This window comes from Rudaea cellulosilytica DSM 22992, from assembly GCF_000378125.1.
Taxonomy (GTDB): domain Bacteria; phylum Pseudomonadota; class Gammaproteobacteria; order Xanthomonadales; family Rhodanobacteraceae; genus Rudaea; species Rudaea cellulosilytica.
On sequence record NZ_KB899241.1, the window covers coordinates 1,142,322 to 1,373,007 of the forward strand.

The 230,686-nt window shown below is 64.2% G+C and carries 186 protein-coding genes, 2 tRNA genes, 3 rRNA genes and 1 other RNA gene (2 of these 192 only partly in view); 102 read left to right on the forward strand and 90 right to left on the reverse strand.

The genetic code is table 11. The features are described from left to right. The 7 genes from F455_RS0105105 to nirB all read right to left on the reverse strand — a co-directional run. A protein-coding gene (locus F455_RS0105105; RefSeq protein ID WP_211212285.1) for a hypothetical protein crosses the window boundary here: on the reverse strand, positions 1-881 show its 5' portion. Its footprint begins 295 nt before the window's first position; 881 of the gene's 1,176 nt are visible here — the first part of the coding sequence; the start codon lies at positions 879-881; its stop codon lies off the left edge, out of view. Next, positions 856-2,271 carry an MBOAT family O-acyltransferase gene (locus F455_RS0105110; RefSeq protein WP_018972200.1) on the reverse strand — a complete coding sequence of 472 codons (1,416 nt, stop codon included), beginning with the start codon at positions 2,269-2,271 and terminating at the stop codon, positions 856-858. The genes F455_RS0105105 and F455_RS0105110 overlap by 26 nt, the downstream gene beginning before the upstream one ends. A 132-nt stretch (positions 2,272-2,403) precedes the next feature. After that, on the reverse strand, positions 2,404-3,780 hold the full coding sequence (locus F455_RS0105115; protein ID WP_018972201.1) for an MFS transporter: 1,377 nt from the start codon (positions 3,778-3,780) through the stop codon (positions 2,404-2,406). A gap of 231 nt (positions 3,781-4,011) precedes the next feature. Then, a complete protein-coding gene (gene ybiB / locus F455_RS0105120; protein ID WP_018972202.1) occupies positions 4,012-5,001 on the reverse strand; it encodes a DNA-binding protein YbiB in 990 nt (329 codons plus the stop codon). After that, a complete protein-coding gene (locus F455_RS0105125) occupies positions 4,998-7,814 on the reverse strand; it encodes a nitrate reductase (protein ID WP_018972203.1) in 2,817 nt (938 codons plus the stop codon). Before F455_RS0105125 ends, ybiB begins: the two co-directional genes overlap by 4 nt. After that, positions 7,811-8,182 carry a nitrite reductase small subunit NirD gene (gene nirD / locus F455_RS0105130; RefSeq protein WP_018972204.1) on the reverse strand — a complete coding sequence of 124 codons (372 nt, stop codon included), beginning with the start codon at positions 8,180-8,182 and terminating at the stop codon, positions 7,811-7,813. Before nirD ends, F455_RS0105125 begins: the two co-directional genes overlap by 4 nt. Further along, complete coding sequence (gene nirB / locus F455_RS0105135) at positions 8,179-10,638, reverse strand: nitrite reductase large subunit NirB (protein WP_018972205.1); 2,460 nt, start codon at positions 10,636-10,638, stop codon at positions 8,179-8,181. Before nirB ends, nirD begins: the two co-directional genes overlap by 4 nt. A gap of 401 nt (positions 10,639-11,039) precedes the next feature. On the opposite strand from nirB, the gene F455_RS0105140 reads away from it, so the two are divergent. Next, entirely contained in the window at positions 11,040-13,277 is a 2,238-nt protein-coding gene (locus tag F455_RS0105140) for an NADP-dependent isocitrate dehydrogenase (protein WP_018972206.1), read from the forward strand. A gap of 279 nt (positions 13,278-13,556) precedes the next feature. After that, positions 13,557-14,924: an isocitrate dehydrogenase (NADP(+)) gene (gene icd / locus F455_RS0105145; RefSeq protein ID WP_018972207.1), complete on the forward strand. Its 1,368-nt coding sequence runs from the start codon at positions 13,557-13,559 to the stop codon at positions 14,922-14,924. Positions 14,925-14,963: 39 nt separating this feature from the next. On the opposite strand, the gene F455_RS0105150 is transcribed toward icd, so the two are convergent. Further along, a complete protein-coding gene (locus F455_RS0105150; RefSeq protein WP_018972208.1) occupies positions 14,964-15,158 on the reverse strand; it encodes a hypothetical protein in 195 nt (64 codons plus the stop codon). Between the two features lie 135 nt (positions 15,159-15,293). Between F455_RS0105150 and F455_RS0105155 the strand changes: the two genes are divergently transcribed. Beyond that, a complete protein-coding gene (locus F455_RS0105155) occupies positions 15,294-16,199 on the forward strand; it encodes a LysR substrate-binding domain-containing protein (RefSeq protein WP_018972209.1) in 906 nt (301 codons plus the stop codon). A 305-nt stretch (positions 16,200-16,504) separates the two neighbouring features. On the opposite strand, the gene polA is transcribed toward F455_RS0105155, so the two are convergent. After that, complete coding sequence (polA, locus tag F455_RS0105160) at positions 16,505-19,258, reverse strand: DNA polymerase I (RefSeq protein ID WP_026293092.1); 2,754 nt, start codon at positions 19,256-19,258, stop codon at positions 16,505-16,507. Between the two features lie 147 nt (positions 19,259-19,405). Here polA and F455_RS0105165 point away from each other — a divergent pair, with 147 nt between their 5' ends. Further along, positions 19,406-19,951 carry a hypothetical protein gene (locus F455_RS0105165; protein ID WP_018972211.1) on the forward strand — a complete coding sequence of 182 codons (546 nt, stop codon included), beginning with the start codon at positions 19,406-19,408 and terminating at the stop codon, positions 19,949-19,951. A gap of 45 nt (positions 19,952-19,996) precedes the next feature. Here F455_RS0105165 and F455_RS0105170 read toward each other — a convergent pair whose 3' ends face one another. The 5 genes from F455_RS0105170 to F455_RS0105190 form a co-directional block, all read right to left on the reverse strand. Continuing rightward, positions 19,997-21,361 carry an AMP-binding protein gene (locus F455_RS0105170; protein WP_018972212.1) on the reverse strand — a complete coding sequence of 455 codons (1,365 nt, stop codon included), beginning with the start codon at positions 21,359-21,361 and terminating at the stop codon, positions 19,997-19,999. 66 nt (positions 21,362-21,427) lie between these two features. Next, complete coding sequence (gene tsaC / locus F455_RS0105175; RefSeq protein ID WP_018972213.1) at positions 21,428-21,985, reverse strand: L-threonylcarbamoyladenylate synthase type 1 TsaC; 558 nt, start codon at positions 21,983-21,985, stop codon at positions 21,428-21,430. 8 nt (positions 21,986-21,993) lie between these two features. Continuing rightward, complete coding sequence (locus F455_RS0105180; RefSeq protein WP_018972214.1) at positions 21,994-24,447, reverse strand: DNA topoisomerase I; 2,454 nt, start codon at positions 24,445-24,447, stop codon at positions 21,994-21,996. Positions 24,448-24,639: 192 nt separating this feature from the next. Next, complete coding sequence (gene dprA, locus F455_RS0105185) at positions 24,640-25,764, reverse strand: DNA-processing protein DprA (protein WP_018972215.1); 1,125 nt, start codon at positions 25,762-25,764, stop codon at positions 24,640-24,642. Positions 25,765-25,790: 26 nt separating this feature from the next. Continuing rightward, positions 25,791-26,975, reverse strand: coding sequence for a LysM peptidoglycan-binding domain-containing protein (locus tag F455_RS0105190; RefSeq protein ID WP_026293093.1), 1,185 nt, complete (start codon positions 26,973-26,975; stop codon positions 25,791-25,793). Positions 26,976-27,113: 138 nt separating this feature from the next. Here F455_RS0105190 and def point away from each other — a divergent pair, with 138 nt between their 5' ends. From def to F455_RS19860, 7 genes are all read left to right on the forward strand, one after another. Continuing rightward, complete coding sequence (def, locus tag F455_RS0105195) at positions 27,114-27,623, forward strand: peptide deformylase (RefSeq protein WP_018972217.1); 510 nt, start codon at positions 27,114-27,116, stop codon at positions 27,621-27,623. Positions 27,624-27,644: 21 nt separating this feature from the next. Further along, on the forward strand, positions 27,645-28,589 hold the full coding sequence (gene fmt, locus F455_RS0105200) for a methionyl-tRNA formyltransferase (RefSeq protein ID WP_026293094.1): 945 nt from the start codon (positions 27,645-27,647) through the stop codon (positions 28,587-28,589). After that, positions 28,586-29,905, forward strand: coding sequence for a 16S rRNA (cytosine(967)-C(5))-methyltransferase RsmB (gene rsmB / locus F455_RS0105205; protein WP_018972219.1), 1,320 nt, complete (start codon positions 28,586-28,588; stop codon positions 29,903-29,905). The genes fmt and rsmB overlap by 4 nt, the downstream gene beginning before the upstream one ends. Continuing rightward, the gene (locus F455_RS0105210; protein WP_157578457.1) at positions 29,880-30,455 is read left to right on the forward strand and encodes a DUF4390 domain-containing protein; all 576 of its coding nucleotides are present in this window, start codon (positions 29,880-29,882) and stop codon (positions 30,453-30,455) included. Before rsmB ends, F455_RS0105210 begins: the two co-directional genes overlap by 26 nt. Beyond that, a complete protein-coding gene (locus tag F455_RS0105215) occupies positions 30,428-32,626 on the forward strand; it encodes a sensor histidine kinase (RefSeq protein WP_018972221.1) in 2,199 nt (732 codons plus the stop codon). Before F455_RS0105210 ends, F455_RS0105215 begins: the two co-directional genes overlap by 28 nt. 140 nt (positions 32,627-32,766) lie before the next feature. Further along, positions 32,767-34,479 carry an ArnT family glycosyltransferase gene (locus tag F455_RS0105220; RefSeq protein ID WP_026293095.1) on the forward strand — a complete coding sequence of 571 codons (1,713 nt, stop codon included), beginning with the start codon at positions 32,767-32,769 and terminating at the stop codon, positions 34,477-34,479. Positions 34,480-34,591: 112 nt separating this feature from the next. Continuing rightward, entirely contained in the window at positions 34,592-35,725 is a 1,134-nt protein-coding gene (locus F455_RS19860; protein ID WP_018972223.1) for a glycosyltransferase family 9 protein, read from the forward strand. Here the strand turns inward: F455_RS19860 and F455_RS19865 are convergent. Further along, the gene (locus F455_RS19865) at positions 35,697-36,755 is read right to left on the reverse strand and encodes a glycosyltransferase family 9 protein (RefSeq protein ID WP_033409302.1); all 1,059 of its coding nucleotides are present in this window, start codon (positions 36,753-36,755) and stop codon (positions 35,697-35,699) included. The two genes, F455_RS19860 and F455_RS19865, sit on opposite strands and share 29 nt — an antisense overlap. Positions 36,756-36,934: 179 nt before the next feature. On the opposite strand from F455_RS19865, the gene F455_RS0105235 reads away from it, so the two are divergent. The 4 genes from F455_RS0105235 to F455_RS0105250 all read left to right on the forward strand — a co-directional run bounded on the left by F455_RS0105235 (position 36,935) and on the right by F455_RS0105250 (position 40,872). After that, positions 36,935-38,329, forward strand: coding sequence for a sigma-54-dependent transcriptional regulator (locus tag F455_RS0105235; protein WP_018972225.1), 1,395 nt, complete (start codon positions 36,935-36,937; stop codon positions 38,327-38,329). 125 nt (positions 38,330-38,454) lie between these two features. Then, a complete protein-coding gene (locus F455_RS0105240) occupies positions 38,455-39,234 on the forward strand; it encodes a 3-hydroxybutyrate dehydrogenase (RefSeq protein ID WP_018972226.1) in 780 nt (259 codons plus the stop codon). Further along, positions 39,231-40,544 (forward strand): patatin-like phospholipase family protein, encoded by a 1,314-nt coding sequence (locus tag F455_RS0105245; RefSeq protein ID WP_018972227.1) that lies wholly within the window; start codon positions 39,231-39,233, stop codon positions 40,542-40,544. Before F455_RS0105240 ends, F455_RS0105245 begins: the two co-directional genes overlap by 4 nt. Before the next feature lie 7 nt (positions 40,545-40,551). Next, positions 40,552-40,872, forward strand: coding sequence for a tetratricopeptide repeat protein (locus F455_RS0105250; protein WP_018972228.1), 321 nt, complete (start codon positions 40,552-40,554; stop codon positions 40,870-40,872). 39 nt (positions 40,873-40,911) lie between these two features. Here the strand turns inward: F455_RS0105250 and F455_RS0105255 are convergent, their stop codons facing one another. From F455_RS0105255 to F455_RS0105285, 7 genes are all read right to left on the reverse strand, one after another. Continuing rightward, positions 40,912-41,853: an aspartyl protease family protein gene (locus F455_RS0105255; RefSeq protein ID WP_169337296.1), complete on the reverse strand. Its 942-nt coding sequence runs from the start codon at positions 41,851-41,853 to the stop codon at positions 40,912-40,914. Then, positions 41,831-42,310 carry a GNAT family N-acetyltransferase gene (locus F455_RS0105260; RefSeq protein WP_018972230.1) on the reverse strand — a complete coding sequence of 160 codons (480 nt, stop codon included), beginning with the start codon at positions 42,308-42,310 and terminating at the stop codon, positions 41,831-41,833. The genes F455_RS0105255 and F455_RS0105260 overlap by 23 nt, the downstream gene beginning before the upstream one ends. A 40-nt stretch (positions 42,311-42,350) precedes the next feature. Then, the gene (grxD, locus tag F455_RS0105265) at positions 42,351-43,280 is read right to left on the reverse strand and encodes a Grx4 family monothiol glutaredoxin (RefSeq protein ID WP_018972231.1); all 930 of its coding nucleotides are present in this window, start codon (positions 43,278-43,280) and stop codon (positions 42,351-42,353) included. Positions 43,281-43,358: 78 nt separating this feature from the next. Beyond that, positions 43,359-44,162, reverse strand: a complete 804-nt coding sequence (locus tag F455_RS0105270) for a UDP-2,3-diacylglucosamine diphosphatase (RefSeq protein WP_018972232.1) — start codon at positions 44,160-44,162, stop codon at positions 43,359-43,361. Positions 44,163-44,233: 71 nt separating this feature from the next. Then, positions 44,234-44,818, reverse strand: a complete 585-nt coding sequence (locus tag F455_RS0105275) for an SGNH/GDSL hydrolase family protein (protein ID WP_018972233.1) — start codon at positions 44,816-44,818, stop codon at positions 44,234-44,236. Between the two features lie 22 nt (positions 44,819-44,840). Next, positions 44,841-46,103: an aminotransferase class I/II-fold pyridoxal phosphate-dependent enzyme gene (locus F455_RS0105280; RefSeq protein ID WP_026293096.1), complete on the reverse strand. Its 1,263-nt coding sequence runs from the start codon at positions 46,101-46,103 to the stop codon at positions 44,841-44,843. A 109-nt stretch (positions 46,104-46,212) separates the two neighbouring features. Next, a complete protein-coding gene (locus F455_RS0105285; protein ID WP_018972235.1) occupies positions 46,213-47,304 on the reverse strand; it encodes a tetratricopeptide repeat protein in 1,092 nt (363 codons plus the stop codon). Between the two features lie 49 nt (positions 47,305-47,353). Here F455_RS0105285 and rsgA point away from each other — a divergent pair, with 49 nt between their 5' ends. Further along, complete coding sequence (gene rsgA, locus F455_RS0105290) at positions 47,354-48,442, forward strand: ribosome small subunit-dependent GTPase A (protein WP_026293097.1); 1,089 nt, start codon at positions 47,354-47,356, stop codon at positions 48,440-48,442. Between the two features lie 82 nt (positions 48,443-48,524). Here rsgA and F455_RS0105295 read toward each other — a convergent pair whose 3' ends face one another. Continuing rightward, positions 48,525-49,433 (reverse strand): LysR family transcriptional regulator, encoded by a 909-nt coding sequence (locus F455_RS0105295; RefSeq protein ID WP_018972237.1) that lies wholly within the window; start codon positions 49,431-49,433, stop codon positions 48,525-48,527. A gap of 110 nt (positions 49,434-49,543) precedes the next feature. On the opposite strand from F455_RS0105295, the gene F455_RS0105300 reads away from it, so the two are divergent. The 4 genes from F455_RS0105300 (at position 49,544) to F455_RS0105315 (ending at position 54,500) form a co-directional block, all read left to right on the forward strand. After that, positions 49,544-50,734 (forward strand): MFS transporter, encoded by a 1,191-nt coding sequence (locus F455_RS0105300; protein WP_018972238.1) that lies wholly within the window; start codon positions 49,544-49,546, stop codon positions 50,732-50,734. A 21-nt stretch (positions 50,735-50,755) separates the two neighbouring features. Beyond that, positions 50,756-51,790 (forward strand): aldo/keto reductase, encoded by a 1,035-nt coding sequence (locus tag F455_RS0105305; protein WP_018972239.1) that lies wholly within the window; start codon positions 50,756-50,758, stop codon positions 51,788-51,790. Between the two features lie 68 nt (positions 51,791-51,858). Beyond that, positions 51,859-53,121 carry a peptidase MATCAP family protein gene (locus F455_RS0105310; RefSeq protein WP_018972240.1) on the forward strand — a complete coding sequence of 421 codons (1,263 nt, stop codon included), beginning with the start codon at positions 51,859-51,861 and terminating at the stop codon, positions 53,119-53,121. Positions 53,122-53,198: 77 nt separating this feature from the next. Then, entirely contained in the window at positions 53,199-54,500 is a 1,302-nt protein-coding gene (locus F455_RS0105315) for an amidohydrolase (RefSeq protein WP_018972241.1), read from the forward strand. A gap of 6 nt (positions 54,501-54,506) precedes the next feature. On the opposite strand, the gene F455_RS0105320 is transcribed toward F455_RS0105315, so the two are convergent. The 15 genes from F455_RS0105320 to radC all read right to left on the reverse strand — a co-directional run bounded on the left by F455_RS0105320 (position 54,507) and on the right by radC (position 76,456). Further along, positions 54,507-55,265: an isocitrate lyase/PEP mutase family protein gene (locus tag F455_RS0105320; RefSeq protein WP_018972242.1), complete on the reverse strand. Its 759-nt coding sequence runs from the start codon at positions 55,263-55,265 to the stop codon at positions 54,507-54,509. Positions 55,266-55,366: 101 nt separating this feature from the next. Next, the gene (locus F455_RS0105325) at positions 55,367-56,767 is read right to left on the reverse strand and encodes an ATP-binding protein (RefSeq protein WP_018972243.1); all 1,401 of its coding nucleotides are present in this window, start codon (positions 56,765-56,767) and stop codon (positions 55,367-55,369) included. A 235-nt stretch (positions 56,768-57,002) separates the two neighbouring features. Continuing rightward, positions 57,003-57,722 (reverse strand): response regulator transcription factor, encoded by a 720-nt coding sequence (locus F455_RS0105330; protein WP_018972244.1) that lies wholly within the window; start codon positions 57,720-57,722, stop codon positions 57,003-57,005. Between the two features lie 81 nt (positions 57,723-57,803). Further along, positions 57,804-58,034: a PepSY domain-containing protein gene (locus F455_RS19870; protein ID WP_018972245.1), complete on the reverse strand. Its 231-nt coding sequence runs from the start codon at positions 58,032-58,034 to the stop codon at positions 57,804-57,806. A gap of 137 nt (positions 58,035-58,171) precedes the next feature. Further along, positions 58,172-59,161, reverse strand: a complete 990-nt coding sequence (gene dusA, locus F455_RS0105340; protein ID WP_018972246.1) for a tRNA dihydrouridine(20/20a) synthase DusA — start codon at positions 59,159-59,161, stop codon at positions 58,172-58,174. 70 nt (positions 59,162-59,231) lie between these two features. Next, positions 59,232-60,419 (reverse strand): CaiB/BaiF CoA transferase family protein, encoded by a 1,188-nt coding sequence (locus F455_RS0105345; RefSeq protein ID WP_018972247.1) that lies wholly within the window; start codon positions 60,417-60,419, stop codon positions 59,232-59,234. Between the two features lie 92 nt (positions 60,420-60,511). Beyond that, complete coding sequence (locus F455_RS0105350; protein ID WP_018972248.1) at positions 60,512-62,365, reverse strand: glycoside hydrolase family 127 protein; 1,854 nt, start codon at positions 62,363-62,365, stop codon at positions 60,512-60,514. Beyond that, on the reverse strand, positions 62,362-65,169 hold the full coding sequence (locus F455_RS0105355; RefSeq protein ID WP_169337297.1) for a ThuA domain-containing protein: 2,808 nt from the start codon (positions 65,167-65,169) through the stop codon (positions 62,362-62,364). The genes F455_RS0105350 and F455_RS0105355 overlap by 4 nt, the downstream gene beginning before the upstream one ends. A gap of 26 nt (positions 65,170-65,195) precedes the next feature. Beyond that, a complete protein-coding gene (locus F455_RS0105360; protein ID WP_018972250.1) occupies positions 65,196-67,346 on the reverse strand; it encodes a formylglycine-generating enzyme family protein in 2,151 nt (716 codons plus the stop codon). Between the two features lie 9 nt (positions 67,347-67,355). Beyond that, a complete protein-coding gene (locus tag F455_RS0105365) occupies positions 67,356-68,327 on the reverse strand; it encodes a ribokinase (protein WP_018972251.1) in 972 nt (323 codons plus the stop codon). Between the two features lie 161 nt (positions 68,328-68,488). Next, positions 68,489-70,678, reverse strand: coding sequence for a TonB-dependent receptor (locus tag F455_RS0105370; RefSeq protein ID WP_018972252.1), 2,190 nt, complete (start codon positions 70,676-70,678; stop codon positions 68,489-68,491). Between the two features lie 179 nt (positions 70,679-70,857). Next, complete coding sequence (locus F455_RS0105375; RefSeq protein ID WP_018972253.1) at positions 70,858-71,742, reverse strand: LysR family transcriptional regulator; 885 nt, start codon at positions 71,740-71,742, stop codon at positions 70,858-70,860. Between the two features lie 80 nt (positions 71,743-71,822). Further along, positions 71,823-74,210 carry a sodium:solute symporter gene (locus F455_RS0105380; RefSeq protein WP_157578463.1) on the reverse strand — a complete coding sequence of 796 codons (2,388 nt, stop codon included), beginning with the start codon at positions 74,208-74,210 and terminating at the stop codon, positions 71,823-71,825. A 47-nt stretch (positions 74,211-74,257) separates the two neighbouring features. After that, positions 74,258-75,121 carry an HpcH/HpaI aldolase/citrate lyase family protein gene (locus F455_RS0105385; protein WP_018972255.1) on the reverse strand — a complete coding sequence of 288 codons (864 nt, stop codon included), beginning with the start codon at positions 75,119-75,121 and terminating at the stop codon, positions 74,258-74,260. A gap of 657 nt (positions 75,122-75,778) precedes the next feature. Then, positions 75,779-76,456: a RadC family protein gene (gene radC / locus F455_RS0105395; protein ID WP_018972257.1), complete on the reverse strand. Its 678-nt coding sequence runs from the start codon at positions 76,454-76,456 to the stop codon at positions 75,779-75,781. A 97-nt stretch (positions 76,457-76,553) separates the two neighbouring features. On the opposite strand from radC, the gene coaBC reads away from it, so the two are divergent. The 3 genes from coaBC to F455_RS23525 all read left to right on the forward strand — a co-directional run bounded on the left by coaBC (position 76,554) and on the right by F455_RS23525 (position 80,790). Continuing rightward, positions 76,554-77,852 carry a bifunctional phosphopantothenoylcysteine decarboxylase/phosphopantothenate--cysteine ligase CoaBC gene (gene coaBC / locus F455_RS19875; RefSeq protein WP_051084126.1) on the forward strand — a complete coding sequence of 433 codons (1,299 nt, stop codon included), beginning with the start codon at positions 76,554-76,556 and terminating at the stop codon, positions 77,850-77,852. Further along, the gene (gene dut / locus F455_RS0105405) at positions 77,849-78,304 is read left to right on the forward strand and encodes a dUTP diphosphatase (protein ID WP_018972259.1); all 456 of its coding nucleotides are present in this window, start codon (positions 77,849-77,851) and stop codon (positions 78,302-78,304) included. Before coaBC ends, dut begins: the two co-directional genes overlap by 4 nt. A 182-nt stretch (positions 78,305-78,486) precedes the next feature. Then, on the forward strand, positions 78,487-80,790 hold the full coding sequence (locus tag F455_RS23525; protein WP_018972260.1) for a phosphomannomutase/phosphoglucomutase: 2,304 nt from the start codon (positions 78,487-78,489) through the stop codon (positions 80,788-80,790). A 51-nt stretch (positions 80,791-80,841) separates the two neighbouring features. Here the strand turns inward: F455_RS23525 and F455_RS0105415 are convergent, their stop codons facing one another. Together F455_RS0105415 and pyrE are read right to left on the reverse strand one after the other, a co-directional pair. After that, entirely contained in the window at positions 80,842-81,489 is a 648-nt protein-coding gene (locus F455_RS0105415; RefSeq protein WP_018972261.1) for a DUF4124 domain-containing protein, read from the reverse strand. Between the two features lie 68 nt (positions 81,490-81,557). Beyond that, on the reverse strand, positions 81,558-82,205 hold the full coding sequence (gene pyrE / locus F455_RS0105420) for an orotate phosphoribosyltransferase (RefSeq protein ID WP_018972262.1): 648 nt from the start codon (positions 82,203-82,205) through the stop codon (positions 81,558-81,560). A gap of 65 nt (positions 82,206-82,270) precedes the next feature. On the opposite strand from pyrE, the gene F455_RS0105425 reads away from it, so the two are divergent. Together F455_RS0105425 and F455_RS0105430 are read left to right on the forward strand one after the other, a co-directional pair. Next, positions 82,271-83,071, forward strand: a complete 801-nt coding sequence (locus tag F455_RS0105425; RefSeq protein WP_018972263.1) for an exodeoxyribonuclease III — start codon at positions 82,271-82,273, stop codon at positions 83,069-83,071. Further along, the gene (locus tag F455_RS0105430; RefSeq protein ID WP_018972264.1) at positions 83,068-84,333 is read left to right on the forward strand and encodes an AmpG family muropeptide MFS transporter; all 1,266 of its coding nucleotides are present in this window, start codon (positions 83,068-83,070) and stop codon (positions 84,331-84,333) included. Before F455_RS0105425 ends, F455_RS0105430 begins: the two co-directional genes overlap by 4 nt. On the opposite strand, the gene F455_RS0105435 is transcribed toward F455_RS0105430, so the two are convergent. After that, the gene (locus tag F455_RS0105435; RefSeq protein ID WP_018972265.1) at positions 84,330-85,445 is read right to left on the reverse strand and encodes an anhydro-N-acetylmuramic acid kinase; all 1,116 of its coding nucleotides are present in this window, start codon (positions 85,443-85,445) and stop codon (positions 84,330-84,332) included. The genes F455_RS0105430 and F455_RS0105435 overlap by 4 nt on opposite strands. Positions 85,446-85,576: 131 nt before the next feature. Further along, positions 85,577-87,007: an OapA family protein gene (locus F455_RS0105440; RefSeq protein WP_245539939.1), complete on the reverse strand. Its 1,431-nt coding sequence runs from the start codon at positions 87,005-87,007 to the stop codon at positions 85,577-85,579. A gap of 184 nt (positions 87,008-87,191) precedes the next feature. On the opposite strand from F455_RS0105440, the gene tyrS reads away from it, so the two are divergent. The 6 genes from tyrS to rrf all read left to right on the forward strand — a co-directional run bounded on the left by tyrS (position 87,192) and on the right by rrf (position 94,116). Next, positions 87,192-88,406 carry a tyrosine--tRNA ligase gene (gene tyrS, locus F455_RS0105445; RefSeq protein ID WP_018972267.1) on the forward strand — a complete coding sequence of 405 codons (1,215 nt, stop codon included), beginning with the start codon at positions 87,192-87,194 and terminating at the stop codon, positions 88,404-88,406. Positions 88,407-88,956: 550 nt separating this feature from the next. Then, positions 88,957-90,501: ribosomal RNA gene (locus tag F455_RS0105450) — 16S ribosomal RNA — on the forward strand. Between the two features lie 99 nt (positions 90,502-90,600). Next, positions 90,601-90,676, forward strand: a tRNA-Ala gene (locus F455_RS0105455). Between the two features lie 16 nt (positions 90,677-90,692). Further along, positions 90,693-90,769, forward strand: a tRNA-Ile gene (locus F455_RS0105460). 179 nt (positions 90,770-90,948) lie between these two features. After that, positions 90,949-93,830, forward strand: a 23S ribosomal RNA gene (locus F455_RS0105465). A 171-nt stretch (positions 93,831-94,001) separates the two neighbouring features. Further along, a 5S ribosomal RNA gene (gene rrf / locus F455_RS0105470) occupies positions 94,002-94,116 on the forward strand. Together the 16S, 23S and 5S rRNA genes with 2 tRNA genes alongside form the textbook arrangement of a ribosomal RNA operon. Before the next feature lie 91 nt (positions 94,117-94,207). On the opposite strand, the gene F455_RS19880 is transcribed toward rrf, so the two are convergent. Beyond that, positions 94,208-95,107: an alpha/beta fold hydrolase gene (locus F455_RS19880; protein ID WP_018972268.1), complete on the reverse strand. Its 900-nt coding sequence runs from the start codon at positions 95,105-95,107 to the stop codon at positions 94,208-94,210. After that, a complete protein-coding gene (gene hemH, locus F455_RS0105480; RefSeq protein ID WP_051084127.1) occupies positions 95,094-96,134 on the reverse strand; it encodes a ferrochelatase in 1,041 nt (346 codons plus the stop codon). The genes F455_RS19880 and hemH overlap by 14 nt, the downstream gene beginning before the upstream one ends. Positions 96,135-96,230: 96 nt before the next feature. Here hemH and F455_RS0105485 point away from each other — a divergent pair, with 96 nt between their 5' ends. From F455_RS0105485 to F455_RS22890, 5 genes are all read left to right on the forward strand, one after another. Further along, positions 96,231-96,902, forward strand: a complete 672-nt coding sequence (locus tag F455_RS0105485; RefSeq protein WP_018972270.1) for a lipid-binding SYLF domain-containing protein — start codon at positions 96,231-96,233, stop codon at positions 96,900-96,902. A gap of 62 nt (positions 96,903-96,964) precedes the next feature. After that, positions 96,965-97,186, forward strand: coding sequence for a Sec-independent protein translocase subunit TatA (gene tatA, locus F455_RS23530; RefSeq protein WP_018972271.1), 222 nt, complete (start codon positions 96,965-96,967; stop codon positions 97,184-97,186). Positions 97,187-97,206: 20 nt separating this feature from the next. Then, positions 97,207-97,569, forward strand: a complete 363-nt coding sequence (gene tatB, locus F455_RS19885) for a Sec-independent protein translocase protein TatB (RefSeq protein WP_018972272.1) — start codon at positions 97,207-97,209, stop codon at positions 97,567-97,569. Next, on the forward strand, positions 97,556-98,323 hold the full coding sequence (gene tatC, locus F455_RS0105500) for a twin-arginine translocase subunit TatC (RefSeq protein ID WP_018972273.1): 768 nt from the start codon (positions 97,556-97,558) through the stop codon (positions 98,321-98,323). Before tatB ends, tatC begins: the two co-directional genes overlap by 14 nt. A gap of 178 nt (positions 98,324-98,501) precedes the next feature. Next, on the forward strand, positions 98,502-98,675 hold the full coding sequence (locus F455_RS22890) for a hypothetical protein (RefSeq protein ID WP_018972274.1): 174 nt from the start codon (positions 98,502-98,504) through the stop codon (positions 98,673-98,675). A gap of 133 nt (positions 98,676-98,808) precedes the next feature. Here F455_RS22890 and tfpB read toward each other — a convergent pair whose 3' ends face one another. Beyond that, complete coding sequence (gene tfpB, locus F455_RS0105510) at positions 98,809-100,629, reverse strand: type IV pilus assembly ATPase TfpB (protein ID WP_018972275.1); 1,821 nt, start codon at positions 100,627-100,629, stop codon at positions 98,809-98,811. 99 nt (positions 100,630-100,728) lie between these two features. Here tfpB and glyQ point away from each other — a divergent pair, with 99 nt between their 5' ends. Both glyQ and glyS read left to right on the forward strand, forming a co-directional pair. Further along, on the forward strand, positions 100,729-101,634 hold the full coding sequence (glyQ, locus tag F455_RS0105515; protein WP_018972276.1) for a glycine--tRNA ligase subunit alpha: 906 nt from the start codon (positions 100,729-100,731) through the stop codon (positions 101,632-101,634). 5 nt (positions 101,635-101,639) lie between these two features. Next, on the forward strand, positions 101,640-103,781 hold the full coding sequence (gene glyS / locus F455_RS0105520) for a glycine--tRNA ligase subunit beta (protein ID WP_026293103.1): 2,142 nt from the start codon (positions 101,640-101,642) through the stop codon (positions 103,779-103,781). On the opposite strand, the gene F455_RS0105525 is transcribed toward glyS, so the two are convergent. The 4 genes from F455_RS0105525 to pdxR all read right to left on the reverse strand — a co-directional run bounded on the left by F455_RS0105525 (position 103,764) and on the right by pdxR (position 108,502). Beyond that, the gene (locus tag F455_RS0105525; RefSeq protein ID WP_157578467.1) at positions 103,764-104,270 is read right to left on the reverse strand and encodes a hypothetical protein; all 507 of its coding nucleotides are present in this window, start codon (positions 104,268-104,270) and stop codon (positions 103,764-103,766) included. The two genes, glyS and F455_RS0105525, sit on opposite strands and share 18 nt — an antisense overlap. A gap of 9 nt (positions 104,271-104,279) precedes the next feature. Beyond that, complete coding sequence (locus F455_RS0105530) at positions 104,280-104,693, reverse strand: hypothetical protein (protein ID WP_018972279.1); 414 nt, start codon at positions 104,691-104,693, stop codon at positions 104,280-104,282. A 101-nt stretch (positions 104,694-104,794) separates the two neighbouring features. Beyond that, positions 104,795-106,900, reverse strand: coding sequence for a prolyl oligopeptidase family serine peptidase (locus F455_RS0105535; RefSeq protein ID WP_157578656.1), 2,106 nt, complete (start codon positions 106,898-106,900; stop codon positions 104,795-104,797). Positions 106,901-107,017: 117 nt separating this feature from the next. Then, positions 107,018-108,502: a MocR-like pyridoxine biosynthesis transcription factor PdxR gene (gene pdxR / locus F455_RS19890; protein ID WP_018972281.1), complete on the reverse strand. Its 1,485-nt coding sequence runs from the start codon at positions 108,500-108,502 to the stop codon at positions 107,018-107,020. 117 nt (positions 108,503-108,619) lie between these two features. On the opposite strand from pdxR, the gene F455_RS0105545 reads away from it, so the two are divergent. Next, on the forward strand, positions 108,620-109,816 hold the full coding sequence (locus F455_RS0105545; RefSeq protein ID WP_018972282.1) for a hypothetical protein: 1,197 nt from the start codon (positions 108,620-108,622) through the stop codon (positions 109,814-109,816). An 86-nt stretch (positions 109,817-109,902) separates the two neighbouring features. Here F455_RS0105545 and F455_RS0105550 read toward each other — a convergent pair whose 3' ends face one another. After that, on the reverse strand, positions 109,903-111,954 hold the full coding sequence (locus F455_RS0105550) for a sodium-translocating pyrophosphatase (RefSeq protein ID WP_018972283.1): 2,052 nt from the start codon (positions 111,952-111,954) through the stop codon (positions 109,903-109,905). Between the two features lie 141 nt (positions 111,955-112,095). Beyond that, positions 112,096-112,863: a ComF family protein gene (locus F455_RS0105555; RefSeq protein ID WP_018972284.1), complete on the reverse strand. Its 768-nt coding sequence runs from the start codon at positions 112,861-112,863 to the stop codon at positions 112,096-112,098. Positions 112,864-112,900: 37 nt separating this feature from the next. Between F455_RS0105555 and bioB the strand changes: the two genes are divergently transcribed. From bioB to bioC, 4 genes are read left to right on the forward strand one after another with little or no spacing between them, the layout of a single operon-like run. Beyond that, on the forward strand, positions 112,901-113,914 hold the full coding sequence (gene bioB / locus F455_RS0105560; protein WP_018972285.1) for a biotin synthase BioB: 1,014 nt from the start codon (positions 112,901-112,903) through the stop codon (positions 113,912-113,914). Positions 113,915-113,960: 46 nt separating this feature from the next. Next, entirely contained in the window at positions 113,961-115,160 is a 1,200-nt protein-coding gene (bioF, locus tag F455_RS0105565; protein ID WP_018972286.1) for an 8-amino-7-oxononanoate synthase, read from the forward strand. Positions 115,161-115,168: 8 nt separating this feature from the next. Then, positions 115,169-115,939, forward strand: coding sequence for a pimeloyl-ACP methyl ester esterase BioH (bioH, locus tag F455_RS0105570; RefSeq protein ID WP_026293106.1), 771 nt, complete (start codon positions 115,169-115,171; stop codon positions 115,937-115,939). Then, complete coding sequence (gene bioC, locus F455_RS0105575) at positions 115,936-116,802, forward strand: malonyl-ACP O-methyltransferase BioC (protein WP_018972288.1); 867 nt, start codon at positions 115,936-115,938, stop codon at positions 116,800-116,802. The genes bioH and bioC overlap by 4 nt, the downstream gene beginning before the upstream one ends. A gap of 54 nt (positions 116,803-116,856) precedes the next feature. Here bioC and F455_RS0105580 read toward each other — a convergent pair whose 3' ends face one another. The 4 genes from F455_RS0105580 to F455_RS0105595 form a co-directional block, all read right to left on the reverse strand. Beyond that, entirely contained in the window at positions 116,857-117,444 is a 588-nt protein-coding gene (locus F455_RS0105580) for a DNA-3-methyladenine glycosylase I (protein ID WP_018972289.1), read from the reverse strand. A gap of 21 nt (positions 117,445-117,465) precedes the next feature. Next, entirely contained in the window at positions 117,466-117,873 is a 408-nt protein-coding gene (locus F455_RS0105585) for a ketosteroid isomerase-related protein (protein ID WP_018972290.1), read from the reverse strand. 91 nt (positions 117,874-117,964) lie between these two features. Continuing rightward, positions 117,965-118,948 (reverse strand): pyridoxal-phosphate dependent enzyme, encoded by a 984-nt coding sequence (locus F455_RS0105590; RefSeq protein WP_018972291.1) that lies wholly within the window; start codon positions 118,946-118,948, stop codon positions 117,965-117,967. Between the two features lie 75 nt (positions 118,949-119,023). Further along, positions 119,024-119,224: a hypothetical protein gene (locus F455_RS0105595; RefSeq protein ID WP_018972292.1), complete on the reverse strand. Its 201-nt coding sequence runs from the start codon at positions 119,222-119,224 to the stop codon at positions 119,024-119,026. 655 nt (positions 119,225-119,879) lie between these two features. Between F455_RS0105595 and mnmG the strand changes: the two genes are divergently transcribed. From mnmG to F455_RS0105615, 4 genes are all read left to right on the forward strand, one after another. Further along, the gene (mnmG, locus tag F455_RS0105600) at positions 119,880-121,763 is read left to right on the forward strand and encodes a tRNA uridine-5-carboxymethylaminomethyl(34) synthesis enzyme MnmG (RefSeq protein WP_018972293.1); all 1,884 of its coding nucleotides are present in this window, start codon (positions 119,880-119,882) and stop codon (positions 121,761-121,763) included. Between the two features lie 142 nt (positions 121,764-121,905). Then, a complete protein-coding gene (locus F455_RS21880; RefSeq protein WP_018972294.1) occupies positions 121,906-123,231 on the forward strand; it encodes a TolC family protein in 1,326 nt (441 codons plus the stop codon). Positions 123,232-123,235: 4 nt separating this feature from the next. Then, positions 123,236-124,390, forward strand: coding sequence for an efflux RND transporter periplasmic adaptor subunit (locus F455_RS0105610; RefSeq protein ID WP_018972295.1), 1,155 nt, complete (start codon positions 123,236-123,238; stop codon positions 124,388-124,390). A 10-nt stretch (positions 124,391-124,400) separates the two neighbouring features. After that, positions 124,401-127,475, forward strand: coding sequence for an efflux RND transporter permease subunit (locus tag F455_RS0105615; RefSeq protein WP_018972296.1), 3,075 nt, complete (start codon positions 124,401-124,403; stop codon positions 127,473-127,475). Between the two features lie 152 nt (positions 127,476-127,627). Here F455_RS0105615 and F455_RS21885 read toward each other — a convergent pair whose 3' ends face one another. Further along, on the reverse strand, positions 127,628-128,335 hold the full coding sequence (locus tag F455_RS21885) for a hypothetical protein (RefSeq protein WP_157578470.1): 708 nt from the start codon (positions 128,333-128,335) through the stop codon (positions 127,628-127,630). Between the two features lie 186 nt (positions 128,336-128,521). On the opposite strand from F455_RS21885, the gene F455_RS0105625 reads away from it, so the two are divergent. Then, positions 128,522-130,852 (forward strand): Tex family protein, encoded by a 2,331-nt coding sequence (locus F455_RS0105625; RefSeq protein ID WP_026293108.1) that lies wholly within the window; start codon positions 128,522-128,524, stop codon positions 130,850-130,852. A gap of 77 nt (positions 130,853-130,929) precedes the next feature. Here the strand turns inward: F455_RS0105625 and F455_RS0105630 are convergent, their stop codons facing one another. Then, entirely contained in the window at positions 130,930-131,832 is a 903-nt protein-coding gene (locus tag F455_RS0105630; protein WP_020684054.1) for a YbaY family lipoprotein, read from the reverse strand. A 449-nt stretch (positions 131,833-132,281) separates the two neighbouring features. Between F455_RS0105630 and F455_RS0105635 the strand changes: the two genes are divergently transcribed. Next, positions 132,282-135,071, forward strand: a complete 2,790-nt coding sequence (locus F455_RS0105635) for a TonB-dependent receptor domain-containing protein (RefSeq protein WP_018972300.1) — start codon at positions 132,282-132,284, stop codon at positions 135,069-135,071. A gap of 90 nt (positions 135,072-135,161) precedes the next feature. On the opposite strand, the gene F455_RS0105640 is transcribed toward F455_RS0105635, so the two are convergent. From F455_RS0105640 to F455_RS0105655, 4 genes are all read right to left on the reverse strand, one after another. Then, positions 135,162-136,739: a tetratricopeptide repeat-containing sulfotransferase family protein gene (locus tag F455_RS0105640; RefSeq protein ID WP_018972301.1), complete on the reverse strand. Its 1,578-nt coding sequence runs from the start codon at positions 136,737-136,739 to the stop codon at positions 135,162-135,164. Then, positions 136,739-138,109: an AcvB/VirJ family lysyl-phosphatidylglycerol hydrolase gene (locus F455_RS0105645; RefSeq protein ID WP_018972302.1), complete on the reverse strand. Its 1,371-nt coding sequence runs from the start codon at positions 138,107-138,109 to the stop codon at positions 136,739-136,741. The genes F455_RS0105640 and F455_RS0105645 overlap by 1 nt, the downstream gene beginning before the upstream one ends. A 69-nt stretch (positions 138,110-138,178) precedes the next feature. Next, positions 138,179-139,495 (reverse strand): Xaa-Pro aminopeptidase, encoded by a 1,317-nt coding sequence (pepP, locus tag F455_RS0105650; protein ID WP_018972303.1) that lies wholly within the window; start codon positions 139,493-139,495, stop codon positions 138,179-138,181. 9 nt (positions 139,496-139,504) lie between these two features. Beyond that, on the reverse strand, positions 139,505-140,062 hold the full coding sequence (locus F455_RS0105655) for a UPF0149 family protein (protein ID WP_018972304.1): 558 nt from the start codon (positions 140,060-140,062) through the stop codon (positions 139,505-139,507). Between the two features lie 122 nt (positions 140,063-140,184). Here F455_RS0105655 and F455_RS0105660 point away from each other — a divergent pair, with 122 nt between their 5' ends. From F455_RS0105660 to F455_RS0105685, 7 genes are all read left to right on the forward strand, one after another. Then, positions 140,185-140,409, forward strand: coding sequence for a TIGR02449 family protein (locus F455_RS0105660; protein WP_018972305.1), 225 nt, complete (start codon positions 140,185-140,187; stop codon positions 140,407-140,409). A gap of 10 nt (positions 140,410-140,419) precedes the next feature. Further along, positions 140,420-140,722, forward strand: coding sequence for a cell division protein ZapA (locus tag F455_RS0105665; RefSeq protein WP_018972306.1), 303 nt, complete (start codon positions 140,420-140,422; stop codon positions 140,720-140,722). A gap of 5 nt (positions 140,723-140,727) precedes the next feature. Next, positions 140,728-140,912: non-coding RNA, 6S RNA (gene ssrS, locus F455_RS22400), on the forward strand. Between the two features lie 201 nt (positions 140,913-141,113). After that, positions 141,114-141,719: a 5-formyltetrahydrofolate cyclo-ligase gene (locus tag F455_RS0105670; RefSeq protein WP_018972307.1), complete on the forward strand. Its 606-nt coding sequence runs from the start codon at positions 141,114-141,116 to the stop codon at positions 141,717-141,719. Next, positions 141,716-142,168 carry an EVE domain-containing protein gene (locus F455_RS0105675; protein WP_018972308.1) on the forward strand — a complete coding sequence of 151 codons (453 nt, stop codon included), beginning with the start codon at positions 141,716-141,718 and terminating at the stop codon, positions 142,166-142,168. The genes F455_RS0105670 and F455_RS0105675 overlap by 4 nt, the downstream gene beginning before the upstream one ends. Then, positions 142,168-142,815, forward strand: a complete 648-nt coding sequence (gene rpiA / locus F455_RS0105680) for a ribose-5-phosphate isomerase RpiA (RefSeq protein WP_018972309.1) — start codon at positions 142,168-142,170, stop codon at positions 142,813-142,815. The genes F455_RS0105675 and rpiA overlap by 1 nt, the downstream gene beginning before the upstream one ends. Beyond that, the gene (locus F455_RS0105685) at positions 142,812-143,606 is read left to right on the forward strand and encodes a glutaminyl-peptide cyclotransferase (protein WP_018972310.1); all 795 of its coding nucleotides are present in this window, start codon (positions 142,812-142,814) and stop codon (positions 143,604-143,606) included. Before rpiA ends, F455_RS0105685 begins: the two co-directional genes overlap by 4 nt. Here F455_RS0105685 and F455_RS0105690 read toward each other — a convergent pair. After that, complete coding sequence (locus F455_RS0105690) at positions 143,575-143,799, reverse strand: hypothetical protein (RefSeq protein WP_018972311.1); 225 nt, start codon at positions 143,797-143,799, stop codon at positions 143,575-143,577. The two genes, F455_RS0105685 and F455_RS0105690, sit on opposite strands and share 32 nt — an antisense overlap. 283 nt (positions 143,800-144,082) lie before the next feature. Here F455_RS0105690 and F455_RS0105695 point away from each other — a divergent pair, with 283 nt between their 5' ends. Next, positions 144,083-144,919: a SirB1 family protein gene (locus tag F455_RS0105695; protein ID WP_018972312.1), complete on the forward strand. Its 837-nt coding sequence runs from the start codon at positions 144,083-144,085 to the stop codon at positions 144,917-144,919. Between the two features lie 41 nt (positions 144,920-144,960). Here F455_RS0105695 and F455_RS0105700 read toward each other — a convergent pair whose 3' ends face one another. Further along, positions 144,961-145,158 (reverse strand): rubredoxin, encoded by a 198-nt coding sequence (locus F455_RS0105700; protein WP_051084128.1) that lies wholly within the window; start codon positions 145,156-145,158, stop codon positions 144,961-144,963. 119 nt (positions 145,159-145,277) lie between these two features. Between F455_RS0105700 and thiE the strand changes: the two genes are divergently transcribed. Beyond that, on the forward strand, positions 145,278-145,898 hold the full coding sequence (gene thiE, locus F455_RS0105705) for a thiamine phosphate synthase (protein WP_018972314.1): 621 nt from the start codon (positions 145,278-145,280) through the stop codon (positions 145,896-145,898). A 13-nt stretch (positions 145,899-145,911) separates the two neighbouring features. After that, positions 145,912-147,198, forward strand: coding sequence for a glutamate-1-semialdehyde 2,1-aminomutase (hemL, locus tag F455_RS0105710; RefSeq protein WP_018972315.1), 1,287 nt, complete (start codon positions 145,912-145,914; stop codon positions 147,196-147,198). Between the two features lie 33 nt (positions 147,199-147,231). On the opposite strand, the gene F455_RS0105715 is transcribed toward hemL, so the two are convergent. Next, positions 147,232-147,882 (reverse strand): SPOR domain-containing protein, encoded by a 651-nt coding sequence (locus F455_RS0105715; RefSeq protein ID WP_018972316.1) that lies wholly within the window; start codon positions 147,880-147,882, stop codon positions 147,232-147,234. After that, on the reverse strand, positions 147,882-149,570 hold the full coding sequence (gene argS, locus F455_RS0105720) for an arginine--tRNA ligase (RefSeq protein WP_018972317.1): 1,689 nt from the start codon (positions 149,568-149,570) through the stop codon (positions 147,882-147,884). The genes F455_RS0105715 and argS overlap by 1 nt, the downstream gene beginning before the upstream one ends. 160 nt (positions 149,571-149,730) lie before the next feature. Between argS and F455_RS0105725 the strand changes: the two genes are divergently transcribed. Next, positions 149,731-150,393 carry a response regulator gene (locus tag F455_RS0105725; RefSeq protein ID WP_018972318.1) on the forward strand — a complete coding sequence of 221 codons (663 nt, stop codon included), beginning with the start codon at positions 149,731-149,733 and terminating at the stop codon, positions 150,391-150,393. 232 nt (positions 150,394-150,625) lie between these two features. Next, a complete protein-coding gene (locus tag F455_RS0105730) occupies positions 150,626-152,020 on the forward strand; it encodes a sensor histidine kinase (RefSeq protein WP_018972319.1) in 1,395 nt (464 codons plus the stop codon). A 61-nt stretch (positions 152,021-152,081) separates the two neighbouring features. Here F455_RS0105730 and rpoD read toward each other — a convergent pair whose 3' ends face one another. Next, positions 152,082-153,938, reverse strand: a complete 1,857-nt coding sequence (rpoD, locus tag F455_RS0105735; RefSeq protein ID WP_018972320.1) for an RNA polymerase sigma factor RpoD — start codon at positions 153,936-153,938, stop codon at positions 152,082-152,084. Between the two features lie 154 nt (positions 153,939-154,092). Beyond that, positions 154,093-154,533, reverse strand: a complete 441-nt coding sequence (dtd, locus tag F455_RS0105740; protein WP_018972321.1) for a D-aminoacyl-tRNA deacylase — start codon at positions 154,531-154,533, stop codon at positions 154,093-154,095. Positions 154,534-154,663: 130 nt separating this feature from the next. On the opposite strand from dtd, the gene F455_RS0105745 reads away from it, so the two are divergent. After that, positions 154,664-155,548 carry an LpxL/LpxP family acyltransferase gene (locus tag F455_RS0105745; RefSeq protein ID WP_018972322.1) on the forward strand — a complete coding sequence of 295 codons (885 nt, stop codon included), beginning with the start codon at positions 154,664-154,666 and terminating at the stop codon, positions 155,546-155,548. On the opposite strand, the gene F455_RS0105750 is transcribed toward F455_RS0105745, so the two are convergent. From F455_RS0105750 to F455_RS0105765, 4 genes are all read right to left on the reverse strand, one after another. After that, positions 155,545-157,758, reverse strand: a complete 2,214-nt coding sequence (locus tag F455_RS0105750) for an NHL repeat-containing protein (protein WP_157578472.1) — start codon at positions 157,756-157,758, stop codon at positions 155,545-155,547. The two genes, F455_RS0105745 and F455_RS0105750, sit on opposite strands and share 4 nt — an antisense overlap. 9 nt (positions 157,759-157,767) lie before the next feature. After that, entirely contained in the window at positions 157,768-158,958 is a 1,191-nt protein-coding gene (locus F455_RS19905; protein WP_051084129.1) for an acyltransferase family protein, read from the reverse strand. Between the two features lie 34 nt (positions 158,959-158,992). Next, positions 158,993-159,745, reverse strand: coding sequence for a tetratricopeptide repeat protein (locus F455_RS0105760; RefSeq protein WP_018972325.1), 753 nt, complete (start codon positions 159,743-159,745; stop codon positions 158,993-158,995). Positions 159,746-159,854: 109 nt separating this feature from the next. After that, complete coding sequence (locus tag F455_RS0105765) at positions 159,855-160,514, reverse strand: DUF4097 family beta strand repeat-containing protein (protein WP_018972326.1); 660 nt, start codon at positions 160,512-160,514, stop codon at positions 159,855-159,857. A 169-nt stretch (positions 160,515-160,683) separates the two neighbouring features. On the opposite strand from F455_RS0105765, the gene gpmI reads away from it, so the two are divergent. The 7 genes from gpmI to F455_RS0105800 all read left to right on the forward strand — a co-directional run bounded on the left by gpmI (position 160,684) and on the right by F455_RS0105800 (position 171,584). Beyond that, positions 160,684-162,201 (forward strand): 2,3-bisphosphoglycerate-independent phosphoglycerate mutase, encoded by a 1,518-nt coding sequence (gene gpmI, locus F455_RS0105770; RefSeq protein ID WP_018972327.1) that lies wholly within the window; start codon positions 160,684-160,686, stop codon positions 162,199-162,201. A gap of 50 nt (positions 162,202-162,251) precedes the next feature. Further along, on the forward strand, positions 162,252-163,397 hold the full coding sequence (locus F455_RS19910; protein WP_018972328.1) for a murein hydrolase activator EnvC family protein: 1,146 nt from the start codon (positions 162,252-162,254) through the stop codon (positions 163,395-163,397). Positions 163,398-163,491: 94 nt separating this feature from the next. After that, a complete protein-coding gene (locus F455_RS0105780) occupies positions 163,492-164,826 on the forward strand; it encodes a S41 family peptidase (RefSeq protein ID WP_018972329.1) in 1,335 nt (444 codons plus the stop codon). Positions 164,827-165,041: 215 nt separating this feature from the next. After that, positions 165,042-166,073, forward strand: coding sequence for a LacI family DNA-binding transcriptional regulator (locus tag F455_RS0105785; protein ID WP_018972330.1), 1,032 nt, complete (start codon positions 165,042-165,044; stop codon positions 166,071-166,073). Between the two features lie 83 nt (positions 166,074-166,156). Continuing rightward, positions 166,157-169,225, forward strand: a complete 3,069-nt coding sequence (locus F455_RS0105790; protein ID WP_018972331.1) for a TonB-dependent receptor — start codon at positions 166,157-166,159, stop codon at positions 169,223-169,225. A gap of 95 nt (positions 169,226-169,320) precedes the next feature. Then, the gene (locus F455_RS0105795) at positions 169,321-170,004 is read left to right on the forward strand and encodes a TIGR02466 family protein (RefSeq protein WP_245539940.1); all 684 of its coding nucleotides are present in this window, start codon (positions 169,321-169,323) and stop codon (positions 170,002-170,004) included. A 56-nt stretch (positions 170,005-170,060) separates the two neighbouring features. Next, positions 170,061-171,584, forward strand: coding sequence for a tryptophan halogenase family protein (locus F455_RS0105800; RefSeq protein WP_018972333.1), 1,524 nt, complete (start codon positions 170,061-170,063; stop codon positions 171,582-171,584). A gap of 36 nt (positions 171,585-171,620) precedes the next feature. On the opposite strand, the gene F455_RS0105805 is transcribed toward F455_RS0105800, so the two are convergent. Beyond that, positions 171,621-173,879: a glucoamylase family protein gene (locus F455_RS0105805; RefSeq protein ID WP_211212286.1), complete on the reverse strand. Its 2,259-nt coding sequence runs from the start codon at positions 173,877-173,879 to the stop codon at positions 171,621-171,623. A 150-nt stretch (positions 173,880-174,029) separates the two neighbouring features. Between F455_RS0105805 and F455_RS0105810 the strand changes: the two genes are divergently transcribed. The 8 genes from F455_RS0105810 (at position 174,030) to F455_RS0105845 (ending at position 183,444) form a co-directional block, all read left to right on the forward strand. Further along, entirely contained in the window at positions 174,030-174,866 is an 837-nt protein-coding gene (locus F455_RS0105810; RefSeq protein ID WP_018972335.1) for a phytanoyl-CoA dioxygenase family protein, read from the forward strand. 123 nt (positions 174,867-174,989) lie between these two features. Further along, the gene (locus F455_RS0105815; protein ID WP_018972336.1) at positions 174,990-176,504 is read left to right on the forward strand and encodes a tryptophan halogenase family protein; all 1,515 of its coding nucleotides are present in this window, start codon (positions 174,990-174,992) and stop codon (positions 176,502-176,504) included. Positions 176,505-176,628: 124 nt separating this feature from the next. Then, on the forward strand, positions 176,629-178,164 hold the full coding sequence (locus F455_RS0105820; RefSeq protein WP_018972337.1) for a glucoamylase family protein: 1,536 nt from the start codon (positions 176,629-176,631) through the stop codon (positions 178,162-178,164). 43 nt (positions 178,165-178,207) lie between these two features. Then, positions 178,208-179,494, forward strand: coding sequence for a sugar ABC transporter substrate-binding protein (locus F455_RS0105825; protein WP_245539941.1), 1,287 nt, complete (start codon positions 178,208-178,210; stop codon positions 179,492-179,494). Continuing rightward, positions 179,491-180,372: a carbohydrate ABC transporter permease gene (locus F455_RS0105830; RefSeq protein ID WP_018972339.1), complete on the forward strand. Its 882-nt coding sequence runs from the start codon at positions 179,491-179,493 to the stop codon at positions 180,370-180,372. Before F455_RS0105825 ends, F455_RS0105830 begins: the two co-directional genes overlap by 4 nt. Further along, the gene (locus F455_RS0105835) at positions 180,369-181,190 is read left to right on the forward strand and encodes a carbohydrate ABC transporter permease (protein ID WP_018972340.1); all 822 of its coding nucleotides are present in this window, start codon (positions 180,369-180,371) and stop codon (positions 181,188-181,190) included. The genes F455_RS0105830 and F455_RS0105835 overlap by 4 nt, the downstream gene beginning before the upstream one ends. Continuing rightward, positions 181,187-182,320: an alpha/beta hydrolase family protein gene (locus F455_RS19915; protein ID WP_018972341.1), complete on the forward strand. Its 1,134-nt coding sequence runs from the start codon at positions 181,187-181,189 to the stop codon at positions 182,318-182,320. Before F455_RS0105835 ends, F455_RS19915 begins: the two co-directional genes overlap by 4 nt. Continuing rightward, positions 182,317-183,444, forward strand: a complete 1,128-nt coding sequence (locus F455_RS0105845; protein WP_026293117.1) for an alpha/beta hydrolase family protein — start codon at positions 182,317-182,319, stop codon at positions 183,442-183,444. Before F455_RS19915 ends, F455_RS0105845 begins: the two co-directional genes overlap by 4 nt. A gap of 7 nt (positions 183,445-183,451) precedes the next feature. On the opposite strand, the gene F455_RS0105850 is transcribed toward F455_RS0105845, so the two are convergent. Next, the gene (locus F455_RS0105850; RefSeq protein ID WP_018972343.1) at positions 183,452-184,813 is read right to left on the reverse strand and encodes a GH1 family beta-glucosidase; all 1,362 of its coding nucleotides are present in this window, start codon (positions 184,811-184,813) and stop codon (positions 183,452-183,454) included. Positions 184,814-185,090: 277 nt separating this feature from the next. On the opposite strand from F455_RS0105850, the gene F455_RS0105855 reads away from it, so the two are divergent. From F455_RS0105855 to F455_RS0105880, 6 genes are all read left to right on the forward strand, one after another. Continuing rightward, the gene (locus F455_RS0105855) at positions 185,091-185,726 is read left to right on the forward strand and encodes a YjfI family protein (RefSeq protein ID WP_018972344.1); all 636 of its coding nucleotides are present in this window, start codon (positions 185,091-185,093) and stop codon (positions 185,724-185,726) included. Between the two features lie 15 nt (positions 185,727-185,741). Next, positions 185,742-186,512, forward strand: a complete 771-nt coding sequence (locus F455_RS19920; RefSeq protein ID WP_018972345.1) for a PspA/IM30 family protein — start codon at positions 185,742-185,744, stop codon at positions 186,510-186,512. A 64-nt stretch (positions 186,513-186,576) separates the two neighbouring features. Next, positions 186,577-187,197, forward strand: a complete 621-nt coding sequence (locus tag F455_RS0105865; RefSeq protein ID WP_018972346.1) for a DUF2491 family protein — start codon at positions 186,577-186,579, stop codon at positions 187,195-187,197. 12 nt (positions 187,198-187,209) lie between these two features. Continuing rightward, on the forward strand, positions 187,210-187,623 hold the full coding sequence (locus F455_RS0105870; protein ID WP_018972347.1) for a DUF350 domain-containing protein: 414 nt from the start codon (positions 187,210-187,212) through the stop codon (positions 187,621-187,623). Between the two features lie 60 nt (positions 187,624-187,683). Continuing rightward, positions 187,684-188,295, forward strand: a complete 612-nt coding sequence (locus F455_RS21890) for a DUF1190 domain-containing protein (protein WP_018972348.1) — start codon at positions 187,684-187,686, stop codon at positions 188,293-188,295. Between the two features lie 3 nt (positions 188,296-188,298). Further along, complete coding sequence (locus F455_RS0105880; RefSeq protein WP_018972349.1) at positions 188,299-189,459, forward strand: glutathionylspermidine synthase family protein; 1,161 nt, start codon at positions 188,299-188,301, stop codon at positions 189,457-189,459. Positions 189,460-189,497: 38 nt separating this feature from the next. Here F455_RS0105880 and F455_RS0105885 read toward each other — a convergent pair whose 3' ends face one another. After that, on the reverse strand, positions 189,498-190,046 hold the full coding sequence (locus F455_RS0105885) for a hypothetical protein (protein WP_026293119.1): 549 nt from the start codon (positions 190,044-190,046) through the stop codon (positions 189,498-189,500). A 365-nt stretch (positions 190,047-190,411) separates the two neighbouring features. Beyond that, a complete protein-coding gene (gene dinB / locus F455_RS0105890) occupies positions 190,412-191,470 on the reverse strand; it encodes a DNA polymerase IV (protein WP_018972350.1) in 1,059 nt (352 codons plus the stop codon). Positions 191,471-191,594: 124 nt separating this feature from the next. Here dinB and F455_RS0105895 point away from each other — a divergent pair, with 124 nt between their 5' ends. From F455_RS0105895 to F455_RS0105920, 6 genes are all read left to right on the forward strand, one after another. Beyond that, the gene (locus F455_RS0105895; protein ID WP_018972351.1) at positions 191,595-194,015 is read left to right on the forward strand and encodes a TonB-dependent receptor; all 2,421 of its coding nucleotides are present in this window, start codon (positions 191,595-191,597) and stop codon (positions 194,013-194,015) included. 126 nt (positions 194,016-194,141) lie between these two features. Next, the gene (locus tag F455_RS0105900; RefSeq protein WP_018972352.1) at positions 194,142-194,729 is read left to right on the forward strand and encodes a DUF4124 domain-containing protein; all 588 of its coding nucleotides are present in this window, start codon (positions 194,142-194,144) and stop codon (positions 194,727-194,729) included. Between the two features lie 86 nt (positions 194,730-194,815). Then, the gene (locus F455_RS0105905) at positions 194,816-195,223 is read left to right on the forward strand and encodes a hypothetical protein (RefSeq protein ID WP_157578474.1); all 408 of its coding nucleotides are present in this window, start codon (positions 194,816-194,818) and stop codon (positions 195,221-195,223) included. Between the two features lie 75 nt (positions 195,224-195,298). Further along, positions 195,299-196,069, forward strand: a complete 771-nt coding sequence (locus F455_RS19930) for a hypothetical protein (RefSeq protein WP_018972354.1) — start codon at positions 195,299-195,301, stop codon at positions 196,067-196,069. A 94-nt stretch (positions 196,070-196,163) separates the two neighbouring features. Beyond that, a complete protein-coding gene (locus F455_RS0105915) occupies positions 196,164-196,553 on the forward strand; it encodes a VOC family protein (RefSeq protein WP_018972355.1) in 390 nt (129 codons plus the stop codon). A gap of 104 nt (positions 196,554-196,657) precedes the next feature. Continuing rightward, a complete protein-coding gene (locus tag F455_RS0105920) occupies positions 196,658-197,200 on the forward strand; it encodes a peroxiredoxin (protein ID WP_018972356.1) in 543 nt (180 codons plus the stop codon). Between the two features lie 135 nt (positions 197,201-197,335). Here the strand turns inward: F455_RS0105920 and F455_RS0105925 are convergent, their stop codons facing one another. After that, positions 197,336-197,563 (reverse strand): CsbD family protein, encoded by a 228-nt coding sequence (locus F455_RS0105925; protein WP_026293120.1) that lies wholly within the window; start codon positions 197,561-197,563, stop codon positions 197,336-197,338. A 195-nt stretch (positions 197,564-197,758) separates the two neighbouring features. Here F455_RS0105925 and F455_RS0105930 point away from each other — a divergent pair, with 195 nt between their 5' ends. From F455_RS0105930 to F455_RS0105945, 4 genes are all read left to right on the forward strand, one after another. Then, complete coding sequence (locus F455_RS0105930) at positions 197,759-198,295, forward strand: DNA-deoxyinosine glycosylase (protein WP_018972358.1); 537 nt, start codon at positions 197,759-197,761, stop codon at positions 198,293-198,295. A gap of 63 nt (positions 198,296-198,358) precedes the next feature. Then, positions 198,359-199,420 (forward strand): YncE family protein, encoded by a 1,062-nt coding sequence (locus F455_RS0105935; protein ID WP_018972359.1) that lies wholly within the window; start codon positions 198,359-198,361, stop codon positions 199,418-199,420. Between the two features lie 48 nt (positions 199,421-199,468). Beyond that, positions 199,469-200,233, forward strand: a complete 765-nt coding sequence (locus F455_RS0105940) for an AIM24 family protein (RefSeq protein WP_018972360.1) — start codon at positions 199,469-199,471, stop codon at positions 200,231-200,233. A 38-nt stretch (positions 200,234-200,271) separates the two neighbouring features. Then, entirely contained in the window at positions 200,272-200,931 is a 660-nt protein-coding gene (locus F455_RS0105945) for a hypothetical protein (RefSeq protein ID WP_018972361.1), read from the forward strand. A gap of 47 nt (positions 200,932-200,978) precedes the next feature. On the opposite strand, the gene F455_RS0105950 is transcribed toward F455_RS0105945, so the two are convergent. Both F455_RS0105950 and F455_RS0105955 read right to left on the reverse strand, forming a co-directional pair. Next, positions 200,979-202,178 carry a DUF1501 domain-containing protein gene (locus F455_RS0105950; RefSeq protein ID WP_018972362.1) on the reverse strand — a complete coding sequence of 400 codons (1,200 nt, stop codon included), beginning with the start codon at positions 202,176-202,178 and terminating at the stop codon, positions 200,979-200,981. An 8-nt stretch (positions 202,179-202,186) separates the two neighbouring features. Beyond that, on the reverse strand, positions 202,187-203,710 hold the full coding sequence (locus tag F455_RS0105955; RefSeq protein ID WP_018972363.1) for a DUF1800 domain-containing protein: 1,524 nt from the start codon (positions 203,708-203,710) through the stop codon (positions 202,187-202,189). Positions 203,711-203,897: 187 nt separating this feature from the next. On the opposite strand from F455_RS0105955, the gene F455_RS0105960 reads away from it, so the two are divergent. Together F455_RS0105960 and F455_RS0105965 are read left to right on the forward strand one after the other, a co-directional pair. Then, the gene (locus F455_RS0105960) at positions 203,898-204,494 is read left to right on the forward strand and encodes a hypothetical protein (RefSeq protein WP_018972364.1); all 597 of its coding nucleotides are present in this window, start codon (positions 203,898-203,900) and stop codon (positions 204,492-204,494) included. Positions 204,495-204,605: 111 nt separating this feature from the next. Then, positions 204,606-206,336 (forward strand): alkaline phosphatase family protein, encoded by a 1,731-nt coding sequence (locus F455_RS0105965; RefSeq protein WP_018972365.1) that lies wholly within the window; start codon positions 204,606-204,608, stop codon positions 206,334-206,336. Between the two features lie 24 nt (positions 206,337-206,360). Here the strand turns inward: F455_RS0105965 and F455_RS0105970 are convergent, their stop codons facing one another. Together F455_RS0105970 and F455_RS0105975 are read right to left on the reverse strand one after the other, a co-directional pair. Next, positions 206,361-209,948 (reverse strand): M1 family aminopeptidase, encoded by a 3,588-nt coding sequence (locus tag F455_RS0105970; RefSeq protein WP_018972366.1) that lies wholly within the window; start codon positions 209,946-209,948, stop codon positions 206,361-206,363. Positions 209,949-209,951: 3 nt separating this feature from the next. Continuing rightward, positions 209,952-210,842 (reverse strand): ABC transporter ATP-binding protein, encoded by an 891-nt coding sequence (locus F455_RS0105975; protein WP_018972367.1) that lies wholly within the window; start codon positions 210,840-210,842, stop codon positions 209,952-209,954. Between the two features lie 250 nt (positions 210,843-211,092). On the opposite strand from F455_RS0105975, the gene aceF reads away from it, so the two are divergent. Beyond that, positions 211,093-212,751, forward strand: coding sequence for a dihydrolipoyllysine-residue acetyltransferase (aceF, locus tag F455_RS0105980; protein WP_018972368.1), 1,659 nt, complete (start codon positions 211,093-211,095; stop codon positions 212,749-212,751). A 16-nt stretch (positions 212,752-212,767) separates the two neighbouring features. Further along, positions 212,768-214,540, forward strand: coding sequence for a dihydrolipoyl dehydrogenase (lpdA, locus tag F455_RS0105985; protein ID WP_018972369.1), 1,773 nt, complete (start codon positions 212,768-212,770; stop codon positions 214,538-214,540). Between the two features lie 96 nt (positions 214,541-214,636). On the opposite strand, the gene F455_RS19935 is transcribed toward lpdA, so the two are convergent. Then, entirely contained in the window at positions 214,637-215,005 is a 369-nt protein-coding gene (locus F455_RS19935) for an antibiotic biosynthesis monooxygenase family protein (RefSeq protein ID WP_018972370.1), read from the reverse strand. Between the two features lie 136 nt (positions 215,006-215,141). Here F455_RS19935 and F455_RS19940 point away from each other — a divergent pair, with 136 nt between their 5' ends. The 3 genes from F455_RS19940 (at position 215,142) to F455_RS0106005 (ending at position 219,841) form a co-directional block, all read left to right on the forward strand. Beyond that, the gene (locus F455_RS19940; RefSeq protein WP_018972371.1) at positions 215,142-216,023 is read left to right on the forward strand and encodes an SDR family oxidoreductase; all 882 of its coding nucleotides are present in this window, start codon (positions 215,142-215,144) and stop codon (positions 216,021-216,023) included. A gap of 223 nt (positions 216,024-216,246) precedes the next feature. Beyond that, positions 216,247-218,472, forward strand: coding sequence for a hypothetical protein (locus tag F455_RS19945; RefSeq protein ID WP_018972372.1), 2,226 nt, complete (start codon positions 216,247-216,249; stop codon positions 218,470-218,472). Positions 218,473-218,500: 28 nt separating this feature from the next. Further along, entirely contained in the window at positions 218,501-219,841 is a 1,341-nt protein-coding gene (locus F455_RS0106005; RefSeq protein WP_018972373.1) for an OmpP1/FadL family transporter, read from the forward strand. A gap of 57 nt (positions 219,842-219,898) precedes the next feature. On the opposite strand, the gene F455_RS0106010 is transcribed toward F455_RS0106005, so the two are convergent. The 3 genes from F455_RS0106010 to F455_RS0106020 form a co-directional block, all read right to left on the reverse strand. Further along, the gene (locus F455_RS0106010) at positions 219,899-220,399 is read right to left on the reverse strand and encodes an Mpo1 family 2-hydroxy fatty acid dioxygenase (RefSeq protein WP_018972374.1); all 501 of its coding nucleotides are present in this window, start codon (positions 220,397-220,399) and stop codon (positions 219,899-219,901) included. 103 nt (positions 220,400-220,502) lie between these two features. Beyond that, on the reverse strand, positions 220,503-221,372 hold the full coding sequence (locus tag F455_RS19950) for a DNA-3-methyladenine glycosylase family protein (RefSeq protein WP_018972375.1): 870 nt from the start codon (positions 221,370-221,372) through the stop codon (positions 220,503-220,505). A 3-nt stretch (positions 221,373-221,375) separates the two neighbouring features. Next, positions 221,376-222,158, reverse strand: a complete 783-nt coding sequence (locus F455_RS0106020; protein ID WP_018972376.1) for an SDR family oxidoreductase — start codon at positions 222,156-222,158, stop codon at positions 221,376-221,378. An 89-nt stretch (positions 222,159-222,247) separates the two neighbouring features. Here F455_RS0106020 and F455_RS0106025 point away from each other — a divergent pair, with 89 nt between their 5' ends. After that, positions 222,248-222,472, forward strand: coding sequence for a hypothetical protein (locus F455_RS0106025; protein ID WP_018972377.1), 225 nt, complete (start codon positions 222,248-222,250; stop codon positions 222,470-222,472). A gap of 85 nt (positions 222,473-222,557) precedes the next feature. Here the strand turns inward: F455_RS0106025 and sppA are convergent, their stop codons facing one another. Together sppA and F455_RS0106035 are read right to left on the reverse strand one after the other, a co-directional pair. Beyond that, a complete protein-coding gene (gene sppA / locus F455_RS0106030) occupies positions 222,558-224,405 on the reverse strand; it encodes a signal peptide peptidase SppA (protein WP_018972378.1) in 1,848 nt (615 codons plus the stop codon). A gap of 83 nt (positions 224,406-224,488) precedes the next feature. Then, positions 224,489-225,868 carry an MATE family efflux transporter gene (locus F455_RS0106035; protein WP_245539942.1) on the reverse strand — a complete coding sequence of 460 codons (1,380 nt, stop codon included), beginning with the start codon at positions 225,866-225,868 and terminating at the stop codon, positions 224,489-224,491. 107 nt (positions 225,869-225,975) lie between these two features. Between F455_RS0106035 and F455_RS0106040 the strand changes: the two genes are divergently transcribed. Then, the gene (locus F455_RS0106040; RefSeq protein ID WP_018972380.1) at positions 225,976-227,229 is read left to right on the forward strand and encodes a DUF3667 domain-containing protein; all 1,254 of its coding nucleotides are present in this window, start codon (positions 225,976-225,978) and stop codon (positions 227,227-227,229) included. A gap of 79 nt (positions 227,230-227,308) precedes the next feature. Here F455_RS0106040 and F455_RS0106045 read toward each other — a convergent pair whose 3' ends face one another. The 4 genes from F455_RS0106045 to F455_RS0106060 all read right to left on the reverse strand — a co-directional run. After that, positions 227,309-229,003 carry a hypothetical protein gene (locus F455_RS0106045; protein WP_018972381.1) on the reverse strand — a complete coding sequence of 565 codons (1,695 nt, stop codon included), beginning with the start codon at positions 229,001-229,003 and terminating at the stop codon, positions 227,309-227,311. A gap of 73 nt (positions 229,004-229,076) precedes the next feature. Further along, positions 229,077-229,781 carry a DUF3106 domain-containing protein gene (locus F455_RS21895; protein WP_018972382.1) on the reverse strand — a complete coding sequence of 235 codons (705 nt, stop codon included), beginning with the start codon at positions 229,779-229,781 and terminating at the stop codon, positions 229,077-229,079. A gap of 5 nt (positions 229,782-229,786) precedes the next feature. Continuing rightward, entirely contained in the window at positions 229,787-230,155 is a 369-nt protein-coding gene (locus tag F455_RS0106055) for a DUF3619 family protein (RefSeq protein WP_018972383.1), read from the reverse strand. After that, positions 230,152-230,686, reverse strand: partial view of an RNA polymerase sigma factor gene (locus F455_RS0106060; RefSeq protein ID WP_245539943.1) — the 3' portion only. 68 nt of this gene lie beyond the right edge of the window; only the last 535 of its 603 coding nucleotides appear in the window; its start codon lies beyond the right edge, outside the window; its stop codon occupies positions 230,152-230,154. The genes F455_RS0106055 and F455_RS0106060 overlap by 4 nt, the downstream gene beginning before the upstream one ends.

A 230,686-nucleotide genomic window follows, 5' to 3' on the forward strand; every position in this document is an offset into this window, starting at 1 on the left:
GCCACCGCATCGACCGCGCGCTGGATCTGCGCGTCGATCACCTTCTGCAGTTTCTCCGGCGTGTCGACGTTCGGTGGCGGCGGCGCATTGAGACGTTGCGTCCAGATGCCGCGCGCGATCTCGCGGTAGGCCGCGTCGGTCTCAACCTTACTCCAGATGTGGGTGTTTCGGTCGGCCCCCTGCTCCATCAGCTTGCGCACCGGATCGATCGCCGGGATGCCCGGGCGGCGCGGCCAAGCCTGGCGCTTGACCACCGCCGCGAGCGCGAAATCGAAATCGTAGAACGCGAACCACGGTTCGACGAACATGCGCGACAGCCAGTTGCCCATGCGCTGCGACGGCGTCTCCTTGTGATAGAACGGTACGACTTCGCCACGATAGGCGAAGCCCGTGAAAAACAGGTCGGAGGCGACGCCCGCGAGCACGCGCCCGGTGAAATTCGGGTCAGCTGCGAGATCCTCCAGGACGATCACACCGGAGGTGCCTTCGATCGCGAGCTGGATCGGCCGCTCACCGGCAAGTTTCTCCCAGACCGGCAACTGCACGTCGAACAGCACGCGCGAGGATCCCTCGAGCACGGTCTTGCCGCCTTCGCCCGTATCGATGCGGCGGCGCTGCTGCGCCCATTCGGCGTTGCTGTTGTAGTAGCCGGGCGTCGCGCCGAACGCGCGCCAGTAGAACTCCCAGCCCGCTACCAGCAGAACGAACAGCACCAACGTAGCGACGAAGATCGGCCCCCACGGCCGTTCGGGTATGTCGCGCTCAGGCACCGGCTGCGCGACGCCGGGACGGTCAGACGCGGTCAGCCGCTCGGCGCCCGAGCTGCTGACACGGCGCAATGCCGGATCGGGAAGATCAGAACTGGAAGTAGATGAATGCACTGCCTTCTCCCTGAGCAATGACGATCGCGAATGCCATCAGCGCCCATGCCGCGCACAGCGCAGCCGGATGGGTGCGTGCCACGACTGATTCGAGCGTGCGCCCGCGCATGAACCAGTGCGTGGACACGATCGCGCCGACGATCGCGGCCGCCGCGATCAACGAGAAATACGAAAGGATCGGACGCGCGTCCGCATGCTGGCCGAACATGCCGCCGAGCACGAGCCACGCCTTGCCGAATGTCTTCGCGCGGAAGAACACCCAGGTAAGGTTGACCAGCATGTAGGTGAGCAGGCCGAGGCAGACGAATGCGAGCGGCCCTGGGCGATAGCCGCCGAAACGCCCGCGCAGGAAGCGCTCAACCGCGAGATACAGGCCGTGCAGTCCGCCCCAGGCGACGAAGGTCCAGTTCGCGCCGTGCCAGAGGCCGCCGAGCAGCATCGTCAGCATCAGCGCGACGTAGGTGCGTGCGACGCCGTGGCGGTTGCCGCCGAGCGGGATGTAGAGATAGTCGCGCAGCCACGACGACAGCGTGATGTGCCAGCGCCGCCAGAAATCCGAGAAGCCGACCGCCGCGTACGGGAAGCGGAAGTTGTCGGGCATCGCGAAGCCGAGGCACAGCGCGGCGCCGATCGCGGTCGTCGAGTAGCCGGCGAAGTCGCAGAAGATCTGGCCGCTGAACGCGAGCGTCGCCGCCCACGCGTCGAGTGCGCCGGGGATCTTGTCGGCGTCGTAGACGCGTTCCGCGATGTCGGACAGGAAGCTATCGGCGAGCACGATCTTGTTGAACAGACCGAGCGTCATCAGTGCGAGCCCGAAGCGCAGCTGTGCTCCGGTCGCGCGCCGCGGCTGCTCGAACTGCGGCACGAGTTCGGTCGGGCGCATGATCGGCCCCGCGACGAGATGCGGGAAGAAGGTCACGAACAGCGCGTAGTCGAGCAGGTTGCGCGCCGGCGCCGCACGGCGCAGATAGACATCGAGCGTGTAGGACATCGTCGCGAACGTATAGAACGAGATGCCGACCGGCAGCACGATGTCGTACTTGGCGGGGTGGTAGGCCCAGCCCATCGCGGTCATCAGAGCGGTGAAGTTGTCGAGCATGAACTGGCCGTACTTGAAGTAGGCCAGCATGCCGAGGTTGGCGACGACCGAGAGCAGCATCCAGGCGTGACGCGCGGCCTCGCGCTTTGCCTTGACGAGCCCCTGCGCCGCGTACCAGTCGACGACGGTCGATACCCAGAGCAGGACGATGAACGGCGGATTCCACGCGGCGTAGAAGATGTAACTTGCGATCAGCAAGTTGACCTTTTTCGTGGTCCAGGACAGCGGCAGGTTGTGCAACACCAGCACGCAGGCGAAGAACACGACGAACGTGAGCGAATTGAAGACCATGGTTCCCCCGACCGACGATCTGGATCGCTGTTGCGCGGCGGAGCATGCGCCTGTTCGCGCCGTACTGCAATCAAATGTATTTCGCTTGAGCCCGCGCCTTTCCCCCGCGGACGGGGAAAAGGCGGGCAGGGCTTACTCCGCTACCGCAACCGGCTCGCCCAGCATGGTTTCCGTTTCTTCGCGCGGCTGCGCCCACACCAGCCAAGGCGCCCGCAATAGCAACAGCGAGACGCAGGCGAGCGCTGCGACGGTCGCGAGGAACAGGAATCCCGAGCCGTAGTTGCCGCTCGTATCGCGCGCGATGCCGAGTACGACCGGCAGGTAGAAACCGCCGATGCCGCCGGCCGCGCCGATGATGCCGGCCATCGTGCCAGTCTTGTCCGGCCAGCGCAGCGGCACGAGCTGGAACGTTGCGCCGTTGCCGAGGCCGAAGCAGAAATAGAGCACGAATAGCAGCGCGATGCCGCCGGCCAGCGGCGGCTGCCACAGCGCAAAGGCGAGGTCGGCGAGTGCGATAACGGGCAACAGCACGCCGAGTGTGCGCACGCCGCTGACGCGGTCGGCGAGCGCACCGCCGAGCGGCCGCACCATCGCACCGGTGAATGCGAGCGCTGCCATCCACAAACCCGCATCGATCTTGCTCATGCCATACAGATTGGTCAGCAGCAGCACCACGTAGGAGGACATGCCGACGAAACCGCCGAACGTGATCGAATAGATCAGCATCATCGCCCAGGTGTCGCGCTCGGCGAACACGGCGCGATAACGCGAAGGCAGCACCGCGATCGCGAGCAGCGAGCCGAGCACCGGCAGCAGCATCAGGCCGGTCTTGCCGCCGAGGCCGAACAAGCCGGCATTGACCGCGAGCACGAGGACGACGAGGAACACGAGGCTGGCCGCGAACGCGAACACGGCGGCGCGCGCGTCGCCCGACTTCGGCGCGCGGTCCCGCGACCAGGCGACGACCGCGGCCGCGGTCAGCGCAAGCAGCGGCAGCGATGCCGCGGTCGCCCGCTGCCAGCCGAAGTGTTCCGCCAGACTCGGGAACAGGAAGCCGTCGAGCACCGCGCCGATGTTGCCCGCCGCGGCGAGACCGAGCACGAGGCCCTGCACGTCGCGCGGATAGTTGCTGCCGGCCATCGGCAGCGCGACCGCGAAGCTGGCACCGCCCATGCCGAGCAGCACGCCGAGCAGGAGCAGTAGCGAAAGCGACGGCGCACCCGGCATCAGCAGCAGCACCGCAGGTGCAATCGCCGACAGCGCGATGCCGAGCAGAGCGAGGCGCCTGCCGTCGATGGCCTGATACATGTTGCCGAAGGTCACGCGCAGGATCGCCGCGGCCAGCACCGGCACGGCGACGAGAAAGCCTTTCTGCGCGTCGTTGAGCGCATAGTCCTTGGCGATGCCCGGCGCGAGTGGGCCATACATCACCCACACGGTGAAACCGGTGTCGAAGTAAAGAAAGCTCGCCAGCAGCGCGCGCCAGTCGCCGCTTTTGAGTGAGGCCAATATGTTATTCCGCGCGCCTTGCGCAAAAGCAGTTGGTACGTTCATCACACGCTCCGAAGGCTCGCCGCGAACAGCGCGGCTCTGCCCTCCCCTTGCCGGGATCCGTCCGCACGCGGCGGTCCCTTCGGATGCTGCCCGCTCACGGCGAAGTCGACGGCTGCGGTGCGCGGCGGTGACCGCGCGTGGCCTGCGGCCTTCGCGCAGGCGGCCGAGCCGAAGTCGCGACGTGCGCTAGGCAGCACCTCCGCGCGCGATCGATGTCACGCGCGTTTTGTTGTTCGGTTTGCAAATGTCCACGATCGTGTCGATCTGCCGCACGAGCGGCGGCGGCAGCAACGACTCATCCGCGAGCGCACGCTCGATCCAGCGCGCGGTCGGCTCGGCCTCGCGCGACGCTGGCAGTTCGGGCAGCGCGCCATCACCGGGCGCGGCCTCGACCAGCGTCGTCGCCCTCCCGTCGCGCAGCCATTCGATCGCGACCTGACGGCGCGAATCGGCCACGGCCTCGCCTTCGCTGCCGCGCGCGAGCAGCACGCCGGCCTCACCGGCGATGCGCGCATCGAGGAACAGACGCGTCATCTCGTCGCGATATTGCGGATGCGTGTAATTGACCAGGCGCAGCGCGGGCGGCGCAAACGGCTGAATCAGTTTGACCAACGTGTGCGCCGGACCGCGCACGCCGAGGCGGTCGCGCAGCGCGATCAGGCGCGCGAGTGCGGGCGAGAGCACCTCGATCGGCGCAAATGCGACGCCGCGCGCCTGCAAGCCGAGTTCGATGTCGGCCGTGTCGCTGCATGCGGGAATGCCAAGCGCGGCGAACACCGAGGCGGTCGCGACACGGCCCCAACCGTCGGCGGCATCGCCGTGAACGAGAACGGGAATGCCGCGCCGCGCGAGCGCGAGCGCAAGCAACGGGGTCAGGTTCGGCAGCTTGCGCGCGCCGTTGTAGCTCGGGATCACGACCGGCGTCGCGTGCGCGGCGGTCGGTGTTGCAATGCGCACGAGATTCGCCTGACAGGCATCGAGCATGCCGGCGAGTTCGTCGGCGGTTTCGCCCTTGATGCGGTAAGCGATGAGAATTCCGCCGAGTTCGAGATCGGGAATCGCACCGTCGAGCATCGCCGCGAACAGATCGCGCGAATCGTCGCGCGACAGCGGCCGCGCGCCACGTGCGCCGCGGCCGAGCTCGTGGATCAGATTGGGCAGGTCTAGCACTCTCATGCCGGCACCGCCTGTGCCGTGGCATTCGCCGCGATCAGGCGCTTCAGTTCGGGCACGCACGAGCCGCAGCCGGTCCCGCAGCGCAGGCGGGTCTTGAGTTCGTCGAGCAGCGCATCGACGCCGGATTTTGTGGATTTTTGTACCTTCTCCACGATGTCGTTCTCGTGGACGCCGATGCAGGTGCATACCATGCGGCCTTTCGATACGAGTGACTTCGGCGGCGTGCGCGAAGGCAACAACAGCAGGCGCCCGAGCGCGGAGATAGCGACCCCGGCTTCAAGATATTCGCGCAGCCAGCCAGCCGCGGCGACGTCGCCCGCGAGCGAAAACGCCTTGAGGCGGTCGCCGGTCAGGCGCAGCCGGCGCGTACTCGCGCGCCGCGGATCGCTGTAGCTCAGCACCGGCTCGCCGGCACCGAGGCCAAACAGTGTTTCGATTTCCTGCTTCAGCTCGGGCGAGCACGCATCGTGTGCCGCGACGCGCCAAATCAGCCCAGGCCGATCGCGTCCGATCGGCACGCAGCTCGCATACGGAAAGCGCGCGAAGTAGCGGCGCAGCCGTGTCTGCACGACAAACCAGCACTCTGGCGCGAACTCTGCGCAGGCGACCCATTGCCAAGGCAGGTCAGCGCGGCGCACGACGACCGCGGCGTGTTTCAGCTCGGGCTGCTTGGAGATCGGATCGAACGCACGCGGCAGCAACGCGTTGATGCCGTGTGCAACGGACGTCGTCGGCTGTCCGGAGACGAATTCCTCGCCCCAATGCATCGCGACGAAGGTTTGTCCCGGAGCTTGGGCAGCGCTCGTGTGTACCGGCAACACGATGCTCGCACGCCGCGAGGTGACGTGGACAAAGTCGCCGTCAGCGACACCGAGGCGCCGTGCATCGGCCGGATTGATCTCGATCGCAGGCTCGCCCGCGTGGCCGAACAGCTGCGGCAGCGTGCCGGTGCGGCTCATGCCGTGCCAATGGTCGCGCAGGCGGCCCGTGGTCAGCGTGAGGGGATAATGCCAATCGGTCGTCTCGGCCGGCGCGCGCACTTCGATCGCGGCAAAGCGCGCGCGGCCGCTGGCGGTGGCGAAATGTCCATTTGTATACAAACGTGCAGTGCCGAGCGTGTCGCCGACGCGAAATGGCCACTGTTGCGGACCCCGTGCTTCGAGCATCGAGTAGTCGAGTCCGCCGATGTCGAGATCGCGGCCGCGCGTCGTTTCGCGGTGTTCGTTCCAGACGCTTTCCGGCGTCGCGTAGTCGAACAGGGGAGTCTTGCCGGGACGCAGGATCGCCTCGAGTCGCTGCGCGACGTCGCGCGCGATGCGCCAGTCCGCGCGCGCCTCGCCCGGTGGCGCGATCGCCGCGCGCACGCGCGAGATGCAGCGTTCGGAATTCGTCACGGTGCCTTCTTTCTCGCCCCACGACGAGGCCGGTAGCAGCACGTCGGCATACGGCGCCGTGGCGGTATGCGCGTAGGCCTCCTGCAGTACGACGAACTCGCACTTTTCGAGTGCACGGCGCACCGCGCGCTGGTCGGGCAGCGATTGCGCCGGATTCGTGCAGGCGATCCACAGCGCCTTGATTTCGCCGCGTTCGATCGCGTCGAACATTTCCACCGCGGTCTTGCCGGGCGTAGCGGGCACGGCATCGACGCCCCAGAGTCGCGCGACTTCGGCGCGATGCTCGGCATTCGCCAGATCGCGATGCGCGCTGAGCAGGTTGGCCATGCCGCCGACTTCGCGGCCGCCCATCGCGTTCGGTTGGCCGGTCAGCGAGAACGGGCCGGCGCCGGGCTTGCCGATCTGCGCGGTGGCGAGATGCAGATGGATCAGTGCGGCGTTCTTCGCCGTACCCGAAGTCGATTGATTCAAGCCCTGGCAATACAGCGACAGCGTCGGCCCCTCGGCGAACCAGCGTGCGGCAGTGACAAGATCGTCGACCGGGACGCCGCAGATTCCGCTGGCGCGTTCGGGTGGATATGCGAGCGCCAGTTCGCGCGCCGCATCGAAGCCTTCGGTGTGCGCCGCGATGTAGGTCTCGTCGGTCAAGCCTGCGACGATCAGCACGTGCAGCATGCCGAGAAACAGCACGACATCGCTACCGGGTGTCAGGCGCAGGTGCAGATCGGCGCCTTCGGCGCTGTCGGTGTGGCGCGGATCGACGACGACGATGCGCAGGTCCGGGTTGCGCGCTTTCGCGTCTTCGAGGCGGCGGAACAGGATCGGGTGCGCGAACGCGGGATTGGCGCCGGCAATGAACACGCAGCTTGCATGATCGAGGTCTTCGTAAGAACACGGCGGCGCGTCGGCGCCGAGCGTCTGCTTGTAGCCGGCGACCGCCGAGCTCATGCACAGGCGCGAGTTCGTGTCGATGTTGTTCGTGCCGACCAGGCCCTTGGCGAGCTTGTTGAAGACGTAGTAGTCCTCGGTCAGCAATTGCCCGGAGATGTAGAACGCGACCGCATCCGGGCCGTGCTCACGTACGACCGCGGCGAAACGTTCCGCAACGAGATCGAGCGCCTCGTCCCAGCTTGTGCGCGTGCGCGCATCCGCGCGTGCGCGGCGCAACTCGGGATGCAGCGCACGCGCCTGCTCACGCAGCGCGAGCGTCGCGGTGAGGTGCAGGGTGCTGCCCTTGCTGCACAGGCGGCCGAAGTTGGCCGGGTGTTGGGGATCGCCTTGGACGCCGACGATCGTCTCGATGCCGTTGTCGTCGAGCGCCGTTTCGATCAGCACGCCGCAACCCACGCCGCAGTAGCAGCAGGTCGACCGCGTCGTGCGCGCCGCAAGCTTGGGCGAGGCTTGCAGCGAGGCGTTCATGCCACCGCGCAGGTTTCGCGTTCGGCCACGGCAGTAGTGCCGCGCGCGTCGGCGCGGTGCAGGAATACCTCGCCGTTCTCGCAGCGCACACGAAAACACGTCGCAGCTCCGACATCGGGTTCGACCGCACGACCGCTGTCGAGGTTGATCACCCAGGCGTGCAGCGGACAGGTCACGCGCGCGCCGTGGACGATGCCCTGCGACAGGGGTCCGCCGCGGTGCGGGCAGCGGTCATGCAGTGCGAATACTCGATCGTCGAGCGTGCGGAACAACGCGATGTCGGGCCGCCCCTCGATGCGCACGACGCGTGCGCCGGACACCGGAATATCGTCAAGGCGGCAGATGTACAGCCAATCTCTCTTGATCATGCCGATTCCTCGACGAGCACGGCCTTGATCGGCGCGAACTGGCGCAGGTCGACCGCGGCCTTTTGCGGCTCGTGCCACGGATCGGCCTCGTCGCGCAGCGCGTCCTGCAGTCTCGCCCACAATGCGCGGCGGCCTTCGGTGTCGTCGAGCACGCGGCGTTTGCAGTAGTCGAGGCCGACGCGACCGACGTAGTGCACGGTGCGTTCGAGGTAGTGACCTTCCTCGCGATAGAGCTGCAGGAACGCGCCCGCGTATTCGAGCACTTCTTCGTGCGTCTTCAGCTTGCAGAAAAACTGGGCGACGTCGGTCTTGATGCCGCCGTTGCCGGCGACGTAGATCTCCCAGCCCGAGTCGACGCCGATCACGCCGACGTCCTTGATGCCCGACTCCGCGCAGTTGCGCGGGCAGCCCGACACGGCCAGCTTGACCTTGTGCGGTGCATACATGCGCCACAGCGCTTTCTCGAGCTCGATACCCATGCGCGTGGAATCCTGCGTGCCGAAGCGGCACCATTCGGAGCCGACGCAGGTCTTCACCGTGCGCAGCGCCTTCGCGTAGGCATGGCCCGAGGGCATGTCGAGGTCGCGCCAGACGTTCTGCAGGTCTTCCTTCTTCACCCCGAGCAAATCGATGCGCTGGCCGCCGGTGACCTTGACCGTGGGAATCTGGTATTTGTCGACGACGTCGGCGATGCGGCGCAGCTCGCTCGCGTTGGTGATGCCGCCCCACATGCGCGGGACCACCGAATAGGTGCCGTCCTTCTGGATATTGGCGTGCGCGCGTTCGTTGATGAAGCGCGCCTGCGGATCGTCCTTTGCCGCGTGCGGCCAGGTCGAGATCAGGTAGTAGTTGAGCGCGGGACGACACGTCGCGCAGCCGTTCGGCGTAGCCCATTCCATGAACGCCATCGCCGCCATCAGGCTGGTCAGCTTGTTCTCTCGAATGGCGGCGCGCACTTCCTCGTGCGAGTAGCTCGTGCAAGCGCAGATCGGCTTTTTCGCGGGCGTTGCCGAGTAGTCGCCGCCAAGCGTCGAAGCAAGAATCTGTTCGACCAGACCGGTGCACGAGCCGCACGAACTGGATGCCTTGGTGTGCTTGCGCACGGCGTCGACCGTGAACAGGCCCTGGTTCTTGATCGCCTTGACGATCGTGCCCTTGCACACACCGTTGCAGCCGCAGACTTCGGCATCGTCGGCCATCGCGACCGCGCGGTTTTCGCCGGCGTGGCCGGCGTCGCCGAGGTTGGCCTCGCCGAACATCAGCGTGTCGCGGATGTCGTCGATCTTGCGGCCTTCGCGCAGCAGCTTGAAGTACCACGCGCCGTCGGTCGTGTCGCCGTAGAGGCAGGCGCCGATGAGCTTGTCGTCGCGGATGACAAGTTTCTTGTAAACGCCGCCGATCGGATCGGCAAGAGTGATTTCCTCGGTGTCGGCGCCGCCGTTGAAGTCGCCGGCAGAGAACAGGTCGATGCCGGTGACCTTGAGCTTGGTCGAGGTGACCGAGCCCGAGTAGATGCCGATACCGAACTCGGCCAAGTGATTCGCGCAGACTTTGGCCTGCTCGAACAGCGGCGCGACGAGGCCGTAGGCGATGCCGCGGTGCGCGGCGCATTCGCCGACCGCGTAAACGCGCGGATCGTAAGTCTGCATCGTGTCGGAGACGAGGATGCCGCGGTTGCACTGCAGTCCGGCGGATTCGGCCAGCGCCGTGTTCGGGCGGATGCCGATCGCCATGACGACGAGTTCGGCCGGAATCTCCTCGCCGTCGGCGAAGCGCACCGCGCGCACGCGACCGTGTTCGTCGCTGAGCAGTTCCTGCGTCTTTTTGTTCATTGCGAACGTCAGTCCGCGCTGTTCGAGCGAGAGCTTGAGCAGCGCGGCCGCGCTTGCATCGAGCTGGCGTTCCATCAACGCGTCGAGCACATGGACGACGGTGACGTCCATACCTCGCGCTCTCAAGCCATTCGCAGCTTCCAGCCCGAGCAAACCTCCGCCGATCACGACGGCATGCTTGTACTTCTGCGCAGCGCCGATCATCGCATGCGTATCGGCGATGTCGCGGTAGGCGAGCACACCGTCGAGATCCTTGCCGGGAATCGGCAGCATGAACGGGTTCGAACCGGTCGCGAGCAACAGACGATCGTAGGCCGCCTCGGTGCCGTCTTCGGCGATCACGCGCCTGCGCACGCGATCGATCTTCACGATCTTCTTGCCGGTATGCAGGGTGATGCCGTTATCGCGATACCAATCCCAATCGTTGAGCACGATCTGCTCGACGGTCTGCTCGCCGGCAAGCACGGGCGACAGCAGAATGCGGTTGTAGTTCGGATGCGGCTCGGCGCCGAACACGGTGATCTCGTAGAGGTCGGGTGCGAGCTTGAGCAATTCCTCCAGCGTGCGCACACCGGCCATGCCGTTGCCGATCAACACGAGCTTCTGTTTCGCCTTGGCGTTCATGCTTGCACCTCGCGGTCTTGTGTTGCAGAGCAGCAAGTCACATGCCAACTGGAAAAACAAAGCTGAAACAATAAGATGGGTCTTTCGTTCCTTGGCTCGGGCGCACGATTCTGGTGCAAAAAGGTGTGATCGAGCCCCGACATCGTGCGCCAGCCAAGCAAACGCACGATCCAGAACGCCGCTTCCGTCTTTCTGCGCGTACGGTCCGCGCTGTTTGCCAAGGCGCAGGCAACGACAGCCGGGTGCGGCCTGTATCGCTGCGCGGCGAACGCGGGTTTTTGCTACGCTTACGCGCTTTTTTCTTCCATTTGTCGATTCGACCGTCGAGGCCTTCGGGACTTCCTCGTCTCCAAGGGACCGCTGATCAGCGGCGGCGGCCGAAACAGCCCGCAAGAGAACCCATGACCGCCGCAAACTCCAGAATCATCTACACCCTCACTGACGAAGCGCCGCGCCTGGCCACGGCTTCGCTGTTGCCGATCATCCAGACTTTCGCGAAGCCGGCGGGTATCGAAGTGGCGACCAGTGACATTTCGGTGGCCAGCCGCATCCTTGGCCAGTTTCCCGAGGCGCTGAGCGAGGCGCAGCGCGTACCCGACAATCTGGCCGAGCTGGGCAAACTCACGCTCAAGCCCGAGGCCAACATCATCAAGTTGCCCAATATCAGCGCCTCGGTGGCGCAGCTCAAGGCGGCGATCAAGGAACTGCAGGACAAGGGCTACAAGATCCCCGACTATCCCGAGAACCCGACCACGGACGCCGACAAGGAGATCCGCGCGCGCTACAACAAATGCACCGGCAGCGCGGTGAACCCGGTGCTACGCGAAGGCAACTCCGACCGGCGCGCGCCCAAGGCGGTCAAGGAATACGCGCGCAAGAACCCGCACCGCATGGACGAGTGGAGCCAGGCTTCGCGCTCGCACGTGTCGCACATGCACGGCGGCGACTTCTATCACGGCGAAAAGTCGATGACGCTGGATCGCGCGCGCGACGTGAAGATGGAGCTGATCACCAAGAGCGGCAAGACCATCGTGCTCAAGCCCAAGGTCTCGCTGCTCGATCGCGAGGTGATCGATTCGATGTTCATGAGCAAGAAGGCTCTGTTAGCCTTCTATGAAAAAGAGATCGAAGACGCGCGTAAGACCGGCGTGATGTTCTCGCTGCACGTCAAAGCCACGATGATGAAGGTATCCCATCCGATCGTGTTCGGCCATTGCGTGCGCATCTTTTACCGCGAGGCCTTCGACAAGCACGGCAAGCTGTTCGACGAACTGGGTATCAACGTCAACAACGGCATGGTCGACCTGTACAACAAGATCGCCACGCTACCGCAGAGCACGCAGGACGAGATCAAGCGCGACCTGCACGCCTGCCACGAGCACCGCCCCGAGTTGGCGATGGTGGACTCGGCCAAGGGCATCACCAATTTCCACTCGCCCAACGACGTCATCGTCGATGCCTCGATGCCCGCGATGATCCGCAGCGGCGGCAAGATGTACGGCCCCGACGGCCGCCTCAAGGACGTAAAGGCCGTAATGCCCGAATCGACCTTCGCCCGCATTTACCAGGAGATGATCAACTTCTGCAAATGGCATGGCGCGTTCGACCCGCGCACGATGGGCACCGTGCCCAACGTCGGCCTCATGGCCCAGCAGGCCGAGGAATACGGTTCGCACGACAAAACTTTTGAGGTTCCCGAGGACGGCGTAGCCAACATCACCGACCTCGCCACTGGCGAGGTGCTGATGAGCCAGGACGTCGAGCAAGGCGACATCTGGCGCATGTGCCAGGTCAAGGACGCCGCGATCCGCGATTGGGTCAAGCTCGCGGTCACGCGCGCGCGCAACTCGGGCATGCCCGTGGTGTTCTGGCTGGACGCTTACCGTCCGCACGAGGCCCAGCTGATCACCAAGGTCAAGATGTACCTGCACGAGCACAACACTGCTGGGCTCGACATTCAGATCATGAGTCAAGTGCGCGCGATGCGTTACACGTTGGAGCGCGTCATCCGCGGGATGGACACGATCAGCGCCACCGGCAACATCCTGCGCGACTACCTGACCGACCTGTTCCCGATCATGGAGCTGGGTACCTCGGCCAAGATGCTCTCGATCGTGCCGCTGATGGCCGGCGGGGGCATGTACGAGACTGGTGCCGGCGGTTCCGCGCCCAAGCACGTGCAGCAGCTGGTCGAGGAAAATCACCTGCGCTGGGATTCTCTCGGTGAGTTCCTGGCCCTGGCCGTGAGCCTCGAGGACATGGGCATCAAGAACAACAACGCCAAGGCCAAGGTGCTGGCCCGCGCGCTCGACGCTGCCACCGGCAAGCTGCTGGACAACAACAAGGGTCCCAGCCCCAAGACCGGCCAACTCGACAACCGCGGCAGTCATTTCTACCTCGCGCTGTACTGGGCTCAAGCACTTGCCGCACAGACCGAGGACAGCGAACTCGCCGCGCGTTTCAAGCCGCTGGCCGATGCCCTGGCCGCCGGCGAAACGAAGATCGTGGACGAACTCGCGAGCGTACAAGGCAAGCCGGCCGACATCGGCGGCTACTATCTGCCCGATGCGGGCAAGACCCACGCGGTGATGCGGCCCAGCGCCACTTTCAACGCGACGCTGGCGGCGTTCGCCGGCTGAGGCGAGTTGGCGAGAACCAGCAAGCGCCGCGTTGAGGCGCGTCGATTCGATCCTGCGCTTCCAACGTCGGCAGCGTAGGGGTTTGCGTGCGTTCCTGATACGCTTAGAACCTGTCTCAAACTATGCGCTCGACATTTCGCGCGCCCGCGGTCTGCTCGGAATCCTCACATACTGCTGTGTATGCTCCGGTTCCTGCGCTCCGGCGACACGTGAACTGTCGTTGCTCATGGAGACAGGTTCTACACGCCTTTCTCGTCCACCCGAAAACGCGAGCAACCCATGGCCGAACCCATCTACACCGCGCCCGCTAGCGGCGCCAAGATTTCGATCCAGAACGGCAGACTCCACGTTCCGGAAAACCCCATCGTTCCGTTCATCGAAGGCGACGGTACCGGCGCCGACATCTGGCGCGCCTCGGTGCGCGTGCTCGACGCGGCGGTGGCCAAGGCCTACGGCGGCAAGAAGAAAATCCATTGGCTGGAAGTGTTCGCTGGCGAGAAGTCGAACAACCAGTTCGGCACCTGGCTGCCGAATTCGACGGTCGCCGCCTGCAGCGACTATCTCGTCTCGATCAAGGGCCCGCTGACCACGCCGGTCGGCGGCGGCATCCGCTCGCTCAATGTCGCCCTGCGTCAGATGCTCGACCTCTATGTCTGCCTGCGCCCGGTGCGCTGGTTCAAGGGCGTGCCCTCTCCGGTGAAGACGCCGGAGAAGGTCGATATGGTGATCTTCCGTGAGAACACCGAGGACATCTACGCCGGCATCGAATACGCCGCGGGCAGCGAAGCCGCGCAGAAGATTCTCGACTTCATCGCGCAGAACGATCCGAAGGCGTTCGACAAAATCCGCTTCGGCACCAAGGCCAAGGCCGAAGAATGGCAGAAGCAGCTCGAAGCGATCGGCGCGCCGCATCGCGAGGTCGACGTGCAGGTCGGCGTCGGCATCAAGCCGGTCAGCTATCTTGGCACCGAGCGCCTCGTGCACAGCGCAATCAGCTACGCGATCCAGAACAAGCGCAAGTCGGTGACCCTGGTGCACAAGGGCAACATCATGAAGTTCACCGAAGGCGCGTTCCGCAACTGGGGTTACGAAGTCGCCGAGAAGTTCTTCCCGAGCCACACCTACACCTGGGAAACCTGGGAGAAGACCAAGGCTGCCAAGGGCGAGGCCGAGGCGAACGCCGAGCAAAAAGCCGCGCTGGCCGCGGGCAAGGTGCTGATCAAGGACGCGATCGCCGACATCACGCTGCAGCAAGTGCTGACACGCCCCGACGAGTTCGACGTGATCGCCACGCTCAATCTCAACGGCGATTACCTCAGCGACGCGCTCGCCGCGCAGGTCGGCGGCATCGGCATCGCGCCGGGCGGCAATATCAACTACCTCACCGGCCATGCCGTGTTCGAGGCCACGCACGGTACCGCACCGAAGTACGCTGGTCTCGACAAGGTCAATCCAGGTTCGGTCATCCTCTCCGGCGAGATGATGCTGCGCTACATGGGCTGGACCGAAGCGGCCGATGCGATCATCTCGGCGATGGACAAGGCGATCGCGAACAAGAAGGTCACCTACGACTTCGCGCGCCTGATGGATGGCGCCACCGAGGTGAAGTGTTCCGAGTTCGGTGACGAGCTGATCAAGAACCTCTGACGTGATCGGCGGGGGCGCACCGCGCCCCTGCGAGCTTCTTCAGCGCAAACCGACCATCTGCGTGTGCGGCAAGCCGTTCTTGCGCGGCTTGCCCGCAGTCGTGGCGCAGGGTTCCGATTGCTGCGCATTGCGTTCCTGCTGTGCGATGCGCACGATTTCGGACGGCGACAGATGCTGGTCGGTGAACAGCATTCCGAGCGACGATTGTTCGAATTTCTTGAGCCAGTCGAGCATGGCAAATTCCTCGTGAGTCTTGATAGGCACACAAGGTACGCTTGCGCCATGTCGCGGAAAAGCGATACTTTTGCAAACCTGAGTTGAACCTGATTCAAGGTTGCGCTTTCCTTTCCGCTCGGAGAAAGCGAAGACATGAGCAAGCCGCCGCTGCATACATTGCAGGCCTTCGTCGCCGTCGCGCGCGAGAAGAATCTGACGCGCGCGGCCGCGCAGATGAACCTCACGGTCAGCGCATTGAGCCATCAGATGCGCGCGCTCGAGGAGCGCCTGGGCCGCAAGCTGCTCGAGCGCGGCCCGCGCGGTGTGAGTCTGACTCCGCACGGCGCCCGTCTGCTCGATGAAGTCGCCGTGCATGTCGACGGCATCGAGCGCGTGTTCGCGCGTACGCGCGAGCAGCCGGCGAACACGCTGACGATCAGCGCGCTGCCATCGTTCTCGTCGAGTTGGTTGATGCCGCGCCTGCCCGCATTCATGGCCAGGCATCCCGGACTCGAATTCAACCTGCAGACGACGACGGCCGTGGTCGACTTCGAGCGCGAGCCGGTCGACGCTGCATTGCGCTACGGCGCGGGAACATGGGCCGGCCTGACCTCCGAGCATCTGCTCGACGAGCAGCTGGCGCCGATTGCGCATCCGAAATGGCTCGAGGAATTCGGCAAGCCCGCGCCGGCGGATCTCGCACGCTGGCCGTTGCTTGGGGAGTACGACGATAACAGCGCGCATTGGCGGCGCTGGTTCACCGAATTCGGCGGTACGCTGCCGAATCGCTACGTGGCGAGCTTCACCGACGTGGAGCTGCTGCACCGCGCAGCGGCGCAAGGACTCGGCGTTGCGATGGGGCGCCTGCTCTTGGCGAAGCCGCTGATAGAGAACGGTGCGTTGGTCGTGCTCACGCGCGAACGCATGCCGGCGAAGTACGGCCACTACCTCGTCTATCCATCATGCTCGGCCAAATATCCGCCGCTGATCGCGTTTCGCGAATGGTTGCATGGCGAGATTGCGCACTCATACACCCAAAAAAAAGCCCCGAGAGTTTAGGGGGAAACTCTCGGGGCCGGGTCCGAAGGCGGATCTGGGGAGGGATCGGCCTTCGTGGGCTGAACCCAGGGAGGTGGGCCAGCCGAGGTGCCGTTGCGTGCACCGCTGACTTAGTTGCGGTTGGAGCGGCGGAAGTTCAAGGCGAAGCGAAAAATTGACCTGTTCGGTTTAGTTTTCATTCATGCGTTGAAAAATCAGGTAGTTGCGCCAGTCGCTCCGCATGCACACGACGAGGATGAAAAATACTTCATCTTCGGTTTCGCAAAGATTGCGTTAAAGCGTGCCGTTTTTTGCTTGGCAACCACTCAATGCGCTTCGTCCCAGTTGTCGCCGACGCCGATATCGACGACCAAAGGCACCTCAAGTTCCGCGGCGTGCATCATGCGCTCGCGTACGCCGTCGGACACTTTCTTCACCGCATTCTCGCGCACCTCGAACACCAGTTCGTCGTGTACCTGCATGATCATGCGCGCGTCGCCGGCGAGTGATTGCAACCAGGCGTCGACCGAAATCATCGCGCGCTTGATGATGTCGGCAGCCGTGCCTTGCATCGGCGCATTGATCGCCGCGCGCTCGGCGCCGGCGCGCAAGCCCGCGTTGCGCGAATGGATTTCGATCAGATACAAGCGCCGGCCAAACAGTGTTTCGACGTAACCGTCGCGATGCGCCTGCTCGCGTGTGCGCTCCATGAATTCGCGCACGCCAGGATAGCGTTCGAAGTAGCGCTTCACGTATTCGTTCGCCTCGCCACGCTCGATGCCGAGCTGGCGCGCGAGGCCCCAGGCGCTCATGCCGTACATCAGGCCGAAGTTGATCGCCTTCGCCGCGCGGCGTTGGTTCGCGTCGACCTGCTCGGGCGGCACGCCGAACACCTCGGCCGCGGTCGCACGATGCACGTCCTGGTTGCCATGGAACGCGGCGAGCAGACCGGGATCGCCCGACAGGTGCGCCATGATGCGCAGCTCGATCTGCGAATAGTCGGCGGCGAGAACCTTGAAACCCTCCGGCGCGACGAAGGCCTGGCGGATGCGCCGGCCCTCCTCGGTGCGGATCGGAATGTTCTGCAAGTTGGGATCGTTCGACGACAAGCGCCCCGTCGCGGCGACTGCCTGGTGATAGCTCGTATGCACGCGTCCATCGCGCGGATTGACCGCCTCGGGCAGCTTGTCGGTGTAGGTCGAGCGCAGTTTTGCCAGCGTGCGGTAATCGAGGATCAGGCGTGGCAGCTCGTGCTGATTGGCCAGCGCTTCGAGCGCTTCCTCGTTCGTCGACGGCTGCCCGGTCGGCGTCTTCACCGACACCGGCAATTTCAACTCGTCGTAAAGCAAGGCCTGCAGCTGCTTCGGCGAGTCGAGGCTGAAATGACGACCGGCGACTTCGAACGCGCGCTGCTGGAGTTCGAGCAGGCGCTTGCCGAGTTCATTGCTCTGCTTCTTCAGTTTGGCGACATCGATCAGCACGCCGGTCTGCTCCATGCGTGCGAGCACGGGCACGAGCGGCATCTCGATGTCGTCGAACACCTTCTGCAGCGTCGGCACGGTTTCAAGCTTGGCCCACAACGCTTCGTGCAGGCGCAGCGTGATATCGGCATCCTCGGCCGCGTAATCGGCCGCGACGCGCACGTCGACCTGCGAGAACGGTATCTGCTTGGCGCCCCTGCCGGTCACGTCCTCGTAGCGGATCGTGTCGACTCCGAGGTACTTCTTCGCCAGCGTGTCCATGTCGTGGCGGTTGCCCGAAGAATTCCATACGTAGGATTCGAGCATTGAATCGTAGCGCACACCTTGCACGGCGATGCCGTAGTTCGACAACACGTTCATGTCGTATTTCGCGTGCTGGCCCAATTTGGTTTTCTTCGGGTCCTCCAGCAGCGGGCGCAGCGCGTCGAGCACGGCGGCGCGATCGAGCTGCGCGGGCGCGCCCGGATAGTCATGCGCGAGCGGCACGTAGGCCGCATGGCCCGGTTCGACCGCAAATGAAACGCCGACGATTTCGGCCTGCATCGGATCGAGGCCGCTGGTTTCGGTGTCGATGCAGAACAGGTCGGCGGCTTCGAGGCGTTTGCGCCACGCGTCGAAGTCGGGTTGTGCGAGGACGAGATCGTAGCGCGACGGCGTCGAACTCTTCCCTTCGTGCACAGGCGCTGGGGAAGGCGCCTCGGCCAAGGCCGCGGGGGCCGGCTCTTCTGCGGCATTACCCGCAGCCGTTGCATCGAGTTCCTTCAATGCCGCCTTGAATTCGTAATGCGTATAAAACTCGCGCAACTTGTTGATATCCGCATCGCGCAACAAGAGATCGTTCGGCGTTTCGTCAAGCGCCACGTCGGTCTTGATGATCGTCAGCGTCCGCGACAGCGGCAGGTGCGGCAGCGCCTTGCGCAGATTTTCGCCGATCTTGCCGCCGATCTTGTCCGCGTTCTCGATCACTCCGGCCAGCGTCTCGTATTCGGCCAGCCATTTCGCCGCGGTCTTCGGCCCGCACTTCTCGACGCCGGGCACGTTGTCGACCGTGTCGCCCGTCAGCGCGAGATAATCGGCGATCTGGTCGGCGCGCACGCCGAACTTTTCGACGACGCCTTGTTCGTCGAGCGTCGTGTTCGTCATCGTGTTGACGAGCTTGACGTGCGCATCGACGAGTTGCGCCATGTCCTTGTCGCCGGTCGAAACGGTGACCTCGATGCCGTGTTCCGCCGCCTGTCTGGCGAGCGTGCCGATCACATCGTCGGCCTCGACGCCGGCGACGCGCAGGATCGGAATGCCGAGCGCGGCGACCATGCGCAGCATCGGCTCGATCTGCGCTGCGAGGTCTTCCGGCATCGCCGAACGCGTCGCCTTGTACTCGGGGTAGAGTTCGTCGCGAAACGTCGGTCCTGGCGCATCGACGACGAAGGCGATGTAGTCCGGCTTCGCTTTCAGCGCGAGGCGAACCATGTTGTGCACGGTCAACAGCGCGCCGGTCGGCTCGCCGGCGCGCGTGGCGAAATGCTTGTCGTACGTGGCATGGTAGCCGCGATACAAGTAGCCGGAGCCGTCGATGAGAGTCAGGGTTTTGGCGGACATGCGCGGCGCGAATTCCTGCGGGGCCGTGAGCTTGGGCCAGTCATGCTTTATTTGCAATCGTGAACGGTCCACAACCGTGGGCGGTTTCATGCCACCTTCACGCCGGCTTTGCTATGCTCGCTCCAGGTTTTCTGACGGAGTAGAGCCATGCGCAAGTTGCTTCCCTTGATGCTCGCTTGCGGACTGATTGCCGCGCAGGTCCAAGTTCACGCTCAGAAGAAAACCGATGACGGTTTGCCGCCGGTGCAGCCGCCACCGGCAATGGATGATCCGCCGGCGTCCACGTCGCAAACACCACCCGCGACGAACAAGGCGAAGACGGTGCCGATCGCGAATTCCGACGCCGAGTCCAAGGCCGCTGCCGAAGAAGCCAAGCGCCGCACCGCGCAACCGGTGCCGGCCCTGCCGCCTGAACCCGAGAAGAAATTTGACAGTCCCGGCTTGCCGCCGGACGTGCAGAAGGCCGCCGAGGCCACCGAACTGCCTGTCATTACCGTGCGCCAGGAAGGCAACGAGACGATCACCGAATACCGCAAACGCGGCAAGATCTTCGCCCAGTACTTCAAGTCGAAGGACAGCGGCGAGGAGAAGTGGTATGTCGATCCCGGCTACAAGGGCCCGATGCCACCTGACCTCGACGCCGGCATGCACGGCAAACCCGGCGCCGTGCAGTACAAGGTGTTCGGCTGGTAACCGAGTCCTAGCGAGACGCCTTTCGCGCTTCCGCGCGTCGCGCCGCTACAGCGCGGCCAGCAGCGCTGCGCGCGGCAGCTTGCCGGTCGCGTTGCGCGGCAGCGCATCGACGCGGCGTAGCGGCCGCGGCAGGAATGCAGGATCGATCGTCGCGCGCAGCGCGTCGAGGATCTGCGCCTCGTCCAGATCCGGCGCGACGACGAGCGCGGCGATCCGGCGCACACCGGCACAATCCGACTCCGCGTCGAGCTGGAACACTACGCCATCGAGAACGCCGTCGATCGCGAGCAGCCGCCTTGTCAGGTCGGCCAGCGAGGCACGCTTGCCGGCGATCTCGAGCAGGTCGCTGTTGCGCCCGCGTAGGTTGAAGCGTCGCCCGGGCAGCAGTTCGACGATGTCCTGCAGCACGGTCGGCTCGGCGAAATGCGCCGCGCTTGCGAGCGTGCCATCGGGTTGCGGGTGCAGTTCGACGGCATCGTAAAGCGACCACGCCTCGCCCAGCGCAGTGCGACGTTGCGCGATCACGCAGGTTTCGGTTGAACCGAACAGCTCGATCACTTGCGTTGCGAAGCGCGCTTCCACCGCCGCGGCGAGTTCGGTCGACAGCGGTGCGGTCGCGGTGACGACGGCGGCGAGCGCAGGCAAGGCGACGCCCGACTCATGCAGCGCGCGCAGGTGGAACGGCGTGGTCACAAGCACGCGCGGAGCGGGCATGCCAGCGAGCGCGGCGGCAATATCGGCGGGCAGCAGCGGCTGCGAGTCGTGGATCGCCGCGCGCGAACGCAGCGGCAGCAACACCGACAGCTCCATGCCGAACATGTGCTGTGGCGGCACGGTGGCGAGGATGTTGAACGTCTCGCCCGTCGTCGTCGCCAGCGCGGCGAGATTGAGTGCGCTCGATGCGCAGAATCCGCCCCAGGTCTTGCGGTTGGCTTTCGGCGCGCCGGTCGACCCCGAGGTGAAGCCGATCGCGACGAGTTGATCGGCCGCTATCGATACATTGGTGAAGAATTTTCGGTCGGCTTCGCTCGAAAGCGTATCGCGTACATCGATAACGCGCGTGTCGGCCAACGCGGTGTCTTCGTCGGTCAGTACGTAGTGGTTCGGATACGCGCGCAGCATTTCGGCGAGCAGTTGCGGTGCACGCGAGGGCGGCAGCAGGTTGGCCTGCCCAGCGACGACCGCAGCGCAGAATGCGACAAGAAAGTGATAACGCTGCGTGCACAGATTGAGTGTGTAGCGCGCCTCGGGCAGGCGTGCTGCGAGCGCGAACACATCGGCGAGGAATTCAGCTGCGTCAACCTCGCGTCCGCCGTGCCGCGCGAAGACGCGATTGAAGTCCGCGTCCGCGAGCAGCGGAATTTTTTTCTGCGCGTCCGAGGATCGCGCGTTCTCGAATACGGCCGACATCGGCTCCCCCTCAATATTCTTCCCTAGGAACCTATTCTCGAAGCTACTGCGCTTTGAAAACGGGTTCTAAATCCGGATCTCTTCGCCGCTCACGACGTCGTGGATCGGCGTTGGTCGCGCCAGTCCGCCGGTTTCTCCTGCGAGAATATAGGCCACGTCGGCACCGAATGCAGCCTGAACCGCCTCGGCGCTGCGCGCGGGCGGCTCGCCGTGGCGGTTCGCGCTGGTCGAGACCAGCGCGCCACCGAACGCGCGACACAGTGCGGCGGCGAGCGGATGCGCGGTCACGCGCAAGGCGATGCCTGAGTGCGCACCGGTGAGCCAGCGCGGCGTCTGCGGCGCACGCGGGAACACCCAGGTATGTGGGCCAGGCCAACTTGCCAGCGCGCGCGCCAGCGCCGCTGCAGGCACGGCGGCGAGGGCGACGTATTTTTCCACCTGGGCGAAGTCCGCGGCGATCAGCAGCATGCCTTGCGTGGCCGGACGTTGCTTGAGTGCGAACACTCGGCTCACGGCCGCTTCGTTCGCCGGATCGCAGCCTAGCCCGTACACCGCTTCGGTCGGGTAGGCGATCACTCCACCCGAGCGTAGCGCGGCGACAGCGATGTCGAGACCGGAATCCATCGCCACCGCTATGCGGTCTTGCTTGCCGCTTTTTTCGCCGCGGTTTTCTTTGTAGCCGCCTTCTTCTTCGCGGCGGCTTTCTTGGCGGGAGCTTTTTTAGCCGCAGCTTTCTTTGCCGGCGCCGCTTCCGCCTTCTTCGTCGGTGCAGCCTTCGCGCCCCTGCCGAAACGACCGCGCTTCTCGGGCGCGGCAGCGATCAGCTCGACGCATTCCACCTCGGTCAGGCTCGCTGGTTCACGATCCTTCGGAATCTTCGCGTTCTTCTTGCCGTCGGTGATGTAGGGGCCGTACTGGCCGCGCAGAATCTGGATCGCACCGTCCTGGAAGCTTGCGATGACGCGGTTGCGGATCGCTTCCTCCTTTTCGCGCAGGACTTCCTGCGCGCGCTCGAGTTCGATCGTGTACGGATCGTCGGGCGGCTTGATCGATGCGTAGATTTTGCCGTGCTTGACGAACGGGCCGAAGCGGCCGATGCCCACGCTGATGGTCTCTCCGTCCGCAGCCTCACCCAACGCGCGAGGTAGTTTGAACAGGTGCAGCGCATCCTCGAGCGAAATCGTGTGGATGCTCTGGCCTGGGCGCAGGCTGGCGAAGCGCTTGTCCTCGTCGTCGCGGCCGCCGAGCTGGGCCATCGGCCCGTAGCGGCCGAGGCGCACGGATACGGGTTTGCCGCTGATCGGGTCGTCGCCGAGCACGCGCTCGCCGCCCGCTTCGCTGCGGTCGACGGTTTCGGTTTTGTCCTCGACCAGCGCCTTGAACGGCGTCCAGAACCTCTGCAGCAACGGCTTCCATTCCTCTTCGCCGCGGCTGACCGCGTCGAGCTCGTCCTCGAGCTTGGCGGTGAAGTCGTAGTCGACGTACTGGGTGAAGTGACCGGCAAGGAACTTGCCGACCGCGCGGCCGATGTCCGTAGGCTTAAAGCGGCGACTGTCGAGCGTCACGTATTCGCGGTTGAGCAGCACCTGGATGATGCTCGCGTAAGTCGACGGGCGGCCGATGCCGTATTCCTCGAGCGCTTTGACCAGCGAAGCTTCCGAGTAGCGCGGCGGCGGTTCGGTGAAGTGCTGGTTGGCGGCGATGTCGGCCAGCGGCACGGCCTCGCCGATCTGCATCGCGGGCAGCTTGCGGTTCTCGTCCTCGTCCTCGGTGTTCTTCGCGTCGCGACCTTCCTCGTAAACGGCGAGGAAGCCCGGATCGACCACGGTCGTGCCGCTCGCGCGGAACATCGAATCATTGCCGGCGTCGAGATCGACGCTGACGGTATTGAGCGTGGCGTACTGCATCTGACTTGCGACCGCACGCTTCCAGATCAGCTCGTAGAGCTTGCGCTGGTCGTCACTGAGGTACTGCGCCATTTCGCGTGGCGTGTGCAGCGCCGAGGTCGGGCGGATCGCCTCATGCGCTTCTTGCGCATTCTTCGATTTGGCGCGATAAAAGTTAGGCGCCTCGGGCAGCGCTTTCGCGCCGTAGTCGCGCGCGATGACCTTGCGGATCTCGCCGATCGCATCGGCCGCGAGACTGACCGAATCGGTACGCATGTAGGTGATCAGGCCGACCGTGCCTTCGCCGCCGATCGCGACGCCTTCGTACAGGCCCTGCGCGAGGCGCATCGTGCGCGTCGTCGAGAAGCCGAGCTTGCGCGCAGCTTCCTGCTGCAAAGTCGATGTCGTGAACGGCGGCGACGGGCGGCGCTTGCGCTCCTTCGACTGCACTTCGGCGACGACGAGGCGGCCCTGCGCGGACTTGATCAGCGCATCGCGCGCGGCATGGGCATCGTGCTCGTTGGTCAGGTCGAATTGCTCGAATTTCTTGCCGCGCAGCTTGAGCAGGCGCGCGCTGAAGTGCAGGTCCGGATGCGCGCAGTCGGCTGCGATCGTCCAGTATTCCTGCGCCTTGAACGCTTCGATCTCCTCCTCGCGCTCGACGATCATGCGCAGTGCGGGCGACTGCACGCGGCCCGCGGACAGGCCACGCTGGACTTTGCGCCACAGCACCGGCGACAGATTGAAGCCGACCAGGTAGTCGAGCGCACGCCGCGCCTGCTGCGCGTCGACCAGGTCGTGCGAGAGCTTGCGCGGGTTGGCCACGGCCTCGCGGATCGCATGCGGCGTGATTTCCGAGAACACCACGCGGTGCACCTCCTTGCCGTCGAGCAATTTCTTTTGCTTGAGGATTTCCGAGATGTGCCAGGAGATCGCTTCGCCTTCGCGATCCAAGTCGGTCGCGAGATAGATCGAGTCGGCCAGCTTCGCCGCCTTGGCGATCGCGTCGACATGCTTCTCGTTCTTCTCGATCAGCTCATAGTGCATCGCGAAGTCGTGATCGGGGTCGACCGCGCCTTCCTTCGGCTTCAGGTCGCGCACGTGACCGTACGAAGCCAGGACCTGGAAATCCTTGCCGAGGTATTTATTGATCGTCTTCGCTTTGGCCGGCGATTCGACGATAAGCAGGTTCTTTGCCATAGGTTATTTCGCGGGCACGGATACGTCCGTATCGACGCGGAGAAATGGATCGGTCTGAGGGAAATTCAAGCAGTTGCGGAGCCGCGGTCCCGCGGCACCCCTTTTTCCAGTCAAACCCGCAAACGGGCATGCTGTCAAGCTCGGCCTGCCGTAACAGGCGATTTCGCGACTTCGTGCGGAGCCGTTTCCGACCTAACGCACGCTGCGCGCATAGCGCCCATTTTCGGCGCAGACGAGGCCGTCGAGTTCGAGCACGAGCAACATCGAGGACAGCGCCCCAGCAGCGAGCCCGGTGCGCTCGACGAGCTCGTCCAGCGCTGCCGGAGTATGGTCGAGCGCCTGCATCAACGCGGCGTATTCTGGATCGTTTCCGTGCGTATTGCCGCTAGGCTGCGCCGTCGGATCGATGCGGCTTTGCGTGTCGAGCGCAGCCAGACGTTCGCGCAGGCCGTCGGCGAGGATCGCGCCGACGCCGCGCAGGTCTTCCAGCACTTCGGTCGCGGTTTCAACCAGCTTGGCGCCCTCGCGGATCAGCTTGTGGCAGCCGCGTGCGAGCGGGTTGTGGATCGAGCCCGGCAGGGCGAAGACTTCGCGGCCCTGCTCGGCCGCATAGCGCGCGGTCGTCAGCGAACCGGACCTCAGGCTCGCCTCGACCACGAGCGTGCCGAGGCTCAGGCCCGAGATGATGCGGTTGCGGCGCGGGAAGTGGTTCGCCTGCCCGGGCACGCCGGGCGGATATTCGCCGACCAGCGCGCCGTTCGCGGCGATGTCCGCGGCCAGCTGCGCATGCTGGCGCGGATAGACCAGATCGATGCCGGTGCCGAGCACGGCGATGGTCTTGCCGCCCGCGGCCAGCGCCGCAGCGTGCGCCGCGCCGTCGATGCCTTCAGCGAGCCCGCTCGTCACCGTGTTGCCGGCGACGGCGAACGCGCGCGCATTGGCGATGCCTCCCGCGCTGGCGCTGCGTGCGCCGACGATCGCGATCTGCGGCATCCACAGCAGCGCAGGATCGCCGATGACGAACAGTGCCGCGGGCGCGCTGGCGATATCGCGCAGGAGTACCGGAAAGTCGTCTGAGTCGCAGGTGAGCAGATGGTGATCGGCTGCGGCGAGCCAGGCTTCGTCCGCATCAAGCCGGGCCGAATCGGGCGCCGCGAGCCAGGCGTGGGCTTCCCCACTAGCCTCGCGTCGTGCGTGTCTGCACGCGTCGACAATGCTGCCGTGCCTAGCCAGCAAGCTGCGTATGCTCGCCGCGCCGACCCCCGGCGCGCGCAGCAGGGTCAGCCATGCGCGGGTCGCCTCGGCTGTGGCCGGCATGGCGACCTTGCTGGCCTCGATCCCGGTCAGAGATGATCGGGATCGTACAGCGGGTCGCCCAGGTGCACCGGCTTGACCCCGTCCACGACCAGGCCGTAGCTGACGTGCTCGAACGTGCGGAAGATCATCACGTGGCCGACGTATTCCTCGGGCAACTGCACCTTCGCGTCCTTCGGATGGAAGAATTTCTTCGCACTCTCGGGCGAGTAGTCGAAATTGTCGTTGACCGTTTCGCCCGGATGGAAGATCGAATAGACCTGGCCATTCTCGATGCCGTCATCAGCGCCGTGCGACAGCGCGAGCACCTGATCGCGACCGGTGACCATGCCGGCCGATGGATCGAGCGTATCGGTGAACGCGACCACGCGCATGCCGTCCGGCACCTTCATCGGCGGGTGTGGCACGTACTGCGCGTCATAGGGTTTGTCGTCGAGCGGCAGGACCAGGTCGCCCGGCGCCACTTCGATGTCGGAACTCAGCAGCAGCGCCGAGGCCGGATTGCCAGCCTTGGTGACGCGCACCGTGCCGATCTGCAGGCCTTCATAGCCGAGGAACTTGATGTTGCCGGCAAGGCTGAACTGGTTCGGGCCATGGTGCCAGATCAAGTCGCCGCGAATCTCGTGGTCGCGGCTCGGCTCGTCGGTGGAGTCGCGGTAGAAGCGTTGCGGCGCGCCGTCCTTCGGCACCAGTTCGTAGTAGCGGCCGAGCGGATGCACGATCGCGAGCTGCTGGCCCGGCTGCGCGTCGAGGCCGCGCACGTAGACGAGCTGGCCCGGGGTCGCGCGCAGATGTGCTTCCTCGGCGCCGACCACATGCGGGGCGGCCTTGAAGTCGTCCTCGCCGATGATGCGCGTGCGCTTGAGGAACTTGTCGATGCGTTCGAGCGCGATCGGCTTGATCGCGTCCTCGAGCTGCTCTACGCGTACGTGCGGGCCGCCGGCGTTGTTCAGGTGCGGGCCGCCATTGAGATAGGCGAGGTTGATCACATCGCCCGGAAAAATCAGGTGCGGGTTCTTGATCTGGCCGTTGGCCTGCCATACCTCTGGCCATTGCCAGGGTTTCTTCAGGAACTTGTTCGCGATCCCCCAAAGCGTGTCGCCGCGGCGCACGACATAGGTGTCCGGATGGCCGGGCTTGAGTTCGACCGTCGCCGCGTAGGCAACGAGTGTCAGTGCGAATCCAGCAAAAATCGCAGGCAGCTTCTTCAGCATGATTGAATACCCGATGTCCCCCGAGGCGGACACAGTGTAGAGCAAAAAGCGTCCCGCGAAACGCGGAATCGTCCGCAAGTTCGTCACGCAAGTGCCGATGGAATATACTTTCCTTCCTGAAATTCGCGTCTACAGGTCATGAGTCCGCTTCCCATCCTCGAATATCCCGATCCGCGCCTGCGCACCAAGGCGCAGCCCGTGACCGTGTTCGACGCGGCGCTGCAGGCCTTGGTCGACGACATGTTCGCGACCATGTACGAGGCGCCCGGCATCGGCCTGGCCGCGAGCCAGGTCAACGTGCACAAGCAGCTGCTCGTGCTCGACGTGTCCGAGGAAAAGAACGCGCCGATGGTGTTGATCAACCCGAAGATCATCGCCAGCGAAGGCAGCCAGACCTATCAGGAAGGCTGCCTGTCCGTGCCGGGCATCTTCGCCGATGTCGACCGCGCCGACCGCATCACGGTCGAGTCGCTCGACCGCCACGGCAACGCGCAGAACTTCGAGGCCGAGGGCCTGCTCGCCGTGTGCATCCAGCACGAGATGGACCACCTGATCGGCAAGCTGTTCGTCGACTATCTCTCGCCGCTCAAGCGCGAACTGGTTCGCAAAAAGCTCGAAAAGCAGCGCCGCAACGCGGCCGCGGGCTGAGCGCACATGCCTATGGCCGCGCTGCGGCTGGTGTTCGCGGGCACGCCCGATTTCGCCGTGCCGCATCTCGCCGCATGCCGCCGAGACGGTGTCGAAATCGCGGCCGTCTACACCCAGCCCGATCGCCCAGCCGGGCGTGGGCGCAAGCTGACGCCGAGTCCGGTCAAACAGGCTGCGCTCGACCTCGGCCTCGCGGTCGAGCAACCAGAGAACTTCAAGGACGCCGCGACGCGCGCTCGTCTCGCCGCCTACGCGCCCGACCTCATGGTCGTTGTCGCCTACGGTCTGATCCTGTCGCGCAAAGTGCTCGCGATCCCGCCGCGCGGCTGCTGGAACGTGCATGCCTCGTTGTTGCCGCGCTGGCGCGGCGCGGCGCCGATCCAGCGCGCCATTCTCGCCGGCGACACCGAAACCGGCGTCTGCCTCATGCAGATGGAGGCTGGCCTCGATACGGGACTGGTACTGCTGCGTCGAGCAATTCCTATTGCACCCGAAGACACCGGTGGTTCGCTGCACGACAAGCTTGCGGCGCTGGGAGCCGGATTGCTCGGTGCAGGCCTTGATCGAGTTTTGCGCGATCAGGCGATTCCTGTCACGCCGCAATCCGAAGACGGCGTGACCTACGCGCACAAACTCGACAAGGCCGAGGCGCGGCTCGACTGGAACGAGCCGGCCGCGGCGCTCGAACGCAAGGTGCGCGCCTTCGATCCATGGCCGGTCGCCGAAGCGGTCGTTGCAAGCGAAACCCTGCGCGTGTGGCGCGCGCAGACGCGCGAGCGCGGATCGGCGGACGCGCCGCCGGGAAGCATCGTCGCTGCATCGCGCGATGGCATCGACATCGCCTGCGCCGACGGCGTGTTGCGCCTGCTCGAAGTGCAGCGTGCGGGTGGGCGGCGCATCGCGGCGGCAGACTATCTCAACGCGCGTCCCGAACTCAGGCGCGTGGCCGCGAACTCCGCGGCATGAACGCTTCCGCGCCGCAGCCGGCAAATGTGCGCGCTCTGGCCGCGCAGGCGCTCGCGCGCATCGTGCGCGGCGAGTCGTTGCGCACGGTATTCGCTGCTGCTGCGCCGCGCCTGGCCGACGCGCGCGACCGCGCCCTGTTGTCGAACCTGCTGCACGAGGGCGCGCGCTGGTGGCTGCGCTACGATGCGGCGCTCGATCGCCTGCTCGAACGCCCGCTGCGCGAGCGCGAGCTCGACGTGCATGCGCTCGGCGTGCTCGGCATCATCCAGCTCGATGTACTGCGCCTGCCCGAATACGCGGCGGTCGCGGCCACGGTCGAAGCCGCACGCAGCCTACGCAAGCCGAAGTTCGCTGGCCTGATCAACGCGCTGCTGCGGCGCTGGTTGCGTGAGCGCGAGGCAATGAACGCCGAGCTCGACACCGACCCGGTCGCGCGCACGGCGCATCCGCGCTGGTTGCTCGACGCGCTCGCCAGCGACTGGCCGAATGAAGTCGATGCGATCGTTGCCGCGGACAATGCGCAGGCGCCGTTGTGGCTGCGCGTCAATCGTCGCCGCGCACGGCGCGAGGAACTGCTCGAGCGCTTCGCCGCCGCGGGTATCGAGGCAAGCGCGGCCGCTTCGCCCGATTGCGCGATCGTGCTCGCCCAGAGCACCGACGTCACTCGCCTGCCCGGCTATGCCGAAGGCGCATTCTCGGTCCAGGACGGCGCCGCCCAGTTCGCCGCCGCCCTGCTTGATCCCCGTGCCGGCCAGCGCGTGCTCGACGCCTGCGCGGCGCCGGGTGGCAAGTCCGCGCACATCCTGGAGCACGCGGATGTGCACCTGACCGCGCTCGACAGCGATAGGCACCGCTTGACTCGCATCGAGGAAAATCTTGCGCGCCTGGGTCTCAAGGCTGCGATCCGCGCCGGCGATGCGGCCGTGCCTGCGGCGTGGTGGGACGGCACGCCGTTCGATCGCATCCTCATCGACGCGCCATGCTCGGCGACCGGCATCGTGCGCCGCCAACCCGACATCAAGCTGCACCGGCGCGCGGACGACATCGCCCGCCTCGTCGACGAACAGGCGCGCATCCTCGATGCGCTGTGGCCTTTGCTTGGGCTGCGCGGGCGCTTAGTCTATGCGACGTGTTCCGTGCTCGCCGAGGAGAACGCGCATCAGATTGCGCGCTTTCTCGAGCACCATGCCGATGCGCGGTCGCTCGACGCCGCTCCGCCGGAATGGCGCAACTGCGGCGAAGGCGGCGCGCAGAACCTGCCGGGGGAGAACGGCATGGACGGATTCTATTATGCGGTACTCGAAAAAGTTAATTAATATACTTTTTCTCATCGCAACCGCTGCGCTGGCTGCCGCCTGCGCGCGCAGCGACGATGGCGCGCGCTTCGGCGTGCGCGAAGCCGCAGTCGCGGGCAGCACGTTGAGCGCGCAGCTCGACTGGCAGCCGAGCGAGACGCTGCTCGACGGTCTCGATCACGGCATCCCGCTTGTGTTCGACATCAGCCTGTCGGCGCAGGCGCGCAGCAGACTTGGTCTGCAGGCGAATCTTGCCGAGCAGCGCTGGCGCCGTGAACTGCGCTACTTCCCGCTGACGCGCCAGTATCAGCTGCGCGATCCCGATGTCGCGCGCAGCGGCACGCAGGCGCGCAGCTATGCGGTGCGCGCGCTCGTCATCGCTGCGCTCGCCGATCTGCGCCTGCCGCTCGATCCGGCGCTGACCGCCGCCTCGGCGCAGCGCTATGTGCTGCGCATCGAGCTCGAGCGCGATGCCTTGCCCGGCGCGTTGCGCCTGCCGGCGCTGATCGACGCGGACTGGCGCCTTTCCACCGGGGACTACGCATGGCAGGCCGGATCCGGCGCGCGCTGAGCTTCGTCGCCCGGCGCGTGCTGCCTGCGCTCGCCATCGCCGCCTTGCTGGCGGCGACGCTGCTGCTCGCGCGCGACGCGACGAGCGACACGAACCGGCTCGGGCGCTTCTATCTGTGGATCCTCGGTGCCTCGGCGCTGGCGCTGGTCGTCTTGGTCGCCATCATCGCGCAACGCCTGTTGCGGCTGTCGCGCGAGCTCAAGCGCTCCGTGCCGGGTGCGCGCCTGACCCGGCGCTGGCTGCTCATGCTGATCGCGCTCGCCGTACCGCCGGTGCTCGTGGTCTACGGGTTCTCGCTCTACTTCCTCAATGCGACGATCGACACCTGGTTCAACGCGCGTCTCGAACAAGGCCTGTCTGCCGCGCTCGGCGTTGGCAAGGCCTATCTCGACGAGCGCCTGCGTGCGGCCGAGACCAGCGCGACCGGCATCGCGCGCGATCTGGCCAACCTGCCCGACGCGGATTTGCAGGCGCGGCTCAAGGCGGCGCTCGACGCGCAATTGATCACCCAACTCGTCGTGTTCGGTGACGACCGCCGCGTGCTCGCGAACGAGGGCTCCGATCCACGCTTCCTCGACGCGGTCTATCCGGATGCGAATGCGCTGAACCAGCTCAAGATCACCGGTCGCTACGCCGCCGCGGAACCGCTCGGCGAACCGGTCGTGCTCAAGTTGCGCGTCGTGTTGCCGCTCGCCGACGCCGCGCCCGGCGCGAACCGTCTGTTGCAGGCGCTGTATCCGGTGCCCGAGCAGATGCAGCCGCTGATGGCGACCGTGGAACAAGCTGGCTACGACTTCCAGCGCCTGAAATTCCTGCGTGATTCGCTCAAGCTCACGTTCACCCTGGTGCTCACCTTCGTGCTGCTGCTGTCGGCGCTGTTCGCGGTACTGACCGCGTTCGGCGTCGCGCGCCGGCTGACCGCGCCGATCGGCCGCCTCGCCGCGGCGACGCGCGCGGTCGGCGCCGGCCGCTACGACACGCCGTTGCCGGTCGCGGGCGACGACGAGCTCAGTTTCCTCACCCAGTCGTTCAACCAGATGCAGGGCGAGCTCGAACGCGCGAGCTCGCGTCTCGTGCACAGCGCGCAGGAGACCGACAGCCAGCGCACCTATCTGCGCGCCGTGCTCGAGCGTCTGTCCGCCGGCGTGCTCGGTCTCGACCGCGAAGGCGTTCTGCGCACGGCCAACCACGCCGCCGAAGTGATCCTCGACCTGCCGCTGTCGCGGCACATCGGCCAGCATCTCGGCGTGCTGCGCCGCGAACGTCCCGCGCTCGCACCGCTGGTCGATCCGATCCTCAAGCACATGCGCGAGGCCGCGCGTGAATGGCGCGAAGAAGTCGTGCTCGACGACCCGGATCAACGCTCGGGCAACGAGCGCCGTGTGTTGATGCTGCGCGGTGCGGAACTCTCGCCGATGCTAGGTGAAGATGCCGGCATCGTCGCCGTGTTCGACGATCTGACCCTGCTCAACCGCGCGCAGCGCGATGCGGCCTGGGCCGAGGTTGCGCGCCGCCTCGCCCACGAGGTCAAGAATCCGCTGACCCCGATCCAGCTCGCCGCCGAACGCCTGCGCCGTCGTTTCATCGGTCGCCTGCCGCCGGAGGAAACCGAAATCCTCGATCGCGCCACGCTGACCATCGTCAACCAGGTCGAGGCGCTCAAATCGATGGTGAACGCGTTCGGCGACTACGCCCGCCCGCCGCAGATCGACGCCCGCGCATTGTCGATCAATGCGCTCGCCGGCGAGGTCGTCGATCTGTACGAGAACGACCAGCGCATTCAGCTGACTCGCCAGTTCGCCGCGAGCGACCCGAGCCTGCGTGCCGACGCGGTGCGCCTGCGTCAGCTGCTGCACAACCTGATCAAGAATTCGCTCGAAGCCGTCACCGGCGAGCACAAGCCGCATATCGAGGTGATCACGCGCGAGATCGACGAGGGCGGTCGCCACTGGGTCGAGCTGGCTGTCGCCGACAACGGCCCCGGCCTGCCCGAGGGTTTCGACGCGCGCTGGTTCGAGCCGTACACGACGAGCAAGGTCAAAGGCACAGGCCTGGGCTTGGCGGTGGCGAAGAAGATCGTCGAAGAGCACGGTGGCACGATCCGCGCGGAAAATCGCGCCGAAGGCGGCGCCGTATTCACCCTGCGCCTGCCGCGCGACGGCGATGTTTGAGAACAGGTTCTGACGAACACGAAGCTGGCCGGCGTCAGCTTGGCGTCAACTTGTGTTAAGTAGGCTGCGGCGTACGCGCGAGCGTAGTCCGCATTTCCTTTCCCCGTTTCTTCGATCACTCTGCGATGAGCGTTCCATCGATGCCGCCTGCACCTGCCCGCCGCGAGCTGTGGCTGTTCCTGCTCTTCGCCCTCGTCGTGATCGGCGCCGGCATCGGCCTGCGCGATCCGTGGCCGGCGGACGAGCCGCGCTTCGCGCTGTCGGCGCAGCAGATGGTCGAGTCGGGCGACTGGCTAATCCCGCATCGCGGCCACGAGATCTACGCCGACAAGCCGCCGGCGTTCATGGCCATGCAGGCCGCTGCGTTCGAGCTCGTGCGCAACTGGCGCATCGCCTTCCTGCTGCCCTCGCTGCTCGCCGCGCTCGGCACGCTGCTGCTCGTCTATGACCTCGCGCGGCGGCTCTGGGACCACCGCGCCGGCCTCTACGCCGGCGTCGCCCTGCTCTGCGTGTTCCAGTTTGTCTATCAGGCAAAACGCGCGCAGATCGATCCGATGGTGACGTTCTTCATCACCCTCGCCAACTACGGCTTGCTGCGCCACTTCCTCACCGGCCCCGATTGGCGCATGTACTGGCTCGGCTGTTTCGCCGCCGGCCTCGGCGTGATCACCAAGGGTGTCGGCGTGCTCGCGCTGCTCATGTTCCTTCCCTACATTTTCGCGCGCAGCACACATTGGAATTTCGTCGCCGCGACGAAGGATTCCGCCTGGCGCTGGGCCGGCGGGTTCGCCGCGCTCCTCGTCGCGATCGCACTGTGGCTACTGCCGCTCGCGCTCGCGGTGTCGCTGCATCCCGCATCGGAATACCAGGCCTATTTGCACGACATCCTGTTCAAGCAGACGGCGGCGCGCTACACCGATTCGTGGGACCACCAGCAGCCGCCGTGGTACTACCTCGGCGTGATCCTGAGCGGCTGGATGCCGTTGTGGCTGGCCTGGTTCGGTACCGTGCCGGCCTGGGCGCGGGCTCTTCGCGAACACGATGCGCGCATTCTGTTGCCGTTGGCCTGGGCGTTGCTCGTGATCGCGTTTTTCAGCATCCCCTCGGGCAAGCGCGACATGTACATCATGCCGGCGCTGCCGATGGTCGTGCTCGCCTGCGCGCCGTACCTGTCGCAGATCGTCGAACGAAGCTGGTTTCGCCGGCTCGCGCTTGGAGTGCTCGTCGCCCTCGGTGTCGTGCTCGCCGGTGCCGGACTGCATGCCTGGTCGGGGCACTGGAAATTTGCCAACGACCTCGCCGAGCAACGCGGCTTCGACGGCGGCGGTGCGGCATTGTGGAGCCTGCTCATCGCGCTCGGCGCCTGGCTGCTGGCGTGCGCGGCCTGGTTCCGTCTCGCGCGCGCGGCAAACGGGCTCGTCGCGGGCCTAGCCGGCCTCTGGCTGCTCTGGGGCCTGTGGGCCTCGCCGCTGCTCAACGATTCGAGTTCGGCGCGCGGGCTGATGCGCCAGGCCGGCGCGGCGATCGGGCCCGATGCCGAGCTCGCCCTCGTCGCGTGGAAAGAGCAGAACCTGTTGCTGGCCGACCGGAAGGTCGTCGAATTCGGTTTCGTCAAACCCGTCCATCTACAACTCGGCGAGGCGATCCGCTGGCAGGAGGCGAAGCCCGATGCGCGTTGGATCTTCATCCTCGCCGACGCGATGGCGCCATGCATCGACCAAGCGAAGGCGCGCTACGTCGGCCATGCGAACCGGCGCGAGTGGTGGCTGTTCCGCGGCGATGCGGTGGCCGAGGCTTGCCGCGGCGGCAATGTCCCTGCGCCACGCAAGGAAGTGGACGCCGAAGCGGAATGATCTGAATGGGGTGCATCAAGCAAGTTCGTACTTGATTTGCGGCGGACCATCCTGGGCCCGGCGAAAACTCTGCACCTGTGCAGAGTTTTCATTGCAGCTAGACTGCGCGGCTATGACGCAACCGATACGCCACAGCAACGATTCTCCCGCGAAAAGTCTGCGTCGCCGCGTCGCACGCTGGTTTTCACGCCGCTTGGCGTCGCCATCGGCGCCCGCCGACAGTCTTCCGCAGCACATCCCCGCGCGCGGTATCCACCGCATCCTGATTTGCCGGGCGACGCGGACGCTGGGCGAGACCTTGCTGCTGTCGCCGTTGCTGCGCGAGATCGAGGCGCGTTTTCCCGGCGCTGAAGTCGACATCATCAGCGGTTGCGCAGCGGCGCCGACCTTGTTCCAACGCTTTGCCCAGGTGCGGCGCATAAGCGTGCTACCGCGCAGCATCGCCAAGGCACCTCTGCGTTACCGGCGCTTGCTCAAGGAGTTGCGCGCGGCGAAATACGATCTAGCGATCGATCCCTACCTACTGTCGAATTCCGATCGGTTGCTCGTGCGCACTTCACGCGCGCGGTTTCGCATCGGCTTCGACGGAGCGAAAAAAAGCGGCCATCTCACGCACCCGCTCGCCCAGCCGCGCGAGGAGGAGCACGCGGCGAAGCTGCCGGTGTATTTGCTGCGTAGGACGATGGGTGTCGCCGGCGATCCAGCGCGGTGGACGTATCCGGAACTCGACTTGCATCTTTCCGCTGCGGAACGCGAACAGGGGCGCGAAACGCTGCGCGCCGTCGCCGCCGGAGCGTTAGCGCAAGCGCGCGGGACGATCGGCGTCTACGCCTTCGCCACCGGCGTGAAAAATTACTCGCGCGATTGGTGGCTGCGTTTTCTTGCCGCGCTCGCCGCGCGCTATCCACAGCATGCGATCGTCGAGATCGTGCCCGGCTTCGGCCGCTCGCTGCTCGGCGATGCGTATCCGACGTATTTCTCCTCCGATATCCGCAAGCTCGGCGGCGTGCTCGCGAACCTCTCGCTCTACGTCAGCGCCGACTGCGGCATCATGCATCTCGCTGCCGCGAGTGGCGCACCGACGGTCGGCATCTTCTCGGTCACCGACATCCCGGGCTGGAGCGTCTACGGCGCGCGCAACCATACGATCGACGCGCGCGATCTCGATGCGGAGCAGGCGGCCGCCGCGACCATCGCGGCGCTCGGCGAAGCCGGGCTTACGCCAGCGAGCGCCACGCCGCAATGACCTGTCCGGGGGAAATGTCCGCCGCGGTTGCGGCGCGCGGCGAGGTACCCACATTGATTACCGGCTTGGCGTATGGGCTGCGCCGATCCCATTTTTCCGGACCGTACTTGCCGGCATAGAGCACGACAAGCGGGCAGCCCATCGCCGCGGCTAAATGCGCGGGGCCGGTATCGACCGAGACCATGCTGTGCGCGCGCTCGAGTACGCCAAGCAAGCGACGCACGGGCAGATCGCTCGTCGCGATCTTGACCGCGGCAAGTCCCGTCGCGTCCGCGATTGCCCGACAGACGGCCGATTCGGACGGTGCTCCCGCGAGCACGAGATTTGCGGTCGGTAGGGTTTCGTGCATCGCGCGCAGCAACGCGGCCCAGGATTCGATCGGCCAGAACTTCGGATCATCGTCGCGTTGATGCAGCCTGCGCTTGACCTTCCAGTTTCCCGGTTGCAGCAGCACGAACGGCGCGTCGGTGAAGCCACGTTCGCGCAGCCAGGCGTCGGCGTCGCGGCGGTCTGCTGCATCGAGGTAGAGGCGTGGCGCGGCCTGCAGGTCGTCGGCTTGCCAGCGGTAGTCGGCCTCGCGGTATGCGCTGGGCGTCATGCGGCCGAAACGCAGGGCTTGGTCGACCCAGTGTTCGTCCTTGTGCAGCGCCATGTCATGCAGGAAAACGCAGCGTTGCTGCGGCACACCGGCGAAGCGCAGCAGCCAGCGGATGCGTTTGAGCGATCCGCGGGTGTCCTCGCTCACGTAGATGGGGCCGTCGTGAGCGCGAATTTTTGCTATGAGTCGCCAGCGTTCCGGACTGAAGGCGAGCAGTTGGTGGCGATTGGCGAGTTCCCAGATCTCGCCGACATCGGGATGCCCGCGGTACAGCTCACTGGTCCACGAACCGCGAGCGAGAATGCGACAGGGACGGCCATAGCGCCGGCGCAGCAGATGAAGCAGCGGTTCCTGCAGCAGCATGTCGCCGAGACGGCCAAAGCGGATGACCAGCGGAACCTGGGACCGGGCTGGCCCGTTTTGCGCAGACATGCAGGGAATTGCTCGACGGCCGATGCGACGGGATCGACTTGGCCGCAATTATAGGTGGGCGTGGTTAAGCAAACTTGAAGACATCGTGCAGAACCTGCGCAATTTGGCCGGGTGATCCGCCGTTCCGTGCACGATCTTTGCGCTATCCTAGGCGTCGCATTTTCGCAACAGGCATTCGCATGGCTTCCGGCCGCATCCTCGTCGTCGACGACGAACCCGACATCCGCACGACGGTGAAGGAAATCCTCGAAGACGAGGGTTATCAGGTCGCAGTCGCCGCTGACGCCGCTGCCGCGCGCGAGGCGCGCACGCAGAGCCGGCCCGACGTGATCCTGCTCGACATCTGGATGCCGGAAACCGACGGCATCAGCCTGCTGCGCGAATGGTCGCAGGCCGGCGCGCTGACCACGCCGGTGATCATGATGAGCGGTCACGGCACGGTCGAGACCGCGGTCGAAGCGACGCGCCTGGGTGCCTACGATTTCGTCGAGAAACCCATCTCGTTGGCCAAGCTCTTGCTCACGATCGATCGTGCGCGCGAGGCGAGCCGGCTCAAGCGCGAAAACGAGGGCCTGCGCGAGCAACTCGCGCTGCCGCTGGAGCCGATCGGCGCGTCCAAGGCGATGGCCGCGTTGCGCGCGCAGCTCGACAAGCTGGCCCAGCACGATACCTCGATCCTGATTCAGGGCGAGGCCGGCACGGGCAAAGAATCGCTCGCGCGCTGGCTACATGCACGCTCGCTGCGCCAGGGCGGACCGTTCGTCGCAGTCGCGGCAGGCGGCGTCCCGCGCGAACATCTCGCCGCCGCGCTGTTCGGCAGCGAGGACGCGAACGGCGTGCAGCCGGGCCTGATCGAGCAGGCCAACGGCGGCACGCTGTTCCTCGACGAAGTCGCCGAGCTCGACGCCGAGCTGCAGCAGCGCCTGTCTTCGGTGCTCGAACGCCGCGCGCTCGTGCGCTCGGGCGGCGCGGGCAGCGTGCCGCTCGATCTGCGCGTGATCGCGGCGACCGCGCAGAATCTCGAAACGCTGGTGAAAGCCGGCGCGTTCCGCGAAGAACTCTACTACTTGATCAATATCGTTCCACTCAGCGTGCCGCCGCTGCGCCAGCGGCTGGAGGATGTGCCCGAGCTGCTGCGCACGTTCGCGGATTTCTTCGCCCACCGCGACAAGCTGCCGTACCGCGTGTTCCCGGTCGCGGTGCAGAACCGCCTGCGCAACCACGACTGGCCCGGCAACGTGCGCGAACTGCGCAACCTCGTCCAGCGCCTGCTGATCATGGGCAATGGCGACGAGGTGACGATCGAGGAAGTCGAAGCCGCGCTCGGCAAGGGCGTGGTCGCGCCGCCGCCGCGTCCCGTGGCGGCCGATTCGCCGGCCGCGGCGATCGATTTCAACCTGCCGCTGCGCGAGGCGCGCGAGCAGTTCGAGCGTGCCTACCTGCTGCGCCAGCTGCAGGACGCCGGCGGCAGCGTCGGCAAGCTCGCCAAGATGGTCGGCATGGAGCGCACGCACCTGTATCGCAAGCTGCGCGACCTCGGCGTCGATGTGAAGTCGTCCGGCAAGGAAGAGTGATTCGCGCACGGCGCCGATACGGCGCCCGTGCTTTAAGACAATTGCAATCCTGTCCGGGTTACCTTACTTCCTGAGCTGAGCGCGTTGATCGCGCCGAGAATTCCTCCCTCATCCAAGGAACAGTCATGAGCGTAAAAGGCAAAGTCGCCCTGATCACGGGCGCAGCAAGCGGCATCGGCAAGCGCATCGCCGAGGTGTACGCGGACAACGGTTGTCATATCGCGATCGCCGACATCAACCAGGCGGCGGCCGATGCCGCTGCCGCGGAAATCCGCGCGCGTGGCGTCAATGCGACGACGGTGATCATGGACGTGACCGACGAAGCCGCGGTCGACGCCGGCATCGACAAGTGTGTGAAGGACCTCGGCAGCATCGATATCCTCGTCTCCAATGCCGGCATCCAGATCGTCAATCCGGTCGAGAATTTCTCCTATGCCGACTGGAAGAAACTCATGGCGATCCATGTCGACGGCGCGTTCCTGACCACACGCGCGGCGCTCAAGCACATGTACGCCGGCAAAGGCGGCGCGATCATCTACATGGGTTCGGTGCATTCGAAGGAAGCGTCCAAGCTCAAGGCACCGTACGTCACCGCCAAGCACGGCCTGATCGGCCTGGCCAAGGTCGTGGCCAAGGAAGGCGCGGCACACAATGTGCGTGCGAATGTCATTTGCCCGGGCTTTGTGCGCACGCCGCTGGTCGAGAAGCAGATTCCCGAACAGGCCAAGGAACTCGGCATCTCCGAGGACGATGTGGTGAAGAAAGTCATGTTGAAAGACACCGTCGACGGCGAGTTCACCACGGTCGATGACGTCGCCAACGTCGCGCTGTTCCTCGGCGGCTTCGATACCAACGCGCTGACCGGGCAGTCGCTCGTCGTCAGCCACGGCTGGTTCATGCAATGACGACGCGCAAGCGCGGCGGCTCGGCGCGCGCGGCGAAGCCTAAGCCTGCCGTCGTGCGCGAAAAAGCATCGACGGCAAGGGCGGCGAAAGTCGGGGTGGCTGCGAAAGCGCCCTCGCCGCTCGAATCGGCGCGCAAGTACGCAACGATCGCTCTGATGCTGCAGGGCGGTGGCGCGCTCGGCTCGTATCAGTGCGGCGTCTACGAGGGCCTGCAACGGGCCGGCATCCTGCCGAATTGGTTCGCCGGTATCTCGATCGGCGCGATCAACGCGGCGTTGCTCGCCGGCAACGCGCCGGAGCATCGCCTCGATCGGCTGCGTGCGTTCTGGGAGCGCATTTCGATCCCCGCCATTCCGTTCGGCCACCAGCTCTTCGAGTGGCAGGAAGCATTGCGTCGGAAGCTGCCGCTGGAGAATTCCACGCTCGGGCTCGCCAACGCCCAGGGCGCGCTTGCCGCGATGCTGTTCGGCCAGTCCGGCTTCTTCGTGCCGCGCTTTCCGCCGCCGTACATCGGCGTCGGTCACGTCGAATCGTCGACCAGCTTCTACGACACGGCGCCGCTGAAATCCACGCTCGAGGAGTTCGTCGATTTCGACCGCATCAATGCCGGCGACGTGCGTTTCTCGGTCGGCGCGGTCAACGTGCGCAACGGCAACTTCATCTATTTCGACAACTTCGACAAACCCGGCGAGCCGAAGACGAAAATCCGCGCCGAGCATGTGATGGCCTCGGGCGCGCTGCCGCCGGCGTTCGCGCCGATCGAGATCGACGGTGAGCATTACTGGGACGGCGGCCTCGTATCGAACACGCCGCTCGACCACGTGCTCAGCCAGACGCCGCGCCGCGACAGCCTGGTCTTCCAGGTCGACCTCTGGCGCGCACAGGGTCTGCTGCCGCGCAATATCATGGAAGTGGCCGAACGGCAGAAGGACATCCAGTTTTCGAGCCGCACGCGTTACGGCACCGACGTCGTCAAGCGCCGCCAGAATCTGCGCACCACGCTCTACGCGCTGCTCAAGGAAATCCCGCCCGATCACGTCAGCGCGGAGATGCGCGCCGAGCTCGAACCGTGGCTGTCCGACCGCGTCTACAACATCATCCACCTGATTTACAAAACCAAGCCGTTCGAGGAGCAGTACAAGGACTACGCGTTCGCGCCGAGCACGATGGCCGAGCACTGGCGTGCCGGCCTTGCCGACATGCGCAACACGCTGACACACCCTCAGTTCTTCGTGCCGCCCTCGCGCCGCGACGGCGTGGTCACCCACGACGTGCATCGACACGGGCGCGGCGAGAAAAACGCGAAATAGCCGCGCCATGCAGCCCGACGCGATAGAAAGGCTGCGTGCGCTGTGCGGCGGCGTACGCGACGGCGCGCTGTTGCGCATGTCGATCGCGAGTGCGCTGCTGGCGAACAACGACGCGCCCGCTGCGATCACCGAATTGCGCGAAGCACTGCGCTTTGATCCCGGGTATTCCGCCGCATGGAAACTGCTCGGCAAGACGTTGGCTGACTCGGGCGACACCGCCGCCGCGGCCAATGCCTACCGATCCGGCATCGACGCCGCCATCGAACGCGGCGACAAGCAGGCGGAAAAGGAAATGACGGTGTTCCTGCGTCGGCTTACGAAAGCCTGATCGTCTTTGGCTTGATTTCCGCCGCCGAAAGAGCGCGCGTCAAGGGATCAGCGCGATGTCCCGGTGCGCCATGTCGAGCAGGAGTCGGTGCTGGCGCAGCAGATCCCAGCCGATATGCAGATACGGTTCCTGTTCTTTACGGATGACGCGCATGCCGCCCTCGCCAAGGCTCGCGCGCACCTTTTCCGCGACTACGCTGCCGATGCGGACTTGCTGAAATTCCAGGATTTGCAGGGTCATTTCCCGGTTGGACAACGAGCTATGAGCGGTTTGATTGACGATGCGCGGATCGCCCGGACGGATGCCGAGCATATCGAGCAGGTTCTGATTCGGCGTGGCCAGTGACCAGCCGGTGTCGATGGCCGACTTGACGCGAACGCCGTCGACGGTCGCGTCGACTTCGATGAGCGCGTCGTTATGGATGCTGGCCGCAAGGCGTGAGCCGTCGGGCAGGGCGCCGCCGAATACTTCGTCGAGCCGCGTACCGCGCGGATACAGGCGCAATACGCCTTTACTTCCGTCCAGGTCGATCGTATAGCGGCCGAGGAATTCCATGCCGAGCACGCACGGCATCGGATCACCTTCGTCGAACCAGCTTTGGTCACGCAGCATGAAGCGCACGCCCGTCTGCTTGCTGCCGCCTATCGCGACGTAGTCGATTTCAACCTCGGGCATTTTTACCGCCCGATCCGCAGTTGCGGTGCGCACCGTGCCGATGTATTTGGCGCCGGCAGCGTACTTGGTGGAAAGCACACCTGCGCTGCTGGCTCCCGTATCTACGATGCATTGCACGCCGCGATGTTTGCCGATATCGACCGCGATCCACGGCTGGTTCGAGATTTTCAGCAATTCCGTTTGCGCGAGTGGTTGTGCGCAGTGACCGGTTGGCGAGAACGTGAGCAGCAGCAGACAGGACAACACCGCGCCAGCGCGCGGCAAGCACGCGGCGAGGTTGGAATCAGCGAGCGGCAATGGGATCAAGCACAAGTCCGAGATAGCGTGTGCCCTGGATCGGATTGCGCCGATACGCGGTGATGTCGGTAAAGCCGAAGCTTTCATACAAACGCTGGGCGGAAACCATACTCGGCAGCGTGTCGAGGACCATGCGCCGGTAGCCGATCGCTTGCGCTGTCGCGATCACACGCTCGACGAGGCGCCGCCCGAGCCCGGCCGCGCGGAATTGATCGCGAACGTAGAGGCGCTTCATTTCGCAATCGCGATCGTCGACCGGTCGCAGCGCGATACAGCCGGCGACGGCATCGCCGTCACGTGCGAGTAACAGAGTGCCGCGCGGCGGCGCGTATTCGCCCGGCAGATTCGCCAGCTCCTGGGCGAAGCCCTGGAAGCAAAGGTCGACGCCGAGCGCGCGTTCGTACTCGCGCAGCAACTCCCGCGCGATCGCAATGTCTTCGGCTCGCGTCGCTTCGCGAATCTCCATCGTCACGCCCCGGTTTTCGTCGTGCGGAGCACGAGCGCGATCAATACTCGGCGATCGTCGGGTCGATTTCGCGCGCCCAGGCATTGATGCCGCCGGTGACGTTGTAAACCTTGGTGTAGCCGTGCGCGCGGAACTGCTCGGCCGCCTGCTGGCTGCGGCCGCCACTGCGGCAGAGGAACGCGATGGGCGCGTCCTTCGGCAGGTCGGCGAGCGCGGCGATGCCGGCGTCGAGCGTACGGAACGGCGTCTTGAGCGCGGCGATCGCGCGTTCTTCTGGCGGGCGCACGTCGACAATCGTGATCGCCTCGTTCGCTTCGAGGCGCTGTGCGAGTTCACGCACGGACAGCTGCTTGACCGTCGAAGGCGCATTCGGATTGTCGATGGAAAGACCCGCTCCCTGCATCGTCTCGACCCAGTCGATGCGGATACCGCGCGCGCGTTGCGCACTGCCCAAGTCGAACAGCACATCGATGCCGTTCGATTCGGAACGGAGCGCGTCATCCGATGGTTCGGCGAGGTGGAATTGCGGCTGGAAACGCGCATCGATGGAAAGGTGCAGGGCGAGGCCAGGTTCGGCGTCGGCGAGCGCGCTGCGGATCGCCTGCGCAGCCTGGTCGGTGATCGTGATCGCAGGCGGCGTGCGATCGGGCAACGGCAGGCCGAACAAAGCCTGCAGCTCGCCCGAGTTGTACATCGACTGCACGATGTCGGCGCCGCCGACCAGTTCGCCCTTGACGTAAAGCTGTGGAATCGTCGGCCAGTTGCCGTAGGCCTTGATGCCTTCGCGCATCTCCGCATCTTCGAGCACGTTGATCGTCGCGTACTGCGGCAACAATTCGTTGAGCACGCCCGAGGCTGCTGCGGAGAAACCGCATTGCGGCGCCTGCGGCGAACCCTTCATGAACAGGACGACGGGGTTGTCGCGCAGCAGGGTTTCGATACGGGTGCGCGTGGCGGGGGAGAGCGACATGGCGGGGTCCACAAGAGTCGGGCGGGAGATTATCCCCGATCTTGGGCCGCCTGCCGCGATTCTCAACCGCGAAGCGCGTCAGGCCGCGGCCGGCAGCGGCTCGACTGCGATGCGCACCGCCGGCGAATTCGCTACGGACAGCTCGCGCTCGGTCCAGTGCAGCACTTCCATCGCGCCGTCGTGGTGCTCGACGAGCGCGGTGCAGTGTTCGACCCAGTCGCCGTCGTTGAGATAGAGCGCGCCTTCCTCGTCGCGAATGCGACCGCGGTGGATGTGACCGCAGATGTGGCCGTCGTAGCCGTTCGCGCGTGCGCGCCCGGCGACGCGCGTTTCGAAATCTTCGATGAAACGCCGCGCCGTGCCGATGCGCAGCTTGATGCCGAGCGAGATCGTGCGGTAGTCGAGGCCGATCCGTCGACGCAGCGCGTTGCCGACCCGATTGAGGCCGCCGACGAAACGTTGCATCACGTCGCCCACGCGCACGAGCCAGGCCGGTGCGGTGTGTTCGCCGTCGAATTCGTCGCCATGGCTGACCTTGTAGCGGCGCCCGTCCGCGCCGACATGCACCGCGTCGAGCGCGATATCGATGCCGCCGAAGCGCTGGCCGACGAAGCGACGCAGCGGCGCGTCGTGGTTGCCGGGGATGAAGGTCACGCGTGTGCCGCGCGCGGCGATGGCAAAGAGCTCCATCAGCACGGCGGTGTGGCTCGCGTGCCAAAATGGCTTGAGCAGCATGTTCTCGAGATCGACGATGTCGCCGACGAGATAGAGCCGTTCGCTCGTCGTCGCGCGCAGGAAATCGAGCAGGTAATCGGCCTGGCAGTCACGCAGGCCCAAATGCACATCGGAGATGAAGATGCTGCGGTAGCGACGCGTTTGCATAACTGTCTCCCGGGGTCGACCCGGGAATGCAGCATAGGCAAAAAGTATAAAAAGTTTGTTTCCCGGGAAAGTCAGGGCGATGACAGCGAGCGCCCTGCCACAGGTAGGAGCGCCTCGCTCCAGCGGCGATATGCGGCGCCGCTCGGGTGCAGGCCGTCGTCGACGACCAGCGCCGGCTCCGCGCGTGAGAACGCGGTCAAATCGACGTAATGCACCTGTGCAGAATGGGAAATTTCCGCGTTAGCGGCATTGTATAAGTCGATGTCGCGCGCGATCTGCGCCGTGTCGCGCCCACTTTCCCGGCCAAAGCGGGTGACGCCCCAGTCGGGAATCGAGACAACGATCACGCGCCGCGGCTCACCGCCGGCGAGTTCGATCGCGCGCTCGAGCAGGGCGCGGAATTCGTCGCGATAGTTCGCGATGTCCCGGCCGCGGTATTGATTGTTGACGCCGATCAGCAGTGTGACCAGGTCGTAAGGCGGACGGAATGCGTATTGCGCCATCGCTGCGGCGAGTTCGTCCGTGGTCCAGCCGGTACGCGCAATGATTTCCGGCGCATCGATGCCGAGCGCTTGCGCGAGCTGCACCGGCCAGCGCTCGGCTTCGGCGACGCCTTCCCCGATCGTGTACGAATCGCCGAGGGCGAGAAAACGCATTCGACTGCCGCCGCGCCAGCGGTCAGGCGACTTGGCGCTGCGGCTGCGCTGCGGCGAGGCGTTCGAGCACGCGCTCGATGCGCGTGAACACCTCGCGCATGTCCGGGGCCAGCGGCAGCAATGTGATGCGGAAGTGGTTGCGTGGTACGCAGTTGAAGCCGCGGCCCGGCACGATCAGCACGTTCTCGCTTTCGAGCAGGTCGAGCGCGAACGCTTCGTCGTCGAAGCCCGGCAGGCGGTCGGCGCGCACGCTCGGGAACGCGTACATCGCACCCTTCGGCGCGACGAGGTCGAGGTAACGGCTCGCCGCGCAGGACTCGATCACGGCCTGGCGCGTCTCGTACAAGCGGCCGCCCGGCGCAACCAGCTCGGCGATCGTCTGCGGTCCTTCGAGCGACGGCGCAATCGCATACTGACCGGCGACGTTCGCGCACAGGCGCAAGCTCGCGAGCAGGTCGAGCGCGGCCTCGAGCGGCTCGATCGCCGCTTTCGCGCCGGTCATCGACAGCCAACCGACGCGGTAGCCGCAGGCGCGCTGCACCTTGGAAAGACCGTCGAAGGTCAGGCACGGCACGTCGCCGGCGATCTTCGCTAGCGCGGTGAACTCGGCCTTGTCATAGACGATCTCGTCGTAGATTTCGTCCGACATCAGCACGAGTCCATGCTTGTCGGCGATGCGCACGATTGCTTCGAGCAATTCGCGTGGATAGATCGCGCCGGTCGGATTGTTCGGATTGACCAGCACGATCGCACGCGTGCGCGGCGTGACCAGCGCTTCGATCTCGGCCGCATCGGGCGTGTGTTCGCGCTCGGCCGGGCAGGTGTAGTAGACCGGCTTGCCGCCATTCAGCGTGACCGCGGCGCTCCACAGCGGGTAATCCGGGCTCGGCAGCAGCACTTCGTCGCCGTCGCTGAGCAGCGAGCGCAGGGCGAGGTCGATCAGCTCGCTGACGCCGTTGCCGATGAAGATGCGGTCGACATGCGCCTCGGCGATGCCGTGCGCATGCTGCTGGGCGACGATCGCTTCGCGCGCCTCGACCAGGCCTTTCTGGTGGCAGTAGGCCTCGCTCGAGACGAGATTGCGCTCGATCGCCTGACGCACGTGGTCGGGCACGGTGAAACCGAATACCGACGGGTTGCCGATGTTGAGCTTGGCGATCTTGCGGCCGGCAGCTTCGAGTTCGAGCGCGCGGCGGGCGAGCGCGCCGCGGATTTCGTAACGCACGTTTTCCAGCCGCGCGCCGGTGCGCACGGGACCTGGGACTCGACTCGATTTGCCTTGCATAACCATGGGAACCACGATCCGATTGGGATTTTCACGACAATTGAACAAATCATCCTAGCGGAACGAGGCTTGAATTCAAGCATTTTGCGGGCAAGTGCGACGTTTTTCGTCAGGCCGGCCGCGTCGCCATGGCGGTGGCGGCGGCGATGTTCTGGCGGACGCGCGCTACCTCCTGCGGTGGGAGCAGCGGATCGGAAAGCATTTCCTCGCAGGTCCGGATGCAGGCGGCGTAGTCGTGCAAGGCGTACAGCGACGCGGCAAGTTCGTAGCGCGCCAGCCAGCCGTAGGCGTGCCGGTTGATGCGCAGGCTGTCGGTAGTAGGCGGCGTCGAGCAGGCGATCCGCGCATAGTCTCGAGCCTCCTCGTGCCGGCCATGGGCACGCAAATATCGAGCGAGAAAGCATGCCGACTCGGCACGCGAAGGACGAAACCGCCAAGCGTCGAGGTAGGCAGCGACGACGTCGTTGAACGGATAGCCGAGCTGCTGCTTGAGCTGGGCGATCATGAATTTCGAAAAGTATACTTCCTCGGCCCAGCCGCCGATCTCGACGCGGCGCTGGTAGACTTCGATCGCCTCGGTCATTTCTCCGGCATCGAACAGACTTTGCGCGAGATAGAAGACGTAACGTGCATTATCCGGTTCATCGGCGAGTGCGCGCCGCAGCACGTCGGCATCGCGGCGATATTTCTCCACCAAGTCGCCTTGGCTGCGCGCGCCGCCGCCAACGCGGCGGATGCGTGCACCGCCGAGTTTCTTCACGCCGGCGAGTTGCGAACAGGTCAAATGTTCGTGAACCACTCCCTTCCATGTCCAGTCGACATCGAGTCGGACGAGCGCATCGCGCCAATAGTTCGTCACCTTGTCGACGATCTCCAATGCATAGCCGGGGCCATCGAGGTTACGGAAAACGCGGCCAGGTTCGACCTCGAGCAGGTCGTCGGCGTCAATGATCAGAGCATAGTCGCCGTGCCGGCGCGCGAGTTCGAGCGCCTCGTTGCGATTGGTCGCGAAATCGACCCAGGGCCGCTCGATCAACTCGCCGGGCAGGTGCGAAAGCAGTTGGCGAATCCGGTCCTGCGTGCCGTCCGTCGAGCCCGTGTCGGCGATCGCCCAGCAGTCGATGTAAGGCAATACGGAGCGCAGACAGCGTTCGATGACCGCAGTCTCGTCTTTCACGATCATGTTCAGGCAAACGCGCATGCGCGATTCGTTCTCGTCAGCTACCCGACTGCGCCGTAGAATGCCCAGCATGCCATTGCCGCACGAATCGTCTCAAGCTTTGTATACCGTCGGGTGGCGCGATGACTTGCCTTTGCCCGCGGACGCCGCGCCGGCATCGCGCCTCGCCCGCGTGATCATCCAGCACCGCAACGGCTACGTGCTCAGCGATGGCGAAAACGAGTTCGCGGCGCAACCGGCGCCGCGATTCCTGCGCCGCCGTGCCGCGCCCGATGCGCGTCCGGCGGTCGGCGATTTCGTCCTCGTCGACGCGGCGACGCCAGCGGTCATCCAGGAAGTGCTGCCACGACACACGGTGCTCGCGCGTGCCGCGGCGGGCGAGCGCTACGCGCGCCAGATCATCGCCACGAACATCGACACCGCCTTCGTGCTCATGGGTCTCGATGGCGACTTCAATCCACGCCGCATCGAACGCTACCTGCTACTGATCGCCGGCAGCGGGGTCAGGCCGGTGATCGTATTGACCAAGGCCGATCTGATCGCCGATGCCGCGCGGCACAGCGAAATCGCCGCGTTGCGCGCGCAGCTGCCGCCGGACATCGAATTGCACGCGCTCAACGCCAAGGATGTGGCGGCGGTCGCGCCGTTGCTGCGCCACCTGCAGCGCGGCGACAGCGCCGTGCTGCTCGGCTCGAGCGGTGCCGGGAAATCGACGCTGACGAACACCTTGCTCGGGCGTGAGCGTCAGGCCACCAGCACGGTGCGCGAACACGACAGCCGTGGCCGGCACACGACCACGCATAGGGCCCTGATCGCGCTACCGAGCGGCGGCTGCCTGATCGACACGCCCGGCATGCGCGAATTGAAGCTCACCGGCGACGAAGACCTTGCCGCGGCCAGCTTCGACGACATCGAAGCGCTCGCGCTCGAATGCCGCTTCGGCGACTGCGCGCACGGCGCCGAACCGGGCTGCGCGGTGCGCGCAGCGCTGGCATCGGGTGCGCTCGATCCGGCGCGCTGGGAAAGCTACAAGAAGCTTCGCGACGAGCTCGGCGTCGCGAACGAGTCGCTCGCTACTCAACTCGAACGCAAGGCCGATTCGAAGGTGCAAACTCGCGCCCTCAGCAAGCGTCTGGTCGACAAGTACGGCAGGCGCTGATGACTTTGCCCGTGTCCACCACATAGCGGGTACGGAGCGCGATACCGCGTTTGCCACGGTTTGTTGCGAGCGATTGAAGCAGTCAATCTAGCCGCAAATCCTCCGCCAACCAGTCGAGAAATACACGCACGCGCGCGGGCAGATGGCCGCCGCGGCCGAGGTAGACGGCATGCAGCGGCTCGATGTCGCCGGGATTGGCCGCTTCGAGCACGGCGACGAGACTGCCGGCGTCGAGGTCGCTCTGCACGTGGAAACTCGACAGCCGCGCCAGTCCCGCGCCGGCGAGCACGAGCGCGCGCAGTGCTTCGCCGTTGCTGACACGCGCGCGGCCGTTGATCGGCAGGTGCGTGACATCACCGCGGCGTTCGCGCAGCGGCCAGCTTTCGGTGCTGTGCGGGTAGTTGAAGCCAAGGCGAACGTGGTCGCCGAGATCTTTGATCGTCGCCGGCGTGCCGTGTTTGCGCAGATAGGCGGGCGTAGCGACGATGACTTTGTGGCTGTCGCCGAGATGACGCGCAACGAGGCGCGACGATGGCAGCGCGCCGTGGCGGATGGCGACGTCGGCGCGTTCGTCGACGAGATCGACGACGCGGTCGGTGAGTTCGACGTCGACGCTCACCTCGGCGTAGCGCGCGAGGAACTTCGGCAGCAACGGCATCAGTAACCTCTGGCCGAACGGCACACTGCAGTTCACGCGCACGCGGCCGCGCGGCGCGGCGCCGGCGGCGACCGAGCGCTCGGCTTCGTCGAGATCGGCGAGCACGCGCTGACTGCGCTCGTAGAACGTGGCGCCTTCGGCGGTGAGTTCGAGGCGGCGTGTCGAGCGCTGCAACAGACGCACGCCGAGCCGGGCTTCGAGGCGGGCGACGAGTTTGGAGATCGCCGACGGCGTCATGCGCAATTCGCGCGCCGCCGCGGAAAAACTGCGGCGCGAAACGGCGCGTACGAACGCTTCCATCTCGCCGGCGCGGTTCACTTCGAGCCGTGGCATGGGAATTCAACTCACAAACGGTTTTCCATCCGGCATTCTAGTCACAGATGGATCGCGCCACCAGAATCCCGGCATCGACGCGTTGCGCGTCCCGCGTTTCGGAGATTCCCATGCCTCTAGCCCTTTACGCCCTGACTGCCGGCTCGTTCGGCATCGGCTGTGCAGAGTTCGTCATCATGGGCTTGCTGTTGCAGGTCGCCGGCGACCTGCACGTGTCGATTGCCGCCGCCGGTATGCTCGTTTCGATCTACGCGTTCGGCGTGTTCGTCGGCGCGCCCGTGCTGACCGTCGCCACGCGGCGCATGCCGCGCAAAGCGGTGCTGATCGCGCTGATGGCGATCTACACGATCGGCAACTTGCTCTGTGCGGTCGCGCCGAACTACGAAATTCTGATGGTCGCGCGCGTGATCACCTCGCTGACCCACGGCACGTTTTTCGGCGTCGGCGCGGTCGTCGCGACCGGCCTCGTCGCCGAGGATCGCAAAGCCTCGGCGATTTCGGTGATGTTTGCCGGTCTCACCCTCGCGACCCTGCTCGGCATGCCGGCCGGTGCCTGGCTCGGCCTGCATTTCGGCTGGCGCGCGACGTTCTGGGCGATGTCGGCGATCGGTCTCGTCGCAATGGCGGTGATCGCCACGCTCGTGCCGCGCAGCCGCGACGCGCACGTGCCGGCGACGCTGAGCGAAGAACTGCGCGGCATCGCGCGGCCGCAAGTCTGGCTCGGTCTGGCGATGACGATGCTCGGTTTCGCCGGGCTGTTCGTCGTGATCGCCTACATCCAGCCGCTGCTCGTACGTCTTGGCGGGTTTTCCGAGAGCGCAGTGTCCCCGATCCTGCTGCTCTTCGGCGGCGGCATGATCGTCGGCAATATCGTCGGCGGCCGCCTGGCCGACCGTTGGCCGACGCCGGCGCTCGTCGGCACCCTGCTCGCGCTCGCCACTGTGCTTGGCGCGATGAGCTTCGCACTGCATAGCACAGTTGCGATGCCGGTCTTTGTCGGCCTGCTCGGCGTCGCTGCGTTCGCGACGGTGTCGCCACTGCAGCTGCGCGTGTTGCGCAAGGCCGAGGGCGCGGGGCAGAACCTTGCCTCGAGCTTCAACATCGCCTTCTTCAATCTCGGCAATGCGTTCGGCGCTTGGCTGGGCGGCGTCGCGATCGATCACGGCCCTGGTCTCGCCGCGCTGCCGTGGATCGCCGCGGTCGTGACTCTGTTCGGTCTCGGCATAGCCCTCGTCGCGCTGCGGCTGGATGCGCGCTCCGCAACGCCGGCAACGACGGTTGTCGCGACCGCCTGTCACTGACATTCATTCAAGGAGACTGAGATGGAATATCGCAATCTGGGCGCGTCGGGCCTCAAGGTGCCGACGCTGAGTTTCGGCACGGGTACATTCGGCGGCACGGGTCCGCTGTTCGGTGCCTGGGGCAACACCGATGTGGCGGAGGCGCGGCGTCTGATCGACGTATGCCTCGACGCCGGCGTCAATCTGTTCGACACCGCCGACGTGTACTCGAATGGCGCCTCGGAAGAAGTGCTGGGCGAGGCGTTGCGCGGTCGTCGCGACAAGGCGTTGATCTCGACCAAGACGGGGTTGCCGATGGGCGACGGACCAAACGACGCCGGCGTCTCGCGCGAACGCCTGATCCGCGTGGTCGACGCGGCGCTGCGCCGGCTCAAGACCGACTATATCGACATCTTGCAGTTGCATGCGTTCGACGCGAGCACGCCGATCGAGGAAACGCTGTCGACGCTCGACAACCTCGTGCGCGCGGGCAAGCTGCGCTATGTCGGTTGTTCGAACTTCGCCGGTTGGGAAGTCATGCGCTCGCTCGCGGTGGCGGAAAAATATGGCTATTCGCGCTATGTCGCGCATCAGGTCTATTACTCACTGATCGGACGCGACTACGAATGGGAATTGATGCCGCTGGCCAAACACCAGAACGTCGGCGCGCTGGTTTGGAGTCCGCTCGGCTGGGGGCGGCTAACCGGCAAGATTCGTCGCGGCCGGCCGCTGCCGTCGACAAGCCGACTGCACGCGACGGCGGACTTCGGGCCGCCGGTCGAGGACGAGCGTCTCTATCGCATCGTCGACGCGCTCGACCTGATCGCGCAGGAAACCGGCAAGTCGGTCGCGCAGGTGGCAATCAACTGGTTGTTGCAGCGGCCGACCGTATCCAGCGTGATTCTCGGTGCGCGCAACGAGGAACAACTGCGCGACAACCTCGGTGCCGTCGGTTGGGCGTTGAGCGCGGAGCAGGTCGCCCGGCTCGATGCGGCGAGCACGGTCGAGGCACCCTATCCGTATTTTCCGTACCGCCGCCAAGCCGGATTCGCGCGACTCAATCCACCGCTCGTTTGAGAGTGGGCGTATCGGCTTGAAAATCCGCGTCGATGCGGTAGTGTTGCCCTCTCTAGGGTAGGAGAGGCATGGGCGACGAAACTGCCGCGCTGAATGCGTTCGCTGAACTCGACCGCCGCCTCGTTGCGGCGGTCAAGGGCATCAAATTGCTCGGTGCGGTGAGCTGGCCGGCCGCGGTACAGATCCAATTTCTCGACGGTTGGAGCCGCGGCGACGCAAAGCTGCCGCTCGTCACATACACCAAGCATGACTATTCGGCCGTGCGCGAGGAGTTGCAGAATATTTTTCTCGCGGCCGGCGAGGAGCACCCCGTCGGCGGCTATCTGCGCCGTGTCGCGCAATCCTGGATCTACGCCACCGAACTGCTCGATGCCGCCGGCACGATGGCGATCACCGAGCACTCCGTGCGCCTGTTTGGCCGGCCCGGTGACCGCCTGCCGGGCGGCGCGGTCAGCAATCTCGATGCCGCACGACATTTCATCGAACTGGCCGACGAACTCGGCGGCGAACTCGACGAGGAAGACAACGCCGCGAGCATTCCAGCCGAGGAGCTGTGCGGCGAACTGCAGCGCGAGATCAGCGCGTTCTTCACGCGCGACAAGATCAGTGTCGAACTCGATCCCGACCTGATCGCAAAGGCCGCTGCGGGCCCGACGCGCATCCGCCTGCGCGCGGGCGCGAACTTTTCCAGCTACGATCATCACCAGTTGCTCGAGCACGAAGCGTTCGTACATACGCTGACCGCGCTCAACGGCCGCGGCCAGCCGCACCTGAAATCGCTCGCGCTCAATTCGCCGCGCATCACCGCGACGCAGGAGGGCCTGGCCACGTTCGCCGAACTGATGTCGGGCGCGATCGACATCGGTCGCATGAAACGTATCTCGCTGCGTATCCTCGCGATCGACCTCGCCTTGAATGGCGCTGACTTCATCGCAGTGTTCAAATTTTTCCTCGCTGCCGGGCAGAACGAAACGGACAGCTTCACCTCGGCGATGCGCGTGTTCCGCGGCGCGCCGACCTCCGGCGGTGCGGCGTTCACGAAAGACACGGTTTATCTGCACGGACTGCTCTCCGTGCACACCTTCTTCCGCTGGGCGCTCAAGAACGGCAAGCTCAAGCTCTGCCGCAGCCTGTTCGCCGGCAAGATGACTTTGCACGACGTGCTCGCGCTCGAACCGTTCTTCGATTCCGGCTTCATCGCCGCGCCCGTGTATATTCCGCCGTGGGTGCAGAATGCGCACGGCCTTGCCGGTTCGCTCGCGTTTTCGCTGTTCGCCAACCGTATTCGGCTCGACCGCGTCGAGGCCGAGGATTTGGTGCTCGGGGTTTGAATGGGTCCGCGTTCGTTCCGGCATTGTCGGCGACAGGCGCGGGCCATGTTTCCTTGTAGTCGTATTCGGGAGTAGTCATGCGCCGCATCCTTTCCGCGTTTATCCTGTCGAGCCTGTGCGCCGCGGTCGGGGCCGCAGAGTCTTCCAATGAGCTTGCCCAGAACGTGCTGCCCGAAGTGACGAAATGGCGGCGCGACTTCCACCAGCATCCGGAACTGTCCAACCGCGAGACGCGCACCTCGAAGATCGTCGCCGACGAACTGAAGAAGCTCGGCTATAACGTGCGCAGCGGCATTGCCCACACCGGCGTTACCGGCGTGCTCAAGGGCGGCAAACCGGGACGCAAACTCGCGATCCGCGCCGACATGGATGCGCTGCCGGTGACCGAGCAGGTCGACCTGCCGTTCGCTTCGAAGGCGACCGGCGAATATCTCGGCAAAAGCGTCGGCGTCATGCACGCCTGCGGCCACGATGCACATACGGCGATGCTGCTCGGTATCGCCGAAGCGTTCGCGAAGATGAAGAACGACCTGCCCGGCGAAGTGATGCTCGTGTTCCAGCCGGCCGAGGAAGGTGTGCCGCCCGGCGAGACCGGCGGCGCTCCGGGCATGGTGCGCGATGGCGTGTTCAAGGACTTCAAACCCGACGCGGTGTTCGGCATGCACGTGGTCAGCGCCTACAACGTCGGCGTGGTTGCGCTGCGCCCGGCCGGCGCGATGGCGAGTTCCGACACGTTCCGCATGACCGTGCACGGCAAACAATCGCACGGCGCGGTGCCGTGGAAGGGCATCGACCCGATCGTCACCGCCGCGGAAATCGTTACCTCGGCGCAGACCATCGTCAGCCGCCAGCTCGACATCAACAAGGCGCCGGCGGTGGTCACCTTCGGCACGTTCAACGGCGGCTCGCGCTTCAACATCGTGCCCGACAGCGCCGATCTCGCCGGCACGATCCGCACCTTCGACGAAGGCATGCGCAAGCAGGTCATCGCGAGCCTGACCAATATCGCCGAGCACGTCGCCGCGGCGAACGGGGCGACGGTGGACGTGAAGATGCCGCAGTCCGATGAGGAACGTAATCCGGTCAACTACAACGACCCTGCGCTGACTGCGCGCGTGCGGGCGAGCCTGGAAAAGGCGCTCGGCAAGGAGCACGTCATCGAAGCCGAGCGCTGGACAGCGTCCGAGGACTTCCCCCACCTGGCGATCGGTGCCAAGGCGCCATCGGTCTATTTCTTCGTCGGCACCACGCCGGCAGGGCAGGACGCCGCCGCCGCACCGGCCAACCATTCGCCGAAATTCTTTGTCGACGAGGGTGCGCTGCCGGTCGGCATGTCGGCGATGCTGCAGGCGAGTCTCGATTTTCTCGCCGGAACTTGAGCGCGGTCAGCCGCGCGGCGGCAAGGTTCCGCTGTCGAGCAGCTGACGCGCAGCGAGATCGAAGCCGCGCCAAGCGGCGGCGGCGAGTGCGCCGCCTGTGCTGACGCGGCGCACGCCGAGCGCGGCGAGGTCGGCGACACGCATCTGCGGGTTCATGAGCAGCACGTTGACCGGCTTCGGCGCGACCGCGCGCACGATCGCCGCAATCGCATCGGCATCAGTGACGCCGGGCGCGTAGAGCACGTCGGCGCCTGCTTCGGCGTAGGCGACGAGGCGCGCGATCGTCGCGTCGAGGTCGGGCTGGCCGAGCAGGAAGCCTTCCGAGCGCGCGACCAGCATGACGTCCTTGTCGATCGCACCGCGTGCCGCACGGATGCGCGCGGCAGCGAGCGGCAATGCATGCAGGCCGGTGCCGTCGCGGTCCTCGATCGACAGGCCGGCGACGCCGGTGGCGACGGCGAGCTTCGCGTTGGCGGCGACTTCGTCGGGCGCGGCGGCGAAACCATCCTCGAAGTCGGCGTTGACCGGCAGGTCGGTCGCCGCGCACAGCGCGCGCAGATGATCGAGCACGACGTCGCGCGGCAATTCGTTGTCCGCGCGGCCAAGTGACCAGGCGATGCCGGCGCTGGTCGAGGCAAGCGCCTTGAAGCCGAGCTTTTCGAGGCGGCGTGCGCCGCCGGCATCCCATGGATTCGGCAGGACGAAACAACCCGAAGCGTGCAAGGTGCGAAAGGCAGCGCGTTTTTCGGCAGCGGTTTTTGTCATGGCGTACTCCGCAGGATCGTGTATTTGAGTATGCGCGTCAGTTGCGCGCGCGCTCAGAGCCAATCTGCGCCGTGCTGCCGGCGCCACCGTTGCGGCAGATGTCAGCCCGGCGCGAAGCGCACGGTGAACGCGGCGCCGCCTAAGTTTTCCGAACGCGAGACGGTCAGGTTGCCGTGGTAGGCGCGCAGCAGGTCCTGCACGATCGCCAGGCCGATGCCGTGGCCCTGCACGCGCTCGTCGCCACGCACGCCGCGCTGGAGCAGATGTTCGACCTTGTCCTCGGGAATGCCCGGACCGTCGTCCTCGACCATGAAGACGAGGCCGTTGCGCCGCGCCCCGGGCGCGCCCGGGATCACGCGCGCGGTCAGCAGCACGTGATGGCTGGCCCACTTGAACGCGTTCTCGAGCAGGTTGCCAAGCAGTTCGAGCAGGTCGCCTTCCTCGCCGTAGAATTGCGCGCGTGGGTCGATGTCGAATTCGCAAAGTATATTTTTTGCCGAATATACCTTTTCCAATCCGCTGACGATCTCTTCGGCGTGCGGCTCGATCAGGACAGGTGCAGCGAAAGTCGAATGTCCACTCGTTGCCGCGCGCGAGAGCTGGTAGGCCACGATCTGGTCCATGCGCCCGATCTGTTCGAGCACGGTCCAGCGGAATTCCTTGCCTTCCCCGCCGGTTTCGAGCTGGCTGCGGATCACCGCGAGCGGGGTCTTCAGGCTGTGGGCGAGGTCGGACAGCGTGTTGCGGTAGCGCTTCAGGCTGTTGCGCTCGCTGTCGATGAAGTCGTTGATGCTGCCGGACAGGCGGCGCAGTTCCAGCGGGTAGTCGGTGGAGAGCCGTTCCTGATCGCCGCGCTCGACGCGGCCGAGTTCGACCGCGATGCGCCGCGCCGGCTGCAGGATCCAGCGCAGCACGCCGAGCAGGAGCAGGAGCAGGCCGATGACGAGGCCGCCGAAGGTGAACACGAGGCTGCGCCGGAACACGTTGCGCTGGGCCTCGAAGTTGGCCGCGCTCTCGGCGACGTGGATCGTCAGCAGGACCGGACCGCGCTCCTTTTCCCACGAAAATCCATAACTGTAGATGTATACCTTCCCGCTGGCGCCGCCGACCGGCGCGTCGGTGAATCTCTCCGCGCCCGGCTTGAGCGTCTCATCGAATTGCGGAATGTCGGTGATCGCATAGGCCGATTGCGAGCGCCAGCTCGAAAAGCGCGCGCCGTCGACCTCGATCGGGCCGACGACGCTGGCGTAGAGACCACTTTCGGGACTGTCGAGGCGCGAATCGGGCGACACCTCCGGCGGCGTCCAGCGCCCGGAACGGCTGACCTCGGAGGTGGCGAGATAGCCGTAGGCATAGCTCTGCAGGCGATCGTGCAGTGATTTGAGCAGAGTCCGGTAGATCGCCTGGTCCAGCGCGACACCGGCCAAACCGAGAAATGCCACCAACACGACGCCGGCGGCGAGCAACGAGCGCGCTTGCAGGGAGAGCGGTCGGCGCGCCATGCGAGAGCCAGTATTGTTGGAAGCTGTCTTCAAATCGTCGCGAGCGAAGGTAGTTTGGCCGCGCGCTGAGCGCAGGAACCGGAGTGTACAGTCGAGTACATGAGATTACTCGCCGCATCCGCGGCTCGCCCTTTGGGCCATCGTTTCGCGAATGTTCGCTCCGGCTTCCTGCCTTCGCAGTCCGAGCACCGCACGCGGCCAAAATACCGAGCGCAGTAGATTTTAAGGCAGCTTCCTACTTTGCTGCGGCTTGGTCTGCTGCAACCTCGTGCTGACCTTCGCTGCGCGGGATCGCGAAACGATAGCCGCGCCCGCGCACCGTCTCGATCGGCTTGAGCGAGTTGTCCGGATCGAGCTTGCGACGCAGGCGGCCAATGAAGACTTCGAGCACGTTGGAATCGCGGTCGAAATCCTGCTGGTAGATGTGCTCGGTCAAGTCGGCCTTGGAAACGAGTTCGCCGGCGTGCAACATCAGGTATTCGAGCACCTTGTATTCGTAGCTGGTCAGATCGGCCGGTGCGCCGGCCACATGCACGGTCTGCGCGGTGGTGTCGAGCACGATCGGGCCGCATTCGAGGGTGGGCTTGGTCCAGCCGCTCGCGCGGCGCACGAGCGCGTTGATGCGCGCGAGCAGTTCCTCGACGTGGAAGGGCTTGACCAGGTAATCGTCGGCGCCGTGCTTCAAGCCCTGCACCTTGTCCTGCCAGCTCGAACGCGCGGTCAGGATCAGGATCGGGTATTTCTGCCCGGCATCGCGCAGGTCCTTGACCAGGTCCATGCCGGATTTCTTCGGCAGGCCGAGGTCGATGATCGCGACATCGAACGGCACCTCGCGGCCGAGGAAGGTGCCTTCCTCGCCGTCGGCGGCGGTATCCACGGCGAAACCGTCGCGCTTCAGGCGCGCGGCGAGGGTTTCACGCAGCGGGGCTTCGTCTTCGACCAACAGTACACGCATGGCTTGACTCCGTAGCTTGTGCGATCGTCCATAATCGCGAAATCAAAAGGCAGCCGTCCTTGAGCCGCACTTTTCAATTTTTCAATCGGCCGGCACTTCCACGATCTTCACCTGGCCGTCGCGAGTGAGCACCTTAATCCGGTAGATCGTCTTGTGGCCCTGCGTCTTCGATTCGGCCGACAGCACCTTGCCGCTGGTCTCGCGCTGCACTTTGGCGATCGCTTCCTGCATGCTCAGCGGCGCGGCAAAGCCATCATGCGACGAGAGCGCATAAGCAGCAAGCAGGACGATAGTGGCAAGGCGGGTTTTCATCTCGGGCGCGGACGACGCTGACAGACCGGCGATTCGGGGGCCGGGACAGTCACTATGGGAGATTCGATTGAATTGGGCCTGAATTGACCGACGCTGCGTGCGGAACCGTTGCGCACTGTCTCGGAAGCGAACAGCCGTCATGCCGCCCGGGCGTGCTCGCCGATGCCGGCCATGGCCAGTTCGACGAGGCGAAAATCGGCACCGGGTCGGTGCATGCGCTCGCTCAAGGTGCGGCGAAACGCGCGTGCACCTGGCAGGCCGAGATACAGGCCGAGGATATGCCGCGCGATGTGGTTCAGCGCGCCACCGCGGGCGAGCCGGGCCTCGACATACGGCTGCAGGCGCCGCAGCACCTCGTCGCGGTCGGGAAGCGGCGTGCCGAACAACGCCTGCTCGCAGCGCGCGAGTACGAACGGATCGTGGTAGGCCGCGCGGCCGAGCATCACGCCGTCGACAGTCGTGCAATGCGCCTGCGCCGCAGCCGCATCGACGATGCCGCCGTTGATGATGATCGCAAGCCGTGGGAATTCCTGCTTGAGCCGATACACGCGCTCATAGTTGAGCGGCGGAATCTCGCGGTTCTCCTTCGGCGAGAGGCCGTGCAACCAGGCCTTGCGCGCGTGCACGACCAGCGTTTCGAGTCCGGCGCCGACCAGAATCTCGGCGAAGCGGTGCAAGTCCTCGTAGTCGTCTTGTTCGTCGACGCCGATGCGGCATTTCACCGTCACTGGAATTGACACGGCGGCGCGCATTGCCGCGACGCAGTCGGCGACCAGCGCCGGCTCGCGCATCAGGCAGGCGCCGAAGCGCCCCGATTGCACGCGGTCGGACGGACAGCCGACGTTGAGGTTGATTTCATCGTAACCCCAGTCCGCACCGATGCGCGCGCACTGCGCCAGCTCGCCCGGCTCATGTCCGCCGAGCTGCAACGCGAGCGGATGCTCGGCTGTGTCGAAATCGAGATGGCGCGCGCGATCGCCATGCAGGATCGCGCCCGTGGTCACCATCTCGGTGTACAGGCGTGCATGCGGCGCGAGCAGACGATGGAAGTACCGGCAATGGCGGTCGGTCCAATCCATCATCGGCGCGACGCAGAGCGTCCAGGGATTGGCGATCGGCGGGGTCACGCGAGGCAACGAAGCGAATTCGGGACGCGAATGGTAGCGGATTCGCCGCTTGCGCGCCGCGCTCGCCGGATCAGGCGGTCTTCTTCTCCGCCCCGTCCAATGCACCGAGCACGGCCTGCGAGTCCTGATCGAAGCGCGGCGCCGCGAACGGCACCGGCCCTGGGGTGCGGCCGAATTTGATCGGATAGGCGACACCGTGGTAGCGGCCGACGACGGGATGCTCGATCGTCGCGACCATGTTCTCGGAGAGCACCTGCGGGTGTTCGAACATGTCCTCGATGCGCCGCGCGGCGGCGCAGGGTACTTCGTCGCCGAACAGCGCTTCCCATTCGAGCGCACTGTGTGCAGCGAGCGCAGCGTGCAGCTCGGGGATGATCTCGGCGGCGTGTTCGGCGCGCTTGCGCACGCTGTCGTAGCGGGGATCAGCGGCGAGCCGTTGCAGGCCGGTTTTCTCGCACAGTGCCTTCCAGAAGCGCGGTGTGTTCGCCGAGACGTAGAGATGGCCCTCGCGTGTCGGATGGATGCCGGTGACGCCGCCCGAGCGCATGTCACGGCCGATGTCGAGCGATTCGCCGTCGGCCCAGATCATGCGCGCGGACTGCATGGTCAGCGCGCTGCGCAGCAATGACACGCCGACGAACTGGCCGCGACCCGAGTGCTCGCGCTCGTACAGCGCGGAAGCGACGCCCGCGCTGAGCAGCGCCGCGGCGTAGTAGTCGACGACCGAGCCGTAGATGATCTCGGGCGGTCCGCCGCGCTTGCCCTGTAGCGCGCACATGCCGGTCATCGTTTGCAGCACCTGGTCGTAGCCGGCCTTGTCCTTCATCGGCCCGGTTTCGCCGTAACCGGAGATCGCGCAATAGATCAGGCGCGGATTGATCAGGTTCAACTGTTCGTGGTCGATGCCGAGGCGCTTGGGCACACTCGGACGGAAGCTGTGCACGAGCACGTCGGCCTCGCGCACGAGGCGTAGCAGTGCGGCGTGGCCTGTGGGCGATTTGAGGTCGAGTGCGATGCCGAGCTTGGAGCGGTTCACGCCCATGAAGGCGCGACTTTCCGCGGCGAGGGTCGACGGGTAGTTGCGCAGGTTGTCGCCGTCGGGCGGTTCGATCTTGATGACCTCGGCGCCCTGGTCGGCGAGCAGCGTGCAGCCGTAGGGGCCCGCGATGTAGCTCGATAGATCGAGCACGCGCACGCCCGAGAGCGGCCCCGGCGCACCGTTGCGTTCGGCCAGATTGAAGGCAGATGTTGCGGCCATGAAAAATCCTCTCCCCTACGCTGCCAGTCTGCGCGGCGATCTGGCGAAGAAACAGGCGGCACGGCTAGTTTCTTGCGCTACAAATTCTTGCGTCATAGGCGCGGCTCGGGCGCGAGCGACATCCAGGTCAGACGCCAAGCGCCGTCGACGCGCGCGCCTGCCCGATAGTACGGCACGAATGCCAGCGGCGTGCGCCGCGCGGGACTGAGCACGATCGCCGGCCCCTCTTCTTGGTCCGACGCTGGTTCGACTCGCAGCCATTGCTCCGGCGCTCCTTGCGCCAGCAACAGCGACTCCTCGGTCTTGTAGCCGTCGATCAGCCCGGTCGCGTAGACCAGCGGCCCACGCGTGATCGCAAGGTAGTCGTGGCGCAGCACTTCCTGGTGCACAGGCGAGCCGTCGGGGGCGCGCGATTCCTGCACGTTGCGATGTGCGCGGTAGTGAACCTGCGGCGTCATCGGGAAATCGAGCGCGACGCTGTCGCCTGCCTGCCATTCGCGTTCGATCGTTGCGTAGTCACCGGGTCGGACATCGCTCTCGACGGGCTCGCCGTTGACGCGGATCGACGCGTTCTTCGCCCAGGACGGAATGCGCAAGCGCAGGGTGAAGCGCGTGGGGCGTTCGAGCGCCAGTCGCAGGCGAGCGCTGCCGTCGAACGGATAGCGCGTTTCCTGTTCGATGACGACCTCGCCGGCCTGCACCAGCGCGAACCTGGCCATGCCCGGCGCATACAGGTTCACGTCGATGCCGTATGTTCGCGTCGAGTAAACCAGCGCCGGCAATTCCTCCAGCGCCATCGCACCCGATGACTTGCAGCAACGCCAATAGGTCGTGTGCACGCGTTTGCCGTTGGCATACGAGTAGTAGCACCAGTCCTCGCCGTTCGGCGCGAACGCGCCGAGCAGGTCGTTGTACGCACTGCGCTCGATCTCCTCGGCATACTTCGCCGCGCCGGTGATCGCGAGCAGCTCGCGATTGAGCTGGATCCAGGCCAGCGTCGAGCAGGTCTCGACGTAAGCCTGCGGAAAGAACGTGCCGGGCGCATTGAACACCTCGCGCGAACGATGCGCGACGCCGCCCCACGGGCCGCCGCCGAGGCTCAGGTGATGCTCGCGGATATTCGCCCAGAGGTTCTCGACTGCGCGCAAATACTCCGGCGCGCCCGTCGCGCGATGTAGCTTGGCCAGACCGACGAGGTTCCAGATCAGCTGGTACGCCTTGCCCGTCGCGATCTCGCTCGCGTCCGCGCCGGCAAGCGCTTTCATGAGCAGGGCAAGATCGGGATTGGCGTCGGCCTGTTGCAGGATCAGCAAGGCCAGATCGAGATAGCGCTGCTCGTTGGTCGTGAAATACAACTCGACTGCCGCGTCGAGCAAAACGGTCGCCGACATGCCGTGATGGTTGCCGAGTTCGCAGATATCGATGCCGCCTTCGCGCAGCGTGTGCCAGCATAGATCGCCGATGCGTCGCGCCGCGGCCAGATAGCGCGCGTCGGGAAAATGCTTGTTCACCTCGACGAGGCCGAGCATCAGATAGGCGTGGATCCAGATGTCCCAGGTGCGCGGTATCGGCTCGCCATTCCACGACTTCGGCTTCGGCGCATGCTTGACCATGAAGCGCCGCTCGGGCGCGTAGGTGCCGAGATAGCCGTCGCTGTCCTGGCGCGCGACGAGGAAATCGGCGACGCGGCGGATGCGTGCGCCCAGCTGCGGGTCCTGCGTGCGCGCCGCACTCTTCGCTGCAGCGTACAACCACTTGCCCGCGTGCTCGCCGTACCAGTCGCCTTCGCGGTTCTGTGCGACGTGTTCGACCGCGAAGATCGCGATCGCCGGACTCGTTTCGTCGATGATGAAATGGCTCAGCCGTCCCGCGGCGTTCGCACGCAGCGCCTCGCCGAGCGGGCCATGCAGTTCGATGCGGAGCGGAAGCGAAGCGGATTCGTTCATGGCTGCAGATACTCGGCGATCGCGCGGATTTCCTCGCTGCTCAGGCCGCGCGCCTGAGCGCGCATCGCACCCTGCGCCAGCGCTTCGACGATGGCGGCGCGACCGCGCGTGGCAATCTGTTGGCGTGGTGGAATCGCGCCCTGTGCATGGTCGTGGCAGGCGGAGCAGCGCGCGGCATACAGGGCCTCGCCGTTGATCGGACCTGCTGGTTTCACGCTGGCCGATTCCTTCGTTTCGTCTCTTGCGACGACATTGTGCCGCACGACGGATCTGCCAAGGCCGAACGCTTGGATACGGTCGGTGCCGACGATGACTTGGCCGCGCGCGATCAGCGCCTCGTTGTACTTGCCGCTGGTATACAGATCGCCGGTTTCGCTGCGCCAGAGCAGATCGAGAGTCATCGCATCGAAAGCGTACAACACGGGTCGCGGTGAATCGTCGCCCGAAAGCAACGCCGCGCGAGTCGCGTTCTCGTCGAGCACCCAGACGACGGCGGCGTCTGCACCATTGCTCGTGACCACGGGCGGACCGGGATTTTCGAGCACGACCGAATCCTGGGTACGCGCGAGCTTGAGGTACGCGGATCGGCCTGCTCGCGTGACGACTTCAAGCCGCGCGAGCGAAGGTGCGACGCTGACCGACGAATCCGGCGCCTTCTTCGCGTTGCCGGTGACGAAGACATGATCGGTGCCCTGCGCGTCGCGGAACACCGCCGGCACCGAACGCGAACGCGCGGCACCGAGCGCGGCATCCTTGTCCGAATACGGCCCGAATACATTGAGCGGGCCGCGCGTGCCGAACTGCGGTTGTGCGTCGGGCGCGAGCAAGGAGGCATCGCTGCTTGCATTTCCGCCGCAGGCCGGACGCCGATCGAGGCGGCCGGGCAGGCGCGCACGATCGAGCAGGTAGACATTGCCCTGCTTGCCGCCGACCGCAAGCAAGCGCGGCGTTGCGCTAGCTTTCGCGTCGACGGCCGGCAACAGCGCGACGCCGCCCGAACCCAGATCCACGTCGTTGGCCGCGGTTGCGCAGTGGTTGAACGGCGTGTACGTGCCGGTGAGCGCGAGCGCGCCGTCGGCGTAGGCGAACTTCAATACCGATTGCGTCCAGTCGTGCACCTGGTCGACGTAACCGCCGAAGCCGGTGCCGGTCGCGACAAAGATGCTGCCGTCGTCATCGATGCTGGCGCCGGCGGAGCCCCAGATGCCGCCGCTGCCGCGATGCGGCATCGCCGACACGGCGAATGCGCTCGTTACCGTCGCGCGTTGGGTGTCGTTTGCGACCAGCCAACCGGTTTCGGTTTCGCCGAAGCCGATATAGAGCGCGTTGCCGTCGGGACTCAAATTGAGCGCGCCGCGCTGCACGCGAAAATCGTGGCGCCGCTTCGGCGGCACGGGCATCGGCCCAGCATTGCGGTTGAGCGCGTTGAATGTCTTCTCGTCGAGTTGCACCGGCCAGCCGGGCAGCACCGTGCCGCTGCCGAGATCGAGTGCGTACGCCTGCCAGCGCTTTTCCGGATCGCAGCTGGTGACGTACAAACGATCGCGCGCGCGATCGATCACGGGTGTGGCGAGCACGCCGGTCGCCACGCCGTCGAGCGGCGCGGGCTGCAGGCGGCATGGCAACGCGAGGCGCGTGCGCCAAAGGATGCGACCCGGCGCGATATCGCCGTTCTTCGTCGCGTTGATCGCATAGACATAACCATTGCTGCTCGCCGCGATCACGGCGGCGAACGTCTGCGTCTTGAACGGGCCCGCGGAGATTCCCAGGCCGTCGACGTAGAGCGGCGAGGCGTATAGCCGCGGCGGTTGGCCGTCGACGATATCGAGTTGAGGAGATTCCCATTGCAGGCCGAGCGAGGACGCCTTGATCTGCGCCGGCGTCAGCGTTGTTTCCGCCGCATACCAGCCGCTGCGTTGTGCGTCGTGATGGAATGTCGACACATCGGCTTTCGCAGAGGTCGCCTGCGGTGCGGCCGACTCGATGGCCGTTTGTGGTGGAGGCGAAGGCAGACCATTCGTTGGCACCTCGGCATGCGCGGTCCAAAGGATCGCGTTGAGCAGTACCCTGCGCAGCGGTTCCGTGTCGAATGCGGCGAGAAAGTGCGCGCCGCTGTAGGTGAACGAGCGACCGCGACGGTCGCGTTCGAATGCCCAGGCGACGACGATGTCCTCAGGCCGGTCGTCGACGACCGCAGTGCCATCGCGATACTGCACGTGCAGCGTGGCGTGCAGGATCGGCACGATCGGCTTGTCGCCGCGACGGAACGTCGGATAGAACTCGTCGCGATAGGCGAACGCGTCGACGCCTCGCGCAATGGGATGTTGTAGGTCGGCTACCTGCACATCGGCATATTCGGTCGTGCGGTCGAACATGCCGTAACGCGCCGCGCCGAGCCAGCGCGGCAGATCGATGCTCGCGCCGCCGGCGGGCAAGGTCGAGGCCTGATGCAAGGCGACGAGGCCGACGCCGCGCGCGACGACTTCTTCGAATTGCGTGCGCCGTTGCGCATCGAGTAGCGGATGTTTTTCCGCGCCATCGAAATACCAGACCACACTCGCCGCGCCGTCGAATGCATGCGGATCGGACGGCCAGCCATCGGGATAGCTCTTCACCTGCAGTCCGCGCGGCGCATCGGGTGAAGACAGGAGCGCGCGTTCGAGCAGGCGGATAGCCGAGGGATAGTCGTGCTTGCCCGGACCTTCGCTCTTCGCGCCGCCGATCAGCACGATCCGAATCGGGTTGCCCGCGCCTGCGGCTGCGGGTTCAACGCGCAGGCAAGCGCTCGAAGCCAGAACCAGCATGAAGCAGAACCGGAGCACGCGCATGCTCAGGCATCGACGGCGCAGCGAAAGCCGATCAGGCCCGAACGGTCCTTGCCCGGCGCCATGAGCAGGAGCTTGCCGTGCTGATCGAGCCGGTGCGCTTGCGGGAAATACCAATGCGAAGTCTGCGGCATGTAAGAGCTGCCGCCGCGCAACACCGCGGCGCGCGTGTGTTCGTCCTCGAATTCGTCGGTCCACTGCCAGACGTTGCCAACGAGATCGAGCACGCCGAACGGACTGGCGCCTCGCGGATGCGCATCGACATCGGCGGGCGGCACGAGATGACGACCGCGATTCGTCTTCGGCACTGCGGCCTCGCTCCAGTCGTTGCCCCACGGGTACGCGCGACCGTCGTTGCCTTGAGCGGCGTACTGCCATTCCCATTCGCGCGGCAGGCGCTTGCCGGCCCAGGCCGCATAGGCGCGTGCGTCTTCGAGCGAGACCCAGGTGACTGGCTTGTTCCCCCAGCCCGGCTGCGGCGCGCCGTCTTTCCAGTCACGCAGGAAATTGTGCGCGTCGCGTGGAACATACTTCGTCGCATCAATGAATTTCTTGAACTGCGCATTCGTCACCGGCGTGCGGTCGATGTGGAATCTTTCGATGCGCATGCGCCGGCGATGGCTGCGCCGGGCGCTCGATTCCCACGGATATTGCACGTCGAGGCCGGCCCAGGTCTGGCCTTCGATTTCGATGCCTTGCACGAGGAAGTCGAAGTCGCCGGCGGGAATGGTGACCATGCCATCGTGGGCGCTCGCGGCCGACTTCGTCGGTTCGATCGCGACGAGTCGCTGCGGAATCGAATGCCACGTGTTCGACAGGGACTGCAGCGGTGTTTTTGCGCGTTCGCGCATCTGCACGAGGAACGCGTCCAGAGCATCGATCTGCACGCCCGCGTCGACCGCGAGCAGCGCGCCGAAGCCGTGCGCTTCGAGCGCGAACTCGAACACCGCTTTGTCACCATCGATGCGCGGTGTCAGCGCGACGCCGTGCCAGAGGTCGAAATAACGCGCGCCGTCGCGATACGGCACGTCGATCTGCTCGCCGTTGAGCGCGTACTCGTTGCGATTGACGAAATTCCACACGGTCACGCCGTCACGCGGAAATTCGCTCGCGAACACGCCGGCTTGCAGCGTCTTCGCATACGGCCGCCAATCCGCGCTCGTCATCTGCGCGGCGAACTTGCGCTCGATCAGCATGCAGCGGCGCAGCGCTTCGGCGTTGCGCGGCGTGAACTGGTTCCAGATGCCCCAGATGTTTTCCCAGGCGTTGTAGCCGACGCCGTTGAAGAACATGTACTGCAGATCGTTCGTGCGCTCGCGGCCCCAGCGGTTTTCGTAGTGGATCATGTGGCGCGGTTCGAGCCACTTGAACTTGGCCACCGACGGCACGACGTCGGCCGGCGCCTTCTTGCCCCAGCTCGACACGTTCCAGATCAATTGTTCCTCGGCGCTGATCGTCGATTCGGGTTCGAGCACGACCGGGCAGCCCAAGGCGTCACAGCTATCGAAAAACGCGCGAGGTACGCCGTTGTAAGTATCGCCGTTGATACCGTCGGCACCGACCGCCTTGACGATCTTCGCGACCGCGAGCCAGTCGGCTTCGCCCTGCTCGCGCGTGCCGTGGTCCCATGGCATCGTCGGCAGGAACACCTTGACGCCACGGCGATGGAAATCGGCGACCGCAGCGCGCAGGCCATCGAGGCCGCCAGGCAGGTCGCGGGCGAGATCGAACTGGTTGCGATCGTCGACGCCGATGTTCGGATAGACATACCAGATCAGCACGCTGTCGATGCCGCCATAGCGTGCTTCGAGATCGTCGAGATAGCGGTCGACGGTATATTTTTGCGCAACCGGATCGTAGAAATAGCGATCCTCGACCATCATCTGCGCGTGGACGAAGTTGCGCTGCGCCCATTGCAGTTCGGGCCGACGATAGTTCGCGTCGTCGTAGCCGATGCGCGTCAAATGCTCGCGGCGCCATTCGCGCAAGGAGGCGATCCAGTCGTCGCTGCTCGCGTTGACGTCGATCGTCCAGTGGCCGATTTCGGCGAACGGCCAGCCCGGCGCCTTGCCCGGCGTCGGCAGGTAGCGGCCCGTGGTGACGTGCGAGAAGTGGTAGTGCGTCTTGCGCGGCGGGTCTTCGTCGGCCGGGTTCATGGTGCGTGGTCAGTTGTGTTCGGGCAGGCCGCAGTACGCGGCGAGTTCGCGCAGCGCGGCGGCGTTGTTCACCGTCGTCGCATGGCTGCGCATGAAAGTTTCAACTTCGACGTGCTCCGGTACGCCAGTCTGTGCGCCGAGGCGCGTGGTCGCGAGCGCACCTGCGGCACTGGCGCGCGCAAGCGCGGTCGGCAGATCGAGGCCGGCGCCGAGCGCGGCAGTGAACGCGCCGCAGAATGTGTCGCCCGCGCCGGTCGTGTCGACCGGATCGACGCGATACGCGGCTTGCAGATGGAATTTGCCGCGCATGCGCGCGCAAGCGCCGCGCGCGCCTAGCGTGACGATCACGCAGGGCACGGAGAGATGCGTCAACGCCTCGGCGATATTGCCGTGAATACCGGTGATCGTCGCGAGTTCGCCTTCGTTGACAATCAGCACATCGAGCGCATCGAGCAGCGCGATCGGCAGTTCGCGCGCAGGCGCGCCATTGAGCACGACTTTCACTCCCACCGTGTGTGCCGCGATGGCATACGCCGTGACCGTGTCGATCGGCGTTTCGAGCTGCAGCAGCAAATGGCTCACGTTGGCGAGCGAAGGCAGATGCGTGGCGCGCAGTGTGTTGTTCGCGCCAGGCGCCACGGTGATCGCGTTCTCCGCATCGTCGGCAAGGCAGATGAACGCAGTACCCGTGGCGATGCCGGGCATACGCACGATCAGCAATTCGACGCCGGCGCCGCGCAGCGACGCTTCGAGTTGTTGCGCGTACGGATCGTCGCCGAGCGCGAGCAGCATGCGTGTCGCCGCGCCGCCGGCGCGCGCGCAGGCGACGGCCTGGTTCGCGCCTTTGCCGCCGGGGAACGTCGCGAAGTCGCGCCCGAGCACGGTCTCGCCCGGCGCGGGCACGTGCGCTGCGCGCACGACAAAGTCGAGGTTGGCGGAACCGGCGACGAGGATGCCGCTCCGGGAAGATACGAGGCTCATGCGATCGATACCGGACGCTAGTTTCAGGATGGCCGGTCGATTCTATGCCGGATGCACCGCCCGGGAGGCGGAAAAAGAAACCGCCGCGGGTTGGAGGGGCCGCGGCGGCGGAACCATGCAGCATGAATGGAGGGCAATGCGCTGCATGGCGGGTGAAACACTCAGAACGAGAATTTGTCGGTGATCGAGACGACGCGGCCGCGGCCGGCGAAGAAGTTCTGGAAACTGTCGACTTGGTTGAAGGCGAGGATGTATTGCCTATCGAGCAGGTTCTCGACACCGAGGGTCAGCTTGCCGAACTTGCGCGCGTCGTAGTTGATCTCGAGATCCCACAGGGTGTAGCCGCCGATATGCTCGGCCGCGCTCGTGCCCTGATTGAGATTACGTGACAGCAGCGTGGTCCCACCGAGCGTCGCGTTACCGTAGTCGGAGAAATTCCAGGTCAGCGAGGCACCGAGCTTGGCCGGCATCACGTCGGTCACACCCATGTGCTTGCTCAGCGGGCCGTTCGCGGTGAACACGGTGTAGCCCATCGCGCGTGAGTAGATCAAGGTTGCTTTCCAGTCGTCGGTGAAGCGGAAATCGCCTGAGAACTCGTAGCCTTTGATGTCGACCGGCGCGCGGTTCATGATGTAGTCGCCCGTGGTCGGATCGACCGAGAGCGATACGCCGAACTGCGATGTGGACTTGTACGCCGACGCCGAGAGTCCCGCGCGTTCGCCGCGCCAGTTGAAACCGACTTCCTCGTTGCGCACGATGATCGCCTGCAGGTCCTGCATCTGCGCGACCGATACGCCGGGCTTGTTGACGTTGCGCAGCGGAATGCCGGCGTTGGGCAGGGTGAAGCCCTTGCTCCACGAGGCGAACGCGGACCAGCCGTCGGCGAAGCGCCAGATCGCGCCGACATTGGGCAAGTTGTTCTGGTAGTCGATCGTGCCGCCCTTGACCGCGACGCGATTGCGGTAATACGTCGTCGTGTAGTCGTTGACCTCGAGCTGGCCGTCCTCACGACGGATGCCGCCGACGATGGTCACCGGTCCGATGTCCCACGACAACTGCGCATACGGCGCCCAGCTCGTGTAGTCCATCGGCGGCACCCAGAGGCGGTTGGTGATCGCCAACTTCTGCTGGGCCACGTCCTCGACCCAATCGACGCCGGTATGCAGTTCGAGGCCGCTGACGCCGAACAGGTCGGGCCGCGTCCACGAGGTGCGCAGGCCCTTCTTTTGCGAATTGATTTCCGACTGGTCGATCAGCGTGCCGAGCGGGGCGATCAACGGGTCCTGCTTGTCGGGTGTCGCCTCGGGCAGGAAGCGCATCGCCTGGCTCGCCTTGTACACGTCCATCGCCAGCGCACCGCCGAAGAAGTCGTTGTTGAGGTACTTGAGCTGGGCCTGCCAGAAATCGTTGAACGGCGTGTACGTGCCCGGATTGTGGCCGGGTACCGAGGTGTCGGTGATGCCCTTGCTGCGGTCGCCGAGCTGCTCGATGTAGTTGTCTTTGCCGTCGATCTTGAACTTGCTCAGAGTCAGTTGCACGCGCTGCGAGTTGCCCTCGCCGAAGTCGTAGCCGAACTTGCCGAAGAAGTTGTCCGAAGTCGTGTCGGCAAGCGAGCCGGACTGGTTCATGCCGATGCGCCGGCCGTTCGCGTCCCAGGTGATGCCGCGGTCGATATAGGAGCCGGCGAGATACATGTCGAAGTCGCCGCTCTTATGCGCCCAGTTCGCGCCGACCTTGTAGCCCGAAGAGTCGTCCTTGAACTGGGTCGAGTAGCGCATCGTCAGGTCGACCTGGTCGCCTTCCTTCTGCGCGCTCTTCGAGATGTAGTTGATGATGCCGCCGGCCGCGCCGATGCCTTCGGCTGCGGAAGGGCCGTTGATCACTTCGATGCGGTCGATGATGCCCATGTCGGTGAACGTGCCGTTGCGCGTGCCTTCGCGCAGCGGCGAACCCTGCGGGATGCCGTCGAACAGGCGCAACGGAATGCGCCCGCGCAGGTTCTCGCCGGTGTTGCTCATCGCCTGCGAGGATTCAGCATAGCCGGGCACGGTGCGTGAGAGTACGGCGGTGGCATCGTCGGTCAGTGCGAGCGTGCGGTCGACCTCAGCCCTGGTCACCACCACGATCGCGCCCGGAATCTTGTCTACGGCCTTCGCGCTGCGCGAGCCCGTGGTCACGGTGACGGTTTCGAGCTCCTGCTTGGGTTTGTCGTCCGGCGCGGTGCTCCCGGCCTGGGCTGGTTCGGTGGGCGCGTCTGCGCTGGCGATTGCGCTGGCGGCATCGTCGGCGTGTGCACTCGCGGCGGCCGCGAGCACGATGCAGCCGAGCGCGGCGGTAATGGGTCTGGTCATTTGGTTCTCCCCGATCGTTTCTAAGGTGGAGCCGCACGGCTCGGCTCCGCTGGCGTCCAAACCTGCCCGTCCGGGCCAGGCATTGCGCTGCGCGTCTCATTGCGGACGCTTTGAATGCAGCACTCGACGCTGGGAGCCTAGGCGCTCGCGCAGGGGAGAGGAATCGCCCGCGCCTATGTTCAGACTCTACTTTTTGTTGTCATCGCAGCGCGCGCTTCGGCGAGCAGCACGGTGACCAGGCGGATGCGCACGGTCGAACGCGACCAGACCGTGCCGATGCGGCGCGGTTCGCTCGGTTGCGGCAACGGCATGCGCACGAGCTGCAATCCTTCCGGCCACGGCTGCGCGTAGTCGGGCACGATCGACACGCCGAGGCCGCGGTCGACCATCACCGCGATCGCATTGAGCGCGTTCAGTTCGAAGCGCTCATGCGGCACGATGTCGTTTTCGCGCAGGTAGGCGTCGGCAAGGCGGCCGCCCCACTGATTGCGGTCGTAGCGGATCAGCGGCTCGTTCGCGAGCAATTCGTGCGGATCGCGGCCGGCATACTTTTTCGGTGCGATCAGCACGAGCGGCTCTTCGCGCAGCAGCTGCCAGTCGCAGGTTTTCGGCAGCGCGTACGGCGCCTGCAGCACGAGCGCTGCATCGAGTTCGCCGGCCTCCACGGCTCGGTACAACTCTGCCGAGTATCCCGGGCGGATGAACACGTTGATCTGCGGAAACTTCGCGACCATGCGCGCGAGGATGTCCGGCAGCATGCCGGCGAGCGCGGTCGGGCACGCGCCGAGGCGCAACTCGCCCGACACCGAACCGTCGTTGGCGATGCTGCGCAGGTCGGCGACGTCGCGCAGCAGTGCGCGTGCGCGGTCGAGGATGCGCGCGCCTTCCTCGGTCACGCTGACCGTGCGGCCGACGCGCGCGATCAGCGGTACGCCGAACTCGCGTTCGAGCGTGCGGATCTGCTGCGCGACTGCCGCCGGGGTAATGTCGAGCACGCGCGCCGCCGCTGCCATCGAGCCGCGCTCGACGACGTTGACGAAGGTGTGAAGGAATTGGGTGTCCATCGCACTATCCTAACGTTGTTCGCGCCGCGCTCGCATTTGGCTTGCCATTACAGTTTTCAGCGGAATGACGAAAAAACACATCAGTCGTCACGATAGATGGTCAACCCCGCGAGCGATCGCGTCGGCGCCGGGAACAGCAGACTCGCGAGATAGCCGATCACGATGCACAACATGATCGAGATCGCGAGGTAGAAATACGGATGCACGATCTTGAGCGACCAGATTCCCAAGGTCAGCAGCATGCTCGAGGCAATGCCGATCGCAACGCCTTGCCAGTTGGCGCGGCGCGTGAACATGCCGAGCGTGTACGCGCCGGCGAAGCCGCCGCCGAGCAGGCCGGCCAGTTCGATCGAAACGTCGAACAGCGAATGGATGTCGAAGCGCGAGAGCAGCAGTGCGATGCCGATGCCGACGAGGCCCGCGGCAACGGTCATGAGCTCGGCGAAGCGCACGCTCTTGCGCGGGTCGGGGTTCTTCACGAGCTTCTCGTAGAAGTCGACCGAGGCCAGCGTCGCGACTGAATTCATGATGCCCGACAGCGTCGCCATCGCTGCGGCGAAGATGCCGGCAATAATCAGACCGGTGACGCCGCTGGGTAATTCCGCGGCGATGAACAGCGGGAACGTCGCGTCGATCGGCAGCAGCGGGTTCATGCGCTCGGGATGTGTCTTGTAGAACACGAACAACGCGGTGCCGATCGTGTAGAAGACGAAGCCGCCGGGAATCATGATTGCGGCGAAGGCCCAGATCGAGCGACCGGCCTCCTTGTCGGACTTCGTCGACAGCACACGTTGCATCAGCACTTGGTCTTTCGGGAATGTGAGCACGACGTCGAACACGACGAGGAAGAGGAAACCCCATACCGTCGCGCGGGTCAGGTCGAAGCTGAAGTCGAACAGCTTGGTTTTGTGCTCGGCGAGTGCGGTCGTGACGAATTCGCCGAAACCGCCGTGCAGATGCCAGACGATGAAGCCGATCGCGAAGATCGCTCCGCCCATCTTCACGATCACCTGGACGAAGTCGGTCCAGATCACCGCCTTCATGCCGCCGAGCGCGGTGTAGATGATGGTGAAGCCGCCCATGAGCAGGATGCTCCAGGTCACGTCGATGCCGGTGATCGTCGCGATCGCGAGCGCGGGCAGGAACAGGATCACGCTCATGCGGCTGCCGAGCTGCATCGCGATGCACAGCGCGCTCGCGAGCATGCGAATCGCCGGATGGAAGCGCGTTTCGAGGTAGGAAAACACGCTCATCAGGTCGAGCCGACGCAGCAGCGGCACGATAACGATCGCGACGAAGACGAGACCGCATACCGCGATCAGGTTGTTCGTCATGTACGTCCAGTTGGTCTCGAACGCTTTCGCCGGAATCGCGATGAAGCTGATCGAGCTCGTGTTCGCCGCGTACAGGCTGACGCCGGCGGCCCAGAACGGGATGCTGCGGCCACCGACGAAGAATTCGGAGGTCGAGTTGTGCTTGTCGCGCAGGTAGAAGTACATGCCGATGCCGATCATCGCCGCGAGGTAGACGACGATGACGACCCAGTCCAGCCACTTGAGCAGCAGCTTGCCGGCCTCGATCTCGGCGTAGCCGAACGCGATCGCCCCGTCCGCGCCGCCCTGCGCCCAGAGCATGCCGTCGTTCCACGCGGTCGCACCACGCGCGTCAATCGTGCCCGCGTCGGCGAGCGTAGCCCAGGCGCCGGTGATCGTGTGGTAGCTGACCATCTTCGTCGTGCCCGCGACTTCGCGCACGAGATAGAGCACCGTGGCCTGGCCGATTGCGCGCGCGGAACCGGGAACGATCTTGCCGGGCGCGACGGAGAGATCCTGCCAGCCCTTGTCCGCCGACCAGCGCCAGAGGCGGTCGCCACCGTCACCGGCAACGGTGACGAATACGGCCGAAGTCTGCAGCGCGACCGAGTTTGCCGCGCCACCGGGGAACTCGGGCAGGGCCTGCCACTGCGGTTCCTTCGTCAGCGGCGAAAGTTGCAGCACGAAGGTCCTGCCGCCCGCGTCGGCTCCGGCGACGGCGAGTGCGTCGCCCTTGAGCGCGGCCTGAGCGCGAATCAGGGGAATTGGCAGAGGCGGCAACACGCTCGACTTCAATGCTCCGTTGTCTAGCGACCATTGCGTAACGCGATCGACGACGGCTGAATCAACAGATCCGGTCAACACGAACGTGCGCATGCCGTCGCTTGTGACGCTGCGCGCAGCTGCGGACGCCGCCACATCGACTCGGTTCCAGGCTCTGCGTTCCGCATCGAGCACGAACACGCCTTGTTCGGCCACCGCGAGCGGCCGCGCATCGATCGAGGCAAGGCCGATCAGCGGGCCGGCATCGTTCAATGTGGGCAGCGTACCGGTCTTGACCGTAGTCAGGTTTTCCGCGCCCGCAGCGGCGGCGAATCCGAGCAGCAGAACGCCGACAGCGAGTTTTTGCGCGCCGGCAAGGATCGAACGAAACATCGGATTCACTCAATTCCCCATCTTGTTTTTCTTGGCGCTGATGCGCCTTATCGCTCGCCCGCCGCGGCGAGGATCGCCTCGGCGCGGCGCAGGAACGGCGCATCGATCATGCGCCCGTCGACGGTGAAGGCGCCACGCCCCAGCGCGGCCGCTTCCCGCGCGGCGGCGACGACACGTTGCGCGAATTCGACCTCGTCGGTCGCGAGCGCGAATGCGGAGTTCGCCAGCACTACCTGTTTCGGGTGGATGCAGGTCTTGCCGATAAATCCCAGGCTACGCGCCATGCGTGCCTCGGCGAGGTAACCGGCCTCGTCGACGACGTCGGCGCGCGCGCCGTCCAAGCACCAGACGCCGGCTTCGCCTGCGGCGAGACGCAGCGCGAACATCGCCGCATGCACATTGGCGGGATCGTAGCGATCGATGCCGAGCGGCTCGAACAGGTCGCCGAGGCCGAGCTGCAGCCCGCGCACGCGCGGGTGCGCGGCGGCGATCTGCGCGGCGTGGCGCAAGCCCTTGGCGCTTTCGATATTGACCAGCAAACCGGCCGACGCCGACGCGTCGGACGATTCCATGTGCGCGATCGCCGCTGCCGCGGCACGCACCTCGTCCGCCGATTCGCATTTGGGCAGGTTGATCAGATCGACGCAGGGCACGGCGAGCGCCTTGATGTCGTCGACGAAATGCGGCGTGCCCAGCGCGTTGACGCGCACGATGACGAGCTTGCCCGCCTCGCGCGCGGCGCCGGATTGTACGAATTCGGCGACTTGGCGGCGCGCGACCGCTTTGGCGTCTTCGGGCACGGCGTCTTCGAGATCGAAAGAGAGCGCGTCGGCCGCGCCGGTCGCACCTTTGGCGAAAAGCTCAGGGCGCGAGCCCGGCAGGAACAGTTTGCTGCGGATCAGTGGGGCCATGCGCGGCAGTGTGGGCGCGGGGGACGCGGAAAGGAATCAATGCCCGGATTTTCAGACGCAACTTTTCCTTGCGATTTCGCACTGCGACGGCGATTTGCCTGCAGCAAATTCTCCCAGAACCCCGCCGTGTCCCGACCGCGCTTGCGAAGATCAGTTTACGCGCGACATGGTCGTCAAAACAGGCGTTTGCGCTGCATGGCCCGCGTTGCGCGCAGGTTGTGGATAACTTTGTGCATAGCGAGCCGCTTGCGCATGACGAAAAAATCGGTTAGGCCGGCGTTCAGCCGGATTTTGACATCAAATTTCTGTATAAGCACATGATTTTCAATGTTTTATTTGCTGTCTTGCAATCGTAACGCCAGTGTAAAACGCTGCAATTGCAGCGAATGCTGCATTGTGTATAAATTCACCGCCTAAGCGCTTGTCGCGGCGTAAGAATTCGGCAACAAAGCACGCGTAATCTCAGCGCGTCAGGCGTCGCAACAAGGCTCAGGGAGTGGGACGTGGCGTGCGGGATGCGCACGGTGCGACAGGCTGCAGGGATGGCCGACACGGATGTACCGACGCCTGAGTTTTTACGCGCTCGCGTCTTTTCGGGACGACCAGGAAACGATCGGTGCACACGGAGCGTCGCACCGTCGTTTTCGCTTGTGCTTGCTACTGGAGCCAACCCATCTGTGCGAGCGAGGTGGTTGTGCCGGTGCCGACGACCAAGTGGTCGAGCACGCGCACGTCGATCATGCGCAGTGCGCGCTGTAATTCGGTGGTGACCTCGCGATCGGATTGGCTGGGTTCGGCGACGCCGGACGGATGGTTGTGCGCGAAAATCACCGCCGCCGCATTGTGCGCCAGGCAACGGCGCACTACTTCGCGCAAATGCACGCTGGCGCCGTTGATCGAACCGCGGAACAGTTCCTCGAACGCAATCATGCGATTGCGGTTGTCGAGGTAAAGGCAGGCGAACACCTCATAGGGATAGCTCGCCAGTTTCGCGCGCACGAAGTCCGCGCAGGCACGCGGATTGGTCAGGGAGTGGGGGCGCTCGAGATCGACGGCAAGATAGCGTCGGCCAAGCTCGAGCGCTGCGTGCAGTCGGCTTGCCTTGGCCGTGCCGAGTCCGGGCACGGCTGCGAGCGTGGCCGGTTCGAGCTCGAGCAGTGCCTTCAATCCGCCGTCACGTGCGAGCAGTTCACGCCCGAGGTCGACCGCGGTTTGTCCGCGCCGTCCGCTGGAGAGGAAGATTGCGATCAATTCCGCATCCGAGAGCGCACCGACGCCGCGCGCGAACAGTTTTTCGCGCGGGCGCTCCGCACTGGGCCAGTCGAGGATCGTCATGGTGAAAGTTTCAATCGATATGCCCCGCGGACGCAGCCGGGGCGGATGCAAATTCCGGTAAGCTATAAGCGCGTATCGTTGTCATCGGACTTCCTACATGGCTCAGCTCGAAGCTCGAAATGGACTCGCCGGCTTGCGCGTGTTGCTCGGCGTTTCGGGCGGCATCGCGGCGTACAAGGCGTGTGAGCTTGTGCGTCGTCTGCGCGAGGCGGGCGCGGAGGTGCGCGTGGTGTTGACCGAAAACGCGGCGCGCTTCGTCACTCCGCTGACGTTCCAGGCGTTGTCGGGGCAACCGGTGCGCTCGGGCCTGTGGGACGAGGCCGCGGAAGCGGCGATGGGGCACCTCGAACTTGCGCACTGGGCACAGCACATCGTGATCGCCCCGGCGAGCGCCGACCTGGTCGCGCGCCTCGCCCATGGTTTCGCCGACGACTTGCTCACCACGCTGTGTCTTGCCAGCACCGCGCCGCTCGCAATCGCGCCGGCGATGAACCTGCGCATGTGGGCGCATGCCGCAACGCAGGCCAACGTCGCCACCCTGCGCGGGCGCGGCGCGGCCTTTCTCGGTCCCGGCGAAGGCCGCATGGCCGAAGCCGAATCCGGCCTCGGCCGGCTGCTCGAGCCGCATCAGATCGTCGCGGAGCTCGCCGCACTGCGCGGCCCGAAAGCGTTGACCGGCAAGCGCGTATTGGTCAGCGCCGGGCCAACCTACGAGGACATCGATCCGGTGCGTTTCATCGGCAACCGCAGTTCGGGGCGCATGGGTTTCGCCGTGGCCCAAGCCGCGATGGAGCAGGGTGCGAGCGTAGAACTCGTTGCCGGACCGGTGCATCTGCAGACGCCAGCGGGCGTCGCGCGCGTCGACGTGCGCAGCGCGCGCGACATGCGCGAGGCGGTGCTCGCGCGTGCGCAGCACAGTGATATCTATATCGGTGCCGCAGCGGTCGGCGATTTTCGTCCGCACGAAGTCGCCGCGCACAAGTTGAAGAAGACCGGCGGCGCGTTGACGCTAAGCTTGAACGAGAATCCCGACATCCTCGCCGCGGTCGCCGCGCTGAAGCAACGACCCTACGTCGTCGGCTTCGCTGCCGAGACGCAGAACATCGAGGGTTATGCGCGAGCGAAGCTCGAGCGCAAGAAACTCGATCTGATCGCGGCGAACAAGGTCGGCGAAGGCGAGGGATTCGATGCTTGCCAGAACGAGATTCTGCTGATTTCGCGCGACGGCGCCGAGCGCCTGGCGCGCGCCGACAAACTCGCGCTCGCGCGTCAGCTCGTCGAGCGTATCGCGGAAAAATACGCAGATTGGGAATCGTCGAACGGGAATCGAAAAGATACTGGTCGAGCGCGATCCAAGGCGCGCGCCCCGCGGCGCACGAGAATGCGCGGCAAATGATCGACGTCGAACTGAAAATCCTGGATTCGCGGCTTGGCAAGGAAATCGCGCTGCCTGCGCGAGCAACGCCGGGATCGGCGGGCATGGATCTGCGCGCAGCGCTCGATGCGCCGCTGATACTCGAGCCAGGCGCGAGCGTGCTGGTCCCGACCGGCATCGCAATTCATGTCGGAGATGTGAACTACTGCGCAGTTATTCTTCCAAGATCGGGACTGGGTCACAAACACGGCCTCGTACTCGGCAATCTCGTCGGTTTGATCGATGCGGATTACCAAGGACCGTTGATGATTTCGTGCTGGAATCGCGCTGCGGCTGCCTATACCATCGAGCCGGGGGAACGCATCGCGCAGCTGGTCTTTTTGCCGGTCGCGCATGCGCGATTTCGTGTGGTCGAAGAGTTCGATGCCAGTGAACGCGGCGTCGGCGGATTCGGTCACTCCGGCAGCGTGTAAGCCGCAGCTGCCGCCCCGGAACGACACTGGGGAGATCGAGCGTGGGAACTTGGCTGGCGAGAAAGAAACCTGACGTTTTATCCGACGCCGAACTGGCGGGCGAAAAACGGCAAGGCGAAGACGCTGCGGTCAAACCGGCGCAACAGGAAGCAGCGGGAAACGCGGGCTTGGCTCGCTACGCGATGCTCGTCGGCGCCCTTCTGCTGTGGATACTCGGCGGATTCTTCGTTTGGCAAGCGTGGTTGGTCCAGACCGAGCAACGCGACCTGGAGCGAATCGCTGCACTGCGCGACAGTGCGGCTGAGGCGCTCGGCCAACTCGTGAGCGAGACACGTACGCGCTTGCAGCGGGCACTGGCGAGTAGCGCGGTTACGACGCCGCTTGCGGAATCGTGGGAGAACGGACGCGAAGCCGCGACCCAGGCGATGAAAGGAGTGATGCCCGAGCTGATCGCCATCGATTTTCATCGCCCCGATATTTCCGACGTGTTGGCTGGGGATTTCGCCAAGACGGGCTATGCGCGTTCGGCAATGCTCGTGCAAGCGAGCCGCAGCCACGAGCCGGCGCCTGCGCAGTCGGCCATGAGCGAAGGAGCCAAGCGTGTGCTCGTGTTCGCGCTGCCGGTGACGAGTCAACATGAAATCTTGGCCTACGCCTATGCCACGCTGCCTTTCGAACCCATCCTTGCAGCATTCCGCAAATTCGAACCGGGGGCGGGCAGGCTCGAGCTGCGTCAAGGTGCCGGAGCGGGCGGCACGATGCTCGTCAGCATCGGTTCGGCAACGGATCAACTGTCCGACAACGCCGACAAACAGGTGGCGAACAGCCTCTTCCGCGTGGCGAACGTGCCGCCAACGTCGCTGATCATGACACCTCGTAGTCTGCTTCTGCTGGGCCTGCTTGCGTTGTTGAGCCTGGCTTCAGGCGGAATGATGTTCTATGCCCGCTTGGTTGGTTGGCGCGTGGCATTCGATTCGTTGCTGCGGCGCAAGCAGGCGGCAAGCCTGGCCACCATGGAAGAACTTCCCAAGGAGCCCATGTCGATGTCGCCAGCTCAAACCGCAGCCAAACCTGCCAAGCCCGTCGTTCCTGTTGAAGAGCAGGATATTCATGTCAGCCGCAGCATGTTCCGCGCCTATGACATTCGCGGCGTGCTCGGCAAGACCTTGAACGCCGACGTCGCGCGCCTGATCGGCCGCGCCATCGGCAGCGAGATGGCGAGTCGCGGGCTGAAGACGATCGCAGTCGGCCGTGACGGGCGCCTGTCCGGGCCTAGCCTGTCCGCGGCCCTGATCGACGGTCTGCGCTCGACCGGTGCTGACGTGACCGACATCGGTGCGGCACCGACACCGGTACTGTACTTCGCCACCCATCACCTGAATCTCGGCTCCGGAGTCATGGTGACCGGTAGCCACAACCCGCCCGACTACAACGGTTTCAAGATCGTGCTCGGCGGCGAGACGCTGGCCGAGGACGCGATCCAGAAACTCTATCAACGCATCGCCGACAAGGATTTTGCGACTGGCACAGGCCAGCTCGAGAAGCGCAATCTGAATGCGGACTACATCGAACGCATCGCCAGCGACGTGCGCCTGCATCGACCGCTCAAGATCGTCGTCGATTGCGGCAACGGTATTCCGGGCGCGATCGCGCCGCAACTGTTCGAGCGCCTCGGCGCCGACGTCGTGCCGCTGTTCTGCGAGGTCGACGGCAACTTCCCGAACCACCACCCCGATCCGTCCGACCTGCACAACCTCGAGGACCTCATCCTCACGGTCAAGCAGATCAAGGCCGACCTCGGCATCGCCTTCGACGGCGACGGCGATCGCCTCGGTGTCGTCACTCCCGCGGGCGAGGTGATCTTTCCCGATCGCACGCTGATGCTGTTCGCGCGCGACGTGCTCACGCGCAACAAGGGCGCGACGATCATCTACGACGTCAAGTGCACGGGCAAGCTCGCGCCGGTGATAGAGAAGGCCGGTGGCGTGCCGCTGATGTGGCGTACCGGGCATTCGCTGATCAAGGGCAAGATGCGCGAGACGGGTGCGGCGCTGGCCGGCGAGATGAGCGGACACTTCTTCTTCAAGGAGCGTTGGTACGGCTTCGACGACGGCCTTTATGCTGGGGCGCGGCTGCTCGAGATCCTCTCGGGCGATGCGCAACAGCGTTCGCCACAGGCGATCTTCGAGGAACTGCCGAACAGCGTCAGCACGCCGGAGCTCAAGATCGAGCTCACCGAAGGCGAGCACTACAAGTTCATCGAGCGCTTCCAGAGGGAAGCGAAGTTCGAAGGCGCGAAGATCAACACGATCGATGGCGTGCGTGCCGACTGGCCGGACGGCTGGGGCCTGGTGCGCGCTTCGAACACGACGCCGGTGCTCGTGCTGCGTTTCGATGCCGAGAGCATGGAAGTGCTCAAACGCGTGCAGAATCTATTCCGTGCGCAGTTGCTCGCGATCAATCCGAAGCTCAAGTTGCCGTTCTGAGGCTGGAGCCCGATTCGTCGGGCTCTGCTCTATGCCCGCCCGCGTTCCTTGCTATTGCGCGTCGGTCTTCTGCTGCGCGGCGCGCAGTTCGCGATAGCGGGCCAGCTCGGCCTTCGCCCTGAGTTCGGATTCGGCGCGATCGGCAAGTTTGTTCGCGGTGAACTTCTGTTGCGCGGCGACATTGGCGCGCAAGGTTTCGATCTGCTGTTTGACCGTCGGCGGCACCGGCTTGCCGTCGCGTTCGAACGTCGATGCGTAGACGAGTTGCTCGGCCAGGCTCTTTTCCTGGATCGCCTCGCTGACTTTGACGTTGGCGAGTTCCTGGTCGATCGCTGCGAGACGGCCCGTCTGCGCGTCGATCAAGGCTTGCTCGGAGGTATAGGCCCGCAGCATTTGCTGGTCGGATTGCGCTGCTTCGGCGGCACGCCGTTTTTCCTGCGCCGTTGCAGCGGCCGCGCTTGCGTCCGCACTCTTTTCCGCGGCAGTCTTGACCCGGTCGACGTGCTTGACCACGTTGCCGCGGCTGTCGATGACGTCATAGCCGACCTGCAGCGCTTCCGCGGTCGGCGAGTCGGCGTACTGCACGGCACCATGCGAATCGGTCCAACGATAGCGGTTGTGCGCCTTGCCTTGCGGCCAGGCCAGCGAGGTGGCCATCGTCAGGCCGAGAATCAATGCGAACGTGATGGGGAGGCGCATGTCGAAGAGATCTCCGTTTCGTCAAGCATACAAGGTTCGTGTGTGCGCAGATCGTGCGTGCCGCCGCCTCATTCAGCGGCGGCATAGGCCTGGCGGTAGGCTTGCATCTTCTCGCGATGTACGGCGAGTTCTGCACGTGCGTCGATCAGTGCAAACAGTTCGGCGAGGCGCGCGATCGCGATCACCGGTATGCGGAATTCATGCTCGACTTCCTGCACGGCCGAGAGCGCACCCTGGCCGCGTTCCTGGCGATCGAGAGCGATCAGGATGCCGGCGGGCGTCGCCCCGTGCGCCGCGATCAGCGCCAGCGACTCGCGGATTGCCGTGCCCGCGGTGATCACGTCGTCGACGATCAGCACGCGGCCGGCGAGTGGCGCGCCGATCACCACGCCGCCTTCGCCATGCGTCTTCGCCTCCTTGCGGTTGAACGCGATCGGTACATCTCGCTGCGCGATTTCGGCGAGCGCGATCGATGTGGCGGTCGCCAACGAAATCCCCTTGTACGCAGGTCCGAACAGCATGTCGAAGGCGACGCCTGAGTCGAGTGCCGCCTGCGCATAGGCGCGCCCGAGCGTAGCCAGCGCTGCACCGGAAGCTATCAAGCCGGCGTTGAAGAAGTACGGACTGACGCGGCCCGATTTGAGCGTGAATTCGCCGAAGCGCAGCGCATTCTTGGCGAGGGCGAGGTCGAGGAAGGATCGCTGATGGGGAAGCATGTGCAGGCAGGATCGGGCAGTGATGCGATGTATTATCGCCTCTCGTCTTCAGTCTTACATCCACGATGCGCATTATCACCTTCAATGCCAACGGCATCCGTTCCGCCGCGAACAAGGGCTTCTTCGACTGGCTGAAGAAGCAGAACGCCGACGTCGTTTGCCTACAGGAGACCAAGGCACAGGAGGATCAGCTCAGCGATCCGATGTTTCGCCCCGACGGCCATCACTGCTTCTACCGCGACGCGACGACGAAGAAGGGCTATAGCGGTGTCGCGATCTACGCGAAACGCGAGCCGGACGAAGTGCGCACCGCGCTCGGCTGGGCGCCGTTCGATGACGAGGGTCGCTACATCGAGGCGCGTTTCGGCAAGCTCAGTGTCGTCTCGTTCTACATTCCGTCGGGCACCTCGGGCGAGGAGCGGCAGGATTTCAAGTTCAAGGTCATGGACTGGCTCAAGCCGATCTTCGCCGAGTGGCTCAAGTCCGGCCGCGACTACGTGCTCTGCGGCGACTGGAACATCGTACGCGCGAAGAACGACATCAAGAACTGGACCTCGAACCAGAAGAATTCCGGCTGTCTGCCCGAAGAACGTGCTTGGCTCAACGGCTTGATCGCCGACGCGCACGGTGACGGCCTCACACCGCCGCCGCGGACCGGCTGGAACGACGCCTTCCGCGTCGCCAAGCCCGACACGGTCGAATATACCTGGTGGTCGGCGCGTGGCGCGGCGCGCACGAACAACGTCGGCTGGCGCATCGACTACCAGATCGTCACCCCGGGCATGGGCAAGAAAGTGAAGAGCTGCGAGATCACTCCCGCACCGCGCTTTTCCGACCATGCGCCGATGCTGGTCGACTACCAGTGACGGATGCACCGCCGCGTATCGACGTGCCGGCTGGCGCGCAACGCACGCGCACGCTCAGCGCAATCACCTTGCTCGGATTCGGCTCCGGCCTGCCCGTGGCGCTGTCGTTCTCGACGCTCGAGGCCTGGTGCGCGGTCAGCGGCTTGAGCCTCAAGACCATCGGCGCGATCAAGCTCGTCGCGCTCGCCTACGTGTTCAAGTTCCTCTGGGCGCCGCTGATCGATCGTTTTTCACTACCGGTTCTTGGCCGGCGCCGCGGCTGGATGCTGTGGACGCAGCTTGGCATCGTCGTCGCCCTCGTGCTGATCGCGGGCCTGTCGCCACAAACCTCGCTGCCGGCGATCGCCGTGCTCGCAGTCGTGCTGGCGACGCTGTCGGCAACGCAGGACATCGCCGTCGATGCCTATCGCGCCGATCAGCTCCTGCCGCAGGATCGCGGCCTCGGCGCCGCCCTGGGCGTCGGCGGTTATCGCATCGCGATGGTCGTCTCGGGCGGCTTTGCGCTGATCCTTGCCGGTTCCTACGGGTTCCGCTTTGCGTATCTGGCAATGGCGGCTTTCATGGCCATCGGCATCGTCGGCACGCTGATCGCGCCGGAGCGGCGCGTTGCCGAAGAATCCGCGCATTCCCTTGTGAAAGCCTATGTCGAGCCATTGCGCGAATTTCTTGCGCGAACCAAGGCGCTGCATTGGCTCGCGCTGATTCTCGTCTACAAACTCGGCAATGCGTTCGCGTTGAGCCTATCGAGCACATTTCTGCTGCGCGGCGCCGGCTATGCACTGAGCGATGTCGGCTGGGTCAACAAGGTGTTCGGGTTAGCAGCGACCGTCGTCGGCGCCTTCGCCGGCGGCCTGCTGCTCGAGCGCTGGTCGCTGCGTCGTGCGCTATGGATTTTCGGCGTGCTGCAGGGCTTGGGCGCGCTCGGATTCTTCGCCATCGCGCTCGGCTGGCAGGGTTATCCGGCGCTGGTGACCGCAGTGGCGGCGGAGAATTTCACTTCGGGCCTCGGTACTGGCGCATTCGTCGCGCTGCTGATGGCGCTTTGCGACAAACGGTTCAGCGCGACTCAGTACGCGCTGTTCAGCGCGCTTGATTCGGCCGCGCGCATCTTCGTCGGCCCGCTCGCGGGTTGGGTTGCGGCGGACTACGGCTGGGTCGTCTATTTCGCCGTGAGCCTTGCCTGCGCGGTGCCGGGCCTGCTGTTGCTGCTTGCGCTGGGTGGGCAATTCGCGCGCTTCGACGTGAAGTCGTCGACGACTTAGCCGTCTGCGTAATAGACGCCGCCGAGGACGCGCGCCCCACGCGCACCGGTGACCGTATGCACGTTTGGCGCGGCGCGGCTGTCGAGTCGCTCGCGCGCAAGCCAGGCGAAGGTCATCGCCTCGACGAAATCGGGATCGATGCCTAGGTCGGCGATGCTCGCAACGTGAACCGGCGCGAGCGCTTCCGTGATCGCGGCCATCAGCACTGGATTGTGCACGCCGCCGCCGCAGACCCAGACTTCGCGCGTGTCGCGCGCCTGCGTGCGGATCGCGTCGGCAATCGTGATCGCCGACAGCGCGACCAGCGTTGCCTGTACGTTCTTCGGCGCGATCGCGAGACCGCGCAGGTGCTTGGCGAGCCAAGTCAGATGAAACACTTCGCGGCCGGTGCTTTTCGGCGGCGGCTCGGCGAAGTACGGCTCCGACAGTAGGCGCGTGAGTAGCGTTTCGTCGACGTGGCCGGATGCGGCGAACACGCCGTCCTTGTCGTAGGGCTGGTCGCGATGTTTGCCGATCCATGCGTCGAGCAGACAGCTCGCCGGGCCTGTGTCGAAGCCGCGCAGCGGCTGCTTTGCGTTGCTTGACAGGATCGTGATATTGGCGATGCCGCCGAGGTTGAGCACGACGCGGGTCTTCTTATCGCGCGCAAGCATCGCCGCATGGAACGCGGGCGCGAGCGGCGCGCCGTGGCCGCCCGCGGCGATGTCGCGGCGGCGGAAGTCGGCGACGGTGGTGATGCCGGTCAGCTCCGCAATCACGTTCGGATCGCCGAGCTGCATTGTGTAAGGCGCAGGGCCGAGCGGGCGATGGCGCACGGTCTGACCATGCGAGCCGAGCGCGCGAATTTTCTTCGCATCGACGCCTTCACGCTTGAGCAAATTATTCGCGGCCGCGGCGAATGCGCGCGCGATTTCGACATCGAGCGCACCGAACTCATCGAGCGCGATGCGTCCGTCGCCCTGCGCGAGCGCGAGGATGCGTCGGCGCAGATCGTCGGGATACGAATGGGTGAGACTGGCGAGCAGCTTCGGCCCGCGCGCGAACGAAGCCAGCGCAACATCGATGCCGTCGGCGCTGGTGCCGGAGATCAGGCCGAGGTACAGCGAGGCCATGCGATTCTCAAAAGCCTAACGCTGCGAGGAAGCCGCGAAAAACACGCCGGAAGACTTCATAAAGAATGCCGCTTTCCTTCTCGGCAGTTCGACTATTCAAGACTTCACGGTTCAACGTCTGCCGCCGGTGTCTATTTCGCCGAAGCGAGTTGCGTGGCCTCGAGCTTGTTGAGCCGCGCCAGCATCGGCTGGGTCTGGCTGCGGAAGCGCGCGAGTTCGACGCCGGGCAGCGGCTCCGGCGGCAGCGTCGTCACCGTCAGCGGATTACGGTGCTGGCCGTCGACACGGAATTCGTAGTGCAGGTGCGGACCGGTGGCCAGGCCGGTCATGCCGACGTAGCCGATCGTCGAGCCCTGCGCGACGTGCTGGCCGACCTGGTAGCCACCGAGGCGCGACATGTGGCCGTAGAGCGTGGTCGTGTGCGGGTTGTGCTGGACGATGACGACGTTGCCGTAGCCGGGCTGCCAGCCGCGGAAGGCGATCTTGCCGTCGCCGGCGGAGCGGATCGGCGTGCCCTGCGGCGCAGCGTAGTCGACGCCCTTGTGTGCGCGCATCGTGCCGAGGATCGGATGCATGCGCGCGACCGAGAAATACGAGGTGATGCGCGAGAAATCGAGCGGCGTGCGCAGGAAGGTCTTTTTCAGCGGTCGGCCTTCGCCGCTGTAGTAGCTGGTCTCGCCCGCGCTGTTGGTGAAGCGGAACGCCGAGTAGCGCTTGCCCTTGTTGACGAAGGTCGCGGCGATGATGTCGCCGTCGCGCAGGCGCTCGCCCTCGCGGTAGACGTCGTCGTAGAGCACGGTGAAGCTGTCGCCCTGGCGCAGGTCCTGGGCGAAGTCGATGTCGTAGCCGAACGCATTGGCGAGCTGCAGCACCATCGCGTCGCTCATGCCGGCCGCTTCGCCCGCGCCGAATAGCGAGGAATCGATGCTGCCATGGGCAACGTGGGTGCGGCGCTCGATATTGCGATCGAGCGGGGTTTGCTTGATGCCGTCGGTGGTGAAGCTCGCGATTACGCGCGTGCGGTCGTCGCGGTCGAAGCGAATCGCGCGCAGGCTGCCGTCGTCGTTGCGCAGGAAGGCGAACTCGTCGCCCGGATGGATGCTGCGCAGGCAGCGCGTGTTGCCAGGATCGTCGAGCAACCGCGCGAGGTCGGTGGCATTGAGGTTCTGCTGCTGAAAGATATCGGCGAGCGTCTGTCCGGACTTGACCTTGACCACCTGCCAGGCGCTGTCATCACTGAGCGGGTCGCTATTGGCCGCGTCGATCGCGGCAGACAAGGCCGCGTCTTCGGGCGATAATGTCGGCAGTGGAAGATCGAGTGTGGTGCGCGGCGCGTTACCCGAATCGCGCATCGCGAGCGCCCAGGTCGGGATCGTCGCACCGGCCGTGATCAGCACCGCGGCAATGGCGCCGGCAAGCACGACATGCCTGCGTCGCCAGGACAGCGGTGACTTCGCGAGATTTTGTATAAAAGTCCACTTTGCTGCATTCGTGGACGCGTCGGCTGCGCCGTTCCGTGGGGCGGTGCGCTTGGCACAAGAGTGGTTTTGGTTCAGGTTCACGGCCAGTTTCCGACAAAACAGGCCGTACCATATCCAGTCGAAAACCGTGCGTCAATCCTTTGTTTTTCAAGGATTTCCGGCGGGTTTCTCGAATAATGATTTTTTAACTTCGATCTGACGGAAACTGAACGGATCGGATCGTCTGGAAAAGTATACTTTGCACGAAAATCGGGTGAATACGACGATGTCAACGGAAATCCAAGCGCCCCTGGACCTGATTGGCCGCGGTGCCGAGGAAATCATCAAGCGCGAGGACCTCGAGGCGCGCCTCAAGCTCGGTCGACCGCTGCGGATCAAGGCTGGCTTCGACCCGACTGCGCCGGACCTGCATCTCGGCCATACCGTGCTGCTCAATAAGATGCGTCAGTTCCAGGACCTCGGCCATCAGGTGATCTTTCTGATCGGCGACTTCACCGGCATGATCGGCGACCCGACCGGAAAGAACGCCACGCGCAAGCCGCTCAGCCGCGAGGACATCGAGGCCAACGCGAAGACTTACGCCGACCAGGTGTTCAAAGTGCTCGATCGCGAGAAGACCGAGGTGCGCTTCAATTCCGAATGGTTCGGCAGGATGGATGCGGCCGGTATGATCAAGCTCGCGGCCAAGCACACCGTCGCGCGCATGCTCGAGCGCGACGACTTCGCCAAGCGCTACAAAAGTAATCAGCCGATCGCGATCCACGAATTCCTCTACCCGCTCGTGCAGGGCTACGACTCTGTTGCATTGCAATGCGACGTCGAGCTTGGCGGTACCGACCAGAAGTTCAACCTGCTCGTCGGCCGCCAGTTGCAGGAAGAGGCCGGCCAGCTGCCGCAGATCGTGCTGACCATGCCGCTGCTCGAAGGCCTCGACGGCGTGCACAAGATGTCGAAGTCGTTAGGCAACTACATCGGCATCAACGAGCCGGCGATCGACATCGTCAACAAGACAATGAAGATCGGCGACGAGCTGATGTGGCGCTGGTACGAGCTTCTGAGCCTGGACCGTTCGGCGGCAGACATCGAAAAGATGAAGCGCGAAGTTGCGGATGGCCAGCTGCATCCGCGCGACGCCAAACTCGCGCTCGCACGCGAGCTGGCGACGCGTTTCCAGGGCGCGGCTGAGGCGGAACGCGCGATCGAGCAATGGAATGCGCTCGTGCGCGAACAGCGCGTCGATGTCGACCTGCCGCTGCAGGACGTCGCCGTGCCGGCGGAAGGCATCCGCGTCGCGCCGCTGTTCGTCGCGGCCAAGCTCGCGGCGAGCAACTCCGAAGTCACGCGCAAGCTCAACGAGAAGGCGGTGCGTATAGACGGCGCCGTGGTCGAGGATCGCGAACACACGCTTGCCGCGGGCGGCGAGCATCTGCTGCAGATCGGCAAGCGTTCGTTCGCACGGGTTCGTTTGGTTGCCGCATAGCCCGTATCGCGCTGCTCAGCGCCTGCAGGAAAGCTGCGTCCGGGGGCTTGACGAAACGGGAATTGGTTGTAGGATTCGCGGCCCTTCGTCGTGCGGCCGGAAACGCTGCGGTGCGGCAAAGGGCGACCTTCCTGGTCGTCGGCAAGGCGAAGCAAAAAAGTCGTTTCGCGGGTGTTGACGAATCGGAAATCGGATGTATGATTCGCCCCCCTTCGATTGGTGCCGCCGCTGGCGAGATCGAAGGGCGAAATACCGGCAAAACTTTTTCGAAAATGTTTTCAAAAAGGTGTTGACGGATACGAAAATGGTTGTATAGTAGGCGGCTCTCTCGGACGAAATGTTCGGGACGCGAAAGCGGAAACGCTGAGCAAGAATTCGATCTTTGACAGTGTGCGCAGGTGACTTGTGTGGGCGCCTTGGAGTGGACAACACGTCCATCGAATCAAGAGCGTCATCAAGTCGATCGAGAAATCGGTCAAATTTGAGTAATCAAAGCAGCTTGGTTTCACTCTCTAAAGTAATTTGTCAGCAGCAATGCTGACTGCAATTTCAACTGAAGAGTTTGATCCTGGCTCAGAGTGAACGCTGGCGGCATGCCTAACACATGCAAGTCGAACGGCAGCACAGCAGTAGCAATACTGTGGGTGGCGAGTGGCGGACGGGTGAGGAATACATCGGAATTTGCCCTGTCGTGGGGGATAACGTAGGGAAACTTACGCTAATACCGCATACGACCTAACGGTGAAAGCGGGGGATCGCAAGACCTCGCGCGGCTGGAGAAGCCGATGTCAGATTAGCTAGTTGGCGGGGTAAAGGCCCACCAAGGCGACGATCTGTAGCTGGTCTGAGAGGATGATCAGCCACACTGGGACTGAGACACGGCCCAGACTCCTACGGGAGGCAGCAGTGGGGAATATTGGACAATGGGCGCAAGCCTGATCCAGCAATGCCGCGTGTGTGAAGAAGGCCTTCGGGTTGTAAAGCACTTTTATCTGGAGCGAAATCTGCAGGGCTAATACCCATGCAGTCTGACGGTACCAGAGGAATAAGCACCGGCTAACTTCGTGCCAGCAGCCGCGGTAATACGAAGGGTGCAAGCGTTACTCGGAATTACTGGGCGTAAAGCGTGAGTAGGTGGTTTCTTAAGTCTGCTGTGAAAGCCCCGGGCTCAACCTGGGAATTGCAGTGGATACTGGGAAGCTAGAGTGCGGTAGAGGGTAGTGGAATTCCCGGTGTAGCGGTGAAATGCGTAGAGATCGGGAGGAACACCAGTGGCGAAGGCGGCTACCTGGACCAGCACTGACACTGAGTCACGAAAGCGTGGGGAGCAAACAGGATTAGATACCCTGGTAGTCCACGCCCTAAACGATGCGAACTGGATGTTGGGTGCAACTTGGCACTCAGTATCGAAGCTAACGCGTTAAGTTCGCCGCCTGGGGAGTACGGTCGCAAGACTGAAACTCAAAGGAATTGACGGGGGCCCGCACAAGCGGTGGAGTATGTGGTTTAATTCGATGCAACGCGAAGAACCTTACCTGGCCTTGACATGTCCGGAATCCTGCAGAGATGCGGGAGTGCCTTCGGGAATCGGAACACAGGTGCTGCATGGCTGTCGTCAGCTCGTGTCGTGAGATGTTGGGTTAAGTCCCGCAACGAGCGCAACCCTTGTCCTTAGTTGCCAGCACGTAATGGTGGGAACTCTAAGGAGACCGCCGGTGACAAACCGGAGGAAGGTGGGGATGACGTCAAGTCATCATGGCCCTTACGGCCAGGGCTACACACGTACTACAATGGGAGGTACAGAGGGTTGCGAAGCCGCGAGGCGAAGCCAATCCCAGAAAACCTCTCTCAGTCCGGATCGTAGTCTGCAACTCGACTACGTGAAGTCGGAATCGCTAGTAATCGCGAATCAGCATTGTCGCGGTGAATACGTTCCCGGGCCTTGTACACACCGCCCGTCACACCATGGGAGTTGGTTGCTCCAGAAGCAGGTAGTCTAACCGCAAGGGGGACGCTTGCCACGGAGTGGTCAATGACTGGGGTGAAGTCGTAACAAGGTAGCCGTATCGGAAGGTGCGGCTGGATCACCTCCTTTCGAGAACGACGTGCACTCCACGGCGTCCACACAAGACACCTGCATTCAGAAAGCATCAGGGCCTAGGGCTTATAAGGCCCGCTGCGCCCAGGTAACCCCGGGGCTGTAGCTCAGCTGGGAGAGCACCTGCTTTGCAAGCAGGGGGTCACCGGTTCGATCCCGGTCAGCTCCACCAGATTTGAAGAGTTTTTGGGTCTGTAGCTCAGGTGGTTAGAGCGCACCCCTGATAAGGGTGAGGCCGGTGGTTCGAGTCCTCCCAGACCCACCATTTCTGAATGCCTGCACACTAAACGAATTTTTCTTGCCGAGCGTTGAGGCTCGACAAGGTTCTTTGACAACTTGGGACGTAACAAGCGTCTGATCTCTCACCGAGATTAGATGTGTCGTTGAGGCAATTAGGCGATTTATCAGTAAGTTGATCGATCCGAAGGCAACTTTGGGTTATATGATCAAGCGAATAAGCGTCTACGGTGGATGCCTTGGCGGTCAGAGGCGATGAAGGACGTGACAGCCTGCGAAAAGCACGGGGGAGCCGGCAATAGGCATTGAGCCCGTGATGTCCGAATGGGGAAACCCACCTCGCAAGAGGTATCCCGATCTGAATATATAGGATTGGGAAGCGAACCCAGGGAACTGAAATATCTCAGTACCTGGAGGAAAAGAAATCAACCGAGATTCCGCTAGTAGCGACGAGCGAACGCGGATTAGCCCAAAAGTCGTATATGTTTTAGCCGAACGGTCTGGAAAGTCCGGCCATAGCGGGTGATAGCCCCGTAAGCGAAAGGGCATATACGATGAAAGTGAGTAGGGCGGGGCACGTGAAACCCTGTCTGAACATGGGAGGACCATCTTCCAAGGCTAAATACTCCTGACCGACCGATAGTGAACCAGTACCGTGAGGGAAAGGCGAAAAGAACCCCGGAGAGGGGAGTGAAATAGAACCTGAAACCGTAGATGTACAAGCAGTGGAAGCCGCAAGGCGACTGCGTACCTTTTGTATAATGGGTCAGCGACTTACTTGTCTGTGGCAAGCTTAACCGTATAGGGAAGGCGAAGGGAAACCGAGTCTGAATAGGGCGAATAGTCGCAGGCAGTAGACCCGAAACCAGGTGATCTAGCCATGCCCAGGGTGAAGGTGCGGTAACACGCACTGGAGGCCCGAACCCACTCCTGTTGCAAAAGTAGGGGATGAGGTGTGGCTAGGAGTGAAAAGCTAACCGAACCTGGAGATAGCTGGTTCTCCTCGAAAGCTATTTAGGTAGCGCCTCGTGCGAACACTCTTGGGGGTAGAGCACTGTTATGGCTAGCGGGTCATCGCGACTTAGCAAACCATGGCAAACTCCGAATACCAAGAAGTGCTACACGGGAGACACACGGCGGGTGCGAACGTCCGTCGTGAAAAGGGAAACAACCCAGACCCGCAGCTAAGGTCCCAAAATCATCGCTCAGTGGAAAACGATGTGGAAAGGCATAAACAGCCAGGAGGTTGGCTTAGAAGCAGCCACCCTTTAAAGAAAGCGTAATAGCTCACTGGTCGAGTCGGTCTGCGCGGAAGATTTAACGGGGCTAAGCGATGTACCGAAGCTCGGGGTGCACATTCCTTCGGGAGTTGTGCGCGGTAGAGGAGCGTTCTGTACGCCTGCGAAGGTGGATCGATAGGTCTGCTGGAGGTATCAGAAGCGCGAATGCTGACATGAGTAACGATAATGGAGGTGAAAAGCCTCCACGCCGAAAGCCCAAGGTTTCCTCGCGCAACGTTCATCGGCGCAGGGTGAGTCGGTCCCTAAGGCGAGGCGGAAACGCGTAGTCGATGGGAATCTGGTTAATATTCCAGAACCGCTCGTGATTGCGATGGAGTGACGGAGAAGGTTAGGTGTACCGGGCGTTGGTTGTCCCGGGGAAAGGAGGTAGGCATTGAGGGTTGGCAAATCCGCTCTCATCTATGCCGAGCACCGAGACGAGTCCTTTTAGGACGAAGTCACTGATACCACGCTTCCAGGAAAAACTTCTAAGCTTCAGATCACGAGGACCGTACCGTAATCCGACACAGGTAGGCAGGGTGAGAATCCCAAGGCGCTTGAGAGAACTCGGGTGAAGGAACTAGGCAACATAGCACCGTAACTTCGGGAGAAGGTGCACCCAGGATCGTGGCTACATGCGTAGCTGAGCGATCTTGGGTCGCAGTGACCAGGCCGCTGCGACTGTTTATCAAAAACACAGCACTCTGCAAACACGAAAGTGGACGTATAGGGTGTGACGCCTGCCCGGTGCTGGAAGGTTAATTGATGGGGTCAGCCGCAAGGCGAAGCTCTTGATCGAAGCCCCAGTAAACGGCGGCCGTAACTATAACGGTCCTAAGGTAGCGAAATTCCTTGTCGGGTAAGTTCCGACCTGCACGAATGGCGTAACGACAGCGGCGCTGTCTCCACCCGAGACTCAGTGAAATTGAAATCGCTGTGAAGATGCAGCGTTCCCGTGGCAAGACGGAAAGACCCCGTGAACCTTTACTATAGCTTTACACTGAACGTTGAGTTCTTCTGTGTAGGATAGGTGGGAGGCTACGAAGTGCAGGCGCTAGCTTGCATGGAGCCAACCTTGAAATACCACCCTGAAGTGCTTGACGTTCTAACCTAGGCCCGTAATCCGGGTCGGGGACCGTGTATGGTGGGTAGTTTGACTGGGGCGGTCTCCTCCCAAAGAGTAACGGAGGAGCACGAAGGTACGCTCAGCACGGTCGGACATCGTGCAATGTGTGTAAAGGCATAAGCGTGCTTGACTGCGAGATCGACGGATCAAGCAGGTACGAAAGTAGGTCTTAGTGATCCGGTGGTTCTGTATGGAAGGGCCATCGCTCAACGGATAAAAGGTACTCCGGGGATAACAGGCTGATACTGCCCAAGAGTTCATATCGACGGCAGTGTTTGGCACCTCGATGTCGGCTCATCACATCCTGGGGCTGTAGCCGGTCCCAAGGGTATGGCTGTTCGCCATTTAAAGTGGTACGCGAGCTGGGTTCAGAACGTCGTGAGACAGTTCGGTCCCTATCTGCCATGGGCGTTGGATGTTTGAGAGGGGCTGCTCCTAGTACGAGAGGACCGGAGTGGACGAATCTCTGGTGTTCCGGTTGTCACGCCAGTGGCACTGCCGGGTAGCTATATTCGGAAGCGATAACCGCTGAAAGCATCTAAGCGGGAAGCGCGCCTCAAGATGAGACATCCCGGAGCTTAAGCTCCCTAAAGGAACCATCAAGACTAGGTGGTTGATAGGTCGGGTGTGTATCGCAGTAATGCCGAGCTAACCGATACTAATGATCCGTGTGGCTTGATCATATAACTCAAAGTCGCTTTGGCTTTGAAAGAACTAACTCACTGAGAACTCGCCAAGCAATTGACTCAATACACGTCGCTCGATGAGAGCTCGACGCAAGTTACGTCCCAAGTCCCAATGCTGCGTTTGCGCGGATTCATTTATGAATTCCTGAGCGCGAACGCCAACGATTCCCTGGCGGATACAGCAGTGTGGTCCCACCCGTTCCCATCCCGAACACGGAAGTGAAACGCACCCGCGCCGATGGTAGTGTGGCTTAAGCCATGTGAGAGTAGGTCACTGCCAGGGGCTTCATCCAAAACCCTCGAGTCGAAAGGCTCGGGGGTTTTCTTTTGCGCGGAGCATGCTCCCTTCTTCCGGCTACGCAGCCGGCCGCAAGTTACGGCTCGACGCGTTGTTTGGAGCCTGCATTGCGCGGATGGCTTTGCGAATGCTCCAGGAAATCCGCGATCGCCTTAGCCACCGATTGCGCATCTTCCAGATGCAGATGATGGTTGCCGGGCAGGCGCACGAGGGTCGCGTTCGGCATCTGTGCCGCGCGCGCAAGCATCAGGCTTTCGGGGATCTGCATTGCCATCGGTTCGGCAAGCACGAACAGCGTTGGCGCCTGCACGCCGGCGAGAATCGCGAGCACCTGGTCTTCGCTGAAACGTTGCGGCGAAGCCGGCATCAGGCGCGGATCGGACGACCACGACCAGCCGCCCTCGACTTCGCGGATGCCACGCAGTACGAGCGCACGCGCCGCCGCCTCCGACAAATCGCCAGCCTTGCGTCTCGCCGCAATAGCGATCTCGACGTTAGTGAATATACGCAACGCCTTGCCAGCGCTTTCGTGGAATTGAGTGATGCCCTTCTGCAATTGCGCCAACGACTTTTCCACCGGCGCGCTGACTGCGCCGGCGACCTCGATCAGGAATAACTTCTGTACGCGCTCGGGAAATGCTGCGGCGATAAAGCTTGCGACCCCGCCGCCCAACGAATGGCCCAATAGGCTGAATGTTTTCCAGCCCAGCGAATCCGCGGCGGCCAGAACATCGTCGAGATAGTCGACGAAGTGATAACGCACGCCGAGCGGTCGATGCTGCGAGCGACCATGGCCAGGCAGATCGAGCGCTACCAAGTGAAATTGCGTCGCGATCAGCGGCGCCAGCGCGTCGAAGCTGGCGGCGTTGTCGAGCCAGCCATGGATGGCAAGCAGCGGCGGCAGGGTGGGATCTCCCCATTCTTTCGCCGCCAACTGCAGGTGAGGTGTGGCTATCGTGCGTTCACGCGCCTGCATGCGCTTCCTTCGTCCAGCCTTGCAGATGCCGCCGAATCAGCGCCGCGAGCATATCGACATGTGTTCGCTCGGCGTTGAGCGCAGGAATATATTCGAGCGATTCGCCGCCTGCCGCGATGAAGCGCGCGCGACCGCGGATCGCGATCTCCTCCAGCGTTTCCAGGCAGTCGGCCGCGAAGCCGGGGCAGAGAATCTGGATCCTGCGCACGCCTTCGCCTGGCCAGCGATCGAGCAGTTCCTCGGTGTAAGGCTGAATCCAGACTTCGCGACCCACGCGCGACTGGAAGCTCAGCGCGCACTCCTCCTCGCCCAGATCGAGTCGGGCGCGCAGCCGTTGCGCGGTCGCCCGGCAATGGTCGAGATAAGGGTCGCCGCGATCAATGCAGCGCCGCGGCAAGCCATGGAATGACAACAGCAGCTTCTGTGCACGTCCGTGATCCCGCCAGTAAGCCTGCACGCTCGCGGCGAGCGCGTCGACATAACGTGTGTCGTCGTGATAGTCGTTGATAAAACGCAGCTCGGGCGGCCAGCGCAGTGCTTGCAGCGCCCGCGTTACCGCGTCGAAGGCCGAGCCGGTCGACGCGGCGGAATATTGCGGATACAACGGCAGCACCAGTAGTCGGCGCACACCTTCGGCATGCAGGCGCGTGATCGTCTCACGCACCGAGGGATTGCCGTAGCGCATGCCCAGTTCCACGCGCACGCTGTCGGGCGCGAAGGCATCGCAAAGTTTTGCGGCCAGCTCGCGGCTGTGCACAAGCAGAGGGGAACCCTGCCCGGTCCAGATGCTCGAATAGGCATGTGCCGATCGAGCGGGCCGTATGCGCAGGATCACGCCGTGCAGGATCGGCCACCACAGCCAGCGCGGCGTCTCGATCACGCGTGGATCGGACAGGAATTCGGCAAGGTAGCGGCGAACCGCCGTCGCGGTGGGCGCTTCAGGCGTGCCGAGGTTGACCAGAAGCACTGCCGTTTTGGCGACGGGCATCTGCCCTGAAGCCGTTGGAGAGGCGATAATGTCGCTCATCGCGCGATTATACGTGTGCGTGCCGCCGTCCCGGTTGTCGGCACGTTCATGCGCGCAGGTTTACTTTTTCTCCATTGCTGCATCGAGGATAGGCATGTGAAAAACTGGCTGTTCGTTCTGGGATTGATTCTAGGTTGCGCACCTGCCGCGTTTGCCGGCGAGACGGAAAATCAGCGTGCGGCCAACGCCGTGCGCGTGTTGCGCGATCTGACCCAGGCGCCCGACAAGGGCCTGCCGTCCGACATGATCGCCAATGCGTATGCGGTTGCGGTGATCCCGGATGTGATCAAGGCCGGCCTCGTGATCGGCGGTCGGCATGGCTTGGGCTTGATTTCGGTGAAGACCGAAAACGGCACTTGGAGCAATCCGAGTTTCATCTCGATGTCGGGCGGCAGCATCGGCTTCCAGGCCGGCGTGTCTTCGACCGACGTGATCCTCGTGTTCCGCACCCAGCGTGGCGTCGATTCGATCGTGCACGGCAAATTCACGCTCGGCGCCGACGCCTCGGCCGCAGCCGGTCCGGTAGGGCGCAGCGCGCAGGCTTCGACCGATGCGCAGATGAAGGCGGAAATCTTTTCGTATTCGCGTGCGCGCGGCCTGTTCGCCGGCGCTGCACTCGACGGCTCGGTCATCTCGATAGACAACGATGCAAACGCGGCAGTCTACGGCGCGGGAGTGACACCGCGGCGCATCTTTGCCGGCGGCGTCAGCAACGTGCCGAGCGCGATCGTCGATTTCCGCGACCGGTTGGAGGAATACGGCCACTGAGCCGGCATGTCTGCGATGCGATATCATCCCCAGTCTTGGCAGTAATGGTTTTTGGAGGGCGTATGGGTGGTTTCAGCATCTGGCACTGGCTTATCCTTCTCGTTATCGTCGCGCTCGTGTTCGGCACGAAGCGCCTGCGCAACATCGGCGAGGACGTCGGTCAGGCGATCAAGGGTTTCCGCAAGGGCATGTCCGATCCGGACAATCAGGCGCAATTGAAGGCCGACCCGCCCGCGCAGGGCGAGAACGCAAAAAGCCAGTCCGACAAGGTCGACTCCCACTAGCCGACCAAAGCGTTGCTGCCATGTTCGATTTCAGTTTTGGCGAAATCGGCTTGATCGCCGTGGTCGCTCTACTCGTGCTCGGCCCCGAACGCTTGCCACGCGTGGCGCGTACCGCGGGTGCGCTGGCTCGGCGCGCGCGCAACAGCTGGCAGAGCGTGCGCGATGAGATCGAGCGGGAGTTGCAGGCCGAGGATCTCAAACGCAGCATCGAGGAAGCGAAGTCCGCCGCTGCCGACCTGCAGAACGACATCCGCAACGTCTCGGCCGAAGTTCATTCCTCGATAGAAAAGACCGCCGCTGATGTCGAGGCGGCCGCGCCGCCGACCATTTCGGCAGTGCCCGCGAATCCATCTCAGGGCGACCCCGGTCATGAGCAGCACTGAATCCGGCGACGAAGGCGAGCAGAGTTTCATTTCGCACCTCGTCGAACTGCGCGAACGCCTCCTCAAGGCGGTTGCCGCGGTGATGGTCGTGCTGCTGTGCCTGCTGCCGTTCGCGAACAAGCTGTATGGCTGGCTCGCGCTGCCGTTGGTGTCACATCTGCCGCAGGGCGGGACAATGATCGCCATCGAGGTGATCTCACCGTTCCTGATCCCGGTCAAGTTCGCGTTTTTCGTCGCGCTCGTGGTCGCGATGCCGGTCGTGCTCTACCAGCTTTGGGCGTTCGTCGCACCCGGTCTGTACAAACATGAAAAACGCCTTGCGGTACCGGTCCTCGTCTCGGCGGTGGTCCTGTTCTACATCGGTTGTGCGTTCGCCTACTTCCTCGTGCTGCCGGCTGTGGCTAAATTCACCGCCGGTTTTGCGCCCGCCGGGGTGACCGTATCGCCCGACATCGGCAAATATCTGGATTTCACCCTGATGCTATTCCTCGCCTTCGGTTTGTGCTTCGAGATTCCGGTCGTATTGCTGATTCTCGTCCTCGTCGGCATGGTGACCCCGGCACAGCTCGCCGAAAGCCGCCGTTATGCAATCGTCGGCGCATTCGTGATCGCCGCGTTCCTCACCCCGCCCGATGCGCTGTCGATGCTGATGCTGGCGATTCCGATGTGCGTGCTCTACGAGCTCGGCATTGTCGGCGCCCGCATCCTGACCCGATCGCAGCCGGAGCAAAGCTCGGACGCGACTGGGACCTGAGAACCCGGCATCAGGGTTGACGCGCTTCACCGGCGCGGAATGGCGGTGCGTATCGCCGACTTTGTATCATTGTGAAAATTTGCACTGTGCTGCGCCCGCACGTTGCATTTCACCCGCTCCTGTATACAATGTTTGCGCAATCATCTCGAAGCGGTTTACACCCTATCCGGAGTACCCTATGGCAAAGAACGAAGAAGAGACCCGCGACGCTTCGTTGCGTGTTTCCAAGAAGGTGCGTGATGCGCTCAAGGCTGCTGCCGCAAACGCAGGGCGCCCGTTGTACGACGTGACCAACGAAGCAATCAACAACTTCCTCGCCAAAGCCGCGACGACGCGCAAGGCAAAGAAGTAAGCAGGGCCAACGAATCGCACGATCCGCAACACAGATGTTGCGGCCAGGGAAAAAGAAAGCGGCCATAGGCCGCTTTTTTGTTGCCAGTGATTTGCAAAATGCCGCTTTCTATACAATGCGGCATTCCGTCGATCTACTCCACCGGCGGCAGCACTCCGATCACTTCCGGTATCGTCGTGATCCCGCGTGCGACTTGCGCCGCCGCGGACACGCGCAACGGCCGCATGCCCTCGGCAAGGGCGGCTTCGGTCAACCGCCCGAGATCGATCTCGGGCTGGATCATGCGTCGGATCGGCACGGAAATGCGCATCATTTCGTAGATGCCGGTGCGGCCAAGGAAGCCGGTATTGCGGCATTCCAAACAACCAGTGGGGCCGTAGGCACGCGCGGGAGGAGGAACGTTCCAGCGATGCACGAGCGCATCCCAGGCGCGCAGGTCGAGTTTCGTCTCGGCCTTGCAGTGCGGACATAGCATGCGCACGAGTCGCTGGGCGACCACGCCGGTCAGGGTCGATTGGATCAGGTAATGCGGCGCGCCGAGATCGAGCAGACGCGGCAACGCACTCGGCGCATCGTTCGTATGCAGGGTCGAAAGCACCAGGTGCCCGGTCAGCGAGGCCTGGATCGCCATCTGCGCGGTCTCGAGATCGCGAATTTCGCCGACCATGATGATGTCGGGGTCCTGGCGCATCAGCGTACGCACGCCCGTGGCGAAGTCGAGGTCGATCGCGGTCTGCACCTGCATCTGGTTGAACTCGGGGCAGACCATTTCGATCGGGTCTTCGACCGTGCAGACGTTGATATCTGGCGTCGCCAGATGCTTCAGCGTCGAATACAGCGTCGTCGTCTTGCCCGAGCCGGTCGGGCCAGTGACGAGGACGATGCCATGCGGCCGTTCGACCAAGGCGCGCCAGATCAACTCCTCGTCCATCGAGAAGCCGAGCTGGCGGAATTCTTTGACCACGATGTCCGGGTCGAAAACGCGCATGACGACCTTCTCGCCGAACGCGGTCGGCATCGTCGACAGGCGTAGCTCGACCTCGCGTCCGCCGCTCGAGCGCGTCTTGATGCGGCCGTCCTGCGGACGGCGCTTTTCGGCGAGGTCCATGCGGCCGAGGATCTTCACGCGTGCGGTCACCGCGGTCATCACCGGCGTCGGCAGCTCGAACACTTTGTGCATCACGCCGTCGATGCGAAAACGGATCGGACTCATGTCGCGGCGCGGCTCGAGATGGATGTCGGAGGCGCGCTGCTCGAAGGCGTACTGCAGCAACCAGTCGACGATGTGCACGACATGGCGGTCGTCGGCGCCGACGTCGCCGGACTTGCCTAGTTCCAGCAGCTGCTCGAAGTTGAGGATCGCGTTGGCGTCGGTTTTGGCGTCGCGCGCTTTCTGGATCGAGCGCTGCACGCCGTAGAATTCGGCCAGATAGCGTTGCAGATCGACCGGGTTGACGACGACGCGGCGTATTTCGCGACGCAATATATGGCCGAGGTCGGCGAGCCAGCGCGTGTCGAAAGGTTCGCAAATCGCGATCGTCACATGCTGCGCGCTGACCTCGACCGGCAGGATGCGGTAGCGCTGCGCGTACGCGTGCGAGATCACCTGGGTGACCGCAGAGACGTCGATCTTCATCGGATCGATCTTGAGGTAGGGCAGCGCGGCCTTCTCGGCCAGCCACAGGCTCAACACTTCGAGGCTGAGCGGCTTCTTGTCGCGTGCGTTGGCCAGTTTCAGATTGGCGATCAGGACGAGCGGATGCAGCTCGATCTGGTTGCGTGTCGAACGCGCGTCGGCGCGAACCTTGACTATCTCTTCTTCGCCGAGAATGCCGTCGCGCTTGAGCGCGCCGAGCACTGTTTCGAGATCAAGCTTGCGGTGCAGCGAGAGCTCCGGGTCGGGCTTGTGCGCAGGCACCACGGCCGGCGTATTACGTTGTGGCACGATGGCCATGAAAACTCCCCGATTCGCTTTGCTGGCGCGGCGTAGGCGCGCTCCAGCCGATATACTAGCGCGCTTTCCGCCAGCAACCGCGCAGATAGTGTGAATCCGATGCCAGGCCCGACTTTCCAGGACATCATCCAGACCCTGAACCGCTACTGGGCCGCGCAGGGCTGTGTGCTGCTGCAGCCGCTCGACACCGAGGTCGGCGCCGGCACGTTCCACCCGGCCACCTTCCTGCGCGCGCTCGGTCCCGAGCCGTGGGCCGCGGCCTACGTGCAGCCCTCGCGCCGACCGACCGACGGCCGCTACGGCGAGAACCCGAACCGGCTGCAGCATTACTACCAGTATCAGGTCGTGATGAAGCCGAATCCGGACAACATTTTGGATTTGTATATCGGCTCGCTCAAAGAACTCGGTGTCGATCCGCTCGTGCATGACCTGCGCTTCGTCGAGGACAACTGGGAATCGCCGACGCTCGGCGCCTGGGGCCTCGGCTGGGAAGTCTGGCTCAACGGCATGGAAGTCACCCAGTTCACCTATTTCCAGCAGGCCGGTGGCCTCGAATGCCGACCGGTGACGGGCGAGATCACCTATGGTCTCGAGCGCCTGGCGATGTACCTGCAGAACGTCGACAACGTCTATAACCTGGTCTGGACGAAGGCGCCGCACGGCGTGGTTACCTACGGCGACGTGTTCCATCAGAACGAAGTCGAGCAGAGCACGTACAACTTCACGCACGCCAACGTCGAAAAGCTGCTCGCCTGGTTCGACACCTGCGAAGCCGAGGCGAAAAAGCTCGTCGAGGTGGGTCTGCCGCTGCCGGCCTACGAGCAGGTGATGAAGGCCAGCCACACGTTCAATCTGCTCGACGCGCGCCGCGCAATCAGCGTGACCGAACGCCAGCGCTACATCCTGCGCGTGCGCACTCTCGCACGCGCGGTCGCGGAGGCGTACTACGCGCAGCGCGAGAAGCTCGGATTCCCGGGTTTGAAGAACAAGAAGGAAGCCGCCTGATGTCCATGGCGACGAAGAAATCCCTGTTGATCGAACTCGGCACCGAAGAGCTGCCGCCGAAGGCGCTCGACGAGCTGGCGAATGCGTTCGCGACCGGCGTCGCAGAAGGTCTGAAGAAGCGTGGCGTCGAAGCCGATGCTGCGAATGCGAGAACGTATTGCTCGCCTCGCCGTCTCGCCGTGCTGATTCCGGCGGTCGCCGCCGAACAGCCGCCGCAGAAATCCGAAGTGCTCGGACCGTACCTCAACATCGGGCTCGATGCGAACGGTGCACCGACGCCGGCGCTGCAAGGCTTCGCCACGAAGAACAACATCGCCGTCGAGCATTTGCAGCGCATCACCGATGCCAAGGGCGAGCGCTTTGTCGCGCGCAGTGAGAAACCAGGTCGCCCGACGGTTGAACTGATTCCGGAAGTTGTTGCCGAAGCGCTCAAGGCGCTGCCGATCCCGAAGCCGATGCGCTGGGGCGATCACGATTACACCTTCGTGCGTCCTGCGCACTGGCTCGTGATGCTCTACGGCAGCGATATCGTCGAGGGCCAAATCCTCGGCCTGAAGTCCGGGCGCCAGTCGCGTGGCCACCGCTTCCACCATCCGCAGCCGGTGCATATTGCCGATGCCGATTCCTGGCTCGACTCGCTGCGCGCCGCGAAAGTGCTGGCCGATCCGGCAGCGCGCCGCGTGCGTGTGCGCGAAGAAGTCGCGCGCGTGGCGAAAGAAACCGGCGGCGTCCCGCGCCTGTCCGACGCGCTCTGCGACGAGATCGCCAACCTCACCGAATGGCCGGTCGCGATCGCGTGCGCGTTCGAGCGCGAGTTCCTCGCCGTGCCGCAGGAAGCGCTCGTGATGACGATGGAGACGAACCAGAAATTCGTGCCGGTGTTCGATGCGGAAGGCAAATTGACCGAGCGCTTCATCGGCGTCGCCAACATCGAATCGAAGGACCCGGCCGAGATCCGTAAGGGCTACGAGCGCGTGATCCGTCCGCGTTTTGCCGATGCGAAATTTTTCTGGGACGAAGACCTGAAGACACCGCTGGCCGCACAGCAGGATGCACTCAAGAACGTCACCTTTCAGCAGGCGCTTGGTAGCGTGTGGGACAAGAGCGTGCGCGTCGCCGAACTGGCGCGTGTGACGGCCAATCGTCTCGGCGTCGATGCCGGCCTCGCCACGCGTGCGGCCGCGTTGTCGAAATGCGATCTGCTCACGCGCATGGTCGGCGAATTCCCCGAACTGCAGGGCGTGATGGGTCGCTATTACGCGACTGCGAACGGCGAGAACGCCGAGGTCGCGCAGGCGCTCGACGAGTTCTATGCACCGCGTTTCGCTGGCGATGCGATCGCGCAAGGCAAGGTCGCGCAGGTGCTCGCGGTGGCCGAGCGCCTCGACACGCTCGCCGGCATTTTCGCCGTCGGCATGAAGCCCAGCGGCAACAAGGATCCGTTCGCGCTGCGCCGCACCGCACTCGGACTCGCGCGCACGCTGATCGAAGGTGGCCTCGCACTCGATCTCAAGGCACTGCTGATAGAAGCCCTGCAACTGCTGCCCGACATGGCACTTGCCGCGGGTCTGCCGAAGGGCAAGGACGGCAAGCAGCCTGCGCTCGACGCTGGCGCGCGTCGCGATGCGCTTGCGGCCGAACTATACGAATTCGTGCTCGATCGCCTGCGCGGTTATTATGCCGATCAAGGTGCCGCCGCCGAAGCCTTCGAGGCAGTGCGTGCACTTGCGTCGGCCGATCTAACCGATTTCGATCGCCGTCTGCGTGCGGTCGTCGAATTCGCCAAGCTGCCACAGGCACAGGCGCTCGCTGCGGCGAACAAGCGCATCGGCAATATCCTGCGCCAGGCCGGCGGCGAACCCGGCAACAAGATCGATCCGGCGTTGCTCGACGCGGGTGCCGAGGCCGATTTGCACCGTGCGGTCGAAGCGACCGCCATCGCGATCGCACCACTCGCCGCGCAAGGCCGCTATGTCGAAACGCTGCAGCAACTGGCTGGCCTGCGCGAGCCGGTCGACACCTTCTTCGACGCGGTGATGGTGATGGTCGACGACGTCGCCAAGCGCGCCAATCGCTTGGCGCTGCTCAACCGCCTGCGCGGCATGTTTCTCGACGTCGCCGATATTTCGTTATTGCCCGGGGCGTGAGCTGCGGTCGCAGCCCTTGGCGTGGCCGAGTTGCATCAGCTGCATCAAGCGCGCGTTCGATTGCATTTGCTGACCTTGCGCAACGAGAGTCTTAGATTGAGCTAGATTCTGGTCTCTGAGTGGTTTACTTTCGGCGGCTTCACGTTCCTTGATGGCATTGCGGTTCGCCTGGTCGGCCTGGGTTGCCGCCATGCACGCCGGGCCGCCGACGAAACCACAGGCGGCGCCCGCGGCCTGAGTCGTGGCGTTGACACTTGGTGCGTCGCGCGCTCGCTGCATCTGAGCCAATTGCATGAGCTGCGCGTTGGTGTCGTTGACGGCTGCGATGTTGCCGCGCATCGATGCGACGTAAGGTTGCATTTCCGTTGCAATCTGGGCGCAGCTCATGTCTTCATCGCCGGGACGCGCACCCGAGTCGTCGCGGGCGGCGGCACTCACAGCAATCAGCAAGCAGGCCGATACGATTCCACAGGCTGCTGAAATTCTCATGGCGCTCTCCTAGTTCTTCACGCAATGCTTCTGCGTCCACAAGGTACGCAGGCGTTCTTTGCGCGCGTCGGGTTTGGCCGCTCCGGCCTGAGCGGCAACGTCGATTTGGTTCTTCATGGTGCTTTCTGCGGAGGCCTGGGCGGCAACGGCCGTTGCGTGTGTCGGATCGAGCTGTCCGACAGTCATAGCAGCGCCGAGCAATGCAGCCGTTCCCTTGGTCTGCGCTTCCATTTTGCTTCGAGTCGCATCGCGCTGTTGCTGTTCCTTTTGCACGATCGTCATGCCCTCGGCATAGATCTGATCGCAGGACAGCGCTTCGTCGCCGGGCCGCGCGACCGGATCGTCGCCAGCAACGGCAACGGACATGCAGGCCAAGAGCATGCCGAGGCATGCAAGCTCAAATCGCAGTGCCGATTTCGTCATGTGCCGAACTCCCAGCGGCGAGCGATGAAAACGCTACGCCGCTTCCGCGGCACATGCAACGATGGTCGCGACAGCATCAAACGTGCCAGTCGCGGCCGCCGCTACTTCAAGTGTGTCCAGAGATATTCGTAGCCGAGTGCCGACATGAATGCCGCCTGCTTGTTGTCGGCCGCAGCGCCGTGGCCGCCTTCGATGTTCTCGTAGAACGACGCGCCGTTGCCGTACTCGAGCATGCGCGCGGCCATCTTGCGCGCCTGGTGCGGGCCGACGCGGTCGTCGCGCGTAGAGGTGGTGAACAGCAAGGGAGGATACTTTTTCCCTTTTTCCACATTTTGATACGGCGAGAAGGTCTTGATGAACGCCCAGTCGTCAGGCTTGTCGGGATCGCCGTATTCGGCCATCCACGAGGTGCCGGCGGACAGGTGCGTGTAGCGCTTCATGTCCAGCAGCGGCACCTGGCAGACGATCGCGCTCCACAGTTGCGGATAGAGCGTGAGCATGTTGCCCATGAGCAGACCGCCGTTGCTGCCGCCCATTGCACCGAGATGCGCTTGCGAGGTAATTTTTTTCGCGACCAGATCCTGCGCCACGGCGGCGAAATCCTCGTATGCGCGCAGGCGATTGGCCTTGAGCGCGGCCTGGTGCCAGCGCGGGCCGTATTCGCCACCGCCGCGGATGTTGGCGAGCGCGTAGACGCCGCCCTTGTCGAGCCATGCGCGGCCGACGCTGCCCGAGTAGCTCGGCTGCAGCGAAACTTCAAAGCCGCCGTAGCCGTAGAGCAGGGTCGGATTGCCGCCATCGAGCTTCATGTCCTTCGGCCCGATCACGAAGTAGGGTACGCGCGTGCCGTCCTTCGAGGTTGCGAAGTCCTGCTGTACCCGATACTTCGATGCATCGAAGAAGCTCGGACTGTGCTTGAGCGGCTTCGCCTCGCCCTGGCCGAGCGCGCCGTAGTACAGCGTGGTCGGTTCGAGGAAGCCCGACACGGTGAGGAAATAGCTGTCGTCGTGATCGGCATCGATGCCGCCGGCCGAGATCGTCGACAGCGCTGGCGCGCCACCGAGCGCGGCGCGCTTCCATTCCGTGCCGGGCCTCAAAGGCGGGGTCAGCACTTCGAGCTTGCTGACCACATCGTGCAAGGTGTCGAGGATCAGATGATGCCGCGTCCAAGAATGGCCAGCGAGCGAAGTCGTTTCACTCGGCGCGAACAGCACCGTGAAGTCGCGCTTGCCGGCCATGAAGTCGTCGAACTTGATCGCGATCAGCGAACCCGACGGATAGGTGTTGCCGCCGACGGTCCATGCGTTGCGCAACTGCACCGTCATCCATTCGCGATGCGTGCCGAAACTGGCCGCATCGAGCGGAATGTCGATGCGGGTCAATTTGTTGTCTTTGCCGCGCAGAAAATTTTCGCCGCTCCAGAAATCGATCGCGCGCGAAACGAAATCGCGTTCGAAACCGGGCGTGTCGTCGCGATAGGCGCTGATCGAGAGATCGTCTTCCTTGCCTTCATACACGGTCGTTGCATCGGCCAGCGGCGTGCCGCGCTTCCATTCCTTGACGATGCGTGGATAGCTCGACTTGGTCATCGAGCCGGGGCCGAAGTCGGTACCGACGTAGATGCGGTCTTTGTCGATCCAGTTCGCTTGGAGTTTGGCTTCCGGCAGCGAGAAACCGTCCTTGACGAAGGTTTTGCTCGTCAGGTCGAACTCGCGCATCACGCTCGCGTCGGCACCGCCGCGCGAGAGGAAGACGAGGCAGTGGCGGTAGTCGGGCTTGAGGCAGTCGCTGCCGTGCCAGACCCAATTGACGCCTTCGGTCTTGCCGAGCGCGTCGACGTCGATCAGCGTCTCCCACTTCGGATGCTCCTTGCGGTATTCGGCGAACGTCGTGCGCCGCCATAGGCCGCGCGGATTCGTCTTGTCCTTCCAGAAGTTGTAGTAGTACGTGCCCATCTTCGACACGTATGGAATGCGCGCGTCCGAATCCATCACTTCGAGGATCGCGTCGCGTGTCTTGTCGAATTCCGGCGAGGAGCCGTAGGCCTTGACCGATTCCGCGTTGCGTGCCTTGACCCAGTCCAACGCCTTCGCGCTGTCGGTTTCTTCGAGCCAGAGATAAGGGTCTTCGACGACAGCAGGGGAGGTTTTGTTCGGATTCACGGCAACAGGTTTTTGTTCGACGCGGGAGCAGGCGGCAGCCAGCATGACGCAGGCAGCGAGAGCGATCCAATGGAGTTTCATGCGCGGCTTCCTTGAGGGGAAGCGCGCAGCTTGGCCGAACACCGCATCGGCGTCCAGTCGAGGCTTGAGCGCTCGTCCGTCTCAGGCCGCGGCTCTGGCCTGGTCGCGCCGGTGCAGCGTGCTTTTAAGCGCGCGCGCCATCCGCCGCACCGCTTCGGCGAGTTCGATCTCGTCGTGGAAGCCGTAGCCCAGACGCAACGTGGATGCATCGTTTTGCTGGAAATCGAAGCGACGCGCGTCGGAGAAACAAATACCTTCAATTTGACCGGCGCGAATCCAGGCCGGCAGATCGATCGTCTGGTCCGCGCGCGCCCACAGCGCGAGGCCACCTTCGGGCACGCGGAATTCGAGTGCGCTGCCGAGCTGGCGGCACAGCGCCTCGGCCAGCGCGTCGCGTCGCGAGCGATAGAGCCGGCAGGCGCGGCGCAGATGACGTTCCAGTTCGCCGTCCTCGAACAGCTCGGCGATCGCGCATTCGACCGCTGCATCGGTGCGAGGATCGCTCGCCGCACGCAGCGCCGCGATGCGCCGGAACGCGGCCATCGGCGCGGTGACGAAAGCGGTGTGCATGCCGGGGGCGAGCAGGTTGGCGAGCGAGCCAAGGTACACGACGTTCGCGCGGCCGCTGCCTGCCGCGATCGGCAGTACGGGTTTGCCTTGATAGTGAAACTCGTGGTCGTAGTCGTCTTCGAAGATCACGAAGCGGTGACGCATCGCGAGTTCGCCGAGGCGCGCGCGGCGTTCCGGCGCCATGACGACGGCAGTCGGAAATTGATGATGCGGGGTGAGGAACACCGCGCGCAGCCGCTGCTGCACGAGCAGATGTTCGAGCGCGTCGACATCGAGGCCGTTTTCGTCGATGCGGACCGGCAGCAGACGGGCGCCCGCCAGACGCAGCGCATTCCACGCCGGTGGGTAGCCCCAGGCTTCGACAGCGACGGCGTCGCCCGGCGCGATCAAGGCGCGCGCGGAGAGATCGATCGCCTGTTCGATGCTGTGGGTGACGAGAAGGTTGTCGGCGCTGACCGTGAGCCCGCGCGTGCGCGTGAGCATCGCCGCGAGTTGCTCGCGCAGGCACACGTGGCCGCACGGGTCGGCGTGCGTAACCAGCGCGCGACCGCGGCGATCGAGTGCGCGATGAAACGCGCGGCTCAGCGCGCGCGCCGGGAACAGGCGCGCGTCGGGCATGCCGCCTGCGAGCGTCAGCATGCCGGGCGAAAGTACGCCGATCGGGAGCGAAGACTGCGTTTCCGGCGGCAAGGAGTAGGTCGGTATCGCGATGTCGATAGCGCGCGGTCGCAGTGGTGTCGGCATCGCCTCGGCGACGAAGGTTCCGCCGCCATTGCGCGTGCACAACACGCCCTCGGCGACGAGTTCGGCGTAGGCGGCGACCACGGTATTGCGGTTGACGCCGAGATGCGTGGCCAGCACGCGCGTGCCGGGCAGCGGCGCGCCGATTTTCAATCGGCCTTGACGCACGGCGTCGGCGAGTGCGCCGGCGAGCTGCAGATACAGCGGCTGCGCGCGCGTGCGGTCGAGGGCGATGTCGAGGGTCCATTGGCGCATGTGATCAGGACGCAACCGGACCACCCATCGTCGCAAAACCGGCGCTTTCGACGCGATCGGTGCGCGCGGATGCTGTGACCGCGCCGACTCGCGCGCAGATCAGCCAGGAGACTTCCCGTGCGACCGATTTCCTTTGCCTTTTTCGTCGCGGCCGCGACGCTCGCGCAAGCCAGCGTTGCCGCCGAAAGTCCATCGTCCCATTCGCCCGCTTATCGAGTCGCCCTGCTCGGCTCGCTCGGCGGTTCTCGCAATAGTGGCGCCAGCATCAACGACTGGGGTCTCGTTGCCGGTTATTCCAATCGCGCCGACGGCAGTCGTCATGCCAGTGTCTGGTACGGCGATCAGCCGTGGGACCTCGGCACGCTCGGCAGCGCGAGCGGCCTCAACAGCACGGTGGTCTGGCCGGTGAAGAATCATCTCGGCATCGTCTCCGGCATCTCGCTGACCGACGCGGCCGATCCGCGGAACGAAGGCTGGAGCTGCGCCGCATTCATCGCCAATCCGACCGGCCGCATCTGCCAGGGTTTCCTCTGGGCCGGCGGCACGATGCTGCCGCTGGCTAGCCTGGGCTCGGGCGACCACAACAGTTTCGCCGCAGGCACGAACGATCTCGGCCAGACCGTCGGCTGGGCGGAGAACGACCTGTCCGATCCGAGCTGCGATCCGCAGTCGCACCAGGTGCTGCACTTCAAACCGGTCGTTTGGGGTTTCGGTGGAGCGCCGCGTGAACTGCCGCTGCTCGGCAACGATTCTGCCGGCTCGGCCACGGCGATCAACAATCGCGGCCAGGCCGTCGGCATTTCCGGCAGCTGCGATCAAGCGGTCGGGCGCTACTCTGCCGCGCATGCGGTGCTATGGGAGAACGGACATGTCACCGAACTGGTGAATCCCAACGGCGCGCCGTATTGGAACACGCCGAACATGATCAACGAGCGCGGCGACGTCGTCGGCTTTGCCGGCCTGCCGGGCGATGTCGACGGCAATCTGACCCCGCCGTTCCTGTGGACGCGCGGCGGCGGCTTCCAGATCCTGCCGATGCTCGCCGGCGATATCGGCGGCAGCGCGCAGAGCATCAACAATCGCGGTGAGATCGTTGGCTACGCGTACCCGTCAAGCTTCGTAACGCATCCGTTGTACTGGCAGCGCGGCAGCACGGCACCGGTGGACCTCAATACGCTGATCGAACCGGTCGCGGGCTACGTGCTCAGCATCGCCAACGACATCAACGATCGCGGCCAGATCACTGGCTATGCGACGGCGACCGACGGTTCAAAGAAACGCGTGGCGTTCGTGGCGACACCAACGGGACGCTGATCTTTGTCGGAGCCCGGCCAGCGGCGCGGGCGCCGTGCTCGCCATTCCTCGGCCAGCGGGGAATGGCGAGCGTTTTCGTCGATGGCTCAGAGCAACGGGATCAACAACAGCGCAACGATGTTGATGATCTTGATCAACGGATTCACCGCCGGGCCGGCCGTATCCTTGTACGGATCGCCGACGGTGTCGCCGGTGACCGCGGCCTTGTGCGCGTCCGAGCCCTTGCCGCCGAAGTTGCCGTCCTCGATGTACTTCTTCGCGTTGTCCCAGGCGCCGCCGCCGGTAGTCATCGAGATCGCGACGAACAGGCCGGTGACGATCGTGCCGATCAACACGCCGCCGAGCGCCTGCGCGCCGGCGACGGAGCCGCCGAGGAACTTGAAGCCGAACACGACGAGCACCGGCACGAGCACGGGCAGCAGCGAAGGAATCATCATTTCCTTGATCGCCGCGCGCGTGAGCATGTCGACCGCGCGCGAATAATCCGGCTTGGTCGTGCCTTCCATGATGCCCTTGATCTCGCGGAACTGGCGGCGCACTTCCTCGACCACCGCGCCGGCCGAGCGGCCGACCGCTTCCATCGCCATCGAGGCGAACAGGTACGGAATCAGGCCGCCGATCAGCAGGCCGATGATGACGTAGTGGTTGGACAGGTCGAACGTGATCCCGGCCAGACCTGGCTGGCCGTTGAGGTTGTGCGTGTAGTCGGCGAACAGCACGAGCGCGGCGAGGCCGGCCGAGCCGATCGCGTAACCCTTGGTCACCGCCTTGGTCGTATTGCCGACCGCGTCGAGCGGGTCGGTCACCGCGCGCACTTCCTTCGGCAGTTCGGCCATTTCGGCGATGCCGCCGGCGTTGTCTGTGATCGGACCGTAGGCGTCGAGAGCGACGATCATGCCGGTCATCGACAGCATTGCGGTCGCGGCGATGGCGATGCCGTAGAGGCCGCCGAGCGAGTAGGCGCCCCAGATCGAGGCGCACACCGCGAGCACCGGATACGCGGTCGACTTCATCGAGATGCCGATGCCGGCGATGATGTTGGTCGCATGCCCGGTCGTCGAGGCCTGGGCGACGTGGCGCACCGGGGCGTACTCGGTCGCGGTGTAGTACTCGGTGATGACGACCATCGCCGCGGTCAGCACGAGGCCGATCAGTGCGCAGAAGTAGAGGTTCAGCGCGCCGACCTTGGCGCCGGCCATCAGGCTCGTCGTGATCGGATAGAACGCGATCGCGGCGAGGATCGCCGAGACGGCGACGCCCATGTAGAGCGCGTTCATGATCTTTGCGCCGGGCTTGGTCTTGACGAAGAACGTGCCGATGATCGAAGCGATGATCGACACGCCGCCGAGGACGAGCGGATAGAGCACGCCGTTGGCGCCGAGTTCGGCCGCGAGCACGCCGCCGAGCAGCATGGTCGCGACGAGGGTGACCGCATAAGTCTCGAACAGGTCGGCCGCCATGCCGGCGCAGTCGCCGACGTTGTCGCCGACGTTGTCGGCGATCACGGCCGGGTTGCGCGGATCGTCTTCGGGAATGCCGGCTTCGACCTTGCCGACCAGGTCGGCACCGACGTCGGCACCCTTGGTGAAGATGCCGCCGCCGAGGCGCGCGAAGATCGAGATCAGCGACGAGCCGAAGGCGAGGCCGACCAGCGCGTGCAGCGCCTTCTCGGTCGGGAAGCCGAAGTGCAGCAGCGCGAGGTAGTAACCGGCGACGCCGAGCAGGCCGAGGCCGACGACGAGCATGCCGGTGATTGCGCCGCCGCGGAAAGCGACGTCGAGTGCGGCGGCCAGGCCCGAGCGCGCCGCTTCGGCCGTGCGCACGTTGGCGGCGACCGAGACGTTCATGCCGATGAAGCCGGTCGCGCCGGAGAGGATCGCGCCGATCGCGAAGCCGATCGCCGTCGGCCAGCCCAGGGCGAAGCCGATGACGACGAATAACACGGCGCCGACGACGCCGATCGTTGTGTACTGGCGGTTGAGATAGGCACGCGCGCCTTCCTGGATCGCCGCCGCGATCTGCTGCATGCGCTCATTGCCGGCCGGCTTGGCCATGATCCAACTTCGCGACCAAACGCCGTAAACGATCGCGAGCAACGCGCATATGGGCGCGATCCAGTAACCGTATTGTTGCAACATGCCTTTCTCCCTAGAAACAGGCTGATGGATAGAAACAACGATGGGGCGGTACGGAAAAGCTTTGCCGAAGTATACCCAGCCTCGTCGAGATGGGTAGCTGCGCTGCGCAAACTCTGCGGATCGCGCGTTGTGGTATCGCTGTCAGTGTCGGTGCGGCGCGCGTGCCAGTACCCAGACGTCGACGCGCGCGACGCCGGCACGCTTGAGCGTGCGTGCGGCTTCGCGCAGGGTCGTGCCGGTCGTCATCACATCGTCGAGCAGGGCGACGTGGGCAGGCGCTGCGTGATTCGTGTCGACTTCGAATGCGCTGCGCAGGTTCTTGCGGCGCGCGACGGCGTCGAGATCCGACTGCGCCGCGGTCGCGCGCGTGCGGCGCAAAAGCCCCGGCGCGAGCACGAGGCCGAACTCGCGCGCGAGCGGCTTGGCCAGTTCGAGCGCCTGGTTGTAGCCGCGTTCGCGCAGGCGCGAGGGATGCAACGGCACCGGCACGATAAAATCGGGTACGGACGCGATCGTGCCGTCATCCAGCGCCGTGCGCAACGCGGTGGTCCACAGCTCGGCCAGCACGCGCCCTGCGGCGAGGCTGTGGCCGAACTTGAGTTTGGTCAGCAGCAGATCGAGCGGATGGCCATAGAGGTACGGCGCGAACGCCGTGTCGAATGCAGGCGCGTTCTTCAGGCATTCGCCGCACAGCGCCGCTGGCGCGGCCAGCGGCAGGGCGCAACGCGCACAGGCGATGTGATTCACGGCGAGATCGGCGAGGCAGGCGCGACACAGGTCGCGCAGGGTTTCGCCGCGCGCGCCACAGAGCAGGCAGTGCGGCGGCAGCAACGCGAACTGCAGGCGCCGCCACAGCCCGTCAACTTTCGACGAAGCTCTCGGGTTGACAGCTGGAAGGAGCGTATTCACACTGCGGAAAAGTCTACGCCCAAACGAATTTATTCCGATGTCTGCAAAAATCGAATCCATGCCGACTGCCGAGCGCGTCAGCCGCGGCGACGTGCTCGCCCTGTTCGCACTGCCATTCAACGACCTGCTTGCGCGCGCGCACGATGTACATCGCGCGCACCACGATGCGAACGCCGTGCAGGTGTCGACATTGCTGTCGATCAAGACCGGAGGCTGCCCCGAGGATTGCGCCTATTGTCCGCAAAGCGCGCGCTACGCGACCGGGGTGAAGGCCGAAAAACTCATGTCGCTGGATGCCGTGCTCGAAAAAGCGAAGCAGGCCAAGGCTGCCGGGGCGACGCGCTTTTGCATGGGTGCGGCCTGGCGCTCGCCGAAGGATCGCGATGTGGAAAAGATCGCCGAGATGGTCGGTGCCGTGCGCGCGCTCGGCATGGAAACCTGCGCGACGCTCGGCATGCTCAGCGCGCCGCAGGCGTCGAAGCTCAAATCGGCGGGGCTCGATTACTACAACCACAACCTCGACACCGCGCCCGAGTTCTATGGCGAGATCATTCACACACGCGAATACCAGGATCGCCTCGACACGCTCGACAATGTGCGCGCGGCCGGGATGAAAACCTGTTGCGGCGGCATCGTCGGCATGGGCGAATCGCGCGAGCAGCGGGCCGGCTTGCTGCACACGCTGGCGTGCCTGCCCGAGCATCCGCAATCGGTGCCGATCAACCGCCTCGTCCAGGTCGCCGGCACGCCGCTTGACGGCACGGCGCTGCTCGATCCGTTCGAATTCGTGCGCACGATTGCCGTTGCGCGTATTTTGATGCCACGCTCGATGGTGCGCTTGTCCGCCGGCCGTGCCGAGATGAGCGACGAGCTGCAGGCGCTGTGCTTCTTCGCCGGCGCGAACTCGATCTTCTACGGCGAGAAGCTGCTGACCACCGGCAATCCCGACGTCGAGCACGACCAGGCGCTGTTCGCGCGGCTTGGCATTGCGCCCATGCAGGTCGAGCTGGAGCCGGGCACGGTGCATGCGGATATTGTCGAAGCCGCGTAATTTGTTGCCGTCATTCTGCCGAGAATGGGAATGACGAGTAAAAAACATGAGTCGTCCTGATCTCATCGAACGTCTCGCCGCCGCCCAAGCCGAGCGCGCGCGGCAAGATTTGCTGCGCCGCCTGCGCAAGGTCGAGGCGGTCGACGGCGCGCGCATCCAGATCGACGGCAAGGTGCTCGTCAACTTTGCCAGCAACGATTATCTCGGCCTCGCCCAGCATCCGGCGCTGCAGGAAGCGCTGATCCGTGCAGCGAAGCAATGGGGCGTCGGCGCGACCGCGGCGCATCTGCTTGGCGGTCATCGCGAGGAGCACGAAGCTCTCGAAGAAAAACTCGCAAGCTGGACGCGACACAAATGCGCGCTGCTGTTTTCGACCGGCTACATGGCCAATCTCGGCGCGCTGCAGGCGTTGCTCGACGAGAGTGACGTCTGTGTGCAGGACAAGCTCAACCATGCTTGCCTGATCGATGGTGCGCGGTTGTCCGGGGCGACGCTCAAGCGCTATGTGCATGCCGATGTCGGCAGCGCGAAACGCCAGCTCGAAGCGAGTGCGGACAGCGCCGCGCTGCTTGCCACCGATGGCGTGTTCAGCATGGACGGGGACGTCGCTCCGCTCGCCGATCTCGCCGCCCTGTGCAAAGCGCAGCGGGCGACGTTGATGGTCGATGACGCGCACGGTCTCGGTGTGCTCGGCGACGAAGGTGCGGGCAGTCTCGTCGAAGCGAACCTGAGGCAGGACGATGCGCCCGTGCTGATGGCGACGCTCGGCAAGGCGCTCGGCGTCAGTGGCGCGTTTGTCGCCGGCAGCAAGGCGCTGATCGACGGCCTCGTGCAGTTCGCGCGCACCCATGTCTACACCACGGCGATGCCGCCAGCATTGGCAGCGGCGACGAGCGCCGCAGTCGATGTCGCGCGCTTCGAAGACTGGCGTCGCGCCAAGCTGCGCCATCTCGTCGCGCATTTCCGTCACGGTGCCAGCGAGCGCGGCATCGGCCTGTTCGATTCGCGCACGCCGATTCAACCGGTGCTGGTCGGCGCCAGCCGCAGCGCACTGATCGCCGCGCAACGACTCGAGGCCGACGGCTATTTCGTGCCGGCGATTCGCCCGCCGACGGTCGCACAAGGCAAAGCGCGGCTGCGCGTCACCTTTTCCGCGCTGCACGACGAAGCCGATGTGGAAAGACTGTTGAATGCCCTCGCCCGCGCGATCGCGCATGCGCAGCGCGCGACAAAGAGGGATCGTTGAACGACATGCTGCATATCGAAACGGCCGGCTCGGGCCCCGACCTCGTTCTGATCCACGGCTGGGCCATGCACGGCGGCATCTTCGCGCCGCTGACGCCGCTGCTCGCCGAACATTTCCGCGTGCACGTCGTCGATCTGCCCGGCCACGGTTTCAGCCGCGACGACGACGCGCCGATCGATGCACAAGTGTGGGCTGCGCGTATCGCGGCGTTGACGCCGATGCACGCGATCTGGGTCGGCTGGTCGATGGGTGGCCTCGTCGCACTGCATGCGGCGCTCGATCACCCGCGGTCCGTGCGCGGCCTCGTCGAGATCGCGAATTCGCCGCGTTTCGTTGCGGCCGCCGATTGGCCGCACGCGATGGCGGCGAAGGTGCTCGAGGGTTTCGAGTCGGGTCTGGAGCGCGACTACCGTGCCACGGTCGAAGGGTTTCTTGCGCTCGAACTGATCGGCAGTCCGAATCCGCAGTCGACGCTGCGTAATCTCAAGACGCGCGTGTTCGAACGCGGCGAGCCGCCGCTGCGCGCGCTCGTCGACGGTTTACGCGTGCTCGAAACCACCGACCTGCGCGCACGCCTTGCGGAGCTCGCGATGCCGAGTCTGTGGATTGCCGGCCGCCGCGACCGACTGATTCATGCCGAGGCGATGCGCTGGGCGTCGCAACAGACTGTGCATGGCGAATTCGTCCAAATCGATTCCGGACACGCGCCGTTTCTGAGCCATCCGCGCGAAGTCGCCGATGCGATTATCGAATTCGCCGGTAGGGTGCCGCCCGCATGACCCCGCCGTTCGATACGCGTCAGGTGCGCCGCGCTTTCGGCCGCGCGGCGGCGAGTTATGACACGCATGCCGTACTCCAGCACGAAGTCGAGCAGCGTTTGCTCGAACGTCTCGAATATTTCGAAACGCTGCCGATGCGCGTGCTCGACCTCGGCTGTGGTCCTGGCCGCGCCGCGCAGGCGATGCGCATGCGCTGGAAGGGCGCGCAAGTGATCGCACTCGATGCCGCGTTGCCGATGTTGAACCGCGTCAAAGCCAACTGGCTGCGTCCTGTCGCGTGCGTAAACGCCGATGCGCGTGCGCTACCGCTCGCCGACGCGAGCATCGACGTGCTCTATTCGAACCTCTGCATTCAGTGGATCGACGATCTGCCGGTGCTATTCGACGAATTCCGCCGCGTGCTGCGTCCGGGCGGTTATCTTGCTCTGTCGACGTTCGGCCCTGACACGTTGCACGAGCTGCGTGCGGCGTGGGCGCAGGCCGATCGTTCGCCGCACGTGAGCCACTTCGCCGACATTGCGCGCGTCGGCGACGCGTTGATGCATGCCGGTTTCCGCGATCCGGTGCTCGACGGCGAGCACTTCACACTGACGTACAACGACGCGTCGACGCTGATGCGCGAACTCAAGGCGATCGGCGCGACCAATGCCGATCCGCGACGCACCCGTGGTTTGACTGGTCGCGCACAGCATCGCCGCGCAGTCGAGGCCTATGAAACCTTTCGCGCCAACGGCGTGCTGCCGGCGACCTACGAAGTCATCTACGCCCACGCCTGGGCGCCCGATCCTGGCCAGCCGCGGCGCCGCGGCGGCGGCGAAATCGCGAGTTTTCCGATCGAGCGCCTGCGCGGCTCTCGAAGGTAGTTCACCACGCCGGTCCTTCCGCAGAGGGTGGATCAGGACCGCGGACTCCCCGATTCAAACTTCGCGTTCGCGGAAACAGGAAACGAGGTGATCGTTGACCATCCCCGTCGCCTGCATATGCGCGTACATGATCGTCGAGCCGACGAAGTTGAAGCCGCGCTTCTGCATGTCCTTGCTGAGCTCGTCCGAGATCTCGCTGCGCGGCGGCACGTCGCCGTGATTGCGCCAGCGGTTGCGGATCGGTTTGCCGTCGACGAACGACCAGAAGTACGCATCGAGGCTGCCGACTTCGTCGACGACTTTCAACGCGGCGCGCGCGTTGTTGCGTGCCGACCAGATTTTCTGCCGGTTGCGGATGATGCCCGGATCAAGCAGTCGCTTCTCCAGCGCCGCATCGGTCATACGCGCCACTTTCGCGATGTCGAAATCGTGGAACGCGCGGCGATACGCTTCGCGCTTGTTCAACACGGTGGACCAGGACAGCCCGGCCTGCGCGCCTTCGAGCACGATGAATTCGAACAGCTTGGCGTCGTCGTGCAGCGGCACGCCCCATTCCTCGTCGTGGTAGGCGAGATAGAGCTCGTTGCCGCCCTCGGCCCAGCGGCAGCGCTTGCGGATTTCGGATTTCGCGCGCGCGGTCATTATGTGTGTGCCTCCGAGATCTCAGCCGACGACCTGAGCGGTCCAGTCCGGTAGGTTGTAGTAATTGGTCACGCGCGCGATCTGGCCTGCGCGGATGTCGAAGAATGCGCCGGCGGGCAAAATATACTTTTGTCCGTTCGCCGGCGGCAGGCCTTCATCGGTGACGAGATATTCGCCATGCACGACGAACTCGGCGCTACCACGCGTGCCGTCGTCGCTCGCCATGACGACCATGTCGCGCAGCTGCTCGCGGTAGCAGCGTTCCATGTGCGCGAGGAACGCGCGGAACGCGGGTTTGCCTGTTTCGCGCTTGCCCTGATTGATGTCGTGCACGACATCGTCAGTGAGGCAGTCAAGCATGCCGTTCCAGTTGCCAGCGTTGAAGGCGGCGTAGTAGCGGCGGATCAGGTCGGTAGTGGAATTGCTCATTGTGATTCCGGCGTTCAAGGAGGAACACATAGATTACAAAGTGCGACTCGGATCGTCGCTTGTCGATTTCAGCGTCCCAAAGATGAAGCAACTACTGCCAGGAGAGTTTGTCCAGATCGACATTGCCCCCGGAGAAAATAATGCCGACGCGGCGGCCGCGGAAGATCTCAGGGTGACCGAGCACGGCGGCGAGCGCAATCGCCGACGAGGGTTCGATGACGATCTTCATGCGCTCGAATACGAGGCGCTGCGCGGCGGTCGTGCGCGCATCGTCAACCGTCAGCACGCGCACGCCGTAGCGGCGCAACAGGGCGAGATTGATTTCACCGATCGTGCCGCGCAGTCCATCGCAAACGGTGTTCGGCACGATGTCGGTGACGCGTTGGCCGCGGCGCAGCGATTCGTATGCGTCGTCAGCGCCCGCGGGTTCGGCGCCGTAGATTTCGATGTTGGGATTGAGCGCCTTGGCCGCGATCGCGCTGCCGCCGATCAGGCCGCCGCCGCCGACCGGTGTGACCAGTGCGTCGAGATCGCCCGCCTCGCGCAGCAGTTCGAGCGCGGCTGTGCCTTGGCCCGCGATCACGCGCGGGTCGGTGTATGGATGCACGAGTTCGGCGCCGGTCTCGGCCTGCAGCTGCGCGGCGGCCGCTTCGCGCGCGGCGATCGTCGCCGCGCAGAAGTGCAGGGTCGCGCCGTAAGCTTCGATCGCGGCGAGCTTGGATTTCACCGCACCTTCCGGCACGACGACACGGGCCGGAATGCCGCGAGTGCGTGCGGCCAGGGCCAGCGCGGCGCCGTGGTTGCCGGAGGAATGCGTTACCACGCCGCGTGCGGCGATTTCCTCGGCGAGCGACCAGACCGCATTGCAGGCACCGCGGAACTTGAACGCACCGGCGCGTTGGAAGTTCTCGCACTTGAAGACCAGCGAGGCGGAAGCAAGCGCGTCTATGCTTCGCGAGCGCAGCGTGGGGGTGCGTGCCACGTGCGCCGCGATGCGTTGCACGGCGCGTTCGATCGCGGCGAAATCGGGCAGCTCGGCAGTCGCGGGGGTTGGAGAGGCGACGGATTCGGACATGGCGCGATCATACCCCGATCGCGCAGGACGCCTTGGCCGCGAATCCCGTCGCTGCGGTCGCGCTGGTGAGAGAGCTCAGCTGTCTTGCGGCAACTTGTCCAACGCTGCGCTGACCCGCGCATGCTTGTGCTGCAGGTTCTCGAGCGCTGCTTGCCGGTCCATTTCCTTGTGCTGACTTGCATCTTCCATTGCCATTTCGAGGCGACCCAGTTCGATCATGAGATCATGGCGCAGGTGTTGTGTGCTGCTGATGCTGGCGTGGGTTTCGTTGAACATAGCCCTGTCCGTTTGATTGTTGCTCGTGAACGAAATAGCAAATGCCGTGCCACTAGCATAAATTGATGAAATTGAGAACTACATCAAATAAACAGAGTGATTTTCGGCACAAAAGTCTTCCCTTGCGCGCGAGTCTGGGTAGAATGCCGGTCAGGGAAATCGGCTTGCAGTGTCGACTGTTGGCGCGAGTGACGCAAAACGTCGAAACATGACGAATTGCAGGCGCGAGCAGCATGCAGTCTGAAAGTCTCGCGCTGTGGGTGGCTTCACGTTTTTATAGCACTTCGGGAGTTATGCTTCGACCTGAAGTGTTGGGATGAATGCGCAGCGCAAGGTTCGCTACGCAGCGGGCGGAAGCAGTTCCGCCACGAATATAGGGTTACTGGCGCCCGGCATACGGTCCTCTTGGATTCCCCCTGTTCCTACGACCGCCGGGCGCCAGCCTCTTTCCTCCTGAAATCCCTGTGCTCCGTCCTTGATGCGTCCTTCGAACCGCCGCGAATCGGCCCCTGAGCCCAATCATCAGCGCGCGTGAAGCAGCAGCTGTGCGCGGTTTCGAAGTGCCAGATGGTAGGAGCAGGAACCGTGCCAACCCAGGCTGGTATACTTCCCGACCGTTGCTTTGATCCCTGCCGCATCCGCGTGCGCGCCTGCCATGAATTTTGACCAGCACTTCGATGTCATCGTCGTCGGCGGTGGCCATGCCGGCACCGAAGCCGCGCTCGCCTCGGCGCGTCTCGGCGCAAGCACGCTGCTGCTCACGCACAATATCGAAACGCTCGGCCAGATGAGCTGCAATCCCGCGATCGGCGGCATTGGCAAAGGCCATCTGGTCAAGGAAATCGACGCGCTCGGCGGCGTCATGGCCCAAGGCGCGGACCGCGCCGGCATCCAGTGGCGCACGCTCAACGCATCCAAGGGACCGGCCGTGCGCGCCACGCGCTGCCAGGCCGATCGCGCCTTGTACAAGGCCTACATCCGCGGGCGCCTGGAAACCCAGCCGAACCTGGCCATCTTCCAGCAGGCGGTCGATGACCTGACACTGGAAGGGCAGAAAGTGACGGGCGTGGTCACCCAGATGGGTCTGACCTTCCATGCGCGTCAGGTCGTGCTGACCGCCGGCACCTTCCTCGCCGGTAAAATCCATATCGGTTTCGAGAATTACGCCGGCGGCCGCGCGGGCGATCCGCCGGCGCAGCGTCTCGCCGCGCGCATGCGCGAGCTGCCGCTGGCGGTCGATCGCCTCAAGACTGGCACGCCGCCGCGCCTCGACGGTCGCAGCATCGACTTTTCCGCCTTGAGTGCACAGCCCGGCGATACACCGATGCCGGTGTTTTCGTTCTGGGGCGAGGCAGGCGATCATCCGCACCAGGTGCCGTGCTGGATCACTCATACGAGTGAGCGCACGCATGAGGTCATCCGCGCGGGGCTCGACCGTTCACCTTTGTATACGGGCAAGATCGAGGGCATCGGCCCGCGCTACTGCCCATCGATCGAAGACAAGGTCGTGCGTTTCGCCGAGAAGGCTTCGCACCAGATCTTCCTCGAGCCGGAAGGCTTGAATACGACCGAGATCTATCCGAACGGCATCTCGACCTCGCTGCCGTTCGACGTGCAGCTCGAACTCGTGCGTTCGATCCGCGGTTTGGAGAGGGCGCACATCACGCGCCCGGGCTATGCGATCGAGTACGATTATTTCGATCCGCGTGGATTGAAGGCTTCGCTCGAAACCAAGGCGATAGCAGGGCTTTATTTCGCCGGTCAGATCAACGGCACTACCGGCTATGAAGAAGCGGCCGCGCAGGGGCTGGTCGCCGGCCTGAACGCCGCACGCAATTCGCGCGGCGAAGAGCCGTGGACGCCGCGTCGCGACGAGGCCTACATCGGCGTGCTGATCGACGACCTGATCACCAACGGCACGCGCGAGCCGTATCGCATGTTCACTTCGCGTGCCGAGTATCGCCTCAACCTGCGCGAGGACAACGCCGACCTGCGCCTCTGCGACAAGGGCCACGAACTCGGCAGCCTCGATGTCGAACGCTACGATGCGTTCCGACGCAAACGCGAGGCGATCGAGAATGAGTCCGCGCGTCTCAAGTCGATCTGGGCCGCGCCGAACAACCTGCTCGGACGAGAAATCCACGAGTCGATCGGCATCGAACTGTCGCGCGAAACGCATGCACTCGATCTGTTGCGCCGGCCCGAACTCGACTACGCACAGCTGATGCGTGTGCCCGCGCTCGGCCCGGGCGTTGGCAATGCACTCGTTGCCGAACAGGTGCAGATCTCGGCCAAGTATGCGGGCTATCTCGAGCGCCAGAACGAAGAGATCGAACGCCAGCGCCGCCATGAAAGCACCGCCATTCCCGCTGCGTTCGACTATGCGCTGGTGCACGGCCTTTCCGCCGAAGTGACGCAGAAGCTCAAAGCGGCGCAGCCGCAGACGGTCGGCCAGGCGATGCGTATCTCGGGTGTTACGCCGGCGGCGATCTCGCTGCTGCTCGTGCATCTCAAGCGCGGCCAGCGTCGCGTCGCCTGACGCAAACCATCGCTAGCAAGCGGGCAGATTCCCGGAATCTTTTTTCGTCAGGCTGTTGCAAGCTTGATTCGGTATCGTGCGCGCCCCGTAGCTCGATGTTCGCGCGCGCTGCGCGCGGGCGAAAGACTGTCATTTCTCCGACATGCGCCGAAGCACGATCGTCATTGCGCTTCGCCTTCTTCAATTCGGCTCACTGCTGTCCGCCGCAGGCGCGGCGATGGCGCAGCCCGTTGCGGAAGCGAACCTGAGTCTCAAGCGCGCGCTTGAGCTCATGCGCGCGCGCGACCCGAACCTGCAGCTGGCGCAGACCGCCGTCGACCAGGCGCTTGCCGACAAGATCACCGCGGGCGAACGCCCGAATGCGACGCTCGCGTGGTCGACGAGCAAGATCAATCCAGCCGGGCACAACGGCTCCGGTGATTTCTGGAACAGGAGCTACGACACGGTCGTCAGCCTGTCGCAGCCGTTCGAGCGCGGCGGCAAGCGTCGGCACCGGCTCGCCCAGGCCGAGGCGACCGCAGACGCTGCACACGCGGACTACGCCGACAGCGTGCGCAGCGAACGCCTCGCCGTGACCGAGGCGTACTGGGAACTCAAGCGTGCCGAGCAAAAATATAGAAATGCGCAGATGCTCGCGGCGATCGAGCACCGCTCGATCGAAGCTTCGGAGCAACGCCTGCGCGTCGGCGATCTGCCGCGCCTCGATCTCGAACGCCTGCGCATCGATGCGGCGGCTGCGGACAACGCCGTGGATTCGGCGGCCGGCGCCTTGCGCGACGCGCAGGTCGCGCTCGCGGCGCTGATCGACATCACCGCGCAATCGGGCGAACTCGCGGCCATGGACGACTGGCCGCACGCCGCCGGCGCGGTCGATCCGCAAAGCATCCGCGGCGACGCGACCGAGCCTGCGGAAGCCGTGCTCACGCGCCGGCCCGACATGCTCGCCGCCGCGAAGCGCCTGAGCGCAGCCGAAGCTGCGCTCGAACTCGCGCACGCGCAGACCGCTCGCGACATCACCGTCAGCGGCCAGTACGAGCACAATCCGGTGCCACCCGCCGCGCCGACGGTCGGACACACCTTGCTCGGCATCGGCGTGTCCGTGCCGATCTTCACTGGCAACCAATATCAGGGCGAGATCGCGCGCGCGAACGCCGACATCGATGCGGCGCGCGCAAACCTCGCCCGCGTGCGCGTGGCCGCGCTTGCCGACGTGCAGCGTGCGCGCGCCGATCTGCGCGCCGCGGCGCAGCGCGTGCGCCGTTACGACAGCGACCTGATCGAGCGCGCGCTCGCCGCCGAGAAGACGGTCGAGACCGCTTATGCACGCGGCGGTCTGGCACTTGCCGATCTGCTCGATGCACGCCGCGCGCTCAAGGCGACGCAGGACGACGCGTGCGATGCGCATGCCGATTTTGCCGAAGCGCTCGCCGCACTCGCCGCCGCGGTGCCCGAGGAAACCAAGGAATGACGCCGTGAAGAATCGCCTTGCCAAGATTCCGTTCGAAGTCGTGGCCGCGACGGCGATCGCGTTCGTCGTGCTGGTCGCTGCGATCTGGCTGTTCCGCGCGAAACCGGAAACGAAACTGGATGCATCGAAGCCGGCAACGCCGGCGGACACGCTGCACTACGCGGCGGGTGCGGAGCAGCTCAGCTATCTCGACATCGCGCCGGTCGAGGAACTCGCCGCGCCGACGATGCAGGCGTTGCCAGGCAAGCTCGCGTTCGACGAGGATGTGACCGTGCGCGTGTTCTCGCCGGTGAGCGGCCGCGTCACCGAGCTCGTCGCCAAGCCCGGCGCCGCGGTGAAGGCGAAGGATGTGCTTGCCTGGCTCAGTTCGCCCGACTTCGCCCAGGCACGCGCCGACGCGCGCAAGGCGCAGGCCGATCTCGCGCTGAAGCAGAAAGCGCTGTCGCGAGCCAAGGAACTCACCGATCTCGGCGTGCTCGCGCGCAAGGATCTCGAAGCTGCGCAATCCGACCTGGGCCAAGCGCAGGCCGAGCTCGAGCGCGCGCACGCGGTGCTTGCGAACCTCGACCCGACCGGCAACGACGCACGCTACGCGCTGCGCGCGCCGATCGCCGGCAGCGTCGTCGATCGCATGATCAATCCGGGTCAGGAGGTGCGGGCGGACGCGCAGGCGCCGCTGTTCATCCTCACCGATCCGGCGAAGTTGTGGGTGAACTTCGAGCTGTCCGAGCAGGACATGGCGAAGGTTCACAATGGCCAGGCGATCCGCATTGACGTCGACGCGATCGCGGACCGGCATTTCGGCGGGCGCGTCATCTACGTCGGCGCTGCGCTCGATCCTTCGACACGGCGCATCGCCGTGCGCGCCGAAGTCGAGCAGCCGGACCCGCGCCTGAAGCCGGAGATGTTCGCGCGCATCAGCCCGCTCGAGGACGATGCGCACAAGGAAATCGCCGTGCCGAATTCGGCGCTCGTCAGCATCGGCTTACACCACTACATTTTCGTCGAGGAGACGCCGGGCACACTCAAGCGCCGCGAGGTGCAACTGAGCGTGATCGGCGAACGCGTCGCCTACGTCAAGGCAGGTTTGAAGGCCGGCGAGCGCGTGGTCACGCGCGGCGCGGTGTTGCTCAACGCCGAACTCGGTCAGGCCGAGTGAACGCGCCGCCATGCTGAAAGCCCTCGTCGATTTCGCTCTCAAGCAGCGCGTCTTCGTCGTCGCGATCACGCTCATGGTCGCGATCGCGGGCATCTATGCGTTCAGTGAGCTGCCCGTGCAGGCGTTCCCCGATGTGCAGGACGTGCAGGTGCAGATCATCACGCTCGTGCCCGGACAGGCGCCCGAGGAGGTCGAGCGTGCGGTGACGCTGCCGATCGAGCGCACCGAATACGGCGTGCCGAAGCTGACCCAACTGCGCTCGATCTCGATGAGCGGCCTGTCCGTGGTCACGATGACTTTCGCCGACGGCACCGACGACTACTTCGCGCGCGCGCAGGTGCTCGAAAAGCTGTCCGAAATCACTCTGCCGACCGGCATCCAGCCGCAGCTCGCGCCGCTGTCGACCGCGGTCGGCGAGATTTATCGTTACCTAGTCGACGCGCCGCCCGACATGCCGCTGGACGAAGTGCGCGCGATCCAGGACTGGACGATCGAGCCGGCGCTGCGCCAGGTTCCCGGCGTGGCCGACATCTCGGGTTTCGGCGGTGCGATCCGCGAATACCAAGTGCACGTGCATCCCGATCTGCTGCGCAAGTACAACCTGTCGCTCGAGCAGGTCGCAGCGGCCTTGCAGGCGAATTCGTCGAACAGCGGCGGTGGCCTGCTCAAGCGCGGCGACGAGGACCTCGTCGTGCGCGCGATCGGCCTGTTCAAGACGATCGACGACGTCGGCCGCGTACCGGTCGCCGTGTTCGGCGGCCAACCGGTGCTGGTGCGCGACATCGGCGAGGCGGAGGTCGGCACGCAAACGCGCTACGGCATCGTCGGCTACAACCAGCAGGACGACCTCGTCGAAGGCATCGTCGTGATGACCAAGGGCGAGGATCCGGCCAAGGTGATTGCGGCACTGAAGACGCGTATCGCCGACGTGCAGAAGCAGTTGCCGCCCGGCGTCAGCATCCGTCCGGTCTACGACCGCACGACCCTGGTCAACCACACCGTCGACACGGTGGCGGAGAACCTCGGCGTCGGCGCTGCGCTCGTCATCGCGGTGCTGCTCGTCTTCCTGCGCAACTGGCGCGCGGCGCTGATCGTGGCCAGCGTGATTCCGCTCGCGCTGCTGACGGCCTTCCTCATGATGCACGTGCGTGGCATCGATGCGAATCTGATTTCACTCGGCTCGGTCGACTTCGGCATCATGATCGACAGCGCCGTCGTGCTGGTCGAGGCGCTGATGGTGCGACTAGCATTCGATGCCGTGCGCGGCGAGGCGACGATGGAGTCGCGCGAGGCCGTGCTCGCGCAGACCGCGACGCAACTCGGCTCCCCGATCCTGTTCTCGAAGGCGATCATCATCCTCGCCTTCCTGCCGATATTTACCTTTCAACGAGTCGAAGGAAAAATCTTCGCACCGATGGCGCTGACCCTGACCTTCGCGCTCGCCGGTGCCGTGATCTTCACCCTGACCCTCGTACCTGCGCTGCTGTCGTGGGCGACGCGCGGGCCGGGCCTGGAGGAAAAGCACAGCGTGTGGATGGAACGCGTGCGCGACAAGTATCGCCGCGACCTCGGCCGCTGGGCGCAGCATCCCAAGCTCGTGATCGGCACGGCGATCGGCATGCTCGTCGTCGCGCTCGCGTTGGCGCCGCTGCTCGGCAGCGAGTTCCTGCCCAAGCTCGACGAAGGCAATATCTGGCTTACCGTCGACCTGCCGCCATCGACCGCGCTGGACAAGACCAAGGAAGTCGAGCGCCATGTGCGCAAGATCCTGCTCTCCTATCCCGAGGTCACCCAAGTCATTACCCAGACCGGCCGCCCCGACGACGGCACCGATGCGAAAGGGCCGAACAATATCGAGATCATGGCCGACCTCAAGCCGCACGGCGAGTGGCGCTTCAGCGACAAGGAAGCACTGGTGCGCGACATGGAGAAGAAGATCCACGCAATGCCGGGCGTGCCGACCAACTTCTCGCAGTACATCGAAGACAACGTCGAGGAAGCGCTGTCGGGCGTCAAGGGCGAGATCGCGGTGAAGGTGTTTGGGCAGAGCCTCGACGTGCTGCAGGCGAAAGGCGAGGAGATCGCCGCCGTGCTACGCCAGGTGCCCGGTTCGGCCGATGTCGAGGAAATCCAGATCGGCGGCCAGACCGAACTCGACGTCACCCTCGATCGCGCCGCGCTGTCACGCTACGGCATCAACGTCAACGACGCGGCGACGACGGTCGCGACCGCGCTCGGCAGCGCCGTCGCCGGCAATTTCTACGAAGGCAGTCGCATCTTCAACGTGACCCTGCGTCTGGACAAGGATTACCGCAACTCGGTCGAAAAGGTCGCGCAGCTGCCGGTGAGCTTGCCCGGCGGCGCCGGCACCGTGCCGCTTGGCCAGGTCGCGCGCATCGAGGAACGGCAAGGCGCGGCCAAGGTGCTGCGCGAATCGGGCAGCCGCATCGTCGCGATCAAGGTCAACGTGCTCGGCCGCGACCAAGGCAGCTTTGTCGCCGAGGCGATGCGCCGCGTCGCCGACGAAGTGAAATTGCCAAGCGGCTATCGCATCGCCTGGGGTGGCCAGTTCGAGAATCAGAAGCGCGCGACCGCGCGCCTGATGATCATCGTGCCGCTGTCGCTCGTCGCTATTTTCATCTTGCTATTCTGGGCGTTCCGTTCGATCAAGAAGGCGCTGCTGATCCTCGCCACGGTGCCGTTCACGCTGATCGGCGGCTTGGCCGGACTCGCGCTCGCCGGGCTGCATCTGTCGATTTCCGCTGCGGTCGGTTTCATCGCCGTCGCCGGCATCTCGGTGCAGAACGGCGTGATCATGGTCGAGCAGATCGTCGCCCTGCGTGCGCGAGGCCATGCGCTGGAGGACGCGGTGCTCGAAGGCGCCGCAAGCCGTTTGCGCGCGATCCTGATGACGGCGCTGATGGCTGGTTTCGGCCTCTTGCCCGCGGCGTTGTCGCATGGCATCGGGTCGGAAACGCAAAGGCCCTTCGCCGTCGTCATCGTCGGCGGCATCGTCTCGGCGACGCTGATCGCGCTCAACCTGTTGCCCCTGCTGTACGAAGCCGTCGTCGGCGAGGAGACCTGAGAAACCTCCGCTTAACCTACTGCGCTCGATAATTTGCGCGCCGGCGGTGCTCGGAATCCTCATTTACGACCAGTAAACTCCGGTTCCTGCGCTCCGGCGACGCGCAAATTCTCTTCGCTCGCTACGGTTAATCAGAGGTTCCTGACGCGCGGTCAGAACAGCAAGCCCACCGAAATGCGCTTCTGGTTGGGCAGGTTGAAGTTCGCGTGCTGGTCGTAAGCGAGGCGCGCAAAAACGTGATGCCAGGCATAGGTCGCCGCGACCGCGTAGCCATGCACGTAGGTTTCGGGGTCGGCGAGGCCGTGCTTGTAGGACAGGTCGAGCGAGCAGCGCGAATGCTCGTCAATCGCGTAGCGCAGCAATAGATGGGTGACGTGCTGGCGCGTCGCCAGGCGGTCGTCCCAGATGTGGTAGAGCTGCGCTTCGAGGCCGCGCATGAGCGCCTTCGTGCCGAAGCCCGCGGTGACCGCGTCGTTCGGATCGAAGTTGAGGTTGTAGTACGGATGCAGGTTGGTGCGGCCCCAGCCGAGGAGGGCGTAGTTGTCGGCGCTGCCGATCTGCGCCGTCGCCGAACCGCCGAAGAAGCCGCCGGTCGCGTACTGCCCGGACAGGTCGAGGTTGACGAAGCCGATCTGGTTCACCCAGTCGAATCCCGCGCGTGCCTGGTGGTAGCCCTGCGAATCGCGGTAGTCGCCGATCCAGGCGCGCTGGTCGCCGAAGTCGGCGCGCAGGTTCACGTCGTAGGCATGCGTGCCGTCGGAATTGTCGTAGTACGACGGCGTCAGCTTCCACTGCAGGCGGCGATCGTCGCCTTCGTCGGCGTGGAGCGCGGTGCAGGCGAGCAGGGGAAGCATCGCCAAGACCGCTGCGCGTCGATTCTGTTTCGAACAAGGCTCGGACATTTCGGCGGATTCGGCACGGTCCATCGAGATTTCCATTGTAGTGCGGAATCGCCTTCCGGTTCACAAAACCACGCTGGATTGCAAGCCCGCGCGCTCGCCTACAATGCCTATCCCATCCGGATGGAAGTCGCTCCGCAACAGCGTATGTCGAATATCGAACACAAGATCGCCCAGGAAATCGTCGCCAAGCCCGAGCAGGTCGCCGCGGCCGTGCAACTGCTCGACGAAGGCGCCACGGTGCCGTTCATCGCGCGCTATCGCAAGGAAGTGACCGGCGGCCTCGACGACACGCAGTTGCGCCTGCTCGAAGAACGCCTGCGTTACCTGCGCGAACTCGAAGAGCGCCGCACGGCCGTGCTCGCGAGCATTGCCGAGCAGAACAAATTGAGCGACGAATTGAAGGCGCAGATTCTCGACGCCGACACCAAGGCGCGCCTCGAAGACCTCTATCTTCCGTACAAACCGAAGCGCCGCACCAAGGCGCAGATCGCGCGCGACGCGGGTTTGCAGCCGCTCGCCGATGCGCTGCGCGCCGATCCGACCGAGACGCCCGAAGCATTGGCGACCGCCTACATCGATGCGGAGAAGAATGTCGCCGACACGAAGGCCGCGCTCGACGGCGCACGCGCGATCGTGCTCGAGGAAATGTCCGAGGATGCGGCGCTGATCGGCGAGTTGCGCGAATGGCTTTGGGGCCGCGGGCAGATCCGCGCCAAGGTCGTCGCGGGCAAGCAAGTCGAGGGCGTGAAGTACCGCGATTACTTCGACCACGTCGAGTCGATCAAGGCGATTCCATCGCATCGCTTGCTTGCCCTGTTCCGCGCGCGCAACGAAGGATTCCTGGATCTGGATTTGGAGCCGGGTGTTGAGGTTGAGCAAGGCCATGCCGAAGGCGAGGGCCGCATCGCCGCACACTTTGGCATCGTCGACCGCGGACGTCCCGCCGATGCCTGGCTGCGCGAGACCTGTCGCCAGCTCTGGCGCATCAAGCTCATGCTGCAGCTGACACTCGACCTGTTCGGTCGTGCGCGCGAGGCGGCCGAGGACGAGGCGATCCGCGTGTTTGGCAGCAACCTCAAAGACCTCATGATGGCTGCGCCTGCGGGCCACAAGGTCGTGATGGGACTCGATCCCGGCATCCGCACGGGCGTCAAGGTCGCTATCGTCGAGACCACGGGCAAGGTGCTCGGCACCGGCGTGATCTATCCGCACGAACCGCGCAACGAGTGGGACAAGTCGATCGCCTATCTTGCCGCCGCGTGCAAGCAGTTCAAGATCAACCTGATCTCGATCGGCAACGGCACCGCCTCGCGCGAAACCGACAAGCTCGCCGGCGAGTTGATGAAGAAGCATGCCGATTTGAAGCTGGCGAAGATCGTAGTCAGCGAAGCCGGCGCTTCGGTGTATTCCGCCTCCGAGACTGCAGCGAAGGAATTTCCCGACATGGATGTGTCGCTGCGTGGCGCGGTCTCGATCGCGCGGCGCCTGCAGGATCCGCTCGCCGAACTGGTCAAGATCGAGCCGAAGGCCATTGGCGTCGGTCAGTACCAGCACGATGTAAACCAGGTGAAACTGGCGCGCTCGCTCGACGCCGTGGTCGAGGACTGTGTCAACGGCGTCGGCGTCGACGTCAACACCGCATCGAGCGCGCTGCTGTCGCGCGTCGCCGGCCTTTCGCCCAGCGTCGCCGAAAACGTGGTCAAGTATCGTGACGAGCACGGCGCGTTCCGCACGCGCGCGGCGATCCTCAAGGTGCCGCGTCTTGGCGACAAGGCGTTCGAGCAATGCGCAGGCTTCCTGCGCGTGACCAACGGCGACAATCCGCTCGACGCGTCGAGCGTGCATCCGGAAGCTTATCCGGTGGTCGAGCGCATCGTCGGCGATAGTGGTCGCGAGGTGAAGCAAATCGTCGGAGACATCGCCTTCCTGCGCGCGCTCAAGGCGGAAAAATATACTGACGAGAAGTTTGGCCTGCCGACCGTGCGCGATATCTTGAAGGAACTGGAAAAGCCCGGCCGCGATCCGCGCCCCGCGTTCCACATGCCCGAATTCGCCGACGGCATCGAAGACATGAAGGACCTGAAGCCCGGCATGGTGCTCGAAGGCCGCGTCTCCAACGTCGCCGCATTCGGCGCCTTCGTCGACATCGGCGTGCACCAGGATGGCCTCGTCCACATCTCGGCGTTGTCGACCAAGTTCGTCAAGGACCCGCGCGAGGCGGTGAAAGCCGGCGACATCGTCAAGGTCAAGGTGCTCGAGGTCGACCTGCCGCGCAAGCGCATCGCCTTGACGATGCGGCTCGATGATCCGGTCGGTGAGCCGCGCACGTCGCTGCGCGAGGCAAGTGCAGCCGCACGCGGCCCGGGCGGCGCGCGCCCTGCGCCCAACAGTCGCGGCGCTTTTTCGAAACCTGCAGCCGCGGTGCCCGCCAACAATGCGTTTGCCGATGCATTCGCGAAGGCGCGGCGAAACTAGGCAACAAAAAGGGCGCCATGAACGGCGCCCTTTTTCATACTGCGATCCCGGCGCGCGTCGAGCGCGCTCGGAAGCCGTCAGTGGTGCTTCTTCGCCGGCGCGCCCTTCTTCGCCTTGTCGTCGGTCTGCGCACCGGTCTGCAGTTTCGGTGCGTGGCCCTGGGCTACGTCGAGTGCGGCTTCGGCATGCGCCTTCAGCGCCTTCGCGTCCGCATCGGCGACGTCGGACGTCTGCCCGCCCGCCACCTTCTCGTGCAGCACGAGGTTGCCGTCGTCGCTCCAGCCAACCTTGGTCGTCGCCAGCACCTGGCGCGATCCGACCGGTGAGGATTCACGCACGATTACCCACGGTTTGTCGTCCTTGTACGCGATCTTGTAGGTCGTGCGACCGCTGTCGTCGTAGGCGTCGGTGACCTCGCGCACGAATTTGACCTTGCCGTTGGAGGTGAACGCATCCCAGGCGGTGCCGAAATTATCGTTCGAGTACTTACCGCTGACCTGTTTGAGGTTGCCGGTCTGCGCTGCGGCCTTCTTGTACTCCTCGAACAACTTCTCGGCCGGGGTCGGCTCGGGTGCGAGCTGCACGTCGATTTTGGCTGTGCGCGCCTTGTCGGTCAGCACCTGGTATTCCAGCTTCTTCAGAAAGCGGCGGTCGCCGTCGGTCAGGATCGCGTCGAGCGCGTAGACACCCTTCGGATCGACCTTGGTCGTGTCGATCGGCAGGTTGAACGACAGCGGCAGCTTGTTGGCATTGGGCAGCGTCGTCTGCGCGAGCACGATCTCGGGATGGGAGACGTCGTACACCTTGATGTCGACCTTGGCCGCGTCGCTGAGCTCGCGCGGTTCGATCAGCGCGACCGTGCCGGTGACGGCATTGGCGATCGGGGCGACCGCGGGCGGCGGCGGGGGCGGCGGCGCGGATGAGCCGCAGGCACTGAGCAGGGCCGCGGAAAGGACAGTCGTGGCAAGAAGAATTCGCATGGCTAACCTCTTTGGAGAACTGAAAATGGAACGCACATCACCTTTTCGTGCAGCACCCGCCAGCGCTCGCGAAAAATCCCGCTACGGAATTTTCAGGCCGTCCCTGGGCCATGCCGACATCCGCCCACAATGGTATCGGCTCCGATTCTAGCCGCGCGGGCCCGTGCTGCACAGCCACGATCGCGGCTCGCGGCGCCGCTCTATAACCCAAAAAACGGCAGGAATTTACAAGGATGAAGTTTGCTTCACGAAATTGACAGGAAAGTTAACCATTTGTTATGGTCGGGCCACGGGTGTCGGGGCATCCAAAGCCATTTCTTGCAGCGCAGATCGCGTCTAGCGATCGGCGGCGGGTTGCGGCATTGGCCGCAATCGGCCGCACACCTACTCCATGCGCCGGGCCAGCTGGATAAATGCCCGGGTTCGTTTCATTTCCGTTGGGGAACAACATGAAGCAACGTGTACTCGTCTCGTCCATCATCATCGGCTTGTATGCAAGCCTTGCGATCGGCAATGCCATGGCGCAGAGCGCCGGCGATCAGTCGGAAGAAAGTAAGAAAGAAACGACGCAGCTGACCGGTGTCACCGTTACCGGCTCGCTGATTCCGAAGGCTCAGATCGAAACTGCCGCGCCGACGATCACCATCACCGCCGACGAAATGAAGAAGCAGGGATTCAGCAACGTCTATGACGCGCTGCGTTCGATGCCCACCGCGCAAGGTGCGGTGCAGGATAACCAGTCGACCAACAGCTTCACCCCGGGCGCGCAGACGATCAGCCTGCTTGGTTTGGACCCGAGCTTCACTCTCGTGTTGATGAATGGCAAGCCGCTTGCGGACTATCCGTTGCTCTATAACAGCAACTCCAATTTCGTCGATCTGTCGAACATCCCCAACGCGATTGTCGACCATATCGACATCCTGCCGGGCAACCAGTCGGCAATTTACGGTTCGGCGGCCATCGCCGGCGTGGTGAACATCATCACCAAGCAGCGTCTGGATGGCGTCTACCTCGACTACCGCATGGGCGGATTTACCGACGGCGGCGGCCAGCAGCAGCGTGTGCAGATTTCCGGCGGCAATTCGTGGGGCAAGCTCGATCTTATCTACGCCCTGCAGCTCGACAATCAAAACCCGATTTACGGCTATCAGCGCAGCTACACCGATTCCAGCCTCGACGCTCCGGTAGCCTCCGCGCAAGCAGCCTCGCGCGTTCGCGTCTTCTCCAACGCGTTTACCGGCAAGTACATCGATCCGGGTTCGGCCGCGTGCTCGCCGATCAGCAACCTGTTCAACAATACGGTCAGGTACTCCACGCGCACCGGTTTCGGCAATTATTGCGGCAGCACCGCCGCTCCGGGGTATACCACCTTCCTCAATGGCAGCAAGGGTGCCAGTGGTTACCTGAGCGCGCGCTATCACCTCAACGACACCACCGAGTTGTACGGCGATTTCGTAGCGAGCACGTCGAAGCAGAAGATCACGGTGGGCGGCGTCACGTTCTGGGGCCTGGGTTTCGGCACGGCTCCTTACATCTACGACGTCGACACCCATCATCTGGTCAGCGTCTACCAGCACATCCTCGCGCCCGAAGAAGTCGGAACACTCGCCGATCCGTCCATTTGGAGCGAGCAATACATCGGCACCGCGGGTATCCGCGGATCGTTCGGCGATTCCAACTGGAACTATGACGCCTATCTGCATCGTTCGGACGTCCTTTCCGGCACCAAGCAGCGCCGTCTGTTGACCGACAAGGCCGACGCTTTCTTCCTCGGCAAGCAGGTCGGCGTTGATCCGTACGGCTACGGCTACCCCGCGTACCATCTCGGCCCGAGCAACAACCCCAACTTCTGGGGTGCCCTCACGCCGGCGCAATATGCGTCAATCAGCGACGACGTGCGCAGCGATTCGTCGACCTACAACGAAACGGCCGCGATCCAGGTCAACAACACCGACCTGTTTTCGCTCCCGGCCGGTGCGGTCGGCTTCGGCGGCATCGCCGAGTGGGGCAAACAATCCTGGAATAACCCGGTCGATCCGCGCGTCGTCAGCGGCGAATTCTGGGGAACGGGCGGCACGAGCGGTCAAGGTACGCGTGATCGCTACGCTGTGGCCGGCGAGTTGAACGTGCCGGTCTTCAGTATGCTGACGGCGGACCTGTCCGGTCGCTATGACAAGTACAGCACCGATGCGAACTCGCAGGGCAAGTTCACCTACAAGGTCGGTCTCGAGTTCCGTCCGATCGATACCCTGTTGTTCCGCGGCAACTACGGCACCGCGTTCCGCGCACCCGACATGGGTTACGTGTTCTCCGGAGGCTCCAGCTTCTTCACCAACGCTACCGACTACTACAACTGCCGCATTCACCAGGGCGACAATTACACGAGCTGCAACCCGCCCTACGACAGCGTGCAGATTTCCGGCAACAGCAGCGGCAACCAGAACCTGAAATACATCACAGCCAAGTCGTTCGGCTACGGATTGGTCTGGTCGCCGACTTCGAATTTGACCCTCAAGGCCGACTACGTGCACGTGCGGATCGATCAGGAGGTCAATTCGTACAGCATCGACACGATCCTACAACGTGAAGCCGACTGCTTGATTGGCCACACGACCAACGGCACGCCGGTCGACGGAAATTCAGCTTCTTGCAAGGCGTTCGAGGCCGAGGTCGGTCGCAATCCGCTGAATGCGCCGGTCGGCGCAGGTCAGCTCAACAGCGTGACCACCTATCCGATCAACATTTCGCGCGAGTCGGTGTCGAACATCATCGCGTCAGGCGCTTACAAGTTCGAGGCCGGACGTTTCGGCGACTTCACGCTCAATGCCGACTACAACGTGCAGACCTCGCACCTGCAGCAGCAGTTCCCGACTGATCCGACCCTCGACCTGTTGCGCACCAACTCGTACGGCAACCAGTTCAAGGACATCGGTTCGGCCAGCGTGATTTGGGACATCGGTCCATGGAGCACCGCGGTGAAGTACATCCGCTACGGTAAGACCTTCAACTTCAAGGGCACCGGAACGGTGGGTCCGTGGATGAAGTACAACGCCACGGTGGCTTACAACTTCAGCGACGATGCATCGCTGACCCTGATCGGCAACAACATCTTCAATGCGCGTCCGCCGAAGGATCCAACCTTCACCTCGTATCCGTACTACGACGTCTACAGCTACAACAGCTATGGTCGCCTCGTGATGGTCGAAATGAACGTGCACTTCGGCGGCAGCAAGAAGTAAGTCGACGAAAACGCGATCTGTGTTTGCTAGGGCCGGCGTTCTGCGCCGGCCCTTTTTTTGCCGCCGTGTCTTTCGCTGCGGAGGTGTCGCTCAAACGGAAGGCGAGGACGCGATCGCTTCGATCCGGGATGCGAGCGGCCCCAGCTGCCTAGCGTAAGGCACCCATTCGGCAACCTCGCGCCGGCGTATCTCGCCGCGCACCTGCATCGCGCTCAACGTGGCGACCGGTGCTCTGTTGCGACCGATGTCGAGCGCCGTGGCCTCGAACGGCAGTCCGCAGAAATCGAATACCTCGCGTGCCGCCTGTGCTGGATCGTCGGTCAACGACTCGTAGGAGATGTCGAGAATCCGCCCCGGCATGAGCGCATGCCAGTGCGCCATCACACGCCGGTAGTCGGCGTATTGCGTCGCCAATGCACCTAGGTCGTAACTGTAGGCGTAGCCGCCGCCAAAGAAGGCGCGCCAGTTTGAAAAACAGACATCCATCGGTGCGCGCGTCATGTGCAGGATGCGCGCCTGCGGCAGCGCGCGCGCGATGAAGGCCGCCTGCACATAGTTGATCGGCAGTTTGTCGATGAACCACGCCTTGCCGTGGGCGCGCCATTGCGTCTGCGCGAGATAGCGCAGGCCGATCTCGGCATAGTCCAGCCGCGGCGCACGCTCCAGTATCGTTTCGTCGACCGGTTGCACGGTCACATGGTCCGCCGCCCAACGCATCTGGCGCGCGAAGTCGCCGAGTTCGCCGGCCGATATCACCTGGCTGTGATTGCCGAGGATGCGATCGAGCAAGGTCGTGCCCGAGCGCGGCATGCCGACGATGAAGATCGGCTGCGGCCCTGCGTGCCGTGCGGAACCGGGCGCGTTCACGAACTCGGCCGAGCAGCGCGCGATCAGCGCATCGATGCGTGCGCGCTCGCGCGCGATGTCGTGGCCGAGCTGGTCGTACATGATGGCATTGCCGCGCTCCAGCGCCTGCCATGCCTCATCGTATTCGCCGAGGTCTTCCAGTTCCTTGTACTGCGCGAACTCGAATGCGGCGTGGTCCTCGCTGCCGCGCGCCACGCGCCGCAGCTGCGCGCGGATGTAGTCGAGATGGTTGCGCTGGGCGGTCTGCTTCGACAGGCGCGCGAGCGTGACCGAGGCGCGACCATAGGTCGGTCCGAGCGTGAGGCAGCGCTCCAATTCCACGATCGCCTCGTCGACGCGGCCGTTGAAGGTAAGCTGGACGCCGCGCAGGTAGCTCAGATCCGCGTCGTTCAGCCCCGCCGCACGCGCGCGGTCGAGCAAGGCCAGCGCGGCCGCATGCTCGCCGAGCATCTGCTGCATGCCGGCGAGGCGCGCCAGCACCAGACCGATGCGGCAGCGCGTGATCGCCGGATGAGAAAGGCATTCGCGCGCGGCCACCACTTCACCGACCATGAGCAGGCCGTTGACCACGTTGCCGATCATGTCGGCGTCGTCGGGTAGCCGGCGCGCCGCATCGAGTGCGTGCCGTGTCGCATCGCGCAGGCGCCCCTGCGCATGGGCGATGCCGCCGAGCATCAAGTGCGCGGGAGTGAACACCGGCATCAGTTTGAGCAGCGCATCGAGCGCGCCAATCGCGGCGCGCGCGTCGTCGCGCGCGAGTGCGCGACGCGCATCCTGCCAGAGCGAATCGACGAGCTGCATCAGTGTGCGCGGCCGTCGGGTTTTGCGGGCAGGCTCGCGGCGATACGCGCGCCGAGGGCATCGTAGTCACCGTCGTAATGATGGCCGCCGGGCAGCGAAACATCGGTGACGTTCGGCTTGCCAAGCAGCGTCGCGCAAAAGCTGTCGGCGCCTTCCTCGGCACCGTGCACGCAGATCACCGGCACCTTCGTGTTCGCGATCTCGGGGGCGATCGCAATCGCGCCCTCGTGGTGGGTGGAACCGAACCAGTCGCCGACGTGGATCTCGAACACGGCTTCGGGATCCGGCGAGATCAGCACCTGCGCCGCAATGCGCGCACGCGCGGCATCGGCGACGCGGTTGACGACGACGGGAGCGAGACTCGCGCCGAACGAGTAGCCGATGACGACGAAGTCGGCATTCGGGTGTTCGCTGCCGTAGTGGCCGATGATGCGCGTCACGGCGTCGGCGGCTTCGGCCGGTGTGCGCGTCTGCCAGAAGAATTTCAGCGTGTTGAGGCCGACCACGGCGATACCGCGCTTACTCAGCTGGTCGGCGACGGCGACATCAAGTCCGGCCCAGCCGCCGTCGCCGGTGAGGATGATCGCGATGCGCTCGGCGAACGCACCTTGCGCGGGCACCTCGATCAACGGCAGATCGGCGACATCGCCAGGCAGCGGCTTTGCGATCGCGCCCGGCGCAGTCAGCCAGGCGATGCCCAGATTCAGTTCCGCGCCCGCATCTTGCGGCGGATTCGCAAGCGACGACACAGGCAGCGCAAACCATTGCCACAGTTTGCTCAGCATAGACAACGCACCGTCGACGCGAGCGCCGCTAGCGAACGGCAAAGGCAGCCACCGGTTCGGCAACGCGCCTACAGGCGCGATATGGAACGCGTCCTTGCCGTCGGCCACGGACATCTCGCCGGCATCGCCTTTGCAGAACGCCTTCGGGAAACGCAGGCCGAAATCCCAGCCCAGCGTGACGAGGCCACCGAACGTTCCTTTCGGCGCCTGCGCGTCGGTTGCATACGCGAACGCCGCGCCCGTGCCATCGCCGACGAGGAGCGGATAGGAAAAATTCTTCACCTTCTGATTCTTCTGCATCCAGTCGCTCATTTCCTGGATGTGCGCCGAAGGGAAATGACAGGCGTCGTTCTTGATCGACAGCATTTCCTTGAGGTAAGCCGGATAGTCGATGCCGAACACGAGTGCGCCGTCGTTCGCGAGTGCATTTGCAAGCATCTCGGCGCGCGCATCCCAACCGTTTTTGTCCGAGATGAAGATGACGGTGCGCTTGGGTTCGCCGCTGGGCGAAGCGACACGGACGTCGCCGAACAGGCCGTAGTGAACCGGAACGCTAGCTGCGTTGAGCGCAATCGGAAGGAGCATCAACGAAACGATCGACGCCAGTCGGAGCAGTGGGAGTGCAACTGCATTGAAACGAAAAGTCATGCCGCGTCAGGTCCGGGCCTTGGCCATCAGCGCCTCGATCTCGTCCGCATCATTCGGTACGGCTGCGGTAAGAATTTCCGGCTCGCCGCGCGTGACGACCACGTCGTCCTCGATGCGGATGCCGATGCCGCGCCATTGCGCGGCGATGCCTTTCGCATCCGGCGCGATGTAGATGCCCGGCTCGACCGTGACGACCATGCCGGGCTCGAGTTCGCGGTATTCGCCGTCGACGCGGTAGTCGCCGACGTCATGCACATCGAGGCCGAGCCAGTGCCCGGTCTTGTGCATGTAGAAACGTCGGTACGCGCCGTCATCTATATTCTTCTGCACGTCGCCCTTGAGCAACCCGTGCTTGATCAGGCCCGCGGTGATCGTGCGCACCGCGGCGTCGTGGTAGGCGATGAACGGCCGCCCGGCTCGCACCTCGGCGATCGCCGCGCGTTGCGCGGCGAGGACGATGTCGTACAGCGCGCGCTGTGGCGGCGTGAACTTGCCGTTGACCGGGAACGTGCGCGTGATGTCCGAGGCGTAGCAGTCGAGCTCGGCGCCGGCGTCGATCAGCAGCAGGTCGCCATCCCTGAGCGGTGCGTTGTTGGCGCGGTAGTGCAGCACGCAGCCGTTCGCGCCGCCGGCGACGATCGGCTCGTAACTCGCGACCGCGCCATGTTTGCGGAACGCGTGCAGCAGCTCGGCTTCGACTTCGTGCTCGTTCATGCCGGGCCGCGCGGTGCGCATTGCGCGCTGATGCGCCTCGGCGGCGATCTTCGCGCAGCGCGCCATGACACGCAGCTCGGCACGCGTCTTGTACAGGCGCAGGTCGTGCAGGATGTGGCCGAGCGCGACGAATTCGTGCGGTGCGCGCGCGCCGCGACGGATCTCGCCGCGCACGCGGTTGACCCAGCCGATCAGCTTGGTGTCGAACTCGACGTCGCGGCCGAAGTGATAGTAGACGCGCGAGCGGCCTTCGATCATGCCGGGCAGAATGTCGTCGATGTCGCCGATGGGAAACGCATCGTCCATGCCATAGCGCGCGACCGCGCCTTCGGTGCCGGCACGCGCGCCGTCCCAGGCCTCGCGTTCGGCGTCGCGTTCGCGGCAGAACAGGATTTCTTCACCGTGTTCGCGGCCGGGGATCAATGCGAGCACGGCTTCGGGCTCGCCGAAGCCGGTGAGGTACTGGAAATCGCTGTCCTGCCGATACGGATAATGCGAATCGTTGCTGCGCACGCGCTCCGGCGCGGCCGGCACGATGCAGATCGCATCGCCGCCGACGATGCGCATCAGCTGTTTACGGCGGCGGGCGTATTCCTTGGCTTCGATCATGCGGCGATGTCAGTGCAAGGTTGCGCCGGTTTGCGGCGCCGCATGCAACTCCGCGTGCAGCAGCAGCGCGCCGACGCGGATGAATTCGATCACTTCGGCGAGCGCGGCCTCGTCGTCTTCGTTGCCGGCGTATTCGAAGCGCGTCGCCGCGATCGTGCCGAAGTCGGCGAGGATTTCCCGCGCGTCGTTCGACAGCGAGTCGTGATGGCCGCCGCCGGCGAGGCCGAAGCCGCCGAGAAAGCCACGGCACCACTCGACGAGCGCATCGGCGCGCACATCGATCGGCGTTTCCGCGGCGGGCAGCAAAGGTTCGAAACCGAGTTCGGGATCGGCGAGCCATGCCGAGCAGTCGTGATGCAAGCGTTCGAGCAGGTCCGGCGGCAGCGCGGCAGCGATCTCACCGTCGTGGTCGAGCTCGAGCGCATCGAACCAGTGTCGTGCATCGGCGCTGCCGCCACCGCAGAGGTAACCCGCGAGCGAACCCTGCAGCTCGCTTGCGCCGACGCCGGCGTGGACGCGGGCGAGTGCGTCGCCGAGTTCGCTGTAGCTGATCGCCGTGGTCGACACCGTTGGCCTGGGGTGCTTGGAATCGATGCATTGTAGCAGCGTGCATGCGCGGTCCGCCGCGCGGGGGAGTCCAGTCGTGGCCGCGCGTTGACCGTACCGTGGCGCTTGCATATAGTGCCGATATGGCCGAAACGCCCAACCTTGTAAGCGAGTTCGCCGAAATCAGCGGGCGACTGGATCGCCTGGTCGAGTTGGTGCATCGTCTGACCGAGGAAAACCGTAGCCTGCGCGCCAGCCAGGAGCAGCTCAACACCGAGCGCGCGAACCTCATGGCTAAGAACGAGCAGGCGCGTTCGCGCGTCGAGGCGATGATCGTGCGACTACGCTCGCTGGAGAGCAACGCATGAGGCGCCCAAGATGAGCGAGGCAACCCCCGTGGCGGTCAGCATCCTCGACCGCGAGTTCCTCATCGCGTGCACGCCCGAGGAGCGTCCCGGCCTGATCGCTGCGGCGGCGTATCTCGACGGCAAAATGCGCGAAGTGCGCGGCAATACGCGCACGCAGGGCTTGGACCGCATCGCGGTGATGGCCGCGCTCAACATCGCGCACGAGCTCATGCAGAGCAAGCAGCGCGCCGATATCGACGGTGGCTCCTTGGCGCAGCATTTGCAGACGCTGCGCGGCAAACTCGACATTGCCTTGGCTGCACACGTAAAATAGCTGCGCGTCCCCTGCGGTGTGCGACAGCGCATCCAAACATATCGCCTTGGTCCTATATACGACCCCGGGATGGCGATGCGAAAGTCCGTGTGCATGTCCGCCGTGTGCGGAAAGCCTGACGACCAGCGAGCCCTCCCACCTGATCTTCGGATCAAGGTCGTTTGATGAGCATCGGCATCGCGGAGGGCGTACTTTGTTTGTGCGGTTTACTTCTGCGTTCGTCCGTGAACGCGAAAATCAAGAAGCGGCCATCCTTGGCCGCACTTCTCAACCAAAATCTTCCGCGTTTGTGGCGTATGCGTCGACGTGGGCAAGAGCGGATCAAGCAAAATGATTACTCCGCTTTTGTCCAAGTAAATCCGCTCTGATCTGCGTTGAGAAGTTCTGCTGCATGGCCGACGACCCAGCCTCCATCCGCGCGAAAATGCGCGAACAGCGTACGCGTCTGACGCCGGCCGAGCGCATCGCCGCGGCGAGCAACGTCGCGGCGAGCCTCGAACAACTCCCTGAATTCCTCGTCGATCCGCGTATCGCCGGCTACTGGGCGGTTGGCGGCGAAGTGCCGCTGCACGCTGCCGTGGCGCAGCTGCGCACCCGCGAACAGCCCTATTTCTTGCCGATCTTGGCGACAGACCGGACTTTGCGTTTCGCACCGCTGAAGCCTGGGGTGCAGGTAACGCCCAATCGTTACGGCATTCCCGAGCCCGAGCATGCACAGGCCGACTTGCTCGCACCTCAGCAGCTCAACCTCGTGCTCGTACCGCTGACCGCATTCGATCGCAGCGGGCGGCGGCTCGGCATGGGCGGCGGCTACTACGACCGCAGCTTCGCCTTTCTGCGCGACCTGCCGCGTCCCGCGCAACCGCTGCTGGTCGGAATCGGCTACGCTTTTCAGGAGGTGGCAACGCTGCCCGCGCAAGACTGGGACATTGCGCTCGACTTCATCGCCACCGACAAAGAATTGATCGACTGCACGCCACCGGAGAGCCGTCCATGAACTACTGGCTGATGAAGTCCGAGCCGGACGAATTTTCGATCGACGATTTGAAAACGCGCAAGACCGAGCCGTGGAGCGGGGTGCGCAACTACCAGGCACGCAATCACATGCGCGCGATGCGCAAGGGCGATGAGGTGCTGTTCTACCATTCGAGCTGCGAGGTGCCCGGCGTCGTCGGCATTGCGACCGTCGGCACCGAAGCGCATCCCGATCCGACCCAGTTCGATCCGAAAAGCGACTACTTCGACGCCAAGTCCTCGCATGCCGAGCCGCGTTGGTCGCTCGTCGACGTCAAGTTCAAGCGCAAGCTCAAGCGCACGATCACGCTGACCGAGCTCAAGGATCGTTCCGAGCTGAAGGATTTTGCCCTCGTCCAACGCGGCAACCGTCTGTCCGTGCTGCCGGTGACGAAGGCGCAATGGGATTTCATTTTGTCTTTGGAACAGTGATGACTCCGCAGGAACAACAGAAACGCCTTGCCGCGCAGGCCGCGATCAAGTTCGTCGAGGACAACAGCATCGTCGGTGTCGGCACCGGTTCAACGGTGATGCACTTCATCGACGAACTCGGCAAGATTCGCGAGCGCATCAAGGCGGCGGTGTCGAGTTCGGAAAAATCGACTGCGGCGCTGAAGGCGCTCGGCGTCGATGTGATCGACCTCAATGCGGCGGGTGAGCTCGGCGTCTATATCGACGGCGCCGACGAGTGCGATCCGCACAAGAACCTGATCAAGGGCGGCGGCGCGGCACTCACGCGCGAGAAGATCATTGCCGCGGCGTCGAAGAAGTTCGTCTGCATGATCGACCCGAGCAAGTGCGTCGACGTGCTTGGCAAATTCCCGCTGCCGATCGAGGTGATCCCGATGGCGCGCAGCTACGTCGCGCGCGAGCTGGTCAAGCTCGGCGGCCAGCCGGTCTGGCGCGACGGCGTCGTCACCGACAACGGCAACGTCATCCTCGACGTGCACGGCTTGCGCATCGTCGATCCGCCCGCGCTCGAAGCCGAACTCAACCAGATCGTGGGCGTCGTCTGCGTCGGCCTGTTCGCGCGGCGCCGCGCCGATGTCGTGCTGATCGGCGGCGACCAGATGCCGTGAAGAAATTGGTCTTTGTCCTCGCCTCGGCACTGCCGGGCCTGTCCGCCCTCGCTACGCCCGTCGCCACGACGACCGACATTCCGGTCTACTCGTACGAAGTCGTCCACGTCTATCCGCACGATCGCGGCGCGTTCACCGAAGGGTTGTTCTTTCGCGACGGCTTCCTCTACGAAAGCACCGGCATGAACGGCGCTTCGTCGGTGCGCAAGGTGGAACTGAAGAGCGGTCGCGTGGTGCAGCAGCACGATTTGCCGCAGGCGTTCTTCGGCGAGGGCATCGTCGATTGGAAGAACAAGCTGATCGCGGTGACCTGGCGCACGCAGCACGGATTCGTGCTCGACATCGACGACCTGAGCAAGGTCGAAAGGGAATTTTCCTATCCCGGCGAAGGCTGGGGCATGACGCGCAACGATAAGAACCTGCTGCTCAGCGACGGCACATCGACGATTCGCTTGCTCGATCCGCAGACGCTGACGCAGACCGGCGCGATCGAGGTGACCGCGCAAGGTCAGCCGCTGACCCAGATCAACGAGCTCGAATGGATCAAGGGCGAAATCTACGCCAACCTGTGGCAAACCCAGCGCATCGCGCGCATCGACCCGAAGACCGGCAAGGTAACGGCGTGGATCGACCTGACCGGCCTGCTTTCGCACGCCGACCGCGAAGCTACGGGCGTGGACGTGCTTAACGGCATCGCCTACGACGCCAAAACCGATCGCCTGTTCGTTACCGGCAAATATTGGCCCAACGTGTTCGAGATTAGGCTGGTTGCGCCCGCGCCGCCGAAATAACCGAGCCGTCGTTGGCAGCGCCGCCATGCTTGCGTGGCGCGGCGGCGAGGATCGCGTCGTCGTTGAAGTGGTAGATCCCGTCTTCACCGAGTGCGTGCCAGCAATCCAGGCCGACTCGATACGGCACCAGCCGGCCGGGCGGCCCGCCTGCGCGGTACAGCATCTCATCACTCATTGGCACGAACTGGCGCATTGCAAATTTCCGTGTGCGACACCATTTCTAGGCAAGTAGTAGATCAAGCCCAGATGGAAGGCGCGTGGCCAGCTTCTGACTTATTTCTTGCAGTCGTCCGTAATTGCGAGGATCACAAAGCGGTCATCCCTGGCCGAACTACCGGGCTTTTTCTGTCGTCCTTGATCGCGAGAATCAAAAAGCAGCCATCCGTGGCCGCACTTTTCAACAAAGAATGCGGTTAGCACAAATTCAATTTGTTTCGAGTACTATCGGGCAAGCTCCTGCCCTGGAGAATAAAAACATGCAAAGGGACAATCCCTGGACCACCCTGCGCGGCGCCAAGGACGAGGACATCCCGCTGTTTTCATCGGCACTGCTGATCGCCAAGGATGAATATCCGGCGCTGGCCGCGGCCGACTACGAGGCGCAGCTGCAGGACTACGGCGCGCGCCTGCGCAAGATCCTCGATCCGACCGAATCCGCGGCGACGCAGTTGCGCACGCTGAACGGCTTCCTGTTCGACGAACTCGGCTTCTCCGGCGACGAGCAGGATTACTACGATCCGCGCAACAGCTACCTGAATGACGTGCTCGATCGTCGCCTCGGCAATCCGATCTCGCTTGCGGTCGTGCAGATCGAACTCGCGCGTCGGCTCGACGTGCCGCTGGAAGGCGTCTCGTTCCCCGGCCACTTCCTCGTGCGCCTGCCGCTGGATGAAGGCATCGTCGTGCTCGATCCGTTCCAGAAAGGCCGTTCGCTCGACGCGGCCGAATTGCGCCGTCGTGCACGCACGCACCTGGACACGCACGACATCGACGACGCGCGTCTCGCGCGCATGCTCGAACCGGCCAGCCATCGCGCGATCCTTACGCGCATGCTGCGCAACCTGAAAGGCGTCTACGCCGAACGCGAGCAATGGGAAAAGGCGCTGCGCTGCTGCGACCGGTTGCTAACGCTCGATACGCATCAGCCGGGCGAGTATCGCGACCGCGGCCAGTACTATCTCAAGCTCGGCCACGTGCGCGCGGCGAGCGAGGATCTGCGCCGCTATCTGTCGCTGGTGCCGCAAGCGGACGATGTCGATGCGGTGGCGCTGCAGGTCGCCGAAATCGGCACGAATCTGCCCCGCGTGAACTGACGTCGACAAGAATCGACGTCATCCCGGCGGCAGTGCCGGAATCAGATTTCCATCATCTCGAAATCGGCCTTGGTCACGCCGCAGTCGGGGCAGGTCCAGGTTTCCGGAATGTCTTCCCAGCGCGTGCCCGGCTCGATGCCGTCGTCGGGCCAGCCCTGCGCTTCGTCGTAGATCCAGCCGCAGACCACGCACATGAATTTGCGGAAGGGGGTATCGTCAGTTTGTGCTACGGCGTTCATTGCAGGAATGGTCGGAGTCGGGGCTTCTAAATGATGTGCGGCCGGAAGGGCCATTTTTTGGTTTTCGCGCGCAAGGGTGGCGCGAAAGAGTGCCTAATTCTAACGGTAGACTAGGCGCCATGCATCCACACCTGACCCGGCGCGGCCTCTACGCGATCACTGACGGCCCGCGGCCCGACCTCCTCGCCGCGGTCAAAGCCGCCCTGCGTGGTGGCGTCGCGCTGCTGCAGTATCGCGACAAGACCGCCGACTCGGCGCGCCGCGCGTTCGAGGCACGCGCGCTGCGCGAGCTGTGTGCGCGTTTCGAAATCCCGTTCATCGTCAACGACGACGTCGAGCTTGCGCTCGCCGCAGGCGCCGACGGCGTGCACCTCGGCGAGGATGACGGCGATATCGCGGCCGCGCGTGCGCGCCTCGGCGCCGGCGCGATCATCGGCGTGTCGTGCTACGACTCGCCGGCGCGGGCGCGGCACCTTGCCGCAGCCGGCGCGGACTATCTCGCCTTCGGCGCGTTCTTCCCCTCGCCGACCAAGCCGAACGCGCGTCGGGCCACGCCGGAGATGTTGCGCGAGGCGAAGCCGCTCGGCCTGCCGTTGGTGGCAATCGGCGGCGTCACGCCGGACAATGCGCGGCCGCTGATCGACGCGGGTGCCGATTTCCTCGCTGTGATTTCCGGCATATTCGCGCAAGCCGATCCCGAAGCCGCGGCGCGACGTTACGCGGCAATGTATACAAGTTGAGAAAGTGACAAACATGATCACGAATCACGATTGGTTCCAGCGCGCCCAACCGCTGATGCCGGGCGGCGTCAACTCGCCGGTGCGCGCGTTCAAGTCGGTCGGCGGCGAGCCGTTCTTTACCGATCATGCCGACGGCGCCTATCTTTGGGACGTCGAGGGCAAGCGCTACATCGACTACGTCGGCTCGTGGGGGCCGATGGTCGCCGGCCACAACCATCCGAAGGTGCGCACCGCAGTCGTCGAAGCCGCGCGCGCGGGCCTCTCGTTCGGCACGCCGTGCCCGATGGAGGTGCGCATGGCCGAGGAGATCACGCGCCTGATTCCTTCGGTCGAAGTGCTGCGCATGGTCAATTCGGGCACCGAGGCGACGATGTCGGCGATCCGCCTCGCGCGCGGCGCGACCGGGCGCGACAAGATCGTCAAGTTCGAAGGCTGCTACCACGGCCATGCTGACTCGTTCCTGGTGAAAGCCGGCTCAGGCGCGCTGACGCTCGGCGTACCGACTTCTCCGGGTGTGCCTAAGGCGCTCGCCGATCTCACCCTGACCCTGCCGTACAACGATCTCGACGCGGCCAAGGCGCTGTTCGCCCAGGTCGGCGAGCAGATCGCCGGCCTGATCATCGAGCCCGTCGCCGGCAACATGAATTGCATTCCACCGCGTCCCGGCTATCTGCAGGGTCTACGCGAGCTGTGCACGCGCTACGGCGCGCTGCTCATCGTTGATGAAGTGATGACCGGTTTCCGCGTCGCGCTCGGCGGCGCGCAGGCGCTATACGGCATCGCACCCGACCTGACCACGTTCGGCAAGATCATCGGCGGCGGCATGCCGGTCGGCGCCTACGGCGGCCGGCGCGAGATCATGGAGAAAATCGCGCCGAGCGGGCCGGTGTATCAGGCCGGCACGCTGTCGGGCAATCCGATCGCGATGGCCGCGGGCCTGGCCATGCTCGAAGTGATCCAGGCCCCCGGTTTCTACGCGGAACTCGAACGCAAGACCAATCTGCTCACCGACGGTCTCGTCGCGGTCGCGCTCGATGCCGGCGTGCCGTTCAGCGTCAATCGCGTCTGCGGCATGTTCGGACTGTTCTTCAGCGCGGAAAAAGTGGAAACGTATACTCAGGCCACAGCCTGTGACGTCGCTGCGTTCAACCGCTTCTTTCACACGATGCTCGATCGCGGCGTCTATCTCGCGCCGTCGGCGTTCGAAGCCGGGTTCATTTCGACCGCGCACAGCGAACAGGACATCGCCGATACGCTCGACGCGGCACGCGCGGCATTCAAGCTCGCGGCGGCGGGATGATGCTGGCTTTCTCCCGATGGGAGAACGAAGAATTCAATTCGCTTCCTTGACCGCGACGGAATTGATGCTGTTCTCGGCAAGTGCGCGCTTGGACGATTCGGTTTCGCTCGGCGTCGAGAACGGGCCGAGGCGCACGCGGTGCAAAGTCTTGCCGTCCACGGTACTCGTGTAGACCTTGGCGGTGAAGCCGAGCATCGTGAGTTTGGCTTTCAGCGCGTCGGCTGCGGCCGCATCGCTCGTTGCGGTGACCTGGAGCATGTAGCGTCCGCCGCTCGCGGCAGGCGGCGTCGGCGTTGGCGGGTTGTTCGGGTTCGCCGCATTCGCCTGCGCCTGCTGCTTCGCACGCTGCTGTTCGGCTTTGGCCTTGGCCGAAAGCTCCGCATCGGGGATCACGACCTCTTTCTCGGGCAGCGTCGTGTAGAAATCGTAATTGCTCTTCGGCGGCGCGGGCGGCGGTGCCTTGGCCGTATCGTCGGCGAGCGCCTTTTCCGATTCCTTCGGCGCGACCGCCTCGGGATTGGGCTGCGGCAGATTCTTGCCGCCGCGCAGCGTCGGGATCTTGCCGCCGTAGAGCACGGCAACCGAGCCGACCACGCCGAGGGCGACGCCGAGCATCACCATCGCCCAAGCGGGTATCTGCCGGCGGTCGCCGTTGCGCGATGCCTGTGAATTCCGTTTGGCCATTACATCTGCTCCGGGGCGGACACGCCCAACAAATCCAAACCGTTCGCAAGAACCTGCCGCGCGGCGACGGCGAGTGCGATGCGCGCATCACGCAGGTCGACATCCTCGACGATGAATTGATGCGCGTGATAGTAGGTATGCAGCGCGTTGGCAAGATCGCGCAGATAACTTGCGATCAGGTGCGGTTCGAGATTGAGTGCCGCGGCTTCGACCACTTCAGGATAGCGCGAGATCTCGGCCATGAGCGCGCTCTCGTGTTCGTTGTCGAGCCTGGCCAATTGCGCGAGGCCGTTGTCGCGGTTCCACGCCAGGCCGCGCTCGTCGAGCTGGCGCAGCACGCTGCACACGCGCGCATGCGCGTACTGGATGTAGTAGACCGGATTGTCGTTCGACTGCGAACGCGCGAGGTCGATGTCGAACACCATCTGCGAATCGGACTTGCGCGCGATCAGGAAGTAGCGCGTCGCATCGCGGCCGACCTCGTCGACGAGGTCGCGCAGGGTGACGTAGCTGCCGGCGCGCTTGGAGATCTTCACCTCCTCGCCACCGCGCATCACCGTGACCATCTGGTGCAGCACGTATTCCGGCCAGTTTTTCGGAATGCCCATGTCGAGCGCCTGCAGGCCGGCCTTCACCCGCATCAGCGTCGAGTGATGGTCGCTGCCATGCTCGTTGATCACGCGCCGGTAGCCACGATTCCATTTGCTCACGTGGTAGGCGACGTCGGGCAGGAAGTAGGTGTAGGTACCGTCCGACTTGCGCATGACCCGGTCTTTGTCGTCGCCGAAATCGGTCGTGCGCAACCACAGCGCGCCGTCCTGCTCGAAGGTGTGGCCATGCTTGACCAGTTCCTGCGCGGTGCGTTCGACCGAGCCGTCGGTGTACAGCGAGGATTCGAGGTAGTAGGTGTCGAACGGCGCGACGCCGAACGCCTGCAGGTCGAGATCCTGTTCATGACGCAGGTAGGCGACGGCAAAGCGGCGGATCGCGTCGAGATCGTTTGCATCGCCCGTCGCGGGCACGTCGCGCCCGTCCGCATGCGCGACCTCGCGTGCGAGGAATGCGGCGGCGACGTCCTTGATGTAGTCACCCCGATAGCCGTCCGCAGGCCAGCGCGGATCGTCGACGTCGATGCCGAGCGCGCGCGCCTGCACCGATTTGGCGAGGTTGTCGATCTGCGCGCCGGCATCGTTGTAGTAGAACTCGCGTCCGACGTCCGAACCGGTCGCCTCGAGCACGCGCGCGAGGCAGTCGCCGACCACCGCGCCGCGGCCATGGCCGATGTGCAGCGGCCCGGTCGGGTTGGCCGAGACGAACTCGATCTGGGTCTTTTTGTTCGCGCCGATCGTGCTGCGCCCGTACTGCGCGGCTTCGGCGAACACGCGCCGCACTTCCTCGTGATATGCCGCCGGGCTGAGGAAGAAATTGATGAAGCCCGGTCCCGCGATCTCGACTTTTTCGACGAGCGAATTTTGCGGCAGCGCCGCCACGAGCGCTTGCGCGAGCGCACGCGGGTTCGTGCGTGCGGGCTTGGCCAGTGCGAGTGCCGCGTTCGTGGCGAAATCGCCGTGCTCGCGGCTCTTGGTGCGTTCGAGGACGAAGGCAGCACTGGCGTCGGCCGGCAGCGTGCCGGCGCTGCGCAGGCCGTCCAGCGCCTGCTCGATCAGGGTGCGGAGTTGGTCTTTCACTTGAAATCGGGGCATTTGTCAGCGCCCTCTATTGTACGGTTCCAAGGCCGTTTGCGCGCGGTTCGATCGCCCTGGCGCTAACGCTCCCCGCTTTCCGCCCCGTATAGTCATGTTTGCGACGGAATTTGCCGTTGCCTAGACCCTGTGTGAGAAGGCCTGTATGCGCATCCTGGTAGTCGAAGACGACGCCCTCGTGGCTGATGCGATGCTGCGCGGCCTGATCCAGAGCGGCTTCGCCGTCGATCGTGTCGCCAGTGCCGAGCTGGCCGAGGCGGCCATGCAGCAGGAGACGTTCGATTTGCTCCTCGTCGACCTCGGCCTGCCCGGCATGGACGGCTTCGAACTGGTGCGCCGCGTGCGCCGCGCGAATAGCGCGGTGCCGGTACTGATCGTGACCGCGCGCGATGGCCTCGCCGACCGCGTCAACGCGCTCGACATCGGCGGCGACGACTATCTGGTCAAGCCTTTCGCCGTACCCGAGCTCGCCGCGCGCTGCCGTGCGTTGATCCGGCGCAGCAAGGCGGCGGGCAATCCCCAACTCAGCGCCGGCGGCCTGCACATGGATCTGCCGCGGCGCGAAGCGCGCATCGACGGCCAGCCGCTCGAGCTGACCCCGCGCGAGTGGGCCGTGCTTGAATGCCTAGCGCTGCACGTCGGCCAGGTCGTGCACAAGGAGCGCCTGCAACAAGCGGTGTCGAGCTGGAGCGACGACATCACGACGAATGCAGTAGAGGTCTATGTCTCGCGCCTGCGCGGCAAGCTCGGCGATACAGTGTCGATCCGTACCGTGCGCGGGTTGGGCTACCGGCTCGACGAATCCTGAGAACCTGTCCCCAAAGCTACTGCGCTCGATGTTGCGCGCCGGCGGTGCTCGGACTGCGCAGGCAGGATGCCGAAGCGAACATTCGCGCAGCGAATGCACGAAGGGCGAGTCGCGGACGCGACGAGTAATCCTCATGTACTTCTATGTACACTCCGGTTCCTGCGCTCCGGTGACGCGCCCGATGTTGGATAAAATCGGTTCTTCGCTCGCTACGCTTTGAGGACAGGTTCTTATGGCCGCAGCCGCGCGCACGTTCTCGGTCCGCCGTCGCCTGCTCCTGCTGCTGTCGGCGCCGCTCGCGCTGCTGCTCGCGGCCGGCGTGCTGATCGACTACTACTCGACCGCGACGCCGATGCACGCCGCCTACGATCAGGTGCTGGCGAGTTCGATCGTCGCCGTGATCGCCCACCTCGACATCGGCACCGACGGCCAGGTGAAATCGGAACTTTCCGACCAGGCGATCGCCGTACTTCGCGCCGACAACCACGACGAGATCTACTACCTCGTGCTCGGTGCCGACGGCGAATTTGTCGCCGGCGATGCAGGCCTGCCGGTGGCACCTCCGGGCAGCGACAATCCTTCGTTCGCCGATGCGGCATATCGCGATGCGCCGGTGCGCGTGGCCACTTACCGCCTGACGAATGCCAGCGGCACCATCGCGGTCAGCATCGCCGAGACGACGAACAAGCGCCGCGAGGCCTTGCACAGCATGCTGAGCTTCATCGTCGCGAGCGATCTGGCGCAATTGCTCGGCACTCTGCTGCTGGTTTGGGTCGGCGTACGCGCGGGTCTGCAGCCGCTGCTGGCGCTGCGCGATCAGATCGCACGCCGTTCCGCGCGCGATCTGGCCGCGCTCGACGAATCGCAGGTGCCCGGCGAGGTGCGTCCGCTGACCCAGGCGCTCAATCGCCTGTTCGCGACCGTCGCCGAGGCGGCGAATGCGCAGCATCGCTTCCTCGCCAACGCCGCGCATCAACTGCGCACGCCGCTGGCCGGTCTGCAGGCGCAGCTCGAATTGCTGTCGAACGATCTGCGCGAGCAGGGTGCGAGCGATCCGGCCCTGCGCGAACGCGTTGCGCGCCTGCATGCAGGCATGCAGCGGCTCGGCCATACGGCGAACCAGTTGCTCGCGCTCGCGCGCGCGGAGCCGGCAGCAAATCCGGGTGGGGACTTCCGCACACTCGATCTCGCCGATCTCGCCAAGGACGGCGTCGCCGCGCATTTCGATCGCGCGCTCGCCGCGCACATCGATCTGGGGCTCGAGGCCGAGCCTGCGCCTACGCAGGCCAGCGACTGGCTGCTGCGCGAATTGCTCGCCAACCTGATCGACAATGCGCTGACCTACACGCCGGCCGGAGGCAGCGTCACCGTGCGTTGCGCAACGGTTTCCGAGTTGCGTCAGGTATTTCTCGAAGTCGAGGACGACGGTCCCGGCATTCCCGAATCCGAACGCGTACGTGTGTTCGAGCGCTTCTACCGTGTCGCCGGCGAGCGCGAGGGCAACGGCCTCGGCCTCGCGATAGTCGAGGAAATCGCGCGCGCGCACGGCGCTGCGGTAACGCTCACGAGCGCGGCCGGTGGGCGCGGCACACGCGTGCGCGTGATGTTCGCCGCGAGCGGCGCCTGAACGACGCGCAAAAAAGAAAAGGCCGCAACGCGGCCTCTTCTTGCACAGCTGAACGAATGTCTTATTCGAGATCGAGGAACGAGCGCAGCTGTTCCGAGCGGCTCGGATGGCGCAGCTTGCGCAGCGCCTTCGCTTCGATCTGGCGGATGCGCTCGCGCGTGACGTCGAACTGCTTGCCGACCTCTTCGAGCGTGTGGTCGGTATTCATGTCGATGCCGAAGCGCATGCGCAGCACCTTGGCCTCGCGCGGGGTCAGGCCGCCGAGCACGTCGCGCACGGTTTCGTGCAGGCCGGTGCCCGTGGCCGCGTCGACCGGCGATTCGATGCTGGTGTCTTCGATGAAGTCGCCCAAATGGGAATCTTCGTCGTCGCCGATCGGCGTTTCCATCGAGATCGGTTCCTTGGCGATCTTGAGCACCTTGCGGATCTTGTCCTCGGGCATCTCCATCTTCACGGCCAGCTCTTCCGGCGTCGGTTCGCGGCCCATTTCCTGCAGCATCTGGCGGCTGATGCGGTTGAGCTTGTTGATCGTTTCGATCATGTGCACCGGGATGCGGATCGTGCGCGCCTGGTCGGCGATCGAGCGCGTGATCGCCTGGCGGATCCACCAGGTCGCATAGGTACTGAACTTGTAACCGCGGCGGTATTCGAACTTGTCGACCGCCTTCATCAGGCCGATGTTGCCTTCCTGGATCAGGTCGAGGAACTGCAGGCCACGGTTGGTGTACTTCTTCGCGATCGAGATGACCAGGCGCAGGTTGGCCTCGACCATCTCCTTCTTCGCGCGGCGCGCCTTGGCCTCGCCGATCGACATGGCGCGGTTGATTTCCTTGACGTCGGCGAGCGAGAGGAACAGGGTCTTTTCCAGCGCGACGAGTTTTTCCTGCTCGGCGAGGATGTCTTCCTTGTGCGCCTTGATCGACGAGGCCCACTTCTGCTTCTTGCGGATGATGTCGTCGGCGAACTTCGGGTTGGTCTCGTTCGACGGGAACGCCTTGATGAAATCCTTGCGCGGCATGTGCGCCTGCTTGATGCAGATGTCCATGATCACGCGCTCGTGCTGGCGGACCAGAGCGACCACCTCGCGCAGCTTGCGCACGAAGGCGTCGATCATGATCGACGGCAGCTTGAGCTTGAGGAATGCCTCGGCCATCTGGTCGCGGATCTTCTGCGTCTTCTTGTCCTCGGTGCCGACCTTGGCCGCGCTCTTCTGGAACTTGAGGTAGAGCGCGCGCAGTTCTTCCATGCGCCGCGTCACTTCGGCCGGATCGGGACCGGTCTCGCCGGGGCCGGCTTCTTCGCCGCCTTCGGTTTCTTCCTCGTCGTCGTCCTTGCCCGCGGCACCGGCTTCCTCGACTTCGAGCATCTCCTCGTTGACTTCGAGTCCGGGCACCTCGAGATCGACAAAGCCGGTCAGCACCTCGGACAGGCGCTTGCGGCCTTCGGTGTGCTGGTCGTATTCCTCGACGAGCAGCTGGATCGACCACGGAAAGCTGGCGAGCGAGGACTGGACCTGGCCCAAGCCCTCCTCGATGCGCTTGGCGATCGCGATTTCGCCTTCGCGCGTGAGCAGTTCGACCGTGCCCATCTCGCGCATGTACATGCGCACCGGATCGGTCGTGCGGCCGACTTCGGCGTCGACTGCGGACAGCACGGCCACCGCTTCCTCGGTCGCGGTTTCGTCGTCCGTTGCCACCGGCGCGTCGGGCAGGATCGTATCGCCTTCCGGCGCGACCTCGTGCACCTCGATGCCCATGTCGTTGATCATGCCGATGATGTCTTCGATCTGCTCCGGATCGACGATGTCGTCGGGCAGGTGATCGTTGACCTCGGCGTAGGTCAGGAACCCTTGTTCCTTGCCCTTGATGATCAGGGTCTTGATTTCGGACTGTTGCTGGCTGCGGGTTTCTGCGTTCATGGAATCTACGGCTCAGGATCAAAGACTGGAAAGTATAGGAGGGGTGTCAAGGAAGACCGGGAATCGCGAATTGGGCGGCGGAATGGCTTGAAATGACAAGCAAAAGCAGGGCCAATCGACGTCGCGGGACCACAGGCGACGATTCCCGGCACGGCTAGCGCGCCTCCAACCAAAACGTCACCGGTCCGTCGTTGACGAGACTGACCTTCATATGGGCACCGAAACGACCGATTTCCACTGGCGAATGGCGGATTTTTGCCAATTCGACCAGGCGCTTGAACCAATGTTCCCCTTCGGCGGGCGTGGCCGCGGTGGAAAAGCCCGGCCGCATGCCCGAGCGCGTGTCCGCGGCGAGGGTGAATTGGGAGACGAGCAACAATCCACCCCCGGCCTGCGCCAGCGAGAGATTCATTTTCCCGTCGGCGTCGGCGAATACGCGGTAACCGAGCAGGCGTTCGAGCAGGCGCTGGGTCTGGGTCTCGCCATCGCCGGGCTGCACGCCAACCAGCGCCAGCAGTCCCGGCCCGATGCGACCGATGGTTTCGTTGTCGACGTCCACACGCGCTTCGACGACGCGCTGGATCAGGGCGATCATGGGTTTCCGATGCGGTGCTTGCCGCGGCAGGGGACGCAGTGGCGATGCTCGCGAGCCGGCAACGCGCCGTCAACCCCGACGGCTCGGGTAGCGTCCGGCTACAATCGGCTTTTTCCACGCTTTCCCCCGCATGCGTTGGTACATCTGGATCATCTACGGCCTGCTGCGCCTGCTTGGCCGGCTGCCGTTGCGTATCCTGCACGCCCTCGGCGCTGGATTCGGCTGGCTGCTCGCCCGCACCGACAACCCGATGCGACGCAAGGCCGAGCACACCCTCTCCCGAATCAATACGACGTTTGGCGAGGAAAGGAGTCATTTCTTACGTGTGGCGTTGGCCGAGGCGGGCAAGTCCTTCTTCGAGATCGCGAAGATCTGGACCGGCGATCCGACACGCACGCTTGCCCTGGTGCGCGAAGTACGCGGCGGCGAGCTGTTCGATGCGGCGCTGGCGGCCAAGCGCGGCCTGCTTGTCGCCGCGCCGCACCTGGGCTGCTTCGAATTGCTCAACTACTGGCTGTGCAGCCGCACGCATATCGCGATCGCCTACCGCCCGCCGCGACAGGCCGAGCTCGAACCCTTGCTGATCCGCGCGCGCGGCGGTCTGTCGGCGGAGCAGGTGCGCGCCGAGGGCGCGGCCGGCGTGCGCAGCTTGTTCAAGCGACTTGCCGCGGGCGGCGTGGTCGGCATCCTGCCCGATCAGGAACCCAAGCAAGGCGAAGGCGAATTCGCACCGTTCTTCGGCCGCCCGGCGCTGACCATGGTGTTGCTCTCGCGCCTCGCCCAGCGCACCGGCGCGAGCGTGCTGTTCGCCTTCGCCGAGCGCCTGCCGCATGGCGCAGGCTATGTGCTGCACATTCTGCCGGCGCCCGAGGGCATCGCCGATCCCGATTTGCCTGCTGCCGTCGCCGCGCTCAATCGCGGTGTCGAGAACTGCATTCGCCTCGCGCCGCATCAATACCAGTGGCACTACAAGCGGTTCTCGGCACAGCCGCCGGCAGACGTCGAAGCGCGCTAACGGCTGGATCTCTTCGCGCGCGAGGCCTTGCGCTCCGGCTTCGGCGGTTCGATATCGGCCGGGTCCAGCAAGGCAATCGGCAGGTCACGATTCTTTATCGCCATATTGCCCGCGTAGTCGCTCGCGATGATGCGCACGGTGTAGTCGCCCGCGGGCAACTGATCGGTTTGCCACGATCCGGCCGCGAACTTTCCGTCGCGCACGTTGTTGGTGACGACATAACGGAATCGCGTGGCCGCGCTGCCGTAGACGGTGATGCCGCTTTTCGCCGCGTAGGCGACCTTGGTCGCGGCGCTGTCGGCGGGAATGCGGTCGAAAACCAGGGTCATGTGCGGCTGTTCGAATCCGGGCGCGGGACTGCCGTCCTTGGCGAGAATCTGGTAACCGAGCGAATGCAGGCCCAGGCGTCGGCGCGCCTCGTTGCCGTCGACTTGGTCCCAAGCCTCGACCACGATTGCGACGCCGTGTGCATCGCGCGGTACGACCAATCGCCCGCGTTGTTTTCGTGAGAACGCCTTGCCGTTGGCGTCCTCGACCTGCACGCTGTCGATGCTTGGCGGCACGCGGTCGGCGAAGTCCTTGAAGCCGAGCGCGATCGCGTTGCGCGTGTAGCCCCAATCACCCCAGGTCAGGTGCACGTGCGCCATCGCGTTGGTCGTGCCGAGCACATCGCCCGCGTTGAAGCGCGTGCCACGGCGCACACGCACGCGATAGAGGGCGCCGGTTTCGTCGCGCAACAATTGGAAGCGCGTTGCATCGAGTTCTGCGTCCTTGATGTTGCGCCCGACGCGCATGTGGATGTAGCTCAGCGCGTCGAGGCTGAGGCCTTCACGCAGCTCGTCGACACCCCAGGTCGGCAGCGGGTCTTCGATTTTGGCATCGGTGATCGCGAGCACCGCGGCGCCGACATTGTTGTGGATGTCGAGGCCATCGTGCAGATGATCGAGCGCGTCACCGTGATAGGCGCCGCGTGCTTCGCCGACCGTGCCGACGATTTCGTGACGCACGTTCTGCGGTCGCACCGGCCAGCGTCCGCCCGTGTCGGGCGGCGGCGCATCGGGCGCGGGACCGATCGGCTCCGGCGATTGCACGGTCGGCGTGGCCGCTGCGGGACGAATCTCGTGCACGCGATGGCTCGCGGCGTCGGTCAGCTGTAGTACGCCGGCCGCGTCGAGCGCGATGCCGGCCGGTCGGACGAAGCGGTCGCCGTCGCCGTCCGCGCCGGTCAGCACCGCCATCTGCGCATCGGGCGCGAACTGCAGCACCCGACCGTGCGCCATGTCGCCGACATAAAGAAACCCGTCGTGAGTCAACGCGAGGCTCAGCGGTCGGCGCAGCAGCGGCTTGTCGTCGAGCATCGTCGCGCGCGCGAAGGTACCGACCTTGCCATCACTCGCAACACGGCGGATCGCGCCGTTGCCGGTGTCGGCCACCCAGAGCGTGCCCGATTTGTCGATCGCGACCGCGCACGGGGTATCGAAACTCGCCTCGGTGCCGACGCCGTCGCCATAGCCCGGGGCGCCGGCGCCAGCCAGCGTGGCGACAATGCCATCGGTGCCGATCACGCGGATGCGGTCGTTGTAGGTATCGGCGACATAGACCTTGCCGGCGTTGTCGACCGCGACGCCGATCGGCGCGTCGAACTGCGCTTGCGCGGCCGCGCCGTCGCGATAACCGGCCGTGCCGGTGCCGGCGAGCGTCGTCACTACGCCTTGCGGCGTGATCTTGCGGATTGCGTGGTTGCCCGTGTCGGCGACGTAGAGGTTGCCGGCGTTGTCGAGGGTGAGACCCGAGGGCGTGTTGAATGCCGCCGCTGCGCCGACGCCGTCGGCGAAACCCTCGCGGCCACCTGCCAGGGTCGAGACGACGCCGTCGGCAGCGATGCGGCGGATGCGATTGTTTTCGCCCGCATCGGCGACGTAGCTCACGCCGTGCGCATCGACCGCGATGCCCCACGGATCGGACCAGCGTGCCTGCGCAGCGGATCCGTCGCGCAGTCCGGCTACGCCGTCGCCCGAGACGAGGGCGATGCGCGCGCTCCAGCCGAGAGCCGTCGCCGCCGGGCCCGCCGGCGCTAGCACGCGCGCCGGAGGCGCCGGCTGCGGAGCTGGCTTACGTTGCTGAAAAAGTATAAAAGTGGACAATGCGGCAACACCCGCGGCACAAAACAGGAGCAAGCCGCGCCGCGGCGGGCGAAATCGAAGCGTCATGAGAGAGGATCAGCCCGGCGCGGTCTGCGCGACGAAGGGCTGCATCACAGCGTGGCCGAAACGGCGCCGCAGCCAGCGCTCGCACGGCTGCGAGAATCCGCGCGCGACCGCGAGGCCGAGCAGCCAGGCCAGCACCAATGCCGGCACGTACCAGAGGAAGCCCCAGCGCATATCGAATCCGCCGCTGCGGAAAACCGCAACGAGGGCGAACACGACGAACATGTGGAAAAGATAAATCTCATAGCTGAGTCTGCCGCAAGAACGCAGCCAGCCAAGGCCGCGCAGTCGCCACGGTGTCGCCGCAGCCGCCTGCCAATGCAGGCCGAGGATCAGGCTCGCGGCGCTGCCGATCAGCAACCAGACGTTGTACTCACCGATTGCCTTCCACAGCGGCGTACCGGCGAAGAAGACCGCGCAAAGGCCGACGCCGCCAAGCGCGCACAAAGCCGACGCCAGCCAGCGCGGCGGCGCGGCGATGCGCGTGGCGAACATCGCCGCGAGCACGCCGAGCGCGATCGCAGACATGCCGGGCAAGTACGCCTCCTCGTACCAGATGCCGCCGCCCGCGTCATGCAATGCCATGCGCACAAACGGCATCGACAGCACGAGTGCGGCCAGCACCGCGACGAACATCCAGCGCACTTTGCCCAAGGTCAGGCAGACCAAAGGGAACGCCAGATAGAACACTTCTTCGACCGCCAGCGACCACATCACGTTCCAGCCGCCGGGCAGATAGCCGGTGGTGCCCTCGTACCAGTTCACATGGAATCCGAGCGCGGCGAAGATCGCGCCGCCCAGCGACTGGTTCGGTTTGTCGATGACGTAGTAGGGCACGCCGGCGAGATGCAGCGCGCTCAGCAGCGCGACCACCAGGAACAGCGTCGGCAGGATGCGCGAGGCGCGCTGCAGATAGAACTGCGGCGCGGATAGCGCGCTCAAGTCTCCCCAGCGGGTCAGCGAGCGACGAGTGATCAGGAAGCCGGAAATCACGAAGAAGATCGCCACCGATTCGGCGCCGTTGTAGATCAGGCCCTTCAGGAACCAAGGCGGGAGAAAATCCGCGAGTGCGGTCTTGGTCAGCGGAATGCGAATCGCGAAATGGTGGGCAACGACGAACAGGATGGACATGCCGCGCAGCGCGTCGATGCCGCGGTTGCGGTCGGCCGCCGCCGCGCCCGGCAAAGGAAGATGGGTATTCAAGGATGTGGATTCCGGAGGGGCGGACGGCGCGGCGTCAACCCGGCCCAAGGCTGGCTAGGTCACGCTTGGCCGCGTCGAGCCAGCGCGCTTCCTTGCGCCGGTAATAACTCGGCGAGACTTTCGCGCGCTTGAGCATGTCGTTGAACACCTCGCGCGCCTCGCGGAAGCGCGAGCGCTGCACGAGCAGCGTGGCGTAGCGGTAGCGCGCCTCCTCGCCCGGATAGCTCGTCGCCAGGTCGCGATAGCGTGCGAGCGCGGCGTCGGGATCGCCGAGCGCCTCGTCGATTCGGGCGCGCAGAAGGTCGGCATCGTTCGAGCGCAGCTGCGGATGCGCGGCGTAGAGCCTGTCGAGAGTCTCCTTCGCGCCGGCGAAATCATCAAGGCCCACCTGCGCGCGCGCGAGGCCGATCGAGAAACCGATGTCATTCGCGTTGATACCCCTCAGGATCGAGCGGTACAGCTCGGCCGCGTTGGTGAAGTCGCCGAGGTTGATGCACTCCTCGGCGAGCGCGCGGCGGTTGTCGACGGTGTCGGCGAGTTCGAGGCGCTGCTCGATCTGCTTGCGCCGGCGCTCCGGCGCGACCGTATCGAGCACCTTGCTCGCGGTCTTGCGCGCGCGCGGGTCGTGGCGCAGGTCTGGCAGCACGTTGGCGATCACGTAGATGATCACGCCGAGATACGAGCCGATCAGGATGATCCAGATCCAATAAAGCTCGCGGCGCGTGCGCACCGCGTGCACGGCACAGGCGATCTGCAGGGCGAGCGAAAAGAGGACGAGTATCGGCATGCGGCATCCACGGCCTGCGTGAGGATGCGCAATTTTGCGTTAGCGCTTGCAGGTGCGGCAAGCGCCTTGCTCCGTTTCCCTTCCCACTCCGGGAGAAGGGAGGCAAAGACTACTGCGGCGGCCGGTCGCCGCTGAACTTCTGCGCGCTCGCGCCGTCGACCGCGCCGATCGTCGCGCTGTCGCTGACCCAGAGCTCGACCTCGCGCTTGAACTTCAGCGTGCCCTGTACGACCGCATGCGGACCGATGACGATGCGCGGCTTGCGCGAGTTGGAGGCGAACCAGCTGTGGTTCTCCTCGACCAGGATGCCGCCTTCGACGCGCGAATTGGCGCCGATCGTGATGTCGCCGTTGACCGTGTCGATGCCGCCGCCGACGTGCGCGGCATCGAGCTGGATGCCGCCGTTGACGTTCGATGCCTTGCCGGCGATGTCGGCGCCCTGTTCGAGCGTGATCGAGCCGTTGACGACGTTGACCGTTCTGCCGACCTTGGCGTTGGCGCCGAGCTTGATGCCGCCGTTGACCGACTCGACCGAATCCAGCGTCGCGCCCGCGCCGACATGGACCCCGCCATTGACCGTCTCCGCGCTCTTCACGTGCGCGTTCGCGCCGATGCGGATACCGCCGTTGACCGTGCTCAGCTTGCCGCCGCTGGCGCCGTCGTCAATCGAAATGGCCCCGTTGACCTTGTCGACGTCACCCTGGTCATCGGCGAAGGCCGGAGCGACGAGGCCGAGTGCAAGCAGTAGGGCGAGCTTGATGCGGATCATGGAAATCTCCCGGATGGTTGGAATCAGTCTGCCAGTTTTCTGATGCGGCGGCGGCGGAAAAGGTTGAATTAGGGTTTGCGTCGATCCTGCGAAGGCGGGAATGACGAGAGTTGAGGGATTTCCGTTACCATTCTCCGTTGTTACAGCCCATGTCAGAAAAAGGTTTTCCGTGCCCGCTCCGAAGCCCGTACTGCTGTTAATCCTCGATGGCTGGGGCCATCGCGACGACCCCGCCAACAACGCGCTCGCCCAAGCCAACCTGCCGACCTGGCGCCACTTGCTCGCGACGTATCCGCATACGCTGGTGGAGACGCACGGTCGCTTCGTCGGCCTGCCCGACGGGCAGATGGGCAATTCCGAAGTCGGCCACATGAACATCGGTGCGGGGCGTGTCGTCTATCAGGACCTGACCCGCATCGACGCGGCGATCGAGGACGGCAGCTTCTACACCAATCCCGCCCTGGTCGGCGCCTGCGCTGCGGCGAAGGAATCGACCCTGCACGTGTTCGGCCTGCTCTCGCCCGGTGGGGTGCACAGCCAAGAAGAGCACATCTTCGCCATGCTCGACCTGGCCAAGCGCCAGGGCGTTGCGCAGGTCGCCGTGCACGCCTTCCTCGACGGCCGCGACACGCCGCCGCAAAGCGCGCGCGCCTCGCTGGAAAAGCTGCAGGCGAAGTGCGCCGCGCTCGGCAACGCGCGTATCGCCACGGTCAGCGGCCGCTACTACGCGATGGACCGCGACAAGCGCTGGGAGCGCGTCAAGCTGGCCTGGGATGCGATCGTCGATGCACAGTCGGAATTCCATGCGAGCGATGCACTTGCGGCGCTCGAGGCTGCCTACGCTCGCGGCGAGACCGACGAATTCGTCAAGCCGACCGTGATCGGCGCAGGCGCGAAAGCCGCCGACGGCGACGCGGTGATCTACATGAATTTCCGCTCCGACCGCGCGCGCCAGTTGACCCAGGCCTTCGTCGATTCGAAGTTCACGGGTTTCGACGCACTCCGGCCGAGACTTGCGGCGTTCGTCACGCTGACCGAGTACAGCGCGGATCTCGCCGTTACCGCGATCGCCTATCCACCACAGTCTTTGTCGAACTCGCTCGGCGAATATCTCGCCGCGAAGGGATTGAGCCAGCTGCGCATCGCCGAGACCGAAAAATACGCGCACGTCACCTTCTTCTTCTCCGGCGGGCGCGAGGAACCGTACGTGCACGAGGACCGTATCCTCGTGCCGAGTCCGAAGGTCGCGACCTACGATCTGCAGCCGGAAATGAGTGTGCCCGAAGTCGCCGACAAGCTCGCCGCGGCAGTCCGCGGCAAGCAATACGACTTTATCGTCTGCAATATCGCCAACGCCGACATGGTCGGTCACACCGGCAAGCTCGACGCCGCGATCCAGGCCGCCGAGGCCGTCGATGCCGCGCTCGCCAAGATCCTTGCGGCGATCCTCGACGCCGGCGGCGAGATGCTGATCAGCGCCGACCACGGCAACTTTGAACAGATGCTCGACGCGAACGGGGTGCCGCACACCCAGCACACGGTCGGGCCGGTGCCGCTGGTCTACGTCGGTCGCAAGGCGACGCTCGAGCACGGCGCGCTGCGCGACCTCGCGCCGACCGCGCTGGCGTTGATGGGTTTGGCGCAACCGGCGGAGATGACAGGCCATTCGCTGGTCCGCTTCGCTTGAATTGGTTTTTCCCGTTCCGCGTTTGGCCGCCTCGGGCATCGGCAGCGGTGATGCTGGCGATTGCCAGCCTGCTCGACGCGAGCCAAGTCCGCGCCCAGGGTGGCGATGAGAGCCAGCGCATCGCGCAGGAAGCGCAAACCAAGCAGAAACTCGATTCGGTTCGCGTCGAGATCAGGAAAATCATCGATGCGCAAAAAGAAACCAATGCGCAGAAGGATGCGGCCGTTGCTGCGCTGCGCGAGCAGGATCTCAAGGTTGCTTCCACAGCGAAAGAACTGCATGCGATAGAGCAGAAGCTTGCCGGGCAGCAGGACAAGCTGGCCGAGCTGGAAGCGCGGCGCGATGCGCTCAACGTCAAGCTCGGCGCGCAGCGCGATACGCTGGCGGCATTGCTGCGTTCCGCCTACGTGGTCGGTCGCGGCGAAGAATTGAAGCTGCTGCTCGCGCAGGAGGACGTGGCCAGGATCGGCCGCATGCTCGAGTATTTCCACTACTTCGAGCGCGCGCGCGTCGCGCAGATCGAGGCGCTGCTCAAGGATCTCGACGCGCTTGCCCAGGTGCACAAGGCGATCGAAGACGAGACCGCGCAACTCGCCACGACGCGCACGCAGCGTGCCGATGAAGCCAGGCAACTCGATGCCGAGCGCGTGCAGCGCGCGCAGGTGCTGGCTGATTTCGACAGGCAGCTCAAGGACGACCAGGCGCGCCTCGCGGTGCTCGGCCAGGATGAGAAAGATCTCGGCGACCTGCTCGCCAAACTGCGCGATGTGTTTGCCGACATTCCCAAACAACTCGCCGGCGCGGAACCGTTCGCTTCGCTGCGTGGTCGATTGAATTGGCCGGTGCGCGGCAGGCTGGTAGCGGGATTTGGCGCGCGCGCCGGCGAGCGCGTCAGCAGCGGTATCGTGATCGCCGCTGCGGAAGGCGCGGAAGTGCACGCGGTGTCGCATGGACGTGTCGTGTTCGCCGACTGGATGCGCGGCTTCGGCCTGCTCCTGATCGTCGATCATGGCGACGGCTATCTGAGCTTGTATGGCTACAACGAGACCCTGCTCAAGGATGTCGGCGACTGGGTCAATGCGAACGAAACCGTCGCGACCAGCGGCAGCACGGGCGGACAGAAGATGCCGGGCGCATACTTTGAACTGCGCGCGCAGGGCAAGCCGGTCGATCCGCGCGCGTGGTTCAAGCCTTGATTGCGGGTTGCCCAGTCCCATTGATTGAAAGAGTTACGTTTTTGCCGTCATTCCGACTCTTGCAGGAATGACGATTTCCACGAGGTTCACTCCCATGCCGAACAAACTGTTTGCCCTCGCTCTTGCCGCCGCCGCAGGCATCTCCCTCGCCCGCGCCGATGAGGTCAAACCCGATGCGCCGCCTGCGCCGGCCAACGAAGCGACGAAGAAGACCACGGTCGACATCAACGACGTGCGCCAATTCGCCGCGGTGTTTGCCCTGGTCAAACAGGCTTACGTCGAGCCAGTCGACGATAAGACCTTGCTGCAGTCGGCGGTCAAGGGTCTTCTCGCCAATCTCGATCCGCACAGCGAATACCTCGACGAGAAGGCGATGACCGAACTGTCCGAGGACACTACCGGCAGCTACAACGGCCTCGGCATCGAAGTGCTTACGGTCGAAGGCGTGTTGCGCGTGGTCGCGCCGATCGACGATTCGCCGGCAGAGCGCGGTGGTATCAAGGCCGGCGACACGATCGTGCGCATCGACGGCAAGCCGATCACGAGCGAAAACGCCAGCGAAGCCTCGAACCTGCTGCGCGGCAAGGCTGGAACCCAAGTCACGCTCGGTGTCGTCCACGAGGGCGCGAGCGCGCCGGTCGACATCAAGCTCACGCGTGAGCCGATCCGCGTGGCCAGCGTACGCACGCGCTGGATCGAGCCGGGCTACGTCTATTTGCGCATCGCCCAGTTCCAGGAGGACACCGGTGGCGAGGTCAAGCGCAAGCTGGCCAAGCTGCGCGACAAGAGCCAGCCGGTCAAAGGCCTGGTCCTCGACCTGCGCAGCAACCCGGGTGGTCTGCTCACTTCGGCCGTCGAAGTGAGCGATGACTTCCTCGACTCGGGCCTCATCGTCACCACGAAAGGACGGCTCAAGCAGTCCGATCTCGCCTTCAACGCGACGCGCGGCGACCTGATCGACGGTGCGCCGATCGTCGTGCTTGCCGACAACGGCACCGCTTCGGCTGCCGAGATCGTCGCCGGCGCGCTCAAGGACAACCACCGCGCCCTGATCATGGGCCGGCGCACTTTCGGCAAGGGCTCGGTGCAGACCGTGCTGCCGCTCGACGAGACGCATGCGATCAAGCTCACGACCGCGCGTTACTACACGCCGAGCGGCGTCTCGATCCAGGCCGCGGGCATCCAGCCCGACATCGAACTCGGCGATCTCAAGCTCGTCGCGCGCGACACGCCGCCGAGCTATATCACCGGCGAGCGCGATCTGCCGAATCACTTGAAGGGCGATAGCGAACGGGACGGCGCCGCGGAAAAGCCGCTCAGTCAACGCGGCAACACCGAGGACTACGCGCTCAGCGAAGCGATGAACGTGCTCAAGGGCCTGGCGCTGCAGCGCAAGCCGGCACCGGCCGCCGCCGAAAAGAAGGGCTAGGGCGCCATTTGCCACCGGGGCATCGGCTGGCCGGACAAAAATGTTTCGTCCGGGCAAATCCCCTTCCTTGCCCGTTGTCCCTTTGTTGCAGCGCTTTTGCAAACTCCGATGAAAACGTTTACATTCCGCCGAAGAGACGGTGTAAACGTTCATTAAAACCGCAAGCATGCGTGTCGCATCGCGGGCGTATGCATTGCGCGGGAGGGCGTGAAGGCATGGCGGTAACCATACGGGATGTCGCACGCGAGGCACGGGTTTCCGTGGCGTCGGTGTCGCGCGCCCTCAACGGTTCTCCCGCGGTCACCGATGAGACGCGCCAGCGCATCGCCAGCATCGCCGCGCGCCTGCGCTATGTGCCGCACAGCGCGGCGCGTAGCCTGATCACCAAGCGCACCCAAACCGTCGGTGCACTGCTGCCCGATCTGTACGGCGAATTCTTCTCCGAGCTGATCCGCGGCATCGACCTTGCTGCGCGGTCGAAAGGATTGCATCTGCTCGTTTCCTCCTCGCATGGCGATACTAACGAGGCCGCTGCGGCGCTGCGTGCAATGCAGGGCCGTGTCGATGGCATGCTGATCCTGTCGCCGCACGTCGATGCCGCCTTCCTGCGCGCTAATCTGCCCGAGGCCGTTCCTGCAGTGCTGCTCAACAGCGCACTCAAAGGAGCCCAGCACGACGTGCTCAATATCGACAACTACGGTGGCGCCTACGCGATGACGCGGCACCTGCTCGACGCAGGTCATGCCAGCGTCGCCTTCATCGGCGGCCCAGAGGACAACTTCGACGCCCAGCAACGCGAGCGCGGCTACCGCGAGGCGATGGCTGCATTCGCGCCGAAGGCGGCGGTGAAGGTGGCGACCGGCGATTTCGGCGAGGAGTCCGGTTACCGTGCAGGTCGCGCATTCGCGAAGAGTGCCGACAGGCCTCGCGCGGTCTTCGCTGCGAACGACATGATGGCGGTCGGTTGCCTGCGCGCGTTCGCAGAGAGCGGCCTGCGCGTGCCCGACGACGTCGCGCTGGCCGGTTTCGACGACATCCCTATCGCACGTTATGTCACTCCGTCGCTGACCACAGTGCACGTGCGCATCGCCGACCTCGGACGCAGCGCGCTCGAGCGCCTCGCCACGGCTATCGAAAAACCCGGCCGTGCGCTTCACGGCGCAGCGCCGATGCTTGCCTGCGAGGTTGTCGTGCGCGCGAGCAGTGGCGGCAAGACTAGCGGGAGGACAACAGCGAAGCGCGCCTGAGCGCGCGCCCGGAGTTAACGAGCGGACCACAAAAAACGAACCACAAAATCCACGTACAACAACGTTTCCCTTGGGAGGAGAACATGAGAAAGCCGCTGCCCTTTAAGAAGAAAATTCTTGCCTCGCTGATTCGTACCGCCGTAGTCGCCACCGTGGCGATGCCGGCGCTGAGTTGGGCGCAAACGTCCGATGCAAATCTGCGTGGCAAGGCTGCGCCGAACATGCAGATCACGGCGAAAAACATCGCCACAGGCGCGCGCCGTGTCACGATGAGCGGCGCCGACGGAGGCTATGCACTTGTCGCTTTGCCACCCGGTACCTATCAGGTTGACGCAGGGCCTGGTACGGAGAAGACGATCACATTGAGCGTGGCGTCCACCGCAACCTTGGATTTCACCGCGCCAGCAGCGACTGCGAGTTCAGCAGGGGCCGCGACGTTGGAAGGCATCACGGTGACGGGCATCGCGCTTGCCGAAGTGAAGACCTCCGAAGTCGGCAACACGATATCTCTGCACCAGATCGAAACCATCCCGCAAGTTTCGCGCAACTTCCTTGAGTTCGCCGACACCGTCCCGGGCATGGTGTTCATCAGCCAGAACGGTAAAACCTCGATCCAGAGCGGCGGGCAGAACAACAGCGCCACCAACGTCTATATCGACGGCATCGGGCAGAAGAACTACATTCAACGTGGCGGCATCGTCGGCCAAGCCGGGCCACAAGGCCAAAGCGGCGACTTGGGCAACCCGTTCCCGCAGCTCGCGATCGGCGAATACAAGGTCATCACGTCCAACTACAAGGCCGAATACGACCAGATTTCGAGCGCCGCCATCGTTGCGCAAACCAAGTCGGGCACCAATGAATTTCATGGTGAAGTTTTCGGCACCACGACCAACGAAAGCTTGCGCTCGACGACACCCGCCGAACAAGTGGCGGGCAAAAAAACGCCGTCCAGCGACAATGAATACGGTTTTGCGGTGGGCGGCCCCATCATCACGGACGCGTTGCATTTTTTCTTCACTTACGAAGGAAAGGACATCTCGCAGCCCACAGCGGTCGTTCCGCCGGCGATTGCCGCCAATGGTGCGCCTGTAAACACGACCGCTTTGTTGCCGGCCAGCGTGGCGGCGCAATACGGCCCGGCGTCGCAACCGTTCCATGAAAATCTGTATTTCGGCAAGATCGATTGGGAGCTCTCAGATCGTGATCGCATCGATCTCGATGGAAGCCTTCGCCGAGAAACGCAAACTGTAGGCGCTACAGAACAAGTTGCTGCGTCGGCTGCGTTTCATTACAAGAACGACGTCACGCGTTCGAGTGTGCGCTGGCAGCATTCTGCCGATGCCTGGACGAATGAATTGACCATTAGCTACGAAGATGCCAAATCGCTGCCGACGGCGCCTTCGCAAGGCGCCTATGCTGAGGTATACACGTGGCAGGGTACTGGCAGCAACAATCAGAACTTGATAACAATCAATGGGCAAGATCCGCGGAGCTATTTTAATTCCGAACAGAAAGGCACCGCCATACAAGATGACTTGACCTTCAACAGCTTCAATTTTTACGGTGATCACGTCATCAAGGTCGGATTCAAATACAAGGACGTCAAGCTGACCAATGCCGACGCGACCGCCGGAAACCCGGAATACTATTATGCGGTCACCGACAGCGGGACTTCGGCAACCCCTTACCAAGTCGTTTTTGCCAATCCGGTGGCCGGACTGAGTCCGCAGGTCACTTCAAAAGACAAACAAATCGGCGCGTATATCCAGGACGATTGGGCTGTCAACGAGCATCTCACCCTGAACCTCGGCCTGCGTACGGATTACGAGTCCTCGCCGACTTATCAGGACTGGGTGACACCCGCCAGCGTGGTCGCAGCGTTCAACGCGCCGTATCCGACGAATAACAATGGAAATCCACAGCCCACCCCGGGCGAAACACTTGCGCAGGCCTATGCGCTCGGCGGCGTCAATATCAACAACTACCTCAGCAACGGCCACAATCGCAAGGCGTTCAAGAACGAATGGCAGCCGCGTCTCGGTTTCTCCTATGACCTCGATGCCGACGAACAGCACGTCATTTTCGGTGGCATCGGGCGCGCTTACGACCGTCAGTTGTTCAATACCTTGTCGCTGGAGAACAGCAAGTTTTCGCTCGCCGAGCCGACATTGGCTTTCCAGAATCCGCAAGCAATCGGCAATTGCGGACCGACTTCACCGGTCACCAACACCTGCGTGCCGTGGGATCCGAAGTATCTGAACGTGAATAATTTGTACGCCGCGGCGAATATCGGTGGCGAAATTAACATGTTGAACAACAATTTGAAGGCGCCGTATTCGGATCAGTTCAGCCTCGGCATGCGCAACAAGATCGGCGACTGGAATACCAGCATCGGGCTTGCGCGAATCCTGAGCTATGACGGCATCATCGGGCAGCTCGGCAATCGTTATGCCAATGGCGCCTTCTACAACACCGTCGGCGGCAACCAGTGGGGTACCTCAGGCCCGCCAGGCTTCAACAGCAATTTCGTGATTTTCGACAACGGTGTGGAATCTAAAACCACGCAACTGCTGGTGTCGGTTGAGAAGCCCTACACCAAGGAAAGCGGTTGGTATGCGAATATCTCGTATACCTATACCGACGCGAAGCAGAACCGCCTCGTCACCGACGGCTATGCTTTCGATTTACCGAGCATCAAAGACTATCCGTTCACGGATTCCGACCAGGTGGCCAAACATCGTTTGGTTGCTGTCGGCTCCTACGATATTCCGTGGGATATAACACTGACCGGCAAACTGGTGCTTGAGGCAGGACGGCCATTTACGGAAATTACCTGCGGTGACGGCAATGCGAACGGCTACGGCGGCCCATGCTATCCAACGACGGCCGTACCTTCTGGTAAGAAATTCCTGTTCGGTGGGGATATCTACACGTATCGCGAATTCGATCTCGCAGCATCCAAGACCTTTGACCTGACTCACGGCATGGGTTTGCAGTTGCGTCTGGATGCAATCAATCTGCTCAACTACAAGAACTTGTCGGATCCCATTTGGCTCGGTTCGGGTAGTAGTCTGCGAGTTGGCTTCGACCCACACGGAAATATCTACAGCGTGCCGCGTACATTCCGTTTCACGATGCGTTATACGTTCTAAACGAAAAGGGCATTTGCGTTGTTACTTAAGGAATTCCTGAGCCAGGGACGGCTCTTCCTAAGAACGGCCTGAATCGGCAGACTCCGCGAAACGCTTTGGAACAGCAAAGCGAGTCAAGCGAGAATCCATTATTGATCTTGATTGCGCAGCAAAAGAAGCGGAACTTGAGCAGCACATTTCCACAAGCCAAAGGCTGGGTTCCGCCACTCGCCCGCTACGATCTGTTTGCGACACGCATCTGGCAGTCGCGGCTGGTCCCTTTCTATAGCCAGTTGCCTAAGTGGGCCGAATTGATCTGCGCCATGCGCGCGGCGCACCCCGAAACAGGCGGGCGTACCAACCGCCGCGGCTGGAACAGCACGGAAATGTTCGTGCTTGAGCGTCCGGAGTTTGCCGACCTGAATTCGGCGGTGCGCGCTGGTTGCACGGCGGCTTTGCAGGACATGGGCATCGGCAATACCGTATTTCGATTGCAAAGCTGGATCAATCTGCACGACCGCGGCGGCTTCAATGTGTCGCACGTACATGAAGGCTCTTTGCTTTCGGGCAGCATCTACATACAGGTTCCTCCCGGTTCGGGCAGTTTCGTGTTGCGCGAACCGCGGCCCGGCGTCGTGCATGGCTTGCTCAAGGGTATGGTGCCCAATGGCCACAACGACATCCAACTTGTCCCTGAGCCGGGGTTACTGGTGATCTTTCCCTGTTGGCTTGAGCACTACGTGGAAGCGCACGAAAGCGACACGCCGCGCATTACCATCGCTTTCAACGTCAGTGGCTGATAGTCAAACCGCGCACTGCGCTGAACAGATCCGGGAATCTGGAGAAGGAAAACTGCGTGGTTGAAAAATCCATCAAATATATTGTCATCGTCGGCGGCGGCACCGCCGGCTGGATGGCTGCCGCGGCGATGGCCAAGGTATTTGGGCGCGCGGTATCGATTCGTCTGGTCGAATCCGAGGAAATAGGCACGGTCGGCGTGGGTGAAGCCACGGTACCGGCGCTCGGCCATTTCAACCGGATGCTGGAAATCAACGAAGCCGAGTTCATGCGGCAAGTGCAGGGCACGTTCAAGCTCGGTATCGAGTTCGTCGATTGGGGTCGCATTGGCGATCGCTATATGCACGGCTTCGGCACGACGATCGGTGCCGATTTTGGCGGCCAGCCGTTTCACCAGTATTGGATCAAGGCGCGACAGGCGGGCCGTGCCAAGGATATCGGCGCCTATACCTTGCACACGATGGCGGGGCCGCTTGGCAAGTTCATGACCTCGGCGAGCGATGTGCCGGCCTCGTCGCCGCTCGCGGACATCGCTTACGCTTATCACTTCGATGCCGGGTTGTACGCGCGCTATCTGCGTCGCTATGCAGAAAATCTCGGCGTGCGCCGTACCGAAGGCAAGGTCAAGCAGGTGATTCAACGACCGGACGATGGCTTCATCGACGCGGTCGTGATGGAAAATGGCGAGAAGATCAGCGGCGATCTGTTCATCGACTGCTCGGGCTTCCGCGGCCTCTTGATCGAGCAGACCCTGAAGGCCGGTTACGAGGACTGGTCGCACTGGCTGCCGTGCAACAGCGCCGTCGCCGCGCCGTGCGAGAACGTCGGTCCGCCGACGCCGTTCGTGCGTTGCACCGCGCGCGAGGCCGGATGGACCTGGCGCATTCCACTGCAGCATCGCACCGGCAACGGCTACGTCTATTCGAACAAATACATCAGCGACGACGAGGCGGCGAATAATTTGCTCGGCTGGCTCGACGGGCGTGCGCTCGGCAACCCGCGCGTGTTGCGCTTCACGCCCGGTCGTCGCAACAAAGTGTGGGACAAAAACGTGGTTGCAATCGGATTGGCGAGCGGATTCCTCGAACCACTGGAGTCCACCAGCATTTATCTGATCCAGTCCGCAATCAATCGCTTGCTTAGCCTGTTTCCCGATCGCGAGTTCGATCAATCGACGATCGATCGCTACAACGCGCAGGCGGCCTTCGAGATCGAGCGCATCCGCGACTTCATCATCCTGCACTTCTGCGCGACCGAACGCAGCGACACGCCGTTCTGGGATTACTGCCGCACGATGAGCCTGCCCGAACCGCTCGCCAATACCATCCGCCTGTTCCGCGACACCGGTCGCTACTATCGCAACGCCGACGAACTGTTCGGCCAGTTGAGCTGGGTGCAGGTGATGGTCGGCCAGCGCATCGTGCCGAGAAAATATCATCCCATCGTGGATCGCATGAGCGACCAGGATTTGTACGAATTCGTCGGCAAGGTGGAACAGGTCATCAGAAGTTGCGTCGATGTCATGCCATCGCATCAAGCGTTCATCGACAAATGGTGCAAGGCGCCGCCGATCGCGATGTAAAGCACTGCGCTCAGGTGCGGGCGCGTTTCATTTTGCTCACTTCTGCGATTCCGCGCGCGTGGCCTCGTCGAGCTTCTTCAGCGCTGCCGTCGCTTCGGGATTCGACATGAACGTCTTCCACAGCAGGCCGCTGCGGTAGTTCTCGACCATCACCACGATCGGCGCCTGGTTGAGTCCCATGTAGTGCGACGAGACCCAATGCAGCGTCGGGTTGTAATTGTCGCGCGGGCCATAGATGCCCCACAACTCGGCGCCAAGATCGCGGTAATAGTGTTTGAACGCCGCCATCGACGCTTCCGGTGTGTACGGGAACGAAGCGAGCGCGCCCGTCAGCGTGATCGTGCCCTCGTCGTTGGCCTTGTCGGGCGCCGGCGTCGTGTAACCGTTCGGGCCGAAGCTCGCGGTCAGGCCCCAGGCGTCCGCGCCATAGCCTTGATAATGCTTCGGATTGTCCATGCACCACGCGCGATTGATCAGCGCGATATTGCGATTATTGTCGAAATACGAATTTGTATACTTGTCCTGTATGAGATGCGGATCGAAGCCCAGGAACGAATAGTGCGTGAAGAATAGCGGGCCGCCGCTGCCGACGCCGACGTCGAGCTTGATGTCGTAGTACGTCTTTTCGTTCTTGTAGTGATTGCCATCGGGACTGCCCGACCATCCCGCACGGTATTCCAGCGCACGCGCGCTCTGGCTCGCCCACCCGGAGTAGTACATCGACGCCGGCACCGAATGCGTCGGCGAGCCGATTGCGAGCAGATAGGCGATCAACGACTCGTTGAAGCCGATCAGCGGATGATGGATCTGGTAGCTCCACTGCGGCGACCAGTGCCAGTACAAAAATGCGCTGTCCGGCTTGTCGCGATACCAGTTCCACTCGACGCCTTCCCACAGTTTGCTAATGCGCTGATGCAGCGCCTGCTCGCGCGCATCCGTGCCGTTGAAATATTGCCGCGCAGTCAACAGCCCCTGAATCATGAACGAGGTTTCGATGATGTCGCCGCCGTTGTCGAGCATGCCGAACAGCGGCATCGTTTCGCCCGTGGCATCGTTCATGTAGTGCGACCATGCGCCGTGATATTTCGGCGCTTTCTCAAGGAAGCTCACGATCTTTTCCAGCCGCTCGCGGCCCTGATCGCGGGTGATGAAATGCCGCTCGACGCCGACCAGCACGGCCATGACTCCGAAGCCGCTCGCGCCCATAGCGACGATGCGGTCGTCGCCCGGTAGGTTCTCGAACGCCATGCCTGAATTCGGCGCCGCGGCTTCCCAGTAATAATGGAACGCGGCTTCCTGCAGCATCGTGAGCAACTCGTCGTCGTTCATTTCGCGCGTGGCCGCGCTGACGACGGCGGACGGCGCCGAAACGCGATTCGCCGCATCGGCGCTGGCGATTTTGTATTTCGCCTTTGCGTTCGCGCGGCCGATGAAATCGGAATAACGGTGAGTGCCGGGAAGTTGAATTCCGATCGGCTCGAACGTTTCGCCGTCGAGCGCACGATAGATCACGAAATGGTCGAAGCCCTCGGGTTCCTGCGCCTGCCAGGTCAGCACGACGTGCCGATCGTAACCCTTTGCCTCGACGTTTTCGGGCGCAGCGAGCACGGGCGCAGCAGCGAGCTGCGCATCGTCGTCGACGCGTACATCGTCGACGATCAGAACGTGCCTTTTCCCGTCCGCGCGGCCCTGCATCAAGATCACGTTTTGCAGGCGCTCGGGATGGAACGAATACACCGATGCCGACTTGAGCTCGAGCATTGGAATGCGCACCTGCGTCCAGCGGTTCGCCGGCAGGTCTGCGCCGATATATTTCGCCAGCGCAACGGTTTCGGTGAAGCTGCCCGGAAACGTGGCGACCTGCAGGCTATCGCGCGCGTCCGAAAGCATCAGGTTCGGCAGATCGGCCGCGGCGATCGGCTCGGGCGAATAGATCCAAAAGTATAATTGTCTACCGGAGAGTTCCGGATAGCGGTTCGGGAAGTTTGCGACGTGGATTTCTGCGTCCCACGAGCCGTTCGGCTTGGACTCCCACGCCACACGCAGAGCATTGGGCGGGGTGCGGAAAATTTTCGACTCGACCGGCAGCCTGTAGTCGATGTTTTCGAGCATTGAAGGCATCGTCGAGACCGCTCCGCTGTGCCAATACAGCTTGAGCTGCGCGCTGTTGTCGAATACGACGTGGCGATAGTAAGCCGTCTGCGCGAACGCGACCGGCGCGGCAAACGCGGCGGCGAGAATCGCCCATGCAGCGCGACGACGCGCAATGCGCATCATGTGGTATCGAAGATGCATTCGACTCCCTCCCTTCAAGAGTTTTGATATGGCGCTGCAGCATGCGACCGTGCCGTGGCGCAGCTATACTCCCTGCTATATGTAAACGTTTACAAGGCTGCCAAATATATGGCTTTCTGCGGCCGATGAGTAGTGTCCCGAGGAGCTGGTGTGGCCCATTGTGCGATCGACGACGAAGCCCTGCGCCGTTACGAACGCGACGGCTATTTGGTCCTGCGCAAGGCATTCGACGCGGAGGAAATCGGCCTGCTCGCGCGCACCGTGAAAGAAGACCGCGTGCTCGATCGGCACGCGTTCGGCCGCTCGGACGGCGAAGGCGGCACGGTGCGCCTGTCGTTGTGGAATCATCCGACTGAAACTATCTACGGCATGATCGCGCGCAGCGAATCGCTGGTCGGCGCCGCGGAGAAACTGCTCGGAGGCGAGGTCTATCACTACCACTCGAAAATGGTCATGAAAGACCCGCGCACAGGCGGCGCGTGGGCGTGGCATCAGGATTACGGCTACTGGTATCAGAACGGCGTGCTGTTTCCGCATCTGACGAGCGCGTTCATCGCGGTCGATCGCAGCACGCGCGAGAACGGTTGTCTGCAGGTCGTGCGCGGCTCGCATCATCTAGGCCGCATCGACCACGTGCTGACCGGCGAGCAGGCCGGCGCGGATCTCGCGCGCGTCGAAGAAATCCTCAAGCGCCTGGATGTCGTCTACGTCGAGATGGAGCCCGGCGATGTCGTGTTCTTCCATGCAAACATGCTGCATCGGTCCGACCAGAACCGTTCGGAACACCCGCGCTGGTCGATGATTTGCTGCTACAACGCGGCGAGCAACGATCCGTACAAGGAATCGCATCACCCGCGCTACACACCGCTCGTGAAAGTCCCGGACGCGAGGATCCTCGAATGCGGGCATCGCCGCTTTTCCGCAGACGACGCGGCGGCATGGCTGTCGCCCGAGCAGGACCGCAGCGCCGCGGATCTCCAGTCGTGACGGCGGCGTTTCCGAAGTGGCGCGACGCACCCCTCCCGCATCCGTGAAAGCCCGCGGCCATTACCCAAGTACAATGCGGCCAGTTTGCTGTCCGGATCTTCCAACATGGAACACTGAAGGGTCATGACCGACAACCGCATCAAGAACATCGTCATCGTCGGTGGCGGCACGGCCGGCTGGATGGCGGCCGCGGCATTCGCAAAGGTGTTTGCCGGCGCCTATTCGATCCGCCTGATCGAGTCCGAGGAGATCGGTACGGTCGGCGTCGGCGAGGCGACGGTGCCGCATCTGAAGCTGTACAACCAGACGCTGGAAATCGACGAGACCGAATTCATCAAGCAGACCCAAGGCACGTTCAAGCTCGGCATCGAATTCGTCGACTGGGCCCGCGTCGGTGACCGATACATCCATGGTTTCGGCCAGATCGGCCATGACCACGGCCTGCTGCCGTTCCATCAGTATTGGCTCAAGGCACACAAGCAGGGCAAGGCGAGCGGCCTCGACGACTATTCGCTCAACGCCGCGGCTTCGCTGAAAGGCAAGTTCATGGCTTCGGCGCGCGACGTTAAAGAACACTCGCCGCTGGCGAATATCGCCTACGCCTATCACTTCGACGCAGGCCTCTATGCGAAATTCCTGCGCAACTACGCCGAGGCGCGCGGCGTGCGTCGCACCGAGGGCAAGGTCACGCAGGTGATTCAGCGGCCGGAGGATGGTTACGTCGATGCCGTGGTGATGGAGAACGGCGAACGCATCGAAGGCGATCTCTTCATCGATTGCTCGGGTTTTCGCGGCCTGCTGATCGAACAGACCTTGAAGGCCGGCTACGAGGATTGGTTGCATTGGCTGCCGTGCGATCGCGCGGTGGCGATGCCGTGCGAGAACGTCGGTCCGCCGACGCCGTTCGTGCGCTGCACCGCGCGCGAGGCGGGCTGGACCTGGCGCATCCCGCTGCAGCATCGCACCGGCAACGGCTATGTCTATGCGAGCCAGTACATCGGTGACGACGAAGCCGCAGCCAATCTGGCGAAATGGATCGACGGATGCGCGCTCGGCAGTCCGCGCGTACTGCGCTTCACGCCGGGGCAGCGCAAGAAGTGCTGGGACAAGAACGTGGTCGCGATCGGACTCGCGAGCGGGTTCCTCGAGCCGCTCGAATCGACCAGCATTTTCCTGATCCAGTCCGCGGTCGCGCGCATCATCAACCTGTTTCCCGACCAGGGCTTCAGCGACGTGATCCGCGATCGCTACAACGCGCAGGCGGCGTTCGAGATCGAGCGCATACGCGATTTCATCATCCTGCATTATTACGCGACCGAGCGCGACGATACGCCGTTCTGGAACTATTGCCGCACGATGTCGGTGCCGAAAGAGTTGACCGACAACATCCGCCTGTTCCGTGATTCCGGCCGCTTCTATCGTAACGCCGAGGAAATGTTCGCGCAGCCGAGCTGGGTCGAGGTGATGGTCGGCCAGCGCATTCTGCCCGAGCGCTGGCATCCGATGGTCGACCAGATGCCGCAGGCGGAGCTCGAGGATCTCGTCGGCGGCGTGAAGAGAGTGATTGCCAATTGTGTCGAGGTGATGCCGCCGCACCAGGCCTTCATCGACCGTTACTGCAAGGCGCCGCGGCCTTGAGACCGGTTTCTGATGCGGGAACAATCGCGCCGCCGCAATGTCACAGCTGCATCGCAATTCCCGTCGCGAGGGCGTGGGATGCGCCCGTCGCGTCACTTCCTTCTCCCTAATCGAGTAGCCTTTCGTGAGTCTGAGCAAGCCGTTCCACCGCCTGCGTGTAAACGTTTTCAGCTTCCTCCTCGTGGTCGCCGCGGGAGCGTCGACTCCTCTGTTTGCGAAAGCCCCGTCTGCGCCTGCGGTCGGCGGCGCGCCGATCACCACGTTCCAGTCGCTGCCGAAAGAGCAGCAGGCGATGCTCGACGAGCTGGAGAAGCGCACGTTCGATTTCTTCATCGCCAGCGCGAATCCCGAAAACGGCCAGGTGCCCGATCACTGGGCGCCGGGGCACGAGAACGATCCCTCGTTCTTCTCCTCGGTCGCCGCGGTCGGCTTCGGCCTGACCGCCTACGGCATCGGTGATGAGCGCGGCTGGATCAAGCGCGACGAAGCGGTGAAACGCACGCTCGCGACGCTGCGCTTCTTCGCCAACGCCAAGCAGAACGAAGAGAAGGACGCGAGCGGCGCGCATGGGTTCTTCTACCACTTTCTCGACATGCACAGCGGCGCGCGGTTCGGGCCGGAGCCGTGGGTCGAATTGTCGTCGGTAGATACGGCGTGGCTGCTTTACGGCGTGCTGTTCGCGCAGTCGTACTACGACAAAAACACGAAGGACGAGAAGGAGATCCGCCAGCTCGCCGACCAGATCTACCGCCGCGTCGACTGGAAATGGTTCAGCGACGGCAATCCGCTCGTACAGGGTGGCTGGACGCCCGAGAACGGCTTTGACTACAACTATTATCGCGGCTTCAGCGAGGCGATCGGCCTGTACATCCTTGCACTCGGCTCGCCGACCTACGGCCTGGGGCCGGCGACATGGAGGCGCTGGACGCAACCCAACGACAAGATCTGGGGTGAATTCCAGGGCCAGACCTATCTCGCTGGCAGCCCCTCGTTCTGGCACCAGTGGGCGCATTCTTGGGTCGATTTCCGCGGCATCCAGGACGAGTACATGCGCGGCAAGGGCATCGACTATTTCACCAACAGCCAGCGCGCCGCGCTCGCACAACGCGAATACGCGATCCACAACCCGCTGCAGTGGAAGGATTACGACGGCAATGTCTGGGGCCTGACCGCGAGCAACGGTCCGCGCGGCCACACGCAGCCGGGCGAGCCCGATCGCTACAAGAACGATTCGAAGCCATTCTACGGCTACATCGAGCGCGGCGCGGGCCTTTCGCGCGCGGCGGTCGACGACGGCACGATCGCGCCGACCGCGGCGGCGGCCTCGATCGCGTTCACGCCGCAGATCGTGGTCCCGGCCATCGCGGAAATGAAACAGCGTTATGGCGATGATCTCTACACGCCATACGGTTTCGTCGATGCGTTCAATCCGAGCTTCACCTTCACCGACCGTTCGGTGCGCACCGGTCGTGTCGTACCGGACAAGGGCTGGTTCGACAACCTGTATCTGGGCGTCGATCAAGGGCCGATCCTGCTCATGCTCGAAAACTACCGCAGCGGCTTCGTCTGGAAAACGATGCGCAAGAATCCGTATATTCGCGAGGGCCTGAAGCGCGCCGGATTCAGCGGGGGTTGGCTCGGTAAGTCCGTCGACAAATAAGCGGGCGGCACGGCGCGCGCCGAAGCCGCCTTCCGGAGGTGTCGTGTCGTCAGGTGGGATGATGGGATTGGCGCGGATCGCGGCGTGGGCGACCATGTTCGCGCTCTGCGCCTGTGCGCCCGCCTCGAATGAGACGACGCTTAAGTTATGGGCTTTCGGTCCCGAGGGCGAGGCGGTCGGCAAGCTGCTGACCGAGTTCGAGCGCGCGCATCCGGGCGTGCGCGTTGAAGTGCAGAACATGCCGCTGACGGCGATGCACGAGAAGCTGCTGACCGCATTCGCGGGCGATGCGCTGCCCGACCTTTGCCAGCTCGGCAACACCTGGATCCCGGAGTTCGCCGTACTAGGCGCACTCGAGCCGTTGCAGGCCTATGTCGACCAGTCCAGCATCGTGCGCCGTGACGACTATTTCGCCGGCATCTGGGACACCAATGTCGTGAACGGTGCGCTGTATGGCGTGTCGTGGTATGTCGACACGCGCCTTTTGTTCTACCGCAAAGACCTGCTCGCCGCGGCTGGTTTCGACCACGCGCCGCGTGATTGGGACGAATGGCGGCGTGCAATGGCGGCGATCAAGAAGAACCAGGGCGCGGACAAGTACGCGATCTTCCTGCCGCTCAATGAGTTCGAGCCGCTGCTCAATCTCGCGATCCAGCAGAATGAACCCTTGCTGCTCGACGACGGCACGCGCGGCAATTTCGAAAGCGCCGGATTCCGCCGCGCGCTCGATTTCTATGTCGACGCGTTCCGCGAGAACTGGGCGCCGGCGATGAGCAACACCCAGATCGCCAACGTCTGGGACGAATTCGGCAAGGGCTACTTCGCGTTCTACATCACCGGGCCATGGAATATCGGCGAGTTCAAGCGGCGTTTGCCCGCCCGGTTGCAGGACAGTTGGAACACCGCACCGCTGCCTGGGGCGAACGGGCCGGGCGGCGGCGCGGCGGGCGGATCGAGCTTCGCGATTTTTCGTGCGTCGAAAAACAAACGGCTCGCGTGGGAACTGGTCGAATTCCTTTCGCAGGTGAAGCAACAGCAGCGCTTCTACACGCTGACCGGCGACCTGCCCGCGCGGCGCAGTGCCTGGGACTTTGCCGAACTGGAGACTGACGAGTTCACCCATGCCTTCCGCGCCCAACTCGAGCTCGTCAAGCCGACGCCGAAGGTGCCCGAATGGGAGCGCATCGCGACCGAAATGCAGTTCGCCGCAGAGCGCATCGTGCGTGGCGGCGAATCCACGGAAGCGGCGCTGCGTGCGCTCGATGCAAAGGTCGACGAGGAGATCCTGGCCAAGCGACGCACGCTGCTCGCGCGCGGAGGGCAGCGATGAGAAGCGAGCGCGCCGCCTGGACCTTCGTCGCACCTGCGCTCGTCGTGCTCGGCGTGTTCCTTGTCCTGCCGGTCTGCGCCGCGCTGCTGCTGAGCTTCACCGACTTCGACATCTACGCGCTGGCGAATCTCGACAACTTGCGCTTCATTGGCCTCGCAAACTATGTCGACGTGCTGCGCACGCCGCTGTTCTGGAAGGTATTGGCCAATACGGTCTGGTTCGTCGTGCTCGCGCTGCCGCTGTCTCTCGCGCTCTCGCTCGGTGCGGCCTTGCTGCTCAATTCGCCGCTCGCGCGCTTCAAGGGCCTGCATCGCACCGCGCTGTTCGCGCCCGTGGTGACGACCGTCGTCGCGGTCGCGATCATCTGGCGCTATCTGTTCCACACGCGTTACGGGCTGATCAACTATGCGCTCAGCCATCTCGGCATCGGTCCGATCGACTGGCTTGGCGATCCGCACTGGGCGATGCCCGCGCTCGTGCTGTTCGCGGTGTGGAAGAACTTCGGCTACAACATGATCATCCTGCTCGCCGGGCTGCAGGCGATACCGCAGGATTTGTACGAGGCCGCGCGCATCGACGGCGCCTCGGCCTGGCGGCGCTTCTGGCACATCACCCTGCCGGGCCTGCGCCCCGTGCTCCTGCTCGTCGCGGTCATCACGATCGCCGGCTACTTCCAATTGTTCGCCGAGCCTTATGTGATGACGCGCGGCGATCCGCTGCAGTCGACCGTGAGCGTGCTGTACCTGATGTACGAGGAAGGCTTCAAATGGTGGAACCTCGGTCGCGCCTGCGCGATCGCCTTCCTCTTGTTTGCGTTGATCCTCGTCATCACGCGCGTGCTGTTGCGCTTCGCGCGTGCGAAGGACGAGCGCGCATGAATTCGCGCATGACGAAATGGATCGTCAACGGCCTGCTGGTCACCGGCAGCGTGGTCACTCTGTTGCCACTCGCGTGGATGCTGTCGGCGTCGTTCATGCAGCCGGGCGAGGCGAGCCACGCGCCGCCGCCGCTGCTGCCGGCGCATGCGACACTCGCCAACTATCGCGAATTGTTTTTGCGCGCCGGCATGGGCCGCTACCTGCTCAACAGCTTCCTGGTCGCGGGCACGATCACGCTCGCCTCGCTTGCGTTCAATCTCAGTGCGGGCTACGCCTTCGCCAAGCTGCGCTTCGCCGGCCGCGAGCGGCTGTTCCAGCTCGTGCTCGCCGCACTGCTCGTGCCGCTACAGGTGGCGATGATGCCGCTGTTCCTGCTGATGAAGTGGCTGCATCTGGTCAACAGCTATGGCGGCGTGATCGTGCCTGCGCTCGCGACCGCGCTCGGCATCTATCTCGTGCGCCAGTACGTGCGCTCGATTCCCGACGAGCTGATCGAGGCCGCGCGCATCGACGGTGCCGGCGAATGGACGATCTTCCTGCGCATCGTGCTGCCGCTGCTCAAGCCGATGAGCGTGACGCTCGCCGTGCTGACGTTCCTCGCGAGCTGGAACGATTTCATGTGGCCGCTGATTGTGCTCAGCGATCAGGCCTGGCAGACCGCGCCGGTCGCGCTCGCCGGCCTTTCGCGCGAGCACGTGCAGGACAACGAACTGATGATGGCCGGTTCGGTCGTGACGATCCTGCCCGTGCTGCTGCTGTTCCTTTTGTTGCAGCGCCAGTATCTGCAAGGACTGTTACTTGGGAGCGTGAAGGGATGAAGTTTTTCCGCGGGGTGCTGCTGGCGTTGACGGCACTTGCTTCATACGCGCATGCCGAAACCAAGCCGGCAACCGAAATCGGCACGCTTGCCGGCGCGGCGTATCGCATCGATGTTCCGCCCGACTGGAATCGACGCGTAGTCGTGTTTTTTCACGGCACTTCGGAAACTCCGTTGCTGTATACGGCGGGCGAGCCGCTCTCGCCGATGTTCCGCCACATCCTGCAGCGCAAGTACGCGGTGATCCAATCCGGCTATTCGGCGGGCGGCTGGGCACTGGAGGAGGCCGAGAAGGACACCGAGCGCCTGCGCGGGCATTTCGCCGCGAGCCAAGGCAAGCCGGACCAGTTTCTCGTCATGGGCATGTCGATGGGCGGCGCGCTCGTGGCGATGACGATCGAGCGGCACGCCGACATCTATGCCGGCGCACTCTCGCTGTGCGGCGTGCTCGAACCGAGCGATGCCTTGTTTCAGCGCGATTTCGCGCTCGCCGCGGCGTTCGACTATTACTTCCCCGGCGTGCTGCCGGCGTTCGTGCCGGTGCCGGCGGACTATGTCGCCGACAAGCGGATGGTCGCGAAGATCACCGCCGCGCTCGCTTCGAAACCCGCGGCGGTGCAGGCGCTGTTGCGCTGGTACGGTACGGCAGATGCGAAGTCGCTGCCCGACGTGGTCGCCGATACGCTGACCGACTTCCGCGATCTGCAGCGTCGCGCCGGTGGCAACCCGCTCGGCAATGCCGACCTGATCTACGTGAACTCGGGTGACGATGCCGCGCTCAACGCCGGCGTGCGCCGCTATCGCGCGGATGCGCAGGCGGCGGCGTGGCTGGCGCGCTGGTACACGCCGAGCGGCAAGCTCACGCGCCCATTGCTCGCCGTGCACGACATCGGCGATCCGCTCGTGCCCGCCGCCGGCGCATTTACCTATGCATTGACCGTGCAGCGCGCCGGCCATGCCGACAATTTCGTCCAGCAATACGTCGCCCGCGAAGGCCATTGCGTGTTCACGCCGGATGAGGTCGCACGCGCATTCGATCAACTCGTCGACTGGGTCGATGCAGGCAAGCGGCCTGCACCGGGCGCCGTACCGGACCATCCTCGCATGCAAGCAAAAGAGACGACACGATGAGAAAAAGTGGAATTTTGCGCATCGTCGTCGTCGTGGCATGCCTCGCTTCGCAGGCGGCAGGCTGCGTCGACATGGCGCGCAAGGCAGCCGTGTTGCCGGTCAACATGACGGGTACGCGCGACGGCGCGGCGTATCGCATCGACATTCCTGCCAATTGGAACCACGAATTGATCGTCTACTACCATGGCTACCGGCATGAACCCGCCGCATATGCCAAGGGCAAGCGTATCTGGCCAGCGCTCGACGGACTCCTTGCCAAGGGTTATGCACTGATTCAGTCCGGCTATTCGCGCGGCGGCTGGGCGATCGAGCAGGCCTACGCAGAGACGGAAGCCCTGCGCCGCGAATTCGTCGCGACCTACGGCAAACCTGCGCGCACCTGGGTGATGGGCGAGTCTATGGGCGGCGCGCTGACCGCGTTCACGATCGAAACGCGACCGGAGACCTACAGCGGCGCGCTGGCGCTGTGCGGCGCGATCGAGCCGTCGAACCGCATTCTCGACAAGGCGTTCGCGATGCGCGCCGCATTCGACTATTACTTTCCCGACCTGCTCGGGCCGCTCGTGCCGGTACCGGACCCGCTGCCGGACTATGCCGACATGAAGAAGCGCATCGCCGATGCGCTCGCAGCCAAGCCTGCCGCGCGCGACGCCCTGCTGCGCCTGTATGGCGCGGCATCGGAGAAAAGTTTTCCGGACATACTCGCGTTCGTCACCCAGATCCTCGGTGAGTTGCAACGACGCACTCACGGCAATCCGTTCGGCAACGCCGATCTGATCTACTCGGGGTCGGGCGACGACTTCGCGCTCAACGACGGCGTCAAGCGCTATCGCGCCGATGCGCCGGCGGCCGCGTACGTCGCACGCTGGTACACGCCAAGCGGCAAGCTGTTCAGACCCTTGCTCGCATTGCACGATACCGGCGATCCGCTCGTGCCCGCGGCGGGTGCCTTCGAATACGCGCTGACCGCGGAACGTGCCGGCCACGGCAAAAACTTCGTGCAGCAATACATCAATCGCGAAGGCCACTGCGTATTCGAGCCCGATGAAATCGCGCGCGCGTTCGGCGAACTCGTCGACTGGGTCGACACGGGCAAGCGGCCGCTGTCGGGCAGGCTGCCGTGATCCGGCATCAGGCGTGGTTCAACACATCGCCGTTGCTTGCGATCACGTTCGCGTAGAGCTTGCCGCTGGCCTTGATCGTGCGCTGCTGCGTGGCAAAGTCCACGTGCACGATGCCGAAGCGTTTGGAGAAACCCAGCGACCATTCGAGGTTGTCGAGCAGCGACCAGGCCATGTAGCCACGCACGTCGCAGCCCTGCCCGATCGCGTCCGATACCGCGGCCAGATGTTTCCTGAAATAGTTCACGCGCAGCGGATCGTCGATCACGCCATCGTCGGCCTGAGGCGGGTCGTAGAACGCCGCGCCGTTTTCGGTGACGTAAACGGGCGGGTTGCCGTAGCGCTGCTTGATCCAGGTCAGCGTGTCGGTGAGGCCTTGCGCGAACACTTCCCATCCAGTCTCGGTGTAGGTCGCGTCCTGCTTGACCGACGCGACTCGCAACGGATAGTTGTTCGCATCGAAGCGGGTGACGTTGCGCGTGTAGTAGTTGACCCCGAGCCAGTCGATCGGCTGTTTGATCAGCGCGAGGTCGGCGGCGGGCCACGACGGCCACGCGTCGTCGAAGATGTCCTGCAGTTCGTCGGGATAAGCCCCGAGAAAAACCGGGTCGAGGTATTGCCGGTTCATGTAGGCGTCGGCGCGCTTCACCGCGGCGAGATCTTCCGCGCTCTGCGATGCCGCATACTTCGGCTCGATGTTGACGACGATGCCGATGCGGTGTTTGCCGTTTGCGCGATAGGCCTGCACGGCCGTGCCGTGCGCGCGCAGGAGATTGTGGCTCGCGATCGGCGCTTCGTACTTGCTGCGATGGCCCGGTGCGAGCGCGCCGTGCAGGTAGCCGCCGTCGGTGACGACCCAAGGCTCGTTCAACGTTGCCCATTGCTGCACGCGGTCGTCGAGTTTGGCGTACATGATGTTGGCGTAGTCGGCGAACCAGCTCGCGACGTCGGGATTGAGCCAACCGCCACGATCGTCGAGCATGGCGGGCAGATCCCAATGGAACAGGGTCGGCAACGGCATGATGTCGTTGCGCAGCAGTTCGTCGACGAGGCGGCTGTAGAAATCCAGCCCCCTGTCGTTGACCCGGCCGCGCCCCTCGGGCAGCACGCGTGCCCAGGCGATGCTGAAACGATAGGCCTTGAGGCCCAGGTGCTTCATCAGCGCGACGTCGTCCTTCCAGCGTCGGTAGTGGTCGCAGGCGACGTCGCCTGTGTCGCCGTTCGCCATCATGCCCGGCGTGCGCGTGAAGCGCTGCCAGATGCTCGGTCCGGCGCCGTCGGCGAGCGGAGAGCCCTCGATTTGGTATGCACTCGTCGCCGCGCCCCAGAGAAAATCCGCGGGAAACTGCACGCGTTGCGATGTTCCGGACATTCCCTGCGTCTGCGCGGTGTGAAAACGATTACAGCGAGGATAGCGCACGCGCCGAGGGATGTGTAGGAATCCACCTCGCCATTTCGCGCAGCCAGGCAGGCGATGTCGTCAATGCCGGCCGCAAGACACTGCGACGGATTCGATCGCCTGGATCTTGTGTCGGGCGTCGGTGTTCGGGTGATTCCGAATGGCCCTTTTTTGCGTCTGATCCAAAGTGGTCAACAACTGAACAGTTGACAACCGGCGACGTTACGTGTAACGTTACTTGTAACTTTCGATGCCAGACAAATCCGCCAGCAAGTCGCGTTCCGCCGTATCCCGGCGCCAGCAGGCCTTCCGCGAGCGCATGAAGGCCAAGGGCTTGGTCGCGCGCCAGGTCTACATCCGCGCCGAACACGTTCCCGTGTTGATGCAGCTTGAACTCTCCCTGCGCGAAGCCACGCTTTCCCAGCCACTCGTAACCATCAAGGATTACGCCGCCATGACTCACCCGTGGACCACCCAAACCCTGTTCGATGCGCTCGAAACCCACGTCGCGCGCGAACGCCTGCCGTTGCGCCTGCGCCTGGAAGCCGGCGCCGAACCGACGATTGCGATCTCGCTGCCCGAGCATGGTGATCTCGACATCCATCTCGCCGCCTCGGGCCAGCAACTGTTCGTATCGACGCCGCTGTGCCTGGGCTCGCAAGTGCACGACCGCGGTGCATTCAACGATGCCTGCCTGCGCCTGAATCCGATCAATCCGCTGTCGAACATCGGCCTGCAGACGCTCGACGGCGAAGATGTCTACACCGTGTTCGGCGAATTGTCGACGCGCTCACCGATCGCGAATATCGTCGAGGAAGTCATCACGCTTGCCGACAATACGCTGCAGGCCGCACATGCGCTGCAGGGTTATATTCACCGCGCCTGACCGAAGGAGAATCCGATGAGCATCCTGGAAAAAATTCTCACCCTGTTCCGCGGCGCGGCGACCGAAGCCGGCCAGTCCATCGTCGACAAGAATGCCGTGCGCATTCTCGATCAGGAGATCCGTGACGCGCAGAACGAATCCGTGCGTGCCAAGGACGAACTTGCGCGCTTGATGGCCCAGCAGAAGCTCGCCGGCGACAAGTTGCAGGCCAAGCAGGCGAAGAAGGCCGAGTACGAAGGTCACATCGCACGCCTGCTCGCGACCAACGACCAGAACCTCGCGCGCGAGGTCGCGGCGAAGGTCGCCCAGCTCGAGAGCGAACTTGCCGGCGAGCAGAAGGACTACGCCTCGCTTGCCGCGGCGATCGAGAAGATGCACGACGCGATCAGAACCGCCGACCGGCGCATCACCGGCTTGCAGCAACAGGTCGATCAGGTCAAGGTCAACGAAAGCGTATTGCGCTCGCAGTCGGTGATCGCCGCGCGCCACAGCGGCCAGAACGCCAAGCTGCGCACCGCGCTCGATTCGCTTGATCGGGTCAAGGCGCAACAGGCCGAGCGCGGCGCGCAGATCGAGGCGGCGGACGCACTGGCCAAGAGCGAAGGCGACGGCGATCTCGAAGCACGCCTCGCGCAGGCGGGCCTTGTCGCCGGCAGCGTCAGCGCCGACGACGTGCTCGCGCGCTACCAGAAGGTCACCGCGACGGTCGAGCCGCCGGCACAGCTTGGTGCGCCGGCCGCGAGCCCAGCGCTCGCGGTGCCAGCCGAGAAAGCGAAAGCGGGTTGAGTCGCATGCAGCCATCCCGGCATTCCCTGCCGGGATGACGAGCAGTAGATAAGGGGATTTGTCGATGGATTGGTTCGGCAACAAATCAAACGACGCGTCTGTGGCGAAGCTGCCCTACGGCGCGCGCCTGCGCGGCGCGGTAACCTTCGATGACCTCACCGGTAAGCTCGGCGCGGACGCATTCAATTTCGAATGGCCGTCCAGCCCGCAGACGATCGAAGCGATCGGCGACATCGACCTCGGCGAGGGCAATCGCCTCTATCGCCTGTACCTGACCGACGATGCGTTCCTGCAGATCGCGACGGCCAACGGCGAGGCGGGCGACGTCAACCTGTTCGTCTATGCCGAATCGATCAATCCCGTAAACAAGGATGCGTTCGAGCGCTGGTGCACGGCGGGACGTCTGCCCGACTACACGCTTGGCAATTCCACTTATCGGCGTGTCTGGGGCGAAGGCGAGGGCATGACGCCGCCGGTGCCGCTCGAGGAAAGCGTCTACAAGAAAAACATGACGACGGCCGACTACGACCTGACCCTGTATTCGATGCTCTACTCGCGCGAGCTGCCGGGCATGGATCGCAACGAATTGCTGCTCGTCGCCGGCGAGGATTCCGGACCCACGGACTTCGTCATCAGCCAGGCTGTCGGCATTGCGCTGTCCACGGCCGAATTCGAGATCACCTGAAGGAGTTGCGTCATGCCGACCGACCTTGCCCATTCGTTGAGCACCTTGCCCGCGTTCCTCGCTTACTTCGGCCTCGCGCTCGGCGTGACTGCCGTGTTCGTCGTGATCTATCTGTGGATCACGCCGCACGACGAGATGCGCCTGATCCGCGAGAACAAGGAAGCCGCTTCCATCTCGTTCATCGGCGCACTGCTTGGTTTCATCATTCCGGTGGCGACGGCGACGGCGCAATCGGTGAGCTGGCTAGACTGCTTGATCTGGAGTTTCGTCGCGCTCGTGGTGCAGGCGCTGACCTTCCTGGTCGTGCACTGGTTCCTGCCGCACATCTCCGAGGAGATCAGCAACGACGAGCGCGCACCCGCGCTTTTCCTCGCTGGCATCTCGATCGGCGTCGGCATCCTCAATGCCGCAAGCATGACGTATTGAGCATCGAACCAAGTCCGTTGCCGCGCGACTTTGTTGAATGCTCACCGTGAGGACCACTCGATGAAACGTTCCCGTGCCCTGACCCTCGTGCTGATGGCGCCCGCTCCGCTGCTGCTAGCGGGCTGCGACGACGCGCCGGAAGAAACGTTGCGCAAGGGTTTCTACACCGACATCGCCGCCTGCGAAAAGGACGGCAACGCCGCCGACGTCTGCCAGCGCGCCTTCGACAACGCCGCCAAGGCGAACGAGGCGAACTCGCCGAAGTTCAAGACCAAGGACGAGTGCATCGCCCAATTCGGCGATCTGTGCCGCGAGCGCGTCGTGCACGACGGCGCGAACGAATCGAGCCTGTGGACGCCGCTGATGGCGGGCTTCCTGATCTCGCAATTGATGTCACCGCGCTACCCGTCGGGTTACTACGACTCGGCGCCGATCTATCGTTTCCGCAGCGGGCAGTACACCCAGTACGGTGACGATCGCTTCAGCGGCTTCGGCGGCGGCGTCTCGGGCAGCAGCTCGACGACACGTTCGTACCATTCGGTCGACATCACGCCGAACCGCGCGGTCACCGTGTCGCGGTCGGGCTTCGGCTCGGTGGCCGCGGCACGCAGCGGCTGGAGTGGTCGATCGAGCAGTAGCGCGCACGGCTCGTCGTCGTCCGCCGGCGGCTGAGCCATGCGCCGCGTCGAGATTGCCGAGCGGCCGGACTGGCGCGCGAGCGCGGAGGCGCTCGGTTTCCGCTTTCACACCATCGATGGCGAGGTGTATTGGGACGAGCGCGCGTATTACGCCTTCACAATCGAGGAAATCGAGCGCGATATCGAAGCCCCGAGCGGCGAGTTGCACGAGATGGCGATGGACTTCGTCGCCGACTGCGTGCGCGACGACGCGCTGCTGAAACGGCTCGCGATTCCCGAAGCGTACTGGAACTGGATTGCCGAGTCGTGGCGTACCGCCGAGCCGCACGTCTACGGCCGCATGGACCTCGCTTACGACGGCCGCGGCCCGGCGAAACTCTACGAGTTCAACTACGACACGCCGACCTCGCTTTATGAAGCGGCGTTCTTCCAATGGCAATGGCTCGAGGAGCAGAAGCGGCTCGGCGCGTTGCCGGCGCAGTCCGACCAGTACAACCTGATCCAGGAAAACCTGATCGAGGCGTTCGGCTTGATCGCCAAGCGTTTGCCGCGGCCGTTCTATTTTTCCGCCGTGCGCGAGTCGGTCGAAGATCAGGCGACCATCACTTATTTGCGCGACTGCGCCGAGCAGGCCGGCATTGCGACGAAAGCGATCGCGATCGAGGACATCGGTTTGGCGAAAGACAGTCGCTTCACCGATCTCGATGACTACGTGATCGGCACACTGTTCAAGCTTTATCCGCTCGAATTCATGTTCGCGGAAGAGTTCGGCAGCGCGTTGCCGAAATCGGGCATCCACCTGATCGAACCGCCGTGGAAGGCGATCCTGTCGAACAAAGGCGTGCTGCCGCTGCTCTGGCAGCGCCACGAAAATCATCCGAACTTGCTGCCGGCGTTCTTCGAAGACGATGCGCGCGCCGCGCTACCCACCGGCTGGGTGCGCAAGCCGTTTTTCTCGCGCGAAGGCGCGAACATCGAAATGCACCTCGCCGATGACACGACGGCGGCGAGCGAGGGCCCGTACGACGACGCGCCGACGATCCGCCAGGCCGTGCATCCGCTGCCGCATTTCGCCGGCGGCTATCCGCTGATCGGCAGCTGGGTGATCGGCGACCGTCCGTCCGGCGTCGGTGTCCGCGAGGACGCGACGCTGATCACGCGCGACACCGCGCGCTTCCTGCCGCACGTTATCGAATAAGCGCAGCGGGCCGCGCCCGCTGCGCTTGTCTCTCACGATCAGAACCCGGGCCGATGATGCCCGCCGTCGGGACCACCCCGTCCGCCCGGTCCGCCGCCACAATGCGGCATGGCACCGGCGTTGGCGAGCGCGAGGTGATCGGCAGCGAGCTGCGCTTCGGCGGTCTGCACGGCAGCCGCGTCGGTCGCGATCTTGGTCTGGTCGGCCGCGGTGCTGCCGTTGCCGGCCGCGGCGTCGGTTTTCAGCTGGCTGAAATCGGTTTCGAGCTGAGCGTGCGCATTCTTCAGTGCGGCGTCGTCAGTGGAAAGATACGACTGTACCGCCGTGTGCAGCGCCTGCAGCGCGGTCTGCAACGCGGTGCGGTCGGCGGCTAGCGTCGCTTGCGCGGCGGCTGCGGTGGTGGAATCGCCGAGCGCGACCTGGATCCGGTATTGCAGTTCGTCCGAACGGACTTGCGTGCAGGCGGTTTCGGCCGTGGTGGCCGCGCTAGTGACCGCGCTGGGCACGGCGGCGGCAGTTTGTGCGAAGGCAGGTCCGACTACGACGATCGAGAGCGCGAGCGGAAGGGAGAGCAGTCTGGTTTTCATGATGCAACCTCGGAAAGAAGGGAGACCGTCGCGCCGATGCGTGGACTTGCTCGACCTCGGGACCACGGACGCCGACTCGAGCTTGTCGGCTTGTCCCTCGATCGGGCGCTTGGAAAACTGCATCGGCGCGACGGGTGCGCTGCGTCCGGGTACGCGGCCGCAGGGCAACGGCAGCCTAGCGAGCGCGGTGCCGCGATGCCGTTAGAAACGCCTGAATCCACGAAGAATCCACAAAGGCACGCAATGCGTAGACATTGTGAATTCTGTCCGGCGACTTCATTAGCGGCTGTGAATCGCGGATGTTGAATAAATCCACATTTATACATTGTCTGCGACGAAATAGTCGGCGCGGAAACCGACAGGTTCTAGAACAATTCCGACTGCGCGAGTGACTCATCGGCATCGATGAAATTGCTCAAGCCGACGCCGACAAGGCGGTAGCGCGTGCGCGGCGGCAGGTCGACGCGTTCGCGTAGACCCACAGCGAGCGCAACGAATGCCTCTTCTGTCTGCGGCGGCACGGGCGGCGTGTGGCTGCGCGTGAGGATGTGGAAGTCGGCGGTCTTGAGCTTGAGCACGACGGTGCGGCCGATGCGGTCGGTTTTGCGCGTCGCCGACCAGGTCTTCGCGGCGAGTTCGCGGATCATCGGTTCGATCTCGCTCAGCAGCACGTCGTGCGCGAACGTGTCTTCGGAGGAAATCGACTGCACGCTCTGATCGGGATTCACCCGGCGCTCGTCGATGCCGAGGCTCAGCTCGCGCAGACGCAGGCCGTAACGGCCGAAGCGGCGCTCGAGCTCGCGCAGGTCGAACGCGCGCAAGTCGGAGCAGGTATGCACGCCGAGCGCCTCGAGCTTCGCGTTCATCACCTTGCCGACGCCGGGAATCTTGGCCACGTCCAACGGAGCGAGAAACGTTTCGGCCTGTTCGGGCTTGATCACGAACAGGCCGTTCGGCTTGCGCCAGTCGGAGGCGATCTTGGCGAGGAACTTGTTCGGCGCGATGCCGGCCGAGGCGGTCAGCTGCGTCGTCTCGAAGATCTCCGCACGGATCGCTTTCGCGATCGCGGTGGCGGAAGCGTAGTCCGTCTTCGGCGTGGTCACGTCGAGATAGGCTTCGTCGAGCGAGAGCGGTTCGACGAGATCGGTGTGTTTGTGGAAGATCTCGCGCACCTGTTTCGACACGGCGCGATAGCGCGAGAAATCCGGCGGCACGAACACCGCCTGCGGACACAGGCGTGCCGCGCGCAGTGCGGGCATCGCCGAGCGCACGCCGAACTTGCGCGCTTCGTACGAAGCTGCGCAAACAACGGAGCGCGCGCCGCGCCAGGCGACGACGACGGGCTTGCCGCGCAGGCTCGGCTCGTCGCGTTGCTCGACGCTGGCGTAGAAGGCATCCATGTCGATGTGCACGATCTTGCGCATGAGCGAATTGTGCCATCGCGCTGCAACTTTGCTGACACACGCTCTGCCTAGCATCGTCGCCATGATGCAGCGCCGCATGCTGCGGAGCAGTGGGCGCGCATCGCCCCAAACTCGAGGACGAATCATGACCAAGACGAATTCGTCGCGCGCTCACGCGCGCGGACAACGGCTGTGCCTGCTCTCCGCGGCGGTGTTCTGCGCGCTGACGGCCGCGCGAATCGGGGCCGCGGAAACCGCAGCGCCCGCCGACGCAACGGACGCCGCGGCGCCCGACGGCGCCAGCCAGCTCGATTCCGTGGTCGTCAGCGCGAAGAACTCGACGCGCTCGGCCGTATCGTTGAGCGGCGCGGAGATCCAGAAGATCCTGCCCGGCGCGAGCCCGCTCAAGGCGATCCAGACCCTGCCCGGCGTGCTCTATCTCACCGCCGATCCGTGGGGCAACAACGAGCAGAACACGCTGCTGTTCATCCACGGCTTCTCGACCCAGCAACTCGGTTATACGCTCGACGGCGTCCCGCTCGGCGACCAGCAGTACGGCAACTACAACGGCCTCTCGCCGCAGCGTGCGGTGATCAGCGAGAATGTCGGCGCAGTGACGCTGGCCTCGGGTGCGGGCGACCTGTCGACCGCATCGACCTCGAATCTCGGCGGCACGGTGGCGACGTTCTCGTCCGATCCGACCAAGCAGAGCGGCGTGCAAATCAACCAGACACTCGGTAGCAACGCGACTACACGCACGTTCCTGCGTTACGACACCGGCGAGTTCGGCAGCGGCAACTCGGCCTATGCCTCGATCATGCACCAGGACCAACGCGCTTGGGACTTCGCCGGCCATCAGCGCGGCTGGCAGGCGAACGGCAAGTTCGTGCATGACGACGAGCACGGCAAACTCACCGTGTATGTCGCCTACTCGGACAAGATCGAGCCGAACGAGGACAGTCTCTACCGCTCGGCGAGCGGCGCGGGCGAGGGTACGCCGCGGCCGGACAATCGTCCGTTCATCTACCCGAACTTTGCGCAGGCGCTCGCCTACCTCGGAGCGAACGGCGCGCCGCCCGCCTCGGCCGGCAACAACTATCGCAACTACTACAGCGACGCGCAGCGCACCGACTATCTCACGTATGCCAAGTACGAGTGGCGATTGAACGATGCGATGACCTGGTCGAACCAGGTCTACTATCACCACGACGACGGCGTCGGTGTCGTCGCGGGCCCGATCCAGGTCGCGGGTTTGCCGAAGCTGTTCGGCGCGTACTTTCCGGGGCAGGATCTGAAAACCGTATTCGGCGGCTCCGGCTACGCCACGCGCACGACCGAGTACGACATCAACCGGCGCGGCTGGCTTTCCTCGTTCGACTGGCAGCTTGGCGACCACCAGCTCGACGCCGGCCTCTGGTACGAAATGAATCGCTCCTCGACCAACCGCCGCTGGTACGCGCTCGACGTCAATCATCCGACCAGCCCGTATCAGCGTCCGGGCGATTCGCTGACGCCGCTGATCACGCAGTACAACAGCGAGATCAAGAACGAAGTCGTGCAGCCCTACGTGCAGGACCAATGGAAATTGAGCGACAGCGTCCGCCTGCAGGCCGGTTTCAAGGCCAGTTATCAATTCGCGCACGGCTGGGCGCCGATCTCGCCGCTGCCGAATTCGACCGTGGGTTTCCTGGAATTGCCGAGCGGACGCATCTACACGCGCGAGAAATTCCTGCCGCAGGTTGGTGCGTTGTGGGATGTCACGGCCGAAGACCAGCTCTTCGTCAACGTGCAGAAGAACATGCGCCAGTTCATCACCTACGGCGCGGGCGGCCTATCGCCGTGGAGCCTTGGCAGCCAGGATCTGTTCAACGCGTTCAAGCAGAACGTCGCGCCCGAAACTGCGTGGGCGTATGAAGCCGGTTGGCGCTTCCAGCATGAGATGCAGTTCGGGCCGATCAGCGCCGTCGACGGTCAGGTCAGTGCCTACCACGTCGATTTCGCCAACCGCCTGCTGAGCGTGGGCGCCACGGCGGGGTTTACTACGATCAACCCGGGCGCCGTGGTAATCAACAACGTCGGCGATGTGAAGACCGACGGCATCGATCTCGCCGCGACCCTGCACTTCGGCGAGCACTTCAGCTTCTACGACGCGGTCTCGTACAACCGCTCGCAATATCAGGACAACTACACGACCGGCGGCACGACCGTGGTGCCGACCGCCGGCAAGAACGTCCCGGCCAGCCCCGATTGGATGAACAAGTCCGTGCTCAGCGCGAAGTTTGACGCGTTCGAGGCCCAGCTGATCGGCGACTACGTCGGCAAGCGCTATGCCACCTACACTAACGACCTGTCCGTGCCGAGCTATTTTCTTACCAGCCTGCAGGCCTCCTACGCGCTGCCGCTCGAAGACAATGGGCTGCACGATGCGAAGCTCAGCTTCAACGTCAGCAACCTTGCCAACAAGAAGGGCGTCTACGAAGTCATCGTCGGCGCCGCGTCGGGTACCTACAGCACCTATCCGATTCCACCGCGCCAGTTCTTCGTGACGTTTTCGACCAAGCTGTAGCGTTCGCGCCGAGCGGAAATCGGCAGCGTCACGGATCGGTGATTTCCTACACCGCGCAGCGTCGTTTGCGCATGGCGACGAAATCGGACGTGGCGCAGGATGCTGCGAAAACGGGGAGGACACGCCATGCTCGATCTCGAACGCACGCCGCGACCGCTGCGCTGGTACGAATGGCTCGCCGTGCTGCTGCTCGCCAGCTATGCCGCGGGCGTGCGCGCCGAAGTATATAAATGTACCGATGCGCGCGGTGCGGCGAGCTTCCAGGATCAGCCCTGCGCACGGGCTGCCGACCAATCCGTCGTTGCGCTTGCGCCGACCCCGGCATATGCGGCGTCGCCACAGTACGCGGTCGACCGCGAAGTGGACGTGCGCAGAGCGCAGCGAGTCGAGCGCATTCGGCAGTCGGCGCATCGCGGCGAGCCGCGTGCCAGTGGCGCGTACGAATGCCGCACCAGTGACGGCCAAGTGTTCTATCGCTACAGCGCTTGTCCGCGCTCGGTCGCCGCCGCCGACCAGGGCACTACGCAGCGCGGACGCGGTGCGGGTGCGAAGGGTGCGGCGACGAAATCGGTTGCGGTCACCTCGACGCGCATCGCGCGCGAGGACGCCTGCTACGAAATGCGCCGCGCCGGCGCTGCCGGACGCAGCGGCCATATCCACGACCAGGACGTGTCTACCTACGACAAGAATCTCGGCCACGATCCCTGCCGTTGACGCGGCCCATGCAAGAAAAATGCGCTCGTTCCGGTCAGAAGGATAAGCTGCCGCATGCAGCACTTCTCGTCCGACAGGGGATTCCGATGACAAGTATCAGCAGGCTCGTGGCCGCGGCTTTGATGATGGGAACGGCGGTGCCGTACGGCTTTGCCGCACCGGCGCAGCGCATCGAGGCGATCACGGCGCAGATCCATGCGGAGATGGCGCGTGCAGCGGATCGCCTGACCAGCGCACGTGCCCATTTCCATCATGTGATCAACTGCATCGTCGATCCGGACGACAAGCGGTTCGACGCACGCGCAGAAAATCCGTGCGCGGGCATGGGGTCCGGCGGCGGTGCGCTGCACGACGAAGCCGCGACGCCGGCGCAGAGGCAGCAACTGCAGCACGCGCTCGACATCGCGACGCGTGGCCTGCGCAGCGGTTCGCTGGAAACGGCGCATGTCTATGCCGAATGGCTGTCCGAGGTGCTGAAGCGCGACGTCCAATAGGCCAGGCGTACGCTCGTTCGGAATGCGCAACCAAATGGGGTATCGTTGACGCTCGATCGGATAACGAGATGCGTCATGATGCAGCGGCCGCTTTTCAATATCGCCACCTTGGGCGTAGTGCTCGTTGCGGCTTGTTCGAACCCATCGGCTCCTCCGGCGCCGGCTGCCGCACCGGCACAGGATGCCGCTGCCGCGGCGAAGGCGAACGCCGAGGCTCAAGCCGAGAAAGGCCTGAAGCTCTACGAGCGGATGCGCGCGAGCGGCAGCCTCGACATCGCCGCGCAGGTCGGCGCGGAAGCTGTCGCGAAATATCCGGACAGCGCCGCCGCCGCGAAGATCAAAGAAACGCTAACCGAGGTCACGGCGAAGGCCAAGGAAGAGGGCGAGGCGCGTCGCCTCGCGCGCCTGTGGGCGTACACGGTCACCTCGGTCAAGGGCGGCACGCAGTACGCCGGTTCGATCGAGAACAATCCGCCGCTGACGCCGCCCGGCCTGACCGGCAAGGATGCCAAGCACGTGCGCCTGATCCTGCGCCAGCACCCCGAGTGGGGCCAGACGGTGTATCTGATCCTCGATAACGAGAAGTTCAACTGCAAGTCAGGCTGCAAGACCTTGCCGGTCAGCTTCGACGGCGAGCCGGCCAAGCCGTGGAAGGCGACGATCCCGCCGACCGGCGAACCGGCGCTGTTCATCGACGACGACAAGGCCTTCATTGCACGCGTGCTGAAGACCAAGAAGGTTGCGATCGACGTCGTCCTCGCCGGCGACGGCAAGAAGACGCTCGTATTCGAGACCGGCGGCCTCGATATGTCGCATCTGCCGAACACGACGAAGAAACATAATTGATCGAAGGGGAGAGCTGCGCTTCTCCCCTTCGCAACCCCATCGCTGGAGCTTGCTGCATGCCAAGGCAAAGCCTCGAATCGAAACAAGTCTCTTCATGACTAGGAAAATCGGCGCCGTCAGCCTCGTCGTGCGCGATTACGACGAGGCGATTGCGTGGTACGTGCGCTGCCTCGACTTCGTCGTGGTCGACGACGCGGACCTCGGCGGCGGCAAGCGCTGGGTGCTCGTCGCGCCTGCACGCGACGCCGCGACGCCGCTGCTGCTCGCGCAAGCGGCGACGCCGGAACAGCGCGCGCATATGGGCGACCAGACCGGTGGCCGCGTGTTCCTGTTCCTGCACACCGATGATTTCGCGCGTGATCACGCGCGCATGCTCACGCAAGGCGTGAAGTTCCACGAGGCGCCGCGCCACGAGGCTTACGGCACGGTCGCGGTATTCGAGGATCTGTACGGCAACAAATGGGATCTGCTGCAGATGAAGTGAGGTTAGCCATGTCTTGCAATAGCGCGAAATCCATCACCGGCAACCCTCGCGCAAGAAATAGCCGTGCGCGCCGGTCTGTCGTTTATCCCCCAAGGAGACACGCCATGAAAATCGGTTTTCGTTTTGTCGCCCTGGTCGCCGCCGCGGCCATCGCATGCCAGGTTCATGCCGAGGACACGGCCCCGGCCGTCGGCACCGCGGCACCCACATTCAAGCTGCAGGACCAGAAGGGCGATTGGCGCACGCTCGACCAGTACCGCGGCAAGTGGGTCGTGCTCTACTTCTATCCGAAGGACGATACGCCGGGCTGCACGACCGAGGTCTGCACGTTCCGCGACGACGTGCTCAAGCTGCGCAAGGCCGGCGCCGAGGTGCTCGGCGTCAGTCTTGATGACATCAAGTCGCACGCGGCGTTCGCCGAGAAGTATCACGTGCCGTTCCCGCTGTTGTCCGACAACACGCAGGCGACCGCCAAGGCCTATGGCGTGCTCACCTACAGCGAAAAGATGAAAATGAGCTACGCCAAACGCGAGACCTTTCTCATCGATCCGGCCGGCAAGGTCGCCAAGCACTACGTAGGCGTCGATCCGAAGGAAAATTCCGGCCAGGTGCTCACCGATCTCGCCGCGCTGAAGAACGGCGCCTGAGAATCCGGCTTCAAAGCTTAGTAGTTTCGAGTAGGTTCCGAAAGAAGATGCGGAAGCCGCGCACGTTTTCGTAGCGCGGCGTCCGCATCGTTGGCTTACTCGCAGTGAAGTTGATGAATGTTGCGCAGTGCGCGATCAGGCGGCGTGCTGCCGCTTCATGGCGCCCTGCATGTGCTGCTCGAACATCGAGCATTCCTGTTCGGCCTTGTCTTTCTGCCAGCCGTAGCGCACCTGCAGCCGATCGACCAGATACTTATGGTCGCCGTCGGTGCGCGCGAGGTCGGCGGCGGTCAGCTTGCTCCAATTCTCTTGCATCGGTCCGCGTAGTCGGGTCCAGTTGGCGTGGATGATGTCTGCGTTCACCATGTTTCTCCGTTGAGGAAGGAAGATACGCCACTATTCTCTGACCATAGCGGCGCCCGGAGCATGTTACGCAGGCGAAGTGAAGCGCCGATTAGATCGGCGTTAATCCACGGTTATCGGTTCTCACGTTCGCCCAGGGTTCATCAACATGACTGAGCATCGTGAATAAATATACTTGTATAAAAGTGTTCGTTCATGCAGAAGCCCGTCTCTCACAAGGTTGCGAGTTTTCCGCCCCAAGTCGGTGCGGACTGCCGCGTGCTCGTGCTCGGCACGGTGCCGTCGCTGCGCTCACTCGAACTGCGCCAGTCTTACGGCCATGCGCAGAATCTGTTCTGGACGTTCATGGGCGAAATGTTCGACGCAGGTCGCGAATTGCCCTATGCGGAACGGATCAGGCGGCTTCATGCGCGAGGCATCGGCATCTGGGATGTATATCGGCAGGTCGAGCGGCCCGGCAGCCTCGACAGCAGCATCGTCAAGGCGAGCGAGGTGCCGAACGCTATCCCGCAGCTGCTCGCACGCGAACCCGCGATCCGCGCGATCGCGCTCAACGGTGGCAAAGCGGCCGAGGGATTCCGCCGGCATATCGAGCCGAAGCTGGATGCCGCGTTGCACGAGCGCATCGACGTACTCGCGCTGCCGTCGACGAGTCCGGCCAACGCATCGATCCCGCGCACGGCGAAATTCGCGCAGTGGCGCGTCTTGCTGCGCTACGCGAAGGACGTTTAGGGAAAATCCAACGCGCACTGCGCGACACTCGCGACCACCGGTTCCGTTGCCCGAGGTCGTCGCATGCGCCTGTTCCGCACCGTTGCCTGCTCGGCAGGCTTGCTTGCGCTGAGTCTTGTCGCGCACGCCGAGTCGTTGGCGAAGACCGACGTGCCCGCCTATGCGATCGTCGGCCGCCATGTCATCGGCGGCGCCGGAGGATGGGATTATCTACTGGCCGATCCGGCCTCCCGGCACTTGTTCGTCAGCCGTTCCGATCGCGTGCTCGTGGTCGACCTGGCCGACGGCGCGCTTACGGCGACCATTCCGGGCACCGACGGCGTGCACGGTGTCGCGCTCGTGCGTGAGCTCGGCCGCGGCTACACGAGCAATGGCCGCGCGGACAGTCTCAGCGTATTCGATCTCGCCACGCTCAAGCCCACGGGTACGATCGCCGTGAGCGGGCACAATCCGGATGCAATCCTCTACGACAAAGCGAGCAGGCACCTGTTCACGTTCAACGGCCGCAGCAAGGATGTCAGCGTGATCGATCCGCAGACCGAGAAGACCGTCGCCACGATTGTGGTCGGCGGCAAGCCCGAGTTCGCGGTGACGGACGACAAGGGCAGCATCTTCTTCAACATCGAAGACACGAGCGAGCTCGCGCAGATCGATGCGCGCAGCGCGAAACTGGTGGCGAGATGGAAGCTCGAAGATTGCAAAGATCCAACCGGCCTCGCCTTCGACGAAGCGCACCACCGGCTGTTCTCGGTCTGTCAGAACGGAAAGATGGCCGTGACCGACAGCGTCAACGGAAAGGCTGTCGCCAGCGTCGCGATCGGCAAGGGCCCCGACGCGGCCGCCTACGATGCACAGCGCGGTCTCGTGTTTAGTTCCAACGGCGCGGACGGCACGCTGACCGTCGTCAAGCAGATCGACGCCGATCACTACGCGATAGTACAGACCTTGTCGACGCAGCCGAGTGCGCGCACGCTCGCACTCGACGCGGAAAGCCATCGCGTCTACCTTGTCGCGGCGAAGTTCGGTCCGAAGCCGGAGCCGACGAAGGAGCAGCCGCGTCCGCGCGCACCGGTGCTCGACGACAGCTTCGAGGTGCTCGTCGTCGGCACGGCCGGCAAGCCTTGATCCACAGCATTGCGAATTTCAGGTTGAACCGACCCAAGGGGAATATCGATGAAAGCAAAGATCACGGGCACGACCATGCCGGTGCTGGAAATCGGACTGGAAGCTAACGACAAGATCGTCGCCGAGCCGGGCGAATTCTCGTGGATGACCGACGCGGTGCAGATGCGCACGACCGCATTCACCGCGGGGGCAAAAGGCATTTGGGGCGCGCTCGGACGCGCGTTTTCCGGTGGCGGCCTGTTCATGACCGAATATTCCGCAGCGGGGGCGCCGGGCGTGATTGCGTTCGCCGCGAAAGTGCCAGGCACGATCCAGCAGGTGGACGTGCGTGCGGGCGAATCCTATCTGATTCATCGCCATGGATTCCTCTGCGCGACCGAAGGCGTGACGCTTGCGACCGGCTTCCAGCGCTCGCTCGGCGCCGGCATCTTCGGCGGCAACGGTTTCGTCATGCAGAAACTGACTGGTCCATGCACGGCCTGGGTCGAGCTCGGCGGCGAGGCCGTCGTCTACGACCTGGCCCCGGGTGAAAGTATAAAAGTACACCCGGGTCACGTCGGCATGATCGCGGGCACGGTCAATTTCGACGTGACCTTGATGCGCGGCTTCGCCAACGCGGTATTCGGCGGCGACGGGCTTTTCATCGCGCGCCTGACCGGGCCTGGCAAGGTCTGGCTGCAGACGCTGACCGTACCTGGCCTCGCACACGCACTGCAGCCTTATATCGGCGCGGGCGAAACCGTCGAGAACGTCGAGACCGGTATCGCTGGCGGCATCGCGGGTGCGGTGTTGCGCGGGATGTTCAAGAACTGAAGGATAGGTGCCTTCGACCATCCGACAACAGGTGCGCAATGAAATCGCTTGCCGTACTCGTCATCATTATTGTCTGCAGCACGGTTGAGGGAAGCGATCGAATCGTGCTTCCGTTCGAGGAGAATCTGACGGGCCCTGGCGGAATGGGATCGAAGAAAGGGCCATTGTTTGTCGATGACGCCGCGGTCGAGTCGAAAGTACCCTGGTTGAAAGATGCGGGAAAGCGTCTGTCGACCTGCTATTCGTCGATGACGGCGCCGCAGCAGCTTTTCATTACCTATCGCCCCGAGGTGACGGGCGAAAATACCGGGCAGACGAACGTTCTGCATTGTGAGCACGCACGAGATTCCGACGAGCTCATGTGCGACGCTGCGCGCACCAGCGGCAAGGTAGTTTTCGACAAAACACCCGACAAGTATTTCGCAATCGACAATTCGGTTGGGGCTGCCGACGCGCTGCCCTTCATTCGCGCCCTACTCAAGCACGAACTGCGCTTCGCCAGCGGCGTGCCCAATCAGCGCATTGAAGATGCTGACGGGTACGTCGGAGCGATATCGCGCGAGGGTTCTCGATTGCGAATCAGTTTCGGATCCTGCTTCTGGGGAGGCGGCAGCGTGCTGGTCGAACGCAAACGGGATAGCACGGGAAAGTGGTTCTACGAGGCTGTTTCCAACGTGGATAGTGGGCTCGTGAGCTAGCTGCCAGCGGCGCTTCGCCCGCGCAAACCGGCGCAGTCACGCGCGCTTCACACCAGCTTGAGATCGGCGGCCTTGGTTTCCGGAAATACCGTTGCCAGCTGCGCCGGCGACAAACCCCACAGGCGCACATACATGCCCGCGAGCAGGCTGCGATAATTGTTGAGAACGGGGTAGTCGCGGTTCTGCAGCAATGTGGACTGCTGCACCTTGACCTGTTCGCCGGCGATGCGGCCGCCGTCGATGCCGCCGCCGAGCACCCAGTAGACCGAACCGTGGCCGTGGTCGGTGCCGCGGTTGCCGTTTTCGCGGAAGGTGCGGCCGAATTCGGAGACGACGACGACGACGGTGTTCTTCCACTCGGCCCCAAGTTCCTGCGCGAACGCCTTGAGACCGTCGCCGAGGTTGGCGAGATTGTTCGCAAGCTGGCCCTTGTCGTTGCCTTCGTTGACATGCGTGTCCCAACCGCCGATGTCGACGAAGCCGAGCCGGTATTGGTCGCGCATGAGCTTGGCGATGCGCTGTGCCTCGAGTGCGAAACCCTTCGCGCTAACCGCGCCGCGGTTGGCTTGGTTCATCTCGGTCTCGAATTCCTTCGCCACATGCGCGCGCAATTCGAGACCGTCGTTGACCGCGCCCTGCAGGCGATGACCCTCGTACATCGAGGTGAGGATTGCCGCTTGCCGATCGTCGTAGGCCGGCTTGCCCACGGACTTGAGCGAAATGTTCGGGATGTCGCTGGCGCCACGGAACGTCAGCGGCAGCGCATCGGTGAAGGCGATCGGGGGCGCCTTGCTCGTCAAGGTACTGGACAGGCGCGCCATGAAGCCTGAATTGAAATCGCCGCGCGCCTGGGCCGGCTCGCCGCGCTCGATGTTGTCCTGCGTTTCGAAGTGGCTGCGCGATAGATCTTCGGTTCCGGCGAACGGCACGAAGGCGACTTGCTTGTTCTTGTACATTTCGCCGATTGAATTGCGCAGTCCCGGCGTCAGGGCCCAGTCGCTGTCGAGTGCCAGCGTGCCGCTGTCGGACTTCGGGTCGGGCCTCGGCACGGCGATGTTCGGCCGCGATTGATAATAGAAGTCGCTCGAATACGGCACCAGCAAGTTCGCGCAGTCGTAGCCACCGCGCAGGAACACGAGCAAGAAGCGCGGCGAGGCGAGCGGTGCGGCGAACACACGCCCGGTGGTAGTCAACATCGGCAGCGCGGACACGCTGGCTGCGATCTGGAGGAAGTGGCGGCGATTCATGGGAGCACCTAGCGAGAGTTGAATTCGGGCGAGGCGAGCAGGAATGCATTCCATTCCTGCTGCGACGCCGATTTGTCGAGCGCGGCGAGCGTCGTCTTCGACAGATAGGGTTGGATGCCGTCGTAGTACAACTTCGACGATAGCTGCGGAAAGCCGGTGTCGACGCTCTGCGTCCCGTCGGCGGCATCGAACAGGCCGGCGTTGCCATTGCCGATGATGCGCGCGATTTCGAAGCGCCGGCTCATCTGTCCGGAAGACGCCCACGCATTCTCGGTCAGCGCGTAGCCGTCCGGCGTGGAGTGGCCGAACAGCGCTTCGCCCTGGTTGTTGAGCCAGGTGACGACCGGGTGCATGTTGGTGATCGTCTTGCCATCGTAGGCAAGGCGCACGCTCGAGACGACATAGTGCATCGGGTCCTTGAACTTCCTGCCGAGCGAGGCGATGAATTCGTCGGATTCGAACATCACGCGCAGCACCTGCGCGATGTCGCCGTCGCTGTGCTGGAACGTGCGTGCCATCCTGTCGACGAGCTTCGGCGGCGGATCGTCAGCGACGAAATAGGTCGCGAGCTTGCGCGAGACGAACTGCGCACAGGCCGGTTGCTTGACGAGCAAGTCGACTGCGCGCTCGATCTCGTCGAAGCCGCCACCCTTGAGCTTCTGGCCGAGCAGCACGCGGTCGCCGAAATCGTGGCGTTCGGGATTGAACGTGAACAGGCCCTCGCGCACGAGATACTGGCGCATAACGGGACGCACTTTCGGATCATCGTGATTGGTGTCGACGCCGACACCGGTGAGGATCTTGGCGAGTTCCTGCACGTCGCCCTGCGTGTAGCCGGCATCGACGCCGAGCGTGTGCAGTTCCATGAGCTCGCGCGCGTAGTTCTCGTTGATGCGGTTCTTGCCGTTCTGCGCGTTGTCGAGGTATTGCAGCATCGCCGGCGATTTCAGCGTGGCCATGACGAGGTTGCGGAAATGGCCGAGCGCATACGGACGGATCGCCTGGTCGGCGTAGTCGCCGGCGAGGAACTTCACGTAGCCCTTCTGCGCGAACACGTTAAAGTGATTGAGCCAGAACCAGACCATTTGCTCCTTGAGCTGGTCGGGCGAGTAGATCGCGCGCAGCAGCTCGCGTCGCGTCGCCTCGTAGGCCATCTTGTTGCCCATGTCGTTGCGGTCCTTGCGCGCGGACTTCTTCATCTCCTCGTCGCCGAGCGCGTTGATGCGCTTCTGCTCGGCGACTTCGTCGACGACCAGCTTGGCGGCGGAATCATGGGCGATGTCGAGATTGTCGATCTGCGCCTGCACTGGTGCGGGCAATTTGTCGTTCTTGCCTGCGAGCTGCTCGTCGAGAAAGCGCCGGCGGCCGAGCTCGCGGAAACGTGCGACGGTGGCGCTGTCGAGGCCCCAAGTGATGCGATCGAGCCAGAGTGCGTCATCGCGGCTCAGCGTAGCGGGCGAATTGGCGGCTTGCGCGGCGCCGGCGCCTGCCGCAAGCAGGACTATGGCGTGAAAAATTCGTGATCGTGTCATGTCCACGGCGGCAGCGATGAAAGGTATGCCATCTAACGGGCGAGGCGCCGATCGGATGACAAGGTCGCGTCCACATTTCGCCGTTTGGCTTCGCTTCAGCGTTTGCTGTCAACGCACCGCTATCAGCCTCGTTGTTGCGGAGCGTGCGCAGTCTCTGCGCCTCCACCACCGCCAAGGGAGAATTCACATGCAACGCAAACTGATCGCAACGACTATCGCCGCTATCCTGTTTTCGTTCGGCGCGCACGCGCAGAATGCCGCAACCGAAACCGCGCGCGACACGGACCAGCAGAAACGCATCGAGCAGGGCCTGCAATCCGGCCAGCTCTCGACCAAGGAGGCGGCCAGCCTCGAGAGCAAGGAAAAGCGCATCGACGCCACCGAAGCCCACGACATGAAGGATGGCAAGCTCAGCGCCGGCGAGAAGGCGCAGATCCAGCGCGAACAGAATCATGTCAGCGCCGACATCTACAAAGACAAGCACAACGCCGTGATCGGCAATCCGAATTCCGTGTCCTCGCAGCGCATGCAGGCCGACGTGCAGCGCAACGTCAACCAGGAGGCCCGTATCAACCAAGGTGTGCGCTCCGGCCAGCTGACCAACAAGGAGACCGCCTCGCTCGAGCGCGGGCAGGCGCACGTCGATCGCGCCGAAGCGCGCGCGGGCGCGAACGGCCATGTCGGCGCGGGCGAGCAGGCGCGCATCCAGGGCAAGGAAAACCGCCAGAGCGCGCGCATCCGCAACAAGAAGCACAACGACACGGTGCGCACGACGACGCCGTAGTCCGTCGCGACAGGCGCCGCGGGCCGGCTTGCCCCGCGGCGCAGGACACGTTTCGTCAAGCCGTCACAATCGTGTCGATAATCTGCGGATCGCCTACGAAGGGGTCCGCTCATGTCGCGTTCGATCAATCTCGCCGGTTTCATCTCCGCCGGTCTCTGTGTCCTGCTCGGAGGCGGCGCGCTCGCAGCGGGGAAAACCGCTCAACCGCATGCGATCGACGTCGCTGAGGTCAAGCATCCTGACGGCGAGACGCCGGCGTGGTGGTTTCGCGCGGGCGCCGCGGCCGCCGCAGCGAATCGCGCCGATCTTCCGGCAGCGAAGTCGAAGGCGAAGAACGTCATTGTCTTCCTCGGCGACGGCATGAGTACGGCGACGATCGCTGCCGCGCGCATCCTCGAAGGTCAGCGCAAGGGTCAGTCGGGTGAGGAGAATCGCCTGAGTTTCGAGACGTTCCCTTACACCGCGCTGTCGCGCACCTACACGACCGATTTCCAGACACCTGACTCTGCCGGCACGATGACCGCGATCATGACCGGCATCAAGACGCGCTCGGGCGTGATCGGTGTCAACCAGACCGGCAAGCGCGGTGATTGCAAAGGCTCGCAGGGCAACGAGGCGGTGACCGCACTCGAACTGGCCGCGCGCGCCGGCATGGCGACTGGCGCGGTGACGACCACACGCATCACCCACGCGACGCCGGCCGCGACCTACGGCCACCTGCCCGAGCGCGACTGGGAATACGACATGGCGATGCCCGACGAGGCGCGCGCGCAGGGCTGCGTCGACTTCGCGCGCCAGCTCGTCGAGTTTCCGTTCGGCGGCGGCCTCAACGTCGCGCTCGGTGGCGGCCGCACCGAGTTCATGCCCGCACCGCAGCCCGATCCGCAGTATGACGGCCTGATCGGCAAGCGCCTCGACAAGCATGACCTGATCAAGGAATGGCAGGCCAAGCCCGGCGCAGCCTACGTTTGGAACGCCGAGCAGCTGGCCAAGATCGATCCGGCGAAGACGACGCGTCTGCTCGGCCTGTTCAATCCCGAGCACATGAAATACGAATACGAGCGCGAGCAGGACAAGCCGGAGATGGAGCCGAGCCTGACCGAAATGACGCGCGCCGCGATCGGTGTATTGAAAAATAATCGGAATGGTTTCTTTTTGATGGTCGAAGGCGGCCGTATCGATCACGGTCACCACGCCGGCAATGCGTATCGCGCGCTGACCGAGACGATCGCGTTCTCCGATGCGATCCGTGCGGCGACCGATATGACCAGCGCCGACGACACGCTGATCATCGTCACCGCCGATCACTCGCATACGATGACGTTCGCCGGCTACGCCAATCGCGGCAATCCGATCCTGGGCAAGCTGCGTGGATCGAGCGGCGAAGGCGCGCCGTCGAAGGAACTCGCGCGCGATGCGATCGGGCGTTCGTTCACCACGCTCGGTTACGCCAACGGCCCCGGCTACGCGGGTGAGAGCGACCGCGAAGCGGAAGGGGCGAAGAAATATCCGCACAACGCGACCGCGTTCTTGCCAGCGAAAAAGGGCCGCCCCGATCTTGACCAGGTCGACACCGAGGCGCCGGATTACGTGCAGGAATCGGTCGTGCCGCTCGGTTCGGAAACGCACAGCGGCGACGACGTCGCCGTATTCGCGCGCGGCCCCGGTGCGGCCGCCGTGCATGGCTCGCTCGAGCAGAACGCGCTGTTCCATCTCATGGCGCAGGCGAACGAGCCGATCCGCAAGCAGCTTTGCACGTTCGGCGGCTGCGACGTCGACGGTGTGCCCGTCGAGTTGCCGGCGTACGCCAAACTGCGCGGCACGCTGCCCAAGCAGCCGTGACGATTCCGCCCTCGGAAGGTGGCGCTATTGCAGCGTCACCTTCTTGCGGTTGTCGTTCGAATTGCGGTCGACGAGCTTGTTGTACGGATCGATGCCAGCCTCATAGGGCTCGCCGTCGACGGTGAGCATGATCGTGCCGTCGCCGTCCTTGATCTCGCGCTTTTCGAGATACAGCACTTTCTCGTTCGCTTCCTTGCCGTCGGGCGCCTTGGCGAACACGCCGATGTCGATCGGCTGATCGATCTTGCCGTCACTCTCCTTGCCGACGCCGTCGGTGTACTTCTTCTCGGCGTGGAGCTTCAGCGTCACTTCGTATTTGCCGTCGGCGAGCTTCTTCGCGGTCGCCTCGCTGAGGCGATTGTCGAAGAACGTGATCTTCGTGAACAGGTCGTCGATCAGCGAATTCCACTTCGGATCGATGCCCGCGCGCAGCTGGTCGAGCAGTTCGTACGAGGTCGTGTACGGCGGCTGCTGGAATCCTTTCGCCTTGACGAACGCGGCGAGCACGGCGTTGAGCGTGTCCTCGCCGATGTAGTCCTTGAGCGCGTAGAACACGACCGAGGCCTTGTTGTAGTGGATGTACTGCTGGTTCTCGTTGAGCGCGAGCGGCATTTCCTTGACCCGTTCGGTCGCGCGCGTCGCCAGGTAACGGTCGAGTTCGTACTTGAGGAATTTGCGCATCTGTCCAGCGCCGTATTCATGCTCCATCACCATCAGCGCGGAATACTGCGCCAGCGATTCGGACAGCATCGTCGCCCCCTGCACGTTGGCGCCGATGACCTGGTGCGCCCACCACTGGTGCGCGACTTCGTGCGCGGTGACGTAGAACACGTAGTCGACCGCATCCTTGTCCGACAGGTCGGCGATGAAGCCGATCGATTCGGAATACGGAATCGTGTTGGCGAAACTCTGCGCGAAGCCCGCGTAGTTCGGGAACTCGAGGATGCGCACCTGGCGGAACTGGTAGGGGGAGAAATTCTTCGTGTAGTAGTCGAGCGACTTCTTTACCGACTCGATCATGCGGTCGACGTTGTACGCATGCTGCGGGTCGTAGTAGATCTCGATGGCGACGTCATTCCAGCGGTCTTTCCTCACCGTCCAGCGCGCCGACAACCAGGAGAAGAAGTCGAGGATCTTCGTGTCGGATTTGTAATGGAAGTAGCGCCTGCCGTTCTGCGTCCACTCACGTTGCAGATAACCGGGCGCGAGCGCGATCTGGTCGGGCACGGTCGACACGGTCGTTTCGAAATCGACCCAATCCGCATCGCGCGAGATATAGGAGTTGGCGCGCGCCTGCATGTCGTCGATCGGCGCCATGCGCGGCAGCTCGGGCAGGCCATACTTGCGCCGGTCGTTGCGATCGCTCAGTTGCGCATGTTCGCGATAGCCAAAATGCGGAAGCTCGCTGCTGTTGAAGAAGCTGCCGTTGTAGACCACCTGGGTTTCGCCACCTGAAACCGGAAACCCATCCTGGCCGATCTCGACCTCGAAATCGAAATCCATCACCGCCCCGGGCGCCAGTGGCGTCGCAAGCTTGTAGATTTCCAGATCGTAGTCCTCGTCGCGCTTCTCCACGCTATGCGCGGCGAAGTCGAGCTTGTGCACTTTCTTCAGCTGCGAAAACTGGACAAAAAGTTCATCGATCGATGTGCCGGATTTGTTCTCGATGCGATAGTGACCGCGCACGATCGCGCGTAACTGATCCGGGAAGAAATCGACGTCGGCTTTGACTTCGGTGATGCGCGGCTGCACACGGTCCTTCCACGCCGCACGATAGGTTTTTTCGTAGTTCGCGCTGTGCACCTTGCCCGCATCCTCGGATTCGTGATGGTTCAGCACGTTGGTGTTGTAGAAAATCCAGCTGCCGAGCCCGACGAACGTGAGCAGCGAAGCCGCCAGCGCATACGCGGGAAGGCCTCGGCGTAGCCGTGCGAACGCGCTGCGCATACGTTGAGCGAAACTCGCGCCGGTGCCGCGCGGCCAGAACGCCGCCGCGGCGATGAGCAACGCGATCGCGAGCGCACCCCAATACGCGCGAAAAGTGAGATTCGGTGCGATGAACTGGCCATAGCCGTTCATGTCCGACAGCGGCGTCGGCGACGCCTTGCCGTAGTTGTAGAGCGGATGGTTGTAGCCGAGCATCGGCAGCGCGAATTGGGCGACGAGCACGACGACGACGAGCAGATAACCGAAGAACTTGTTCTCGCTGACCGTCTGCAGGAACACGAAAAGCGCCGCGGTCAGGATGAACGGTAACATTGCGAGCGAGGCGATCTTCGCGTAGAGACCAAGCTGCACATTCGTGTAGCCATGGAACAACTGGAAGCCGATGCAGAACAGCACACCGGCGAACATGAAAGCGGCAATCACTCCAAACAGCGCGACGAGCTTCGCCGCGAGCGGCACCCAGTTCGGCACCGCGCAGGCATCGGTCACTTCGGCGATGCGCAGCGTGCGTTCGCGCCAGATCAGCTCGCCCGCATAGACCGCGAGCACGAGCGTCAGGAACAGGTTGATTCCACCACGCAAAGGCAAGTCCATGCGCGAGGTCACCGGCAACACCTTGGTGCCGAAAATCTCGCCACTGAACATCAGCACGGTGAACATCATCAGCAGGCTGAGCACCAGCAGCACGAGGAACGGCGCACCGGTCAGCACGCTGCGCAGGTCGAACCAGGTCTGGTGCAGGAATTGGCGCCATTGCGCGCCGGCTGATGATTGCAGGCGCACAGGCGGCATCGCGATCGTCGCACTCGGAGTTGCCGCGACCGATGCGGGCGCCGCTTTGGTCTTGCGCCGAAACAGGCGCAAGCCTTCGCGGTCGGTGCGGAACAGGCGGAACGCGCCGACGAGCAGCAGCGCCGACACGCCAAGCCACAGAGCGCGGTTGGCAAGCAACCAGCCCGACAGCGGCGGCAGGCGCGTATTGTTGTCCTGCGCCGACCAGTAGCGCGTGATTTCGCGTAGCGCGTCGCTGCCGAACGGATCGACCAGCGCGCCGATCCAGCGCGCGTCGAGGTTCGCCGTCATGCTCTGCGCGACCTGCATGAATACGACGAAGGCGATTGCGCCGAGATAGGTGTAGAGCATCGAGCGCGTCAGCGTCGCGAATGCGAACATCAGCGCGGCGATGAACAGCAGGTTCGGAATGACGAGCACGCCGAACGACCACAGATAGGCGCCGACCGACGTTGGCCCGAGCCGCGCCGGGTCGAGCCACGGCATCTTGCTGCCGAACCAGAGCCCGATGGCGGCGACGAGCATCACGCCGAGCGCGGCGAGAAAACCGCCGCCGAAACGGCCGAGCAGATAGTCGCGTTTTCTGATCGGCGTGGTGAAGAACAGCTCGGCCGTGTTCTGTTCGAAATCGCGCAGCGCCGCGCCGGCGATGAAGATCGTCACGAGCAGGATCGAAAGGAAACTCAGCGCGGCGAGCAGGTTGATGACGACCAGCGGCGCGTTGCGATGGATGTTGCCGATGCCGCCGCCGAAGCTGACGTTTTCGGAGGCCATCATGGCGAACGCGATTGCGCCGAACACGAGTGCGACGATCCAGAACAGCGGGCTGCGCAGGATCAGCCTGCGCTCGAAGGCGAGGATTTTCGCGAGCATGGACTAGGCTGCCTGTGCGACCGGTGCGGCGGCGCGGCGCAGTTCGCCGAAATAGACGTCCTCGAGATTCGGCGCCACCGCCACGTAGCCGTCCCCGGGGCTCGCGTCAGCGAGCACGTGCACGACCGGTTGGCCGGCGACGAGGCGCGTCGACAGCACGTTGTGCTGCTCGCGTGCCGCCGCGAGCTCGTCCTTTGCGAGTGCCTTGCGCCAGACGCGGCCGTCGAGCGAACGGATCGTTTCGCGCGGCTCGCCGACCAGGCGCAACTGCCCTTGCGCGATGATCGCCATGCGCGGGCACAGATCGGTCACGTCGTCGACGATGTGCGTGGACAGGATCACGACGACCTGTTCGCCGACCTCAGCGAGCAGATTGAGGAAGCGGTTGCGCTCCTCGGGGTCGAGGCCCGCGGTCGGCTCGTCGACGATGATCAGGCGCGGCGCGCCGATCAGCGCCTGGGCGATGCCGAAGCGCTGGCGCATGCCGCCCGAGAACGTGCCGAGCTTGTAGTAGCGTTTCTCCCAGAGGTTGACCTGGCGCAACAGCGCCTCGACCAGCGCCTTGCGTTCCCGCTTGTCGGTCACGCCCTTGAGCACGGCGAAATGATCGAGCATCACCTCGGCGGTCACCTTTGGATAGACGCCGAACTCCTGCGGCAGGTAGCCGAGCGTCTGCCGCGCGGTCTGCTTGTCGGCGAGCACGTCGATATCGTCGAGATGGATCGAGCCGGAATCGGGATCCTGCAGCGTCGCGATCGTGCGCATCAGTGTGGACTTGCCCGCGCCGTTCGGGCCGAGCAGGCCGAACATGCCGTTGGGAATCTCGAGCGTGATGTCCTTGAGCGCTTGCACGCCGTTGGCGTAGGTCTTGGACAGGTTGCGGATCGCGAGCATGGAGTCTCCTGGGCGCGGCCTGGGCCGATGCGGCGAGCGTAGCGGGCTGCGGGCGGCGGTGCCAAGGCCGGAAGTCATCGCGATATCGGCCTGCGCATCGAGGCGTGACAACAAGATTGCCGCGCCGATGGTAGGGAAGACGGCCCGGTTCGGATTATCATGGCGAGGCGGCCGCGGCCGTGTGCAATTCGTCATCAGTTGTGACCGGCGCGGCGCCACGGCGGCAGCGCGCCCACAGTAAGGAGGGAGCATGGCCGACGTCGTAGAAGCCAAGGTGCCGGATATAGGCGATTACACCAACGTGCCGGTGATCGAGATTCTGGTCAAACCGGGCGATACCGTGACGAAGGACCAGGGCCTGGTCACCCTCGAATCGGACAAGGCGACGATGGAGGTACCCTCGTCGGTTGCCGGTGTCGTCAAGGAAATCAAGGTCAAGCTCGGCGACGAGATCTCCGAAGGTCATATCGTGGCGCTGATCGAAAGCGGTGAAGCCGCGGCGCCCGCTCCGGCGGCGGCGAAAGCAGCGCCGGCGCCCGCGGCGAAAACCGAAGCTCCCGCGCCATCCCCGGCCCCGGCGGTCGCCGCAGGCGGCGGCGTGCAAGAAGCCAAGGTGCCGGACATCGGCGATTACACCGGCGTGCCGGTCATCGAGGTGCTGGTCAAGGTTGGCGATACGGTGAGCAAGGACCAGGGCCTGGTCACGCTCGAATCCGACAAGGCGACGATGGAAGTGCCGTCGTCGATCGCGGGCGTGGTCAAAGAGATCAAGGTCAAGGTTGGCGACGAAATCTCCGAAGGCCATGTCGTCGCGTTGATCGAAGCCGCCGGCGCGGCGTCCGCTCCGGCTCCGGCGGCTGCGAAGGCCGCAGCGCCTGCACAAGCGGCGCCCGCGCCTGCACCCGCGCCGGTTGCGGCGCCCGTCGTCGCCTCGGGCAGCCCGGCCTCGCCGCCGATCAACTTCGGTGCCGACACGGTGATGCCGGACAAGGTGCCGTACGCGAGCCCCGCCGTGCGCCTGTTCGCGCGCGAACTCGGCGTCGACCTCGCGCAGGTGAAGGGCAGCGAGCGCAAGGGCCGCATCAGCAAGGAAGACGTGCAGAAGTACGTCAAGGGCGTGCTCTCCGGCGCAACTGCAGCGCCGAAGGCCGCAGCGGGCGGCGGCGCGGGCTTCGACCTGCTGCCGTGGCCGAAAGTCGATTTCGCCAAGTTCGGCGAGATCGAGACCAAGCCGCTGTCGCGCATCCAGAAGATTTCCGGCGCCAACCTCGCGCGCAACTGGGTGATGATCCCGCACGTCACCCACAACGACGACGCCGACATCACCGAGCTCGAAGCGCTGCGCGTTTCGCTCAACAAGGAATACGAGAAGGCCGGCGTCAAGTTCACCATGCTCGGCTTTCTGATCAAGGCCGTCGTTGCTGCGCTGAAGAAGTTCCCGCAGTTCAACGCCTCGCTCGATGCGAGCGGCGAAAACCTCGTGTTGAAGAAGTACTACAACGTCGGTTTCGCCGCGGACACGCCGAACGGCCTCGTCGTGCCGGTGCTCAAGGATGCCGACAAGAAAGGCATCGTCGACAGCGCGAAGGAAATCTCCGCGCTCGCGGCGAAGGCGCGCGACGGCAAGCTCGGCCCCGCGGAAATGTCGGGCGGCTGCTTCTCGATCTCCTCGCTCGGCGGCATCGGCGGCACCTCGTTCACGCCGATCGTCAATGCGCCCGAAGTCGCGATTTTGGGAGTCACGAAGTCGGCGATAAAGCCGGTGTGGGACGGCAAGGCCTTCCAGCCGCGCCTGATCCTGCCGCTTTCGCTCAGCTACGACCATCGCGTGATCGACGGCGCGCTGGCCGCGCGCTTCACCGCGTATCTGGCCCAGCTGCTGGCCGACATGCGTCGCGCGATGCTTTGATCGAGGACTCGAAACAATGGCAACTACCGAAGTCAAAGTCCCCGATATCGGCGACTACAGCAACGTTCCCGTCATCGAAATCCTGGTCAAGCCGGGCGATACGGTGACCAAGGATCAGGGCCTCGTCACGCTCGAGTCGGACAAGGCGACGATGGAAGTTCCCGCGTCGGCTGCCGGCGTGGTCAAGGAAATCAAGGTCAAGCTCGGCGACGAGATTTCCGAAGGTACTGTGGTCGCGATTCTCGAAACGGAAGGCGCGAGCGCGACGCCGGCAAAAGCCGAGGCACCGAAAGCGTCACCTGCTCCGGCTCCCGCGGCTGCCGCTCCGGCCGCCGCCACGCCGGCACCGAAAGCCGCGGGCGCTTCCGGGCGCAAAGCGGACATCGAGTGCCAGGTCGTCGTGCTCGGCTCCGGTCCCGGCGGCTACACGGCTGCGTTCCGCAGCGCCGATCTCGGCACGAACACGGTGCTGATCGAGCGTTATGCGACGCTCGGCGGCGTCTGCCTCAACGTCGGCTGCATTCCGTCGAAAGCGCTGCTGCATGCGGCAAAAGTGATTGACGAGGCAAGCCATGCCGCCGATATCGGCATCGATTTCGGTGCACCGAAGATCGACATCGGCAAGCTCGGTGGATTCAAGAACAAGGTCGTCGCGCAGCTCACCGGCGGCCTCTCCGGCATGGCCAAGCAGCGCAAGGTGACGGTCGTGCAGGGCACGGGCAAATTCGTGTCGGCGAACGAGATCGAAGTCGAAACTGCGGACGGAAAGAAGCTCGTGCGTTTCGAGAAGGCGATCATCGCCGCGGGCTCGCAGGCGGTGAAGCTGCCGGGCTTCCCGTGGGACGACCCGCGCATGATGGATTCGACCGACGCGCTGCTGCTGCAGGACGTGCCGAAGAAACTGCTCGTCGTTGGCGGCGGCATCATCGGCCTGGAAATGGCCTGCGTCTACGAAGCGCTCGGTGCGCAAGTGACCGTGGTCGAGCTGTTGGATCAGCTGATGCCCGGCGCCGATCCTGACCTGGTCAAGCCGCTCGCGACGCGATTGTCGAAACGCTATGCCGGCATCCATCTCAAGGTGAAGGTCGCCAAGATCGAATCAACCAAGGAAGGCTTGAAGGCGACGTTCGAGGGAGAGAAGGCGCCCGAGCCGCAGGTCTACGACCGCGTGCTCGTTGCGATCGGTCGTTCGCCGAACGGCAACAAGATCGACGCGGACAAGGCCGGCGTGCAGGTGACCGATCGCGGCTTCATCCCGGTCGACAAGCAGATGCGTACCAATGTGCCGCATATTTTCGCGATCGGCGATCTCGTCGGTCAGCCGATGCTCGCGCACAAGGCGACGCACGAGGGCAAGGTCGCCGCCGAAGTCTGCGCGGGACAGAAGAGCGAATTCGTCGCGCGCGTGATCCCGAGCGTGGCCTACACCGATCCCGAAGTGGCCTGGGTCGGCGTTACCGAAGGCGAGGCGAAAGCCAAGGGCATCAAGTACGGCATCGGCAAATTCCCGTGGGCCGCGTCGGGCCGCGCGATCGGCATCGCGCGCACCGAAGGCTTCACCAAGCTGATCTTCGACGAAACCACGCACAAGATCATCGGTGCCGGCATCGTCGGCGTGAACGCGGGCGATTTGATTTGCGAACTCGGCCTCGCGATCGAGATGGGCTGCGAAGCCGCTGACATCGGCCTCACCGTGCATCCGCATCCGACGCTGGGCGAGTCGATCGGCATGGCGGCGGAAGTGTACGAAGGCACGATCACCGACTTGTACATTCCGAAGAAGAAATAGGGCTATCGTTGACCGCTGCGCTGCAGCGATAACTCTCGCCGTTGAAGCGGCAGCAAGCTGCCGCTTGACGTCGAGGCGCGCTGAAACGACTTGGGTTTATTTGCGTTTCTTCGCGACTGGCTTGTCGTCGCCGGCCGACGCCTGCGCGGCTGCATCCGGAAAAATCTGCTGGGCGACTTCGTAATGCCGCACCAGCGGTTCCATCTGCAGCAGGTACTGCTCGTCCTCGGGATAGTAGACGGCCTTCTCGGGATTCTCGCCGGCGAATTCGTGCACGGCGCTCATCGATTCCCAGAGCGAGATCAGCATGAACTCGCAGTGTTCGCCCTGGATGCGGCGCAGCACGGTGACGCCGCGATTGCCGGGTACTTTTGCGTAATCGGCGAGGCCGGTGCGGTCGAGGTAGGCGAGGTAGTCGTCGGCCTTTTCCTTGAGCGTGATTCCGCGCCAGATGCGAGCGATCATGCCTGACTCCGCCGTAGTCGTCGAAGGCGCGCAGCATAGCGCAAGCGGCGTTGCGGCTGGCGAAATTTGCGTTGCACGATGCGGGTGCGGGCGGCGTTGACGTTAGACTTCGCCGGTCTTGATTGCGGAGCCTGGCTTGTCCTCGATTCTGGTTTTCGGCGCGAGCGGAGTGATCGGCGAATTCCTGTTGCCGCAACTCGCCGCGCGCGGCGAGCGTGTGCTCGCGGTCAGCCGTACGGCCGCGTCTCGCGCCCGCGCAAGCGGAAAAATCGATTGGCTGCAAGGCGATCTTTGCGTCGAGGTGGCGTCGCTGCCGCCGCACGACGCGGTGCTCAGCTTGGGTCCGCTCGATGCGTTCGCCGCGTGGTTTGCGCGCACCGCGTCGGCAGGCACGCGCGGCGGTCCAAAACGGGTCATCGCGATCAGCTCGATGAGCGCCGAAAGCAAGCGCGATTCGGTCGACGCGGCCGAGCGCGAGTTGAGCACGCGCCTGCGCACTGCGGAAACCCTGCTCATGCAAACCGCGCGCGAATGCGGCATCGGCTGCACGATCTTTCGCCCGACCCTGATCTACGGCACCGGCCGCGACCGCAGCCTGGCCTCGATTGCGCGTTTCGCCAAGCGATTCCGCGTACTGCCGATCCCGCGCGCGGACGGATTGCGTCAGCCGGTGCATGCGGCCGACCTCGCCGCCGCCTTCCTCGCTGCATTCGACAATGCGGCGACATTCGGCAAAATCTACGAACTCGGTGGTGGCGAGCGCCTGCGTTTCGACGCGCTGCTCCGGCGCATCGCCGCGGGACCGCCACGTCTGGCGTTGCCGTTGCCCGTGCCGTTGACCTTCGCGCGCGCGGGTGCGCTGCTCTTGCGCGGTCGCCTCGGTGCGGGTGCGCTCGCACGCCTGAGCGAACCGTTGATCGCGGACAATACGGCGGCGGAGCGTGACTTCGGTTACACGCCGCGTGCGTTTCGCGCGCAGGATGTGTTCGGCTGCGCGGATTCGCGAAGCGCCGATTGACGAGGTGGAGGGCAAGGCGGAAGATCGTCGCGACAGGGGAGCGTCGCATGGCCGACATGCATTCGATGAGACTTCCGCCGAGCTTCGGGTCGCGAAGGGTGAGCGGGCAGGGTGCTGCGATGCAGCGAGCCGAGCCCGCAAGTTCTCGGCATAATCCTCAAAACAAGCGTTTGAATTTTCCGTACCTACCCAAGCATGCCGCCCCCGTGCGGAGGAGATAACCATGCGCAGTTTCGCTCTTCGCCCACTGATTCTGCCGTCCCTGCTGCTGACGGCGCTTGCCGGCCAGAGTGCGCAGGCCTACGACTACACCGCCCCGGTGCCGCTGCACACGACGGCGAAATTCGATCCGACCACGAGCACGGTGCCGTTCCCGACCGACCTGCTGCGTCAAGGCTCCAAAGATCTGACCCTGAACATTCCGATCGCCAGCGGCACGCCTGCCGCGCAGGTGGCCGTGTATAACGCGCTGAACTCGCTTGACGGCTTCAGCACCACCGCTCCGTGGAGTACGACGTTTGCCGGCCCGCTGACTCCCGGCAGCGTCGCTGGCGGCAGCGGCAGCGGCAAGAGCGTGCATTTGTTCGAAGTGAGGACCGATGCGGCGACCGGTGCGGTGCTCAGCATTGTGCGTGAACTCACTTCGCCGCAGGAATATGTCGCCACGCTCGCATCGAATGCGGCCACAGGCGCGACACTCGCACTCGTGCCGACCAAACCGCTCAAGCAGCTGACCTCGTACATGGCGGTGCTGACCAACGGCATCACCGACGCCGCAGGCACGCCGGTGCGCCAGTCGCTGATCTACGGTTTTTCCAAGCGCACGAGTCCGTTGTGCACGGGCGGCAAGTCGACACTTGCCGCGTTGAGCGATGCGAACGCCTGCGCGCTCGAACCGCTGCGCCAACTGACCAACCTGCAGGAAGCCGCGGCCAAGACCGCAGGCGTCGATCCCTCGTCCATCGTGCTGTCGTGGACGGCGACGACGCAGGCGACGACGGTGACGATGCAGACCATCGCCGGACTCGTCGATGCGGTGCCGGATCAGAGCATCGCTGTCGTGCCGACTGGCATGACTCTCGCTGACGCGATTCCTGGCCAGCCGCCGATTGCCGACATCTACGTTGGCGCGCTGACCGTGCCCTACTACTTGTCCGCACCGACTCAGGCCAATCCGGTCGCGCCGCTGACCAACTATTGGACCGCGCCGCCATGCGGCCAGGTCGCCTCGTGCAACGCACTCGGTCTTGATCCGACATCGACCAACGTGACCGCAGCCAACCGGCTGCCGGTGGCAACGTCGAATCAGACCGTGCCAGTCATCATGAGCGTGCCAAACGCGAACTCGGGCAAAAGCAAGCCCGCGGCCGGCTGGCCCGTGGTGATCTACCAGCATGGCATCACGAGCGATCGCACGACGATGCTCGCCGCGGTTGGCGCGCTGAGCCAGGCCGGCTTCGCCGCGATCGCGATCGACCTACCGCTGCACGGCCTCGCCCCGAGCAATCCGTTCTACCGCAACGCCTTCCTCGCCGGCACACCGGCGGCGGGGCTGATCACCGGCGAACGTACCTTCGATCTGCCGCAGATCAACACAGCCACTGGCGCCGTGGCCGCAGGTACGGTCGCGTCGTCGGGCTCTTACTTCATCAACCTGACCAGCCTGCGCACCTCGCGCGACAACCTGCGTCAGGGCGTGTCCGACCTGCTCGAACTGCGCAGCGCGATTCCCTACGTCACCGGTCTCGACGGCACGCCGCTGTTCGATCCCGCGCGCGTCGCCTTCCTCGGCATCTCGCTCGGCAGCATCGAAGGCACAACGTTCATGGCGCTTGCGGCGACGCCGAACACCGCGGTGCAGAACGCAGTGCTCAACGTGCCGGGCGGTGGCATTACCAACCTGCTCGTCGGCTCGCCGACCTTCGGTCCAGTCATCATTGCCGGCCTCGGCGCCGCCGGCATTAGCCCAGGCACGGCGGACTTCAACACTTTCGTTGTCGCCACGCAGAGCGTGATCGACTCGGGCGATCCGATCAACTACGCAGGAGATGCCGGTACCGGCGCCGTGCTCGCGACCAAGAACCTGCTCGCGCAGGCCGTGGTCGGCGGCAGCGTGCCGCTGGCCGGCGATTCCGCGACTGCTAAGTACTACGACGCCAACGGCAAGTGGCTGCCCGATCAAGTGATTCCGAACACGGTTACCGGTGCTCCATTGTCGGGCGGCCTGCCGATCATCTCCGCGCTCGGCCTCACGCGGATCAGTACGACGACGCAGTCGGCCCCCGGTATCCACAATTCGGTGCAGTTCGTCAGCGGCGTGCACTCCTCGCTGCTCGATCCGTCCGCCTCGCCGCAGACCACGGTGGAAATGCAGACCCAAGCCGCGAGCTTCTTCGCGACCAACGGCACCGCCGTGCAGATCACGAACAGCGCCGTCGTGAAGCAATAAACCCGGAACCTTCAAGGACCATCTCGCCATGATCAAGATCAAACAACAGCAGCGAATCGTTCCGGCCCTGACCGCGCTGAGCTTCGCCGTCGCCGCCAGCCTCGTCAGCCAGGGTGCGTATGCCAGTGCGTTCCAGCTCGGACGGCAGAACGATACGCAAGGCGTCGGCCGCTACGGCGCCGGCGGCACCGCCGCGCCGGACGACTGCGCCGTCGTCGAGAACAATCCCGCCGCGATGTCCGACATCAAAGGCGGTTGCGTACAAACCGACGTAGTCGTGATCGACTACGGCATCAAGTTCTCCGGTGGCGGTACCGACGCGCTGGGCAATCCGCTGACCGGCGGCAACGGCGGCGACGGTGGCGCCACCGTGCCGATTCCCGCGGCGCATTTCGTCATGCCGATCAACGACCAGCTCACTTTCGGCGCGGGGTTCAACGCGCCGTTCGGCCTGAAGACCTACTATGACGACCGCTGGGTCGGTCGCTACCAGGCCGTTTCCACGAACCTCAAGGCGCCGGCGGCGACGCTGGCCTTGGCGTACAAGATCGACGACACGCTGTCGATCGGCGCGAGCCTGATTGCACAGCGCCTGCGCGCCGAACTGAAATCGGACATCAACCTCGGCACGATCCTCATGCAGCCGACCGGCGGTGCATTACTGCCGCAGGAAGCCGACGGCCAAGGCGGGCTGAAGGGCGCCGACTGGGGCTTCGGCTTCGGCCTCGGCGTGCTGTGGAAACCGACGCCGGCGGACCGCGTCGGCTTCAATTTTCACTCGCAGATCGACCACACGATCAACGGCAAGGCGACATTCCTGATACCGTCGAATCTCCTGCCATTGTTCGGCGGCGCATTCACCAATACGACCGGCACGGCCGACGTCAACACGCCCTGGTTCGCCAACGTCGGCTGGTGGCATACGGTCAACGACCGCCTCAGCCTCGGCGCCGATTTCAGCTTCACGCACTGGTCGAGCTTCAAGGAGCTCGTGATCTCGTACCAGAACACGGCGCAGGCGCCGTACAACCGGCCGACGCTGTTCAATTACAAGAACAGCTGGTCGGGATCGCTGGGCGGCGAATACAAACTCGACAATCAATGGACGCTGCGCGCCGGGTTCGGCTACGACAAGACGCCCACGGTCGACGAGACGCGCGACCCGCGCGTGCCGGACGGCTCGCGCACGGGCGTGGCCTTGGGACTCGGCTACAAGATGAGCGACAAGCTGCGTTTCGACGCGGGCTACTATCACCTGTTCGTCGAGGACGGCAAGATCGACCAGACCAGCGCGACGTTCGATCATCTCGTCGGCAAGACCGCGAACGACGACAACACCTTCGCGGTTTCGGTGCAGTATCGGTTCTAGTCGCGCGCGGCAACGACCACGCAAAGGGCGCGAGCGATCGCGCCCTTTTTTATCCGGTCAGTAATTGATGCCGACGCGTCGCATTAGCTTGGCCACGATCCATGCGGGACCGATCAGCAGATAGGCGAGATCGGTCAGGAACGACGGTTTCCTGCCCTCGATCTTGTGGCCGATGAACTGACCGATCCAGGCGACGACGAACACAGCGATCGCCAACCACATCAGTTGTGTCGCACCGAGCGCTCGGTACAGTGCCTCGGTGCCAAGACCGAGCACGACGAACATTGCGAGCATGGCGAACGCGAGCGGCCGCGACAGGCGCAGGTAGAACGCGAACGCGGGCACCATCGCCAATGCCGCCCAGAGCCCGGCGCGCCCCACCATTGCTGGCACCGGTACGACCCAGAGCAGGGCGATCACGGTCCACAGGATCGCGGGCACGCAGATCCAATGGATCGTGATGTTGGTCGGATTGCGATGGTCCTCGCTGTAGTTGCCGAGCCAGCGGTCGACTTCGCGGCGCGCATCGTCGCCGGTGTGGAAAGCGGCTTCGTTCATGACGGTCCTCGAGTGTATGTTTCGCTGCGTCGAGCATAGCGTGCAAGCATCGCCGCGCAAGGGCCGCCGCAGCAGCGCGGGGAGGGCAAACCGGTCAGCTCGATCATGCCATCGTCGAGCGCCACAGATGCAGCACGGCATAGGCGCGATACGGCCGCCACGCCTGCGACATTTCCTCGAGCGCGCGCGTGGATACTGGCTTGCCGTCGCGTGCAACGGCCTTGCGCAGCACGATGTCGCCCGCCGGAAACGCATCGGCATGGGCGACGCCGCGCATCGCCAGGTAGTACGCGGTCCATTCACCAATTCCCGGCAGCGCGGTCCACATCGACACGAACTCGGCCAGTGGACGCTCGCGGCGGAAATCGACGCGGCCGTCGCGCACCGCCGCGGCGATCGCGCGCAGCGTGGCGATGCGCGCGCCGGTGATGCCGAGTCCGCCGAGATCCGCGTCGGCGAGCGTGGCCGGTGTGGGGAACAAAACTGCTTTGCCACTGCGCGACGTCTCGACTTCGTGGCCGAATTTGCGCACCACGCGCTCGGTCAGCGTACGCGCGGCGGCAACCGTGACCTGCTGGCCGAGCACGGCGCGGATCGCGATCTCGAAGCCATCCCAGCCGCCGGGCAGGCGCTGGCCCGGGTGCTTCGCGATGCACGCCTTCAGGTGCCGGCGGCGGCCGAGATGCGCATTGATCGCGGCGATGTCCGCGTCGAGGTCGAACATGCGGCGCACGCGCGCGACGATGTCGGCGACGTGCACGGCATTCGCAGAATCGACTTGCAGATCCAGCGCGTGACCGCGCTTGGCGCGGGTGACGGCGAATTCGCCCACCTCGCCATTCAGGGTGAAGATACGCCGATAACTATCCTCATCGACCCGCTCGACGCCGGGGATCGCGCGCTTGGCGAAGAACCCGAGCAGGTTGGCGAAGTCGTGCGGCGGCTGGTATTCGAGGCGGATCTTTTCGCTCACGCCTCAGAATCCATAGCGCAGAAAACCGCCATCGACCGCGATGCACTCGCCGGTGATGTACGCCGCGGCGGGCAGGCACAGGAACGCGATCGCCGCGGCGACCTCCTCGGGTTCACCGATGCGGCCCATCGGCGTGCGTTCGAGCACTTCGTCGAGGTATTCCTCGTTGGCGAGTTTGATTGCGGTGCGCTGTGTGCGGATGTACCACGGCGCGACGGCATTGACGCGGATGCCGTCCTCGGCCCACTCGCAGGCAAGGTTCTTGGTCAGTTGCGCGAGCGCGGCCTTGGTCATGCCGTAGGGCGAGCCGGTGCGCACATGGGTCAGTCCCGATACCGAGCTGACGTTGACGATCGCGGCGTTGCCGTGCTCGGCAAGTTGCGCGTGCGCGAGTCGGCTCATCTCGAATGCGCTCATCACGTTCACTTCAATTAGCCCGCGCACTTCGTCTGCGGCGTAGTCGAGCGTCGGCTTGCTCGCGTTGCCACCGGCGTTGTTGACGAGGATCGACAGCGGCAGCTCGAGGTCAGCGACCCAGTCGAACACTTCGAGCCGCTGTTCGGCGTCGGCGACATCAGCTGCGAACGCGACGATGTCGCTGGCGGGGAATTCTTCGGCCAGTTCGGCCCGGGCTGACTCCAGATGCGCTTCGTCACGCGCGACCATGAGTACATCGGCGCCGAGCAACGCGAGTTCGCGTGCGGTGGCATAGCCGATGCCGCGGCTCGCGCCCGTGACCAGCGCGACTTGTCCATCCAGGCGCCAGCGCGCGGTATTTGTCGTCATGGCTGTCTCCTTCGGCAAAGCGTGATCGCCTTGCCTGTACACGCAAGACTCCGCGGCGCAAACTTTAGCGACTGGTTGCGGAGTTCGCCATGCGTATCGCCACGTTATCGATTTTCGTCCTCGCCGTGCTCTCCGTTTCTTGCTCACGCGGCACACCGCCGCCCGCGCCCGCGGCCCAACCGAAGCCGACCGAGCGGCAGAAGACGGTGATCGATGCGCAGCTCAAAGCCCTCGACAAGGCGAAGGCCGTGCAAGGCACGCTGGATCAGCAGAAGAAGGACATGGACAAGAAGCTGGAAGACGCGGGCGGCTAATAGCGTGCGCGATGTGTAGCGGCGTCAGACGGGATCCCATGTCATCGGCCATCCTTGGCCTGCACAAGATGACGGCATTCTGCCGTCACTTGATCTCGCAGAAACAGTAGGCGAACACGCCGACCTTGTTCGAGTCGAGTGAGCTCAGCAACTTGAGCTGGCCCTGCACGTCGGGCTGAGCGAGCAGAGTGCGCATCGATTTGGGCACGAGGCTGTGAACGAAGCTCGCCGATGCGTCGTTCGACAGGCTGACGATGAACCGCTCCCACGCCGACAGCGACTTCTCGACGTAGCGCACCTGGTAGTTGTCGCCAAGCTTGGCCGCCTGCGCCGCCGCGGCTGTCGCTTCGCGCAGGCCGCCGAGTTGATCGACGAGGCCGCGCTCCTTCGCCTGCGCGCCGCTCCATACGCGGCCGCGCGCGATCGCGTCGATTTCCTCGGGCTTCTTCTTGCGCGCGGCAGCCACTTTGGTGATGAAGTTCTGGTAGCCCTTGTCGATGATGCTCTGGATGATGTCGCCGACCTTCGGGTCGAGCGCGCGGCGCGGATCGAGCGCTCCGGCGAGCGAGGTCGTACCGACGCCGTCGGTGTGCACATTGAGCTTGGCCAGCGTCTTCGGGAAGTTCATGAACAGGCCGAAGATGCCGATCGAACCGGTAATCGTGGTCGGCTCGGCGAAGATCTGATCGCCGTTCATCGAGATCCAGTAGCCGCCCGACGCGGCGACGTCGCCCATCGAGACGATGACGGGCTTGCCCGCGGCCTTGGTCAGTTCGATTTCGCGGCGGATCAGTTCGGAGGCGAATGCGCTGCCGCCCGGTGAGTTGACGCGCAGCACGACCGCCTTGATGTTCCTGTTCTCGCGCGCCTGGCGCACGAGCTTGGCAGTCGATTCGCCGCCGACCGTGCCGGCAGCCTGGTCGCCGTCGAGGATCTCGCCCTGGGCGACGACGACGCCGACCTGTGGGCGCGTATCGAGCGGATTTTCACGCTGCACGAGCGTGGCATAGTCCTGGAAGTCGATCTGGCGGAAGCTGTTTTCTTCCTTGACTCCCTTCTGGATCAGCAGCGCTTCGGCTTCGTCACGCGTGGCGAGCTTGTCGACCAGCTTGGCGTCGAGCGCGAGCTTGGCGAGATCGCCGTTGGCGGCCTTGATCGACGTCGAGTAGTTCTCGATCTGCGCGGCGATCGCCTTCGGGTCGAGCTTGCGCGCGCCGCCGATTTCCTTGAGGTAGTCGCCCCAGACACCGTTCATCCAGTAAAGATCGGCTTCCTTCGATTCGGGCGAAGCGTCGTTGCGGATGTACGGTTCGGCGTACGACTTGTACTCGCCGACGCGGAACAGGTGCACATCGACACCGAGCCAGTCGAGCGCATCTTTGTAGTAGGTGCGGTAGCGGCCGAGGCCTTCGAGCAGCAGATCGCCATCCGGGTGCAGCAGCACCTCGTTCGCGTGCGCGGCGATGAGATACTGGCCCTGGCTCATCGAGTTCGATACGGCGACGACCTCTTTGCCTGCGGCTTTGAAGCGTTCGATTGCGGCGCCGATCTCGTGCAGCGTGGACATGCCGGCCGAGGCAATCTGGTCCGGTTCGATGACGAGACGCTCGATGCGCTTGTCGGCCGCGGCGGCGTCGATCGTGCGAATGAGATCGCGCAGTTGCACTTCGCGGATCTTCTGTCCGAACGCGCCCGCGAACGCGCGTTGCGCCGGATCGGAGCTGTACTGCTCGACGATATTGCCTTTCGGGTCGAGCACGAGCGCGGTGCGCTCCTGCAATACGACCTTGCCGCCGCCCGCGCGCAGCGCGACGAAGAAGATCAGCAACAGGAACAGCGCGATCACGCCGAACACGAACCGGCGGATGAAGTTGAACAGGCTCCAGGCCCAGAAGAACAGGGTGGCGAACACGCCGCGGCTTTTCTCGGCCATACGCAATCTTCCTCGGGAAAATATCGAAAGTGATCTGTGACGCAGATTAACCGAATTGCCGACGACCGGCATACCGCCTTAAGTCATGCCCTGCGTGGCATGCTGGCGCGGAGAAAACGCAGGGTCAGCAATACTGCCGCCGCGGTCAGCCCAGCGGCGAGGCCCATCCACATCCCGCGTGCGCCCAATCCTTGTCTGAACGCCAGCCAGTAGCCGACCGGCATGCCGATCGCCCAATAGGCGAGCACGGTGATGATCATCGGCATCGTCGTGTCCTTGAGTCCGCGCAACGCGCCGCCGGCGGTGACTTGGATACCGTCCGAGAGCTGGAAAATCGCGGCGAGGACCAGCAGCTGCGCGGCGAGCGCGGCGACGGCCGTATCGTCGGTGTAGGCATGCGCGATCGCTTGCGGAAACACCGCCATCGCCGTCGAAGCGACGAACTGAGTGCCGAGCGAGAGCGTTATGCCGGCCAGCCCGGCCGAGCGCACGCCATGCCGATCGCCGCGGCCGACCGCATTGCCGACGCGCACTGTGGTCGCCATCGCCAGGCCAAGCGGCACCATGAAGGTGATCGACGCAACGTTGAGCGCGACCTGATGGCTGGCCACGGTGACCGCGCCGAGCGAGGCGATCAACAGCGCGGTGCACACGAACAGCCCCGACTCCATCAGCAGGGCGATGCCCATCGGCACACCGAGGCGCAGCAGTGCACCGATCTCGTGCCAGCGCGGTGATTCGAAATGAGCGAACGGCGCAATCTCGCGATAATTGCGATGGCGATGCAGATACAGCGCGAAGGCGATCGCTTCGATCCAGAGTACGAGCGCGGTCGCTTCGCCGGAGCCTTGCGCACCGCGCGGTGCAACTCCGAGTTTGCCGTACATCAGCGTGTAGCCAATCGGTGCGAGCAGCAAGAGGCCAAACAGGCCGAAGTACATCGTCGGCCGGGTCAGCGAGAGTCCTTCGGAAAGGCCGCGCATGGCGAAGTAGAGCGTCAGCGCCGGTGCGCCCCAGGAGATCGCGCGGACGAACTTCGTCGTGTCCTCGATGATGCCCGGATCGACGCCGAAACCACCGAGCAGCATCGGTCCGACGTAGCGGACGAACAGCAGCAGGCCGATGCCGAGCAGCAACGCCATCCACAGCGCCTGGCGGAACAGTGGGCCGATCTCGCCGCGACGCTGCGCGCCGGCGAGTTGTGCCACGCTCGGCGGCACGGACATCATCACGCCGATGCCGGTGACGATTGCGAGCGACCACACACCCGCACCGACCGCGACCGCGGCGAGCGTGTGCGCGTTGTAGTGGCCGGCGAGCATCGTGTCGACGACGTTCATGCCGATCGCCGACAGCTGGCCGGCGATCAGCGGCAGGGCGAGGATCAGTGTGTCGCGCAATTCGCGCCCAAACGACATAGGCGCGGCGCCTGCCGCGGGCGGTGCGGCGGGAGAGGGAGGCATGGGAGAGACTTGCAAACTGCGGATGCCCAAGTCTAGCCGAAGCCGTCTCCAGGCATGCGTGAGCGCTCGCGCTACATCGGAACCGATCCGGGTTAGCATTGCCCGCCATGACCACACCCGCCGCCGACCAAGCCCCGCTCGACCCCCTGCCACCCGTGCCGCTGATGCCGCCGGAAGCGGCCGCACACGACGCGGAATTCGGCACGCACGCGGAAAGCTGCGAGTCCGCGCCAGCACCCGTGCAGGCGACCTGCGCAAATTGCGGCACGACGCTGCTCGGCCCGCATTGTTACGCCTGCGGCCAGCCGGTCAAGGGCATGGTGCGGCATCTGTCGAGCATCCTCGCCGACGCAGCCGACACGATTCTCAACATCGATTCGCGCATCTTTCGCACGCTGTGGCCGCTGTATTTCCGCCCGGGTTATCTGACCAACGAATATTTCGAAGGCCGGCGCGTACGCTATGTCACCCCGTTCCGCCTGTATTTCTTCCTCAGCATCCTCGCGTTCTTCCTCATGCAGTTCGCTATCGGCGACGTCAACTTCGGCAACGCTGGCAATGATGGTGACGATGCGATCGCGAAGGCGAAGACGGCGCAAGAAGTGAACCAGCGCCGCGACGAGGCGATCGCCGGCCTCAAGCAAGCCCAGTCGGTGACACCCGATGCGGGCAAGCGCGGCATCGACAAAGCCATCGAGAAAATCCAGAAGAAGGCCGACAAGCGCCTGCAATATCTGAACAAGGTCGAGGAAGCCAAGGCCAAGGGCGAAGCCGCGCCCGCTGACACGAGCAGCGACGATCTCAATTTCCCGATCGCCGACAAGACCTGGGATCCCAAGGCGAATCCGGTGCACTTGGGCGGGCCGAAATTCCTCGACGATAAGCTCACTCAGCTGCTCGAACATGCCAAGGACAATCTGAACAAGCTCGGCAAGGATCCCAAGCCACTGATTCTCGGCGCGATCGGCTCGCTGCCGCAAGTACTGTTCGTGCTGATGCCGGTGTTCGCGCTGCTGCTGAAGATCTTGTATGTATTCAAGCGGCGCCTGTACATGGAGCACATGATCGTTGCCCTGCACAGCCATGCCTTCATCTTCGTGTCGCTGTTCCTGCTCGTGCTCGTCGGCATGGCGAAGAGCTGGGCGCAGGGTGCGGCACCCTGGCTCGTCGGCTGGCTCAACCTGCTGCTGTTCGTGATGGGGTGGTGGCTGCCGATCTACCTGTTCCTCATGCAGAAAAAAGTATACAAACAGGGCTGGATCATGACCACGCTCAAGTACGGCATGATCGGCACCTGCTATACGATCCTGATCTCGTGCTGCGCGGCGGCGGCGTTTCTGGTCAGCCTCGCTACCGTATGATTTGCGCTCAGTAGCAATCGTCCGTGATCGCGAAAATCACGAAGCGTCCATCCGTGGCCGCACGTCTCAATCAAATCTTTCAATTCTGATTTGACGTTGCAAATTTGGGTTTGAGTTCGCCGTTGCGCACTGCGGTGCTCACGTCGACAAAAGCACCGTCACGGTATTCGAGAAAGATCGCACTGGCGGGCGGTGCCGAGCGCAGGTCCTCGCCCATGCTGAAGTACAGCGCTTGCGTGTCGCCGATTTCGAGCACGGGGAACGGCTTGCCTGCAACCTCGAGCGGGTGCAGCGGACGGTAGTCGTCTGGCTGCACGCTGTCCTTGCGCACGAAGTAGCTCCATGCGGGTTGCTCCGTGCTGATCAGGCAGTGGGCGAGGCGCTCCGGTTGCGCGGAGAGGCCCTTGGCGATCGAGTCGCTGAGGCCGGCGAAGCCCCATAGCGTGGAGGTTTGCAAAAAGTATACTTGGCAGCCGTGCTGCGGCAGCGTCGCCTGAGCGAGTGCTGTTTCGGCCGCGGCAAACGCGGCGGCCTGCTTGTTCGTGCCATCTGCGTAGCCGTGTGCGATGCGCTGCGATACGGGCACGAGTCCGACCAGGGCCAGCAGGATGCCCGCCGTCGACAGGCGCAGCGTCGATGATCTCACGGTAACCCGCGGCGACGTCGTGATCAGCGCGAGGCCGCAGATCAATCCGGCGAGGCCGAGGTGAAAGAATCGCGAGGGTACGATCAGGTTGAAGAAGAACAGATCCGAACCGACGCCTGCAGCGAGATGCTTGGCCGCGACCGGTGCCTGGACCAGGCCTGGCAGCAGGATCAGCGCGAGCAGAGCCGCGGCCACGTGCAGGCGCGGCCGTGAATTCGCCGCGCTGCGGCGCGCAAGCAGCGCCGCGGCGAGCCAAGCCGCGGTCGCGAACGCAATGCAGACGATGGCCCAGCGCGGCGCGCGCGGATCGGCGAACAGATAGACGGCGCCGGCGCGCAGCCAGTTGCAGAATCCACTCGCGAATGCGGCGAGCGCGGGCAGATGCATCGCGCCGTCGCCGTTCGGCACGCTGAGCATCGCGCGGCGATAAGCGAGCCAAGCCAGTGTCAGCGTGGTGATCGCGACGAGTGCGAGCACGCGCTGCCTGGCGTCCAGGCGCGCGCGCGGCGCGAGCGCGATGGCGGCGAACGCGGCCGCGGCGCCGACGATGCCGAGTTCCTTGCTCAGCAGGGCCGACAGCAGTGCGCCGAGCATTCCGAACAAAGCGGCGGCGCGTGGCCGCTCGGCATGGGCCAGTGCCGTGGCGACGGCAAGCAGCGAGAACAGCGTGGCGAGCAGATCGAAGCGATCGGACAGCCACAACGCAGTGCCGATCGCGAGCGGATGCACGGCGTACACTGCCGCCCACAACGCATTCAACGGCGCGTCGCGGCGCAGGCGCTGCAACAAAGCATACAAAGCCCCAACGCAACCGAGATGCAGGGTGAGGTTGAGCACGTACTGCGGCCACGCGGCGTCGCCGGCCGCGTCGGCGACGAGCCACCACAGCAGCACGCCGAGCGGGCGGAAGTAGGCGTAGTCGGGGAAATGGTTGTGCACGAACAGCAGCCATGGCTGGTGCAGCAGGCGCACGAGAGCGAGAAAGGCGAAATCGTCCTGGGCAAAGAAGGCCCGCAGTCCCGGCGCGTAACACCATGCACCGAGGGCGAGAGCGATCAGCAGTGCGGCGATGCGCCAGCGACGCGGCAGGCTTGCGGCTGGGGTCGGGGAAAAAGCCGTGTTGCGCATGCGCGAAGGCGGGTCCTGCGGATCGACGCGCGACTATAGCCGCATCGTGCTGCGCATGCGAAACGGTCAGTAATCAGGGCTTGGCTTGCAGGGCCTGGCTGCGCTGCTCGGACGACATCGCCAGCATCTGGCGGCGATAGCCATCGCGTTGATCCTCGGGCAGCGCGCGCCATGCCTTGGCGAACGCCTGGCGCTGGTCCGGCGTGAACGTGTCGAACATCTCGCGCGTCGCGCGTCGTTCGGGCGGGGGTACGGTCTGCAGCACTTCGCGCACGATGCCGACATGGCCGGCCATGCCGGCGCCGGCGAGGAAGGCATTGCGTTCGGTCGGGCTCATGCGCTCGAATTGTTCGCGCAGCTGCGCACGCTCGGCTTCGGGCAGCGCGTCGAAGCGCTTGAACGCGTTGAGCATGCGCGTCTGCTGCTCGGGCGGCAGCTGGTGGAATTGCCGGTAACGTTCGAGCAAGCGGATGCGTTGCGCCGGCGGCATGTCCGCCCATTTCTGCATGCGCTTGCGGATCTGCTCGCGCTGCGCTTCGGTCAACTTCGGCCAATGCTGAGCGACCTGGCCAAGATGTTGCTGCACGTCGGGTGCGAGTTCGTCCCAGATCGCGTGCACGGGCGTGAGCACATCGCGTTGTGCATCGGTCAATCCGGACCACGGCTGCGCCGGCAACGCCGCTTCCGTCGGCGCGACGGTCGCCGAAGCGGACGCCGGCTGTGCGGCATGCACCTCCGCGCCGGCGAGCAGCGTCGCAGCGAAAACGAACACGCGCATTGCGTTCAACCGTCGCCGCCCTTGTTCTGCGCGTCAAGCCAAGCGTAGAACTCGAGGTTCTGATAGAACTCGGTCGAGGTTTCCTCGCTGTCGCCGTCGTCGACGGCGACGGGCGCTGCCGAGGGTTGCGTTTCGCTGCGGTGATGCGGCTGCCATACGACGACGGCGAGCAGCATAGCGCAGGCGCTGGCGAGGCCGGCGGGCAGCAGCCACACGCGCGGCGCGTGCGGACGTTGCTGCGCCAGCGCCGTCTGGCGCGCGCGGTTGAGGCGCGAGAGCGTGACCGCGTCGAGATCGCGCACCGAATCGTCGAGCAGCTGGGTCGACCGATTGATCCAGGCGGGGCGGTCGTTGGAATGCTGGTTGCCGTTCATTGGTGATCCTCCAGCGCACGTCGCAGCGCGGCGAGTGCACGCGACAGGTGCGTTTTCACGCTGCCTTCGCTGCATTGCATGACCCGCGCGGTCGTCGCCACGTCGAAGCCTTCCCACATGCGCAATAAAAACGCCTGACGCTGGCGCAATGGTAGCGCTTTCAGCGCCGCGTCGAGGGCCTTGCCTGCTTCACTGCCGGCCAGGCGCAGCAGCGGACCGGGGTCCTGCAGATCCTGCGCCTGCTCGATCGGATCGAGCGTGTCATCGTCCTCCTTGCGCTCGAACACCGCCAACCAGCGGTTGCGCACCGTGCGGCGACGATGGAAATCGTTGAGCCGACTGTCGAGCACGCGATGGAACAGGGGCGCCCAGTCGGGCTCCGGCTTGGCGGCGTAGTTCTTGACGAACGCGCACATCGCGTCCTGGACCACATCGAGCGCATCATCGCGGCTGCCGCAGGCAAGTTCGGCCATGCGCAGGGCGCGCCGTTCGACGCCGCGCAGGAACTGATCGAGTGCGCGCTGATTCGTG

Excerpts from the sequence above, each read along its gene's own strand:
- F455_RS0105110 (WP_018972200.1), bottom strand. The coding sequence starts at position 2,271 with ATGGTCTTCAATTCGCTCACGTTCGTCGTGTTCTTCGCCTGCGTGCTG.
- ybiB (WP_018972202.1), bottom strand. The coding sequence starts at position 5,001 with ATGAGAGTGCTAGACCTGCCCAATCTGATCCACGAGCTCGGCCGCGGC.
- F455_RS0105125 (WP_018972203.1), bottom strand. The coding sequence starts at position 7,814 with ATGAACGCCTCGCTGCAAGCCTCGCCCAAGCTTGCGGCGCGCACGACG.
- nirD (WP_018972204.1), bottom strand. The coding sequence starts at position 8,182 with ATGATCAAGAGAGATTGGCTGTACATCTGCCGCCTTGACGATATTCCG.
- nirB (WP_018972205.1), bottom strand. The coding sequence starts at position 10,638 with ATGAACGCCAAGGCGAAACAGAAGCTCGTGTTGATCGGCAACGGCATG.
- F455_RS0105140 (WP_018972206.1), top strand. The coding sequence starts at position 11,040 with ATGACCGCCGCAAACTCCAGAATCATCTACACCCTCACTGACGAAGCG.
- icd (WP_018972207.1), top strand. The coding sequence starts at position 13,557 with ATGGCCGAACCCATCTACACCGCGCCCGCTAGCGGCGCCAAGATTTCG.
- F455_RS0105150 (WP_018972208.1), bottom strand. The coding sequence starts at position 15,158 with ATGCTCGACTGGCTCAAGAAATTCGAACAATCGTCGCTCGGAATGCTG.
- F455_RS0105155 (WP_018972209.1), top strand. The coding sequence starts at position 15,294 with ATGAGCAAGCCGCCGCTGCATACATTGCAGGCCTTCGTCGCCGTCGCG.
- polA (WP_026293092.1), bottom strand. The coding sequence starts at position 19,258 with ATGTCCGCCAAAACCCTGACTCTCATCGACGGCTCCGGCTACTTGTAT.
- F455_RS0105165 (WP_018972211.1), top strand. The coding sequence starts at position 19,406 with ATGCGCAAGTTGCTTCCCTTGATGCTCGCTTGCGGACTGATTGCCGCG.
- F455_RS0105170 (WP_018972212.1), bottom strand. The coding sequence starts at position 21,361 with ATGTCGGCCGTATTCGAGAACGCGCGATCCTCGGACGCGCAGAAAAAA.
- tsaC (WP_018972213.1), bottom strand. The coding sequence starts at position 21,985 with ATGGATTCCGGTCTCGACATCGCTGTCGCCGCGCTACGCTCGGGTGGA.
- F455_RS0105180 (WP_018972214.1), bottom strand. The coding sequence starts at position 24,447 with ATGGCAAAGAACCTGCTTATCGTCGAATCGCCGGCCAAAGCGAAGACG.
- dprA (WP_018972215.1), bottom strand. The coding sequence starts at position 25,764 with ATGCCGGCCACAGCCGAGGCGACCCGCGCATGGCTGACCCTGCTGCGC.
- F455_RS0105190 (WP_026293093.1), bottom strand. The coding sequence starts at position 26,975 with ATGCTGAAGAAGCTGCCTGCGATTTTTGCTGGATTCGCACTGACACTC.
- def (WP_018972217.1), top strand. The coding sequence starts at position 27,114 with ATGAGTCCGCTTCCCATCCTCGAATATCCCGATCCGCGCCTGCGCACC.
- rsmB (WP_018972219.1), top strand. The coding sequence starts at position 28,586 with ATGAACGCTTCCGCGCCGCAGCCGGCAAATGTGCGCGCTCTGGCCGCG.
- F455_RS0105210 (WP_157578457.1), top strand. The coding sequence starts at position 29,880 with ATGCGGTACTCGAAAAAGTTAATTAATATACTTTTTCTCATCGCAACC.
- F455_RS0105215 (WP_018972221.1), top strand. The coding sequence starts at position 30,428 with ATGGCAGGCCGGATCCGGCGCGCGCTGAGCTTCGTCGCCCGGCGCGTG.
- F455_RS0105220 (WP_026293095.1), top strand. The coding sequence starts at position 32,767 with ATGCCGCCTGCACCTGCCCGCCGCGAGCTGTGGCTGTTCCTGCTCTTC.
- F455_RS19860 (WP_018972223.1), top strand. The coding sequence starts at position 34,592 with ATGACGCAACCGATACGCCACAGCAACGATTCTCCCGCGAAAAGTCTG.
- F455_RS19865 (WP_033409302.1), bottom strand. The coding sequence starts at position 36,755 with ATGTCTGCGCAAAACGGGCCAGCCCGGTCCCAGGTTCCGCTGGTCATC.
- F455_RS0105235 (WP_018972225.1), top strand. The coding sequence starts at position 36,935 with ATGGCTTCCGGCCGCATCCTCGTCGTCGACGACGAACCCGACATCCGC.
- F455_RS0105240 (WP_018972226.1), top strand. The coding sequence starts at position 38,455 with ATGAGCGTAAAAGGCAAAGTCGCCCTGATCACGGGCGCAGCAAGCGGC.
- F455_RS0105245 (WP_018972227.1), top strand. The coding sequence starts at position 39,231 with ATGACGACGCGCAAGCGCGGCGGCTCGGCGCGCGCGGCGAAGCCTAAG.
- F455_RS0105250 (WP_018972228.1), top strand. The coding sequence starts at position 40,552 with ATGCAGCCCGACGCGATAGAAAGGCTGCGTGCGCTGTGCGGCGGCGTA.
- F455_RS0105260 (WP_018972230.1), bottom strand. The coding sequence starts at position 42,310 with ATGGAGATTCGCGAAGCGACGCGAGCCGAAGACATTGCGATCGCGCGG.
- grxD (WP_018972231.1), bottom strand. The coding sequence starts at position 43,280 with ATGTCGCTCTCCCCCGCCACGCGCACCCGTATCGAAACCCTGCTGCGC.
- F455_RS0105270 (WP_018972232.1), bottom strand. The coding sequence starts at position 44,162 with ATGCAAACGCGTCGCTACCGCAGCATCTTCATCTCCGATGTGCATTTG.
- F455_RS0105275 (WP_018972233.1), bottom strand. The coding sequence starts at position 44,818 with ATGCGTTTTCTCGCCCTCGGCGATTCGTACACGATCGGGGAAGGCGTC.
- F455_RS0105280 (WP_026293096.1), bottom strand. The coding sequence starts at position 46,103 with ATGCAAGGCAAATCGAGTCGAGTCCCAGGTCCCGTGCGCACCGGCGCG.
- F455_RS0105285 (WP_018972235.1), bottom strand. The coding sequence starts at position 47,304 with ATGCGCGTTTGCCTGAACATGATCGTGAAAGACGAGACTGCGGTCATC.
- rsgA (WP_026293097.1), top strand. The coding sequence starts at position 47,354 with ATGCCATTGCCGCACGAATCGTCTCAAGCTTTGTATACCGTCGGGTGG.
- F455_RS0105295 (WP_018972237.1), bottom strand. The coding sequence starts at position 49,433 with ATGCCACGGCTCGAAGTGAACCGCGCCGGCGAGATGGAAGCGTTCGTA.
- F455_RS0105300 (WP_018972238.1), top strand. The coding sequence starts at position 49,544 with ATGCCTCTAGCCCTTTACGCCCTGACTGCCGGCTCGTTCGGCATCGGC.
- F455_RS0105305 (WP_018972239.1), top strand. The coding sequence starts at position 50,756 with ATGGAATATCGCAATCTGGGCGCGTCGGGCCTCAAGGTGCCGACGCTG.
- F455_RS0105310 (WP_018972240.1), top strand. The coding sequence starts at position 51,859 with ATGGGCGACGAAACTGCCGCGCTGAATGCGTTCGCTGAACTCGACCGC.
- F455_RS0105315 (WP_018972241.1), top strand. The coding sequence starts at position 53,199 with ATGCGCCGCATCCTTTCCGCGTTTATCCTGTCGAGCCTGTGCGCCGCG.
- F455_RS0105320 (WP_018972242.1), bottom strand. The coding sequence starts at position 55,265 with ATGACAAAAACCGCTGCCGAAAAACGCGCTGCCTTTCGCACCTTGCAC.
- F455_RS0105325 (WP_018972243.1), bottom strand. The coding sequence starts at position 56,767 with ATGGCGCGCCGACCGCTCTCCCTGCAAGCGCGCTCGTTGCTCGCCGCC.
- F455_RS0105330 (WP_018972244.1), bottom strand. The coding sequence starts at position 57,722 with ATGCGTGTACTGTTGGTCGAAGACGAAGCCCCGCTGCGTGAAACCCTC.
- F455_RS19870 (WP_018972245.1), bottom strand. The coding sequence starts at position 58,034 with ATGAAAACCCGCCTTGCCACTATCGTCCTGCTTGCTGCTTATGCGCTC.
- F455_RS0105345 (WP_018972247.1), bottom strand. The coding sequence starts at position 60,419 with ATGGCCGCAACATCTGCCTTCAATCTGGCCGAACGCAACGGTGCGCCG.
- F455_RS0105350 (WP_018972248.1), bottom strand. The coding sequence starts at position 62,365 with ATGAACGAATCCGCTTCGCTTCCGCTCCGCATCGAACTGCATGGCCCG.
- F455_RS0105355 (WP_169337297.1), bottom strand. The coding sequence starts at position 65,169 with ATGCTGGTTCTGGCTTCGAGCGCTTGCCTGCGCGTTGAACCCGCAGCC.
- F455_RS0105360 (WP_018972250.1), bottom strand. The coding sequence starts at position 67,346 with ATGAACCCGGCCGACGAAGACCCGCCGCGCAAGACGCACTACCACTTC.
- F455_RS0105365 (WP_018972251.1), bottom strand. The coding sequence starts at position 68,327 with ATGAGCCTCGTATCTTCCCGGAGCGGCATCCTCGTCGCCGGTTCCGCC.
- F455_RS0105370 (WP_018972252.1), bottom strand. The coding sequence starts at position 70,678 with ATGACCAGACCCATTACCGCCGCGCTCGGCTGCATCGTGCTCGCGGCC.
- F455_RS0105375 (WP_018972253.1), bottom strand. The coding sequence starts at position 71,742 with ATGGACACCCAATTCCTTCACACCTTCGTCAACGTCGTCGAGCGCGGC.
- F455_RS0105380 (WP_157578463.1), bottom strand. The coding sequence starts at position 74,210 with ATGTTTCGTTCGATCCTTGCCGGCGCGCAAAAACTCGCTGTCGGCGTT.
- F455_RS0105385 (WP_018972255.1), bottom strand. The coding sequence starts at position 75,121 with ATGGCCCCACTGATCCGCAGCAAACTGTTCCTGCCGGGCTCGCGCCCT.
- radC (WP_018972257.1), bottom strand. The coding sequence starts at position 76,456 with ATGACGATCCTCGACTGGCCCAGTGCGGAGCGCCCGCGCGAAAAACTG.
- coaBC (WP_051084126.1), top strand. The coding sequence starts at position 76,554 with ATGGCTCAGCTCGAAGCTCGAAATGGACTCGCCGGCTTGCGCGTGTTG.
- dut (WP_018972259.1), top strand. The coding sequence starts at position 77,849 with ATGATCGACGTCGAACTGAAAATCCTGGATTCGCGGCTTGGCAAGGAA.
- F455_RS23525 (WP_018972260.1), top strand. The coding sequence starts at position 78,487 with ATGCTCGTCGGCGCCCTTCTGCTGTGGATACTCGGCGGATTCTTCGTT.
- F455_RS0105415 (WP_018972261.1), bottom strand. The coding sequence starts at position 81,489 with ATGCGCCTCCCCATCACGTTCGCATTGATTCTCGGCCTGACGATGGCC.
- pyrE (WP_018972262.1), bottom strand. The coding sequence starts at position 82,205 with ATGCTTCCCCATCAGCGATCCTTCCTCGACCTCGCCCTCGCCAAGAAT.
- F455_RS0105425 (WP_018972263.1), top strand. The coding sequence starts at position 82,271 with ATGCGCATTATCACCTTCAATGCCAACGGCATCCGTTCCGCCGCGAAC.
- F455_RS0105435 (WP_018972265.1), bottom strand. The coding sequence starts at position 85,445 with ATGGCCTCGCTGTACCTCGGCCTGATCTCCGGCACCAGCGCCGACGGC.
- tyrS (WP_018972267.1), top strand. The coding sequence starts at position 87,192 with ATGTCAACGGAAATCCAAGCGCCCCTGGACCTGATTGGCCGCGGTGCC.
- F455_RS19880 (WP_018972268.1), bottom strand. The coding sequence starts at position 95,107 with ATGCAGGCGCGTGAACGCACGATAGCCACACCTCACCTGCAGTTGGCG.
- hemH (WP_051084127.1), bottom strand. The coding sequence starts at position 96,134 with ATGAGCGACATTATCGCCTCTCCAACGGCTTCAGGGCAGATGCCCGTC.
- tatA (WP_018972271.1), top strand. The coding sequence starts at position 96,965 with ATGGGTGGTTTCAGCATCTGGCACTGGCTTATCCTTCTCGTTATCGTC.
- tatB (WP_018972272.1), top strand. The coding sequence starts at position 97,207 with ATGTTCGATTTCAGTTTTGGCGAAATCGGCTTGATCGCCGTGGTCGCT.
- tatC (WP_018972273.1), top strand. The coding sequence starts at position 97,556 with ATGAGCAGCACTGAATCCGGCGACGAAGGCGAGCAGAGTTTCATTTCG.
- F455_RS22890 (WP_018972274.1), top strand. The coding sequence starts at position 98,502 with ATGGCAAAGAACGAAGAAGAGACCCGCGACGCTTCGTTGCGTGTTTCC.
- tfpB (WP_018972275.1), bottom strand. The coding sequence starts at position 100,629 with ATGGCCATCGTGCCACAACGTAATACGCCGGCCGTGGTGCCTGCGCAC.
- glyQ (WP_018972276.1), top strand. The coding sequence starts at position 100,729 with ATGCCAGGCCCGACTTTCCAGGACATCATCCAGACCCTGAACCGCTAC.
- glyS (WP_026293103.1), top strand. The coding sequence starts at position 101,640 with ATGGCGACGAAGAAATCCCTGTTGATCGAACTCGGCACCGAAGAGCTG.
- F455_RS0105525 (WP_157578467.1), bottom strand. The coding sequence starts at position 104,270 with ATGAGAATTTCAGCAGCCTGTGGAATCGTATCGGCCTGCTTGCTGATT.
- F455_RS0105530 (WP_018972279.1), bottom strand. The coding sequence starts at position 104,693 with ATGACGAAATCGGCACTGCGATTTGAGCTTGCATGCCTCGGCATGCTC.
- F455_RS0105535 (WP_157578656.1), bottom strand. The coding sequence starts at position 106,900 with ATGCTGGCTGCCGCCTGCTCCCGCGTCGAACAAAAACCTGTTGCCGTG.
- pdxR (WP_018972281.1), bottom strand. The coding sequence starts at position 108,502 with ATGCGCCAATGGACCCTCGACATCGCCCTCGACCGCACGCGCGCGCAG.
- F455_RS0105550 (WP_018972283.1), bottom strand. The coding sequence starts at position 111,954 with ATGTTGCAACAATACGGTTACTGGATCGCGCCCATATGCGCGTTGCTC.
- bioB (WP_018972285.1), top strand. The coding sequence starts at position 112,901 with ATGTCTGCAAAAATCGAATCCATGCCGACTGCCGAGCGCGTCAGCCGC.
- bioF (WP_018972286.1), top strand. The coding sequence starts at position 113,961 with ATGAGTCGTCCTGATCTCATCGAACGTCTCGCCGCCGCCCAAGCCGAG.
- bioC (WP_018972288.1), top strand. The coding sequence starts at position 115,936 with ATGACCCCGCCGTTCGATACGCGTCAGGTGCGCCGCGCTTTCGGCCGC.
- F455_RS0105580 (WP_018972289.1), bottom strand. The coding sequence starts at position 117,444 with ATGACCGCGCGCGCGAAATCCGAAATCCGCAAGCGCTGCCGCTGGGCC.
- F455_RS0105585 (WP_018972290.1), bottom strand. The coding sequence starts at position 117,873 with ATGAGCAATTCCACTACCGACCTGATCCGCCGCTACTACGCCGCCTTC.
- F455_RS0105590 (WP_018972291.1), bottom strand. The coding sequence starts at position 118,948 with ATGTCCGAATCCGTCGCCTCTCCAACCCCCGCGACTGCCGAGCTGCCC.
- F455_RS0105595 (WP_018972292.1), bottom strand. The coding sequence starts at position 119,224 with ATGTTCAACGAAACCCACGCCAGCATCAGCAGCACACAACACCTGCGC.
- mnmG (WP_018972293.1), top strand. The coding sequence starts at position 119,880 with ATGAATTTTGACCAGCACTTCGATGTCATCGTCGTCGGCGGTGGCCAT.
- F455_RS21880 (WP_018972294.1), top strand. The coding sequence starts at position 121,906 with ATGCGCCGAAGCACGATCGTCATTGCGCTTCGCCTTCTTCAATTCGGC.
- F455_RS0105615 (WP_018972296.1), top strand. The coding sequence starts at position 124,401 with ATGCTGAAAGCCCTCGTCGATTTCGCTCTCAAGCAGCGCGTCTTCGTC.
- F455_RS0105625 (WP_026293108.1), top strand. The coding sequence starts at position 128,522 with ATGTCGAATATCGAACACAAGATCGCCCAGGAAATCGTCGCCAAGCCC.
- F455_RS0105630 (WP_020684054.1), bottom strand. The coding sequence starts at position 131,832 with ATGCGAATTCTTCTTGCCACGACTGTCCTTTCCGCGGCCCTGCTCAGT.
- F455_RS0105635 (WP_018972300.1), top strand. The coding sequence starts at position 132,282 with ATGAAGCAACGTGTACTCGTCTCGTCCATCATCATCGGCTTGTATGCA.
- F455_RS0105640 (WP_018972301.1), bottom strand. The coding sequence starts at position 136,739 with ATGCAGCTCGTCGATTCGCTCTGGCAGGATGCGCGTCGCGCACTCGCG.
- F455_RS0105645 (WP_018972302.1), bottom strand. The coding sequence starts at position 138,109 with ATGCTCCTTCCGATTGCGCTCAACGCAGCTAGCGTTCCGGTTCACTAC.
- pepP (WP_018972303.1), bottom strand. The coding sequence starts at position 139,495 with ATGATCGAAGCCAAGGAATACGCCCGCCGCCGTAAACAGCTGATGCGC.
- F455_RS0105660 (WP_018972305.1), top strand. The coding sequence starts at position 140,185 with ATGGCCGAAACGCCCAACCTTGTAAGCGAGTTCGCCGAAATCAGCGGG.
- F455_RS0105665 (WP_018972306.1), top strand. The coding sequence starts at position 140,420 with ATGAGCGAGGCAACCCCCGTGGCGGTCAGCATCCTCGACCGCGAGTTC.
- F455_RS0105670 (WP_018972307.1), top strand. The coding sequence starts at position 141,114 with ATGGCCGACGACCCAGCCTCCATCCGCGCGAAAATGCGCGAACAGCGT.
- F455_RS0105675 (WP_018972308.1), top strand. The coding sequence starts at position 141,716 with ATGAACTACTGGCTGATGAAGTCCGAGCCGGACGAATTTTCGATCGAC.
- rpiA (WP_018972309.1), top strand. The coding sequence starts at position 142,168 with ATGACTCCGCAGGAACAACAGAAACGCCTTGCCGCGCAGGCCGCGATC.
- F455_RS0105690 (WP_018972311.1), bottom strand. The coding sequence starts at position 143,799 with ATGCGCCAGTTCGTGCCAATGAGTGATGAGATGCTGTACCGCGCAGGC.
- F455_RS0105695 (WP_018972312.1), top strand. The coding sequence starts at position 144,083 with ATGCAAAGGGACAATCCCTGGACCACCCTGCGCGGCGCCAAGGACGAG.
- F455_RS0105700 (WP_051084128.1), bottom strand. The coding sequence starts at position 145,158 with ATGAACGCCGTAGCACAAACTGACGATACCCCCTTCCGCAAATTCATG.
- thiE (WP_018972314.1), top strand. The coding sequence starts at position 145,278 with ATGCATCCACACCTGACCCGGCGCGGCCTCTACGCGATCACTGACGGC.
- hemL (WP_018972315.1), top strand. The coding sequence starts at position 145,912 with ATGATCACGAATCACGATTGGTTCCAGCGCGCCCAACCGCTGATGCCG.
- F455_RS0105715 (WP_018972316.1), bottom strand. The coding sequence starts at position 147,882 with ATGGCCAAACGGAATTCACAGGCATCGCGCAACGGCGACCGCCGGCAG.
- F455_RS0105725 (WP_018972318.1), top strand. The coding sequence starts at position 149,731 with ATGCGCATCCTGGTAGTCGAAGACGACGCCCTCGTGGCTGATGCGATG.
- F455_RS0105730 (WP_018972319.1), top strand. The coding sequence starts at position 150,626 with ATGGCCGCAGCCGCGCGCACGTTCTCGGTCCGCCGTCGCCTGCTCCTG.
- rpoD (WP_018972320.1), bottom strand. The coding sequence starts at position 153,938 with ATGAACGCAGAAACCCGCAGCCAGCAACAGTCCGAAATCAAGACCCTG.
- dtd (WP_018972321.1), bottom strand. The coding sequence starts at position 154,533 with ATGATCGCCCTGATCCAGCGCGTCGTCGAAGCGCGTGTGGACGTCGAC.
- F455_RS0105745 (WP_018972322.1), top strand. The coding sequence starts at position 154,664 with ATGCGTTGGTACATCTGGATCATCTACGGCCTGCTGCGCCTGCTTGGC.
- F455_RS0105750 (WP_157578472.1), bottom strand. The coding sequence starts at position 157,758 with ATGACGCTTCGATTTCGCCCGCCGCGGCGCGGCTTGCTCCTGTTTTGT.
- F455_RS0105760 (WP_018972325.1), bottom strand. The coding sequence starts at position 159,745 with ATGCCGATACTCGTCCTCTTTTCGCTCGCCCTGCAGATCGCCTGTGCC.
- F455_RS0105765 (WP_018972326.1), bottom strand. The coding sequence starts at position 160,514 with ATGATCCGCATCAAGCTCGCCCTACTGCTTGCACTCGGCCTCGTCGCT.
- F455_RS19910 (WP_018972328.1), top strand. The coding sequence starts at position 162,252 with ATGCTGGCGATTGCCAGCCTGCTCGACGCGAGCCAAGTCCGCGCCCAG.
- F455_RS0105780 (WP_018972329.1), top strand. The coding sequence starts at position 163,492 with ATGCCGAACAAACTGTTTGCCCTCGCTCTTGCCGCCGCCGCAGGCATC.
- F455_RS0105785 (WP_018972330.1), top strand. The coding sequence starts at position 165,042 with ATGGCGGTAACCATACGGGATGTCGCACGCGAGGCACGGGTTTCCGTG.
- F455_RS0105790 (WP_018972331.1), top strand. The coding sequence starts at position 166,157 with ATGAGAAAGCCGCTGCCCTTTAAGAAGAAAATTCTTGCCTCGCTGATT.
- F455_RS0105805 (WP_211212286.1), bottom strand. The coding sequence starts at position 173,879 with ATGCATCTTCGATACCACATGATGCGCATTGCGCGTCGTCGCGCTGCA.
- F455_RS0105815 (WP_018972336.1), top strand. The coding sequence starts at position 174,990 with ATGACCGACAACCGCATCAAGAACATCGTCATCGTCGGTGGCGGCACG.
- F455_RS0105830 (WP_018972339.1), top strand. The coding sequence starts at position 179,491 with ATGAGAAGCGAGCGCGCCGCCTGGACCTTCGTCGCACCTGCGCTCGTC.
- F455_RS0105835 (WP_018972340.1), top strand. The coding sequence starts at position 180,369 with ATGAATTCGCGCATGACGAAATGGATCGTCAACGGCCTGCTGGTCACC.
- F455_RS19915 (WP_018972341.1), top strand. The coding sequence starts at position 181,187 with ATGAAGTTTTTCCGCGGGGTGCTGCTGGCGTTGACGGCACTTGCTTCA.
- F455_RS0105845 (WP_026293117.1), top strand. The coding sequence starts at position 182,317 with ATGAGAAAAAGTGGAATTTTGCGCATCGTCGTCGTCGTGGCATGCCTC.
- F455_RS0105850 (WP_018972343.1), bottom strand. The coding sequence starts at position 184,813 with ATGTCCGGAACATCGCAACGCGTGCAGTTTCCCGCGGATTTTCTCTGG.
- F455_RS0105855 (WP_018972344.1), top strand. The coding sequence starts at position 185,091 with ATGCCAGACAAATCCGCCAGCAAGTCGCGTTCCGCCGTATCCCGGCGC.
- F455_RS19920 (WP_018972345.1), top strand. The coding sequence starts at position 185,742 with ATGAGCATCCTGGAAAAAATTCTCACCCTGTTCCGCGGCGCGGCGACC.
- F455_RS0105865 (WP_018972346.1), top strand. The coding sequence starts at position 186,577 with ATGGATTGGTTCGGCAACAAATCAAACGACGCGTCTGTGGCGAAGCTG.
- F455_RS0105870 (WP_018972347.1), top strand. The coding sequence starts at position 187,210 with ATGCCGACCGACCTTGCCCATTCGTTGAGCACCTTGCCCGCGTTCCTC.
- F455_RS21890 (WP_018972348.1), top strand. The coding sequence starts at position 187,684 with ATGAAACGTTCCCGTGCCCTGACCCTCGTGCTGATGGCGCCCGCTCCG.
- F455_RS0105880 (WP_018972349.1), top strand. The coding sequence starts at position 188,299 with ATGCGCCGCGTCGAGATTGCCGAGCGGCCGGACTGGCGCGCGAGCGCG.
- F455_RS0105885 (WP_026293119.1), bottom strand. The coding sequence starts at position 190,046 with ATGAAAACCAGACTGCTCTCCCTTCCGCTCGCGCTCTCGATCGTCGTA.
- dinB (WP_018972350.1), bottom strand. The coding sequence starts at position 191,470 with ATGCGCAAGATCGTGCACATCGACATGGATGCCTTCTACGCCAGCGTC.
- F455_RS0105895 (WP_018972351.1), top strand. The coding sequence starts at position 191,595 with ATGACCAAGACGAATTCGTCGCGCGCTCACGCGCGCGGACAACGGCTG.
- F455_RS0105900 (WP_018972352.1), top strand. The coding sequence starts at position 194,142 with ATGCTCGATCTCGAACGCACGCCGCGACCGCTGCGCTGGTACGAATGG.
- F455_RS0105905 (WP_157578474.1), top strand. The coding sequence starts at position 194,816 with ATGACAAGTATCAGCAGGCTCGTGGCCGCGGCTTTGATGATGGGAACG.
- F455_RS19930 (WP_018972354.1), top strand. The coding sequence starts at position 195,299 with ATGATGCAGCGGCCGCTTTTCAATATCGCCACCTTGGGCGTAGTGCTC.
- F455_RS0105915 (WP_018972355.1), top strand. The coding sequence starts at position 196,164 with ATGACTAGGAAAATCGGCGCCGTCAGCCTCGTCGTGCGCGATTACGAC.
- F455_RS0105920 (WP_018972356.1), top strand. The coding sequence starts at position 196,658 with ATGAAAATCGGTTTTCGTTTTGTCGCCCTGGTCGCCGCCGCGGCCATC.
- F455_RS0105930 (WP_018972358.1), top strand. The coding sequence starts at position 197,759 with ATGCAGAAGCCCGTCTCTCACAAGGTTGCGAGTTTTCCGCCCCAAGTC.
- F455_RS0105935 (WP_018972359.1), top strand. The coding sequence starts at position 198,359 with ATGCGCCTGTTCCGCACCGTTGCCTGCTCGGCAGGCTTGCTTGCGCTG.
- F455_RS0105940 (WP_018972360.1), top strand. The coding sequence starts at position 199,469 with ATGAAAGCAAAGATCACGGGCACGACCATGCCGGTGCTGGAAATCGGA.
- F455_RS0105945 (WP_018972361.1), top strand. The coding sequence starts at position 200,272 with ATGAAATCGCTTGCCGTACTCGTCATCATTATTGTCTGCAGCACGGTT.
- F455_RS0105950 (WP_018972362.1), bottom strand. The coding sequence starts at position 202,178 with ATGAATCGCCGCCACTTCCTCCAGATCGCAGCCAGCGTGTCCGCGCTG.
- F455_RS0105955 (WP_018972363.1), bottom strand. The coding sequence starts at position 203,710 with ATGACACGATCACGAATTTTTCACGCCATAGTCCTGCTTGCGGCAGGC.
- F455_RS0105960 (WP_018972364.1), top strand. The coding sequence starts at position 203,898 with ATGCAACGCAAACTGATCGCAACGACTATCGCCGCTATCCTGTTTTCG.
- F455_RS0105965 (WP_018972365.1), top strand. The coding sequence starts at position 204,606 with ATGTCGCGTTCGATCAATCTCGCCGGTTTCATCTCCGCCGGTCTCTGT.
- F455_RS0105970 (WP_018972366.1), bottom strand. The coding sequence starts at position 209,948 with ATGCTCGCGAAAATCCTCGCCTTCGAGCGCAGGCTGATCCTGCGCAGC.
- F455_RS0105975 (WP_018972367.1), bottom strand. The coding sequence starts at position 210,842 with ATGCTCGCGATCCGCAACCTGTCCAAGACCTACGCCAACGGCGTGCAA.
- aceF (WP_018972368.1), top strand. The coding sequence starts at position 211,093 with ATGGCCGACGTCGTAGAAGCCAAGGTGCCGGATATAGGCGATTACACC.
- lpdA (WP_018972369.1), top strand. The coding sequence starts at position 212,768 with ATGGCAACTACCGAAGTCAAAGTCCCCGATATCGGCGACTACAGCAAC.
- F455_RS19935 (WP_018972370.1), bottom strand. The coding sequence starts at position 215,005 with ATGATCGCTCGCATCTGGCGCGGAATCACGCTCAAGGAAAAGGCCGAC.
- F455_RS19945 (WP_018972372.1), top strand. The coding sequence starts at position 216,247 with ATGCGCAGTTTCGCTCTTCGCCCACTGATTCTGCCGTCCCTGCTGCTG.
- F455_RS0106005 (WP_018972373.1), top strand. The coding sequence starts at position 218,501 with ATGATCAAGATCAAACAACAGCAGCGAATCGTTCCGGCCCTGACCGCG.
- F455_RS0106010 (WP_018972374.1), bottom strand. The coding sequence starts at position 220,399 with ATGAACGAAGCCGCTTTCCACACCGGCGACGATGCGCGCCGCGAAGTC.
- F455_RS0106020 (WP_018972376.1), bottom strand. The coding sequence starts at position 222,158 with ATGACGACAAATACCGCGCGCTGGCGCCTGGATGGACAAGTCGCGCTG.
- F455_RS0106025 (WP_018972377.1), top strand. The coding sequence starts at position 222,248 with ATGCGTATCGCCACGTTATCGATTTTCGTCCTCGCCGTGCTCTCCGTT.
- sppA (WP_018972378.1), bottom strand. The coding sequence starts at position 224,405 with ATGGCCGAGAAAAGCCGCGGCGTGTTCGCCACCCTGTTCTTCTGGGCC.
- F455_RS0106035 (WP_245539942.1), bottom strand. The coding sequence starts at position 225,868 with ATGCCTCCCTCTCCCGCCGCACCGCCCGCGGCAGGCGCCGCGCCTATG.
- F455_RS0106040 (WP_018972380.1), top strand. The coding sequence starts at position 225,976 with ATGACCACACCCGCCGCCGACCAAGCCCCGCTCGACCCCCTGCCACCC.
- F455_RS0106045 (WP_018972381.1), bottom strand. The coding sequence starts at position 229,003 with ATGCGCAACACGGCTTTTTCCCCGACCCCAGCCGCAAGCCTGCCGCGT.
- F455_RS21895 (WP_018972382.1), bottom strand. The coding sequence starts at position 229,781 with ATGCGCGTGTTCGTTTTCGCTGCGACGCTGCTCGCCGGCGCGGAGGTG.
- F455_RS0106055 (WP_018972383.1), bottom strand. The coding sequence starts at position 230,155 with ATGAACGGCAACCAGCATTCCAACGACCGCCCCGCCTGGATCAATCGG.